Origin of the sequence: Alteromonas antoniana, assembly GCF_019249295.1 — a bacterium.
Taxonomy (GTDB): Bacteria; Pseudomonadota; Gammaproteobacteria; order Enterobacterales; family Alteromonadaceae; genus Alteromonas; species Alteromonas antoniana.
The window spans coordinates 115,344-297,427 of sequence record NZ_JAESDH010000002.1 but is presented as its reverse complement, the minus strand read 5'-3'; the positions used below and the strand labels follow the sequence as shown (position 1 = coordinate 297,427).

At 49.5% G+C, this 182,084-nt stretch carries 151 protein-coding genes and 1 tRNA gene (1 of these 152 only partly in view); 75 read left to right on the top strand and 77 right to left on the bottom strand.

The genetic code is table 11. The features are described 5' to 3' along the window. Positions 1 to 223 precede the first annotated feature (223 nt). From JKP77_RS02550 to JKP77_RS02535, 4 genes are all read right to left on the bottom strand, one after another. Positions 224 to 589 carry a hypothetical protein gene (locus JKP77_RS02550; protein ID WP_218309637.1) on the bottom strand — a complete coding sequence of 122 codons (366 nt, stop codon included), beginning with the start codon at positions 587 to 589 and terminating at the stop codon, positions 224 to 226. 210 nt (positions 590 to 799) lie between these two features. Then, positions 800 to 2,920: a prolyl oligopeptidase family serine peptidase gene (locus JKP77_RS02545; RefSeq protein ID WP_420840030.1), complete on the bottom strand. Its 2,121-nt coding sequence runs from the start codon at positions 2,918 to 2,920 to the stop codon at positions 800 to 802. A 10-nt stretch (positions 2,921 to 2,930) separates the two neighbouring features. After that, entirely contained in the window at positions 2,931 to 6,086 is a 3,156-nt protein-coding gene (locus JKP77_RS02540; protein WP_218309635.1) for an efflux RND transporter permease subunit, read from the bottom strand. Beyond that, positions 6,083 to 7,309, bottom strand: a complete 1,227-nt coding sequence (locus JKP77_RS02535) for an efflux RND transporter periplasmic adaptor subunit (protein WP_218309634.1) — start codon at positions 7,307 to 7,309, stop codon at positions 6,083 to 6,085. Before JKP77_RS02535 ends, JKP77_RS02540 begins: the two co-directional genes overlap by 4 nt. Positions 7,310 to 7,663: 354 nt before the next feature. Here JKP77_RS02535 and JKP77_RS02530 point away from each other — a divergent pair, with 354 nt between their 5' ends. Further along, the gene (locus tag JKP77_RS02530) at positions 7,664 to 7,972 is read left to right on the top strand and encodes an isoamylase early set domain-containing protein (RefSeq protein ID WP_218309633.1); all 309 of its coding nucleotides are present in this window, start codon (positions 7,664 to 7,666) and stop codon (positions 7,970 to 7,972) included. A gap of 127 nt (positions 7,973 to 8,099) precedes the next feature. Here the strand turns inward: JKP77_RS02530 and JKP77_RS02525 are convergent, their stop codons facing one another. After that, entirely contained in the window at positions 8,100 to 9,026 is a 927-nt protein-coding gene (locus JKP77_RS02525; protein WP_218309632.1) for an electron transfer flavoprotein subunit alpha/FixB family protein, read from the bottom strand. Further along, positions 9,023 to 9,775: an electron transfer flavoprotein subunit beta/FixA family protein gene (locus tag JKP77_RS02520; RefSeq protein ID WP_218309631.1), complete on the bottom strand. Its 753-nt coding sequence runs from the start codon at positions 9,773 to 9,775 to the stop codon at positions 9,023 to 9,025. Before JKP77_RS02520 ends, JKP77_RS02525 begins: the two co-directional genes overlap by 4 nt. A gap of 335 nt (positions 9,776 to 10,110) precedes the next feature. On the opposite strand from JKP77_RS02520, the gene JKP77_RS02515 reads away from it, so the two are divergent. From JKP77_RS02515 to fldA, 5 genes are all read left to right on the top strand, one after another. Next, positions 10,111 to 11,760 (top strand): electron transfer flavoprotein-ubiquinone oxidoreductase, encoded by a 1,650-nt coding sequence (locus JKP77_RS02515; RefSeq protein ID WP_218309630.1) that lies wholly within the window; start codon positions 10,111 to 10,113, stop codon positions 11,758 to 11,760. Positions 11,761 to 11,873: 113 nt separating this feature from the next. Continuing rightward, on the top strand, positions 11,874 to 12,272 hold the full coding sequence (locus tag JKP77_RS02510) for an H-NS histone family protein (protein ID WP_218309629.1): 399 nt from the start codon (positions 11,874 to 11,876) through the stop codon (positions 12,270 to 12,272). 67 nt (positions 12,273 to 12,339) lie between these two features. Next, a complete protein-coding gene (locus JKP77_RS02505; RefSeq protein ID WP_218309628.1) occupies positions 12,340 to 13,116 on the top strand; it encodes an alpha/beta fold hydrolase in 777 nt (258 codons plus the stop codon). 119 nt (positions 13,117 to 13,235) lie between these two features. Continuing rightward, positions 13,236 to 13,454 (top strand): DUF2788 domain-containing protein, encoded by a 219-nt coding sequence (locus tag JKP77_RS02500; RefSeq protein WP_218309627.1) that lies wholly within the window; start codon positions 13,236 to 13,238, stop codon positions 13,452 to 13,454. Positions 13,455 to 13,484: 30 nt separating this feature from the next. Then, positions 13,485 to 14,009, top strand: a complete 525-nt coding sequence (fldA, locus tag JKP77_RS02495) for a flavodoxin FldA (RefSeq protein ID WP_218309626.1) — start codon at positions 13,485 to 13,487, stop codon at positions 14,007 to 14,009. A 345-nt stretch (positions 14,010 to 14,354) separates the two neighbouring features. Here the strand turns inward: fldA and JKP77_RS02490 are convergent, their stop codons facing one another. Next, positions 14,355 to 16,361, bottom strand: coding sequence for a methyl-accepting chemotaxis protein (locus tag JKP77_RS02490; protein ID WP_218309625.1), 2,007 nt, complete (start codon positions 16,359 to 16,361; stop codon positions 14,355 to 14,357). A gap of 446 nt (positions 16,362 to 16,807) precedes the next feature. Between JKP77_RS02490 and fur the strand changes: the two genes are divergently transcribed. Next, entirely contained in the window at positions 16,808 to 17,233 is a 426-nt protein-coding gene (gene fur, locus JKP77_RS02485; protein WP_218309624.1) for a ferric iron uptake transcriptional regulator, read from the top strand. 223 nt (positions 17,234 to 17,456) lie between these two features. On the opposite strand, the gene JKP77_RS02480 is transcribed toward fur, so the two are convergent. Genes JKP77_RS02480 through JKP77_RS02465 form a run of 4 tightly spaced genes read right to left on the bottom strand, consistent with a single transcriptional unit; the run spans position 17,457 to position 20,722 of the window. Next, complete coding sequence (locus JKP77_RS02480) at positions 17,457 to 18,323, bottom strand: aminotransferase class IV (protein WP_218309623.1); 867 nt, start codon at positions 18,321 to 18,323, stop codon at positions 17,457 to 17,459. Positions 18,324 to 18,328: 5 nt separating this feature from the next. After that, a complete protein-coding gene (locus tag JKP77_RS02475) occupies positions 18,329 to 19,270 on the bottom strand; it encodes a 5-oxoprolinase subunit C family protein (protein ID WP_218309622.1) in 942 nt (313 codons plus the stop codon). Next, positions 19,260 to 19,952 carry a 5-oxoprolinase subunit B family protein gene (locus tag JKP77_RS02470; protein WP_218309621.1) on the bottom strand — a complete coding sequence of 231 codons (693 nt, stop codon included), beginning with the start codon at positions 19,950 to 19,952 and terminating at the stop codon, positions 19,260 to 19,262. The genes JKP77_RS02475 and JKP77_RS02470 overlap by 11 nt, the downstream gene beginning before the upstream one ends. Then, positions 19,949 to 20,722, bottom strand: a complete 774-nt coding sequence (locus JKP77_RS02465) for a 5-oxoprolinase subunit PxpA (RefSeq protein ID WP_218309620.1) — start codon at positions 20,720 to 20,722, stop codon at positions 19,949 to 19,951. Before JKP77_RS02465 ends, JKP77_RS02470 begins: the two co-directional genes overlap by 4 nt. 65 nt (positions 20,723 to 20,787) lie before the next feature. On the opposite strand from JKP77_RS02465, the gene JKP77_RS02460 reads away from it, so the two are divergent. The 5 genes from JKP77_RS02460 to JKP77_RS02440 all read left to right on the top strand — a co-directional run bounded on the left by JKP77_RS02460 (position 20,788) and on the right by JKP77_RS02440 (position 29,835). Beyond that, positions 20,788 to 21,654 carry a CvfB family protein gene (locus JKP77_RS02460; protein ID WP_218309619.1) on the top strand — a complete coding sequence of 289 codons (867 nt, stop codon included), beginning with the start codon at positions 20,788 to 20,790 and terminating at the stop codon, positions 21,652 to 21,654. 9 nt (positions 21,655 to 21,663) lie between these two features. Further along, positions 21,664 to 22,062: an OsmC family protein gene (locus JKP77_RS02455; RefSeq protein ID WP_218309618.1), complete on the top strand. Its 399-nt coding sequence runs from the start codon at positions 21,664 to 21,666 to the stop codon at positions 22,060 to 22,062. Between the two features lie 304 nt (positions 22,063 to 22,366). Beyond that, positions 22,367 to 23,452 (top strand): efflux RND transporter periplasmic adaptor subunit, encoded by a 1,086-nt coding sequence (locus tag JKP77_RS02450; RefSeq protein ID WP_218309617.1) that lies wholly within the window; start codon positions 22,367 to 22,369, stop codon positions 23,450 to 23,452. A 34-nt stretch (positions 23,453 to 23,486) separates the two neighbouring features. After that, positions 23,487 to 26,777, top strand: a complete 3,291-nt coding sequence (locus JKP77_RS02445) for an efflux RND transporter permease subunit (protein ID WP_218309616.1) — start codon at positions 23,487 to 23,489, stop codon at positions 26,775 to 26,777. Next, positions 26,770 to 29,835, top strand: a complete 3,066-nt coding sequence (locus tag JKP77_RS02440; protein ID WP_218309615.1) for an efflux RND transporter permease subunit — start codon at positions 26,770 to 26,772, stop codon at positions 29,833 to 29,835. Before JKP77_RS02445 ends, JKP77_RS02440 begins: the two co-directional genes overlap by 8 nt. Positions 29,836 to 29,927: 92 nt before the next feature. Here the strand turns inward: JKP77_RS02440 and JKP77_RS02435 are convergent, their stop codons facing one another. The 3 genes from JKP77_RS02435 to JKP77_RS02425 all read right to left on the bottom strand — a co-directional run bounded on the left by JKP77_RS02435 (position 29,928) and on the right by JKP77_RS02425 (position 32,223). Then, the gene (locus tag JKP77_RS02435) at positions 29,928 to 30,254 is read right to left on the bottom strand and encodes a DUF3718 domain-containing protein (protein ID WP_218309614.1); all 327 of its coding nucleotides are present in this window, start codon (positions 30,252 to 30,254) and stop codon (positions 29,928 to 29,930) included. A gap of 357 nt (positions 30,255 to 30,611) precedes the next feature. Continuing rightward, positions 30,612 to 31,406: a DUF2189 domain-containing protein gene (locus JKP77_RS02430; protein WP_218309613.1), complete on the bottom strand. Its 795-nt coding sequence runs from the start codon at positions 31,404 to 31,406 to the stop codon at positions 30,612 to 30,614. Positions 31,407 to 31,692: 286 nt separating this feature from the next. Then, a complete protein-coding gene (locus tag JKP77_RS02425) occupies positions 31,693 to 32,223 on the bottom strand; it encodes a hypothetical protein (protein WP_218309612.1) in 531 nt (176 codons plus the stop codon). Positions 32,224 to 32,475: 252 nt separating this feature from the next. On the opposite strand from JKP77_RS02425, the gene JKP77_RS02420 reads away from it, so the two are divergent. From JKP77_RS02420 to JKP77_RS02400, 5 genes are all read left to right on the top strand, one after another. Next, a complete protein-coding gene (locus JKP77_RS02420; RefSeq protein WP_218309611.1) occupies positions 32,476 to 33,696 on the top strand; it encodes a pyridoxal phosphate-dependent aminotransferase in 1,221 nt (406 codons plus the stop codon). A 2-nt stretch (positions 33,697 to 33,698) separates the two neighbouring features. Continuing rightward, positions 33,699 to 34,301, top strand: coding sequence for a 5'-deoxynucleotidase (yfbR, locus tag JKP77_RS02415; protein WP_218309610.1), 603 nt, complete (start codon positions 33,699 to 33,701; stop codon positions 34,299 to 34,301). 19 nt (positions 34,302 to 34,320) lie between these two features. Beyond that, on the top strand, positions 34,321 to 35,694 hold the full coding sequence (locus JKP77_RS02410) for an anti-phage deoxyguanosine triphosphatase (protein WP_420840026.1): 1,374 nt from the start codon (positions 34,321 to 34,323) through the stop codon (positions 35,692 to 35,694). Positions 35,695 to 35,848: 154 nt separating this feature from the next. After that, the gene (msrP, locus tag JKP77_RS02405) at positions 35,849 to 36,850 is read left to right on the top strand and encodes a protein-methionine-sulfoxide reductase catalytic subunit MsrP (RefSeq protein ID WP_218309609.1); all 1,002 of its coding nucleotides are present in this window, start codon (positions 35,849 to 35,851) and stop codon (positions 36,848 to 36,850) included. Beyond that, entirely contained in the window at positions 36,841 to 37,488 is a 648-nt protein-coding gene (locus tag JKP77_RS02400; RefSeq protein ID WP_338024829.1) for a protein-methionine-sulfoxide reductase heme-binding subunit MsrQ, read from the top strand. Before msrP ends, JKP77_RS02400 begins: the two co-directional genes overlap by 10 nt. 493 nt (positions 37,489 to 37,981) lie before the next feature. Here JKP77_RS02400 and JKP77_RS02395 read toward each other — a convergent pair whose 3' ends face one another. Beyond that, entirely contained in the window at positions 37,982 to 39,166 is a 1,185-nt protein-coding gene (locus tag JKP77_RS02395; RefSeq protein WP_218309608.1) for a porin, read from the bottom strand. Between the two features lie 280 nt (positions 39,167 to 39,446). Here JKP77_RS02395 and JKP77_RS02390 point away from each other — a divergent pair, with 280 nt between their 5' ends. The 4 genes from JKP77_RS02390 to JKP77_RS02375 all read left to right on the top strand — a co-directional run bounded on the left by JKP77_RS02390 (position 39,447) and on the right by JKP77_RS02375 (position 43,378). Continuing rightward, the gene (locus tag JKP77_RS02390) at positions 39,447 to 39,818 is read left to right on the top strand and encodes a deoxyguanosinetriphosphate triphosphohydrolase (RefSeq protein ID WP_218309607.1); all 372 of its coding nucleotides are present in this window, start codon (positions 39,447 to 39,449) and stop codon (positions 39,816 to 39,818) included. Positions 39,819 to 39,874: 56 nt separating this feature from the next. Then, positions 39,875 to 40,339, top strand: coding sequence for a YchJ family protein (locus tag JKP77_RS02385; RefSeq protein ID WP_218309606.1), 465 nt, complete (start codon positions 39,875 to 39,877; stop codon positions 40,337 to 40,339). Between the two features lie 435 nt (positions 40,340 to 40,774). After that, complete coding sequence (locus JKP77_RS02380) at positions 40,775 to 42,616, top strand: M2 family metallopeptidase (RefSeq protein WP_218309605.1); 1,842 nt, start codon at positions 40,775 to 40,777, stop codon at positions 42,614 to 42,616. Between the two features lie 126 nt (positions 42,617 to 42,742). Next, on the top strand, positions 42,743 to 43,378 hold the full coding sequence (locus tag JKP77_RS02375) for an SDR family oxidoreductase (protein WP_218309604.1): 636 nt from the start codon (positions 42,743 to 42,745) through the stop codon (positions 43,376 to 43,378). 180 nt (positions 43,379 to 43,558) lie between these two features. On the opposite strand, the gene JKP77_RS02370 is transcribed toward JKP77_RS02375, so the two are convergent. The 14 genes from JKP77_RS02370 to yceD all read right to left on the bottom strand — a co-directional run bounded on the left by JKP77_RS02370 (position 43,559) and on the right by yceD (position 54,630). Further along, positions 43,559 to 44,116, bottom strand: a complete 558-nt coding sequence (locus JKP77_RS02370; RefSeq protein ID WP_218309603.1) for a pyridoxamine 5'-phosphate oxidase family protein — start codon at positions 44,114 to 44,116, stop codon at positions 43,559 to 43,561. 14 nt (positions 44,117 to 44,130) lie between these two features. Continuing rightward, positions 44,131 to 44,901 (bottom strand): TatD family hydrolase, encoded by a 771-nt coding sequence (locus JKP77_RS02365; protein ID WP_218309602.1) that lies wholly within the window; start codon positions 44,899 to 44,901, stop codon positions 44,131 to 44,133. 21 nt (positions 44,902 to 44,922) lie between these two features. After that, positions 44,923 to 45,816 carry a DNA polymerase III subunit delta' gene (holB, locus tag JKP77_RS02360; RefSeq protein WP_218309601.1) on the bottom strand — a complete coding sequence of 298 codons (894 nt, stop codon included), beginning with the start codon at positions 45,814 to 45,816 and terminating at the stop codon, positions 44,923 to 44,925. Further along, positions 45,813 to 46,430, bottom strand: coding sequence for a dTMP kinase (tmk, locus tag JKP77_RS02355; protein WP_218309600.1), 618 nt, complete (start codon positions 46,428 to 46,430; stop codon positions 45,813 to 45,815). Before tmk ends, holB begins: the two co-directional genes overlap by 4 nt. A 9-nt stretch (positions 46,431 to 46,439) precedes the next feature. Continuing rightward, positions 46,440 to 47,459, bottom strand: a complete 1,020-nt coding sequence (mltG, locus tag JKP77_RS02350; protein WP_218309599.1) for an endolytic transglycosylase MltG — start codon at positions 47,457 to 47,459, stop codon at positions 46,440 to 46,442. Further along, positions 47,443 to 48,261, bottom strand: coding sequence for an aminodeoxychorismate lyase (gene pabC / locus JKP77_RS02345; protein WP_338024831.1), 819 nt, complete (start codon positions 48,259 to 48,261; stop codon positions 47,443 to 47,445). The genes mltG and pabC overlap by 17 nt, the downstream gene beginning before the upstream one ends. A gap of 173 nt (positions 48,262 to 48,434) precedes the next feature. Beyond that, complete coding sequence (fabF, locus tag JKP77_RS02340) at positions 48,435 to 49,673, bottom strand: beta-ketoacyl-ACP synthase II (protein ID WP_218309597.1); 1,239 nt, start codon at positions 49,671 to 49,673, stop codon at positions 48,435 to 48,437. A 78-nt stretch (positions 49,674 to 49,751) separates the two neighbouring features. After that, positions 49,752 to 49,991: an acyl carrier protein gene (gene acpP / locus JKP77_RS02335; RefSeq protein ID WP_044056889.1), complete on the bottom strand. Its 240-nt coding sequence runs from the start codon at positions 49,989 to 49,991 to the stop codon at positions 49,752 to 49,754. 199 nt (positions 49,992 to 50,190) lie between these two features. After that, positions 50,191 to 50,931, bottom strand: coding sequence for a 3-oxoacyl-ACP reductase FabG (gene fabG / locus JKP77_RS02330; RefSeq protein ID WP_218309596.1), 741 nt, complete (start codon positions 50,929 to 50,931; stop codon positions 50,191 to 50,193). Between the two features lie 9 nt (positions 50,932 to 50,940). After that, positions 50,941 to 51,870, bottom strand: coding sequence for an ACP S-malonyltransferase (gene fabD / locus JKP77_RS02325; protein ID WP_218309595.1), 930 nt, complete (start codon positions 51,868 to 51,870; stop codon positions 50,941 to 50,943). Positions 51,871 to 51,916: 46 nt separating this feature from the next. After that, the gene (locus JKP77_RS02320) at positions 51,917 to 52,882 is read right to left on the bottom strand and encodes a beta-ketoacyl-ACP synthase III (RefSeq protein ID WP_218309594.1); all 966 of its coding nucleotides are present in this window, start codon (positions 52,880 to 52,882) and stop codon (positions 51,917 to 51,919) included. Further along, positions 52,879 to 53,898 (bottom strand): phosphate acyltransferase PlsX, encoded by a 1,020-nt coding sequence (gene plsX, locus JKP77_RS02315; protein ID WP_420840029.1) that lies wholly within the window; start codon positions 53,896 to 53,898, stop codon positions 52,879 to 52,881. The genes JKP77_RS02320 and plsX overlap by 4 nt, the downstream gene beginning before the upstream one ends. Before the next feature lie 24 nt (positions 53,899 to 53,922). Beyond that, positions 53,923 to 54,093: a 50S ribosomal protein L32 gene (gene rpmF, locus JKP77_RS02310; protein WP_218309592.1), complete on the bottom strand. Its 171-nt coding sequence runs from the start codon at positions 54,091 to 54,093 to the stop codon at positions 53,923 to 53,925. A 3-nt stretch (positions 54,094 to 54,096) separates the two neighbouring features. Beyond that, complete coding sequence (gene yceD / locus JKP77_RS02305) at positions 54,097 to 54,630, bottom strand: 23S rRNA accumulation protein YceD (RefSeq protein WP_218309650.1); 534 nt, start codon at positions 54,628 to 54,630, stop codon at positions 54,097 to 54,099. Between the two features lie 178 nt (positions 54,631 to 54,808). On the opposite strand from yceD, the gene JKP77_RS02300 reads away from it, so the two are divergent. Then, positions 54,809 to 55,432 (top strand): Maf family protein, encoded by a 624-nt coding sequence (locus JKP77_RS02300; protein WP_220100053.1) that lies wholly within the window; start codon positions 54,809 to 54,811, stop codon positions 55,430 to 55,432. Positions 55,433 to 55,498: 66 nt separating this feature from the next. Here JKP77_RS02300 and JKP77_RS02295 read toward each other — a convergent pair whose 3' ends face one another. Both JKP77_RS02295 and rluC read right to left on the bottom strand, forming a co-directional pair. Next, entirely contained in the window at positions 55,499 to 56,152 is a 654-nt protein-coding gene (locus JKP77_RS02295) for an HAD family hydrolase (RefSeq protein ID WP_218309591.1), read from the bottom strand. After that, on the bottom strand, positions 56,149 to 57,093 hold the full coding sequence (rluC, locus tag JKP77_RS02290) for a 23S rRNA pseudouridine(955/2504/2580) synthase RluC (protein ID WP_218309590.1): 945 nt from the start codon (positions 57,091 to 57,093) through the stop codon (positions 56,149 to 56,151). The genes JKP77_RS02295 and rluC overlap by 4 nt, the downstream gene beginning before the upstream one ends. A gap of 613 nt (positions 57,094 to 57,706) precedes the next feature. Between rluC and rne the strand changes: the two genes are divergently transcribed. The 4 genes from rne to JKP77_RS02270 all read left to right on the top strand — a co-directional run bounded on the left by rne (position 57,707) and on the right by JKP77_RS02270 (position 64,492). Next, complete coding sequence (gene rne / locus JKP77_RS02285) at positions 57,707 to 60,907, top strand: ribonuclease E (RefSeq protein ID WP_218309589.1); 3,201 nt, start codon at positions 57,707 to 57,709, stop codon at positions 60,905 to 60,907. Positions 60,908 to 60,972: 65 nt separating this feature from the next. Beyond that, entirely contained in the window at positions 60,973 to 61,953 is a 981-nt protein-coding gene (locus JKP77_RS02280; protein WP_218309588.1) for a phosphotransferase, read from the top strand. A 311-nt stretch (positions 61,954 to 62,264) separates the two neighbouring features. Beyond that, positions 62,265 to 63,818, top strand: coding sequence for a sensor histidine kinase (locus JKP77_RS02275; RefSeq protein WP_218309587.1), 1,554 nt, complete (start codon positions 62,265 to 62,267; stop codon positions 63,816 to 63,818). Then, positions 63,815 to 64,492, top strand: a complete 678-nt coding sequence (locus tag JKP77_RS02270; protein ID WP_218309586.1) for a response regulator transcription factor — start codon at positions 63,815 to 63,817, stop codon at positions 64,490 to 64,492. The genes JKP77_RS02275 and JKP77_RS02270 overlap by 4 nt, the downstream gene beginning before the upstream one ends. Before the next feature lie 113 nt (positions 64,493 to 64,605). Here the strand turns inward: JKP77_RS02270 and JKP77_RS02265 are convergent, their stop codons facing one another. From JKP77_RS02265 to topA, 4 genes are all read right to left on the bottom strand, one after another. After that, positions 64,606 to 65,463, bottom strand: coding sequence for a delta-class carbonic anhydrase (locus JKP77_RS02265; RefSeq protein ID WP_218309585.1), 858 nt, complete (start codon positions 65,461 to 65,463; stop codon positions 64,606 to 64,608). Between the two features lie 272 nt (positions 65,464 to 65,735). After that, positions 65,736 to 66,107 (bottom strand): YidH family protein, encoded by a 372-nt coding sequence (locus tag JKP77_RS02260; protein ID WP_218309584.1) that lies wholly within the window; start codon positions 66,105 to 66,107, stop codon positions 65,736 to 65,738. Positions 66,108 to 66,188: 81 nt separating this feature from the next. Beyond that, positions 66,189 to 66,737 carry a DUF2058 domain-containing protein gene (locus JKP77_RS02255; protein ID WP_218309583.1) on the bottom strand — a complete coding sequence of 183 codons (549 nt, stop codon included), beginning with the start codon at positions 66,735 to 66,737 and terminating at the stop codon, positions 66,189 to 66,191. Between the two features lie 5 nt (positions 66,738 to 66,742). Continuing rightward, positions 66,743 to 69,403 (bottom strand): type I DNA topoisomerase, encoded by a 2,661-nt coding sequence (topA, locus tag JKP77_RS02250; protein ID WP_218309582.1) that lies wholly within the window; start codon positions 69,401 to 69,403, stop codon positions 66,743 to 66,745. Between the two features lie 359 nt (positions 69,404 to 69,762). Here topA and astB point away from each other — a divergent pair, with 359 nt between their 5' ends. Then, on the top strand, positions 69,763 to 71,103 hold the full coding sequence (gene astB / locus JKP77_RS02245) for an N-succinylarginine dihydrolase (protein WP_218309581.1): 1,341 nt from the start codon (positions 69,763 to 69,765) through the stop codon (positions 71,101 to 71,103). A 700-nt stretch (positions 71,104 to 71,803) separates the two neighbouring features. Here astB and JKP77_RS02240 read toward each other — a convergent pair. Continuing rightward, on the bottom strand, positions 71,804 to 73,999 hold the full coding sequence (locus JKP77_RS02240; RefSeq protein ID WP_218309580.1) for an Ig-like domain-containing protein: 2,196 nt from the start codon (positions 73,997 to 73,999) through the stop codon (positions 71,804 to 71,806). Between the two features lie 118 nt (positions 74,000 to 74,117). Here JKP77_RS02240 and JKP77_RS02235 point away from each other — a divergent pair, with 118 nt between their 5' ends. Then, the gene (locus JKP77_RS02235; protein ID WP_218309579.1) at positions 74,118 to 75,464 is read left to right on the top strand and encodes a dicarboxylate/amino acid:cation symporter; all 1,347 of its coding nucleotides are present in this window, start codon (positions 74,118 to 74,120) and stop codon (positions 75,462 to 75,464) included. 103 nt (positions 75,465 to 75,567) lie between these two features. On the opposite strand, the gene lolE is transcribed toward JKP77_RS02235, so the two are convergent. The 5 genes from lolE to dnaQ all read right to left on the bottom strand — a co-directional run bounded on the left by lolE (position 75,568) and on the right by dnaQ (position 80,371). After that, on the bottom strand, positions 75,568 to 76,803 hold the full coding sequence (lolE, locus tag JKP77_RS02230) for a lipoprotein-releasing ABC transporter permease subunit LolE (protein ID WP_218309578.1): 1,236 nt from the start codon (positions 76,801 to 76,803) through the stop codon (positions 75,568 to 75,570). Beyond that, the gene (gene lolD / locus JKP77_RS02225) at positions 76,800 to 77,498 is read right to left on the bottom strand and encodes a lipoprotein-releasing ABC transporter ATP-binding protein LolD (RefSeq protein WP_218309577.1); all 699 of its coding nucleotides are present in this window, start codon (positions 77,496 to 77,498) and stop codon (positions 76,800 to 76,802) included. The genes lolE and lolD overlap by 4 nt, the downstream gene beginning before the upstream one ends. 148 nt (positions 77,499 to 77,646) lie before the next feature. Continuing rightward, a tRNA-Asp gene (locus tag JKP77_RS02220) sits at positions 77,647 to 77,723 on the bottom strand. Positions 77,724 to 78,184: 461 nt separating this feature from the next. Further along, positions 78,185 to 79,561, bottom strand: coding sequence for a TIGR03503 family protein (locus JKP77_RS02215; protein ID WP_338024830.1), 1,377 nt, complete (start codon positions 79,559 to 79,561; stop codon positions 78,185 to 78,187). Between the two features lie 90 nt (positions 79,562 to 79,651). Next, positions 79,652 to 80,371: a DNA polymerase III subunit epsilon gene (gene dnaQ, locus JKP77_RS02210; protein WP_218309575.1), complete on the bottom strand. Its 720-nt coding sequence runs from the start codon at positions 80,369 to 80,371 to the stop codon at positions 79,652 to 79,654. 85 nt (positions 80,372 to 80,456) lie between these two features. On the opposite strand from dnaQ, the gene rnhA reads away from it, so the two are divergent. Continuing rightward, positions 80,457 to 80,924 carry a ribonuclease HI gene (gene rnhA, locus JKP77_RS02205; RefSeq protein WP_218309574.1) on the top strand — a complete coding sequence of 156 codons (468 nt, stop codon included), beginning with the start codon at positions 80,457 to 80,459 and terminating at the stop codon, positions 80,922 to 80,924. Between the two features lie 338 nt (positions 80,925 to 81,262). On the opposite strand, the gene JKP77_RS02200 is transcribed toward rnhA, so the two are convergent. Together JKP77_RS02200 and JKP77_RS02195 are read right to left on the bottom strand one after the other, a co-directional pair. After that, complete coding sequence (locus JKP77_RS02200) at positions 81,263 to 82,105, bottom strand: AraC family transcriptional regulator (protein ID WP_218309573.1); 843 nt, start codon at positions 82,103 to 82,105, stop codon at positions 81,263 to 81,265. 116 nt (positions 82,106 to 82,221) lie between these two features. Continuing rightward, on the bottom strand, positions 82,222 to 83,199 hold the full coding sequence (locus JKP77_RS02195; RefSeq protein WP_218309572.1) for an NAD(P)H-quinone oxidoreductase: 978 nt from the start codon (positions 83,197 to 83,199) through the stop codon (positions 82,222 to 82,224). A 294-nt stretch (positions 83,200 to 83,493) separates the two neighbouring features. Between JKP77_RS02195 and JKP77_RS02190 the strand changes: the two genes are divergently transcribed. Then, the gene (locus tag JKP77_RS02190; RefSeq protein WP_218309571.1) at positions 83,494 to 84,684 is read left to right on the top strand and encodes a class I SAM-dependent rRNA methyltransferase; all 1,191 of its coding nucleotides are present in this window, start codon (positions 83,494 to 83,496) and stop codon (positions 84,682 to 84,684) included. A gap of 252 nt (positions 84,685 to 84,936) precedes the next feature. Here JKP77_RS02190 and JKP77_RS02185 read toward each other — a convergent pair whose 3' ends face one another. The 5 genes from JKP77_RS02185 to JKP77_RS02165 form a co-directional block, all read right to left on the bottom strand. Continuing rightward, positions 84,937 to 85,239 (bottom strand): PilZ domain-containing protein, encoded by a 303-nt coding sequence (locus tag JKP77_RS02185; protein WP_218309570.1) that lies wholly within the window; start codon positions 85,237 to 85,239, stop codon positions 84,937 to 84,939. A gap of 301 nt (positions 85,240 to 85,540) precedes the next feature. Beyond that, positions 85,541 to 89,449, bottom strand: coding sequence for an ATP-dependent RNA helicase HrpA (gene hrpA, locus JKP77_RS02180; RefSeq protein ID WP_218309569.1), 3,909 nt, complete (start codon positions 89,447 to 89,449; stop codon positions 85,541 to 85,543). A gap of 195 nt (positions 89,450 to 89,644) precedes the next feature. Further along, positions 89,645 to 90,958, bottom strand: coding sequence for a Na+/H+ antiporter NhaC family protein (locus JKP77_RS02175; RefSeq protein ID WP_218309568.1), 1,314 nt, complete (start codon positions 90,956 to 90,958; stop codon positions 89,645 to 89,647). 157 nt (positions 90,959 to 91,115) lie between these two features. Then, positions 91,116 to 92,120: an AraC family transcriptional regulator gene (locus JKP77_RS02170; protein WP_218309567.1), complete on the bottom strand. Its 1,005-nt coding sequence runs from the start codon at positions 92,118 to 92,120 to the stop codon at positions 91,116 to 91,118. After that, positions 92,120 to 93,031, bottom strand: a complete 912-nt coding sequence (locus tag JKP77_RS02165) for a GGDEF domain-containing protein (protein WP_218309566.1) — start codon at positions 93,029 to 93,031, stop codon at positions 92,120 to 92,122. The genes JKP77_RS02170 and JKP77_RS02165 overlap by 1 nt, the downstream gene beginning before the upstream one ends. A 331-nt stretch (positions 93,032 to 93,362) precedes the next feature. Here JKP77_RS02165 and JKP77_RS02160 point away from each other — a divergent pair, with 331 nt between their 5' ends. Genes JKP77_RS02160 through JKP77_RS02150 form a run of 3 tightly spaced genes read left to right on the top strand, consistent with a single transcriptional unit; the run spans position 93,363 to position 98,974 of the window. Further along, entirely contained in the window at positions 93,363 to 96,074 is a 2,712-nt protein-coding gene (locus JKP77_RS02160) for a TonB-dependent receptor (RefSeq protein ID WP_218309565.1), read from the top strand. Between the two features lie 45 nt (positions 96,075 to 96,119). Further along, on the top strand, positions 96,120 to 97,094 hold the full coding sequence (locus JKP77_RS02155) for a metallophosphoesterase (protein ID WP_218309564.1): 975 nt from the start codon (positions 96,120 to 96,122) through the stop codon (positions 97,092 to 97,094). Further along, positions 97,091 to 98,974, top strand: a complete 1,884-nt coding sequence (locus JKP77_RS02150) for a phytase (RefSeq protein ID WP_218309563.1) — start codon at positions 97,091 to 97,093, stop codon at positions 98,972 to 98,974. Before JKP77_RS02155 ends, JKP77_RS02150 begins: the two co-directional genes overlap by 4 nt. A 23-nt stretch (positions 98,975 to 98,997) precedes the next feature. Here JKP77_RS02150 and JKP77_RS02145 read toward each other — a convergent pair whose 3' ends face one another. Together JKP77_RS02145 and JKP77_RS02140 are read right to left on the bottom strand one after the other, a co-directional pair. Further along, positions 98,998 to 99,417 (bottom strand): CBS domain-containing protein, encoded by a 420-nt coding sequence (locus JKP77_RS02145; protein ID WP_218309562.1) that lies wholly within the window; start codon positions 99,415 to 99,417, stop codon positions 98,998 to 99,000. 144 nt (positions 99,418 to 99,561) lie between these two features. Continuing rightward, on the bottom strand, positions 99,562 to 100,548 hold the full coding sequence (locus JKP77_RS02140; protein ID WP_246601051.1) for an isoaspartyl peptidase/L-asparaginase family protein: 987 nt from the start codon (positions 100,546 to 100,548) through the stop codon (positions 99,562 to 99,564). Positions 100,549 to 100,765: 217 nt separating this feature from the next. On the opposite strand from JKP77_RS02140, the gene sbcB reads away from it, so the two are divergent. After that, positions 100,766 to 102,196, top strand: coding sequence for an exodeoxyribonuclease I (gene sbcB / locus JKP77_RS02135; protein WP_218309560.1), 1,431 nt, complete (start codon positions 100,766 to 100,768; stop codon positions 102,194 to 102,196). Positions 102,197 to 102,285: 89 nt separating this feature from the next. Next, entirely contained in the window at positions 102,286 to 103,944 is a 1,659-nt protein-coding gene (locus tag JKP77_RS02130) for a DUF342 domain-containing protein (RefSeq protein WP_218309559.1), read from the top strand. A gap of 174 nt (positions 103,945 to 104,118) precedes the next feature. On the opposite strand, the gene JKP77_RS02125 is transcribed toward JKP77_RS02130, so the two are convergent. The 4 genes from JKP77_RS02125 to JKP77_RS02110 all read right to left on the bottom strand — a co-directional run bounded on the left by JKP77_RS02125 (position 104,119) and on the right by JKP77_RS02110 (position 108,999). Then, positions 104,119 to 105,543, bottom strand: a complete 1,425-nt coding sequence (locus tag JKP77_RS02125; RefSeq protein ID WP_218309558.1) for a GGDEF domain-containing protein — start codon at positions 105,541 to 105,543, stop codon at positions 104,119 to 104,121. Positions 105,544 to 105,673: 130 nt separating this feature from the next. Next, complete coding sequence (kynU, locus tag JKP77_RS02120) at positions 105,674 to 106,906, bottom strand: kynureninase (RefSeq protein ID WP_218309557.1); 1,233 nt, start codon at positions 106,904 to 106,906, stop codon at positions 105,674 to 105,676. A 2-nt stretch (positions 106,907 to 106,908) separates the two neighbouring features. Then, positions 106,909 to 107,739 (bottom strand): alpha/beta hydrolase family protein, encoded by an 831-nt coding sequence (locus JKP77_RS02115; RefSeq protein ID WP_218309556.1) that lies wholly within the window; start codon positions 107,737 to 107,739, stop codon positions 106,909 to 106,911. A gap of 84 nt (positions 107,740 to 107,823) precedes the next feature. Further along, entirely contained in the window at positions 107,824 to 108,999 is a 1,176-nt protein-coding gene (locus JKP77_RS02110) for a thiolase family protein (RefSeq protein ID WP_218309555.1), read from the bottom strand. Positions 109,000 to 109,269: 270 nt separating this feature from the next. On the opposite strand from JKP77_RS02110, the gene JKP77_RS02105 reads away from it, so the two are divergent. The 6 genes from JKP77_RS02105 to JKP77_RS02080 all read left to right on the top strand — a co-directional run bounded on the left by JKP77_RS02105 (position 109,270) and on the right by JKP77_RS02080 (position 116,249). Beyond that, positions 109,270 to 109,677 (top strand): MerR family transcriptional regulator, encoded by a 408-nt coding sequence (locus JKP77_RS02105; protein WP_218309554.1) that lies wholly within the window; start codon positions 109,270 to 109,272, stop codon positions 109,675 to 109,677. After that, complete coding sequence (locus JKP77_RS02100; RefSeq protein ID WP_218309553.1) at positions 109,674 to 110,843, top strand: isovaleryl-CoA dehydrogenase; 1,170 nt, start codon at positions 109,674 to 109,676, stop codon at positions 110,841 to 110,843. The genes JKP77_RS02105 and JKP77_RS02100 overlap by 4 nt, the downstream gene beginning before the upstream one ends. A 78-nt stretch (positions 110,844 to 110,921) precedes the next feature. Continuing rightward, positions 110,922 to 112,529 (top strand): carboxyl transferase domain-containing protein, encoded by a 1,608-nt coding sequence (locus tag JKP77_RS02095; RefSeq protein ID WP_218309552.1) that lies wholly within the window; start codon positions 110,922 to 110,924, stop codon positions 112,527 to 112,529. Positions 112,530 to 112,545: 16 nt separating this feature from the next. Beyond that, the gene (locus tag JKP77_RS02090) at positions 112,546 to 113,340 is read left to right on the top strand and encodes an enoyl-CoA hydratase/isomerase family protein (RefSeq protein ID WP_218309551.1); all 795 of its coding nucleotides are present in this window, start codon (positions 112,546 to 112,548) and stop codon (positions 113,338 to 113,340) included. A gap of 4 nt (positions 113,341 to 113,344) precedes the next feature. Further along, positions 113,345 to 115,351, top strand: coding sequence for an acetyl/propionyl/methylcrotonyl-CoA carboxylase subunit alpha (locus JKP77_RS02085; protein ID WP_218309550.1), 2,007 nt, complete (start codon positions 113,345 to 113,347; stop codon positions 115,349 to 115,351). Continuing rightward, on the top strand, positions 115,344 to 116,249 hold the full coding sequence (locus tag JKP77_RS02080; RefSeq protein WP_218309549.1) for a hydroxymethylglutaryl-CoA lyase: 906 nt from the start codon (positions 115,344 to 115,346) through the stop codon (positions 116,247 to 116,249). Before JKP77_RS02085 ends, JKP77_RS02080 begins: the two co-directional genes overlap by 8 nt. A gap of 257 nt (positions 116,250 to 116,506) precedes the next feature. Here JKP77_RS02080 and JKP77_RS02075 read toward each other — a convergent pair whose 3' ends face one another. The 3 genes from JKP77_RS02075 to JKP77_RS02065 form a co-directional block, all read right to left on the bottom strand. Further along, complete coding sequence (locus JKP77_RS02075; RefSeq protein ID WP_338024828.1) at positions 116,507 to 117,688, bottom strand: MFS transporter; 1,182 nt, start codon at positions 117,686 to 117,688, stop codon at positions 116,507 to 116,509. Positions 117,689 to 118,006: 318 nt separating this feature from the next. Then, on the bottom strand, positions 118,007 to 118,540 hold the full coding sequence (locus tag JKP77_RS02070; protein WP_218309548.1) for an SRPBCC family protein: 534 nt from the start codon (positions 118,538 to 118,540) through the stop codon (positions 118,007 to 118,009). Between the two features lie 70 nt (positions 118,541 to 118,610). Then, positions 118,611 to 119,561 carry a nucleoside hydrolase gene (locus JKP77_RS02065; RefSeq protein ID WP_218309547.1) on the bottom strand — a complete coding sequence of 317 codons (951 nt, stop codon included), beginning with the start codon at positions 119,559 to 119,561 and terminating at the stop codon, positions 118,611 to 118,613. Positions 119,562 to 120,107: 546 nt separating this feature from the next. Here JKP77_RS02065 and glgC point away from each other — a divergent pair. After that, positions 120,108 to 121,382 carry a glucose-1-phosphate adenylyltransferase gene (gene glgC, locus JKP77_RS02060; RefSeq protein WP_218309546.1) on the top strand — a complete coding sequence of 425 codons (1,275 nt, stop codon included), beginning with the start codon at positions 120,108 to 120,110 and terminating at the stop codon, positions 121,380 to 121,382. On the opposite strand, the gene JKP77_RS02055 is transcribed toward glgC, so the two are convergent. Together JKP77_RS02055 and JKP77_RS02050 are read right to left on the bottom strand one after the other, a co-directional pair. Then, a complete protein-coding gene (locus JKP77_RS02055; RefSeq protein WP_218309647.1) occupies positions 121,370 to 122,200 on the bottom strand; it encodes an alpha/beta fold hydrolase in 831 nt (276 codons plus the stop codon). The two genes, glgC and JKP77_RS02055, sit on opposite strands and share 13 nt — an antisense overlap. Before the next feature lie 64 nt (positions 122,201 to 122,264). After that, positions 122,265 to 123,584: a spinster family MFS transporter gene (locus tag JKP77_RS02050; protein WP_218309545.1), complete on the bottom strand. Its 1,320-nt coding sequence runs from the start codon at positions 123,582 to 123,584 to the stop codon at positions 122,265 to 122,267. A gap of 166 nt (positions 123,585 to 123,750) precedes the next feature. On the opposite strand from JKP77_RS02050, the gene JKP77_RS02045 reads away from it, so the two are divergent. Continuing rightward, on the top strand, positions 123,751 to 124,566 hold the full coding sequence (locus JKP77_RS02045; RefSeq protein ID WP_218309544.1) for an acyl-CoA thioesterase: 816 nt from the start codon (positions 123,751 to 123,753) through the stop codon (positions 124,564 to 124,566). Between the two features lie 124 nt (positions 124,567 to 124,690). On the opposite strand, the gene JKP77_RS02040 is transcribed toward JKP77_RS02045, so the two are convergent. Both JKP77_RS02040 and JKP77_RS02035 read right to left on the bottom strand, forming a co-directional pair. Further along, positions 124,691 to 125,536, bottom strand: coding sequence for an HDOD domain-containing protein (locus tag JKP77_RS02040; RefSeq protein ID WP_218309543.1), 846 nt, complete (start codon positions 125,534 to 125,536; stop codon positions 124,691 to 124,693). A 351-nt stretch (positions 125,537 to 125,887) separates the two neighbouring features. Next, positions 125,888 to 126,913 carry a 2-dehydropantoate 2-reductase gene (locus JKP77_RS02035; RefSeq protein ID WP_218309542.1) on the bottom strand — a complete coding sequence of 342 codons (1,026 nt, stop codon included), beginning with the start codon at positions 126,911 to 126,913 and terminating at the stop codon, positions 125,888 to 125,890. A gap of 118 nt (positions 126,914 to 127,031) precedes the next feature. Here JKP77_RS02035 and JKP77_RS02030 point away from each other — a divergent pair, with 118 nt between their 5' ends. Continuing rightward, positions 127,032 to 128,276: a glycosyltransferase family 4 protein gene (locus tag JKP77_RS02030; protein ID WP_338024826.1), complete on the top strand. Its 1,245-nt coding sequence runs from the start codon at positions 127,032 to 127,034 to the stop codon at positions 128,274 to 128,276. Between the two features lie 65 nt (positions 128,277 to 128,341). Continuing rightward, a complete protein-coding gene (locus tag JKP77_RS02025) occupies positions 128,342 to 128,767 on the top strand; it encodes a hypothetical protein (RefSeq protein WP_218309541.1) in 426 nt (141 codons plus the stop codon). A gap of 19 nt (positions 128,768 to 128,786) precedes the next feature. Here JKP77_RS02025 and JKP77_RS02020 read toward each other — a convergent pair whose 3' ends face one another. Next, positions 128,787 to 129,194: a SufE family protein gene (locus JKP77_RS02020; RefSeq protein ID WP_218309540.1), complete on the bottom strand. Its 408-nt coding sequence runs from the start codon at positions 129,192 to 129,194 to the stop codon at positions 128,787 to 128,789. A gap of 3 nt (positions 129,195 to 129,197) precedes the next feature. Next, positions 129,198 to 129,596 (bottom strand): DUF2750 domain-containing protein, encoded by a 399-nt coding sequence (locus JKP77_RS02015; RefSeq protein ID WP_218309539.1) that lies wholly within the window; start codon positions 129,594 to 129,596, stop codon positions 129,198 to 129,200. Positions 129,597 to 129,788: 192 nt separating this feature from the next. Here JKP77_RS02015 and JKP77_RS02010 point away from each other — a divergent pair, with 192 nt between their 5' ends. Beyond that, positions 129,789 to 130,640 (top strand): hypothetical protein, encoded by an 852-nt coding sequence (locus tag JKP77_RS02010; RefSeq protein ID WP_218309538.1) that lies wholly within the window; start codon positions 129,789 to 129,791, stop codon positions 130,638 to 130,640. Between the two features lie 24 nt (positions 130,641 to 130,664). Beyond that, positions 130,665 to 131,105: a hypothetical protein gene (locus JKP77_RS02005; protein ID WP_218309537.1), complete on the top strand. Its 441-nt coding sequence runs from the start codon at positions 130,665 to 130,667 to the stop codon at positions 131,103 to 131,105. A gap of 246 nt (positions 131,106 to 131,351) precedes the next feature. Here the strand turns inward: JKP77_RS02005 and JKP77_RS02000 are convergent, their stop codons facing one another. Continuing rightward, positions 131,352 to 133,754: a GGDEF domain-containing response regulator gene (locus tag JKP77_RS02000; RefSeq protein ID WP_218309536.1), complete on the bottom strand. Its 2,403-nt coding sequence runs from the start codon at positions 133,752 to 133,754 to the stop codon at positions 131,352 to 131,354. Beyond that, positions 133,751 to 136,327, bottom strand: coding sequence for an HWE histidine kinase domain-containing protein (locus tag JKP77_RS01995; protein ID WP_218309535.1), 2,577 nt, complete (start codon positions 136,325 to 136,327; stop codon positions 133,751 to 133,753). Before JKP77_RS01995 ends, JKP77_RS02000 begins: the two co-directional genes overlap by 4 nt. A gap of 88 nt (positions 136,328 to 136,415) precedes the next feature. Between JKP77_RS01995 and JKP77_RS01990 the strand changes: the two genes are divergently transcribed. The 3 genes from JKP77_RS01990 to JKP77_RS01980 all read left to right on the top strand — a co-directional run bounded on the left by JKP77_RS01990 (position 136,416) and on the right by JKP77_RS01980 (position 138,593). Then, positions 136,416 to 137,000: a biliverdin-producing heme oxygenase gene (locus JKP77_RS01990; RefSeq protein ID WP_218309534.1), complete on the top strand. Its 585-nt coding sequence runs from the start codon at positions 136,416 to 136,418 to the stop codon at positions 136,998 to 137,000. Between the two features lie 118 nt (positions 137,001 to 137,118). Further along, a complete protein-coding gene (gene xthA, locus JKP77_RS01985; protein WP_218309533.1) occupies positions 137,119 to 137,928 on the top strand; it encodes an exodeoxyribonuclease III in 810 nt (269 codons plus the stop codon). 2 nt (positions 137,929 to 137,930) lie between these two features. Next, positions 137,931 to 138,593 (top strand): energy-coupling factor ABC transporter permease, encoded by a 663-nt coding sequence (locus JKP77_RS01980; protein ID WP_218309532.1) that lies wholly within the window; start codon positions 137,931 to 137,933, stop codon positions 138,591 to 138,593. Between the two features lie 318 nt (positions 138,594 to 138,911). On the opposite strand, the gene JKP77_RS01975 is transcribed toward JKP77_RS01980, so the two are convergent. Both JKP77_RS01975 and JKP77_RS01970 read right to left on the bottom strand, forming a co-directional pair. Next, positions 138,912 to 139,475 carry a phosphoribosyltransferase gene (locus JKP77_RS01975; protein ID WP_218309531.1) on the bottom strand — a complete coding sequence of 188 codons (564 nt, stop codon included), beginning with the start codon at positions 139,473 to 139,475 and terminating at the stop codon, positions 138,912 to 138,914. Between the two features lie 94 nt (positions 139,476 to 139,569). After that, complete coding sequence (locus tag JKP77_RS01970; protein ID WP_218309530.1) at positions 139,570 to 140,769, bottom strand: lipoprotein-releasing ABC transporter permease subunit; 1,200 nt, start codon at positions 140,767 to 140,769, stop codon at positions 139,570 to 139,572. 164 nt (positions 140,770 to 140,933) lie between these two features. On the opposite strand from JKP77_RS01970, the gene JKP77_RS01965 reads away from it, so the two are divergent. From JKP77_RS01965 to JKP77_RS01950, 4 genes are read left to right on the top strand one after another with little or no spacing between them, the layout of a single operon-like run. Beyond that, positions 140,934 to 141,536, top strand: a complete 603-nt coding sequence (locus JKP77_RS01965; RefSeq protein WP_218309529.1) for a PilZ domain-containing protein — start codon at positions 140,934 to 140,936, stop codon at positions 141,534 to 141,536. 43 nt (positions 141,537 to 141,579) lie between these two features. Beyond that, positions 141,580 to 145,071: a transcription-repair coupling factor gene (gene mfd, locus JKP77_RS01960; protein ID WP_218309528.1), complete on the top strand. Its 3,492-nt coding sequence runs from the start codon at positions 141,580 to 141,582 to the stop codon at positions 145,069 to 145,071. After that, positions 145,071 to 146,447, top strand: coding sequence for a CsiV family protein (locus JKP77_RS01955; RefSeq protein ID WP_218309527.1), 1,377 nt, complete (start codon positions 145,071 to 145,073; stop codon positions 146,445 to 146,447). Before mfd ends, JKP77_RS01955 begins: the two co-directional genes overlap by 1 nt. Then, the gene (locus JKP77_RS01950) at positions 146,444 to 146,959 is read left to right on the top strand and encodes a cob(I)yrinic acid a,c-diamide adenosyltransferase (RefSeq protein WP_218309526.1); all 516 of its coding nucleotides are present in this window, start codon (positions 146,444 to 146,446) and stop codon (positions 146,957 to 146,959) included. Before JKP77_RS01955 ends, JKP77_RS01950 begins: the two co-directional genes overlap by 4 nt. Positions 146,960 to 147,063: 104 nt before the next feature. Here JKP77_RS01950 and JKP77_RS01945 read toward each other — a convergent pair whose 3' ends face one another. Continuing rightward, the gene (locus JKP77_RS01945) at positions 147,064 to 147,438 is read right to left on the bottom strand and encodes a DUF3718 domain-containing protein (protein ID WP_218309525.1); all 375 of its coding nucleotides are present in this window, start codon (positions 147,436 to 147,438) and stop codon (positions 147,064 to 147,066) included. Positions 147,439 to 148,024: 586 nt separating this feature from the next. Between JKP77_RS01945 and JKP77_RS01940 the strand changes: the two genes are divergently transcribed. Further along, the gene (locus JKP77_RS01940) at positions 148,025 to 148,423 is read left to right on the top strand and encodes a winged helix-turn-helix domain-containing protein (protein ID WP_218309524.1); all 399 of its coding nucleotides are present in this window, start codon (positions 148,025 to 148,027) and stop codon (positions 148,421 to 148,423) included. Between the two features lie 124 nt (positions 148,424 to 148,547). Here JKP77_RS01940 and JKP77_RS01935 read toward each other — a convergent pair whose 3' ends face one another. From JKP77_RS01935 to nagZ, 3 genes are all read right to left on the bottom strand, one after another. After that, positions 148,548 to 149,003 (bottom strand): DUF3859 domain-containing protein, encoded by a 456-nt coding sequence (locus tag JKP77_RS01935; RefSeq protein WP_218309523.1) that lies wholly within the window; start codon positions 149,001 to 149,003, stop codon positions 148,548 to 148,550. A gap of 161 nt (positions 149,004 to 149,164) precedes the next feature. Beyond that, complete coding sequence (locus JKP77_RS01930; protein ID WP_218309522.1) at positions 149,165 to 150,535, bottom strand: SLC13 family permease; 1,371 nt, start codon at positions 150,533 to 150,535, stop codon at positions 149,165 to 149,167. Beyond that, the gene (nagZ, locus tag JKP77_RS01925) at positions 150,528 to 151,520 is read right to left on the bottom strand and encodes a beta-N-acetylhexosaminidase (RefSeq protein WP_246601037.1); all 993 of its coding nucleotides are present in this window, start codon (positions 151,518 to 151,520) and stop codon (positions 150,528 to 150,530) included. Before nagZ ends, JKP77_RS01930 begins: the two co-directional genes overlap by 8 nt. 72 nt (positions 151,521 to 151,592) lie before the next feature. Here nagZ and JKP77_RS01920 point away from each other — a divergent pair, with 72 nt between their 5' ends. Both JKP77_RS01920 and ybaK read left to right on the top strand, forming a co-directional pair. After that, on the top strand, positions 151,593 to 153,893 hold the full coding sequence (locus tag JKP77_RS01920; protein ID WP_218309521.1) for a penicillin acylase family protein: 2,301 nt from the start codon (positions 151,593 to 151,595) through the stop codon (positions 153,891 to 153,893). Continuing rightward, a complete protein-coding gene (gene ybaK / locus JKP77_RS01915) occupies positions 153,890 to 154,360 on the top strand; it encodes a Cys-tRNA(Pro) deacylase (protein WP_218309520.1) in 471 nt (156 codons plus the stop codon). Before JKP77_RS01920 ends, ybaK begins: the two co-directional genes overlap by 4 nt. 4 nt (positions 154,361 to 154,364) lie before the next feature. Here the strand turns inward: ybaK and JKP77_RS01910 are convergent, their stop codons facing one another. Further along, positions 154,365 to 154,943: a hypothetical protein gene (locus JKP77_RS01910; RefSeq protein WP_218309519.1), complete on the bottom strand. Its 579-nt coding sequence runs from the start codon at positions 154,941 to 154,943 to the stop codon at positions 154,365 to 154,367. Positions 154,944 to 155,309: 366 nt separating this feature from the next. On the opposite strand from JKP77_RS01910, the gene JKP77_RS01905 reads away from it, so the two are divergent. Beyond that, the gene (locus JKP77_RS01905; RefSeq protein WP_218309518.1) at positions 155,310 to 156,206 is read left to right on the top strand and encodes a DUF2785 domain-containing protein; all 897 of its coding nucleotides are present in this window, start codon (positions 155,310 to 155,312) and stop codon (positions 156,204 to 156,206) included. Positions 156,207 to 156,626: 420 nt separating this feature from the next. On the opposite strand, the gene ihfA is transcribed toward JKP77_RS01905, so the two are convergent. From ihfA to JKP77_RS01885, 4 genes are all read right to left on the bottom strand, one after another. Further along, a complete protein-coding gene (gene ihfA, locus JKP77_RS01900; protein WP_218309517.1) occupies positions 156,627 to 156,923 on the bottom strand; it encodes an integration host factor subunit alpha in 297 nt (98 codons plus the stop codon). A gap of 3 nt (positions 156,924 to 156,926) precedes the next feature. Continuing rightward, entirely contained in the window at positions 156,927 to 159,311 is a 2,385-nt protein-coding gene (gene pheT / locus JKP77_RS01895; protein ID WP_218309516.1) for a phenylalanine--tRNA ligase subunit beta, read from the bottom strand. A 13-nt stretch (positions 159,312 to 159,324) separates the two neighbouring features. After that, positions 159,325 to 160,305 carry a phenylalanine--tRNA ligase subunit alpha gene (gene pheS / locus JKP77_RS01890; RefSeq protein WP_218309515.1) on the bottom strand — a complete coding sequence of 327 codons (981 nt, stop codon included), beginning with the start codon at positions 160,303 to 160,305 and terminating at the stop codon, positions 159,325 to 159,327. Positions 160,306 to 160,744: 439 nt separating this feature from the next. Next, a complete protein-coding gene (locus tag JKP77_RS01885; protein WP_218309514.1) occupies positions 160,745 to 161,317 on the bottom strand; it encodes an isochorismatase family protein in 573 nt (190 codons plus the stop codon). Positions 161,318 to 161,762: 445 nt separating this feature from the next. Here JKP77_RS01885 and JKP77_RS01880 point away from each other — a divergent pair, with 445 nt between their 5' ends. The 17 genes from JKP77_RS01880 to JKP77_RS01800 all read left to right on the top strand — a co-directional run bounded on the left by JKP77_RS01880 (position 161,763) and on the right by JKP77_RS01800 (position 181,617). After that, entirely contained in the window at positions 161,763 to 162,743 is a 981-nt protein-coding gene (locus JKP77_RS01880) for a beta-galactosidase (protein WP_218309513.1), read from the top strand. A gap of 546 nt (positions 162,744 to 163,289) precedes the next feature. Then, positions 163,290 to 164,366 carry a hypothetical protein gene (locus JKP77_RS01875; RefSeq protein WP_218309512.1) on the top strand — a complete coding sequence of 359 codons (1,077 nt, stop codon included), beginning with the start codon at positions 163,290 to 163,292 and terminating at the stop codon, positions 164,364 to 164,366. A 313-nt stretch (positions 164,367 to 164,679) separates the two neighbouring features. After that, the gene (locus JKP77_RS01870) at positions 164,680 to 165,528 is read left to right on the top strand and encodes a sulfotransferase family protein (RefSeq protein WP_218309511.1); all 849 of its coding nucleotides are present in this window, start codon (positions 164,680 to 164,682) and stop codon (positions 165,526 to 165,528) included. A gap of 136 nt (positions 165,529 to 165,664) precedes the next feature. Beyond that, entirely contained in the window at positions 165,665 to 166,690 is a 1,026-nt protein-coding gene (locus JKP77_RS01865) for a sulfotransferase family protein (protein ID WP_218309510.1), read from the top strand. Positions 166,691 to 166,779: 89 nt separating this feature from the next. Next, positions 166,780 to 167,655, top strand: coding sequence for a glycosyltransferase family 2 protein (locus JKP77_RS01860; RefSeq protein WP_218309509.1), 876 nt, complete (start codon positions 166,780 to 166,782; stop codon positions 167,653 to 167,655). A gap of 60 nt (positions 167,656 to 167,715) precedes the next feature. After that, complete coding sequence (locus tag JKP77_RS01855) at positions 167,716 to 169,161, top strand: class I adenylate-forming enzyme family protein (RefSeq protein WP_218309508.1); 1,446 nt, start codon at positions 167,716 to 167,718, stop codon at positions 169,159 to 169,161. 40 nt (positions 169,162 to 169,201) lie between these two features. After that, positions 169,202 to 169,816: a chorismate--pyruvate lyase family protein gene (locus JKP77_RS01850; protein WP_218309507.1), complete on the top strand. Its 615-nt coding sequence runs from the start codon at positions 169,202 to 169,204 to the stop codon at positions 169,814 to 169,816. Between the two features lie 26 nt (positions 169,817 to 169,842). Continuing rightward, positions 169,843 to 170,082, top strand: a complete 240-nt coding sequence (locus JKP77_RS01845; RefSeq protein WP_218309506.1) for a phosphopantetheine-binding protein — start codon at positions 169,843 to 169,845, stop codon at positions 170,080 to 170,082. Beyond that, positions 170,079 to 170,678 carry a serine O-acetyltransferase gene (locus JKP77_RS01840; RefSeq protein ID WP_218309505.1) on the top strand — a complete coding sequence of 200 codons (600 nt, stop codon included), beginning with the start codon at positions 170,079 to 170,081 and terminating at the stop codon, positions 170,676 to 170,678. The genes JKP77_RS01845 and JKP77_RS01840 overlap by 4 nt, the downstream gene beginning before the upstream one ends. 132 nt (positions 170,679 to 170,810) lie before the next feature. Then, on the top strand, positions 170,811 to 172,145 hold the full coding sequence (locus JKP77_RS01835; RefSeq protein ID WP_218309504.1) for a glycosyltransferase family 4 protein: 1,335 nt from the start codon (positions 170,811 to 170,813) through the stop codon (positions 172,143 to 172,145). Positions 172,146 to 172,248: 103 nt separating this feature from the next. Then, positions 172,249 to 172,809 (top strand): metal-dependent hydrolase, encoded by a 561-nt coding sequence (locus tag JKP77_RS01830; protein WP_218309503.1) that lies wholly within the window; start codon positions 172,249 to 172,251, stop codon positions 172,807 to 172,809. Further along, the gene (locus JKP77_RS01825; protein ID WP_218309502.1) at positions 172,806 to 173,966 is read left to right on the top strand and encodes an efflux RND transporter periplasmic adaptor subunit; all 1,161 of its coding nucleotides are present in this window, start codon (positions 172,806 to 172,808) and stop codon (positions 173,964 to 173,966) included. The genes JKP77_RS01830 and JKP77_RS01825 overlap by 4 nt, the downstream gene beginning before the upstream one ends. Beyond that, complete coding sequence (locus JKP77_RS01820; protein WP_218309501.1) at positions 173,956 to 175,416, top strand: flippase; 1,461 nt, start codon at positions 173,956 to 173,958, stop codon at positions 175,414 to 175,416. The genes JKP77_RS01825 and JKP77_RS01820 overlap by 11 nt, the downstream gene beginning before the upstream one ends. Then, positions 175,416 to 176,708 carry a hypothetical protein gene (locus JKP77_RS01815; protein ID WP_218309500.1) on the top strand — a complete coding sequence of 431 codons (1,293 nt, stop codon included), beginning with the start codon at positions 175,416 to 175,418 and terminating at the stop codon, positions 176,706 to 176,708. The genes JKP77_RS01820 and JKP77_RS01815 overlap by 1 nt, the downstream gene beginning before the upstream one ends. Further along, positions 176,708 to 178,024, top strand: a complete 1,317-nt coding sequence (locus tag JKP77_RS01810) for a hypothetical protein (RefSeq protein ID WP_218309499.1) — start codon at positions 176,708 to 176,710, stop codon at positions 178,022 to 178,024. Before JKP77_RS01815 ends, JKP77_RS01810 begins: the two co-directional genes overlap by 1 nt. Next, positions 178,011 to 179,600 carry a glycosyltransferase family 39 protein gene (locus JKP77_RS01805; protein ID WP_218309498.1) on the top strand — a complete coding sequence of 530 codons (1,590 nt, stop codon included), beginning with the start codon at positions 178,011 to 178,013 and terminating at the stop codon, positions 179,598 to 179,600. The genes JKP77_RS01810 and JKP77_RS01805 overlap by 14 nt, the downstream gene beginning before the upstream one ends. Continuing rightward, positions 179,590 to 181,617: an alpha/beta hydrolase gene (locus JKP77_RS01800; RefSeq protein ID WP_218309497.1), complete on the top strand. Its 2,028-nt coding sequence runs from the start codon at positions 179,590 to 179,592 to the stop codon at positions 181,615 to 181,617. The genes JKP77_RS01805 and JKP77_RS01800 overlap by 11 nt, the downstream gene beginning before the upstream one ends. A 178-nt stretch (positions 181,618 to 181,795) precedes the next feature. Here the strand turns inward: JKP77_RS01800 and rplT are convergent, their stop codons facing one another. Further along, positions 181,796 to 182,084: the 3' portion of a 50S ribosomal protein L20 gene (gene rplT / locus JKP77_RS01795; RefSeq protein ID WP_012518092.1), read on the bottom strand. It continues 68 nt past the right edge of the window; 289 of the gene's 357 nt are visible here — the last part of the coding sequence; its start codon lies off the right edge, out of view; the stop codon is at positions 181,796 to 181,798.

Genomic DNA, 182,084 nt, shown 5'->3' with positions numbered 1-182,084 from the left:
CCTAACGCAGTGCACAATAGAAAAGGCCAGCTTCGAGAGCTGGCCTAATAACTGTCAACCTATATTAGGACGACACAGATGCTCCAATATGCGATAAACCGGCACATCTCACACCATTATACTGTGAACATAAGTTGTCCAGTGGCTTAACACGTCACACAGCATCGCGGTGAACGTTATTGTCGCCTCAGGCAATTGGCAGCTTCTATACACCTGTTTCCTGTTAAGCCGCTTCTCGTTCCTGCATTCTGTAACGTTTCTGAATCAGGGTCGCCAGTTTTTTACACGCTGAGACTGAGCGTGTGTCGCGCTGATAAAAGACCTGCTCGACTATGTTTCCGTTATTATCAACCAAATAACTGGCCAGTCTGCACTGACGATGCTGCAGATAAAAATGGTGATACTTCAACCGACTGCCCAGCGGCAACATCATGACCTTCTGATACATGCAATAGGGAAGTTTTAAATCTACCACTTTCGGATCAGCAGGGCGTAACTCGGTGACTGACTGAAATCCATTACTTCCTGGTGAAAGCTTAATACCCTGTGCTGTCAATAATTTATCAAGTGCTTTAATGCCTGTTTCCATCACTATCGCCTCTTAACTGTTTACATATACAGTATATGTTTATTTATACAGTTATCAAGTGAATCGTTCACTTTTTATTCGCCACAGGCAAATCAAAGAAAATACGCCAGCGTGATTGCACGCAAATGCACGGCTCTCCCGAACGGCTTAACATAAAAAAACCGCAGTGTTGGCTGCGGTTTTTTCCGTTGCGATTGAAAATATCAGCAGTTAGCGAAGCGCTTCTTCCAGAAATGCCCACTGGTCGGCATAGCTTTCAATTCTCATCCAGGTAGGTGTGCCTGCGCCATGTCCTGCGCGGGTTTCCACGCGCAACAATATTGGATTGTCGCAGCCCTGGTCGCGCTGAAGCGCAGCAGCAAACTTATAACTGTGCCAGGGCACTACCCTGTCGTCATGATCTCCGGTGGTAATTAAGGTTGCCGGATAGCACACCCCTTTTTGCGTATTGTGCACCGGCGAATACTTGTACATCGCCGCAAATTCATCTTCGTTTTCACTTAGTCCAAAATCAGATGACCAGGCGCGGGCATTGGCACTTGGTGTATGGTAACGCAACATATCCAGTACACCGACGGCAGGTAATGCTGCACCAAAAAGCTCGGGTCGCTGGGTTAATGAGGCGCCTACCAGCAGTCCACCATTGCTTCCGCCCTGAATCGCAAGTTTGCCCGGAGAGGTATATTGCTTCTCAATCAGATACTCACCCGCAGCAATAAAATCATCAAACACATTCTGTTTCTGTAATTTCGTTCCTGCTTTGTGCCACTCACGTCCGTATTCGCCACCACCTCTGAGGTTGGCAATCGCCAGAACATTGCCCTGCTCTAACCACGTCATGCGTGACACCGAGTAGCCAGGCAGTAAACTGATGTTGAAGCCACCGTAACCGTAAAGAAGCGTTTTATTGTTTCCGTCTAACGTCATTCCACGCTTGTGCACGATAAACATCGGAATGTCGGTGCCATCTTTGCTGGTATAGAAAACCTGCTTGGTTTCGTATGCGTCCAGATCGACAGGAACCGAAATGGTTTTGTATAACCGGCTTTCAGCGCTTTCTAAATCGTACTCGTATATTGCCCCCGGATTGGTAAAGCCAGTGAGCTTGTAATACGTCTTGGCACTGTCTTTATCACCGGAAAACCCATCTACTTTGCCAATCCCGTCGAAATCGATGTCACTGAGTTTATCCCCTTCAAGGCTATAGACAGATACCGCTGACTTTACGTCCTTGATGTATTGAGCAAACAACTTACCGTCCAGAACCGAAACTTCATCAAGAGCTTCGGCCTGAGCAGGAATAACTTCCCGGAGGGCGCCTGACTTGGTATTCAGCGCAATCACGCGTCCCGTTGGGGCATCCTTGGTGGTGTAAAAGAAAAGCTCATCGCTATTTTTATCAATAAAGTTATACAGTGCGTCCCATTTTGCCAGTAGTGGCTCAGGCGTCGCTGACGCCTGAGTCAGGTCAAGCGTGTAAACGGCATTCGTCTCGTAGCCATCCCATACGCTTATCAACAGGGTCTTTCCCTCATTGATCACTATCGGATAAGGGTTCCAGGCAGGCTCATTGCCAAATGCCACTACCTGCCTGTCATCGCTTTGAGGCGTACCAAGCTGATGAAACCAGATACTAACGCTTTTACTGTCGTTCCACTTACCGTCCGTTTTGGGGTAGCGGGAGTAGTAAAAGCCACTCTCGTCAGGCAGCCATGAGACATTAGTAAACTTTATGCCTTCGATGACAGAGGGCTCATCCTCAAGCGAGTTGACGTCGCGCACATGGATAGTTTTCCAGTCGGTGCCGCCGTCTGACGTGAAATATGCAATTTTGTTGGCTTTCGGGCTGATTTCATAACCGGCCATAGACACCGTGCCGTCATCGCTGAATGTGTTAGGATCGATCAGCACATCAGGTTCGCTGTCGGCACTACTGGCCATCCACAAAACATATTGATTCTGCAGCCCGTTATTGTGCGAATAGAAAAATTTTCCGCCCTTCGTAAACGGCACATTATATTTCTCATAATCCCACAATGCCGTCATGCGCTTTTTATACATTTCACGGGTTGGCAGCGCTTCAAGATAGGGCCGCGCCAACTGGTTTTGTTGCGCTACCCACTCTGCCACTTCACTGCTTTGCGTATTTTCCAGCCAGCGGTAAGGATCGCTGACCATGGTGCCATGATAGCTATCCGTCTGAGTGACCGTCCGGGATACCGGATACTCTACAGTTTTTGTATCGGCTCGGGTATTTTCCGATACGCTACAGCCACTTGCCAACAACCCAATGCCGGCAACCGCGACGATTTGCACTATGTATTTTTTTATAACTGCCATGCTAATTTCCCTGTGAAACTCCGATCCCGACATCATCTCCGGGCTGCTTCTTTTTGCCTTTGAATGCGGTTTTTATGTCATTCAGAATAAGGTACAAAGAAGGTACCAGTAACAATGTGATCACTGTGGCAAACAGAATACCGAAGGCCAGTGAAATTGCCATAGGTATCACTATCTGGGCCTGTAAACTGCGCTCGAAAACGATGGGCAATAACCCCATAAAGGTAGTCAGAGAAGTCAGAATAATCGCTCTGAAACGCTGCGTGCCTGCGCTGATGGCCGCCTCTTTTAACGAATGCCCTTCTTTGCGGGCCCGGTTAACAAAGTCCACCATAATCAGACTGTCGTTCACTACCACGCCCGATAGTGCGATAATTCCGCAAATCGAAAGCACACTGACCGCCATATCCAGCACCAGATGGCCCACGATGGCACCAACAATACCAAACGGTATGACAGACATGATAATCAGCGGCTGAGAATAGGAGCGCAAGGGGATCGCCAGCAGCGCGTAAATGGCGAACAATGCGAACGCAAGCCCCTTAAGTAACCCCATCGTTGCTTCCTGCTGTTCGCGTGAATTTCCCTGCAGCTCAAAGCTAACGCGCGGGTAACGCTCCAGCAAATCAGGCATAATTTCAGAAACCACCTCACGGGTCACTTCGCCGGGATCTAACTGGGCTTTATCTACCTTTGCGGTTACCGTAACAGAGCGCTCGCCGTCTACACGAATGATGGTATCGAAGCCCTGACCGAGGTCGATGTTACCCACTTCTTCAAACGGCACTTCGTCCCCACTGGGCGTTCGGATGCGCATTGTCTCAAGATGCTCAATGCTGGTGCGCTGCTCCTTGGGATAACGCACCATCACTTTAATTTCCTCTTCATCACGTTGTATACGCTGCACTTCCGCACCATAAAAGCCGTAACGTACCTGCTGCCCCAGTTGCTGCAGTGAGATGCCTGATGCTTCTGCCTGGGGTGTTAGCGACAACTGAATTTCATCGCTACCGCCTGAAAACGTATCGTTTATGTCTGAAACGCCGTTAAAAGCTTCTAATCGTTCCTTCAGCTCCTGGCTGATACTGCGCAGTGCATCAATATTCGCAGAGTTAAACTCAAAGCTGAGATCAGAGCCGCCCCCTGGCCCACCAGGCGATCCGATGCTTAGCGTCTTAACACCAGCGATTTCCGGCATTTGCTCTCGCCATAACTGTTGGATCTCGGTATCACTGCGTTCGCGGGTTTCGCCTTTTGTCAGCTCAACAAACACCTGGCCGCTAAGCGTACCGTTGTCAAAAGCGATGGCGTGACTCACAACACCGCTGCCGGTTTCACTTTTAATGTTGTCATCCATCCGATGCATAGCGTCAAGTAACGTCGAGATGGCATTATCACGTTGTTGCAATGACGAGCCCGGCTCTAGCTCAACCGTGGCCATCATAAAGTCACTTGGAATATTCGGGAAGAAAACAAAGCGCACAATACCACCACCAAAGAGCCCGATAGTCAGGATAAGCATCGCCAGGAACGTCGATAACGTCACGTAACGATTGCGTATCGCCTTCTCCAGAAATGGGGCGTACTTGTTTTGTACAAAGCGCTTAATGCCTTCACTGAAAAAGTCACGGAAACGCTGAAGCCGGTTAGCTTTCTCCGGGTTGTAGGGTTTGAGCTTCATATGCACTAAGTGCGCAGGCAATATCAGCTTGGACTCAATCAGAGAGAAAACCAGACAAACAATGACCACGAGGCCAATGGTCTTCCAGATAACGCCAAACGGCCCGGACACCATTAACATGGGCGTAAACGCGGCAATCGTGGTCAGTACGCCGAAGGTGGCGGGCATGGCGACTTTTTTCACGCCGGCGATCACATTGTCTGTGCTGTGCCCCTTTTTATCGATTTCCGAATACGCTGATTCCCCCATGATTATCGCATCGTCCACGACAATCCCGAGAACCAGGATAAAAGCAAACAAACTCAACAGGTTTATGGACACGCCAAGGGCATCAATAGGAAGTACCAGTAAGGTCCCTAAGAAACACACAGGAAGCCCGACAATAACCCAAAACGCCAGTTTCAGTTTCAGGAACAGGGAAAGCACGATGAACACTAACAAGGCGCCAAAAAACATATTTTCCAGCATCATGTTTAACCGATCTGCGAGATAGAACGAACTGTCCCCCCAGGTGTCAGCGTTGATATTACCGGGAAACGTTTCTTTGGCTTTTTTGATATAGCCGTTGACCTGCTCTGAAATCTCAAGCGCATTCTGATCGCCCACCGCACGCACGCGAAGGCTGACCGCCGGCTTGCCATCGAACAGTGCATACTGGTTGTTTTCAATAAACCCGTCATTAATGAAAGCCACATCGCCAAGCGTCACCCGGGTGCCACTGGCATCAGTCAACAGCACGATTTGCGCAAAGTCCCAGCCGGTATAGGCCTGGCCCTTGGTTCTTAGCAAAATATCGCCGTTGTCCGTGCGGATAGAGCCGCCGGGTAAGTCCACACTGGTTTGCCGCAGCCGGTTAACCACATCTGAGAATGTCAGGTTATAGCGCTGTAAATCAGCTTCAGAAAGCTCGATAGAAATTTCATAATCCCGCGCACCGACTACCTGAACACTGGATATGCCCGGTAAATTGGCAATGTCATCCCGCATGCTTTTCGCGAACTCTTTAAGCTCGCGCTCTGAAGCATCGCCATATACGGAAATCCAAATTACGTCCTGCTGGACTTTCTGGCGATATACCACGGGCTTTTCGGTATTGCCGGGGAAACTTGGAATGGCATCCACCTGTACCTTCACTTCATCAAGCAGCGCCTGAACATCATAGTCCTCTTCAGCCTCAATACTGACAGTGCCCATTCCTTCAACTGCCGTAGACGTTATCTGCTTGATCCCTTCCAGATCTTTTATCGCTTCTTCAACTTTGAGTATTACCCCCTCTTCGACTTCCTGAGGGGCGGCACCAAGGTACGGCACGCGAACGTTAATGACATTAATGTCGAAGGTAGGAAAGATTTGTTTCTGAATACCAATTGCCCCGAAAATACCGCCGATCAGCAGCATCCACATCAACAGGTTTGCCGCTACGCTGTTGCGTGCAAACCAGGCAATTACACCGTGTTTTGTATCTATCCGGCTCATTCTGAATCCTCCTGAGTGATACTGCTGGTATCGTCAGGCTTATCCTTTTTGGCTTCTTCCGGCATTTCAGGCTCATCACCCGGTAATCGTACTTCCATTCCATCGAAAGGATTCGGCACAGCACTGACGACTACCAGCTCACCGTCTTCAATCCCTGATGAAAGATACACGCTATCAGCACTGGTGCGCACCACTTCAACAGGTTTAATACGAAGTTTTCTGTCTTCATCCACTACCATAACCGTGTTATCAAGTCGCAGCGTTGTCCGTGGTAAAACAATTAAATCTTCAGCTTGCGTGCCGCTAATTTCAGCTTCAACAAACTGCCCAAACTGCAGTGCAGTTGCTGCATCGTTGCCGGCATTGCGCTGGTACGGATCGGTAATTTCGGCAATAACATAAATCACACGACTGGCGCTGTCTCTGACGCCTTCCGTTCGTGTGAGCGAAGCCTGCCAGCGGCGCGTTTTACCTGCCACAGAGGCGGTCAGTTCTACATTATTCTGGCTACCCTGAGCCTTTTTCACATCTAAAAAGGCCAGATCACTGTCTGTCACCGGCAGCCTGATTTCTGCAACATCAGTAGAATATACCGTCCCAATCATGGTGCCGGTGGCGACATACTGGCCCAAATCAATATTTCGCTCGACAATCAGTCCGTTATAGGGTGCTTTAATTTCGGTGCGGTCAAGATTACGTTGTGCACGCTCCAGTTTTGCTTCCGCCGCTTTCACATTGGCCTGTTCACGGGCTAACTGCGGTTTTCTTAGACCCAGCTCAGGGGGAACCACACTGTTAACTGAGCGCCATTCTGCCTGGGCCACTTTGCCGCGTGCGATTTCTTCTTCCAGTGCCGCTTTTGCCTGTGCCAGTTCTGCCTCGGCCAGTTTTACATCGGTCACATAATCGTCTTGTTCCAGCGTTGCCAGTACATCACCTTTTTTTACCATACCACCGGAGACAAATTGTTCAGACAGCGATACCACACGTCCACTGACCTGCGCGCTAAGACTGGTTTTATTTTTTGGAACGACGTTTCCCTGAGAGGTAATTTTGAATGTGACAGGCTGAGTATTCACTGGCTTGGCATCTACCAGGAACGCTTTTTCTTCAACCGGCTTTTTCTCGGGCGGCTTGCGGCTTTTTACCATTATCGTAGCCACAGCAATTGCCACAATTAATATGAGCAGAGGGATCCCTGCTTTCATAAGCGAATTCTTCATTACCATCCCTTTAGCGTAGATTGACCGTGCGTTAAACCGAGACTTTAATTAAGCCCTGTTAGTACACTGATTTTTATTTTTATGCGTGGCTAGTGTAGCCCCTTTGTTGTCTGGCTGCTTTGAGAACTTTGTAAAAATTATTAACGACGTTACGTTCAACGTGACAAATACCACGATGATGTGAGGCTTTCTCCGAAATCATCTTACGGGTTTATCGAAATGCCACCATTGCAGTATACTATTTACACACATAACGTAATCAAATAACGAAAAAACTTGCTTGACCCACCAAAAATGGTGATTATTTAGCCTTACCATGTAATTTTATTACACCATTGTGATGAGAGACAATCCATGAGCCTGAAGAAACAATACCTGAAGTCAAAACCTGTATGCAAAGTCACTTTTCGGTTAAGCGCTAATGAGGCGCACGCCGCGAAATCGGCAAAGTTGGTTGGAGACTTTAACGCGTGGGACGAAAGCACTCAGCCAATGAAAAAGCTAAAGAATGGCGATTTTACGCAGACAGTCACGCTTGAAAAAGATAATGAATACCAGTTTCGTTACTTGCTAGACGATGGTAAGTGGGAAAATGACTGGGCCGCTGATGCCTATTCACCGTCAGCCGTATCTTTCGAGGACAACTCGGTAGTCCGGGTGTAAAACGTGATGTAGAAGTGGCGGTAAAAAAGCAGTGTAAGACAGGATCTAGCGTTGGTATCCTCTACCCTGCTTTGTATGCACAAAAAAGGCCGCATTAAGCGGCCTTTTAGCAATACGTTGTATATAGTTACAGCGCTTTTTCCAGTTCTGGCAGCACATCAAACAGATCGCCAACAAGACCATAATCAGCGACCTGAAATATCGGTGCCTCTTCGTCTTTATTAATGGCAACGATAACTTTTGAATCTTTCATTCCCGCCAGGTGTTGAATCGCTCCGGAAATGCCCACCGCGATGTAAAGCTGCGGTGCAACGATTTTACCGGTCTGACCGACCTGCATATCGTTAGGTACAAAACCGGCATCCACAGCGGCACGTGATGCGCCAATAGCGGCACCAAGTTTGTCAGCAATGCCTTCCAGTAAAGAGAAGTTTTCACCGTTTTGCATGCCACGACCACCAGAGATAACCACTTCTGCTGCTGTCAGTTCCGGACGTTCAGATTCGGTCAGTGATTCGCTGACGAAGGCGGACTTGTCAGCCGTTTTCACGATATCAATAGCAGAGACTTCGGCGCTGCCATCGTTGCCCGCTGCATCAAAGGAGGCAGCCCGGACAGTAATGACTTTTACACTATCAGATGACTGAACCGTAGCAATCGCATTACCTGCGTAGATTGGACGAACAAAGGTATCGGCACCTTCTACCCCAATAATGTCGGAAATTTGCGCTACATCCAATAGTGCCGCGACACGTGGCATAAAGTTCTTGCCTGTCGTGGTTGCTGCCGCGAGAATGTGTGTATAACCTTCGGCCATTTCAACCAGAAGATCCGCTGTATTTTCCGCAAGCTGATGACCATACGCCGCGTTGTCAGCAACCAAGACTTTGCTCACACCCGTCAGCGATGCAGCACTTTGTGCCACAGCATCGCAACCTTCGCCGGCAACCAGCACGTGGATGTCATCCCCCATCTTACTGGCGGCATTAATCACTTTCGCCGTGTCTGGCTTCAGTTCTGCATTATCATGCTCTGCGTAAACTAAAATGCTCATGAAATCACCTTCGCTTCGTTTTTCAGCTTATCTACCAGTTCGGCGACATCAGCCACCTTGATACCACCTTCGCGCTGCGGTGGCGGCGTCACTTTAATCACTTTCACGTTAGATTCCAGTGACACGCCAAAATCGGCAGCCGGCTTAACATCCAGCGGCTTACGCTTGGCTTTCATGATATTTGGTAAAGATGCATAACGCGGTTCATTCAGGCGAAGATCCGTCGTTACCACTGCAGGCAACGTCAAGCCAACGGTTTGCAAGCCGCCGTCAATCTCGCGAGTCACGTTTACTTTACCCTCTTCGACAACCACTTCAGAGGCGAATGTACCCTGAGGCATGCCGGTAAGGGCAGCAAGCATTTGCCCGGTCTGGTTGTTGTCTGAATCAATGCTTTGTTTACCCAGAATAACCAGTTCAGGCGACTCTTCTTCAACCAGCTTGGCAAGAAGCTTTGCGACCTGAAGCGAATCCAGAGACTGATCTGTCTCAATTTGGATACCGCGGTCAGCGCCTAGCGCCAGCGCCGTACGAATCTGTTCCTGGCATGCCTTATCGCCAATAGAGACGACAACAACTTCTTCCGCTATGCCCTTTTCTTTTAAACGAACAGCCTCTTCCACAGCGATTTCACAAAACGGATTGATCGCCATTTTTGCGTTCGTTAGATCAACGCCAGAGTTGTCTGATGTCACTCTCACCTTGACGTTATAGTCAATTGCGCGTTTGACCGGTACGAGTATTTTCATAGTTACCTCAATTGTTGAGTTTGCCGGTGTCGTGGCACCGTCACGCATCTTGAATTACCTGAGAAAGAACAACTGCAGGCAAGCAGTTTTCATCCAGATCCTGTTACTGCCAGTAAAAGCCTATACGGCAACAGGGGTAAACTCAAAGTTCCGTAATTCGAATGTGTCGCATGAATTAACGTTAACGTAAACCTGTTGGCAATGTACTTACTGTTGACGTAAACGTCAACCTGGATTACCTTTCAGGACGACAATTAATTTACATGTTTTTGACACTCAGCATTATTTGTTTCATCAATAGTGCATTATAAAAAATAAAGAAAAAGGAGCCTCCTGTGGAACGAGAATCGATGGAATTTGACGTTGTCATCGTCGGTGCCGGACCTGCAGGTCTGTCCACTGCGTGCAGACTGATGCAACTAGCCAACGAAAAAGGCCAGGAATTAATGGTCTGTGTGGTGGAAAAAGGCTCTGAAGTGGGTGCCCATATCCTTTCCGGTGCCGTATTCGAGCCCCGCGCACTGAATGAGTTATTTCCGGACTGGAAAGAAAAAGGCGCTCCGTTAAATACGGAAGTCACCGAAGATCATATTTATCTGCTGAATGATGACACATCATCACGCAAGCTGCCCAACGCCATGACGCCTAAAACCATGCACAATAAAGGTAACTACATTGTGTCGATGGGCAACGTGTGTCGTTGGCTGGCTGAGCAGGCAGAACAACTGGGCGTTGAAATCTTCCCCGGCTTTGCAGCGGCTGACATTTTTTACAACGACGATGGCAGCGTAGGTGGCGTCATCACCGGCGACATGGGCGTAGGTGAAAACGGTGAGCCTAAAGATGGCTACATGCCAGGCATGGAATTGCGCGCCAAATACACCGTGTTCGCAGAAGGATGTCGCGGTCATCTGGGCAAAACATTAATTGAAAAATTCGAACTTGATAAAGACAGTTCACCTCAACATTACGCCATTGGCTTTAAAGAAATCTGGGACGTTGATCCAGAAGTCCATCAGGAAGGACTGGTTGTTCACTCTGCCGGCTGGCCGTTGTCGGATGCGACGGGGGGAAGTTATCTTTATCACGCAGAAGACAATCAAATTCTTGTAGGATTAATCGTAGATTTAAACTACGAAAATCCGCATTTGAGTCCGTTTGATGAGTTTCAGCGGTTAAAGCATCACCCTGTCATCAGCCAGTATCTGAAAAATGGCAAACGCGTTTCTTACGGCGCAAGAGCGATCGCGAAAGGCGGGTTTAATTCGCTTCCCAAAATGACTTTTCCCGGCGGCCTGTTAGTGGGTTGCAATGCCGGCACGTTAAATTTTGCGAAGATAAAAGGCAATCACACAGCAATGAAGTCGGGCATGATTGCTGCTGAAACGATTTTTGACGCCATCTCTGAAAACCCGGAATCTCCGGCTACGAAATTAAGCGCATTTACAGACAACTTTAAAAACTCCTGGGTTTACGACGAATTGTATCGTTCTCGCAATTTCGGACCCGCAATCCATAAATTTGGTAACTTCTGGGGCGGTGCTTTTAATACCCTGGAGCAAAACTTTTTTGGTGGCAATATGTTCGTTAACCTGAAAGACGAGCATAAAGATTACGCGCAAATGAAAACCGCAGACGAACGTCAAAAGCCGGATTATCCAAAACCGGACGGCGTGTTAAGTTTTGACAAATTATCCTCTGTATTTTTATCCAATACGAATCATGAAGAAGATCAACCCTGCCATCTGCAATTAAAAGATGACAGTATCCCAATTCAGATTAATCTTCCAAAATATAACGAACCTGCGCAGCGCTATTGCCCTGCAGGGGTTTACGAAGTAATCGAAGAGGAAGGTGAGAAGAAATTTCAGATCAATGCGCAGAATTGTGTTCACTGCAAAACTTGCGACATTAAAGATCCTTCACAAAATATCCGTTGGGTGGTTCCGGAAGGGGCCGGCGGTCCGAATTATCCAAATATGTAAATACCAATAAAGGACTAAAATAAAGAAAGCAGTTTTATACTGCTTTTTTTTTGTCTGATTTTTAATTACTATCAATAACGAACTACTTATTTCACTAAACGCAAGGTTAATAAATGAGCGAATTCTTAGATATTTTAACCCACGGAAGACGTTTACAAGGTGCGACAAAGGAACTTAGCATTAAAGAACTGGAATCAGTTCAGGATAAATTAGCGAATATCATCGAAAAACGTAAAGAAAAAGCGCAGGAAGAAGAAAAAGCAGAGCAAGAAAAGCTGGCAAAAATCGCTGAAATCCAGAAGCAGATGGAAGAAGCTGGTGTTAATGTTGATGATTTAAAATCGCTTACTGCTGAAGTCCCTAAGAAAAGCACAGGGAAAAAACGTCCGGTAAAATATCAGCTCACCGATAAAGAAGGGAAATCACACCCCTGGACAGGCATTGGTCGCATGCCAAAAGTATTTAAAGAAGCTATCGAAAACGGTAAAAAGTTAGAAGACTTTTCTATCTGAACCTTATCCAGAGCCGCTTATCCCTAAGCGGCTTTTTTCTTATTACTACTTATTGCTTCTTAATTCTATGTCCACACTTCTACATTTTTCACGCACAGGTTCACAAGATAAGCGTCCGGTGGTTGTTCTGCTTCACGGCTTATTTGGCGATTTGAATAATCTTGCCTCTGTCCGTAGGCATCTGGAGTCTGAATACGATGTTATCTCTGTTGACCTTCCGGATCATGGGCAATCCCCGCACTTTGACGCGTTTACCCTTAGTAACGCGGTTGCCTGTCTGAAAGCGACTCTCGCCCACGCTAATGTGACAGAAGCAACGTTACTCGGTCACTCTTTGGGTGGAAAAGTCGCGATGCGATTTGCGCTTGATTATCCCGAGAAGGTAACCCGGTTGTTGGTCGCTGATATTGCACCGGTTCATTACCCTCCTCGCCACCAGCAGGTTATCGGAGGCCTTGAAAACGTCGATCTGGATACATTGTCCAGCCGTAAACAAGCGGAAGCGCAATTGGCCGAACATATCAGCGAACCCGGTGTAAGGCAGTTTTTACTTAAAAGCCTTTATCAGACTGAAAACGATAGTTGGAATTGGCGATTTAATTTGTCCGGCTTAAAGCAAAGCTACGATCAAATCAGCAGCTGGGAAGACACTGACGCCACATTCAACGGAAAAGTACTGTTCATTAAAGGTGCCAATTCAGACTATTTACAGCCTTCTCATCGAGACGCCATCGGGAAATATTTCCCCCATGCAAAAGCCCATATCATAGAAGGTGCTGGTCACTGGCTTCATGCTGAAAAACCACAGGCATTTAATGCAATTGTTGAAAAAAATTTAAAATAATGTAACTGAATTCTGCGTAGCTTTTTTAGCAATTCGCTTCAGGTATTTTTAAACGTTTTTCACTCTGACAGACGTATAGACTGTGATATAGTTTCGCCGATTTTATTTTAAGACAGATTATGCTTGCAGAAAATTACGAACTGATAGAGACCATCATGCTTTACGGCGGCCTTGTATGCCTTTTTGCGTTGATGGGCTTTGCGGTACACGACGTATTGAAAAAGAATAATGTTCCTCTTATAGGCCGTGTCGTTGCTTATGGCGTTCTGGGCCTGGGTGCGCTTGGCTTCGTCGCGAAAGGGATCATTGAGTTATTCTGGTTAAGTACGGGCGTGTGAGTAAGCAAACAGAGAAAACAGAGGTAGGTTATGGCTAGTGTTGGCCTGTTTTTTGGCAGCGATACCGGGAATACCGAGCATGTCGCCAAAATGATTCAGAAAGAATTAGGTAAAAACCTGATTGATGTTAAGGACATTGCGAAAAGCAGTAAAGAAGAAATCGCCGAGTTTGATCTGCTGATTTTCGGTATCCCCACGTGGTATTACGGTGAAGCGCAATGTGATTGGGACGATTTTTTTCCGGAACTGGAAGAAATTGATTTCAACGACAAACTTGTTGCTATCTTCGGCTGTGGTGATCAGGAAGACTATGCGGAATACTTTCTCGATGCGATGGGTATGATCCGCGACATCGTTGAGCCTAAAGGCGCTATTTTGGTTGGTAAGTGGCCAACCGCAGGCTATGACTTTGAAGCGTCAAAAGGCATGGCAGATGATGACCATTTTGTAGGCCTGGGTATTGACGAAGACAGACAACCTGAGCTTACTGATGAGCGCGTAAAAGCCTGGTGTAAACAGATCCATGATGAACTTTGTCTTGCTGAGCTCGCCTGAGAAAGTGTGAATTAGCTGGCATTAGATTCAAAAATGCAAAAACGGTAGCTGCGTCTCTTCGCAGTCATACGATAAGGGGTTACAGAGCAGTTCATATGTAACTGTTGGTAACCCTTTTTTATTGCAGCTGTATAAAACACCTTACAAAATCTGCATAAACGGCTGCAAGGCGCACGCGCTGTGTTTATAGCCCGACAATCTGATATCCGCAACACCAACGCTTTCTGTGGTAACAGGGTAGCAGCAACCTCCACTCCATATTACCTGTTTATCAGGTAACCGATTGCTCAGAAACTTGACTAGCCACCGGTTGGCCAGGTCTTACCAATGAGCATAGTCTTACCATCACAACTGAAACCTTTCAACCGCCCTTTTCAGTTGCTCCATCTGCTCGTCCAACTGCATAGTCGATTCATTTGCCTGTCGCGTGCTCTGGGCACTGGAATCGGCTAACTCAACAATGGTAGTGAGGCTGCTGGCGACATCCGCCAACAAATCATCCTGTTGCTGCGTATCTGTCACTATGTGTTGGTTTATCTGACTGAGCTTCACAATGATGGTGCGAATATTTTCTACCTGATGACTTACCTGCTCAGTAATCTCCACGCCTTTGTTAGCCTGCTCACGGCCCAGATTAATGGCTTTTACCGCCTGTGCTGCGTCTTTTTGTAATGAGCCTATCATCGACTCAATTTCTTCTGTGGAGTTATGCGTTCTGTTTGCCAGCGTTCTGACTTCATCAGCAACAACCGCAAAGCCTCTGCCCTGCTCTCCGGCTCTGGCAGCTTCGATAGCGGCGTTCAGTGCCAACAGATTCGTTTGCTCAGCGATGGTTTTAATCACGTCCAGAATACTGCCTATATTGCGGCTGTTTTCATCCAGGCGATGTATGACCTGCGCAGATGCCTCCGCCTGTTTAGCCTGATTATTAACCTGCTGGCGGTTTTCTTCTACCAGCTCGGCAATTGCCTGACTTTGTGCCGTGACTGTATTAAGCTCACTCATGGCAACGTTTATCTGGTCCAGATTACTGCGACTGGTATCCCTGACAACCTGGGTGTTACCTGACGTCACTTTTACCTGCTCGCGCTGCGCATCGACGTCCAGCAGGCTTTTTTCGCCCATAGATACGCTTTCCTTGGTGACGGAAACCAGCTTTTTTTCTTGCTCAAGAATATTCCCCACCAGTTCGCGCAGGCTATCGGTAAGACTGTTTACTTTTACCGCCAGCGCCGAAAATTCATCGTTGCCGGATTCTTCAAGTTTGCGGGTTAAATCACCTTTACTAAGTTGCGATAAGCCCCGATTAATACGGGCCAGCGGCCTGGCAATGCTTCGGGTAGAAATGGTGGCCAAAAATATTGCTGCAACCAGACCCACCACCGACACCACAATATTCTTAACCAGGTTGTCCTGAACCGTATTTAAAATTTCGTTCTGGCCGTTAAGGGTTGAGCCACTGACATTTTCAAATAACCGGTTAATTTCTGCCAGCGCTTCATCTAACGCCTTGTTCGCTGAGAGACGAAATGACTGGCTGGCCTCAATTTGCGCCAGCTTCTCCTGCTGCAGCGAAATTAACCCGCCCTGCCCGGTTAATTGGGTGATGAGATTCTCATACTGCTCGTTAAACATCGCCACCGTTCCGCCGTCATCCACGCCCTCAGCAAGACGGTTAATGTAATTCTTATCAACCTCCAGGTTGCTTAACTGATAATTGAGGTCTTCGACAATATTGTTAGTAACAACCGGGTCGGCGGTAGCGGCAAGCTCCCCTATTGCGGTATTCATAGTAAGCAGCTTGTTGTCAATATTGGTGCCGGCGCCTATCAGGGTTTGGATGCCTGGTTCATCAGGGTCAAGATAAGAAAGGTCCAGCATTAACGCACTTGCTTCATCAGCAGATAACAGTACTTTTTCGAGTTGTTCAGCAATGTCCCCAATCAACACCAGCTTACGCTGCAGAGCGGCATACATTTTCTCACTTTCGCTGACGTAACGTGTACTGGCTTCAATAGCAACATCAGCACTGTCACTCCCGCCCGTAGCCTGCTTTAGTTGCTCGAGGTTGCCAAGAAACGGAGTAGCCAGAGCGTCAAATCGTTCTCTGTTTTTGTTTAAATCAGCTACGGAGGATTCATGAAACCCATTTGCGGTGATCGTTGATAAGGACAATATGTCTGTTTTCACTTCGACCATTTTTGCCTGCACCGGCATCTTATTTTCTACCACATCCACTGCGGAATGACGGATATCATTAAGGCCAAAATAGGAAAGAATACTGGTAAGAAGAAGAAGACACCCAAAAAGGGCAAAACCCAGGGTAATTTTATTAACGACGGTTAACTGCATTCGTGGTCTCGCTTTGAGATTTATACACCTGTCGACATCCAGGTGTATTCCCTTTTTTGTTTACAAGATGTTAATCCAATATTTCAATGAATTAAAAGGGTTTATGAATTAATTTTATGAAAATGCGAAAATCCAATCACTATGAGCGCATTTTCCAACACGTTACTAACCAAATTGGCGTAGTTCCAGAATATGTGTTGCTCGCTTTTATATGACAATTAACGCGCCACAATAAACTTCCAGTCTCTTTTATAATTATATCGGCATCTGACAAAAGTACCTTTACACCAAAGTCGAAAATTTATGGCTATGGGTTTCACACATCTATCCGTTATCCGTTCATTTTTCAACCAACCAGTGACTGTCATGCCGCTTTTACTTCCAAATAAATCAGAGTTACCTATAATACGTCTAACCCCGAAACGCCTTAACAGAAATGGTAGGCCATGGACCAGAATAAAGAGTTAAAAAAAGCAGGCTTAAAAGTCACGTTACCGCGTCTGAAAATTCTTCAAATTCTTCAGGAGCCAGAGAATCAGCACATCAGCGCTGAGGACGTGTATAAAATCCTGATCGAACACGGTGAAGAAATTGGTCTGGCTACGGTATACCGGGTTTTAAACCAGTTTGACGATGCCGGGATCCTTAATCGCCATCACTTCGAAGGCGGAAAGTCGGTTTTCGAAATCAGCCACAAAGATCATCACGACCACCTCGTCTGTCTGAAGTGCGGTAAAGTTATCGAGTTTGAAGATAATGTGATTGAGCAAAGACAGGAAGAAGTGGCTAAGCAGAATAAGATGAAACTGACCCATCACAGTCTTTATCTTTACGGTGAGTGCACCGATGGCAATTGCGATCAGGCAGACTAAATTATCTCGTTTTTGATTGTATCTGAAGCCTGCATTTGCAGGCTTTTTTGTGAGTAGTGATTTCAGGCTCAGTACTACGCCGAGCCTGCTGCATAAGTAAATTTGCGTGTAGAGACGGTAATGCGTTAAAGAAAAGGCATTATCATGTCGTGGGGGTTTGAAGGCGCATTCCCACGTAACACAAAGGACCACGCTCTACTCAACACTATTGAACAACACCGCTTCAGGCTGAAAACTTCACCTGATTGAACGCTTGCAGCGCCTGTAGCCATCGTTTACCCGGCCGACCATCCGCTACCATCTGCCCCTCTATCTCGACCACTGGCGATATTTCCTTACTGGCACTGGTTAACCACACTTCGTCAGCACCTTTCAACTCTTCCAGCGTAAGCACGCGTTCATGACATTCGATCCCCGCCTCGGGTAGTGCCTTCAGTGCAATTTGCCGGGTTATTCCGGGCAACAACTGATGATCAAGAGGCGGGGTAACCACTTTGCCATCGATCACGGCAAACACATTGCAGGAGCTGGCCTCGGTAATCTCGTTACTGGCGTTATAGAGAATGGTCTCATCCAGCCCGGTTTGGTGACTATGCTGATAATGCATCACATTTCCCAACAACGACGTCGATTTGATATTACAACGCTGCCAGCGTTTATCCTGTGCCAGCGAGACTTTCAGAGGCCGCACTTTGTTGATATCTGGCGTAGGAGGCGGTGCAAGCTCAAACGCGAATGCAAATAAGGTGGGGCTGATGTCTTTCGGATAAGCATGGAAACGTCTGGTATCAGCGCCACGGCTTACATGAAGATACACGCCTATATACCCACTCGGGATAAAAGATGTATTTTTCTCCAGCAATGCCGTTACTACTTCAAGCCAGTCTGAAGGTGTCATACCTGAGTGGATATCTAAGGCGGCAAGTCCTTCTCGCATCCGCGACATATGCGCATCAAACCCTATCGGCTTACCTTGATGACAGGGAATGACTTCATAAATCCCGTCACCAAACAGAAATCCCCTGTCCATTGGTGAGATCCGGGCTTCCGTGAGTGGAAGGTACTCACCATTTAAATACGCCGTGGTCATATTGCTTAATTACCTGTAATCGCTCGTCGCCGAGATAGTCGCAAAAGAAAAGATGCACGCGCGTCGTCTGCATCTTCAGGCTGAAATGACACCTGCTCTCCCGGAACCGATTGGGCAAGCCGATTAAGATCCACCGGTGAGACACAACCCAGCTTGGGGTATCCCCCCAGGGTCTGACGATCGCGCATCATGACTATTGGCTGTCCATCCGGTGGGCATTGCACCGCGCCAAGGGTGATCCCCTCGGAATGCATTTCAGAACGCGCGCATTTTACCGGGGTTCCTGATAAACGGTAGCCCATTCTGTCGATTTTATTGGTTATCTTATAGTTTGAGGTAAAAAACAGCTGTTTTGCCACATCGCTGAACCAGCGGCTCTGATAACCTAAAATCACGTTTATTGGAATATCAGAAGAATAATCTGGCCGTCCCCAGGCCGGCACCTCTCGTAGTGTAGTCAGTGGCGTATCCGCTGTTACTGAAATGATGTCTTCAGCAGCGCAGTAACTGCCATCCTTATGCAGACCACCAAGCTTTTCTCTGGCTACGGTGCAGGCGCTTTGTGCTACACGTGGCACATTCCATACTCCTCTTATCCCAAGGTAGTGCCGGGTACCCGTTTTGTGAGGCTCTACCCTAAGACAATCCCCTTCCTTTAAAGGTAATGTTTCCCACAGGGATTGCGTACCAGCGTTAACGCTGACCTTTGCGCTAGGTCCGGTGACAGCGACGTGTAAATCGGCGGTTGCCACAAATTCTGCCGGTCCCACCCATTCAATCGCCGGTGTCCCTTCTGGGTTGGCGCACAACCAGTTTACCCAAAAGAAAGCATCGTCATCCATTGGCCCGGATTCAGAGAAACCACGTTGCTGGTGTATGCCGCGACCGGCATCGATAATCGCGCTCATCAGACCAGGTTGTTGTATAAGCAATCCACTAGCGGTCATAGTGTGCCTCCTCGAACTCTTCCTGACTGATAGGCACATACGTTACAAGATCTCCCACATTAAGCAGCGACCGGGCATGTTTAGCATCAAACATCGACGCTGGCGTCAATCCAAGCAGGTGCCAGCCACCTGGTGACTCTGCCGGATAGATAGCCGTTTGTCTGTCTGCAATGGCTACTGCCCCCTGGGGCACGCGTTGACGAGGCGATGATAAGCGCGGACAGGCCAGCTTTTCATCAAGTTCACCGAGATATGCGAAACCTGGAGCAAAGCCCACTGCGAACACCCGGTATGTCTGGCCACAATGAAGCGCTATGATGTCATCGGTTGAGAGGCCGGTATGCTCGCTTACCAAATGCAAATCATCCGCCGCCTTTGCGCCATACCACACCGGTATGGTGTGTTCCCTGCCCCGGGGATTGGCTCCATGGTCGGACGCTTTTAAATCATGGATAAAACGATACACACCATGGTAGTCAATCATCTGTGGGTGAAAACTTATCACCAGTGAATCATAGGATGGCAGGAGGGCAGCCAGCCATTCTGGTGCCACGGTATCTAAAGCCGATGTCCAACGCTGACAGGATTTATTGGCCTCAACCAACGGAAGATCATGAAAATACAGGATGATGGCGTTCATCCCGGCAGGTTCAATAGATGATATTGTGTTAAACGGTATCATTCGTTGTCGCTACCATAATGATGCTTTTCACCCAATTTTCTGCGCGTCAGCGCCAAACGAATATTTTCTGCAATGGCGATAGCGCCAGGAGAGTCTCCGTGAACACACAAGGTATCGACCTCAAGCGCAAGGCGCTTACCTGACTCAGAGATAATCACCCCATCGTCCATGAGGGTTTCTGCCTGCTTAAGTGCATCGGAATCACTTAATACCGCATTAGGCTTATTTCGCGATACCAAATAGCCGTCATCAGTATAGCGCCGGTCTGAGAAGGCTTCGAAGAGTAGCGGAATGCCAATATCCTCCGCCTGCGCCCGCAAAGCAGCATGCTCCGGATGTGCCTGGATCATCAATGCAAGCTCGCCTTTACCGGCTTCATAAACGGCTGTCATGACGGTACGTCGCAGTGCCACATCTTTCATCAAATCGTTGTACAGTGCCCCGTGGGGTTTAACATAACTGACCTTTGCGTTCTGCATCTTCGCGAGACCGTCGATAGCAGCAATCTGGTATTGCAGACAAGCAGCAAGCTCTGGTGGTTTCATTGCCATGCTGCGACGCCCAAAACCTTGTAAATCAGGATAGGATGGATGTGCTCCAATGGTGACATCATGGCTTATCGCCAGCGCGATGGCGTTTTTCATTGTCACCGGATCGCCGGCATGAAAACCGCAGGCTATATTCGCCTGGTCGATATACACCATGATCTCTTCATCGACCGGCATGGTCCATGCCCCGAAACTTTCACCTAAATCACAATTTAACATCATAATGGTTTAGCTCTGTTCTCCATTTCGTTATCATGTTACCCGTTCTTTCCTAAAAATCATTCCTCATGTTACACGTTGGTAAAATAAACCGTCTTACAGTTATCGCCGAATTCCCTTTCGGATTTCAGCTTGCCACTCACAGTGATGCTGACGAAAGCGAACGGGCTACGCTTTCCCGGGACAATGCACCTGAAGGGTTAACCGAGGGTCAGGCACTCTCTGTATTTGTCTTTACGGACAATAGCGGTCAGATGATCGCTACGCCCGACACGCCGAAGATTCAACGTGACGAAACCCGCGTATTGCGGGCCGTTGGCGCAACACATTTCGGCGCCTTTTTTGACTGGGGTCTGGAAAATGACCTGCTGGTGCCCGCAAATCAGCAAAATACCCCCGTAAACGAAGGTATGAATTACGTAGTGCATGCCTTTGTCGATAAGGCGACAGGCAGACTCATCGGCTCTACCCGTTTACACCTGTTTTATCCCGAGCAGTCCGCGTATGCCAACCCCGGAGACAATGTGACCGCGCTGGTTTACGCCAAGACAGAACTTGGCTACAAAGTACTGGTAAACGAGCAATATCTGGGATTAATTTTCCATAGTGATGCACTCATCGCATTACAAATCGGGGAGTCTGTTCCGGCAGTGGTAAAACAGGTCCGCGAAGATGGCAAAATTGATATCACTATGCAGCGCCAGGATCAGGCAGGCCGGGATGCGCTTCAACAGGCAATCATCGATGATCTCATCGCTCACGGCGGACTTTCAACATTAACCGATAAAAGCCCACCCGATGCCATTTACAAGCACTTTACTGTTAGCAAAAATGCTTACAAAAAAGCGTTAGGCGCGCTATTTAAACAGCGTCAGATCATCATTGAAAAAGACGCAATCCGACTCAGCCCGTCTCACTCTGAACTGAAACAATAAGGACACATAATGAAAGCAACGGTTAACTGGGATGGCGGTTTAAGTTTTACCGGCACCACAGACAGTGGTTATCGCACCGTCATGGACGGCGATGGTAATGCCATATCGCCGATGGAGTCAGTATTGGTAGCTGCCGGGGCCTGCTCCAGTGTGGATGTGGTAGAGATCCTGAAAAAGGGCCGTTTTGCCCTTGCCGAATGCCGCTGCGAGCTGGATGCTACCCGCGCTGATGAGCCGCCTCGCGTGTTCACAAAACTGCATGCTCATTACGTGGTAAGTGGCGAAGGCTTGACAGAAAAAGCCGTAAGCCGCGCCGTGGACTTATCGGCAGAAAAATACTGTTCAGTCATGCTGATGCTGCAAGGTAAAGTCGACATTACCACCAGCTTTGAAATCATTGAACAGTAAATCGTCAGATTGACCACCATGGGGCGTGGTATGTCGCGCCCTCTTGTCTTCGTTTAACCTCATCAAGACCGTGTGTTTGCCTGCCACTTCCTTTTCCTCCTGTATGGCCAACCCCCTTCCTTATCAATAGTCATTATCGCTACCTTATAGTTAAAATCACTAATTAATACGTTAAGCGGTATTCACTGCCCGCTGGTGAAAATTGCTATCCAATTGAATTTAATGGCTTTTTTATTATTTCATAAAATGGCACAGTCGATGCTCTCTTGCACACAAGAACACATTTTTCGTGCAGGTACTTACCATGGATATAACAACAAAAATTTTTCGCCACTCTCTTCTTGCAGCAGGAATGCTCGGACTATCCGTTACTTTGACCGGCTGCGGCAATGCCGAGGCCACCGACGCCTCTGAACAACCCAAAGAAGAAGTGATAATCACCATTCCGGTTGAAACACAAGTTGTCTCAAGCGGTACTATCGCCTCTACTTACAATGCCACTGCTATTCTGGAAGCAAAAGAGGAAGCCTTCGTGGTTGCCCGCGCATCCGGAATTATTGAAGAAATCCTGGTAGAAGAAGGTGACTATGTCGAAAAAGGTCAGGTGCTGGCGCAACTTGATAAAAAGCGTTACGAGCTTAATCTTGCCAAAGCAAGAGCCGATCTGAGAGGCATTGAACAAGAGCTTGCAAAAATCAATGAGGTTTACAGTAAAAAACTGGTTAGTGAAGATGCATTTCAGAAGCTCACCGCGCAATATGAATCCGCAACCGCGTCTGTAAAACTGGCCGAGCTGGATTTAAAAGAAACCACCATCCTGGCGCCTATCAGTGGTTACATTGCAGAACGCAATGCCAAGGTAGGAAACCTTACTGAATCCTTCCAGCGTGAACGGATGTTCCATATTGTTCAGCAACGTGAACTACAGGGAATTGTTTATCTGCCGGAAAGCGAGCTGCCACAAATTCGAAAAGATCAAAAAGCGGCACTGACGGTTTCCGCACTGAATGATCGTGTAGTGACGGGGTTTGTCGAACGTATCAGTCCGGTCATTGATTCTGAAACCGGAACCTTCAAGGTGACATTACGTGTCCCGAATCATGACGAAATTCTGAAAGCGGGTATGTTCAGCGAAGTGTCACTGCATTACGCCACTCATGAAAACGCCACCCTTCTGCCACGTAAAGCGCTGGTCAGCATTGATAACAATGTAAGTGTATTTGTGGTCGATAATGGCGTCGCGAAAAAAGTCGATATCAGCACGGGATTTGAACAGGGAGACATGGTTGAAGTTCTCCATGGCCTCAACGGCAATGAAAATGTCGTGGTCACCGGGCACCAGAACCTGAAAGATGCCTCTCCCGTGGAAGTGGTGAACAGCCAGGCGTAAGTCTGGCCTTTACCCGCGCATAAGGATATTCACTATGAAACTTGTCGATATCGCCGTAAAGCGGCCGGTAGCCGTTGCCATGTTCACCTTTGCTGTATTGCTGTTTGGTATGGTGTCACTGGGCCGACTTTCCGTAAACCTGTTACCTGAACTGTCTTATCCCACACTGACTATCCGCACAGACTATACCGGCGCGGCCCCTGCTGAAGTCGAGCAACTGGTATCAAAGCCAATTGAAGAGGCCATTGGCGTGGTCAAGGGGGTCCGAACTGTGACTTCTACTTCCCGAGCAGGCCAGTCTGATGTGGTTTTGGAGTTCGCCTGGGGCACAGATATGGATTTCGCAAGCCTGGAGGTAAGAGAAAAGCTGGACGTGCTGCAGTTGCCACTGGACATTGAAAAGCCACGATTGCTGCGATTTAACCCCAGTCTGGATCCGATCATTAAAATGGGCGTTGGGTTCGCCGACTCGGCAACGCAGCAGGCCTCAATCGAACAGATGAAGCGCCTGCGCCTGTATGCAGAGGAACAAATTAAGCGCAACCTGGAATCAATCGAAGGTGTAGCCTCGGTAAAAATTGGCGGGGGACTGGAAAATGAGATCCAGGTGCTTATTGACCAGCAGCGCGCCAGCCAACTGAATATTACCCTGTCGTCCATTATCGACCGGCTCGAACGGGAGAACGTAAACACTGCCGGCGGTCGTGTGGAGGATGGCTCTCAGGCTTTTCTGGTAAGAACCCTGAATCAGTTTGATAACCTTGATCAAATACGAAATGTGTATATCGGCCGATTTGAAGGTCGCAATATCCAGCTTAAAGACGTTGCCACTGTGGCTAACACCTATAAAGAACGAGATGCAGTCACCCGTTTTGATGGTGTTGAAGGCGCAGAAATCGCGATATATAAAGAAGGTGATGCCAATGCCGTTGATGTCGCCGCCCGCGTTAAACAGGCATTGGATAATATTCGTAAAGAGATGCCTGACAACTATCAGCTTGCGCTGGTCTATGACCAGAGTACGTTTATCGAACAGGCCATTAACGACGTGAAGTCTGCGGCGCTTATCGGCGGCCTGTTGGCAATGCTGGTGTTGTATCTGTTTCTGCGTGACTTCTGGCCTACCCTTATTATCTCTGTCTCTATTCCGGTGTCTGTGATTGCCACCTTTAATCTGATGTACGGGAACGATATCAGCCTGAATATTATGAGCCTGGGCGGTATTGCGCTGGCGGTAGGCCTGTTGGTTGATAACAGTATTGTGGTGCTTGAGAACATCGACCGCCATCGTAAACGTCAGCTTGACAAAAGCGATCGCAAAACAGCAGCAGCCATAGGAACCAAGGAAGTATCCGGCGCGATTTTAGCATCGACACTCACCACAATGGCCGTGTTCATTCCCCTGGTGTTTGTTGACGGTATTGCCGGCCAGCTTTTCCGCGACCAGGCGCTAACCGTTTCTTTTGCCCTTGCTGCGTCGTTGATTGTCGCACTGACACTGATACCGACTTTAGCCAGCCGCCAGAAAAAAACGCAACAGGCGCACGCTGATGTGTTTGCTTCGCCAGAGAAAACGCAGCCCAAAACCTTGATTGGAAAAATATTTTATTGGGTGTCTTTCCCCTTTCGTCTGATATTGCGCATAGTCTTTGTGTACCTTCCTGCTGCACTTATGACGTTAGTCATTGGCGCCTGGCACATTATTTCCAAGGCTCTGCACTGGCTGTTTAAACCACTGGCATGGTGCTTCGCCGTTATGTTCAGCGGTATTGAAAAAGCCTACGACAAGTTACTTAGCCTGGCTCTGGCTGCACGTGTCGCGGTGCTTACCATCGCCGTAGTCGTCACAGGTCTTTCTGTTTTACTACTGCCACGCCTTGGCATGGAGCTGATCCCAAGCATGTCACAAGGGGAATTTTCTGTTGAGGTATCACTGCCCGCCGGCGCCAGAATTGATCAAACAGATCGTTTACTTTCGCAGCTCGCCGGCGTCGCTCAACAGCAGGATGGCGTAGCTCGCACCTACTCTCTGGCTGGCACGGGGTCTCTTGTCAGCGCAGCGCCCAGCCAGGGTGGCGATCACTGGGGAAGACTGAATGTGGTAATGCAGCCTGCGTCCGATGAGGCAGCATTACATCAGGCCCGCGAAGCACTTCGCGATTACTTATCGCGACAGGCCGGTGTTCAAAGCCAGTTTGGCGAGCCAGAGCTTTTCAGCTTCGATGCGCCTATTCAGATAGAAATTCAGGGCTACGATTTAAGCCAGCTTATGGCAACAAGTCAGCGTCTGACGGATTCACTACAAGCCGAAGACAGATTCGCGGATGTCACCAGCACACTGCGTAGCGGCAATCCGGAACTGAAAATCGCATTTAACCATGCAAAACTTGCGCGCCTTGGCCTGGAGGCCCCAACGGTATCAGAACTCATCGCCGCGAAAATTGGCGGTAAAGTGGCAACGCAATACAGCATGGAAGATCGCAAAGTGGATGTGCTGGTTCGGACACGTGATGCCCAACGCGACAACATCAATGATATCAGAGAAATCATCGTGAACCCGGGTAGTGAACGCCCCATCCCACTGGCCGCGGTTGCTGATGTGTATATGAGTGTTGGTCCGAGTGAAATCACGCGGGTTGGCCAGCAACGGGTGGCGCTGATTGAAGCCAATCTGACTTATGGCGACCTCGCCCAGGGTGTTGCCGCGGCTCAACGCATCATAGACGATACCAGCATGCCACTGAGTCTGCGTGCTGAAATTGCAGGCCAAAGTGAAGATATGCAGCAAAGCTTCCAGTCGTTGCAGCTGGCGCTGGCGCTGGCCGTATTTTTGGTTTACCTGGTAATGGCGTCTCAGTTTGAATCGCTGCTTCATCCCCTGTTGATTTTATTTGCGGTGCCGCTGGCAGGCGCAGGCTCGATTTACGGTTTGTGGCTTACCGGTACCCATTTAAGTGTTGTCGTCTTTATCGGGCTGATAATGCTGGCAGGGATCGTGGTTAATAATGCGATCGTGCTGGTGGACCGTATCAATCAACTGCGTGCTCAGGGCATGGAAAAAGAGGAAGCCATCATCGCTGCCGGGAAAACACGTCTGCGCCCTATTATTATGACCACGCTGACCACCATTCTGGGCTTATTGCCAATGGCGATAGGATTTGGCGAAGGAGCTGAAGTCAGAACGCCAATGGCCGTTACCGTCATATTCGGGCTGCTGTTTTCGACCCTTCTGACGCTCATCCTGCTGCCGGTACTCTATAGTCTGTTCGACACGAAGAAGTTCGACGCTGTCGATGCGAGCGACAAGGAGAAGGTTTATGGATAAGATCGCCAACGCCGGCGCCGGGCTTGCCCGGTTTGCCATGAACCGTCCAGTCACCGTCTGTATGGTATTTCTCTCTATGCTGCTGTTTGGCATCGTTGCCGGACGGCTGCTGCCGCTGGAAAAATTTCCGGGGATCGATATTCCGCAAATGGTGATTGAAATTCCCTACCGCGATGCCACGCCTTCAGAAGTAGAGAGAATGATTACCCGTCCCGTCGAAGAAGCGGTAGCCACGATGTCAGGCATCAAGCGCTTGCGCGCAAGCTCCTTCGAGGACAAAGCAGAAATTTTTGTAGAATTCGCCTGGGATGAAAACGTAAAGGCCAAAAGTATCGAAGCACGAGAAAAAATTGACGCTATCCGACACTTGCTGCCTGATGATGTTGAACGCGTGATGGTGTACAAATTCAACACGAACGACATGCCCATTTTCCAGCTTAGGGTCTCCAGTGACAGAGACTTGTCCAGTGCCTATGACCTGCTGGACAGAAACCTGAAGCGTCCTCTTGAGCGTGTTCCGGGGGTATCCAAAGTTGAGCTTTACGGCGTGCTGAAGAAGCAAATCAGTATTCGTCTGAAACCGGAAAAAATAGCAGCACTACGAATTGATACTGACCGCCTTGGCACAACGCTTCAACAAGCCAATTTCTCAATGACTGCCGGGCACATATACGCCATGGACCAGAAAGTTCTGGTGAATCCTATGGGTGAATTTACCGACATGGATGATATCCGCAATCTGTGGATAAGAGACGGCGTGCGGCTGTCTGACATAGCGGATATAGCCTATGAGATCCCGAAGCGTAATGAAGGCCGACATCTTGATCGTACTTTCGCGGTTGGATTTAATATCTTTCGTGAATCAGGGAGTAATTTGGTTGAGGTCTCAGAGCGCGTAATGGCCGTTATAGAGAAAGCCAAGACTGACCCGGCCTTCAACGGCATCAATCTATTCGTGATGGACGATACCGCCAAAAGTGTGACCTCATCTTTAGGGGACCTGATTTCAGCCGGCTTACTTGGTGCTGTCTTATCTGTAGTCGTATTGTTTCTTTTTTTACGTCAGCTATCCACCACCTTAATCGTGGTGTTGTCAGTCCCCTTCTCTATCTGCATTACGTTAGGGTTGATGTATCTGATGGGGTATTCACTGAATATTTTGTCGCTGATGGGGCTGATGCTGGCGATCGGGATGCTGGTAGACAATGCTGTCGTCATTACAGAAAGCATCTTCCAGGAGCGCAGTGAAGATGACAACGCCGTTCGGGCTACTCAGCGCGGTGTAGGCAAAGTCAGTCTGGCAGTTATTGCCGGTACCGCCACCACGGCCATTGTCTTTCTTCCCAACATTGTTGGCGTAAAGATTGATTTAACCGTTTTTCTGGAACACGTTGCCATCGCCATCTGTATCTCCCTGTTTGCGTCGCTGTTGATTGCACAAACGCTCATTCCCTTACTGGCGGCGCGTATTAAAGTACCTCAGCAAAAAGTGGCAAAGCAGCCTGGATACATTGCGCGGTATGGCCGGATCCTGCACTGGACCATGCGTAATCAGGGTAAAACAGCCATAATTGCTGTACTGATATTGCTAAGTACAGCTATCCCTATGGGGGTTGTCACGGGCGATGACGAGGGTAATGATAATCAGGAGCGGATTTGGCTCAACTATCATATTGTGCAAAATTACTCGCTCGAAGAAGTCGAAGGCACAGTGAATAAAATGGAAGCGTTTCTGTATGACAACCAGGAAGCATTTCATATAAAACAGGTCTACACGTATTTTCAGGCTGGCCATGCGGTATCCGGTATTACCCTTAATGACGACTTACCAGTAAGCGTCAGCGAGATTAAAGAAAAAATTCGTGAAGCCATGCCAACGTTTGTCAGAGCGCGGCCCTCTTTTCAGTGGGATTCTGGCAATGGCGGTGGCGTCAGGTTGACGTTACTGGGCGAGTCCTCCGACCGTCTGTTACAGCTCTCCAAGCAAATTGTGCCGGTGTTGTCCGGTATCGAAGGCCTGGAAGATGTAAAAGCAGATACCGGGTCTAAACGTGACGAGTTGCAAATACGCATCGATCGTGAAAAAGCCCATCGTTTGGGTCTGAATGTCAGCGACGTCGCGGCGCTGGTCGCCACTGCGCTGCGTGGTAACAACCTTCGTACCTTTCGTTATGGTGATGCCGGAGAAGTGGGCGTCAGACTGATGTACGGGCAGGATGTGCAGTCTTCTTTGTATGCCCTTAAAAATATCAACATCACTCACCTTCAGGGCCAAAGCATCACGCTGGATATGGTGTCAGATATCACTGTTGCCCAGCAGCTTTCACAAATCGACCGTCATTATCGTCAGACCGCCTTATCTATTGGCGCTAATCTGGCGGATGATCTAACCGTCGAGCAGGCACGCGAGCGCATCGAATCAGCAATGAGCTACATCGCCTTGCCCAGTGGCTATAGCTGGACGCTGGATGGCAGCTTCCGTCGCCAGGATGAGGCTAACGCGGTGATGCAAATGAATATGTTGCTGGCTATCTGCATGATTTACGTTGTGATGGCGGCATTATTCGAATCATTGCTGCTACCCACGGCAGTGATTACCTCATTACTCTTCTCTTTCACAGGGGTGTTCTGGGCGTTCATGCTGACGGGCACGTCAATGTCAGTCATGGGCATGATTGGTATGCTAATTCTGATGGGGATAGTGGTGAACAATGGTATTGTTCTGGTAGACAGAATCAATCAATTGATTGAGCAGGGAGAAAGTCTGTTTGATGCCGTCGCTGATGGTTGTCAGTCACGGATCCGACCTATTTTAATGACAGTGGCGACTACCGTACTTGGTCTCTTACCTCTGGCATTTGGTAGTACAAGAATAGGTGGCGATGGCCCTCCCTATTCCCCCATGGCCATCGCCATTATCGGAGGACTGATATTCTCAACGCTCACCAGTCTCTTCCTGGTGCCGCTGGCTTACGTGCTGCTGCTGAAGCTTCGTTTCCATACCCAACGTCTTATGGCTGAAAGTCGTGCTCGGGTATCCCGTTGGGTAAGGATATGATCCGAGCATAACTCGCCAACAATAGCCATCATGACGGGTGCTCCGATAATTATGCCAAAGTCGGCGCACCCGTTTGCTTAGCCAGTACACAATTAGCTGCGCGACGTCAGATATTCATATACCGCATTCGCGTCACGCTTCATGGAAAAGTCGATAAGCGTTTCGCCATTGCAAGTCAAACCATCTTCTGCGGTAACCATACGCAATACTTCACGTTGACTGGCACCAATACGACCTACGTTGCGAGACAAATTAGCGCGCAATACTTTGATGTCGTCCATAACGATAGCTTTGCAGAATCCAGAGAACTGCGTATCACCGACAAAACGCACGTCTTTTTGCGGAGCCGCTGCTACTGCGCTTCCTGAAGCCGCAACCATACCCAATACCATTGCAAGTGCTTTTACAGTTTTCATCATTTAATCCTCATGTTTTGGCAAACTCTGTATCGCCAGGCTTTGCTGCCCTGGCGCTATTAAGTTATGCCTCATCTGAAAATAAATTACTGTTGGAATATTGTTGTAAGCGGGTAAATGGGCGGTAAAACAGAATGTTACGGAAGCTTTAACAAGTTAAACCATTGATAAAAATAGATATTTCACCAACGCATATAACATAAGGGAATATAAACCCTCAAATAGAAACAAAATAAGTCTAATACTAAAGTCTAAATATCGCTAAAAATGTAACTTTGTTACTGAAAGTTTTACAGAAATAAGGCGCTTTTTGGCAAAACTGCAGCAAAAAGCACCTCTTTTATGTAATAAAATTACAGCTTATTCGTAATTCCTTGGCTTTTTCGTCTCGATTGCGTCGATGTAAGCATGCCAGGACGCATACGCAATGAGAGGCATCAGGAAGATAAAGCCGATGAAGCCGGTAACAAAGCCAATGGCGACTGCACTGAAGATAATAGCGCCCCAAATCAGCATGGGAACCTTATTCAGCCAGACTGCATTTACGCTGGTAAGTACCGCGGTTGCCAGATCGACTTTTCTTTCCATTAGTATGGGCTGGGTGAAAGCGGTAATAAACAGCATCACTAATGTAAAGACTGCACCTACAGCGGTGCCAAGGATCAGGAACGGCATCAGACTTTCCAGCGTCTCATCAAGATAAGGCGGATACAGCGCATGGATCAACGACGCCACACGAAGCCAGAAAATCATCATCACCATCAGCAGGATGCCAAAGCCCCACTCATTGACTGCGTTGCGGCGCATAGCGCGAAGCGAGTGTCTTAATGAAGGTTTATGCCCTTTTTCCAACTCCCAGCTTACATCGTAGAGACCAGCTGCCAGAAACGGTCCAATCAACATAAATACGACGATGGCAGGCATTATCACCAGATGCCAGCCCGTCATTGCGACAAGGTAAGTTATCAGCCATGGAATTAAGGCGAACATAATGCCATAAAAAGCAGTAAGCCCGGGTGTCTTTAACATGTCGCGTAAGCCAAGCGATAACCATTTAATGGGATCACCCACATCAAGCTCTTTACAGGGAATGACCCTGGCAATTCCACTTTCTGTAATCGCGTTTTGTGGTGTTTCTTTGAAATGCTGTGACATAGCTTCCCCTCAGAAGTCTGATTGTTCAAGCGTATCCGCCCAGCGCTATAGATGCGCTTTTAACGGAGTACTACTAATTACGATAGGACTATCGGGCCAGGTTCACAAATTTTTAACATAAATTAATTTAATAAATCTCTTCTGTCACTGCAAAACACAGAAGAAAGAAATACCTCAGGCAAGTACGCATGGTCACTTGGGGAGATTATTGGACAGTAATGAGTAACGGGAGCTTATCCCACGATGTCAGAGAGTTTTTGCTTCTAACTGGCGCCTTCGCGCCAGCCTATCTGCGCGATGGGTGTACAGGTTGCCAGTGAACCGGGGTTTGAAACTGCGCTTTAAGTGCAGCATTAAGCTCTGCAAAACGCGTAATGCGGCGGGAATGTCCGCTAACGCACTCGTACACAAAGCGGTGGCAGTTGTTAGACACCAAATCGTACTCTGAATAGGTGTACAGTCTTTCTAAGGCATTGCTGACAGCATCTGGTGCGACTAACGGGGTCAGTGCATCATCACAGGCGACAAAAATACGGTTACCGGAACGGTCAGCGAGAAATCGTGAGGGAGAAATCCCGCGGATAAGGCCATTTCCCCTTAATTCAACAATATTACCGTCCAGCCAGATCCCCGTGTGCTGAAACAATTCATAAATACCGCAACACACGACAGATCCATCTACCGGAGTAACTTCGCTCTGGTGCTCACCGGGAAAATGTCGAATGTGACCATCCGATTTTTGTTTTTCCCTGGCAATTTGTGAACCCGCGTAAGCGGCAGCAATACCGGCACCAAGCCATAATAGAGGTAAAGGCATAGATTATTCCCGGCACAACATCAGATTGTGCGTAAAAACAGGTCTCAATGGTATTTAAACTGATTTTCGGATTACAGGCCAATGACAAACTGTATATAAATGTGTCAGGAAACAACGCTGCATACCCATTTTTTCCCGTGAGAAGTGGCAGCCGATATTAGACAAAAAAACATGGTAATAAGCAAAATTAGGGTTAGCCAGCACCGATGCTTTGCGATACTCTGATGAGTATGTAAATCAACCAGATAGACCATGAAAACCGTAGCACGCTCACACAAACTGGACAATGTCTGCTATGACATCAGAGGCCCCATTGCCGCCCAGGCAAAGAAAATGGAAGATGAAGGTCATCGCATCCTGAAACTGAATATTGGTAACCCTGCTCCGTTTGGCTTCGAAGCACCGGACGACATACTGAAAGATGTGATCCACAACCTGCCCACTTCTCAGGGTTATTCAGACTCTACTGGTATTTATGCCGCGCGCGTAGCGGTTATGCAGTATTATCAGCAAATGAATATCAAACACATCCGTGTTGACGATGTTTACATTGGTAATGGCGTGAGTGAAATGATTATGATGGCGATGCAGGCCCTGCTTAATCATGGTGATGAAGTGTTGCTACCAAGCCCCGACTACCCGCTGTGGACAGCGGCGGTTAGCCTATCCTCTGGCTCGCCGGTGCATTATCGGTGTGACGAACAGGCCGGATGGTTTCCTGATATCGACGACATCAAAAGCAAAATTACCAGCAAAACCCGCGCGATCGTACTGATAAACCCAAATAATCCTACCGGCGCGGTGTATGACAAAGCGCTTTTAGAAGAGGTAGTTAAGGTTGCCCGCGAGCATGGCCTGGTAATTTTCAGCGACGAAATTTACGACAAGATTCTCTATGATGGCGCCAAACATACCTGCATCGCCTCGCTGACTGATGAGGTGTTTTGCGTTACCTTGGGCGGCTTATCTAAAAACTACCGTGTTGCCGGTTTTCGTGCAGGATGGCTGGTAGTCAGCGGCAATAAACGCGTGGCCAGAGACTATATTGAAGGGCTGAATATTCTCTCTTCTATGCGCATGTGCGCAAATGTGCCTTGTCAAAGTGCGATACAGACTGCTCTGGGCGGGTATCAAAGCATCAACGATCTGATAAGCGACAACGGTCGGTTGAAACTCCAGCGTGATCTTGCCAGCGACATGCTGAACAGCATCGATGGTATAAGCTGCGTGAAACCTAACGGGGCTATGTACTGCTTTGCAAAGGTAGACGAGAAAAAATTCAATATTCACAATGACGAGCAAATGATCCTCGACCTGCTGAGTGCTGAGAAGATCCTGCTTGTACATGGTCGGGCATTTAATTTACATGACGGCGTGTATTTCCGGCTGGTATTTTTACCGCACTGCGATGTGCTCTCCCCTGCGTTGACCCGGATCGGACGATTTTTCAACCACTATACGCAAGGAGCATAGCGTTGTCGGATAAAAGCCACTTCTTCGCCCATTTATCGCGAATGAAGCTAATCAACCGTTGGCCACTTATGCACAACATCCGTACGGAGAACGTACAGGAGCACAGCCTGCAGGTGGCTATGGTTGCGCATGCTCTTGCTCTGATTAAAAACCGGTTTTTCGGCGGTACGCTGAATCCTGAACGTATTGCTACCATTGCCATGTTTCACGATGTATCAGAGGTACTGACCGGCGATTTGCCTACCCCAGTGAAATATTTCAATCCGGCGATTAAAGACGAATACAAAAAAATTGAACGCATTGCTGAGCAACAGCTTGTTGACATGGCGCCAGAGGCATTTCGGGACGATTATGCTGCGTTGATTGATAGTCAGCTGCATTCCGAAGAAGAGGCTTTTATTGTAAAAGCCGCAGATGTTTTGTGTGCGTATCTGAAAACGCTGGAGGAACTGGCGGCGGGTAATCAGGAGTTTAAGCTTGCAAAAAAGCGGCTGGACACCATTTTAAAAGCATATCATTCCGATGAGGTGGACTATTTTATCACCCGCTACGTGCCAAGTTTTTCACTGAGTCTGGATGAAATAACGCAAGACGAGCCAAACTAAACGGTCAAAGGAGCGAAGTTTGAGTCAGCACGAATCGAATGTTTCACATGCCCTGACGTCATCCTGGGAATCACAATGGTTCGAGCGGCGTTTACCACGGGTACAAAGTCGTGATGGCGACCATCGCTCGCCCTATCAACGCGATAAGGCCAGAGTGCTGCACTCTGCCGCTTTTCGCCGTTTACAGGCAAAAACCCAGGTGCTGGGTGTCGGTTTAAGTGACTTTTACCGTACCCGTCTAACGCATTCACTGGAAGCTGCGCAAATCGGGACGGGAATTAATGCCCAGCTCTCCGGTAAGTACCCCGAACTGGCCAGGTTGCTTTGCATGGATGACAGCCTTATTGAAACGCTTTGCCTCGCACACGATATTGGTCATCCTCCTTTCGGACACGGTGGAGAAGTCGCGCTGCACTATATGATGCATCAGCACGGCGGGTTTGAAGGGAACGGACAGACATTTCGCATCATTACAAAACTTGAGCCTTATACTGCCGATCACGGCATGAACCTTAGCCGCCGAAGCGTGCTGGGGCTAATAAAGTATCCCAACTTTATCGATACGCTAAGCCAGAATATTGCCTACCCATCACGCTCCACGACGCTCAGACAGGTAAAAGCCAGTGAGTGGCATCCGCCGAAAGGCCTGTTTCGTTGCGACGAGAACCTTTTTGAATGGCTGCTGACACCGCTTTCGCAAGATGATCGTGAACGTTTTATGTCGTTCACCGCACAACCAGGGCTGGCGGGGAAAACACAATTTAAGTCTTTTGATTGCTCAATCATGGAACTGGCAGATGATATCGCTTATGGCATTCATGATCTGGAAGACAGTATTGTCATGGGCATGGTCAATTCCGCCGATTTTATTTCAGATGTTGCTGAGCCTCTTATTGCACTCGATATTCCGGGAATATCCGAAAAAGCACTCCCGCTGGCAGAGAAACTGTTCAGTGAACATCATCACGAACGCAAAAACGCCATCGGTGCACTGGTAAATGCATTTATTACCGCAATCGAAATTCAGCAGGTGGAAGGGTTCACCCATCCCCTGCTTGCCTATAATGCCAGATTGTCAGAGGCGCACTCGCAGGCGCTGAGTTTATTCAAAGGGTTTGTATTTAAAAAGGTCATCCGGCGACCTGATGTACAGATGCTTGAATATAAGGGACAGTTGGTGGTTATGGAATTATTCGAAGCCTTCAGCTCAGATCCAGAGCGCCTGTTACCAGAAAACACGCAGACACGATGGCTGGCGGCGCAGGAGAATAATAATGGCATGCGGGTCATTGCGGATTATATCTCGGGAATGACGGACGAATTTGCCGCACGACTTTATGGCACGCTGTTCGTACCTAAGCGCGGCACCACACAGGACACCATGTCCTTTTAAACACAAGATTACTGCTTCGGTGATGTACTCTCAGCGCCACTACCGTCTCCCTATGATGCAGCTTTCCCTGTTTATTAAATCTGTGAAAGGTTACTGCACTTCCCCGGGTCTTATCACGTAGAAGCGAATAAGCCCGATTAATCAGGAGTGCGATATGGCCAAACCTTTCAAGCCTTCGGTCGCGTTGACCGACAATGATGTTACTGACGAAACAGTCTATCGACAGCGCCGCCAACTGCTAAAATCAATGGGTTTTATTGGCGCATCGGCATTGTTGTCATCATCGGCCAAAGCAGACTGGTTCTGGGAAGACGACGATAAAAAGGCGCAGGTACTGAAACCGCTTTCGTTTTCACAAAGTCCCGGGCTAAGCACCACGGAAAAGCAAACACCTTTCAAAAAAGCGTCGACTTACAATAACTTCTACGAATTTGGCATGGACAAAGGCGATCCGGCGGACCATGCCGGAGAACTCGTTACCGATCCATGGACACTAAAAATTGATGGCTTGGTGGAAAAGCCCCTGACGCTGGATGCAGACGCGCTCACATCAATGTTTCCTCTCGAAGAAAGAATATACCGTTTACGCTGCGTAGAGGCCTGGTCAATGGTGATCCCGTGGATTGGTTTTGAACTTGCCAGCTTGCTAAAAAAAGCCAAACCGCTATCTTCCGCGCGTTATGTGGCATTTCAGACACTTTATGATCCCAGCCAGATGCCAGGCCAGAAAAATCGCTTTGTTGGCGGCGGTATCGATTATCCCTATGTTGAGGGGTTAAGAATAGATGAGGCAATGCACCCGCTGACACTGATGACCGTAGGAATGTATGGAAAAACGCTGCCCACACAAAACGGGGCTCCAATAAGGTTGGTCACACCATGGAAGTATGGGTTTAAAAGCATCAAGTCGATTGTACGCATATCATTAACGGACAAACAGCCTCCCACTACCTGGAACCGGCTTGCGCCCAATGAGTACGGCTTTTACGCCAACGTGAACCCAGCTGTCGCTCATCCGCGATGGAGCCAGGCATCTGAGCGTCGAATCACTACCGGTGGATTATTATCCCAAGACAGGATCCCTACTCAGCCGTTCAATGGTTATGAAGAAGTAGCGTCACTTTATACAGGAATGGATCTTCGTAAGTGGTATTAACACGTCGTCTGTTAAAAAAGCCGGTACCGCTTTCGGGAAAACAAATCATCGCTGCAAAGACGTTGATTCACCTGGCTATATGGCTTCACATCGCTACGTTATTTTATCTGGGTGTCACCGACAACCTCGGGGCTGATCCGGTAAAAGCGCTGTTACATACAACCGGCACATGGGCGGTAAACCTGTTACTGGTGACTTTACTGGTCTCTCCTTTGGCAAAATGGATCCCCTTCCCCGCTCTGGTGCGCTTCAGACGTCTGTTGGGCATATACAGCTTTGTTTATGCCTGCGTTCACTTTCTGACCTATTGTGCCTTTGAAATTCAGTTCGACTGGTCGTTAATCATTAGTGAAATTGCCAAAAGGCCTTACATCACCGTCGGCTTTTCTGCGCTGATTCTGTTGTTACTGCTCACCGCGACTTCACCGAACCGGATCCGCCGTCGCCTCGGACCTCGTTGGCAATCTTTGCATAACAGTATTTACCTTATCGGGATACTTGCCTTGCTTCATTTCACCTGGTCACAGAAAACACTGTTTGGCGACTCCCTTTTCTACTGGGGCATACTCTTTATTCTGTTGCTAATAAGAAGAGACAAGTTGATTAAACTGGCAAGGCCAGCCAGGAAGCTCCCCTGACGGTTAACACCCATTTGTTACAGCTTTATGACACTTTTTTGAAATAATACTGGACATCTCTTCAGGATTTTTCTATTCTGAATAGGCGAAAATAGATAAGGAGGCTTCAATGTTAAAATCGCTAATGAAATTTTTCAAACGCAAGCATCCGTACACCGTGGCTTTTTACATTGGTAGAAAAAACACGCAACGTATTTTCGATTGTAAGATTAAGAAGAAATCTGAGTTACTGTCTAACTGATTGATAACGTAAGACCGGTAACGTCACGTACGCAGACACCTGCAAAGTGGTGGTACAGCGATGAGGTTGGCTTTAAGCCTTTTCCTGAAATTCGTCTTTTCCCATCTCGCTGACGTGAATCTGGTGTATAACTCTCCACTGGCGACAGTGTGATTTGAGTAGCATCAGAGCCTATTCTGTCTTTACACTACGTGTGTACACAGATGCAAAAAATAGTAAGAGGCCCGGTTCCCCGGGCCTCTTTTATATCTGCTAAAAGCTCACATCCCATTGTACCCGATAACGCCATTCATCCAGGTTTTCTGATTGATCACCTGAATATTCAAACCGGGTAGCATCGACTGTAACTTTATTCTTATGTCCGCTAATAAACCAGTTGAATGCCAGTGCTTTTTCTTTTTGCGTAATGGCGTTTGTCTCAGCAGGATCATAACTGGCATATCGTGCTGCAACTTCTAACGGCTTAGGCCATGACGGTATTAACTGGTGCAAAAAGTATCCACCCTGGACGTAATAACCCGTTAATGTCCGCTCCAGCCCTCCGTTCAACAAGTCTTTGACCGTTTTTTCGTGATACTCGGCCTGAGCGCTGACTCCTTTGTAAAGGAATGCGGCATCCACATTGTATTGCTCAATATCAAATTGCCCTTCTTCCCCCTCATCAAAACCAACTAATGAGCCACCGCCCGAAGATGAGAAGCGGGTATACTTGCTTCGATTTACAGCAGATGCAAAGCCGATGCTGGCAATGGGTGTTTCGGTAATATTTATATCGCTGGCAACGAACGGCATTTCCTGTCCGAGAAAATTCCATTGCACACGACCAAAGTAGAGCGGATGACTATCGTCGTCGGCGCTGTTTCCACGGCCTGTTCCGGTTCCTACGCCTGCCCAGTAGTTAAAATTAATCCATCCGCCCTGATCAATATGTCCATAAACAGATGCTGCCTGATGACGGTCAATCGTAAAATGACGATTAATAATGGAACGGTCCAGCATTTGCTGACCGCCGCTACTAATACTTCTCTCTCTGGAATACTCAAGCTTCCACTGACCTATTTTAAATTTCAGCCAGTCATATTTCTCTACCCTGAAGCGGTAATCGAGCAAATAGTTATTTTTCAGATCGTATTCCATGGAAAACCGCAGCCACGGCTGGCTTACATTTCCCTTAATTTTGAGTCGGGCCCGATTGGTACCAAACTCGGTTCCCTCTTCAATGAGATAATCGTCGGGAACTAATGGCTGTGAATCATCGGGGGTCGCATAACGAAACTGAAAACGCGCATGGACATTCACCTTGTAACGTTCATCAGATGTGCTGAAAGTGATACCCGGCTTGGCGTATGTCACATTCACATTATCTGAAGAAAAGGCGGAACCGGTAAAACCACTACAGAGTAGCGTTATAAACGTAGTGTAAAATCTGGAACCCATAATGTACCAATAGTGATGCTCGCAAACTGTGCGAAGTCTATCTTCTTGTCATATTTTTGCAATAAAAGCGTAATAAAAATGTCATTTGCCAAAGTAAGACCTTAAGCCTTTATCAGGAAACGACGATTTTTCTCGTGTTCTCTGCCTTGCAGTCTGGGCTTCATGGCACCCCCTTTGTGAACAATCAGACAAAACACATTGTATAAAAAAAACACTTGCATGTTTATTTATACAGTACTACTGTATATACGAACACTGTATAAACACACAAGGCTTTCACATGACACATTCACACCAAATGATTCAGGTTGATAACGTAGTGCAACTACCACTGCCTTTCGAGGGATATCCGGGTACAGGCGAAAACAATAAAGGTTGGTCTTATTTGCTTGCAGAGTCTGTGGCATTTAAAAAGGACGTGATGCACGGCATAAGAATACAAAAGCCAAATCAAGAGAAGGTGCCAGGCTGGATCCAGCGAATCATTGAATCTGGTCAGTGCAACACAATCTATGTAGAAAATTTGTCTCTTAACGAGGCAGAGAAGTCCCGTATTCAGTCTTTGTGTCAGAAATACAGTGTGTCGGTAGTGAACCTTACGATAGCGGCATCACAGCACGAGCAGCAAAATGTTGTGATTGGGCCGTGGTAAACAGCCCGATGAGCCGGTAAAATTCAGTCAACATTCATTAAACCAAGCTCGTTGAGATGCGCTGTTATTGTTGTTCTGAAGATACGTTTTCTGTTTGCTGTGAGCCTGTTATTAAAGGAAAGCAACCTGCACAGACTCCTGAGAAGCTAATGCGTTCGCGCTACAGTGCATATTGTATTGGAGATTACGGGTATATTCTGGATACCTACGACAGTGAAACCAAAACAACATTGACTGTGGACGCACTTGCCGAGCACGCAAGTGAAAACAAGTGGTTTGCGTTGCAGATAGTGCCACAACAGAAGCATGATTGCGTCGAGTTCAAAGCCTATTATTTCTATCAAAGGCGTCCCCATATGCTGCATGAAACGTCTCGTTTCTTAAAGGAATCCGGGCGCTGGGTGTACACCTCTGGAGACCTTCACAGTGATTTCGGTAAAATTGCTATTGGTCGTAACGATGCCTGCCCTTGCCAGAGTGGCAAAAAGTTTAAACAGTGCTGCCTGAACAAAGCCGCTTAAGCGGCCTTTCTGCTCTGTTTTTCAGCTATTCCTCTTCATTTTGCTCTGCTTTTTATCCGGGGATCACTCCGCTTAATAAGGATATCAGGTGCGAAATTGTCTCTGCTGTGTATTATAGATGCGCTACGCTATTTAACGAACAAAGCCAGCAGGTCTTCGTGACCAGTTGCAAATAACCAAAATAATACAGAGGCATTTTCAAAGCGTTATGCGTCGTCAGGTTCACAAAAACATGGTGTGCCCGGCAGCAATATCCTAAACGGATATGAAAACAGTCTGATCTGGCATGCCAATTTTCATTTTGGTGTTAGCTCAGACACAGCGCTTTGTATGCAAGGTCAGGTCTGCACAACACTAAACGTTGATGTTAGCCGTCAGCTGAAGAAAAAGAATGTCTCTTTTATTTCATAAGAATAGCTTTCCAAGGAACTGTCTATGTTTAAAATAAAAACCACACTCGTTGCTGCTATGGTCGGTCTTTCTTTGTCCGGCTGTAGTCAGCCTGAACAAAATACTTCACAGTCGTCGTCAACGTCTGCAGAAGCGTCATCGCTAACAGCTGCCGACGCGAAAGCCTTTTTAGAGCAGGCGCAAAATGACATCGCAAAAATTCAATTGCCGGCAGCACATGCTCAATGGAGCTACGCCACCAACATAAATGTTGATACCGCTGCGGTGAGTGCCTATCTGGGTGAACAGTTATCCACAAAGGTGGCGCAACTGGCAAAAGAAGCCGCAAAGTTTAATAACGTTGAGGTAGATGCAGACACGCGTCGAAAGCTTGACCTCCTTCGAAATGGCCTGACATTGCCTCCCCCTTCCGATCCTGAAAAATCGGAGCGTTTAGCCAAAATCGGTTCAGATTTAGATGGCATGTATGGTGCCGGCGAGTATTGTCGTGACGACAATACGTGTTTCAGTCTGGTAGAGATGAGTTCTCAAATGGCATCATCCCGTGACTATGATCTTCTGCTTGAGTTCTGGAAAGGCTGGCGTGAGGTAGCTGTACCCATGAAGCCGCTGTATGAAGAGCAGGTAGCACTGGCGAATGAGGGAGCGGAAGAACTTGGCTTTGCGAATGTCAGTGAACTGTGGCGCGGTAAGTACGATATGCCAGCGGATGACTTTCCACAAGAGCTCGATCGCCTTTGGGGTCAGGTTGAACCCTTCTACGAAGCTTTACATTGCCATGTGCGCGCCAAGCTGGGTGAACATTACGGTACAGATAACGTGCCGCAAAACAAACCAATTCCTGCACATCTGCTCGGAAATATGTGGGCGCAAACATGGGGCAATGTGTACGATCTGGTTAAGCCAGAACAGGAAATGGTGGTACCAGACGTAACCGGTGCACTAAAAGCCCAAGGGTATGATGAGATTAAGATGGTGAAGCAAGCTGAGTCATTTTTCTCTTCACTCGGATTTGAGAAACTGCCTGAGACATTCTGGGAGCGGTCACAGTTTCAGAAACCTGAGGGCCGTGACGTACAGTGCCATGCGTCTGCATGGGATCTTGATGATAAAGACGATCTGCGGATCAAAATGTGTATTCAAATTACCGGTGAAGAATTTAACGTTATTCACCATGAGCTGGGACACAACTATTATCAGCGCGCTTATAAAGATCAGCCCCTGCTTTATCGCGGTTCAGCCAACGATGGATTCCACGAAGCCATTGGCGATACCATCGCATTATCCATTACGCCTAAATACCTCAAGCAAATTGGTCTGATCGATACTATCCCGGATGCGTCTAACGATATTGGTATGCTGATGCAGGTGGCACTGGATAAAATTGCATTTATCCCATTCGGCCTGATGGTTGACCAATGGCGCTGGAAAGTACTGTCCGGTGAGGTTACACCTGAAAATTACAATCAGGTCTGGTGGGAGCTTCGTGAAAAATATCAGGGAGTTATGGCTCCGGTTCCCCGCCCCGCCGATGCGTTTGACCCGGGTGCAAAATATCACGTTCCTGCTAACGTGCCTTACACCCGCTATTTCCTGGCGCACATTCTTCAGTTCCAGTTTCACCAGGCGCTGTGTGATATCGCTGGTGATGAAGGCCCATTGAATCGCTGTTCAATCTACGGCAGCGAGGAAGCAGGCAAAGCGCTTAACGACATGCTTGAAATGGGCATGAGTGAGCCATGGCAAAACGCACTGGAGAAGATCACAGGCAGTCCTGAAATGGACGCCAGCACAATCCAGGCTTATTTTGCCCCCTTAAAAGAGTGGCTCGACGAGCAAAACCAGGGCAGACAGTGCGGCTGGTAGTCGTCAGATAACACGAAGCCGGGCATTGCCCGGCTTTTTTATGCTTATTTATTCTGTTTGTTCCTGATCTTTTGTCTACCACAATGTGAATCAATAACTATTACAAGTTACATTCAGGGAGTAAAAATGAAATCTGTATTGGTTATTGGCGCTAGTGGACAAATCGGCAAAATGATAACTCAGAAGCTTCTCGATAAGGATTATCGTGTCAGGGCTATGGTGCGGGACGCCAATAAGCTAGGCGGCATGAATCACCCTAATCTGGATATCTTTGAAAAAGATCTGGAGTCTGATTTTTTTCAGGCCTTTCAGGGTATGGATAGTGTCATATTTACCGCAGGATCAGGCGGCAGCACAGGGCCTGATAAAACGTTGTTAATTGATTTGTGGGCAGCAAGAAATTCAGTGGAATACGCGGTACGTGCAAAGCTTAAACACTTCATTATGGTGAGTGCTGTTGGAGCTGGCGATCCTGATGAAATTGACAGTGATATCAAACCCTACCTGGTGGCCAAGCATATGGCTGATGAACATCTGATAAATGCGGGTATCCGGCATACGGTCCTGCGTCCCGGGTCGTTGACAGATGAAGCTGCTACCGGGAAAGTGACAGCTAAGCGCCCCGACTCAAGAGACGCTATGAAAATTACGCGCGAGGATGTTGCGGATATGGTTGTACTGGCCACGGCGAAAGAGGACGATACCAACAGAGTGTTTGAACTCTTTGAAGGCAATCAGTCGCCTGAAGAGCTGCTGAAATAACATTACTCAGCAACAGGTGGCGCGCTACATTCAATACAGCGCCACCTTCCTTTACCGATAAGGTATCTTACTTACTGTTATGAAAGCGGCTCTTTATACAGATTAGACAATTTTCCCCTCTTCACTGTACACCCGGTAATGGGTACTATCAGCCTGTCAGGACGCTGCAGCCGGGCGTTTTTAAGGTATTACTGACGTTGTTAGCCACTCACCATTGGCACCAATGGCGTGCTTTTCCCGTAACTGAGGGTTACCCCGTAAGTTGAGGTAATCCACTGCCTTTACTGTCAGGCTTAACAAACAAAAATGTGCGGGCACGTTGCTGAAGTCGCCATCAACTACCAAAGGTAAGGTAGGATCGCGAACAGTGTCAGGTTCGCCCCACAAAAACTGCTTTTTGCCAGCATCAGACAGCTTCTGCCAATGTGAAGCGACCCGCTTGGCATCGTCGCTGGAAGTAATAATATCTGCGGTGGCAGTGAAGCGATACTGTTCCCGCGTTTTGGCGAAATACCAGCATACCTGCACATCTGGCTGTTGTGACATTTCCAGATACTTACTCGTGCGGGTATCCGAGATAACTTCAAGCGCATGGTCGTCGGTCATGCCGCGAAATACCACTGTCCGACACTGTGGTAGCCCGTTGGCATCACATGTTGCCAGCTGAAAATAACGACTTTCCGGTGTATTGCGAGTCTGGTGAAGACTTTTGGTTAGCTGCTGACGCCACAATGTCATGATTTCTCCCTGAATTAGCGTTGCGCAAGCGGAAAAAGGCGATAAAAGTTATCCGTTGTCTGCCTGGCAAGTTCAGTCACCGAAACGCCCTTCAGATCTGCAATGTACTCGGCAACTTCCACAACGTAACCAGGCTGGTTTTGCTTACCCCGGTGAGGAACTGGTGCCAGCCACGGAGAGTCTGTTTCAATTAACAGCCGCTCCAACGGCACCGCTTTCACAACCTCACGCAACTCGTCAGCTGAGTTGAATGTAACAATGCCTGAAATCGAGATGTAAAACCCCATGTCGATAGCTTCCTGCGCCATTTCCAGTGACTCAGTGAAACAATGTAATACGCCGTTAGTCTCCGGCGCTTTGTGCTCGCGAAGAAGCGACAATGTATCTTCTCTCGCATCGCGGGTGTGAATTATCAGGGGCTTGTTTAACGCATTCGCCACCCGAATATGATCGACAAATGATTGCAGCTGCACCGCTTTGGTCTCGGCACTGTAGAAATAATCCAGTCCGGTCTCACCGATAGCGACCACCTCCGGACGACTCGCTTTTTGTAGTAACGTGTCGTAATCACAAGCGTCTTCCTGATGCAAAGGATGCACGCCGCAAGATACCGAAACGTCACTAAACTCTGACACGGTTTCGGCCATTGCGTCATAATCATCCACTGACACAGCCACACATAGGAAATGTTTCACTCCGCGTGAGCGGGCAAAGTTGAGTGTTTCCGCCAGTTCTTCTTTGGATTGTTTTAATCGATCGAGATGGCAATGAGAATCTACAAACAAAATAACCTCTTTTCGTTACTGTCAGGAAGCTGCCGGACGAATCAGCCTTTCCAGTACCTGTGTCAATACGACCACTTTATTAATACCGGGATGCTGCAACTGCCTCGCTGACTGCGTTGCCTGCGCATACGCCGCATAATCTTCCACTCGCTGACTGGCAGTATATGCGTGATGAGCACGCTGTTGACACCAACCTACAACCTGACGGGCTGAATCCTGCCACTTCGTGGCCAGCGTTAAAGCCGTCGCACTACCGGCCATTAGCGCGTCTACTCCTTCATTAAATGCCCGGAAAGACAACCCTTCACTTTCAGCATTAATCGCTGTAAGCAGCTTTAACGGCGCGCCGCCATATGCCTGTAAAAGCGCTGGGCTGGCCTCTTCAAGGCCTTGTTGCTGCAACCACGCCAGACTTTGATCTTCAGGTGGCAGCGGTAACACGGCTTTCTCACACCGACTTAAAATGGTCGGCAGCAGGTGCTGTACTTTGTCAGTTAACAGCATCAGGAACGTATTATCTGTGGGTTCTTCCAGGGTTTTCAACAACGCATTTGCCGCAGAATCGGTCATCGAGTCTGCAGCGGGTATCACCAGGACTTTATTTCTGCCAAGCTGTGACGTCGCACTGAGTTTACCTATTCCCTCACGTATCTTGTCCACACCCAGTTGTTTTTCACTTTCGAGGATATGAAAATCAGGATGGGTACCCGCGTCGAATAACGAACAGCTTTGACAGTTTTCGCATGCGCCTTGTGACGATGGTCTCTGGCATAGAAGCGTTTTTGCAAAGGCTTCAGCCAGCGTCTGTTTCCCTATGCCGGCCGGGCCACAAAGTAACAAGGCATGATGCAGCCGCTGGGCCAGAAAACGGCCGGTTAACTGCGTAAAGACAGGCGTCAGCCATGGCAGGTTCATGCAATATAATGCTCTATAGTTTGGCGGACACTGTCGTGAACGGCTGACATCTGCTGCATGGCATCAATGGTAATGATTCGATCGTCGTTCGCTGCTAAATCCAGATACCGCGCGCGGGTCCGCTCAAAAAAGGCAAGACCAGCCTGTTCAATCCGATCCAGTTCACCGCGTCCTCTTGCTCTTGCCAATCCGGTAGCAGGTTCAACGTCCAGGTACAAGGTCAGATCGGGTTTAAACCCTTTTAATGCGACATCGCTCAGAGCACGCATGGTGTTAGCGTCGATGCCACGTCCGCCTCCCTGATAAGCCTGTGAAGACAAGTCATGGCGATCACCCACAACCCAGTGACCTTGTGCTAACGCTGGCTTAATGCGATTTGTCAGCAACTGCACCCGCGCTGCATACATCAGCATGAGTTCAGTTTCCTCGGCAACCTGCTCTTCCCAGTCATGTTTGACACATTCTCTGATGGCTTCCGCCATCGGTGTGCCACCAGGCTCACGGGTTTGCTCTACCGTTAGTCCCCTCTCCCGCAGCGTTTCTACAATCAAAGAGATGACCGAACTTTTCCCGGCACCTTCGAGCCCTTCTACAACGATAAATTTTCCGGACATACTCGCGAATCAATCCTGCTTTTTAATCTGATATTGGTAAACCGCACTGTTATGATCCTCCAGATTGGTGGAAAACTGATGTGTGCCGTCTCCTCGTGAGACGAAATACAACGCATCGGTTGGCAATGGTTGCAGTGCAGCATCAATGGCGGGTTTACCTGCCATTGCAATTGGCGTCGGCGGCAAGCCATTAATAACATACGTATTGTACGGTGTTTTTTGTTTTAAGTGTGCCCGGGTAATATTGCCATCAAAGCCTTCTCCTATGCCGTAGATAACGGTAGGGTCGGTTTGCAATCGCATATTTTTGTTTAACCGGTTAACGAATACACCCGCAATCTTCGGACGCTCATAAGCGACACCGGTTTCCTTCTCAATAATAGAGGCAAGGATCAGCGCTTCATAAGCTGATGACAGTGGTAAATCGACGGCACGGGATGGCCAGTTGCTGCGCAAATAGTCAGCCATCGCCTGCATTGCTCGGTTCAGGATCACGCTGGCGCTGGTGTTGGCAGTAAAATGATAAGTGTCAGCGAGGAAAAGGCCTTCGGGCGAGGTCGCCTCACCAAATTCAGACGCAGGCCACGCAGACACGATTTTCGAGATTTGCGTGTTGTCCACATCAAAATCGATATACTCATTTGAGCGCAAAATCTCCAGCCACTGGCGGAATGTCAGTCCCTCTATCAGGCTGACGTCAAATTGAAATTCATCACCCTGTACAAAATGCTGATAAGCTTGCTGTAAACTCATCCCCGGTGTCAGTTGATAGGTACCGGCTTTTGGCCCGCGCTCAGGAGCGAAAAACTTTAACCATACCTTAGTGACCAGAGGATGCACGTCAGTCATACCTTCCTCGGCGAGCATGTTTACAACCTGCATCCCTGCCTGACCAGATGTGATAGTGACCAAGGAAGGTGACGTAATTGACAATGGTTGCTTTATTTCACTGTGCACATAGTAAACAGCGCTTAACAACGCGCCTACAGCAAGTAATACAATGAAAAAGACACTAACTAGCAGGCGCATACTCATCCTTGTAAGCCGACTGAACAGCATAAAAAAGTGATTCTACCCGTGATTTCGAGTAGCTGATGTGTTGACCATCTCTGGTAAACGCACGCAGCGGGATAATTGGCATTAGAGCATTGCACACCAGAGCTGATTCAGCCTGAATCAGATCACTGAGTCTGAAGTCGCCAACACGAAGCTCCTGATCATTGCGTAATAACCAGTCTATTAAAAACTCTCGCATCACCCCATGCACCCCACAGCGCTCAAGTGCTGGCGTAAACCACGTTCCGTCACTATACCAAAATACGTTTGATGCCGTTGCTTCTGCAACGTGCTCGTTGGCATCAAGCACAATCAAATCCTCGACATCCTGCTGCGCCAATTCGCGCTTTATCAATACCTGTTCAAGTCGATTAAGATGCTTAATGCCAGCCAACGCTGGCTGAACGGCCAGCCGTAATGTCGCGCAGCCAAGGATGATACCCTCTCGTTGTTGTACAGCATAATGCACCGGCATAGCAGCGTGGGTGAAATGCAACGTGGGCGCTACTAATTCGGGACGTGCATAACCTCTGCCACCCTCGCCTGCTGATACCAGTAGCTTTAACACCCCGTCGCCAAGAAGACGGGCTTCCTCACCAATACGCCGCGCTATAGTCTTTTCATCCAGCGGTAAGCCGAGCCGTTTGGCATCCCGCACCAACCGCTGGCAATGGCGCTGATATAACGCCACTTTTCCGTCTGTCACTGACATTGTTGTAAACACACCGTCGCCATAATTGGCAGCCCGGTCTGACGCTGAAAAAAAGTGAGAAATGCTGATGTCCTTCTTAATGCATCATTTGCACAATAACGTCGAAGTATAACAGCCTGCCAACGTCCCGCCTAGGCTGAAACAACGCGCAAAACCGCTGCGATATCGCCATTTTAGATACCAATAAAAAAGGCCGCGGGAAAGCTCCGGCGGCCTTTTTGTTACTTGCTTTTACGCTAACTACGCTTGAAAATCAGCGAGCCATTTGTGCCGCCGAATCCAAAGGAGTTACATAAGGCTATCGGAGCAGCCAGTACTTTGGCTTTATTCGGCACAAAGTCCAGATCGCAGCCTTCACCTGGCGAATCAAGATTAATTGTAGGCGGCGCCATCTTGTCTCGCAGCGCCAACAACGTAAATATTGCTTCTACCGAGCCTGCAGCCCCCAGCAGATGCCCCGTCATTGACTTTGTAGAACTAACCATCAACTGATAAGCGTGCTCATTAAAAACACGTTTAATTGCAGCCACTTCCGCCACGTCACCAGCCGGTGTTGATGTGCCATGTGCATTGACATAACCAATTTCACTGGCATCAATACCAGCGTCATTAATTGCATTAAGCATAGATGCAGCAGCACCTTCACCGTCTTCCGGCGGTGATGTCATATGGTAAGCGTCACCACTCATACCAAAGCCAATCAATTCACCGTAAATGGTTGCACCACGTGCCACTGCTGACTCGTACTCTTCCAGCATGACAACGCCTGCGCCTTCACCCATGACAAACCCATCACGATCTTTATCCCAGGGACGGCTGGCCGCTTGTGGGTCATCATTTCGCGAGGACAATGCTCGCGCTGACGCAAAGCCGGCAATACCCAGAGGCGTGATGGACGCTTCCGCCCCGCCTGCAAGCATCGCATCTGCATCGCCATACGCGATAGTTCGCGCAGCAACACCGATATTATGCACACCGGTAGTACAAGCTGTAACGATATTCAGGTTAGGGCCTTTTAAGCCCTCCATAATCGAAAGAAAGCCGGATATCATGTTGGTAATGGTAGAAGGAACAAAGAAAGGGGAAACCCGCTTTGGCCCGCTGTTCAATAACTTCTGGTGGTTTATCTCGATTTGCTCAAGTCCGCCGATGCCAGAACCTATTGCCACACCCACACGGTGTGCATTTTCGGCACTAATTTCCAGTTTAGAATCTGCTAACGCTTGTTTACCCGCTGCAATACCCAGCTGGATAAACCGGTCCATCTTCTTCGCTTCTTTCTTTTCGATGTAATCTTGCGGGTCAAAATCATTAACCTGACCGGCAAAACGAGTGGAATAGTTACTGCAATCGAAATGGGTAATATCACCAATACCGCTCTCGCCCGCAAGCAGACGACGCCAGGTCTCGTCAACAGACTGACCCAGAGGTGACAACATGCCAAGACCAGTAACCACTACGCGACGTTTTGTCACAAAAAGCCCTCGCATTGGAACTAAGGAAGGTTATATACAGAAAACGGCTCCTAAGGAGCCGTTTTTGCTAAGCCTGACTTATGCGTCTTTGTTAGCGTTGATGTAGTCGATAGCTGACTGAACAGTAGTAATTTTTTCTGCTTCTTCGTCAGGAATCTCAGTATCGAACTCTTCTTCTAACGCCATAACCAACTCTACTGTGTCCAGAGAGTCAGCGCCTAAATCGTCAACGAATGAAGCTTCTGGTTTTACTTCTTCTTCTTTCACGCCAAGCTGTTCAACGATGATCTTTTTAACGCGCTCTTCAATGTTACTCATAATTCTAGGTTTCCCTTAACGTCACTAGATATAAAAAGTGCCGCTAGTTTATTTGGCAAGGTAGTACCTTGCAAGCACCAGATTAAACAAATTTTCTGGTCAAACCAGCAACGACCAAAATTCAGTAATTTACTATTTTTACATTCAACTTCGGAGAAATACCACCCCAAAGTACGTTAAATTCGCACAATTTGCGAATTTAGTTCATATACATCCCGCCATTTACATGGATTGTTTCACCAGTAATGTACGCTGCACCATCACTCACCAGAAAAGCTACCGTGGACGCAATTTCTTCTGGCTGCCCCAAACGGTTAGCAGGAATATCCTTGAAGATAGCTTCCCGCTGGTCATCTGTCAGTGCTTTTGTCATATCTGTATCGATAAATCCAGGTGCTACCACATTGATGGTAATACCTCTTGATGCAACTTCTCTTGCCATAGACTTAGAAAAACCAATTACACCTGCTTTGGCTGCAGCATAATTAGCCTGACCGGCGTTACCCGCACTTCCGACAACTGAACCAACGTTGACGATACGACCGAAACGTTTCTTCATCATACCGCGAAGTACAGCTTTTGACAGGGTAAATATTGATGTCAGGTTGGTATCAATGATGTCCTGCCATTCGTCGTCTTTCATCCGCATCAGCAGGTTGTCACGGGTAATACCGGCATTATTAACCAGAATGTCGATACTGCCAAACTCATCCGCAATGGCTTTGAGAACACCATCAACACTGGATTTATCCGTCACATTCAACGCAAAACCCTTGCCGCCTTTTTCACTGAGATAGTCGGTAATGGCTTGCGCACCCTTGTCGCTGGTTGCCGTTCCAATAACGGTAGCACCCAGACTTGCCAGTTGCGTCGCTATCGCTTTACCAATACCCCGGCTGGCGCCAGTGACAAGCGCGACTTTACCTTGCAGTTGTTCCATTCTCAATCCTTACTTATTTAACGCAGACACAGAATCCGGCGTGTTTACCGCCACTGACTCAAGTGACTTGTCAATTCGCTTACCCAGACCTGTCAGCACTTTACCCGGCCCCACCTCGATGACGCGCTCAACACCCGCAGACGCCAGGTATTCCACCGTTCGCGTCCACTGTACCGGACAGTATAGCTGGCGTACCAGCGCACTTTTTATGGCCTGAGGATCGGTTTCAATGTTGACATCAACATTGTTCACGATATTAATTTTCGGCGTGTTGATCGTAATAGATGACAACGCATCATCTAACTGATCAGCAGCAGGACGCATCAGCTCACAATGCGACGGCACACTGACCGCTAACGGCAATGCGCGCTTCGCGCCAGCCTCTTTGCAGGCATCGGCAGCCTGCTGCGCAGCATTTTTCTCGCCGGCGATAACCACCTGTCCAGGCGAGTTAAAATTCACAGGCGCTACAACATCACCGGTCGCTATCGCGGTCTGCTGACAAATCTCTGCAATGGCTGCATCATCAAGACCAATTATCGCAAACATCGCACCGGCGCCTGCAGGCACCGCTTGTTGCATGTATTTACCTCGAGACTCAACCAGTTTCACGGCGTCGGTAAACGCCATAGCACCACCACAAACCAGTGCGGAGTATTCACCCAGGCTGTGACCGGCAAGATAATCTACCTGTAGCCCTTGTTCCTGCAATACGCGCCAGATCGCAACACTCGCTGTAAGCAGCGCTGGCTGGGTGATATGTGTTTCATTCAGTCGCCCCTCTTCATCATGCTGAACCAGATCCCATAAGTCGTAGCCGAGGGTATCAGAGGCTTCTTTAAACGTGTCTGTGACTACCGGAAAGTCGTCGGCTAGCTCTTTGAGCATGCCAACGGTCTGTGAGCCTTGTCCAGGGAACACACAGGCTGTACGAGTCATAGTATTTTCCTTTTTCTTATTTGTATCACGAAGGTTGCCTGAAAGATTAATAACGCACCAATGCTGATGCCCAGGCGAAACCACCTCCGAATGCTTCTAATAATAGATTCTGTCCACGCTGAATGCGACCGTCCCGGATTGCGGTATCCAATGCGGTGGGTACGGTAGCTGCAGAGGTATTACCGTAATTTTCCAGCGTCATAACTACCTGATCCAGCGACATATTTAGCTTTTTCGCTGTGGCTTTTATGATTCGGAAGTTGGCTTGGTGGGGCACCAGCCAGTCTAAATCAGACTTCTGCATATTATTTGCCGCCAGTGTTTGCTCTACCACTTCAGACAATTTGGTTACAGCAACTTTAAAGACTTCGTTTCCCTTCATCACCCCCCAGTTTTCATGCACCGATGCTTCATCACCGCGAGTGGGGTTACCCACATATAATAAATCACCGTACGAACCGGCGGCATGAATATGGGTAGAGAGTATACCGGGCTCGTCACTGGCTTCTATGATAGTCGCGCCGGCAGCATCGCCAAACAGAATAACCATGGTTCGGTCAGCCGGATCAATCAAACGACTTAAGCAGTCGGTTCCAATCACCAGAATGCGTTTGGCCATGCCGGATTTGATGTACTGGTCTGCAACACTTAGCGCATAACAGTAACCCGCACAGGCTGCAGCGACATCAAACGCGGGAATGCCGTCTAAATCGAGGATCCGCTGAATTTCACATGCTGTACTGGGAAGTGCATAACGTCCACTGGTGGTGGCACAGACAATCATGTCTATAGACTTGGGATCGATGCCTGCCATCTCGATGGCTTTTTTACTGGCTTCTGCTCCCATGGTAGCGGCAGTTTCGTCGTCACCAATAATGCGACGTTCTTTAATACCTGTGCGATCAGTTATCCATTCGTCACTGGTTTCGACCATCACTTCTAAGTCTGCGTTAGTGCGAATGTCGCTGGGGTAATAACTGCCGGTTCCGATAAATCGTGAATATTTGCTCAAAGCTGCTCCAACAATACCGTTTCTATCTTATTTTTTATTTTATCCGGAACCCGCATTTGAGCCTCCTGCATCGCCTGATGAATGGCGTAATAGAAGGCATCTGCAGATGCGTTCCCGTGACTCTTTACTACAATGCCGCGCAATCCTAACAGACTGGCGCCATTATACTGGTCGGGGTTCACGCTATTGTAGATAGTTTTTAGTAACGGCAAGGCGACCCGGGCCATTAATCGGGTCATTAAATTACGCTGCGACTGACGTTTCACTTCGTTGATGACCAGCTTAGCCAGACCTTCGCTGGACTTAAGTGCCACATTACCGGTAAACCCATCTGTTACCACGACATCAGCATAATCGGTGAAGATGTCGTCGCCTTCGACGTAACCAATATAGTTAATACTTTTTGCGTTTTTAAATAACTGGTCGGCATATTTCACCTGCGCATTGCCTTTGATGTCTTCTTCACCGACATTCAGCAACGCCACCCTCGGGTTCTCAATACCGGCAACCTGTCTCGCCAGTACAGAGCCCATTACCCCATACTGAAATAAGATCTCTGACGTGCAGTTCACGTTCGCGCCCAAATCCAGCAAAAAGACTTTGTGGTGGCTTGTTGTTGGCATTGCAGACACCAGCGCGGGACGGTCGACACCGGGTAATGTTTTGAGAATATAAAATGCAAGGGTAAGCAGTGCACCGGTGTTACCGGCACTGACACACGCATCCGCTTCACCAGAGTCAACTAACTCCAGAATACGACGCATTGAGGACTGTTTTTTGTTACGTAACGCGGAGGTAGGCGCCTCGCCCATTTCAACCACTTCTTCACAGTGTGAAACGGTAACGCGGGCACGCTCCTGAGCTGTCAGATCATTAAGTGCCGGTTCGATAACATCATTCTGGCCACATAAAATAAAATGACAATCGGCGTGTTTACGAATTGCTTTGAGGGTAGCAGAGAGGATAACAGGGGGACCATGATCGCCCCCCATGATATCTAACGCGATGGTTAGCATGGACAAAGAATGTCACCGCAGCCTTTAGCCACCGATAACTTTTTTGCCCTTGTAGTAACCGTCAGCGGTCACGTGGTGACGACGGTGTGTTTCACCCGACGTTGAATCGACAGACAAAGTCGCGCCTGTCAATGCATCGTGTGAGCGACGCATACCGCGCTTAGAACGCGTTTTACGATTTTGTTGTACTGCCATAACTTACTCCTGGTCTCGCTTAAGTTCTTTCAAAACCGCGAAAGGGTTTGGTCGCTCTTGTTCCGGTTCAATCTCGCCAAACTGCATATCATCTTCACTCACTGTGCAATCCTCCTCTGCATGAAGGGCGACAATAGGTAAGGACAATATCAACTCGTCTTCAAAAATTTGAAGAAGATTGACTTCTCCGTGGTCGTTGACCTCTACCGGTTCATAAGCTTCGGGTAATGTTTCGCTGTCAACATCGCCTTGTCCCTGCACCGGACTGTAGCAAAAATCAACATGCAGTGGGTAGTCAAACTCCCCATTACACCGTTGACAGATAAGTGTTACCTGTGTGTCCAGATGACCGTGAAAGACAGTAAGACCCTGCGCGTCTTTTTCGAACTGTACTTCGGCGTTCACCCATTCATCACAACTGACAACTGCTTCGCTCAATCGTTCCATATCTTTCGATGCAATCACGCCCGAATAATCGGAGCGCTTCATCGCACTTTTGGACGGGTCGACCGAATGAGGTAGTTTCACTTTCTGCATAGGGCGCGCATCATATAGGCTCATCCCTTGCCTGTCAAAGGTTTAATCTGCTTTTGACACAAATTTCAGCCAACCACGGTGCTATCCAAAAATCAGGCAAGATACGAAGAAAGAAAGCAGACTCGAAAAGCATACCTTCGTCACCTATGATAGCCTGATTATTTCTGAAATCAGTGAATTGGATGTAAACACAGTGCGACTCATACTGGCATCGTCATCAAAATACCGTCAGCAACAACTTGCGAACCTGGGAATCAATACCGACGCTATCGCCCCCGGTATTGACGAAACAGCAAGTGCGGGGGAGAAGCCTGACGCGCTGGCCGCTCGTCTTGCCAGCGAAAAAGCCGCCACAGTTGCTGACGCCCACCCATCAGCAATTGTGATTGGTGCAGACCAGGTTGCCGTTGTTAACGACGGTGATACCACACATGTTTTAGGGAAACCCGGCACGCACGAGAACGCAGTTAGACAGCTTAAGCTCTGCGTAGGAAAAGCCGTAGAATTTTATTCTGCTGTATCGGTATGCCATAAAGATAGTGACAAGCAGGTTACCCGTGTCGAGATAACTACGGTAACGTTCCTTGAGCTCACTGATAAAGAAATCCAACAATATTTGCTGGCCGAGACGCCGTATGACTGCGCCGGGAGTTTTAAATCGGAAGGCCGTGGCGTGCTGCTTTTCGATCGCATCGCCAGTCGCGACCCTAACGCGCTCATTGGTCTGCCATTAATGTTGTTGCGGGACTTACTCAGTGAACTTGATGTCAGCCTGCTCGACATCGCTTGCAGTGCGGGCTAAGTTCCAGCCCGCCATTTCCACCCTACTCTATCCCGGAGAGCCGGTACACTGTGAGTGTTGGTATCTTCAGTTACCCTTTAACCAACTATGCAATTGAGGAATAGAATGCACTATCGTTTCGGGGTGGTGCTTTTCTAAGTTCACTTGCGCATGTACACCGTAAGACACCCCAACTCTGTCCATGCCGATTGCCTGTGCCATCTGCATGTCATACGTTGTGTCGCCGACCATCAACGCGTCACCGGCACTTACCTTCAGCTCGTCAAGTATCTGCAGCAACATGTCCGGAGACGGCTTAGAGTGAGCCTCGTCAGCACAGCGTGATGTGGTAAAGAAATGGCCAGTACCGGTATTGCTCCATGCCCGATCCAAGCCTCTTCGTGCTTTGCCTGTTGCTACTGCCAGTGTCTTGCCTTCTGCTTTCAATGCAGACAACAAGTCCTCTGCGCCCTCAAACAGCGGACAAGGGATCGTATCTTCATGCAAATAAGCTTCTTTATAAGCCTGCACCAGCCGATCGGCTAACTGCTCGTCCTCGGTAGCAAAAAGCTGCATGATAGCAGGCTTGAGGCTGATACCAATGATGTGGGCAACCGCGTCAGCACTCGGCACATTTACATCACAATGACGGGCTGCGGTTTGCATGCAGCGGATGATTTTCGCTGCTGAGTCCATTAACGTGCCATCCCAGTCAAAAATAACTAACTCGTACGCTTTCAAGATAACGACTCCAGTACCATCGTCAGATTTTCATCCAGAGGAGCGCTGAATGTAACGGGCTCTTCGGTTTTTGGATGCAGCAGCCTGATACTTGCCGCATGCAGGAATAACCGGTTCAGTCCTACTTTCTGCATGTTGACGTCGAAGTCATGGTCGCCATATTTTGAGTCGCAGGCTATAGGATGTCCGGCTTGCAGACAATGCACGCGGATCTGGTGAGTACGCCCGGTTATGGGGGAAGCTTCAACGAGAGTAGCATCAGCAAACTGGCGCAAAATACGGTAACGGGTTTCAGACGGCTTACCTGCGTCTGACACGTTAACCAGTCGCTCACCGGATTGCAGTACATTCTTTTGTAGCGGTGCTTTCACTTTGAAACGGTTTTCCGGCCACTGCCCTGCAACCAGCGCCTGATAGCGCTTGTCCATTTGTCCGTTTCGCAATTGCTCGTGCATGTGGCGCAGCGCTGAACGTTTCTTGGCAATCAAAATACAACCAGAGGTGTCGCGATCCAGTCGATGCACCAGTTCCATAAACTTTGCATCGGGGCGCAACGCACGCAAGCCTTCAATCAGACCGAAATTGAGCCCGCTGCCGCCGTGAACAGCAAGCCCGGAAGGCTTGTTAATCACTATGATGCGATCGTCTTCAAATAAGATCTGACTTTCAAGCGCTGCGATTTTATCCAGTTTAGGCGACGGCGCAGGTGCACCTTCAGACACTCGTACCGGCGGAATACGCACGGTGTCGTTGGCCTTAAGTTTATAATCTGGCTTTACTCTGCCTTTATTAACCCGCACTTCACCTTTTCGCAAAATACGGTAAATCATGCTTTTCGGTACCCCCTTTAATTGGGTACGCAAAAAATTGTCCACTCGCTGCCCTTCAAGATCGGGGTCAATGGTGACAAAGCGGACTTGTTGTTGTGCTTCTTCTTTCATGGCGCGCAGTATACATGAAGCCTGAGCCTGACTCCTACCGAAAAGCCATTAATTTTATAAAAATAACCGTTTCACAACGCTTGCTTTATGAAATTCAGGATAATTCTACTCATTGCTACCAAATAAGCGGCGATAACTGACGCAATAACTTGCGTATCCCGCAATATTAATGCAATAATCGAAGCGTTTTAGTCGTTTCAAATGAACGATAAAACCGGTTTGAACAATAATGTCAGACATCATATGTGATGCAGGTCGCTCAGTAATGACACAGGCCCTTTGAAATGAACACAGGCAGAACACTAAACGCCTGATATCGATATAAAGCATCACAGGAAGCAAACAAAAACGTTCGCCGTTTAGCAAAACAGAATTGAATTGACAGTAATCCTTGGGTTAATACATCTCGAGGGTGCGAAAAAGTAAAGAAATACAGGGCTAGCCGTTCCCGACACCCATCATGACAGAAATACCTAACGAATAAACAGGTAGTAAAAGGGTATTACGGCGTTACAACAAAGTCCCCGTCCAGCCGTGAGGTTGCGCGGTGAGGGTTTGCACATGTCACTTTAATTTTGTGTCTGAACGGCTGTAGGAAACAGAGTTAGATACAATGAAAAGAATGCTAATTAATGCAACTCAGCAAGAAGAGTTGCGTGTTGCCCTGGTAGATGGGCAACGTTTGTACGATCTGGATATAGAAAGTCCTGGACACGAGCAAAAGAAAGCCAACATCTACAAAGGAAAAATTACCCGCGTAGAGCCCAGTCTTGAAGCTGCTTTTGTTGATTACGGCGCTGAGCGCCATGGATTCCTTCCCCTAAAAGAAATTGCCCGCACTTACTTCCCCAAAGGTTACAAATTTGAAGGCCGTCCTAACATCAAAGATGTTATCAAGGAAGGTCAGGAAGTTATCGTTCAAATCGATAAAGAAGAGCGAGGCCAAAAAGGAGCGGCACTAACTACCTTCCTGTCTCTGGCAGGTAGCTACCTGGTTCTGATGCCTAACAACCCTCGTGCAGGTGGTATTTCTCGCCGCATCGAAGGCGATGAGCGCACAGAACTGAAAGAGTCGCTTAGCAAGCTGGATTTACCTGATGGTATGGGGCTAATTGTTCGTACCGCAGGTGTTGGCAAATCGTATGAAGAGCTGGAATGGGATTTACGAGTACTGCTGACCCATTGGGAAGCGGTATCGAAAGTGGCTGAAGAACGCTCTGCCCCCTTCCTTATTCACCAGGAAAGTAACGTCATCGTGCGTGCCATTCGCGACTATCTGCGCCGCGATATTGGTGAAATACTGATTGATAAAACCAGCATCTATGAGCAGGCGCTACAACATATCCAATTAGTCCGTCCGGACTTTGCCAGTCGCGTGAAGCTGTATCAGGGCGATGTGCCTCTGTTCAGCCACTATCAAATTGAAAGTCAGATCGAATCTGCGTTCCAACGCGAAGTCCGTCTGCCATCAGGCGGTTCTATCGTTATCGATCCAACGGAAGCACTGACCTCCATTGATATCAACTCAGCGCGCGCCACGAAAGGTGGCGATATTGAAGAGACTGCACTTAACACCAACCTCGAAGCGGCTGATGAAATTGCCCGTCAGTTACGCCTGCGCGACCTTGGTGGTCTGGTGGTTATCGACTTTATCGATATGACGCCCGTTCGTCATCAGCGCGAAGTAGAAAACCGCATGAAAGACGCGGTTCGTACTGACAGAGCCCGCGTGCAACTAGGCCGCATTTCACGTTTTGGTCTTCTGGAAATGTCACGCCAGCGCTTACGTCCCTCGCTGGGCGAATCAGCGCATCATGTCTGCCCTCGCTGTTCGGGTCATGGCACGATCCGTGGTACAGAGTCACTGGCACTTTCCATACTGCGTATTCTTGAAGAAGAAAGTATTAAAGACAACACCGGGCAAATTGAAGCACAGCTTCCGGTTCCTGTGGCAACTTACTTACTGAACGAGAAACGTAAATCCGTTCAAACACTGGAAAAGCGCCATGGTGTTCAGCTTCTGCTGATCCCCAACGCTAATCTGGAAACACCTCACTATCAGGTCAATCGTCGTCGTCCGGATGAAGTCTTATCAGCAGCCAGTTACGATGTTGAATTGGTCCAGCCTGAAGAAACGGACGCAGACAAGCCAGCCGCTGTTGTGACTAAGCGCGAAGAGCCAGCACTGAAAGGACTGGTTGCTCCGACTCAGGCACCGATCGTACAGGCTGCTCCAAAAGCAGAAGAGAAAATTGCTGAAACGCCGTCGTTGTTTGCCAAAGTCGGCAAATGGTTTAGCAATCTGCTGGGTGAAGAAGAGAAAGAAAAAGAAGAAGAAGAAGAAAAGCAATCACAGAATAAGGGTGGACAGAACAGAAACCGTCCTCCGCGCAATCGTAACAATAATGACGATCGCCGTCGTAAGAGCCGTAAGCCTCGCAGACAGGATGGTCAGCAAAGCACGAAAGACGACAGCAACGACAAAGACAAGCCGAAGCCGCGTCAGGATCAGGATGACAAGCGTCCTAATCGCAACCGTAAGGGCCGTAGCAAGCCAAATCGTGACGATCAGAAGCCTAACAACCGTCAGCAGGAGCAGAAAGTTGCGGATAAAGCTGACAACGCGGACAAACCGGAGAATGCAGAGAATGCGCCGGCGAAAAAACGTGAAGTCGCGGAACGTCGTAAGCGTCGTGATAAACGTCGCAGCGTAAGGGTTCGCAAGGACGATAACGGCGCGCCAAGTTCACAGAACAGCGCTCAAGTCGAGGCTGATTCAGCAGAAACTAAAGCGCCGACTCAACAACCTGCAAAACAGGTAGAGAAAGCAAAACAGGTAGAGAAAGCGAAGCCGGCTACAGAGAAAGCCGCTGCTGACAAAGAGCCGTCTTTGCAAGAAGAGACCTCTCAGGAGCCGATAACACCGGTGTCAGAGAAAAAGCCTGCGGCGTCCGAGGATGCTACAAGCAACGACAAGCCGGTTCAGAATGACGCGTCAACTAGCTCACCTTCCGAAGATGCAGATAAAGACGACGCATCCAATGAAGAGCAAAAGCGCGAAAATCGAGGCCGCTCACGTCGTTCTCCGCGTCATGTTCGCGCTGCTGGCCAGCGTCGCAAGAAGGAACAGGACAAAGGCGACGATGAGATCAGTGAACAGAAAGCGCAACAAATCAGACAGGATGAGCTGCAGTTTGATATGCCAGAGGACGCCTCAGCTGCTGACGGAAACGACAGCGCAAAACAAGACATCCCTGCCAGTGCCGAAACTGAATCACCTAAGCAGGTAGAAATTAACCTGGCGGCCGACGAACCGGTAGCTACAACTGAGAAAGAAGTAGCTGCAACTGAGAAAGAAGTTTCTCCATCAGTTGAACCAGAGAACGCTAACAACGCGTCTGATTCTGATACTGCGGGTAAACCTGCCGCCAAGACTGAAGCAGTAGCTAATGCAGCGGAAGAGGTATCATCAGTTTCAGAAAGCGAAGAAGCATCTGACAGCGTACAGGCAACGGCAGAAGCACCGGCGTCCACACCTGAGCCGGTTCAGAACAACGTTGAGCCCGCTGCAAAGCCCAACACCAAGCCAGCGAAAGCGACAACCAAAGAGGCCGTTACGCCGGCAAGTAGTGCAGGCAGAAAGCGTGCATCACACCCGATGGCATTACCAAAGACCATCAACGATACCTTTGGTAACGTCGAACTGGTAAGCTGTGCTGACGAGAAACGCCCGGCACTGTTGGTTTCCGGACGACTCGCGACACTGGCTAACAGTAAGTCTACAGCGTCAGCACCGGCTACCAAAGCTGGCTAAACGTTCACTTGCAAAAATGAAAAGCCGTATCCTTTGATACGGCTTTTTTGTCTGGGAAAGTAACGATGCAAGCACACTGGCAAAACTGGTTATCAGCGACACTTGGTGATCCCGGCCTGTCGGGTTTTGAACAAATTCAGTCACTGTGGAACGGCTATGGTACGTGCTGCAGGTTTTACTCCCCGCTCAGACATCAATACCTTGTGGCGAAAGTGATTCTGCCGCGCCCGGATGCAAAACATCCAAGAGGATGGCAGACTTCACAGAGTCATCAGCGAAAACTTCATTCCTATGATGTAGAAGCGCATTTTTACCGCTGTTATCAGCCGCGCCTTGATGAGCAGTGCTATGCCCCCTTACTGGCTGCACATGAATCGGCCGGAGAAAACCAGCTGCTTGTGCTTGAAGATTTATCAGCAGCAGGCTTTACAAAAACAGCGACAGAATTATCGCCCGGACAATGTCACACTGTACTGCGATGGCTGGCTTACTTTCATGCCCGCTTCATGCAAACCGATGACAACGCGCTCTGGCACGCAGGCGGTTACTGGCACCTTTCTACCCGACAGCAGGAGTGGGAGGCGATGCGTGATGGCGTGCTGAAGCGCAACGCAAAAGCTATCGACAGTTACCTCGCCAACTGTCAGTACAAAACCCTACTGCACGGTGATGCCAAAGTTGCTAACTTTTGCTTTCAGAGCAATATGCAGCAATGCGCCGCTGTCGATTTTCAGTATACCGGTTCTGGTATTGGCATAATTGATGTCGCGTATTTTCTAGGCAGTGCGTTGAATGAATCAGCGCTTATAACGCATACCGAATCTTGCCTCGATTATTATTTCAGCTGCCTGCGACAGGCACTATCGACAACACGGTTTGATGCTGAATCCGATGCCATCATTGCTGAGTGGCGAAACGCCTATCCTGTTGCCTGTGCCGATTTCTGCCGTTTTTTAAGCGGCTGGAGTCCGCAACATGCCAAACTCAACCGTGATTTGCTTGAGCGTACCCGACAGGGCTTAACACTGCTACTTGCCAACGGCTAAGCGGGATACCACAGGCATTACGCATTAAACCCAGGGCGTTAAGCTTATCGAGCATCTTCGGGTACTATGTATTCTCTTAGCACCTAACCGGGCTGTATCCATCTCATGCACTGGCATGCCGTGGTTTTACTGACAGCCTGCAGCAACATAATCAGCAATTGATACAGGACGTTCTCCCTCCACAACAGGATGATCGCCGGCTATGGCAGTCAATTTTTTGCTTAACTGCTGTATAAAGTAACATGAGCCACCAGTGATACCTTTTCGCTGTCCGGATGTATAATTATTGCGCCAATAACAATAAAACCATTATGTATAAGAAAAAACTTTACCTGTTCGGGCTTGTAGCCACCATTATGTTACTTATTGCCCTCGCCTCGTCAGCAATCACTGCTCACCTGACCCGGGTAAATCTGACCCAAAGTCAGATTGCGCAATCTCTTCTCACTGAGCACCTGCAGCTTTCCAGCATTTCTTACCGGCTATTTAAACAGCTGACCGATGAGTTAATTTTTGGCAAAAATGCCAATCAGGCGATGGTCAGAAACAAGCAGGAACTGATTCAACAGTCTGTTGAGCGGATCCGTGCGCTTGAAATAGAGCAAAGGCTGGCTCTGGGTGAAAAAGTCACTCAGGGAAGCGTGGAAGACACCGACGAACTTGAAACACTGATTTACGATATTATTTCAGAGTTTCGGACGATTGTTGAAGCCAATAACGATACACCTCTGAACCAACAGGCGCGCTTACAGGAGTTGCTGGAAATCACCATTGATAATCGTTTCAGGGAAGCCATCAACTCTGCGGTGATACGCCAGAGCCGCGTTGTCTCAGCTACGAATGCGAGTATTGAGACACTCAACACGGCCATTGTGTGGTTTACTATTGGGCTTGGCGTTATCGCTGGCCCCTTCATTATTCTGGGATGTTACTGGTTGTTCAGCGCGCTCTATCAGCCGCTTACCGTTATTCAATCTGGTACTCGCTCTATCGCGTCAGGAAACTATGCGTACCGGTTTCCGGAGAACCTCGATAAGGAATTCAGTGAACTGGTCAAAGCGCTGAATGATATGGTTATCCAGCTCTCTGAACACGAGGCACAGGCAGCCGCATACAGAAAAGAACTTGAGTTCGAAGTTGAAAGCCGCACTCGCGAGCTGACCGAAGCGAACAAGCAACTAACGAACATTGATAATAAGCGACGCCAGTTTATCGCCGATGTGTCTCACGAGCTGCGAACGCCTCTGACCATTATCCGTGGTGAAGCGCAGGTGACACTCAGACAATCTTCAGTGGATGAAGATCTGTACCGTGAGACACTGTCTGCGATCCTTGAACAATCGGTTAACCTCAGCAGATTGGTAGACGACTTACTATTGCTGGTACGCGCAGAAATGAGCCAGCTGAAACTGGAACGGGAGAGTTGCGATATCGCACAGGTAATTCTGCAACTGGTTCAGGCGTGGCAGCGTACACACGCTGACAGAAACATTACCTTTGTCAGCAATGAAAGCAACAGTTCTGCGTTGCTCGACGTGCAACGGTTCGAACAGGCTATCACCATTATTCTGGATAATGCACTTAAGTATTCCGAAAGTGGTACACCAGTTGAGCTGGTATTATCCCGCACCGACTCACGCTATAGTATTTCAGTAAAAGACAACGGCTGCGGCATATCTCTGGCGGAACAGGAACATATTTTCGAGCGTTTTGTCAGACTGAACCGCAACGGCAGTGGTGTTGGATTAGGCCTGCCCATTGCAAAAGCCATAATTGAAGCCCACGGCGGCGACATAACGGTATTGTCTTCACCTGGTAAAGGCGCAACATTTACGATACGTATTCCGCAGGTATTAGTGAAATGAAACTTCTGATAGCCGATGATGAAAAGCCGTTAACTGATTTTCTCGCCCGAGGCTTATCTGCCGAGGGCTACCAGTGTTCTACAGAGCATCAGTTATTTAACCTGACAGCCAGAGTCAAGCAGGACAAACCCGACATTGTCATACTCGACAGAATGTTTGGTCAGCAGGACAGTATCACTGTGCTGGACAATCTCAAGGCATTGCCTGACTCGCCGATGGTGCTGTTGCTAACTGCTGTTGATGATGTGAGAGAACGGGTTCAGGGACTAAAAGCAGGCGCTGACGACTACCTCTGCAAACCGTTTGATTTTGACGAGTTGCTGGCCAGGATCATGGCGCTGGGAAGGCGTGTTTCCGTTTCCACTTCGCCTGCAAACGCGCTGACTCTGGGAGGCCTGAGTTTTGATTTGGAATCGCGGATCGTTTACGCCTGCGGCGAGGAACTCTCTCTGACCCGTATCGAATATCAGTTGCTTCAGTATCTGGTGGAAAGTGCGAATAAGGTGCTATCTCGTGAGCGGATAATCAGCCGGGTGTGGCAAAGTCAGTCCGATCCGATGACAAATGTGGTAGATGTTTACATCAGTCGTCTACGGCAAAAGGTACCGAAAGATACTCTGATTGATATTGAAACCCTGCGTGGGAATGGTTATCGGCTTAATTATCGTGCCTGACCATTACCAATACTGTAATGGGCGGGAGCAGCACTACATGCGTGCAGGATATGGCAAACAATCACTGCCAGCGGATTGGGGACGCCAACAGCGATTGTTGCCAAGGTTGGTAACTAGTAAATAGTAGACAGTAATTCCGGATTTACCACCAGGTTACGTACTCCATGGGCATGATCTTCCTCAAACTCGTTATCTTCACACCACTCACCTACCGATGCCGCATTGACGAGCGTGACACCGGGCCTTACGCTCCAGGACACTTGTAACGGCGATCCTTTTTCATTGTAGGACGGCCCGGTTGTAGAGCCTGAATATTCAACAGGCACCCCGGTGTCAGAAGGAATATTCGGCGCCTGATAGTATCCATTCACCTCACTCACCTGTGCTAACCGCTCAAAATCCGGGGCATTTTCATCGTTCGCCAGCACCATCACCTGTGCTTCTACCCGCAGTTGTGGATTCATGGTCTCGTCAGCCAGACAGGCACCCAACGTAGCGCCAGGCTCAACCGCGGCAGTAGAGAATACATAGTGAACTTCAATGGTATCGCCGGACTGCAGTCCCTCCCCCTTTGCTGCACAGACTTTTGCTGGCAGTGGCGCTTGTTGTTGTGCAGACAATTCACCATTATAGAGATAGCCAGTTCCCAGTCCGGCACCATTACCGTTACCGGCGTAAGTGGTAAATTGCCCACCTTTGTGCTCGGCCCCTTTATGGAAATGGATGTTGCAGAGATTCATCTGACTTCTCACCGGAGCCTTCGCGAACACGCGTTGATTGAGTCCGTAATACTGTTCGATATCCCTGGGGGACTGAGGCCCATAGCCTTCACCGCGGGTTTCTCTTGCCAGGTTCTTTCGCTGTTCAGAAATGACATTGTCACTGACCGTCTGCGCTAATGCGCCAGAGGCTGATAAACAAAGCCCTAATGCTGACGAAACTCCTGCAATCTGTTTTATGACGTTGTTCATTTTTTTCCTCATTGTTTGATAGCAACAAGAATAAAAAAAATGACTAAAAGAGCCCTGTCGGCAGGATTAAAATTAGATTAACGACAGATTAAAACACACTGAAAACATCAACCGCCCGCACTGCTGTATCATATCTTGAGAAAAGCTCGAATAAATCGATAATCATCGGAAAGCCCGGACGTATGAAGTTCCAACGCTGGACTCGAAGACGTAGCAGTTGTTCATACCAGCTAGCAACTTACTGAAAGGTATGTTTCCAGGCACCATCTGCCTTATTGATGCAGGTAAAAAAGCACACCAATGAGAAGCAGACTTAACAACGACACCAGCAGGTTAATAGTCATTCCCCACCGCGGTCTGTACTTCTCGGGCACTTCTTTGTCATTCAGCGTCTTGAGCACTTTTGAGAACTGATAGGCTGAGACGCCAGCACAAAACGCTCCCAGAAGGATAAATAATAAGCCCAGAATAAAGGTAGGTCCGTAGGCGGCAAACTGTTCGGTGTTTTGTCCAAGTGCCTTAATTAAAAAACCTGAGCGTTCTATGACAAAGCCGAACGCAACCAGGCCTAGGCTGGTTCGGTTCCAGGCCAGTAACGTTCGCTCAGCAGCAAATAACACTCTGGGATCCTGCAAATCCGACATAAGAAGCTGTTCCTGTAACAAAAAAGCCCTGTCAGTTTACACTCACAGGGCAGGTTTTTTTAAAGTGCTATTAACGACCAGCTACCAGGTAAGATCATCCGGGATCTGATAATCCGCATACCAGTCATCTTCCTCCGATGCCGCCTGGTCTTCCGGTGCCGTATCCGCACGGTAAACTATGACGCTATCATCACGCTGAGCAATTTTGTCTGCTACCGGTGTCGGAACAAGCTCATAGCCATCCTCAAAACTGACCACCGTCAAGCGGCCCTGGGTAACCAGTTTATGCACGTCGTCCGTCACGTACATGCGCTTTACCACATTGTTGTGAGTAAAGTTCAGTACTGTATCGCCCTTGCCTTTAGACTGGCGGTTTACACTGATAAGTTGTTTAACCTGCGCAGCAATAGATTTCTTTTCAACCTCTTTTTGCCGCGCCTCATTCAGTGCCCTGTCTTTTGCCTTTTTCGCTTCTGCTGCTTCCTGCGCAGCCAGCGTCGCTTCGTCCACAACCGCCGCTTTATTTTTGTTTTTCAGCTTTTGTTTCTTTCGTTTTTCTGCGCGCGCCTGTTTGGCTGACGTTTTGTCAGCCAGTCCGGCTTTCAGTAATTGGTCCTGTAATGACGCCATACCAGCTACCCTTTCTTCGTCGCTTTCTTCGCGGCGGGCTTTTTGGCACTTTGTGCCACCCACTTCCCGTTCTGATACCAGGCGGACCACCCCGTAGATTTACCGTTTTCATTTTCAGACATTACATACTGCTGTTTCGTCTTTCTGCTGAAACGAACGATCGTCGGATTGCCATCAGGATCTTGCTGAGGCGCATCTGCAAGATAATAGAATTTCGGCGAAATTCGCTCCCTGAAGCGTGCCAGTTCCTCGACTTTCGGAGCACGGGTTTCCCTTGATTTAGGGAAATTATGCGCCGCGAGGAAAATACCTGAAGCACCATCACGCAGCATAAAGTGTGCGTCGGATTTCTCGCATGGCAGTTCAGGCAAATCTACCGGATCTTCTTTCGGTGGCGCAGGCTCGCCATTGCGAAGTAACTTACGGGTATTTTTACACTCGTCATTGGAACAGCCGAAATACTTACCGAAACGGCCATTTTTAAGTTCCATATCGCTGCCACATTTATCACATTCGATAACCGGGCCGTCATAACCTTTAATTTTGAAGGTCCCTGTCTCTACCAATGTCCCCGGGCATGTCGGGGTATTACCACAGACATGAAGTTTCCGGGTCTCGTCAACCAGGTAGCTGTCCATGGCGGTACCGCAAATCTGACAGCGCTTTTTAGCTCGTAGCGCCTCCGTTTCCATCTCTTCCTCATCATCAACCTTCACAACTTCATCGCCAGGTGTGAGGTTCATGGTGTTGGTACAGCGCTCTTTGGGCGGCAGATTGTAGCCTGAGCATCCCAAAAACACGCCGGTAGATGCAGTACGTACGTTCATTTCACGGCCACACTTGTCACAGGATATTCCTGCGGGCACGGCCTGATTCGCACGCATTCCGCCTTCGTCAGGATCTTTCTCAGCGGTCAGCAGCTTATTGTAAAAGTCACTGTAAAAATCGTTTAGGACCTGCTTCCAGTTTTTATTGCCTTCGGCGATATCATCCAGATGCTGCTCCATATTGGCCGTGAAATCGTAACTCATCAGGTCATCGAAGTTTTCCATCAGCCTGTCGTTAACGATTTCGCCCATTTTCTCAGCGTAAAAACGTTTATTCTCCAGGCGCACATAGCCACGATCCTGAATCGTCGAAATGATACTGGCATACGTGGAAGGACGACCTATTCCCCGTTTTTCAAGCTCTTTTACCAGTGAGGCTTCGTTGTAGCGAGCGACGGGCTTAGTAAAGTGCTGTTTTGGATCCAACGCTTTGAGGTTAAGTACATCGCCTTTCTGTACATCCGGCAGCATCAGTTCTTCGTCACCTTTCTTGCGGATCTGAGGCTGCACCCGGGTCCAGCCGTCAAACTTCAGTACCCGGCCTTTCGCGGTGAGTTCGTAATCCCCTGCCGCCACTTTAATGGTGGTGGCATCATATTTCGCGGGTGTCATCTGACATGCCACAAACTGACGCCAGATAAGCTCATACAGGCGCTGTGCGTCGCGCTCCATTTCTTTAAGCGATTCCGCCTTAATTGCCACATTAGAAGGACGAATGGCTTCGTGGGCTTCCTGTGCGCCTTCTTTACTCCCGTAACGAATAGGCGATGCGGGCAAGTATTTGTCACCAAAATTGTCGTTTATGTAGTCGCGACAATTATCCAGCGCTTCCTGACTCAAATTGGTCGAATCGGTACGCATGTAGGTGATATGGCCAGCTTCATACAACCGCTGCGCCATCATCATAGTTTTCTTTACACCAAATCCTAAGCGGGTACTTGCCGCCTGCTGTAACGTCGACGTGATAAAAGGTGCTGACGGACGGCTTTGAGTAGGTTTGGATTCACGACTCTCAACAACGTAAGGCGACGCTTCCAGACGTTTTACCGCCTCGTCTGTTTCGGATTTGTTTTTTGGTTTAAATGCATTGCCCTGGTATTTATTAACCAGCATTCGCAATGCATTTTTTTGCTCTGTGGTGAGGTCAGCATGCACGTCCCAGAACTCTTCAGGGACAAACGCCTTGATTTCCCGCTCACGCTCAACCACCAGGCGCACCGCCACTGACTGTACACGGCCAGCCGACAGCCCGCGGGCAATTTTCTTCCACAGAAGTGGAGACACCATAAAGCCGACAACGCGATCAAGGAACCGACGCGCTTGTTGTGCATTGACGCGATCGGTGTTCACTTCTCCGGGATGGGAGAAGGCTTCCTGTATAGCGTTCTTGGTGATTTCATTAAACACCACACGCTGATAGGTTTTATTTTTGTCGCCCAGAAGCTCTTTAAGATGCCACGCAATGGCTTCTCCCTCGCGGTCCAAATCGGTCGCGAGATAGATGGTGTCTGCATCTTTAGCCAGCTTTTTAAGCTCGTTAACGACTTTCTCTTTTCCCTGCAGCACCTGATAATGTGCCTGCCAGTCCTGCTCGGGGTCTACCCCCATCCGGTCGACCAGTTTTTTATATTCGTGGCGACGGAGATATTCAGACTTCTCTTCTTCACTGAAGGTTTTTAATTCTTTTGCACTTTTTTTAGGCTCTACTTTCCCGAGTGCTTTGGTCGGGAGATCGCGAACGTGGCCTACTGAACTTTTTACGATAAAATTTTTACCGAGATATTTATTTATCGTTTTCGCTTTGGCTGGCGACTCGACTATGACCAGTGATTTTGCCATATAATTGAACTAAACCCATTGATTTATAGCAACTTTTACAGTTGCTAACTGTATGAAACGGGAGCTGGAATGTGCCCTGACAACGCCCGTGCTTTTTTAACATATATCTACAAAGTGAATGGAAAACAAGATCTTCTTAATAGTTATTCTTTCACTTGCCGGTATCAGCGGCAATTTTAGCTCACTTTTTAACCACCTCGATTGGCAACCCGATGAAAACCCGTATAATGCCGCTCATTCGACGCTATTCTCAATCAGGTCGGCAAAGGAAACAAGGGCCAGTCGTCGCCTCTCAGGAGTTTCTCACCGACCTGTAATAAGGTGGCATTCTTGTCACTCACAACCTACAGAGGGAAAGTATGAAGCAATTCGAAGTGAACTTTGATGGCCTGGTAGGACCAACCCATAATTACGCGGGTTTGTCATTTGGTAATGTTGCCTCCCTGAATAACGCCAATGCGGTAAGCAGTCCCAAGCAAGCTGCAAAACAGGGCCTGGGCAAAATGAAAGCGCTGTCGGACATGGGCATGAAGCAGGGGATCCTTGCCCCTCAGGAGCGCCCTGACATTGCCACGCTTCGCCGTCTTGGCTTCACCGGTTCTGATGCTTCTGTACTGGAAAGTGCCGCTAAACAGGCCCGCGAAGTGTTGCTCGCATGCTGTTCAGCATCAAGCATGTGGACCGCCAATGCGGCAACAGTCTCGCCAGGTGCCGACACAGCAGATGGCCGTGTTCACTTCACGCCAGCCAACCTGACCAACAAGTTTCACCGCTCTCTTGAACCCGAAGTGACCGGGCGCATCCTGAAAGCCACCTTTGCTAACGACAAGTACTTTGCCCACCACACGCACCTGCCGGACAATGAACATTTTGGCGACGAAGGTGCGGCAAACCATACCCGTTTGTGTACCGATTACGGGCATGCAGGCCTGGAGCTGTTTGTGTACGGCAGACATGCCTTTGACCCTAGCAAGCCAGCGCCGAAGAAATTCCCTGCCCGCCAGACGCTGGAAGCCAGCCAGGCGATCGCACGTCTGCATGGATTAAGTGATGAGCAAGTGGTTTACATACAGCAAAATCCGGATGTGATTGACCAGGGTGTATTTCACAACGACGTAATTGCGGTAGGTAACCAGAATGTACTGTTTTTCCATGAACAGGCATTTTACGATACCCAGACTAAGCTTGATGAAATTCGTCGTAAGTTCGGCGATCATCCTCTGCATTTCATTGAAGTGAAGACCGATGATGTTTCCGTGCTGGATGCCGTTAAAACCTATCTGTTTAATACACAGATCATCACCCTCCCCTCAGGTGACATGACGATCATAGCGCCAACAGAGTGTCAGGAAAACGACGCCGTAAGCCGTTATCTGGATAACCTGGTGACCACGGGTACGCCTATCAAATCCGTCAATTACTTTGACGTAAAACAAAGTATGCGCAATGGCGGTGGCCCGGCGTGCCTGCGTTTACGCGTTGCGCTGACAGAGCAGGAACTCGACGCTGTGAATCCAAACACGCTGATTAACGATCAACAATTCGCGCGCCTGAATACCTGGGTAGATAAGCATTACCGTGATGAGCTGGCAGAAAACGACCTGCGCGACCCGCAGCTTGTGACCGAGTCGCGCACAGCGCTTGATGAGCTGACGCAAATTCTGAAACTGGGTTCGGTATATCCGTTCCAGCAAGATTAAGCAGAGCTAAGCAGACAAAAATCGATACAGCCCGGCTTGCCCGGGCTTTTTTCCATTACCCGAACCACAGATCACATCGCTTGAGCAGGTGCACACTTGCCATCGCATTGCATGTTGCACCTGCCAAATCCCGAATCAGGTCGCCATCGCACTACTACATTATTCAGGTAAAAAGCCTTACATCTATATCATCGCTGCTTTGCATACAAACCTGGTGTTGCAGGACAGGCTTCTCGCAAATCGTAGTTTTTATAGCCACCACGTCTTTCTAATTCACTGAAACCAAAATTACTTCAGAGCTCTCTTTTCGAGACGTTTAGCAAACCAAGGGGTTATCGTTGAACTGTTTGATGATCTCCGTCACCCTTTAACAGACCTGCTTAAATACTCTTCTGCCTTAATCAATGACCGACCCAAGCGCATTTCCCTCTTTTGAGGCCGCCTGTACGCGGCTGTGATGGCATTTTCCGTGCTGACTAGTAGCAAGCCTTCACCGATGCGCAGGTACGCGTACCTGACCGATATGAGATAGGTTCCGGAAAATACCTACGCAAGAAGATAATCAAAGAAAAAGCAGGTTGTGAAATACTTGTGTGAAACAAACAGGACAGGCATGCCTTGTAAGCGTTGGTAATAGTCTGACCTGCCCAGAAGGTGCTGTAAAAATAACGAAGCCCGGATTAACCGGGCTTCTTCAACACTATAGCGTGTCCGTACATACCGCGTTGGTACCGAAGGGACTTGCCGGCGGCACTTCCGCCTCGTCATCCAGATCATCTGCCGCGGCAGAGAGCCTGTAGTAAAGCGTTGCACTGGCTTCACTACCAGTAGACTGTGCGAATACCCGTATATTTGCTTCATACCATGCGGCAAATCCTCTCGGGTAGCGATATTCAACAATCGCCTGACCGTTCTCATCAGTTACGTTTTGACCAGCGAAACTGATGGAGCCGACAATCCCTGGAGTGAGGAAGCCATCACCATTGGTGTCTTCACCCACATCCAGAATACCATTTGCGTTAATGTCTTCATTATCACAGGTGGTGGATGTTACCGGTTGCCAGACCGTGCCATTCCAAGCCCACGCGCCTTTTCTGTAAACCCCGTTATTAGCAAACTTGACCGGGGTTGCCGACACCGTCAGAGCAACACCCTGGACTGGCTGGCCGACAGAGTCCGTTACGAATACAGAGAACTCCTTTAAATAGGTCGCATTGTCCGGACTGATAATGATATTACCTGTACCAATCGACACATCAAAAGCACGGTTACCTACCGTCAGCGTGACTGTGTCACTTACCGCCGGCATACCATTAATTGCAGCAGTAATAACCACAGCATCTTCGCTGGTGACGGAACCTGAGGTGAAGATAGTAGACGCCACGCCGTTACTGTCAGTGGTTGCCTGCGACGGCGAGATTGAGCCAGTACTGGTGTCATCCACATTGAATGAGACAACAGCACCTTTCACCAGATTACCTTCCGCGTCCCGGACGATAGCGGTGATAGTACTCGTCTGGCCGTCGGGGCCAATCAGATCGGGGCTGGCGTCAGCCTGAATCGTATCAGGTACGGTTGCAACAAATTCGATCTCTACGCGTGCACTTACCTCGTTGCCATCTGCGTCTTCACCTGTCGCGGTGATGGACGAGAGACCGGCATTGGTAGACGCAATAGTAAAGCTTGCCTCTCCGTTAGCATCGGTAGTGCCAGTTCCGCCAGACATTATGGTGCCGCGCGACGCCGTAAACGAGACATTTCCGCCGGCGAAGGGGCCGCCGTCTTTATTCCAGCGAACGGTAAGGGTTTGGTTGGTATTTAAAGGAATGTCATCGTCAGGTGTATTGACGAAAGTAAACTCGTCTTCCTGTACAGAAATAGTGAATTCAGTTTCTGCATTGAGTGCCGAAGCCGTTATCACATCCTGCCCGGACACCGTGCCGGTATAAGTCACGCTAGCCTGACCGTCTGAGCCGGTGACCACTGAGCCAGCACTGAGTGTGCCAGTCTGCGCTTCTACAGCCACTGTCTGATTAGGGATAGCCACGCCGTCCGAATCCTGTACGCGCAGCGTTAACTCTACAGAGTCATTAAGAATAATAGAGCTGGTTCCATTGATGGTCACTTCGGTGCCGAAAATATCAACATTCACCGTTTGCACCAGCGTGCCCGTTTGCGCAGTAACCGTTACTGTGCGGTTAGTGGCATTATTTTGTGTAGACAACAAAGCGCGAGCGGTGCCGTCTGCAGCAGTCGTTGGCTGCGTAAGCTGAAGTTCCACATCGGCTTCATTACTTACCGAAAAGCTAACATCGACGCCTTCCATCAACACGCTCTGCTCATTTTTCACCAGCGCTATCAGCTCAACCTCATCGGAGCCACTGGAGGGCAGTTGCACTGTACTGGCAAACAACTGCAATGTGGCGGGCTGTACACTGCCACCACCGCTGCCAGAAGAGGAGAACGTAGTGGTTCCTTCCTCACCGGATGCTATTGTCGCCGTGATCTGACCGTCACCCGCCAGCGCTCCCACTGTCATGTTTATCGTTGCTACGCCATTGTCATCGGTACGAGCTGTACCAGTGTCGTTAGAAAACACCGCCAGCTCGCTGTTGCTAAGGTTAAACGTCACTAACGTATCAGTTACGGCATCCCCGTTTGAGTCAGACACGGTCGCAATCACGGTCAGGGGGTTATCGATAGTCAGGTTTCTGTCTGTATTCCCTTCGCTGTCCTGCACATCCATGCTAATACTGATTGTAGGGTCAGGTGTTGTACCGCCACCGCCCGTATTACCGCCGGTGTCCCCGTCTCTGGATACAGAGCCGCCTCCACCGCAGGCAACAAGTAAAATCATTGTGCTGAGTAACGTCAGCGACTTGAATAATGCATGCATAGTTGTCTTCCTGGACCTCTTTTAATGACAATTGGGCCGTTTTCACGTTTAAAAATAACCAGAATCTGGCACACTATCGGGGCAATTCAGAATAATAAAATATGCTCAGGGAACATACATGTCTCAAACTGCACATAAATATAGCTTAACCACCAGAATTTTTATCGGCATGGTTGCCGGAATCATTATCGGCGCCCTGCTACAATTCTTGTTTGATGATAGCGGAGATTTACGTTTTTCGATATTTGGTTTCGAGTTATCCACGTATGGCATTCTGGTAGAAGGTATATTTTCTACACTCGGACAAATATTTATCGCCAGCCTGAAAATGTTGGTCGTACCTTTGGTATTTGTCTCGCTTATCTGTGGCACCAGCAGCCTCACTGAGCCCAGTAAACTCGGGCGCTTAGGCGCAAAATCTGTCGGCCTGTATATTGTCACAACCGGTATTGCGGTAACACTGGCTATCAGCTTAGGTTTACTGTTTTCTCCGGGCGAAAACCTTAACTTAAGTACTGAAAATGAATACGTAGCGAAAACACCACCCAGCTTGTCAGAAGTATTTGTGAATATGTTTCCTACCAACCCCATCAACTCGATGGCGGAAGGAAATATGCTGCAAATTATCGTATTCGCGGTGCTCTTCGGTATCGCCATGGCAATGACCGGTGAAGCCGGCAAACGGATCGGGGCCTTTTTCGAGGACGTAAACACCGTCATTATGCGTTTGGTGACCATCATCATGAACCTGGCACCTTACGGGGTGTTTGTGTTGATGGCGAAACTGTTTGCCACCATCGGCGTGGATACCATTTTCAGTCTGGCTAAATATTTCGTACTGGTACTGGCAGTACTGGCGATACATGGCCTGGTAACGTACTCGATACTACTGAAAGTACTGACTGGCCTGAATCCGATTGTGCTGTTCAAAAAAATGCGTGATGCGGCGCTTTTCGCATTCAGCACATCATCCAGCAGTGCCACACTGCCGGTGACCATGGAAACCGCCCGTAATAAGCTGGGTGTGGGTAACTCTGTTTCTTCATTTACGCTGCCGTTGGGCGCCACCATCAACATGGACGGTACCGCGATTATGCAAGGGGTTGCTACTGTCTTTATTGCGCAGGTGTATGCCGTTGATCTCACATTGGGCGACTATTTGATGGTTGTGCTTACCGCGACCCTCGCTTCGGTCGGTACTGCCGGCGTTCCCGGGGTGGGTCTCATTATGCTGGCAATGGTATTGCAGCAGGTAAATCTGCCGGTAGAAGGCATTGCCCTGATAATCGGTGTGGATCGCCTGTTAGACATGACCCGTACTGCGGTGAATATTACCGGCGACTGTATGGTTTCGTGCGTCGTGGCAAAAAGTGAGAATGAGCTTGATGAGGACGTCTACTACGATGCAAATGCTGGCGAGAAGGAAGAAAACATCGACCTTCAGCACTTTGATAAAAACAGTTAGCGGATAATCTGCTAAACAAAAAATAGCCCGCTAAGTCGGGCTATTTTTTTATCACCTGAATTTGTATCTTATCCAATCCGTATTAAGCGACTTGCGACAAACACTAGCCATTTAATGCCGTAGCAGGCTCAACTTTTACCGCTTTATGAGCAGGATATAACGTTGCCAGCACACACAGGATAAACGCCACCACGACGGTGACTATCACGTCCTGGGTATGCAGCTGTGAGGGTAGAAAATCGATAAAATAGATATCTCCGGAAAGTACGCTGATCCCTAAACCATTTTCTATTGCGCGAACGATAGCAGACAGGTTCGGCGCAATAAGAAGGGCTGCCAATGTACCCGATACAATGCCAATGACACCGTTAATCATGCCCTGCAATACAAATGCCTGACGAATAAGGGCATCGGTCGCCCCCATTGTCTTTAAGATAGCAATAGTGGCGCGCTTTTCCCGCACCGCCATAACCAGCGTTGAAACAATGTTAAAACAGGCAACCGCAATGACCAGTGTCAGTGCAATATACACGACCGTTCTGACCAGCTGAATGTCGTTGTACAGGTGACCCTGCGTTCTGGTCCAGTCAGACATATAAGCAGATTGCGGAAAACTATAGCCAATTTCACGCATGGTACCAAAGGCCGAAAATGGATCATGCAAGGTAAACCGAAGCCCCAGTGCGCCAGAGTCAATATCCAGTGCCTGAGAGGCTTTTTTCAGGTGCATCATGCCAAGATAATTATCAAGCTCACCGCCAATATTGAGGATCCCCGACACTGTCAGGGTTTCACTGTGTGGCGCCTTAAAGGACAAGTCAGCCGTCATCGTCGGAATGAGTACCTGCACCGCGTCGCCTTTCTCTATTCCCAGTTTCTCGGCAACCCCCTTGCCTAACAGCACACCATCCGGTTCGGACTGAAAGCGCGTCCAGTCTGACTCTGGCACTCTGGAGCGCCAGGCGATAGTGTTGTCAGATGTCGTATCAAGCCCCGTCAGTTCAACCGCTTTTAGTTCACCCTTGTACTGCAACATGCCGGTTATCTTGGTATAAGGTTCGACCTGACTAACCCTTGGATCCTGCTCCAATCTGTGAACCTGTGCCTCCCAGTGACGTATTCCCGTGGACTCTGTCGCATAAAGCTCACCATGTGGGATCACTGACAAAATACGGTGGGTGAGTTCCCGTTCGAAGCCATTCATGACGCTCAGCAAGGTAATTAACACAAAGCAGCCAAGACCAATTCCCAGTGTGGAAGAGAAGGAAATAAATGAAATAAAACGGTTCTTTTGCTTGGCACGACGGAATCGCTTTGCCAATTCCCACGCCAGCTTCATACAGTATCAGCCTGCGCTTCTGGCAACTGTAACTTGCCGTCCATAATGGTAAGTGTGCGGTCCATTTGTGCGGCCAGAGACCGATCGTGTGTTACCACGATAAAGCTGGTTCCCTGCTCTTCACTTAACTGACGCAACAGCGCATACACCTGATCCCCGGTGCGGTGATCCAGGTTGCCCGTCGGCTCATCGGCTAAGACAATCGCCGGATTGTTTACCAGTGCCCGGGCAATGGCAACGCGTTGGCGCTCACCACCAGACAGTGCAGCGGGTTTATGATCAAGACGATGTGCAAGCCCCACCTGTTCCAGCCGGTGTGTTGCTTCTGCCTGTGCCTGTTTATGTGATGTCCCGTTGATTAGCAGCGGCATAGCCACATTTTCAACCGCAGTAAACTCGGGTAACAAGTGATGAAACTGATAAATAAAACCGATATCACGGTTTCTCAACGCCGCCAGCTGTTTTGAAGACAACGCATGAAGCGCCTGCCCCTTAATCAGTACCTTGCCTTCATCAGGCGTATCTAATCCACCCAGGATATGCAGTAACGTACTTTTCCCCGAACCTGAACTGCCAAGAATGGCAACCTGTTCGCCCGCGTTTACGGTAAAAGAAATATTGGTTAACACGTTAGTGGTAGTGGTTTCTTCCCGGTAGGACTTTACAATCCCCTGACATGCAATCACTGCTTCCATGTCTGCTTTGACCCTCTTGGTAATGTTAAGAGAATGGTATCCTGATAGACACGCGAATACCAACACGAAAGCGCAGTAAAGCGAATACTGTGAAGTAATATTTGGTGATTTTTTGAGGTAGATAACTCACACAGGACATGCAAGTTAGTGGCGGAGCGGACGGGACTCGAACCCGCGACCCCCGGCGTGACAGGCCGGTATTCTAACCAACTGAACTACCGCTCCACTTTTTCAATATATTCAGTGAGTTAATTGCGTTTAGCGAATCGCCCTGCCCTCACTGCGGCGCAGATAATACGGTTTCACCCAAATAGAGTCAATGGTTTTTTTTAATAAAATCGTCATCTGCGGCCCGTTTGCACGTAAATTCAACAGAATGTTTTATTTACCAACAATTGCTGTCTGAAAGGTACTCAGCGGCCTGATTAAACCCGGAAATACGGATTGAGGCAAAATCGCAACGTCTCTTTAGCAGTGCCTGTGCCTGGCTCGTTGTATATCAACACAGACTATAACCAATGCCGAGAGCGGCCGTTATGCCGTTCAGGAGAAACAAACACAGGAAATCGCCTGCATCTGCGGTATTTGACAAGGATTACGGTCATAAACCAGCTGCAACGTGCGAAGCCCGGTTTATAGCGTGCAGAAAAGAAGAAACGAAGAGGAAAATAAGTGAATAAGCGAGCTTAACCAGACTTTTTGAACATGCCAATGAGTTTTGACAGCATAGAACCTCTTTTCTTCTCGTCACCTGCCCCCTCGGCTGACGCTGGCGGCGTTGACGGACTCAGGCTTTTTTTCCTGGCCATTTTTCGCTTTACCATCACGCCGGTAACAACCAGTAAGCCAATCACAACAATAGTGCCATTTACGCCAATAATCAGCATCATTATCGTGCTGTCATCCATCTCATCACTGACTTCTGGCTCAGCAGTACTGTCAGCAATACCAATATCCGAATCCAGATCCATTGACGTATCCGGCACTGCTGTCTGGCCATCATCTGCAGTCGGCGTCTCCTCCAGCATCGGATCAACCACTTCTGGCTCAGGAGCTTCCGCTAAAAACGTATACTCCGGAACATCCAGAATAAAATCACGGCCCTCGGAGGTCGTGCCATACGCTGTCAGCTTTACCCTGAACACCCCTTCTTCGTAAGCCACAATGAGGTGTTCACGGACATCGTTACTGGGTTCGGTCAGAGAAAAATTCTGCATATCACCATTTGGAAAGCGAATTTTTCCATCAATGAGTAATGACTCAATGTCAACCAGTTCCCTGTCTGTATCAATCAGTAATTTGTGGTAGCGATCACCACCGCCATCAAGTTCAACGTCCAGCTTAATAGGATTAGGGTAAAGCAGGATGGGTGGATTTTCCTGCTCGCGGGTGAACATGGGGGTAGTCACCCTGAATATCGGCTTCCATTCACCTGGCGGCACAGACAAATTAAATTGACCAGTAAACGTACCGTCCAGTGGGGCTTCGTCCATGCCACGCCCATTATCCTCAAATGTGGCAATAAGCTGATCATTGGCACCAAAGTTATCATAATTGGGGTTATTGGTACTGATAAGCTCGATGGTCAGTTCGACCACGTCACGAAATTCATTGTAGTCGATGGGCTTACCGTCATTAGTGAGATACGCCGTGCTTTTAAGGATTTCACCGGAAAAAATGATTGATGGCAGTTTATCAGCATGTAACTGAATATCAGACAGCACCATCACGCGACTACCTGGCAAAATCCTTCCCACCGCCTGCCATGGTCCGGGAACGGGGTTTTTAATACTGATCATGTCGTAGGTGTCAGCGTCATACCAGAAGATATCGTCTCCCTCGACCTGACTCTGGAAGATTTTAGAGCCATCCGGTCGCACCAACACCACCGGCGCAGAGCCATACTCGCGGAAAAACACCATGGTGATCTCATCGACTTTATAGTCGATGCGAAAGCGGTTTCGCAGCAGTTCAATGGAGTTCTGGTATTCCGTTCCCAGCTCAGTCAGCGGTGAAGCCTCGTTATCAGTGCTTTCAGATTCGCTCGACGCTTGCGGATTCACAGATACAGGTTCCTGAGCAGCACATAGACCACTTATCACCAGTAACACAACCACCCATATCCTACCCGTCACTTGCGCTGGCTCCCGCTGTTATTCTTCGCTGCCCGTTGCCCGCCAGAGACACTTACCGCCGCTTTGCTCGACAATGTCCAGTCTGGCTTCATGCTGTGCTAATTCATCGGCGGATGCGTTGATAACCTTTAATTTTTTTCCGTTTCTTTGAACACGACGTATGGCATGAGCACTATTGTCCGAGTCACTGTTTTCACCGGCGAGCCTGAGCTTGGTTTGCCCGCCTGTCATCAACAGATAGACATCGGCAAGAATTTCCGCATCCAGCAATGCGCCGTGAAGTTCCCGGTGGGAATTGTCAATGCCGTAGCGTTTACACAGCGCGTCGAGGTTATTTTTCTGACCCGGATGCATTTGCCGGGCAACGACCAGAGTATCGAGTACCGTGCAGATATCCGCCGTTTTAACCGTGCGGGTAGATGGCTCCATGGAGAACTCATGATCCATAAAACCCACGTCGAAAGGCGCGTTATGGATCACCAGCTGCGCACCGCGAATAAAATTAACAAAGTCCTGGGCAATATCTTTAAAAACCGGCTTGTCAGCCAGAAATTCATTAGTGATCCCGTGGACTTCAATCGCTTCCTGCTCTATCTGGCGGCCAGGATTGATATACACGTGAAAATGATTACCGGTAAGTTTCCGGTTTACCACTTCCACACAACCAATTTCGATTATCCTGTGACCTTCTTTCGGATCAATACCTGTGGTTTCTGTATCCAGTACAATCTGACGCATGTTATCTCTGCTTTGCTTCTCTTTTTTGCTAGTATATCAATCCCATCGCTACACGCTATGACAAACAGCAAAAAGAGGTAATCGGGTGACCCGAAAAACAATTCATATTTTCACCGACGGTTCTTGTCTGGGTAATCCCGGGCCTGGAGGCTACGGCGCGGTTCTGGTGTACAAATCTCACCGAAAAGAATTAAGCGATGGTTTTGCTCATACGACCAACAACCGCATGGAGTTGCTGGCCCCCATCGTTGCACTTAACAGTCTGACAGAGCCCTGCAAGGTGGACCTGACAACTGACAGCCAGTATGTCAAAAACGGAATTAATCAGTGGATCCATAACTGGCGTAAAAACGGCTGGCGAACGTCAGACAAAAAACCGGTTAAAAATGCCGATCTCTGGAAACAGCTTGATGAAGCTGTGAAACGCCATGATATCGACTGGCATTGGGTGAAAGGACATTCTGGTCATCCTGAAAACGAACGTTGTGATGATCTTGCCCGCGAGGCGGCGTCGGCCAACCCGACGCAACCTGATGAAGGTTTCAGCGGATAGGCTAACAATCTCTGCGTTATAAAACTGCATTGCCACACGCCCCGTTTACAAAGCATGCCGGGGCGCACGTCTCGAGGGAAGATGCGAACAAGTCTAAAGTCACTCAGCGAGTCCTGAAGCATGCAGTTGCAAGGCAGGATTAGCAGGGAATGGCAGTCGCCCTTGCCAAGAAGCCTAACGCCGCAAATGCATGCTTCAGGGCTCGCCCTTGGGGCTTACAGCCAAGCGCCTACTCGTCGTTGGTCTTTTTTGACTTGACCCGTTAGGCCTGCAAAAGACCGCCTTGATTAGTCACTTGGCTGTGAGCCTGAGCGACCATAGACTTATTCGCACCTTCCCTAGCTTAACTTCACTGGCGCATATAGTCGGTACTCAGCCTCCTCCTCGGGAACATCCGGAAACCAGCGAACCCGTTCAATAAACGGTGGATGACAAAGGCAACCGCCCGCCTCTTCTACCAATCTGGCCATTGCCCTGCCCATCGCCGTTTCGTTACCAGTAAAGGGCAATGTTAGACACGCCATTGCGGGTAACACATAGTGACGCATACCGGCCTCCAGCGGTTTGCCTGCACCGTTAGTCGCGCCAACAAAAATATCAAGGTGCCCTGGCGTAGGTGGAGCCAGAAAGATATTAAAGGTTCTGGACCGTGGTGGTGATACGCCGTGAGCCTGGCGCCAGTTGATAAGTTGTCGCAGTGTCTTAGCCAGAGTCACGACATCAGCCTGATGATGAATACCGCTGAGCGTAAGTGAGGGAAATGCAACTAGCTTTGCTGATTCCGGCGTAAATTCAATATCATCATTATGCTTTGTGCGCAGTCCCGCCAGTGGCGTTTCCAGCGATTTCCAGTAATCCCAGTCCGGGTTTGCTCTGAAATCCGAGGGCGTCAGGCCACCGTGACGGCGAAAGGATTTGCTGAACGCCGCTACACTCTCAAAACCAGCGTCACAGGCGATATCAGTAATGCTCTGACGAGGGCGGAACGCCAACTGCCATGCTGCCCTGCGCAACCTGAGCAAACGCTGCAACGCATCGGCCGATATACCGTACTGCGCCAGAAAACGCCGTTGGAAATAGCTTTCAGAAAGGCCGGTAAATTGTGCCAGTTGCGCCAGCGTCGGCGGGTTATCCAGATTATCGTAAATGTAGTCGATTACCTGGTCCAATTCCTTTTTCATGACTATCGCTTTGTTGATTTTTCCTTGCACACGAGTATACCTGTTCAACTCAGGCGTGTTTGTCCGATCTTGCTCTTATCCTCTGGCAAACCCACATATCGCAGGTTTACATTGTCCTACCATCTCCCGACAAATTTGCCGACTGAATCATTGTTTTCGAGACGGCGATGAGCCTCAGAGATATCCTGTACAGCGAACACAGTATCCATGTTCACTACCAGTTCGCCGGTCTCAAACGCAGACAAGCAACGCTCACTAAACCGCTGGATCAACGCAGACTTATAGTCATCGCTTCGGTTTCTGAGTGTCGTAGCCTGAATACGGGCTCGTTTGGCCAACATTTTTGCCATATCCAGCTTGTCAGCATAACGGCCCGCAAGCATTGCCAGATACACCACAATGCCATCACGCTTTAGTACAGACAGATTTTTGTTCAGATAATCGCCACCTACCATATCAAGTACAAACTCGACGCCATCAGGCCAGACTGCCTTCAATACGTCCTGAAAATCTTTCTCTTTATAATTGATACACACCGACGCCCCCATTTCCTCGCAGTACGTCAGCTTTTCTTGTGTTGACGCTGTGGTGGCGGCCTCAACACCGAAATAACGACAAAGCTGCAATGCGGCAAGGCCTACACCACTCGCGCCAGCGTGAATAAGGGCACGCTGCCCCTGCTCCACGCCGCCTATGACATCAAGGCACTGAAACGCGGTAAGATAGACTTCTGCAAGTCCTGCACACTGTTCGAACGACAGCGATGCCGGGCACCGCATAATATGCGCTGCAAGTACTACCACCTCTTCTGCATAACCGCCGCCGGCGACCAGCCCGAAAACCCGGTCACCCGGTTGCCAGTCAGAGACCGTCTCGGCGACTTCGATCACTTCTCCGGCAACTTCCAGCCCCAGAATGTCACTTTCTCCGGGCGGTGGCGGGTAATGTCCCTGACGCTGTAACGTATCGGCACGATTTACCCCGAACGCGGCAACCCTGACTCTGACATATCCCGGCTTAAGAGTCGGTCTCGCTGTCTGCCCAACGATCAGCCCTTCCGGACCTTTCCCCTGCTCAAAATCCACAAATTGCATAAAAAACTCCCAGTGTCTGTACGCATCCCCTGAGGAATAAACGCATACTTGTCGTGGCGCGCGGGCGCGCGTTCTGCAGCGTCACGTCATAAACCGTGTTAACTCACTGCATGAGTGTATACAACGAACGCTGCTTTGAACGCGATAGTCATTTTTCCGCACATCGTAATATCGATTATTACTATGATGATTCAATGTAGAGGATAGCTACGCAAAAGTCGCGGCAGTGGATGAATCCCGCTATACTTCGCGCCCTGTTTTCCTGCAACCAGCTTATCAGTAAGCGAGGACCCTATGTCAGCAACCGTCGTATTGAACCCGGACCGTGAAAAATCATTGAAACGTCGCCATCCGTGGGTGTTTGCAAGTGCCGTTGCGTCACTGAGCGGAAAATGCCGTAGCGGAGACACCGTTGATGTTGTCAGCGCAGCCGGCGAATGGCTGGGACGAGGCGCCTACTCACCGGAGTCTCAAATCCGGGTACGGATGTGGACATTCAATTCATCAGAAAGTATTGATAACGGTTTCTTTTTGCGCCGCATTGAGCAGGCACTGCGCTTACGCCAGCGGCTGTTCGCCGGCCGCGATACCAACAGTTTCCGACTGATTGCGTCGGAGTCTGACGGGCTTCCCGGAATAACCATCGATATTTACAATACGGTTGCCGTTGTGCAGCTTCTCAGCGCAGGCGCAGAAAAACAACGGAGTAAAATTGTCTGGGCGCTGAATAAACTTCTTCCGGAACTGTCTGTCTTCGAGCGTAGTGATGTGGACGTGCGCAAAAAAGAAGGGTTGGAACCGGTGGTGCAGGTACTGTCGGGAGAGCCGGAAAAGCAGGTCACGATTACTGAGAACGGGCTGAATATACTGGTTGATATTGAACAGGGGCACAAAACCGGCTTTTACCTGGATCAACGTGATAGCCGGGCTGCCGCAGGACGATATGCAAAAGACGCAACGGTTCTCAACTGTTTCAGCTATACCGGCACCTTTTCCTGCTATGCCTTACAAGGCGGCGCCAGCCATGTTACCAATGTAGATGTGTCTGAGCCTGCGCTGAACTTAGCCAGAAAACACCTGGAAATGAACGGCCTGGACACAGCACGGTGTGACATGGTCAATCAGGACGTTTTTCAGGTATTACGGCAATATTACGAACAGAAAACCCAGTTTGATATGGTCATACTGGATCCGCCAAAATTTGTTGATTCGAAAGCATCTCTGCCGCGAGCGTCACGCGGGTATAAAGATATCAATATGTATGGTATCCACGCAGTGAAACCCGGTGGTTTGCTATTTACGTTCAGCTGTTCAGGCCTGATGCCTGGCGACTTATTCCAGAAGATCGTGGCGGATGCTGCGCTGGATGCCGGCAGAACCATTAAAATTATTGAGCGCCTTTCACAAGCCAGCGATCACCCGGTTATCGGAACGTATCCCGAAGGGCATTACCTGAAAGGGTTGATTTGTGAGGTCACCGATTAGTGATACCAACCCGCAATTATGTGTGCTCGCTCAGCGCGTGAATTTTTCGGCTATTAACAAGCCAATTTGTCGAAGGTTTAGTGGCGCTATATCAAACGAAATTGGCGCAGCGGAAAAACCCGTGCCGTTGAACCGGCAGAGGCGTTGCGCCATTAACAATCGTCATAACTACACTGCCAATAAATAGCAGCCGCTGGCATTGCAAAGGACACTCAAAGTCAAAAAAAGCGTGTCAGTGCACGCTTTTTTTGGTTATTTCATTTCAGAAATTTCAACACCAATCAGGCAGCTGCTTTCCGATTCGGGTACGCAGCGCACCACGGTAGCGATGGCAGAAAGTGACGGGATCTGAGAGCTTGTTGAATCTATCGACACATTGACTTTTGTGCCAAGCTCAACGGATGGTTCTGCAACTTCCAGAGACATACCTGTCGCACTGATGTCCTTACACACCGCTTGCAATGTGCGACTTGACTCCTCGTCATTAATTTCCAACTGACAGGGGGAATTCACCATCATCCTGAAAAAGTTGCGTTTATCGTCGTATCCCAACATTTTACTTCTCCTACCTCAGATCAACCTGAACCGCTATACCTTCACCTGTAACTCTCGTTATAGGGCGCATGGTTAAGCTTGTCAATGCGTAAACGTAAATGAGCGCAACACCATTGCTACAAATCTTTCACCAGACCGGGTAATTTGTTTATCTATCCGGCAGTTATCTGCTTACGGTCTGACATTAAATTGTTAAGTTCGCTACCATCGACATTTGTCCAGGCAGGCCTGAACCCTATCCGTTTTAGGTGGAAGGACTCTGACGTCGCCGCCCCAGGGACATTGCGTGGTGGTGCCTGCGTCAAACTAACTCATCTAACCTGGCGGTGATCCGCTTCGCGGATATCGGATACGCGGTGCCGAGCTGTTGCGCAAATAAGCTTACGCGTAATTCTTCAATCATCCAGCGTATCTCATGCAACGCATCGGGTACTTTGTCAGCAGGATACTTGCTCTTCGCTTTCTCCCAGGCTGCAGTCACTTTGTCTATTGTCACCTGCTGCATACGATCTTTATTCGGGTCAATAGGCAGCTTTTCCAGGCGTCGCACCAGGCCTTTGATATAGCGATTCCAGTCAGGTAAACGCGCCGCACCAATGTCACTGACAAACCCAGGATACACCAGTTGAGATAAGTGCGATTTGCAGTCTCCCAACGCACTGACCATAGTCAGCGGCACGTTGCCCTTCATTTGCTTCTGACACTGATTGGCCAGCGTGAGCCCCTCCTCCACCTGCTGGGCAATTTTCAGCACCTCGTCGTTAATATCAGCACGCACTGCATCAACACAACGCTCAAAGCTGTCCTGGTCGCGGATCTCTGTGTTGTGCTGCTTGCAGAACTTTGCGACGAGCTCATCGATGCCAGCCATAATACAGTCATCTATCAGGGCTTTGATTTGCCCGAACGGGTTGAAGTACAAGCCCAGTTTGGCTTTATTAGGTAATTTATTTTGCAGGTAATTAAGCGGTGACGGCATAGCATTTTTAATCAGCACGTTGACGCCCTGACGGTGCAGCGCTGACGCCTTATCGGCTTCATCAACAAGCTCAATGTCCACCTTATTTCCTTTGGCCACAAGCGCCGGGAACGCCTGGACCTCAAACCCGGCCATTTTCTGTACGAAGGTTTCTGGCAGGTTGTCAAAATCCCACGTTTCAATGCCAGTGCGTTCCAGTTCTGGTGTCGCGGCCTGCTCGAAGGTTTCTTTAACCTGCCCCTGACATTGCTGTTTCAGCATATAGAGATCGTCATGGCGGGCAATCGTGTCGCCTTGCTCGTTGACAGCCGCAAAGTGCATTACAAGATGACGCTCCAGCTGCACTTCTTCCCACTCATCTTCGCTGACCGTAATGCCTGTCATACGACGCAGCTTGTCGGTGACCGCATCCACGAGAGTAACCGGCTGACCTTTTTTGTTTGTCTGGCTGATGTCGGACATACAAGCCTGCGCAAAATTAGGCGCTGGTACAAAATTTTTGCGAAGTCGTTTGGGCAGCCCGCGGATCATCGCGGTGATGCGCTCTTCCCGCAGTCCGGGCACCTGCCAGTCAAAGCCAATATCTTCCACCTGATTTAATAAGGGAAGCGGTATCTGTACCGTAACTCCATCGTCAGCGGCATTGGGTTCAAAATGATAACGCAGCGGCAGCGTCAGGTTTCCCTGTCGCCACACATCCGGAAATGCGTTTTCCACAGCCAGCCCCGGCTGCTGTCGATACACATCCTCTTCAGTGAAACGCAGGGCGTCGCTGCTCTGCTGTTTCCACCATTTTTTGAACGCGGCTTCGTTATTGACTTCAACAGGTATACGTGAGGCATAAAAGTCGACCAGCTGTTGCTCGTCCACCATCAGATCGCGACGACGGGTTTTCTGCTCTAATTCATCAGCCTGCGCCAACAAGGCATGATTATCATCGAGAAAGTCATAGCGAAGGCGGGTATTCCCTTCCACCAGCGCTTCACGGATAAACAGCTCGTGACAAACCGCCGGATCGATCTGGCTGTACACCACGGCCCGGCGCATCACTATCGGCAAACCGAATAAGGTTACCTTCTCCCACGCCATGACAGCGCCCCGTTTTTTGGACCAGTGAGGTTCGGAATAGCTCGACTGGGTGACATGTTTTGCCAGCGGCTCTACCCAACGCGGATCGATTCGCGCAACATCGCGCGCAAATAAGCGGGAAGTTTCCACCAGCTCTGCGGCCATCACCCACTTTGGCTGAGACTTTGACAAACCGGAACCAGGAAAAATCATAAAGCGGGTATTGCGCGATCCCAGATATTCCCGGTCTTTATCTTTAAATCCCAGATGGGATAACAACCCGGTACACAGCGCCTGGTGAATGGCTTCATAGTCGGCAGTTTGCTTAACAGTCCCCATGCCAAGTTCAGCCACTGACTTTTTCAGCTGACTGACAATATCCTGCCACTCGCGCATACGAAGATAATTAATAAAGTGGGTCTTACACCACTTGCGCAGCTGATTGTGACTAAGTGCCGATTGTTGCTCCCGAAACGCCACCCACAGGTTATACAGGCTGATAAAATCAGAATCCTTGTCTGCAAATTCGCTGTGTTTCTCATCTGCTGCCTGACGCTTTTCCTGCGGCCGCTCTCTGGGATCCTGAATAGACAAGCCGGCCGCGATCACCATTACCTCATTCAAAGCCTGCGTTCTGGCCGCTTCAATCACCATCCGGGCATAACGCGGATCAATCGGCAAACGTGCCACCTGACGGCCGGTCTGAGTAAGGTGTGGCATGCCTTTTTTGCGGGTAATCGCCTGAATTTCTTCCAGCAAGCGGAAGCCGTCATTGATATTACGGTTATCGGGCGGCTGCAAAAAAGGAAAGCCGCCAATGTCACCGAGTCCCAGCGCCAGCATTTGCAGGATCACCGAGGCCAGATTCGTTCTAAGGATTTCCGGATCGGTAAACGCGGGTCTCCCCTGATAATCATCCTCACTGTAGAGGCGAATGCAAATTCCATCTGACACCCGGCCACACCGTCCTGCCCGCTGATTGGCGGAGGCCTGCGAAATCGGCTCAATAGGAAGGCGCTGCACTTTGCTGCGCGCGCTGTAACGTGAAATACGGGCAAAGCCCGGATCAATTACGTATTTAATGCCAGGGACCGTCAGTGAGGTTTCAGCCACGTTGGTAGCAAGCACAATACGGCGTCCGGAATGGGACTGGAAAATCCGGTTTTGTTCAGATGCCGACAGCCTGGCATACAGCGGCACCACTTCGGTATGCCGGTATTGCTGACGATTCAGCGCATCCTGGGTATCGCGAATTTCACGCTCACCGCTGAGAAATACCAGAATATCACCGGGCGCTTCTCTGAACAGCTCATCAACTGCACTGACAATAGCATCAGTCTGGTCAACATCATCTCCCATTTCGGCAGGGTCACGATAACGTACTTCCACCGGATACGTGCGCCCGCTCACTTCAATAATGGGCGCATCATTGAAGTGCTTCGAAAAGCGCCCCGGATCGATAGTCGCTGAGGTGATAATCAGCTTCAGTTCCGGACGCTTGTTAAGAAGCTGTTTGAGATACCCCAGCAAAAAGTCGATATTCAGGCTGCGCTCGTGCGCTTCGTCAATGATGATCGTATCGTACTGGTTTAAAAAGCGGTCCTGCTGCATTTCTGCCAGCAGCATGCCGTCAGTCATCAGTTTGATATACGATTGTTCAGAGACCTGGTCAGAAAAGCGGATCTTAAACCCCACTTTTTCGCCCAGCGGCGTATTGAGTTCTTCTGCAATCCGGTTGGCAACACTGCGGGCCGCAAGCCGGCGTGGCTGGGTGTGGGCAATCATACCGTTGACTCCCCGCCCCATTTCCAGACAGATTTTAGGTAACTGTGTGGTTTTACCCGAGCCCGTCTCACCAGCCACAATAACCACCTGATGGCTCGCGATAGCAGCTTTAATATCTTCCTTCTTATCGCTTACCGGCAGCGGCGGATAATCTACTTCCGGCAGATTTTCGGCCCGGTGCTGTTTCTTTGCAACCGAGGCGGTAATGGCTTGGGCAACCTTTGCCAGTTTATCGTTGTTATCCCCCTCGCCTTTCTTGTCCGCAGCCACAGCCTGTTGTAATCGGCGTTTCAAACGAAAACGGTCCGCCAGCAGCGTCTCATCAAGCAGGCTGTACAACTGTTTTACTGAAGGGGTATTGGCGGCGGAGTCAGGCAAAATCGTGTTCCTTATTCAAATCAGGCGCAGATCCTAATTAACTGATTCAGGTTGTGCAACTAAAAGGCGGCAGGACACAGGCCGGCACGCCCGTCGGTCACTTGCGAACCACATACCGGTTGCATTTCTCTTGTTCGTTGCCGTCAGCCAGAATTAATACCAATCCGAAGCGCGCCAACGCGTTAGTCTGGCCGACTACAGTTCATCACCGTTACGGGTGATGTAACGTGGCAGATTAAAAGTAATGGCAATAATGCCAAACACGAGCAGCAACATCGGATACCAGCTGTAAACTGTCACCGACAATGGAGAAATGCCCACCACCGCAGCAGCGCTGAGCAACTGAGCGCCATAAGGCACCAATCCCTGAAACCCGCATGAAAATACATCCAGCAGACTGGCGGTACGTCGCGGATCAACACCGTACTTTGTATTTAAGTCTTTCGCGATGGGGCCGGCAGCAACAATCGCAATGGTGTTATTTGCCGTCGACACATCCAGCAAACTTACCAAGCTGGCAATACTGAACTCAGCGCCGCGACGACTTTTTACCCTGCGTGTAAGCACCTGTATCAGAAACGCAATGCCGCCATAAGCGTGCATCAGCGCCACAATACCGCCGATGGTTATGGCTATCATCGCCAGATCCTGCATCCATCCAAGTCCTTTTTGCATGCTCTGCAGCATTTCAATAACAGTAAAACTGCCGTTGAGCAGGCCAACAATACCGGCGCTCCCAATACCGATGGCAAGAACTGCTATCACATTAAGCCCGGCGAGCGCGGCAATAATGATAAGAATATAGGGCAACACCAGCATCCATTGTGTCGGCCCGCCCTGAGGCAATACCGCGGTGTCTACCGGTATCAGGCACAGCAGAATAACGGTGACCAGCGCGGCTGGCACGGCAATGACCAGGTTCGCTTTGAATTTATCAGTAAGCTTCACCCCCTGACTCCGGGTGGCCGCGATGGTGGTATCAGATACGAATGACAGGTTATCGCCAAACATCGCACCACCCACAACAATGCCAAGCGCCATGGGTACCGGGATCCCCAGGCTTTCGGCCAGACCTGCGCCAATCGGTGACAGCGCCGTTATTGTCCCCATTGACGTTCCCATGGCAAACGAAATAAAACAGCAGATAAGAAACAGACCAGGAAGGATCACACCGCGTGGAATAAACTGTAGCGCCAGATTTACCGTGGCATCACGCGCGCCAATATCGATAGTCAGCGCATAAAAGGCCCCGGCCAGCAGAAAGATAAATACCAGCAAAATGATATTTTTATCCCCGCCCCCACGACAAAATATATGAATTTTATCAGCCACGTTAAGCGACTTTTTGCAATCATTCAGCGCCAAAGCCAGACCGGCGGACAGAAAAAATGCGACCAGTATGGGCATTGCTGTGACTGAACCGGTGATTACCCCTGTCACTATGACCAATACGACAAAAAATAAAATGGGCAACAACCCGAAAGGGTTGGCGGATATATCAGACTGCAAGGGCTCTCCGGACGGGGTCTACTGCAAAAGTGCGTCAGAATAAGTCGTTTTGACGGTAATGCAAGCGCAGGTTGTTATAAATCATGGCAAATTGACAGGCTCGTTGTGAAGCGCAAAGACAACGGGTGTTCCACAACAAGATGACGAGAGAAGGCGTTTATACCTCGCGTAGTTCACTTGGCGTATGACCTGTCCAGCGTTTCACTGCGCGCCTGAAGTTTGGCAGGTCAGTAAACGCCATCTGCAGCGCACTTTGCTCATTATTGAGTTTCTGCACCGACAGTAAGTAGATAGCCTGCTGGCGGCGAACCTGATCGTTCAGTTCGCTGAAAGTGGTCTGATGGTCCTTGAGTTTGCGTTTAAGCGTTGCCGGGCTGTAATTGAGCTGTGATGCCAGCGACGACAACGTACAGCCTGGTCGTGACGCAATTTGTTCCCGCACAATATCCAGCAGGCTGCCGCGAGCGGCCGTATGCTCCTGCAAGTGGGTGAGCAGAGCGTGACGATAAAAGACATCCCGTTTGGGAAAAGCCCGTCTCAGCTCCTTCATTTCCAGCTGAACACTTAGCATGGGCTGATTGAACGCCAGTCGAAAGCCAAGATGCGCCTCATACTCATGAACATGGCGGGGACGGCTGAAGTTAAATCTGAAATTGCACGCCAGTCGCTGCCCCAGCCAATACCGAAACAGGGAGACAAAAAACGCCCCGTAAAGCTGCGTAACGAAGGGCCAGAGTTTGCCGCAACCAAACGGATCCTGAAACGCCAGAATGCACCGTCCTTTGCCCGCATAAATCGACATCGATATCAGTGGACAGAAGTGCCAGCGAAAACGGGTAATAATTTGCAGTGCGTCCAGAACGTTATGACAGCTGCCTATGCCATGCCAGGTGCCGGTAAGGTGCGCAGTCGCCATGGACTTTCCAATTTGAAAGGCAACGTCTGGCCCGTTGGCATAACTCTGAGCATTGGCGAATAACGTTAACAGTTGTGCCGGACTCACCAGCATTTCCTGTTTTAGATCTGAGAGAAAAATGCCGGTGCCACGAAGTATTTTATGTTCCGCCGCTCCCCGGGGGCCGGTAACCGCCAACACGGCTTTGATGATGGCGGATGCCGGGATCACCTTATCGTGTTTTACTACCGGTGTGACAACCTGCATCAGGCCACCTGTGACGCACTGGTATCAAGCTGCTCGTTCAGGTGACGCAGTAGCGCCGATACTTCCATTCCCGGCACTAACTGCGCCTGCACCGCCCGTGCGCTGTTAAACACCGCCGTTGTCTGACTGTTGCAACGAAACGCCAAATGGCGGATAGAGGTACAAAGCTGGCTGATAAGGTGACTGACCTCGTCGCGGTTCATGTCTGGTAACAACAAAGCAAACCGGTCGCCGGCGTAACGGCATGCCAGGTCACAGTCGCGAAGGTGCATGACCAGAAGCTGCGCCACTTCCTTTAAAAACCGATCGCCTTCCTGCTGACCATAGCGAAGATTAAACTGACTGAAATCATTAATATCCAGCACCACCACGCAGCCCGTTCTTTCCTGCGCCAACATATTGCGTGCACACGCCTGCCAGTAATCGCCCCGGTAAAGTTGCGTGATCGGATCAACCTGCTCATGACTCCGGCTGTCCCACTCTTTACGCCGCAACTGGGTATTGAGCACCAGTTGTTCCTGATGCCACCAAAACAGCGCCACTGACATAATTACCATGCCAATAGCAGCCGGGATAGACTCAACCATACTCAGCCAGTCAGCCGACGCGGGATAGCTCAGAAACTCATCCAGCACATCCAGCAGCGCTGAAAACATAAAGAAGGTTAAGCCCAGGGTAAGTAGTGCCGTGACTTTTCCCGGAGGCCGGCTGGCAAGTACGGCAACGATCCAGCCAAAAGTAAGCAGGACAACGCTGCCTTCACCGGTAATATCCAGCCAGGATATGATTATCGCAGGCTTTGCTGTCCCCTGCGTTATTGCCAGCGTAAAAGCCGAGCAGACAGTCACCAGCACCGCGCCAATCAAATGACTGTGCCGGCCCAGCTGGGAGAATAGTGTCACGTTATACATACTGACTCACTGATGGTGGATTGATCATGTTTCGTCCTCTAATTAACAAGGAACGACGGTGTATGAACAGGGTCATTCTGGCTCACGAATGTGACAGACACGTGACGCACGTGCCTGAAGTCACCTTCCAAACATGTAAAATAAACTTTATTTTCAGCATCTTAGCAGAGGGTCAAATCGGCTCACCCAGTTACAAAAAACGGTAAATCCTGTCCCGAAACCTGCCCTGTCGCGATTACGTCATAACCCGGTCACATAATTGTCATCTGCCCTGCCTAGGGTAAGCGACGCACAACACACGACACTTGCTTAGCAGAAAAAAGGGAACACCATGTCACGAAAACTTTCTCTACTCTCCCGGGCGTGTATCGCGGCTCTGGGACTGGCTTCACTGAGTGCGGTATCACCCGCTTTCGCCGCCGACAATGCAACGATTGTAGGTCAGCTTACCAATACCGCGGAAAACCGGGTGTATGCCGGCGCGCAGATAACCGTTGTCGAGCTGGGACGTACAACACAGTCTGAACGTGACGGCTCGTTTCGATTCACGGCCCTACCAGCGGGTACCTACACGCTGGAAATCAGTTATCTGGGTGCTGACACGATTACGCAGCAGGTGACGGTCTCTGAAGACAGTACCATTACGCCAGTTATTACGCTTGACGATGACAGTGCCATGACGGAAATGATTGTTCGCGGGCAGCGCAGCGGTCAGGCCAGCGCAATAAACCAGCAGCGTGTTGCCGATACCATCTCATCAATCGTATCGGCCGATGCCATTGGCCAGTTCCCGGATCAGAACGCCGCAGAATCATTACAACGTCTGCCCGGTTTGTCCATTGAACGTGACCAGGGTGAAGGTCGGTTTGTCGGGATCCGCGGTATCGATCCAAACTTAAACAACGTCACCATTAACGGACTAAATATTCCTTCTCCTGAATCAGGCGTGCGTTCAGTTGCGCTGGATGTTATCCCTTCAGAGTTGATCCAGACCCTGAAAGTATCCAAGTCAGTCACATCCGACATGGATGCTGACGCCATCGGTGGCGCGGTAGAAGTCAAAAGTTTAAGTGCGTTTGATCGCAAAACGAATACCGCCACCATTACCGTTCAGGGTAGCCAGAATGCATTACGGGATCAGACCAGCCCGAAAGTTTCCGGCAGCATGACGCGCAAAGTAACGGAAGATTTTGGTGTTGCGGCGGCCCTCTCCTGGTTTGACCGGGATTTTGGCTCAGACAACATTGAATCCAATGGCGATGATGAGGTTGAGCAGCGTTACTACGCGATCAACCGCGAGCGCCTGGGCGCGGCGCTGAATTTTGACTATCGCCCCGATTTCAACAATCAGTATTTTTTGCGCACGCTGTACAGCGAATTCACAGATGAGGAGTTTCGTCTGGCGAACACTTTTGTGTTTGATGGCGAAGACAGTGAGATTGAACGAGGCAGTAAGGACAGACTGGAAACTCAGTCGATTCTTACGTTAACAGCAGGTGGTGAGCATCAGCTGGATACCTGGAAACTTGACTGGCAGCTCGGCTACGCCAAATCGGATGAAGACGAACCGGACGCGCTGTACTACGATTTTATCGCCGAAAACGACAGCATTAATGCCGATCTGGAAACCCGGATCCCGTCGGTCAGCCAAAACGCCGATGCCATGTCTCTATCCACTTATGAACTGGACGAGATTGCGTTTGAGGATAACTATACCAAAGATACCGAAACCAGCATTAAAGTAGATATCGCCCGTCCAGTGACGTTTGGCCGCCATAAAGGTGAAATTAAGCTGGGTACCAAGTACCGGTCTCGCGAGAAAGACCGCGACAGTAGCATCTTCATTTATGACGGCGACTTTGATGGCGTCGATCCGGCCATGTTCGCATTGAACACGCCTGACTGGGGGCTGGGAGATTTCGGCCCCGGGCTGGACAGAGCAGCGATGCGCAGTAGCTTCAACGCCAACCGCAGCGCACTGGAACTGGCAGAGCTGGATTCTGAGCTGGAATCCAACGGCGCGTCTTACGTCAACAAAGAAGACATTTTCGCTGCGTACCTGATGTCCTCTGTCGATATCGATGACTGGCGTATTGTAGCCGGGGTTCGCTACGAGAAAACCGACTTCAGCACAAACGGCATGCGCGTAGAGCTTATCGAGGACGAACAAAGCGATGTGGAAACCGTAGAGAATACACCATGGCGCAATGAGCGCGACTACGACTATCTGCTTCCCAGTATTAACGTTCGTTGGGCTGTTACGGAAAAGCTTTTGGTGCGCGGTGCTTACACCCAGACAATTTCCCGTCCCAGGTTCGAAGATGTGGCCGCGTTTCAGATCATTGAAACCAAAACCGAGGAAGAGGACGGCGTCTTTGTTACGGAACGCGAAGCCGAAGTGGGCAATCCGCAACTCAAGCCTTACGAAGCTGACAATCTTGACTTGTCCATTGAATACTACCCAGGCGATATCGGCGTGCTCTCTGCCGGCTTATTTTACAAAGACATCGATAACTTTGTGGTTTACGCCGACGTGGCGGGGACAGAAGGCTGGGACGGCTATGATGAAGTGGTTCAGGCTATTAATGGCGAGTCAGCATCGATTCACGGCGTAGAATTGTCTTGGGTAAAAGCTTTCAATAATGGCTTTTTGATTTCGACCAACGCCACCTTCTCCAGCTCTGATGCCACAACGCTCCTTGATGGTGAACGCTTTGAGACCCGCTTGCCGAATCAGTCTGACCGCATCGGGAATATCACGCTGGGCTACGAAGGCAATGATGTCAGCCTGCGGCTGACTGCGGCCTACAAAAGCGACAACTTTGAAGAAATCGATGGCGACATGCTTCGTATCGAAGATGATCATACGCAGTTAGATTTCATGGCCAAGTACTACTTAAACGACACCATGAACGTCTACTTCAATGCCATCAACATCAATGACGAGCCTTATTATCACTACTTTGACTCGCGCAACCGCAATGCGCAGTACGAAGAATACGGGCGCACTTTTGAGCTGGGTTTCACCTGGCAAATTCAGTAACACGTTTGTGGCGGGTAATCCCGCCGCTCATTTCCGAGAGTAACTATGTTAAAAACGAGCTTCTTTTTCTTCAGTTTTCTGGTATCGGTGCCGACACTGGCAACCACAGTCACGAACGACACCTGGTATCAACAACATCAGATAGACACGCTTACCGTTGATGAAGATGCCTATCACTTTCTGGTACTGGGGGACTGGGGCAGAAACGGGCATTTCTATCAGCGTGATGTGGCTAAATGGATGGATATGGCGTCCTGGCAACTGGATGCAGAATTTATCGCTACGACCGGCGATAATTTTTACGACAACGGTGTGGCGTCGGTTTCGGACCCTTACTGGCAAAGCGCATTTGAGGAAGTTTACCACTACCCTCACCTGTTCATCGACTGGCACCCTACGCTGGGAAATCACGATTACCGGGGTAACTGGCAGGCACAAATCGATTACAGTCAGCGAAGCCGCCGCTGGGAAATGCCAGCACCCTATTACAAAAAATCCGTGACGCTGGATGACGACACCCGTCTGCTGCTTTTGTTTCTTGACACCTCTCCGCTAAACCCTGCCTACGATAACGAGGAAAAATACGCGGCGACACGGGCCCAGGGACAGCAGCAACAATTGCGCTGGCTGGAAACCTCCCTGGCAAATTCTGACGCTGACTGGAACGTGGTCATTGGTCATCACCCGCTGTATTCCAGCGGTAAGCGCTATGGCAAGACCAGTGAAATCCGGGATGTGCTGGAACCAGTATTCGAAAAGTACCGCGTAGATGCCTATTTCGCGGGTCATGAACATGACATGCAACACAACAAAGTGGCGGGTAAACACGTAGAGCATTTCATCTCGGGTGGCGGGTCTGAAGTGCGTCCGGTTTCATCCTACGACTTCACACAGTTTGCGCGCTCTACCGGAGGGTTCGCCACCGTCTCAGTCAGGAAGACAACGTTGGACGTGCAGTTTGTCGATCACAGCGGCAATAAGATTTATCACTATACTATTAAGAAAGGAAACCAGCCATGAAGCTACTGTCAGCGCTGCTGTTTACCCTTGGCTCAGCCTCTTTGTACACCCACGGCCAGCCCCCCCTATCGGGGCCAAAGCCAGAGAAGTCAGCCACTTTTCGCGCGGTAAACACACACGCGATCAACATTGGCGATAATCATTATTATCTCACCACAAGCGAAACCTCGGGGCTGACGCTGCGTTCTGAAGACAACCAGGTGGTGCAACACCATTCCGGCAGATATTCACTCTCAGACATTATCACTTTCCGGGATCAGGTACTGGTAAGCACCATCAACACCAATACCTCCGACGTCCACATTATCCTGTTCTCTGAAGACCAGGCCCCGGAAACACTGGCGGTGCTCCCACCCGGTGATGCCGATACGGAAGCAGTTTGCTTATCTGATGAACAAGACTATCCGGAACTGTTTGTAGTCAATGCCCGCGGGAGTATCAGCCAGTATGCCTTGCCAGTGGTATCGTCTGTTATGTCAGAGCCGGTGCTTCTGAGAACCCTTTCCGCCGCCCCCGGCATCAAAAGCTGTAGCGTGGCAGAGAATGTCAATACCTTGTACCTGGCTGATGAGTATGCCGGTATCTGGGCCTACCCTACCGATATCGAATCTGATGAACGTCGCAGCCTGGTATACCATCACCCCCAGAATGCGGTTGAGGGTGTCAGCGCACTGCCTGACGGGACGGTTTTCTGGGTTTCCCCCGATCAGCCAGCCGTGTTTTCCTTAACAGGTGATGCGATAACGCGCTATCCACTGGATGACGGTTCAGAGCCGGAAGCCGTTCATGTGATTGCCACAACGTCAAAAACCCTTCTCAGCATTTACGACGATGCCGCCGAAGAAGTGTCTGTCTATACCATACCAGCCGCGGATCCTGTCATGCAAAACCCTGATATCTCAAGTGTAGATTTTACCGTCAGCGCGGATGCTGAAACTACGCCGGTAGCGCGCTTTGGCGATGCCGCCGATGATCCTGCTATCTGGTACAACGCCAAAGCCCCGAGGCAAAGCCTGATTCTGGGTACCGATAAAAAAGCCGGGCTCAATATGTATTCGCTGGACGGGTCGCTTGTCCAGTCGCTTGCTGTTGGCAGAGTCAACAATGTGGATGTGCGCTACGATAACGGCCATTATTTTGATAACGCCGATATTGCTGTTGCCAGCAACCGCTCTGATAACAGCCTGAGTATTTTTTCAGTTACCCATGACGACGGTAAAGTACGTGAAGTCACGCGCATCGCAACCGGTCTGAGTGATGTTTATGGCTTGTGCCTGTACCAGGCGAAAAACACCATCGATGTCTTTGTTAACGATACCGATGGTCGTTACCAGCGACACCGCCTGATACCAGAAAACGGCAGCATCAGTTCCTCACTGATAGAAGAATTCGCATTGCCAAGCCAACCTGAAGGTTGTGTCGCCGACGACGCCAGACAAAGGCTTTACATGGGCGAGGAAAGCGCCGGGATCTGGCACAAAGATCTTTCTCGGCCAAACGCAGAACCGGTGCGCGTAACAGACATCAGCGGCCCGGTGAAAGCAGACATAGAAGGTATGGCACTGTTTGACATTGACGGCATTCGCTACCTCCTGGTTTCCAGCCAGGGGAACCACCGTTACGCACTATACACAACGGATACTACGCCGGTGCTGGTGGCCACATTCACGATTGGCATCAACTGGGATAAGGGAATAGATGGCGTGTCAGAAACTGACGGGCTTGATGCCAGCAATCTGAACTTTGGTGAGCCGTTCCCTGAAGGCATGATAGTGGTTCAGGACGGGCATAATGTAATGCCCTCCGACAACCAGAACTTTAAGATTATTGACGCAAGTAAGCTTACAAGACACATCAGGGCGATACTTCACCAGCCCTGACACACTCAAGATCAGGCGGCGAGTCAACTGGCCGCCTGATAGCCTGAGCGCAGCTGCACATCAATGGCTCTGAGTACGGCGGTACGGTTGATGGTGCCTAACAGCACACCGTCATCATCCACAATGGGATAAACTCTGGGCTTTTCTTTTATCAGCGTCTGGGCCAGTTCGACTACGGATAAATACGGCTTGATGGTCAGCGCTGGCGTTCTCATAATATCTGACACCCGACACACCTGTTCACGGTAGTAACTCGACTCCACCATATTTTTGATGCAGTCCTGCTCGGACAAAAAGCCCACGACTTTCCCTTTCTCGTTAACTACCGGGCCACCGGTTTGACCGCTAGCAAGCAGCGTTTCCACTGCTTCAGCAACCGGCATGTCTATTTTCAGCTTTACCGGATGGGTGTTCATGTAGTCACACACCTGCAACGATTTCATCTTGCCTCCCCGCGTAGCGCACGCTGATAGCCATTAAACGCATTATTGTTAATTACGGCTCACACTTACTGGTGTTTGTTACCGCTACATTTAAGACTAGACGGAGTTACCTCATCCGGCTATTTTTTGCGTGAATATTTTATATCACGGAGTAAGGCGTTCATCCCACTCGCCATAGATACCGACAGACACATTCCCGTTAGCATCTATTTTTGCGCGGTACATGCCTGCAGAATTGAACGGTGCGGCGATGTTGCCTTTGCCATCCACCGCAATAATACCGCCGTCACCGCCGACGTCAGCCAGCACACCATTGATAACAGTATCAGCGGCTTCATCCAGGGATACCCCCTGATATTTCATTCTGGAACAGATATCTGCGGCTACGTGATAACGAATAAAATACTCACCGTGTCCGGTGGCAGAAACGGCGCAACTGGTGTTGTCCGCCCAGGTGCCTGCTCCGATCACCGGCGAATCGCCAATTCTGCCAAAGCGCTTTGCAGTCATCCCACCGGTGGACGTGCCAGCTATCAGGTTGCCGTCTGCATCCAGCACTACCGCGCCTACTGTGCCAAACCGCTCATTGCCTTGCTGACCACCATGGGTAATACCAGCCGTTTTCATTCGGGCTTTTGCACGATCCAGTGCGTCTTTTCTGCGCTTTGTATCAAACAATGAATTATCTACCGGCGTCATTCCCTGTGACTCAGCGAAGATCTCAGCTCCCCTACCCGACAGCATGACGTGAGGAGAGTGGTTCATCACGGCGCTGGCTGCAGCAATGGGGCTGCGTATGGTTTTCACTCCGGCCACGGCGCCTGCGTTCAGGGTTCCACCATGCATGATTGACGCATCCAGTTCGTGCTCTCCATCAAACGTGTAAACCGCACCAATACCGGCATTGAACAAGGGAGACGTTTCCAGGATCTGAATAGTTTCAATCACCGCTTTTTCCCCGGGCTCACCTGCTTTAAGCAGCGAGTGGCCGTGTCGCACGGCTTCTTCCAGTTTAGCCAGATACGCTGCTTCCAGTTCCGGCGTCATGTTTTCTTTTAATATTGTCCCTGCACCGCCATGAATCACAATGGCCACAGGCGCATCTGTTTCTGCCTGCGTGAATGTGCTCATAGCTGCTGCACAAGCAAATACACCCACTTTAATCCAGTTTTTCATATTATTTTTCTCATTAGTGAAACACGTCACCCTACTGTACACACCTTGCGCGAAAAAATCCGCGCCCCCTCACCGTTACATTTGGCAGCCTCGTCCCATTGGTATTGGTTAACAGGCAGTGTACACTTCGCCGACTAACGTAAAACCTAATAAGATACGTAAAGCACTTATCATGACCGAACCCAGCATCCTCTGGCACGACTACGAGACATTCGGGACCAGCCCGCAAAAAGATCTGCCCTGCCAGTTTGCCGCCATCCGCACCGACAGCGACCTTAATATTATTGGCAAACCAATAAACATCATGAGCCAGATCGCAAATGACTATCTGCCGCAGCCTGGAGCATGTCTGGTTACCGGCATTACACCGCAACAGACGCTTCGCGACGGCATGATTGAGGCTGAGTTTTCACGTCAGGTGTTTGCAGCGATGAGCGAGCCAAACACCTGTGTTGCAGGCTATAACAGTATCCGTTTTGATGATGAGGTTTCACGGTATCTGTTCTACCGGAACTTTTACGACCCATATGCCCGCGAGTGGCGCAATGGCAACAGCCGCTGGGATATTATCGACCTGGCACGGGCATGTTACGCGCTGCGCCCCGACGGCATACACTGGCCTTTGCGGGAAGATGGCGCGCCAAGTTTCAAACTGGAGCACCTGACGCAGGCTAATGACATTGTCCACGGCGATGCACATGATGCGCTATCCGATGTTCATGCCACAATCGGTCTGGCAAAACTGATTAAAACGCACCAACCCAAGCTATATGACTATGCGTTTTCACTGCGAAGCAAACAAAACGTGTTAAAGCAGTTTGATTTTTCCCGGCCCTCGGTGTTGTTGCACATCTCATCGCGGCTGCCCGCACACCAGGGATGTTGTACCTGGGTCATGCCCGTTGGTATGCACCCGAACAATCCTAATGCGGTTATTGTGATAGACCTGTCTCGCACGACATCGTTGCTGGAGTCGGCAAGTCCGGACGAGATTCGTCAGGCACTTTACGCCCGGCAGGACGAACTCGACGATCCTTCCCTGAGACCAGGCTTAAAACTCATCCACATAAACCGCTCGCCGTTCATAACGACCGCCAAGGCGATGACGGAAGAGAATGCCGCAAGACTGGGCCTTGACCGCGAACAGTGTCTGGAGAATTTCAGGCTGCTAAGCCAGCGACAGGATATACTGGACAAGGTAATAGCAGTGTTCGACGAACCACACGGTGACAGCCAGGATGATGCCGACCACGCGTTATATAGTGGTGGCTTTCTCAATGACGAGGATCGGCGATGGTGTGAGGCTGTGCGTGAGTCCGAACCGTATCAACTTGCCGTGATGGCAGACAAAACCCACAATCCCAGACTGCGGACGTTGCTGTTTCGCTATCGCGCCCGCAACTTTCCCCAAACGTTATCTGCCGATGAAATGCAGCGCTGGCAGCATCACAGACAGTCTCGTTTAACCGACCCGGACTCCCCCGCGTCACTGACGATGGAGTCATTTTTGTTCTCATTAGAAACACTGGCGCAGGAACACGCAGACGACCCGAACAAGCAAGCGATTCTGCGTGCACTTTATCAATACGCTGAAAACCTTTGACCTCGCTGTGCCACTGCCTTATAAAATAAAAGTTAAGGCAGTGGTAAGTAAGCCGATACCCCAAATATAGACCGGTAATGGATGATGTAATGAACGGCGTAACAGTATCTTTCGATGACTCAAAAAATTATGTAGATCTCACCCTCAAACCGGCAGAGTTCGAAAACGAGTTAAATTCAAAAGCACTTTTTGACCGCATTGCCGAGGGCGAGTTTCAGTCTCTCTATATTTCCGAGTCCACCGTTAAGTCAGCCTGCGATAAAGCAAACCACTATTATAAAACCCAGGACCCCACCGAAGTGACCGAACGGGTGGGTGAACGCCGTAATGCCGAAGTGGAATTTCGTATACCCGAAGATGGGATGTCAGCCAGTCTGGTACTCACCACGCCCTACGGTGGTAAGATGCCTTCAGCTACGGCGATAAAAAACCTTGCCCTGAAAAATAAAATTCGCCGGGGCGTAGGTATCAAGCGCATACAGAACCTGCTCATCGAAGCTAAAAATTCGCCTCCGGGCGCAGTAGTCGAAGGCGTCATCGCCCTTGGCCTTCCGCCACGGGATGGAAAATCATCGCGTTTCGTACCGCTCGTTCCCAATGCACTTGAACGTGTGTTACGACCACAAAGCAGCGACGGTAGCCGGGTAGACATGCGAAACCTCGGTGAAGTGATCTGTGTAAAGGCAAACACAGAAGTATTACGCAGATCCTCGCCCAGTAAGGGGCGTAGCGGTTTTGATGTTCGTGGTAATGTGATGCCTGCCAAAGCCGGAGAGTGGTTACATTTTAAAATGGGCTCAGGTACGCGAGTCAGCGACCATGACGAAAACCTGCTGATATCCACTATTGCCGGAATGCCAAAGTATCAGGATCTGACTATGAATATCGATGACACCTACATCTGTAGCGGCGTCAACGTAGGTTCAGGCCATGTAAACTATGACGGCGCGGTATTGGTGAACGGCGATGTCACAGAAAAAATGATTATTAAGGCGGCTGGCGATGTCACGGTTAACGGCTTCGTAGAGTCCGCCAGAATCGAATCCGGTGGCGACATTATTATCACTGAAGGCGCCATGGGCAAAGTCAATGACAACCAGAGCGATTACAGCTGTCAGTTAATTGCCGCCGGCAACGTGCATGTTCAGCACGGTCAGGGCCTGGATATACAGTGCTCTGGTAATATTACTGTGGGCAGGCAACTGGCTTACAGCCGTTTGCGCTGCGGCGGCGCGGTTATTGTCGGACAAATTGATAATCCGCAGGGTAACCTGTTTGCCTGTGATATTGTCAGCCAGTCAGCGATTGTTGCAGGTACCTTGGGAGCGGTATCCGGCAGCACGCTGAAAGTAGACTTTTCACCTGGCTTCAATCTGATAATTGAGCGTAAAGATAACCTCGATGAACTGTTAAAACAGCTAAGAGAAAACAACCTGCGCCACAAAGAAAAAATTGATTACATCAAATCCAAAATTATTCCTAAAGAAATGCGCGGGAAAGTCAACGAAGCGCTTGAATTGCTGAAAAACGAAGCCGCGCTACTAAGCTGGATAGAAGAAAAAGCGCTGGAAATGAAATCGGCAAAAGACAACTATCAGAATGACATTAAGCTTATCGCCAACAAACGGCTCTATGCCGGTGTGGCAGTGAAGCTGAACAACCGAAACTGGCGCTCAGAGCGAGAGTATGACCGTTCGCTGGTCAGGTACGAGTCACATCAGTGGCATCATGAACCAATGACATCCTGACATTGTAAGCAAGAGGCACTGTCGGCAATCAGTCTACCGTTATATTCCGTCACACCGGCCTCTATTTGACTGTACCGGCTTCAACTTCACTGCGCCTGCAATGCATTGGTAGCGCCTGGCAAGAATGTCAGGCCTTAACTCCTCGCTGCACACTGCTGCATTTATCGTCCGGACTTATTCCGCAGTGCACGCTACGCCATACCCCAACCGCTTTGACTGGTACAGGGCTTTCGCCGTTCTGTCGAACCAGTCAGTGAATGACTCATTGTCACGCAGCACCCCGATTCCCACCGCCGTATTAGGTTGTCTGGCACAAAGCTCGTCATTTTCTGCCATCGCTTTTAATAACCGCTGTGCAAGTATTTCCGCTGACGCAATGTCCGTTTGCGGGCATAAAATCAGAAATTGCTCACCGCTCCAGCGCGCCACTACATCAACCTCCCGCACTGTACTTAAACACACACCTGCTACGGTCTTTAATATATCATCTGTATTTTTAGCACCATAAGCAGCATGTAATTCCGACAGATTATCAATTTCGGCGATGATCAGACTGGGCGGAGTATGAAAGCGCTGAAAGCGGGATACCTCTTCTTCTGCACGGTGCATGACATGGTTGCGATTATAGAGTCCGGTCAGGGCATCGTGATTAGATAAGAACTCGAGTGTGCGGTTCTTCTCTAGCAACGCTCCCTGTAGCGACTCTATTTCCTTACTCTTCTGTTTCAGTTGTTGTGTATAGCTGCCAACAACCCGCTTTCTTAGTATGATTCCAAAACCTATAAGCGCGACAACCAACACAATCAGAAACGGCTTCAGCACATCGGTATCATCAACGCTTTTTACATTACTCCAGCGTTTATAAATCTCCACTTTCTGATGCTCAGGAAACTTGCGAATTTGATCGTTCATCAGAGGCAGTAGCTTGTCGCTCATATTTTTAGTCACTGCAAAGCTCAGTGAATCATAGGGCTCGGCATAGCCCACAATAACCAGGTCATCGAGTTTCATACTGTTAATACCTGAATAGACACTCAGCAAAGATCCAATCATCAGATCAAATTCACCTCGGGACAGGCGAACGAGTCCGCGAGCCTCGCTCTCTACAGTTTTCACTCTGACCTCGGGATAATTCCGCGCCAGGTATTCTGCATGACGATACCCTTCAATAACGCCGACTAATTCATCCTGAACAGCCTGTAAACCCTGCACCATTGCGCTGCCTTTTTTCGCCACCAGTACGTTTGGCGCCTCAAAATAAGGTATTGAAAAATCCAGATATGTGGCGCGTGAGGGGCTGGTGTTAAGCATTGTGAGCATCTGGCACTGCCCTTCGCGAACAAACGTGAGCGATTGCTCAAGAGAATCAGTGGGCACCAGTTGGAAATCAAAATCCGTCCGCTTTTCTATTCTGTCGAGATAATCGCGAGAAATACCAATATGCTCGCCGTTTCTCAACGCTTCGTACGGCGCCCAGTTCGGATCAATACAGTAATTGATGGTTTCTTGCTGTGCCCAAGCGAATACACTGATAACCAGCAGGACAGGCAGAGAAAGGAAACGGAAAAAGCTTAACAAAATCAGATAACGCCTTGTCATAAATAGAAAAAATCGTTCACAGTATCTCGCCAATGAGAATGATTTGCAACAAAACGCTTCACTGAATGTGCAACGTAATTAAGAGAATGCGAGCCGATAAAACAGCTGGCTTATATGAAAGGTTTTGCGCTCAGGTGACGGTCTGTTTTTGCTGAAACGTTGGCTGCAAATAGGTTTTGTTTTGCATAACGTCATGCAGACGACTGACCGCCTCGGCAATATCGCCGAAGGACAAATACAGCGGCGCAAAGCCAATACGCAGGATATCCGGTGCACGAAAATCGGCAATAACGCCCTCAGCTATCCAGGCCTGACAAATAGCATAAGCCTCAGGATGACGAAATGCCAGTTGACTGCCACGCACATCAACAGGCGGTGAGCAGCACTCCAGCTCGGTGTCGAGCTCGTACGTTTTAAGACACTGACTGAACCAGTCCATCAATGCCACGGACTTGTTTCTTATTTCAGCCAGGTCGGTGCCTTCAAATACATCCAGCGAGGCGTCCAGAATACTCATTCCGACCACCCCCGGTGTGCCCGATAAATTCTGGCTTACACCGTCAGCAGGCTGGTAGTGAGGGTCAAACGCAAACGGGCTGGCGTGCCCCATCCAGCCACTGAGCGGCTGGACATAATCCTGCTGGTGGCGGCTTGCAACATAGATAAATGCCGGCGCACCCGGGCCACCATTCAGGTATTTATAGGTACAACCTACTGCAAAATCAGCCTGACAGGCATCAAGCGCGACTTCAAAAGCGCCTGCACTGTGAGCCAGGTCCCAGACAACGAGGATCCCTTTATCATGCGCAGCCCGGGTTATCGCCTCCATATTCTGACGATAACCGGTACGAAAATTCACCTGCGTAAGCATCAGTACTGCAATGTCTTCATGCAAGGCATCAGCAATATTCTGCTCGTCAATAAATGTCAGCTCATGGCTGTCACCAAGTAAGGAAATCAGGCCTTCCGCCATGTAGATATCGGTAGGAAAATTATCCTTTGTCGTAGCAATAACTTGTCGTTCCGGGCGCATTTTTAACGCCGCACTCAACACTTTAAAGAGGTTGACGGAAATGGAATCACAGCAAACCACCTGTCCCTGTGCTGCGCCCACCAACGCCCCGATCCTGTCGCCTACCCGCTGCGGAAGTCCAATCCAGTTATGTTGATTCCATGAAGTTATCAGCCCGTTTCCCCATTGCTCCCGCACCACCGATTCTGCCCGCTGCTGCGCGGCCAGGGGCATCGCACCCAGTGAATTACCATCAAGATAAATGACATTCTCCGGCAGTACGAATAACGCTTTTTTGTCACCTAACGGATCCTGCTTATCAAGCGTAAGAGCATGTTGCTTTATTTGCATAACTACGGCTTAACCTGTTTTAAAAATTCATTAAACGCTATCGAACCGGGATATAACCAGTCAAAATGACCTGCGCCCTCGATCACTACCTGCTCGCTTTGCTCCAGAGAGGCGTGGGAGACAGGCACGATGGCATCTGCGGTTCCCTGCATTAACACCACCTTCCCTGCCATCCGGTTTATAACAGGCTGTGCCTCCCGGTACGCTTCAGGTATTTCTGAAGGGTGTCCCCCCATAAACGCAGGCGTTGCCTGCTGACAACTGTTTGTCCCCTGAGCATAGCCAGCGATGTCAGTGATGGCGGCAAGGCCGATAATGTTATCTGCTTCGAGTTTTGCTGATTCACTGGCTAACAATGCCAGATGCCCCCCTGCAGAGTGTCCGGCCACCACCAGGTATTTCGGAAAAGTAGTTGCAGTGAAGTGCGCATGGAGTTTATTCAGCGCCGCGATAATATCATCACGTGAGCCAGGCCAGCCACCGCCTTCGTCTCCGGTTCGCCGGTACTCCACGCCAAACACGGTCATTCCTGCTTTCGCAAGGTGAGTCATCCACCCTTCGCTGTGACTGATATCATAGGCATTTAACCAGCAGCCACCGTGTACAAACACTACCGCAGTGTGCATTTCACTTATCTCACCATACTGATAAATCACCTGTAACGGGTCGTCACCGTAGTGTATGGACGCATCCGCGCCGCTGACGGGAAGCTCGAGCAAGGCGCGGTACGGCACATTGAGCTGTATAGCGTCTTCACTGCGTACCGGTAAGGATACAACCGTGAGTAAAATACTCAGTATTACCAGGAATAGGCTCCCGTTACTTACCCGCATTGATACTTCACTCCAAAAAAATATGGCACCCGTTTAGGGTGCCATTGTGCGTAAAAAAGGACGCTATGCCCAGTAGAATTCTGCTTACAACATTTCCACTGCCAGTGCGACCCCTTCACCGCCACCGATGCACAGGGTAGCAATTCCTTTTTTCTTACCTTCGTTTTTAAGGGCATGAAGCAATGTAACCAGAATACGTGCACCAGAGGCTCCAATTGGATGACCAAGTGCACAGGCGCCGCCATGGATGTTTACTTTACTTTCATCAAGACCCAGCTTACGAATAGCCAACATGGTGACCATCGCAAAGGCTTCGTTGATCTCGAAAAGATCGACTTCATCCTTCGACCAGCCTGCTTTCTCCAGGACTTTTTCGACTGCGCCGACCGGAGCGACTGTGAAATCTTCCGGCTTGATAGAATTGGTAGCATGCGCCACAACCTTCGCCAGCGGCGTCATACCTAGAGATGCCGCTTTGGACTCACTCATTACCAGTAACGCTGCTGCGCCATCAGAAATCGAACTGGAGTTTGCCGCTGTGACGGTACCGTCTTTCTTAAACGCCGGACGCAGGCTGGGGATTTTATCCGGGCGGGCAGACCCCGGCCCCTCGTCTGTATCGACAACCACGTCACCTTTACGGCCTGAAATGGTAACAGACACAATTTCATTGCCAAAGGCACCACTATTGATAGCCTCGTTAGCTTTAGACAATGAGCTTAATGCAAACTCATCCATCTGACCTCGCGTGATACCTTCATCATCTGCAGTATCCTGTGCGAAACATCCCATGGCTTTGCCGTCATAAGCGTTTTCAAGACCATCCAGCATCATATGATCGAGCACCTGACCATGACCCATACGATAACCCGTTCGCGCTTTCGGTAACATATATGGCGCGTTGCTCATGCTTTCCATACCACCGGCAACGACAACCTCTGCACTGCCTGCCTTGATAAGATCATGTGCCAGCATGACCGCCTTTAAACCTGAGCCACATACCTTATTGATGGTGGTGACGCCGGCACTCAATGGCAATTCGGCTTTGAGTGATGCCTGACGAGCAGGAGACTGGCCCAGTCCGGCTGGCAATACGCAGCCCATAATCACTTCATCAACGTTTGACACGTCAAATTCTTCACACGCTGCCTTGATGGCAACCGCCCCTAACTCTGTCGCGGGAACCGCCGACAAACTGCCGTTGAATCCGCCCATGGGGGTGCGCTTTGCCGCTACTATTACTACCGATTCGTTACTCATAATGTGTAAGCCTCTGTTCACTGTATTCTCGGGATACCGCTGTTCTTAGCGTACTGCGCGTATACAAAATTAAACACAATACTTTGGTGGTAAGTGCATCATTCCGCTGTCATGGATTGACGTTAGCAAAATGTTACTTTACCTTTACGTAAATTGTAATTAACGTTAACGTAAACCTGAAGACATTGCGTGTCAACGCTTCTCTGGTTTTTAGCCAGCAAGCGCACGTAAACCGGGTAACGACTGGGTGTACATCACAAGGTATGTGAAATGACCGACCATAACAATGAATCAACCTATACCATCGGCGAACTGGCCCGTGAGTTTGATATCACGCCGCGCTCCATTCGTTTTTACGAGGAGCAGGGACTGATGAGTCCCAAACGAACTGGCCAGAACCGAATTTACTGTAACAAAGACCGGGTAAGGTTAAAGCTTATTTTACGTGGTAAGAGGTTGGGCTTCTCGCTGGCAGAAGTGAAAACCCTGTTTGAACTGTATGACACCCACAACAATTCCGCCGCCCAGCTTGAAACGATGCTGGAACTTACCGAACAAAAACGGGCCGTACTGCATCAACAACTCGAAGACATCCAGATGCTAATGAACGAGTTAGATGAAGTGGAAGCCCGTTGCCGCGAAGAACTGGCAGAGATCAAAAAAGGAAAACTTGCATGAATACTCCCTACCCTACACTGAACTTCGGCCTTGGCGAAGATATCGATATGCTGCGCGATCACGTGTATCAATTCGCGCAAAATGAAATTGCACCGCTGGCTGAAAAGGCTGACGAAGCTAACAATTTCCCCAATGAGCTATGGCCAAAACTTGGCGAAATGGGGCTGCTTGGTGTCACCGTATCAGAACAGTATGGCGGCTCAGATATGGGCTATCTGGCACATACTGTGGCTATGGAAGAAGTCAGTCGCGCCTCTGCCGGTATCGGTCTTAGCTATGGTGCGCACTCGAACTTGTGCGTAAATCAAATTTACCGCAACGGTACTGAAGCCCAGCGGGAAAAATACCTGCCAAAACTGGTATCCGGTGAGCATATCGGTGCACTGGCGATGAGTGAGCCAAATGCAGGCTCTGACGTTGTCAGTATGAAATTGAAAGCCGAAAAGCGTGGTGACAAGTACATTCTTAATGGCAACAAGATGTGGATCACTAACGGTCCTGATGCGCATACGTTCGTTATTTATGCAAAAACCGACGTTGCAGCCGGCCCTAAAGGGATTACGGCATTTATCGTAGAACGTGATTATCCGGGTTTCAGCCGCGCACAGAAGCTCGACAAGTTAGGCATGCGTTCATCCAATACCTGTGAACTGGTTTTCGAAGACTGTGAAGTGCCTGAAGAAAACATACTTGGCGGTGTCGGAGCCGGTGTCAGAGTACTGATGAGTGGCCTCGATTATGAGCGCCTGGTGTTGTCAGGTGGTCCACTGGGAATTATGCAAGCCTGCATGGATGTGGTAGTGCCTTACATTCATGATCGCGAGCAGTTTGGTCAGTCTATTGGTCAGTTCCAGCTGGTTCAGGGTAAAGTGGCCGACATGTACACGCAGATGAACGCCGCTCGCGCCTACGTCTATGCCGTAGCGAAGTCCTGCGACCGCGGGGAAACCACGCGTAAAGATGCCGCTGGCGCTATTCTATATTCTGCCGAACTGGCCACTAAGATGGCGCTGGATGCCATTCAGCTATTAGGCGGTAATGGCTATATCAACGAATACCCGACCGGTCGCCTCTTACGAGATGCCAAACTGTATGAAATTGGCGCAGGTACGTCTGAAATTCGCCGCATGCTGATCGGACGCGAGCTTTTCAAAGAATCTGAATAACGGTGACATGTTAATACTCAGGGTGCCGCGCGGGTTGTTAACCGGCGTGGCATTTTTTCAGGATACACAGGAGGGTGTATGCCCGTCTTACGTACGCAAATAAACAGTAAATCCGAGGCGTTTGCTGAAAACGCCGCGCATATGCAGGCACAGGTCGATGACCTGTTCGATAAAATTGCGAAGATAAAATTAGGGGGTGGCGAAAAGGCCGCAGCCCGTCACGAATCCCGCGGTAAACTGCTCCCCAGAGACAGGGTAAACGCATTATTGGATGATGGCTCTCCCTTTTTGGAAATTGGTCAGCTTGCGGGCTGGGAAGTCTATGATGACTACGTACCTGCCGCCGGCGTGATTGCCGGTATTGGTCGCGTATGCGGTGTCGAATGCATGATTGTGGCGAATGACGCCACGGTCAAAGGTGGCACCTATTATCCGCTGACAGTAAAAAAACATCTGCGTGCGCAAACCATTGCAGATGAAAACAATCTACCCTGTATTTATCTGGTCGACTCAGGCGGCGCGAACCTGCCCCGGCAGGATGAAGTGTTTCCGGACAAAGACCATTTTGGCCGCATTTTCTTTAATCAGGCCAATATGTCTGCCAAAAACATCCCACAAATTGCTGTCGTTATGGGCTCCTGTACCGCCGGTGGCGCATACGTGCCAGCCATGGCTGACGAAAGCATCATTGTTAAAGAGCAAGGTACCATTTTCTTAGGCGGCCCACCGCTGGTGAAAGCCGCTACGGGTGAGGTGGTTTCGGCAGAAGAGCTTGGCGGCGGGGATGTGCATACGCGCACATCTGGCGTGGCCGACCAGTTAGCGAATAACGATCATCATGCGCTGAAACTGGCCCGTGACGCGGTGTCACGTCTGAACCGAACCAAGCAGGTCGAATTAGATGTACGACCGGTGACAGAGCCGCTATACGATGCCAGAGAGATATACGGCATCGTGCCTAAAGACACCCGCAAAACGTTTGACGTTCGCGAAATTATCGCACGTGTAGTAGACGGTTCAGAGTTTGACGAATTTAAACCGCTTTACGGGACCACGCTGGTATGCGGCTTTGCCCGCATCTTCGGCTATCCGGTAGGCATTGTCGCCAATAACGGCATTTTGTTTGGCGAAAGTGCCCTGAAAGGTGCGCATTTCGTCGAGCTTTGTGCAATGCGCAAAATTCCCTTGGTGTTTCTGCAAAATATTACCGGATTTATGGTGGGTAAACAGTATGAAGCTGGCGGTATCGCCAAACACGGCGCCAAGATGGTTACGGCAGTTGCCTGCGCTCAGGTTCCCAAGCTGACCGTGCTTATTGGCGGTAGCTTTGGTGCCGGTAACTATGGCATGTGTGGACGCGCGTACGATCCCCGATTCCTGTTTATGTGGCCAAACGCGCGTATTTCTGTCATGGGCGGGGAGCAGGCTGCTGGCGTTCTGGCCCAGGTGAAACGCGACCAGAAAGATCGTGCAGGCGAAAGCTGGAGTGAAGAGGAAGAAGCGAACTTTAAGCAACCTATCGTAGATACTTACGAGAGCCAGGGACACCCTTATTACGCATCTGCCCGCCTGTGGGACGACGGTGTGATTGATCCCGCTGACACACGAATGGTGCTTGGCCTTTCACTTTCAGCCGCACTGAACAAACCGATTGAAGATACCCGTTTCGGTATCTTCCGCATGTAAGGACAGGACAGAGATTATGACTACCGACAATCAAGCGATTCATTATCAGGTTGACGAGCGAGGCGTTGCCTACGTCACGCTGACCCGTCCCGAAAAACATAACGCCTTCGATGATGAAATGATCGCAGGCCTTACCCGCTACTTCAGGAAAGCCGGTGACGACAATAATGTGCGTGTACTGGTACTGCAAGCTGAAGGAAAGAGCTTCAGTGCAGGGGGCGATCTACGCTGGATGCAGCGCATGGCAGAGTATTCTTATGAAGAAAATCACGCTGATGCCATGGGACTCGCGACGATGTTACATACCCTGAACACACTACCCAAACCCACGATCGCAAGGGTACAGGGCGCCGCATTTGGCGGTGCAGTAGGGTTAATTGCCTGCTGTGATATGGCCGTCGGCAGCAAACTCAGTAAATTCTGTTTAAGTGAGGTCAAAATCGGGCTTATTCCTGCCACAATCAGCCCGTACGTTATTGAGGCTATGGGGCCGCGTGTCTGCCGCCGCTATTTCCAGACTGCAGAGGTGTTTTCGGCGCGCCGTGCACGCCGCCTGGGTCTGCTTAGCGAGACTGTGACCGAAGAAGAGCTGGACTCGACGGTAAATGATCTGATTAGTCAGCTTCTGACCAACGGCCCGGTTGCCGTTGGTCAGGCAAAAGCCTTAATTCGTGATGTTGCCTACCGGCCGGTTGATGACTCGCTGATGCAGGAAACCAGCAAGATGATTGCCAACATCCGGGTCTCTGAGGAAGGCCAGGAAGGCTTACACGCGTTTTTAGAAAAACGTCCGGCAAAGTGGCAGGAGTAATACGATGATACGTAAAATTTTAATCGCGAATCGGGGTGAGATTGCCTGCCGTGTTATCAAAACAGCACGTCGCCTCGGCATTGCCACCGTAGCCGTATACTCTGATGCAGATGCGAATGCGCTGCACGTGAAGATGGCTGATGAATCTATTCATGTCGGCGCTGCCCCATCAAAAGACAGCTACCTGGTAGCCTCGCGCATTATTGATGCGGCCAAAAAGCTTGGCGTCGATGCTATCCATCCCGGATACGGCTTTCTTTCTGAAAATGCGGCATTTGCCAATGCCTGCTCAGATAACGACATCATTTTTATCGGCCCACCGGCCTCTGCTATTGAAGCGATGGGCTCGAAGTCTGCCGCAAAAAATATCATGGAAGATGCAGGCGTTCCGCTGGTGCCCGGCTACCATGGTAAAGATCAGGCTCGCGAAACATTAAAGCAGGCCGCTGATGATATGGGCTACCCGGTATTGCTGAAGGCCGCTGCCGGTGGTGGCGGTAAGGGCATGCGCCAGGTATGGAGCGACAGTGAATTTAACGATGCGCTGGATGCTGCGAAACGTGAAGCCATGGCCAGCTTTGGCGATGACATCATGCTGGTTGAGAAGTACCTGACCCAGCCTCGTCACGTCGAAATTCAGGTGTTCTGTGATACTGAAGGCAACGGCGTCTATCTGTTTGAACGTGACTGTTCAGTGCAGCGCCGCCATCAGAAAGTCATTGAAGAGGCCCCTGCTCCGGGCATGACCGACTCACTTCGTGCCACCATGGGTGAAGCTGCGATAAAAGCAGCCCAGGCGATTGATTATGTCGGCGCGGGTACGGTTGAGTTCCTGCTTGATGCTGATGGTTCGTTTTACTTTATGGAAATGAATACCCGTCTGCAGGTTGAGCACCCGGTGACAGAAATGATCACTGGCGAAGATTTGGTGGAGTGGCAAATTCGTATTGCTGAAGGTAATGCCCTTCCCAAAGCGCAGCAGGATTTAACCATCAATGGCCATGCCTTTGAAGCACGCATTTATGCAGAAGATCCTGATAATGACTTTCTCCCCGCTACGGGCACACTGACGCTGTTGCAACCGCCACAGGAAGACAGCCATGTCCGTGTCGATACCGGAGTGGTTGAAGGTGATGAAGTGTCTGTCTACTACGACCCGATGATCGCAAAGCTGGTTGTGTGGAGTGAGAACCGTGATATTGCGCTGGAAAGAATGCTAAAGGCTCTGCGTGAATACCATATAAATGGTGTGACCACGAACATTGAGTTCCTGTATAACGTCGCTGCCAACAAGGCATTCCGCGACGCAGATCTCACCACAACCTTTATCGAAAAACATCAGGATGCGCTTTTCTGCGCCAAAGGCGATTTGAACATAGACCGCTTACCGGTAATGTCGTTGCTGGTGTTATTGTCTAAACAACAAGACGTGACCGTATCTTCCGGCGATACCACTTCTCCCTGGGCACAGCCAACGGCCTGGCGTGCCAACGAGGCACACACTCAATCTCTTAATTTGACGTACGGCGATAAAGATTTCAGTGTTGTTATCGAGACGCAGGCTGCAGGTCAAAGCGGCGCGCCACAGTGGAAAGTCAGCAGTGGCGATCACACCTGGACTGTGGCCGGCGAGTTGCAGGGTAACACGCTACATGCCTATATCGACGGACACCGGCAACGTTTCGCATGGTCCCGGGAAGGCACTCAGTTTGTGCTGTTTGCTGCCGACGCCGCTTATCACTTTATTCATCAGTTACCCGATTACGGCGACGAAGCAGCCGATGCGGGTGTTGGCGAATTTACTGCACCTATGAATGGGACCATTGTCGACTTGCTCGTAGAACCGGGTGTGAGTGTGGAAAAAGGCACTACCTTGCTAGTAATGGAGGCTATGAAGATGGAACACGGCATCAAAGCCCATAAAGCCGGTAAAGTGACTGAATTTTACTTCAAACCGGGCGAACTGGTAGATGGAGGCGCTACCCTGCTGGCGTTTGATGAAGATGAGTAATTCGTATCCAGACAAAGTCAGCCTTGTTGAGGTAGGCCCTCGCGATGGCTTACAAAACGAAAAAACGCAAGTGAGCACGGCGCATAAAATTGCGTTAGTAAACCTGTTGGCAGAAGCCGGACTGACCCGCATCGAAACCGGCAGTTTTGTATCACCGAAATGGGTGCCGCAGATGGCTGACTCAGCTGATGTTTTTGCCGGTATCACCCGCAAGTCAGGGGCGGTGTACTCAGCGTTGACGCCAAACATGAAAGGGTTTGAAAACGCTGTAGCAGCCGGTGCTGACGAAGTGGCAGTGTTTGGGGCGGCATCAGAATCGTTCTCACAAAAGAACATAAACTGCTCGATTGATGAAAGCCTCGCTCGCTTTACACCAATAATGGAGGCAGCCAAAGCGCAGAACCTGAAAGTCCGTGGCTATGTATCCTGTGTGCTTGGCTGTCCATACGAGGGTGAAATTGCCCCGCAGGCTGTCGCAGAAGTCACGCGTACTTTGCTGGATATGGGCTGCTATGAGGTATCGTTGGGCGATACTATCGGCACCGGAACGCCGGTAAAAACGGCGGCGATGCTTGACGCTGTGCTCAATGTTGCCCCGGCGTCAGCCCTGGCTGCACATTTCCACGATACCTACGGCCAGGCACTGGCGAACCTGTTGGTAGCGCTTGAGTATGGTATCAGCACCATAGACAGTGCGGTTGCCGGACTCGGCGGTTGTCCATATGCCCAGGGAGCGAGCGGAAACGTTGCTACTGAGGATGTGCTGTATATGCTGAACGGTATGGGCATCAACACCGGCGTTTCTATGGATATCCTGCTTGAAGCCACCCGCCATATCAGTGGTGTGATCCAGCGTCCCCCGGTATCTAAGGTGGCGACTGCTATGGGTGTTAAATAACCTATAACCGCGTGTGGCCGGCAACGGTCGCACTCTGTGCGTTTCAGTGTAGAGCCTTAGTGACTGCGTGCCCGATATCAGGCACAGGTCAGCTACCCGCCTGACAATAAACAAGCTCAGCAACAATTGCTGAGCTTTTTTGTTTTCGTTGTCTCATCCTGAACAACGCCGACACTTCCCGGAGAAAAATTCTGACACCGAGAAAGCGCGACACTGAGCTTACCGCATGATAACCGCTGTATTCGCACCTCAAGGCGCTAGTTATTATCCTGTTTTTCGCCGGGCAAAATAAAGCTGAGAGCGATACCCAGCGCCAGAAACGCGGTCATGATGTAGACAACTGAAAATGAGATAAATGGCTCGAGCGCTGCGTACATAGCGCCAAAGCCCAACAGAATGATACCTATCGCGGTATTACTAAAGGCGACCAGTTCAGTACGGTCCTGCCCTGACTTTACGTCAAGACTGTAAGTTTTGCGCCCCGTTCGAACGCCAGCGTGGGCAATAGAGAGCACAAAAAATAACGCCGCTGATAACCATAACGATCTTGCGTCCATCAACAATAATCCAACACAGGCGAGAATGGCCAGCGTCCCCGCCAGTTGCAAGGTCAGTCTTGCACTCTTGTCTGACACCGCTCCCCAGAAAAAAGACGACAGCATTGTCGCTGCAGCCTGCGCCGCAAGGTAGAGCGGCAACAACGCTTGCGCACCGTAATCACTTTCAAGCATAAAATACGGTGCCACTAGCGCAGAATGCACAAACAATCCCCGTACCAGCACGAAACGATACACCACGCTGTCGAATTGCCAGAATCGCGTCTTATCCTTGTCTGCTGATGATTGTTCAATATCAACGTAGGTTTTCACCGGCAGAATAATCAGAAATGTCGTGATAAATGACAGCGCAGCGAGTCCGAGTAGTCCTATTGCTATGCTGTCTCCAAGGCGGTCCTGGAAATAAACCAACGGCACGGCCACCAGCAGGGTCACGATCCCTGAGGCGGTAGAGGCAATGCCAATGAGTTTGCCCCGTTCTCCTTTAGGCGCAATATCCGCTTCAATATCTTTAAAAGTTAACGAACAGGCAGAGCGGCCCAGACTCAGTGCAGCCAATGCGCCCAGTACAACCCAGCCTGCAGTCGCACTGGTTAGCAGCAAGAATGCCGCCACCATGGTGCAAACCGACGAGATTTGTACGGCCATGCCGATACGCCAGACGTGATGACGCGCTGAATAGTGTCGTAAAATGACGCCAATGCCAGCTTGCGGTAACAGTGCACCAGACTCTCTGATGGGGACCAGCCAGCCTACCATCCAACTAGGCGCACCAAGGGTGATTAGTAATGCCGGTAATGTCGTTTTGGGCGAAACCAATAAGTCAGCCAGCTTATTAAACGCCAGCCCTACTACCAGTTTAACCTTATTGCTGATCGCCACGTAGTACTCCTCTTACAGCTGCTGCCATACCGCGTTTATTCGAAATGAGGTGAACCCCGTGCAGGATATATTATTCATGTTACATCCATGACAGGGTTATCAATTGATTGGTCAGGTTTTCGCAACCAGATACGTTACGCTGTATTTTATCTGAGAGATCAGATGGTTCGACGGTTTCTCCTCTCCTTGCCAGGCTTTTGCGGCAACAGCGTTGAGATATTTCTTCTCGTTGATAAAAAAGCGTATTTCATGAATACGCTTTTTCTCCTGATAGCGTCAGACAACTCACAACGCCCAAAAAGACAGTGATGGAAAGGTCTAGCCCTGGTTCTCAACTACCGTTTTCAGGTTTTCCAGTCCCGTTTCGAAATCAGAGCCAATCATGTCGTCAAGCATCAGCACAAAGTAACGATCTACAGGATTATTCCCCACCTCGCCTTCATCGCTCCAGGTAACGCGGGTGCCATCATCTGTTGGCTCAAACGTCACGCGTCCCACCGATCCCATATCAAACTCAGGAAAATACAGGCTATATTCAACTTTGCGGTTGTGCTCCAACTGAATTATTTCCATTTCTCCGTCGCCCTGGGTTTCGCTCGTCCATTTCGAACGCATGCCAATTGCGCGGTCAGGACCGCCATAGGAAATCTGCATTTGTGGATCACGCTGGAACCACACGCCCCATTGCGGCCAGGCTTTCAGATCGACCACATAATCATAAATAGTATTGGGCGATGCCTCAATAACAATACTACGTTCAACTTTATAGTGACTGGGTAGCATAAAACCGACTACCGCGGCAGCAGCAACAATAATCAAAATTCCATAGATTAATTTTTTCAGCATCGACATGCCTTTCTCCGTAGTAAGGTAACTGCACCGACCAGATTATAACAAAAGATTAACAATTAGCAGTGCGAGATTAAAAATCTCCGGTAAGATGCTGTAACACAAACCTTCGCGCTTCCTGTGCTTCCACGGATGACACCCAGCTCACACTGCAGCCAGCAGGATCACGATAGATGCGTCCTGCCTGCGGTGCAGAGGTAGAAACCGACAATGTCCCCTGCTCTCGCACATAGGTGTCTATGGGCAGCCCTAATACACTGGTAGAAAGGATATCCCACATATAATAAGTAAACTCATAGGTGGGGATGGCTGTCACCGTGGCAGCCCAAAACTGCCCCGCGAGATCAGATACCGGCGTGTTGCATGTCGCCAGCTCTCGCAAAAAATCACGATCCACAGGCAAGGCGTTGGTGGCGTCCAGCGGTACCAGGCACAATGACAGTCCACTCGCTACCAACCACGCTGTGGCCGCAGGATCCCAGTAGGCGTTCCACTCAGCGCTGCCATCATGATCATGCATGGCCACATTTCCTTTCACATCAATGGCACCGCCCATCCACACGACTTCTTCTACCTTTTCGCAAAGTACCGGGTGGTCTTGTAACGCCCACATCAGATTGGTTGCCGGACCGGTCATAAGCACGGTCAGGGGGGTATCACTGTGTTGCAGGGTTTCGCGAATAAACTGATGCGCCGGAACATCAGCGTGATGAGACGACGCTTCCTGTACGCGCAACATAGCAGGCAAAGAATGACAAATTCGTGGCTGCGCTCGCCAGTCTGGGGGAAACGGATTGGGTCCTGTCTTATTTCCGACATGAACCGGGATATCACTTTTTCCGCACAACGAGAGAATTTTCAGCGTCGATATCAGTGCATCACCCGGGTAGCAGTCTGCAGGCGTTATACTTACTCCGACCAGATCTATGTTCGGCATTCGCAATAACAATAAAAGCGATAACAAATCATCAATGCCGCCGTCATGATCAAAAATTACCCGGCGTCTGGTTTCTGAATCAGCCATACTTACTCCTGTACACACCAATCGTGAACATCAGCGGCTGACGCACTGACACACTGACACACTGACACACTTTCATGGCATATTATTTTTTCTTGTGTAATATGGATTTAAGGTTAACACGGACAAATGATGTCGTCGCCTCTACAACCGGACACCGTAGTTTGCGATGCCAGGGAAGGTGCGAATAAGTCTATGGACTCTCAGGCTTACAGCCAAGTGGCTAGTCGAGACGGCCTTTTGCAGGCCTAACGGGTTAAGCCAAAAAAGGCTAACAAAGAATAGGCGCTTGGCTGTAAGCCCCGTAGGGCGAGCCCTGAAGTACGCATTTGCTGCGTTAGGTTTCTCGCCAAGGGCTAAGGCCATTGCCTTCGAACCCTGCCTTGCAACTACGCACTTCAGGACTCGCTGAGTGACTATAGACTTAATCGCACCTTCCCCAGGTCCGGGGCTTCTGTTTTCATAACAGACCCTCTCGATAACGGCGAAATGCGCCAAATAAACACTATGACACAGTGGTATCGTGTCCAGATCGATGGAGATTAAGAGATGGCAGATCACAGTTCACGCTATATCAGTAACCTGACCCGGGATACCTACGCGCTTATTCTTGCGGGTGGTAAAGGATCCAGGTTGCATGAACTGACCAACTGGCGGGCGAAACCGGCACTGTATTTTGGCGGTAAGTTCCGGATTATCGATTTCCCTCTGTCGAACTGTGTTAACTCAGGTATTCGCCGCATCGGGGTCGTCACTCAATATAAATCACACTCGCTGATCCGCCACCTGGTGCGCGGCTGGGGACACTTTAAAAAAGAGCTGGGAGAGTCAGTAGAAATTTTACCGGCATCACAACGATTCTCTGATAGCTGGTATGAAGGCACGGCTGACGCTGTCTTCCAGAATATCGACATTATCCGCGATGAATTGCCAAAGTACGTCATGATCCTCTCGGGCGACCATATCTACCGTATGGATTATGGACACATGCTGGCGCGTCATAAAGAAAGCGGCGCCAAAATGACCGTCTCCTGTATGTCAGTGCCGATAGAGGAAGCAGCGGGTGCATTTGGTGTCATGTCGGTAGACGAGGATTACCGCATTCTGGGCTTTGAGGAAAAACCTGCCTCACCCACTCCGCTACCCAATGATCCTACCCGTTGTCTGGCCTCTATGGGGAATTACGTTTTTGACACTGAATTTTTGTTCGAGCAACTGCGCCGGGATGCAGAAACATCGGGTTCTCAAAGAGACTTCGGAAAAGACATCATCCCTTCTATCATTAAAGATCATATCGTTTGCGCCTATCCCTTTGAAGGCGGCCACGACGGCAACGCGTACTGGCGTGATGTAGGAACGATTGATTCGTTCTGGGAAGCTAACATGGAAATGGTAGCGCCAGTCCCACAACTCAATCTGTACGATCAGAAGTGGCCCATCTGGACTTATCAGGAGCAATTACCACCCGCTAAATTTGTCTGGGAAGATAATGATCGCCGTGGTGAAGCCATAAACTCAGTGGTATCAGGCGGCTGTATCATTTCCGGATCTACACTACGCAGAAGTTTGTGCTTCTCGAATGTTCGTGTGCACTCATACGGTCTTATTGAAGAAGCGGTGATGTTGCCTGACGTCGAAGTGATGCGGCACTGCAAACTGAAAAAAGTCATTATCGACCGTGGTTGCGTCATCCCTGAGGGCACGGTAATCGGCTACAATCATGACGAGGATCGCGCTCGTGGGTTCCGGGTATCTGATAAAGGCGTCGTACTGGTTACCCGGGAAATGCTCGGCCAGCCCGTTGGCGGGCTTCAGGCTCCCTGAGCCGCTTCCCATTGGGAAATTGTGGCGGTAATATAATCCGCCACAGTCTCAGGCCGCTCCAGCACAAACATATGCCCTCCCGGTAAGACATCGTGGCGCAGATTATTCCCTTTGATAAACGGATTTCGTCTTTGTTCTGTGCACACCGTGGTGTCTTTGGCTGTCACCAGTACGGCCGGGCACGTTAACTTGCCATAGTATCGGTGCAAATTATGCGGGACGTTTCGAAACAGCTCCGCTTCGACATCGGCTTTGAATGTCAGGTGCCAGTGATCACCTTGCAGACGCGTAACCGCATGGACATAATCTTCAACGCAACGTTTGTCCATGTTTTTAAACAGTCCTTTCCCTTTAAAATACGCCACGAGATCCGTACTTCTCGGCCAGCTCGTTCGCCTTGAGGCTGCCAGTCGCGCGGGCGTGAGCTTATCTATGTAAGGGGTGTGTTTGGCTAACCGGAAAAAGAGACTGGCTACCCCGGTCACCAAAGGCGGATCGAACATGATCAGGCCCTTGAAAAGTGAAGGTGCTTCGCACGCCGCCATGTAAGAAATGACAGCACCAAAAGAATGTCCGACAGCATACACAGGCTGCGAGTCCGGACGATTGGCTTTAACGTGCGCAATTAACTCATCCACCTGATTCCGCCAATTGGCGCTAACCGGATACTGAGTCGCATGACCGAACTTAGACACGCTCAAGCGCTGCCAGTGTGAAGGCAACGCATTGAAAAGCGTGGTGTAACTTTCAGCCGGGAAACCATTGGCATGGCCGAAGTGGTAGGTTACCGGAGTCGGTGTGGAAGCGGTTTGCTCAATGCCGTCACCGGCATCCTTTTTTACATCATACTGCTTATCCACACTGACTCCTGATAGTTATGAATTACTGGCCGCGGGCCTCTGCGGCATCCCAGTCTTCCACGATTCTGGTACTGGTCCAGAAGAATACCAGAATGGCAATGGTATACGGAACAATAAGGTATAACAGTGCCTGTCTGAGCGCTTCTGTTTCACCCAACGTGGGTACCAGCGCCTGACTGATGATTCCAGTAATGGTTGGTCCGCCACCCAGCGCGATGATGTTAAGCACAAAGAAGAATAGCGCCGTAGACATCGCCCTTACATTTACCGGAGCCAGTGTTTGTGCCATGGCAAAACAGGGGCCGAAATAAAATCCGGTGGTAAACAGTAAAATAGTCAACAACGCGACTGAGGTCCATAAGTCCTGTGACTGGAGCGCAAAATAGAACGCTGGCACGCCGATAATCAAAGTAATAGCGGGTAACAATGCATAGGCTTTCTTATTGGTTTTACCCCACCTGTCGGCAATAACGCCACCCAGCCATACACCACCCGCGTAAGCTGTACCGTTCGTAATACCAAACACTACCAACAGCAGGGTAATATCCAGCCCCGCGAACGCTCGAACATAGTAGTCAATGATCCAGGTTGAAATCGCGTAGTTACCAAAAGAAGCAAAGGAGATACCTAACGCCATTCCCCACCAGGTTGGCACACTTAACAAGGCTTTTACCGACGTCCAGACGGTAGGCCCTTTGGTTCCCTCTGCCGGTGGTTTCGCTGCACTTCTGGCTGGCTCTTTTACTGTGAATTTCAGCAACAGCGCAAGCGCAATGCCTGGTAAGCCTACGCTAATCATCACAGTTCGCCAGTCTGCCTTTCCACCCTGTAGAAAAAACGCAGAGGCGAAAAATGCCAGCATGATCCCAAAGGGAATTCCCAGCGAGTAAATAGCCAGCGCCCCCGCCCGTTTTTCTTTTGGAAACAGATCGGAAATAATACTGTGTGCTGGCGGACTGCCGCCCGCCTCACCAATACCTACCCCGATTCGCGCCACGGCCAGCTGAAAGTAATTTGCAGCAAACCCTGACGCCGCAGTAAAGCCGCTCCACATGGTCAGGGAAATTGCGATAATGTTTACCCGGTTGTAACGGTCTGCCAGCCAGGCAATCGGGATCCCGACAATGGTATACAGCAAGGCGAAGTAAATACCTTTCAACCAGCCTAACTGGGCGTCATCAAGCCCGAGGTCCGCTTTAATAAACGGGGAGAGAATGCCGACAATCTGCCGGTCTATAAAATTAAACGCATAAACCAGTGTCAGAATGAAAAGCACGTAATTACGATATGCTTTAGACCCCGACTCCGTTTTTGAGGCTGTAGCCACGCCTGATTGAGACATAATTCACCTGACTTCCTGATAGTTTGTCCCAGTCTACGTCAGACGCTCGCGCTTACCACTAAATGTTAGTTATTTGTTAACATAAGCAGATGTATTAGCATTCGATTTGGCGACGATGTAAGTATAGGTTAGGATGACGTCATTGAACTGATCAGACCAGAATATTATGCATGTAGACGAGTTATTATCCCTGCCCACACCTGTTCAGGAGAGTGAGTCAAAGTGGGTATTTAAAGAGCGAGTGATCCCCGACACCTGGGCGCAGGGCCGCACTGCATTTGGCGGTGTTTCAGCCGGTATGGTGTACAAAGCTATTGTCCGTCAGGTACACGATGCCCGGTTACTGCGGTCGTTTACCACCAACTTTGTGGGCCCTCTGGCACTCGATACACCGTTTACCATTGAGGTAACCCGCTTACGAGAAGGGAGTAACGTATCTCAGTTTTCCGGACAAATTGTTCAGAATGGAAAAATCTGCGTGTTTTGTCAGGCCTGTTTTGGTAAAGCAAGAAAGTCCGGAATTAAGGTTGAGTGCAGCGAGCGTCACGGTATGGAGATCCCTAAGAAAGGCAAATTTATTCCGCAAATCCCTAAGGTGACACCACGCTTCGTACGAAACTTTGACCTGTCTATTGATAAAGGCGGACTGCCCTTTAGCTGGAAAAAAGACAGCGTCTATCATGGATTCATGCGTTTCAAGCAACCCCCTGAACGCATTACCGATGCCCATGTCATTACACTTATTGATGCCTGGCCCCCTACTCTGCTACAGATGATGAAGTTTCCGGCGCCGGCCAGCACGGTAAGCTGGAATATTGAGTTTATCCATCCTCATCATGAAGTCAGCGGAACAGACTGGTTTGCCTACCAGTGTCATACCCGTCAAGCTGCGGACGGCTATGGCCATACCGAAGCAACAATCTGGAACGCGCACGGCGACGTGATTGCGCTAAGCAGACAGACCGTCGCCGTGTTTGATTAACGAGAATATGAATTTTCCACGCGGTAAGGCGCAGTAAAGGGAATATTCGTTTTAGTACGTATTTCCCTTTACTCTGCGTTTTTTGATAAGACGACACAAACTGTAGAGAGCCCCAACAAACGTCTCAGTAGAGCATAAATGCACTTGGGTTAAACAGTGAAATTACACTGATACACTGAAGATTAGTGATATCAAGCGCGTCTTCCAGGTCTTCGCGCTCCAGTTCAAGTATTTCATGCTGATGTGGTTTGAGGTTGTTATAACTGGGGTATATTTCGGGATTAACATTGTCCAGCGCCAGCACGTAGCAGAGCTGAAGAATTTGCAGATCTTTATTGTGTGCAGGGGTGTCCGTTTCATGTATATGCTGAATTGGCTCGAAAATACAGGCCGGGATACCCCACAGTCGAATCAGTTCCGCCGAGAGCTCGGCGTAATTGAACCCCAGGATGGCTTCCTGTAACTCCTGAGGACTGACTCTGGAATTAAACGCCAGACACCGTTTGGCCTCTTCCGGCATTTGTGCCACCACGACCAATTCACCGATGTTATGAAGCAAACCGGAAACAAATAGCCGTTCGGGCTGTTTCATCCGCTCTTTTTCAGCAAAATATTTAGCCAGTAAGCCACAGGAGACACTTTGCTCCCAAAACTTATCCAGATCTATGGCCTTACCCTCTACGTCTTTGAACGCATGCGTAACACCATAAGCCAGCGCAAGATCGTAAGCAGAACGTGTTCCGATAACCTGCAGGGCTTTCGTGATGGTTTCAATTCTGTTGGGAAAACGATACAGCGCACTGTTAGCAACACGCAACAACTGTGTGGTCAGAGAGGGATCGAAAGCAATAATTTCAGCGATGTCGTCCATGCTTGCGGCATCATCATCCATACACGCTTTCAGGCGGGTAACTGAGTCAGGAAGAACAAATAATTCACTCGCTTTTTCAGCGATATCTTGCACGTTCATATTTTCAGATGCTCCGAAACCTCTAAAAGGATTACGATGCTGTTCCCTGCGCGAATACTAAATCCGTTATTCAGATATAGAACATTATACGCAACCCCGCCATAAAAATCGCACAGGATATCTGTTTTTTTCTGCGGTATACCAGGCGAATCTCCAGAAAACATGTGGCCGGTGCGTGGATTTATGGTGTGCGCGTAGATTTACGGCAGGCTTGTGGGGTTACGGTAAACACAGCAATTTCTGCTATCGTAATTGCCAAGGGGTCGTCACGTTGAACAGCTCCATGCAGGCCAGCCGCAACACGCCCGCCTTCCAGACATGTTCAGGGCAAAGACCTGCTTTCGAATTTGACTAGATGCGGCCCTTCACTTCTCTGACTTTTTCGTACATCACTTGAGCCGGTAACGGCGTATACGATGCCGTGTCATTGTCACGTTCCACCTGCGCTATCAATGCGTTCAGTAATGCGTTAACCGGACACGGCACCGACACTTCTTCGCCAGCCCGGACCAGCGCGCCGTAGAGGTATTCACGTTCAGTTGCTTTGTGGTTGTGAAGATCCCACCACATTGAGGTTTTCACTGTCGGATCAATAGCCAGCATTTGTTTGGCGACGATGTTAAAAACACGGTCTGGCAGCCGCAGTACCCAGGGGATCAGAGAGCCCGGCAGACGCGCTACTTTGGGTAACTGCATGCCTCTCGCCCTCGCGACGGTCAGCAGTTCCGACATCAGCGCGGCAATAACCTTTCGGTAATAGCGGTTTTCCAGCATGGCTTTTACCGGAATATCTGCAAGCGCATTCACGCCGTTACCCAGGTTCAGTTGCAGCTTCGCCCACTGCACCGCTTCGATATTGTCAGACGACGTGGCATGCAGAAGTGGATGCGACAGGATGTTGACGAGAGAGTCAGTCAGCACGTTGTCGGCAGACTGTTCGATAACTAGCGTGCCTTCCGAACCTTTGTGAAGGTGTTGCTCACCTGCTATGACCACATTAAACGGCACCATCGTCCGCAGCACCTGATGACGCGGGAAGTACCGTTTCACCTCAGCATGTGCACTGATGCCATTCTGGCAACAGACAATAACCGTGTCAGAGCCTACCCAGTCAGTCAGCGCTTCACATGCTGATGCTAAAGCCGTACATTTTACCGTCAGCCAGACGACATCTGGCAGTGTATCCATAGAGCCATCAACAACGTGTTGAGCGTCTACGGTACCTTTATTTCCAAGGTAGTCGGTCAATTGCAGCGGTTGAGAGAGACGCTGTTTCCAGACGCCCCTTGCCACATACGCAACACTAGCGCTATTGAGTGTCATGACACTACCAAGGTAGCTACCAATCAGGCCGCTTCCAAATATCAGATGATGCATTCGTCTGGTTTCCTTTTTTCACCAGTATGCCATTAGCGCTAATCTTCTGTCAGCGTTGTCGATAACTCATTCGTTGCGAACATCTGATATCATTTGTTTTTTTGGTTCGGGAGTAAACGTGTTGTCTGGGTTACGTATTGTCATCATCGGTTATGTCTGGCCAGAGCCTGACTCCTCTGCCGCCGGGAAAAATATGCTTACTCTGCTCACCGCAATGCGTGAGCAGAACCACGACATCGTGTTTATGACCGCTGCGGCTGACAGTTCCCACAAAGCCGATCTGGGCGCACTGGGTGTTGCAGTCGAATGTGTGCGGCTAAACTGCGACAGTTTCAATCACAGAATCGCAGAAATACGTCCCGATGTAGTTATTTTTGACCGCTACATGACCGAAGAGCAATTTTCCTGGCGTGTCAGAGAGGTATGTCCGTCAGCCATTCGCATTCTCAACACGGAAGATCTTCATAGTCTCAGACAAGCTCGCTGGGAGGCGGTCCGTAATGGTCTTCCGGTTGACCAGGCGTGTAAAAATACGCTGCTCGCCCAGCGTGAAGTTGCCAGTATCTTGCGAAGCGATGTCACACTGGTGATTTCCTCTGCTGAATATTCCCTGCTGACATCTCACTATCAGGTACCGGCCTCCCAGCTTTTGTACTTCCCGTTGCTTCACGATGTTCAGGAAGCCCATACTCATAGCTCGCTGCCAGATTATGAACAACGGCAAGATTTTGTGTCCATTGGTAATTTTCGGCATGCCCCCAATTGGGATGCCGTACTGCAACTAAAGCAGCATATATGGCCGTTGCTCAGAAAGCGTGTGCCCGGTGCCCGATTGCGTATTTATGGCGCTTATCCGCCGAAGAAAGCCACGCAACTACACAATCCTGCGCAGGGATTCTGTGTTGAGGGTTGGGCTGACGATGCCTGGCAAGTGGTCAGTCACGCCAGGGTATTGCTCGCGCCGCTGCGTTTTGGCGCAGGACTCAAAGGAAAGCTACTCCTGGCGATGGAGGCTGGCTCACCGAGTGTCACCACCGCCATTGGCGCTGAAGGTATTGCAGAGACAGATAAATGGCCCGGGGCCTGCCACGATGACACGGACGCATTTGTTGAGAGTGCGGCAAGCTTGTATGCTGATAAGCCATCGTGGGTAGCCGCACAACAGGCCGGCTTCTCTTGTCTTAGAGCTTTTCATCCGGACAGGCATATCCCGACCTTGCTAGATAGAATTTTGAGTCTGACAGGCGATCCTCAGTCCCACCGGCAGCCGCTTTTCCTGCAACACCTTCTGTGGCATCACACATTAAGCAGTACCCGATATATGTCGCAGTGGATTGCCGCCAAAAATCAGCTGAAAGAGTGAACCAGGCCCGGCCGTTCTGGTTATAAAGGTTACCATTTACTACCGCGCTCCAAGAGGTATTACTGATGAAATGGCAACTGTGTATCGTATTATTGAGCGTGCTATCGTTCTCAGGATATGCGCAACAACGCATTGACCGTATCGCCATCTGCCAGGGCATGGGGGAAGCGGTCAGCCTCATACAGGCAGAACGGGAAGCCGGCGTGGACGATAGCGATAACAAAGGTTTGGCGGTTATCTCACGAATATCAGAACACGCGCGACGGGACCTGCGGCCCGCAATCGATGCGTTCATCAGCCACACTCATACGTTAACAGCAGAATGGACCGGCACGCTCTACACGCACGCCTGCATCATGAATTATGACAGCAATGACGCGACGGTAAGCCTGATGGTGACGTTTATCCCGTTACGATGTGATATTGCATCTGCGGACATTCACTGCGCGCAGGAGGTGTATCAGAATCTGCCAGACGGCGGGATAATCTGATTCCTCAGGGACACGGCTTTCATGACTGCAATGTTGGCAGCCGGTTTATGACCGTTTTCATCCCATTGCCACGGGACTGGCTCAGGTACCTGTTCAGACCACACAGAGTAAGATAGCGGTCAAAATCAAACTTTGCCCGTGCTGAGGGATCCAGTGTATTCGCTTTCTCCAGTATGATACTCAAAACGCCGCGGATAATTTTGCTGGGAGACCAGCCGGCAATGACTTTACGTCCATCCAGCTCAATAACAGCAACCCAGACATCAGACTCGCAGCCGCTGATGTAGGTCTGCGGGTCACGCATCTCTGGCGGCAGTTCAGGCAAAGCTTTGCCCGCCAGCATAATGGCTCTGGTCGCGTTGTCCCAGCCTGATGCAGCGGCTACCCGGGCCGCCAGCGGCAACAAAAGTTGCGCCTCGTCGGTCACCCGCTACTCCTCATCCTGAAGTGACGCCAGCAGCTCTTCGGCGCTGAGAACGGGATCTTCTTTTTCTATCCGGCTTGGGCACAGCACCAGCTCAATCTGATTTTTACCAAGACCGGGTAACCAGTCCTGCACAAACTGTGAAAGTGAAATACTCACAGCCTCGGTGTTTGCCTCAGTTTCTCCATTCCATGCTGAAGCCAAATCGAAATGCGGCCATACCGGCAGCCGTTCACCCTCTTCTCCGGCCATCATGACAAACCCGTCATTGCCTTTAAGCAGCCACACGGCTTGTGCTTTTTCAACGTAGTCCAGAAACAGCGTCTGGCGGTCATCTGCGGATAGTGAGAATACCTGTTTAACAATGGCGGCGGGCAGTTTTTCGGTTACAGTTGCAGGAAACACGTTCAATCCAAAATGCTAATTTTCATTCTGTGAGTATATCAGCTGCGCACTGGGCAGCAAAAAGCCATTTACCATTACGCAGTAGTCAGCATAGGTGGTTTAAAATACTAATCAACAAGACATTTTTAATTTAAATAGCAAGCGCAACCGTGGTAGCCTTTTGCATAATTCACCACTAAAGCGCCAGGCTGGATGCAATCAGAATATTTTATAACGTCGCGTCTTGATGACAACGTGCTGTCACTGGATGAAGATCAGTTCAAAGAGCTGAAACGCGTGCGGAAACGGCTCTCCTCTGCCTACGCCATCACACATAAGTTTCGCTTGGTAAATGCAAATTTACAGATGGTGCTTGACGCCATGTCCCGTCTCGGCCGGCTTTATGTAGACCAGGCCGGATCGGAAGCGCTGGAAACCGCTAAACCTCATCTTAATGCCTGTGTGAATAATTATGTGTTAAGTGCCCGCATTTTTACCAGCCAGTTAAAGCGACATGTTCAGGCCTGCGTGCCACAGGAACGAGATCTCACTGAGGCATTGACGCGGCAAATGGAAAAGGAATACCGGCTTTCTTTTGCGTACCGGTTTGTTGACAGCCTGTACGATTATGTATCGCAATACGGCATCAGCATTCATACGCTAATGCTTGAAAGTCTGGCGGAAGAAGACGAAAACGGTGACATATTTCGCCGGTATTCGCTCAAAGCGCTGGTAGAGAAAGATTATATCGGTGGCCCCGCTGAATTCAGAGTGTCGGTATTTGAAGAAGTTGAAGAGCAAATCAACCTGATTGATGTTCTCTCTGAATTCAATGAATCTGTGAACCGACTTCATGATTACGCGATGGACCTGGTGAAAATTGCGACTGACGAATCAAACCAGTTGATCTCAGAATTTATTAACGTGTTTGTCGCTGAACATGGAAAAGAGCACAACAATCTGTTCGTTGTGCATATGACCAGTGCGCTTAAAAATAAGATTTATGACAAGTTTCCTATTTCGATGTACGCAAACAATCACAACATGGAAAGGGAATATGTATAGGAAGGCCATAAAGAGGTCAGTAAAATGAAACTGTCGCTACCGATAATTTCTGAGTCTGATCCGTTACCGTTTCATTACCGGGACCTCATCAGCATAAACTTTCGTCAGTTTACCATGTGGCTGATGGAAAACCGCATGCCGGATGACAGCTATCACGTGGTGAACGTGACCTTTCCGTGGACGGACTCTGCACGGATATTTAATCAGAAGGATCGTCATAACATGTTGCCTCACGCAGCCAAAAGTATGGTCGCGGATATCAACGATCTGCTGCAAGACTCTGCCTGCGTCGTAATTTGTGCACAGATTTCAAAGTTGTTTTGCGAAATCGCTATTGCGACCCCAGAGTCACATCTGGTGCACACGTTGCTGGAAGAGATGGACTGTCCCAAAGATTTTGCCGTACCGGTATTGAACGACGCTGCACTTACGCCGTCGCAGTTTGTCGCGCAGCATCGCGACTGAGGATGACATCAGAGTTCTGATACGCCTGTCACGCTGACATATTCATGCCTGCACAGGCTCAGAAAAACAGCATGCCACATGCTTACTGTTACTACTTATCAGTGATGCAACCCACGTCTATTCGCGACGCGATGGAATTACGGTAAGCATACCGCAAAGACTCGTTCTCCGGTAAACCCGTAATGTCCTGTTACCCGAAATGCCCGCCCCTGCGCCGTTATGGTATGCAAGGACGGGCTTTACTGACTATTTACCGGCGGGTACTGCCTCAGGCTTGGCGTCGCGAAGCATATTGATAACTTCCATTATTGACATCGGCCTGGCAAACAGAAAGCCTTGCATGTAGTGGCATCCGGCCTGAGTAGCAAAGTCAGACTGCGCTTTGCTTTCAATGCCTTCAAACAGGACCTTCTTACCGAGTTTGCGGCACAGCTGCACAAGCGATTCCGCGATAATATTTTGCTGGCTATTGTGATCCTGACTGGGGGCAAGGCTTTTATCCAGCTTCACCACAGTGGTAAAGGATTGTACCAGCTCGGACACCGACGCATAGCCGGCACCGAAGTCATCAATAGCAATGCCAAAGCCCGCTTCTGATAAGGTCTTCAGTACACTTCGCGTGGTGAAGTCATGCATAGCAGACTCTGTCACTTCCAGTACGATATCATCCGTAGAAACAGAAAAGTCAGCCAGATAATCCAGAAATTCTTTCACCAGTTCAGAAGAGTTAAGCTGCAAAATGGATACATTTACGTGCAGTTTGATATGGCCAAAACCGCTTTCCCGTAGCAGAGAGTGGGCGATACAGACTTCACGCAGCATCTTCAGGCCCAACGCATTGATTAACCCGGTTTCTTCGGCTACCGGAATAAAAGACGCGGGGTTAATATCGCCAATATCCTGACTATGCCAGCGGCAGAGCGCCTCCAGTGCCACAACCTTTTGCTCGGTATCGACAATCGGCTGAAACGTCGCATGGAGCTCTTTATTCAGCAACGCGTTGTATAAGCCCTGCTCTACATACAAGCGATACTCAATTGCCTCATTTTGCTCTTTTGAATAAGCGACAGCCTGGTTTTTACCGCGCTTCTTGGCTTCGTACATGGCAATATCTGCCTGCTTGAGCAACTCGTTCACGTCCTGCTTTTGCTCGTATTCTACGGTGCCGATACTGGCACTCATTTTCAGTACGGCACTGTCAGAAATCATGGGGGTATCCAGCGTTTTTAGCAACCGTTTATTAAGGCTGGTCACGTCAGTGTCGCTTTGTACCAGAATGACAAATTCATCGCCTCCATGACGGATAAATACATCGTTCGCATCTAACTCAGACTGAAAACCCTCTGCACATTTTGCCAGCAGCTGATCACCTACATCATGGCCATACGTGTCGTTTACCAGCTTAAAGCCGTCGATATCAATGAAGATAAGTGCCTTCAACGTGTCCGCTTCCATGCTCTCATTCAGCGCCAGCTTAAGATAGTTCCGGTTGCCAGCGCCAGTGAGTTGATCCGTATAGGCAAGCGACTCCAGACGTTTCTCAGCATGGGTGAGCTCAGAGATATCGGATACCGTCATGACGAACCGCAGATCGCCATGAAGCTCTTCCAGTTCGGATAGTGTGACCAGTGCCGGAAACGCTTCACCATGGGCAGTTAACAACGTGCGCTTCTGTCGGCTCGCCACGCCGCAAGGGCCATTGGCCGCAGATTCCATAAGCTCATCACGTCGGATACCGAACTCAGATAAACAGGCACCCACCAATGCTTGCGCGCCGACCCCGAACAACCGGCAAAGCGCTTTATTGACGTCGCGTATAATGCCATGTTTATCCAGTACCGCGACGCCTTCTGCAAGCTGATCAAGAATGGTGGTAGACAGTTTAAGTTTGCGTAACTTGCGCTGACGTTCAGTAACATCAATTACCGCACCAATTTTAATCTGTTCGTTATCTATGCTCACGTCACTGAACACGACGTCCAGCCAGAGCGCTTCTTCCCCGAGCGACTCCCCGTCTACTTTTATCGTTTTACGAACCGTGTCGCCGCGCTGTATGCAGTCAGCAATGTTGTCACGCTCGGCTTCCGGAAACAGCGCCATAAATTCATTTACCGGCATGCTGGTGCCGGCGCCAAGCCGGTTTTTCAAACTACTCGCGCCCTGAAAATCAAAGGCTTTACCGCTTTCTGTTAACGCCACCACACCAAACTGTGCCGCCTCAGATGCAACCCGGAAACGCTTTTCCGATTCCGTCACCTGAAGCTCCAGTGCAAACCGGTGAAGGGCTGTTTCACAGGCAGTTTTGATCATTTTTGTATCAAATGGCTTAACAATATATCCGTAAGGACTGGTTTCTAATGCACGGGTCAGCGTGGCATCATCGGAGTACGACGTGGTATAGACAATCGGAATATTACGCGTACTTAAAATTGTTTTGGCGGCCTCAATACCGCTGCCACCGTCAGACAAATTAATATCCATCAATATGAGTGCCGGGTTACCCTTCTCAACCAGAGACAATGCCTGTTCCTCAGAACGCGCCAGGCCAACCACCTCGGCTCCCATATTGGTTATTTCCCGGGCGAGGTATGTCGCCGCGATCGTAGTGTCTTCTACAATTACGACGCGCTTTCCTGCTAGTAAGCTCATTCAGTTTTCCTACTTTCTGCATGCGATGGAAACAAGGTAGATACGACCTGTGTTAGATTCTGTTCAGAAACCGGCTTTGAAACTACCGGAACCGCATCAAACCGGGCAGGCAGATTCAGTTGCTCACCGTATCCACTGACAATTAAACAGGGCGTGTGACTGTTTATCACTTCCTGTAGCAAACCCAGCGTGGTTTCCTTACCTAAATGTATGTCAAATACCACCAGGCCAGGTCGCAGTGTCTGTACTTGCGCCCGCGCCGTTTCAATGGTGCCTGCAACAGCCACCTGTGCAATCCCCATTCGTTTTAGCTTTGCCTGAACATCAAGGGCGATAACAAGACTGTCTTCTACTACCAACGCGCGTTCGGGAAGTGTCGGCGCTTCCGTTGCTTTTGTTTCCGGAAGCGCTTTTGACGTTTCAGATGTCGGCGCGCTATAGGCGCTCACATAACGTTCAGGAATAAAAATCGAGGCATTAACCCCAACAGGTGCAAAATCGATATCCAGTCGGCCACCCAACTCATGGGGAATAACGGACCGGATAAGTGTCATACCAAACCCTTCTCGTTTTGGCGGCGACACCGGTGGGCCGCCGGTTTCTTCCCACTTGAGCGTTAGCCCGTGGCCTTCCTCAAACGTCCACTGTACTGACACCTTTCCCTTCTCCAGCGACGCTGCCAGCGCCCCGTACTTAGCCGCATTAGTAAACATTTCGTGGATCACAAGCACAATTGGGGTAGCCGCATCCGGTTTCAGTTCCACATCAGGCCCGGACAGCGTGACATGGTTTTCCAGATCAATGTAGGCCATGATTTCCGTTTCCAGAATGTGCCGGAAATTCACTTTACTCCATTCTGACGCGGTAAGCTGATCATGCGCCGATGCCAGCGCTACCATCCTGCCAGTCAGTACATTAACAAACTCAGCAACAGAGCGTTCGTTTTGATCAGTCTGCAAAATAATGGCATTTACCAGATTAAGAATATTTCGCACACGGTGGTTGAGTTCCGAGATCAATACCTCGTGTTTGCGGCTGGCTTCCTGCAATATATGATCGCGTTCCTGCACATGGCGGATAACAATTTCAAGCAGTGTCACGCGCAGTGATTCTGCGTCACTCACATTCTGCTCACTCCACTCATGACAACGATTGTTGTGGGTCTGCATCCATACATCGAAACTGGCTCTGGGCGACAATCTTGCGCCGTTTGGCCCGTGTGTCACTGCTTTTTCAGGATTGCCCGCCCACTTAATCGTCTGGGTTTGCGCATGTCGGAAAAACAGCAGATAGTCACGGGGGCTTTTTGATATCGGTACTGCCAGCACGCCCGCAATACGCTGTGCATCGGTGTCGTAGCCAGAAATGGCTTCGTCTAATGCGTTAATCGCAATTACTTTGCCCGGAGCCTGCGCGTTCAGGTAGCGCGTTAGCCTCAGTAACGTTTCTTCATTTAACCGGCTGTCAGCACCAACCGCATGGCCATCGATAAACGCTGTAACACCATCGCACGGTATTAACATTTTCAACTGAGGAAACTGATTCTCCAACATGTCTATCAGCACACCCTGAGAAGACATTGTCGCTATCAGTTGCGTCATGATGTCACGGGTTCGGCTGGTCTCTTTATCTCGCTCAGCAGAGACCCGGGCTCCCATTTCGAGTGCGAAAATCTCTGCAAACAGCTCCAGTTCTGTACGCTGATAATAGGATGGAACTTTCGGCGTGTAATGATGACAGGCAATCAGTCCCCACAATTTGCCGCGGACAATGACTGACACCGATAAGGACGCTTCTACACCCATGTTTTTGAGATATTCAATATGAATCGGCGATACTGCACGCAACGTCGAGAACGACATATCGACCGGCGAACCCGGTCGCTCATTAATAAGTGCAACGGTGGGATCGTTGACATCGCCGATCAAACGCAGCAGGCTCTTAAGATACAGTGCCCTTGCCTGCTTTGGAATATCCGTGGCGGGATAGCGCAGACCCAGGAACGGCGACAAATCCGGATTTTTAGATTCTGCCACTACTTCACCCGCGCCATCCGGTAAGAACCGGTACAGCATGACCCGGTCATAGCCTGTGATAAGCTGAAGCTGCTGGGTAACCAACTCTCCGAGTTCCTGACCAGATTTGGCCATGTAGAACTGGCTCAACAGCGAGCGTACAAAGGTATCGTGAGGCTCGCGCGGCCCATGACACACTTCCATCTCAACAATGATGTAATCGCCGTTATGGTGAACGGAGAAATCAACACGCCGTTGCGTTGCTTCAATGGTGTGTTCAAAGAGTCGCTCATTGCGTCCGGTAATCATTGCCGACTGTAACGCCGTACGCAGATTATGCAGCGTCTGATGATCGATACAATGATGTAATGCCTGCCCTATCAGTTCCTCAGGTGCGATCCCCAGAAAATCTTCAGCATTGTCTGAGCATACGGCAACTATCCAGTCGGTCTGAAGCGCCAGGAAGCAGCCGAAGCTTTGAATTTTGCCAAGATGTTGAATGGGTTCGCGATCACAATTTGTCAGGTCGGCGGGGGGGGAAAAGTCTAATTCGTCCATGCAGAATTCATATGATATTGTAATTATAATTTGCTAGCCCATACATTACATTATTTTCCTGTTCACAGATCATCTTTATCAGGCTTTTATGACGTCAGTACTGCAACAACTCAGAACCGAAACCGCGCACCAACACGAGGCACTTGAAAGCACTATGCCTTTTGCTGCGCTGATGACAGACCGTTTCTCTGTGTCGGTTTATCAGGATGTATTGCTGACGCTACGTTCGTTTCATGGCGCGATTCACCATGCAACACAACAGGTTCCGACGCACCCAGTCAGCACTATGCTTGACGCATGCGCAGTCTGTGAGGCCCTTGATACAGATTTGTTAATGTTAGACGCGATATCAGCGCCGGCATTTGTTAACGACCAGACAATAACCAGTCAGAGCACTGACATCATCGCGTGTGGGTACGTCTGGCTGGGCTCATCAATGGGCGCGAAAATGATTCATCGCTGGCTGCAAAATAACGCTCCAGCCTCACTGCCAACGCATTACTATCAGACATTGTCCGGTTGCAGCCAACACTGGGCCGCCTATCGTCGCTACGTAGATACATTGACACTCTCAGTGCAGGAAGGTGAAAAAATTTGCCGCAGCGCGAATGCCTTATTCAGCGGACTAAGAAATACCGCCAGTAAAGTAACCGCTGTCATGCAGCCTGCCTGAAGCGTCGATAGCTGTAACTGCGCCGCTTTGAGGCAAAGCATCAATCTCATTTTGCGGCTCCTAAGTAAAACAATAATTTGTTAGCATAGCGGACTATGTAGTACAGGACAGCGACAACATGAAAGTCATCTCTTTTAATATCAACGGTATCCGGGCCCGGTTACATCAACTTCAGGCCATCATCGACAAACATCAGCCAGACGTCATTGGGCTGCAGGAAATTAAGGTACACGACGAGCAGTTCCCTACAGATGCCGTAGAGGCAATGGGTTACCACGTCTACTTCCATGGCCAGAAAAGCCACTATGGCGTCGCCATGTTAACGAAAAAAGAACCCGAGCATGTGCAGCGCGGGTTTCCCACTGATGATGAAGATGCACAACGCCGCATGATCATGGTGACGCTAAAAGATAACAATGACCAGCCTGTAACCATTTTAAACGGATACTTTCCTCAGGGCGAAAATGAAAGCCACGAAACGAAGTTCCCGGCTAAGCGAAAATTTTACGCTGATCTCATGGGCTATCTGAACACCAGCCACAGCAACGAAGAAAACGTGATTATTATGGGCGATATGAATATCTCTCATCATGATCAGGATATCGGCATTGGTGAAGACAATCGCAAACGCTGGCTTCGCACCGGTAAATGCAGCTTTTTACCTGTTGAGCGTGAGTGGCTGAACACACTTTGCGAATGGGGAGTCTACGACAGCTTTCGCAAACTGAATCCCGATACCACCGATCAGTTCAGCTGGTTCGATTACCGCTCAAAAGGTTTCAATGATAACCGCGGGTTGCGAATTGATTTAATTCTGGCCACGCAGCCGCTTCATGACAAATTGGAAGATGCGGGGATTGATTACGAACTACGCGGTATTGAAAAACCTTCTGACCACGCGCCAATCTGGGCGACATACGCAGACTGAATATGACCGATACGCTGACGACTCTTCAGATTCTGGCGCTGCTGGTGTTAGCGGCAATTCTGTTTTTTGTGGGGCGGCATCTTCCTTTTGCAGCGTTAAAAGAGGATAAATCACGCCAGCATCTGGTATTTGGTGCCACCGCCCTGACCTTTTTCATGTGGATTTTCCGTGCCGGTATTTTTCAGGGGCTGGACGTCCATTTTCTGTGGTTAACGTCACTTACGCTGATACTGGGCTTCAGATATGCATTATTTGCCGGTCTGGCAGCACTGCTTGGGATAACCGCAGTAGGCAACGAAAGCTGGCAGATGTTGGGCGTTAACGGGCTTATCGGGGTGGTGATGCCGGTCAGCGTTTCGTATCTCATTTACCTGGTGTCGTTTCATAAGATCCCACGCCATCTGTTCGTCTATATTTTTGTGTGTGCGTTTTTCCCCGGCGCGATTGTTATCGCACTGAAGCTGGCGTTACTGGGAAGTTACTATGCAATAGATGGCATATACAGCTGGGATACGGTAATCGATAATTACATGCTACTGATACCGCTGATTCTTTTCCCGGAAGGGTTTATCAATGGCGTGACCATGACCTTACTGGTGATATATAAACCGGAATGGGTTTATACGTTTCACGATAAGTTTTATCTCGACCCGGACAAGAAATAACCGCTTTTCCTCACTTCCCCTTTCTGGCGTGCAGCCCAGTTAGTTAACAGCGTAAAGTGACATTCAAAGCGCAAAAAAATCAGCTTTCTGGTGACAAGTGTTGCAGCATAGTGGCGCAGACAACCATTGGTTCCGGGTGCACTGAACATTCCCGGCGCTACTACTTATCGTTTGTAGCGTATATAGTCGCTTGCCAAGGCGACAATGCTGCATACTGAATAGCCAATTGTCTCAACAGCAACAAAAACGCCAGCGAAAACGCTGGCGTGTGTAATTTCCAGGCGTATGAGCACCCGTACTTCAATACGTCTATAAGACTTACTTGTCGAACAAAATGTCCATCACATCGGCAAGTTCCGATTTTCCGGCCCTGATTTCTTCTTCACTCAAACCTGCAATTTCATGTGGGAAAACCAGCCACTCATCGCTCTTATTGACAAAATAATCCGGAACGATGTCGGTTTTATTGTTGGCAGGCTTGTACCACGGACAGGCAATGCGGATATCCGTTGGCATATTCAGGCGCATCAGCTTCTTTATTTGTTTTATCAGTGCGTCTACGCTGCGCCCTGAATCAAACACATCATCAACGATTAGCAGCTTATCACCGGCATTCGCATTTTCCACCAGGTAATGCAGGCCATGAACGCGTATTTCCTTAGACTGCTTATTAATGCCGTAATAAGAAGACGTACGCACCGCAATGTGATCAGTAGATGTGTCTTTAAATTCAAAAAATTCCTGCACCGCGATGCCTATGGGTGCACCACCACGCCAGATGCCGATGATAAAGTCAGGACGAAAACCGTCATTATATACCTGAGAAGCCAGGCGGAATGAGTCCTGTAGCAGCGCCTGCGAAGTGATAAAATTCTTTTTCATATCGTCTACCGGTCCGGATTTTAAAAGACCGCGAGTATAGTGAAAATTGCCGTATATTGCACGGCCAAATCCACCAACTGGTCAGATTTCTCTTTTATTCATTCTGTAAAGCTGTTGCAGGATTTACCCGCATGGCACGGGTCGCAGGGTATACACTAGCCAGTACACAAAGCATAAGAGAAAACACGGTTACCAAAATAACCTGTGACCACTGAATTACAACAGGAACGCCAGCCCCATCGGCCGACAGCACAATAGGTATTCCCAGCAGTTCCAATAAAGTATTGAGGTTAATCACAATGGCCACACCAGCAACCAGCCCGATTAGTGCGCCTTTCACGCCATTAAAAAGGCCATTTAGCATAAATACTGACATCATCCGCCTGCCCGTCATTCCCTGCGTTTGCAGAATGGCGATATCGCCCTGCTTTTCACTGACAACCATGACCAGCGCGGACACAATATTAAACGCCGCTACCGCAATAATAAGCAGCAGCATGAGAAACATCATGTTTTTTTCCATCTTCACCGCGTCGAATAGCGGTCCCTGGCGGCTGCGCCAGTTATCGACAGTGATCTCAAGTGGCGCTAATGCATCCACTACCTGCTGATAGGCAAACGCATCGTCCAGAAACAACCGGGTGTTTGCAGGGGTATCTGCCCGCAGGCGCATAAGGCGTGTCAGATCAGCCAGTGACATATACACCACTTTGCTATCCATCTGCGAGCCAAGATCGTAAATCCCGGACACCGTGACCAGACGCTGGCTGGGCATTCTGCCAAAGGGCGTATAAATACTTGCTCCCGCTAACATCACACGCAGCCTGTCGCCTGGCCGCACGTCCAGCTGAGTAGCAAGGGCCCGCCCAATAATCACATGAAAAGAACGCGCGGCGAGGTCTGAAAATCGCCCTGTCAGGAGATTATCGCTGACAATGCTCTGCGCAGACATCACGTTAGCATCGACGCCATGAATTTGTACGCCACGCAACCCCTGTCGTGACTGAATGACGCCCTCAGTTTCACGATATGGCATCGCAGCACGGACGCCTGGTAACGTAGTTATAGTTTCATCAGATAAAGGGGCATATGCCACGACCTGAGGCACGATCCCCAGTACACGCTGTTTTAACTGACTTTCAAACCCGTTCATAACAGATAACACAATGATGAGTGCAGCCAACCCAAGCGCAATGCCGGCCACAGAAAATTTATTAATAAAGGAAACGAAGCTGTTTTGCTTGCCGGCGGTCGCGTAACGAAGGGCAATAAAGGCCGGTAAAGGAAGGCTCATACTTTCTCAAATTTACTCAGTTTGCGAACCGTTCAGCTAATTCTGAAGCGGCCGTTTTCAGATATGTGATACCGGAAATGACCACATATCGGCGGTTTGCTCGTAATGTATGTATACTACGTGTAAGCTACTGTACGCACAAGATTTTGGTGGTAGGAGACAATATGGACACACTAACGCTGGAGCAGAAACAAGCCCAATTCGAAGAGTATTTTATGATTGCTCATGCGCTGAATGTCAATATTGTGCCGCTTGAGGATAATGAAGCACTTCCTGCTGTCAGTGAACTGGAAGAGCGTATGCCCTATGCGTTTCGTATCGCCAGTGAGATCGCAGATATTGAAACCAAAGCCTTGCGACCGCTTCGTCAGTTAGGTGACCACGCCCAGGCGCTGGCCGATTTTCTTAACCACCAGTCGCGAAAAATTGATCTTATGATGTCTTTTATCCTGCACCAGCAGGACGACGTAAAGTATCGTTTGCAAACGGTAAAGTTCGGCGGCGGGGGCATGTTGGTGAGCAGTGATGAGCCTATGGACATTGGCACGCAGGCAGAAATCAAAGTATTTATCGACGAAGAAGCCGCCGCGATTTTTTGCTTTGGCGAAGTTATTACTTGCCAGCAGGTTGGCAATGACTACCATATAGCCTTCTTTTTTAACCGTATCCGGGAACAGGATCAGGAACTGCTGGTCAGAGCGAGTTTGCATCTGCAGTCGCAGCAGCTGCGTAAGCGGGCACAACAAGCGAAAGACAGTACCGAGTAATCACGCAGCAGACGTAACCAAATACCGACATTTTCAGGGTGACATGACAGCCACGATTCTCTCTTTGCCACTACCGAAGCAAAAATCTAAAACGGGTGCGCAGGACCATCAGCACTGGGGACAATTACACGGCAGCAGTAGCGCTCTGGCTATCAGCTATGCTGTAAAACAGCATCAGGGCCCGGTTGTGCTGGTCACAGCCGACACGCCGTCAGCGCTCAAGCTGGAGCGCGAGCTGGCGTATTTTCTTGAAGGGGAAAACACTTCGGTAACTCTGTTTCCCGACTGGGAAACCCTACCCTACGATTCGTTCTCGCCCCATCAGGATATTGTCTCTCAGCGTCTTGAAACGCTCTTTCGCTTTACCCAGCAACGAGAAGGCATTTTCATTGTTCCGGTAAATACGCTGATGCAGCGTCTCGCGCCGACAGATTATCTGGCGAAGTACCTGCTGATGCTGAACAAAGGCGATTCGCTGGACCGGGATCAGTTTCGCAGAAATCTGGAGCAAGCCGGCTATCTGCACGTCAGTCAGGTGATGAGCCACAGCGAATTTTCTATTCGAGGCAGTATCATCGACCTGTACCCGATGGGAAGTGATAAGCCGTTTCGTATTGATTTGTTCGACGATGAAATCGACACCATCCGCTACTTTGACACTGACAGTCAGCGATCTGGCGAGACCGTCGACGAGATTCGTTTGCTACCGGCAAGAGAATTCCCCACTGACAAAGACGCCATCTCGTTATTCCGCCAACAGTTTCTTGACCAGTTTGATGCCAGTAATGCAAAAGAGTCGGTGTTTTATCAGGTCAGTAAGGGCACCATGCCTAGTGGTGTTGAATACTACCTGCCGTTGTTTTTCGAACACACTGCATCACTTTTCGACTACCTGCACAGCGACTCTCTGGTCATGCTGCACGGCGACATCAAAGACGCCAGTGAATTTTTCTGGGCGGATGTCGCAGAGCGGTACGAGCAGCATCGCTACAACCCGGCAAGGCCCTTGTTGCCGCCGGCGCAGGTATTCCTTCCCATAGAAGAGCTGTTCAGTCAGATTAAACACTGGCCTAGGGTGACACTCTGTAAAGACCTTCTGGAAGATAAGCCGGGCAACCACAATCTGGGGTGCGACAAGCTTGATGATATTGGCATCAATTCCCAGAAAAAACAGCCTGCAGAACGGCTGCTAAATACCATGAAAGCCGCCAGTGAGCGCGGTGCACGGGTGTTGTTTTGTGCTGAATCTCAGGGCCGGCGTGAAAGCCTGCTGGATATTCTCGGTAAGGCCGGCATCAAACCCAGCCTGGCAACGGATTTTAATCAGTTTCTGCAGACACACGATAGTGTGGGTATCGACATTGGTATGGTCGAGCACAGCTTTCGCTGGCAGAGCCAGGAAGGCGAACTGCTATTTATTACCGAAACCGAGCTTCTTGGCCATAAGGTAAGCCAGCGACGCTTACGAGAAAAACGTTCACATACGGATGAAAGCGCCATTATCCGTAACCTTGCCGAGTTGTCGATTGGCCAGCCAGTCGTGCACCTGGATCATGGTGTCGGTCGTTATCTGGGGTTACAAACGCTGGACGCCGGTGGCGTTACTACCGAATACCTTTGCATCGAATATGCGAAACAGGCGAAATTATACGTACCGGTGGCATCGTTACATCTGATATCCCGCTACACCGGCGGAGACGCTGACCACGCGCCCGTTAACTCTCTGGGCAACGACGCCTGGAGTAAAGCCAAGCAAAAAGCGGCCGAGAAAGTACGCGACGTCGCAGCTGAGCTACTGGATGTGTATGCGCGCCGTGCCGCCAAGCCCGGCTTTGCCTATCCGGTAAACTGGGAAGAATACCAGAGCTTTGCTGACAGCTTCCCGTTTGAGGAAACGCCCGATCAGATGCAGGCTATTAATGCCGTCATTCAGGATATGGGCAACCCGCAGGCAATGGATCGACTGGTCTGTGGTGACGTAGGCTTCGGTAAAACCGAAGTGGCTATGCGTGCGGCTTTTCTGGCCGCCAATCAGGGCAAGCAGGTTGCCATACTGGTACCCACTACCCTGCTCGCGCAGCAGCATTATGAAAATTTTAAAGATCGTTTCGCCGACTGGCCGTTCCGTATTGAAGTGATGAGCCGCTTTGTCAGTGGCAAGGCACAGAAATCGGTAATCGAGGGAATTACACAAGGTCAGGTAGACATTGTGGTTGGCACGCACAAGCTGCTTTCCAACGACATCAAATTTAACGATTTGGGACTGGTGATTATTGATGAGGAACACCGGTTTGGCGTACGCCAGAAAGAGAAGCTTAAGTCGTTGCGTGCAGATGTGGATATTCTCACGCTGACAGCCACCCCCATACCGCGAACGCTGAATATGGCGTTATCCGGTATGCGTGATCTCTCTATTATCGCTACCGCCCCTGCCCGCCGTTTGTCGATCAAAACCTTTGTGCAGCAGCGAAACAAAGCCATCATACGTGAAGCTGTCATGCGGGAGATTCTGCGCGGTGGTCAGGTGTATTTCCTGCACAACGAAGTAGAAAGTATCGAGCGCACCGCCGAGGAAATTGCTGAAATTTTGCCGGAAGCCCGCATTGCGGTAGGACATGGTCAAATGCGCGAGCGTGACCTTGAGGCGGTGATGAGTGACTTTTATCATCAACGATACAATGTGCTGGTGTGCACCACAATTATCGAAACCGGCATTGATGTGCCCAGCGCCAATACCATCATTATGGACCGCGCAGACCATCTGGGGCTGGCACAGTTGCACCAGCTGCGGGGACGCGTGGGACGGTCCCACCACCAGGCGTATGCGTACCTGCTAACGCCGCACCCTAAGCGTATGACGCGTGATGCAGTCAAGCGACTGGATGCCATTTCGCAACTGGAAGATCTTGGTGCTGGTTTTGCGCTCGCCACTCATGATCTTGAGATCCGGGGGGCGGGTGAATTGCTCGGTGACGACCAGTCTGGTCAAATCGCCAGTATTGGTTTCAGTTTGTATATGGATATGCTGGATCAGGCGGTAACCGCACTGAAAGAAGGCAAAGAGCCGTCGCTGGATGATGCGCTGTCAGCACAGACCGAAGTTGACCTGAAAATACCCGCTCTGTTGCCGGAAGACTATATCGCTGACGTCAATACCCGCTTATCCTTATACAAACGACTGGCGTCGTGTGAAAAGCAGGACGATATTGATGAGTTCCAGGTGGAATGTATAGACCGTTTCGGATTACTGCCTGATGCAGCGAAAAACCTGATTAAGGTGGCAGAGCTCAAGCTAAAAGCGAAGTCACTGGGGATCCTGAAGATTGATTTGTCTGCTCAGGGTGGCACCATAGAGTTCAAAGAGTCTACCTCTGTCGATCCGGGCTATATTATTCAGCTCGTCCAGACCAAGCCGAATACCTTCCGGTTTGAAGGTAGTCAGAAATTACGTATTGTATTGCAAACCGAGAGTGCCAGAGACAGACTGGCACTGGCCGAAGATATCATCGCCGATTTTGCCAAGGAGTCACGTTAATGTGTAGGTTATCCCGTGTTGGTGGGGGCTTGCTGTCTGCAATGCTCGCCTTATCAACCTTCCAGGTGCAGGCCGAAGATGACTGGTGGTTTGATGTGGAAGTCATCGTATTTGACAGAAACGCGGCGCTCACGCATTTACAGGAAACCTTTGAGATCGCGAAAGATGTCAGCCCATATTCTGCTGACATTGATGTCATTGGCAATATCATCCGCCCGGACATCAACTGGATAAAACAGAACCTGGCCAGATGTGATGGCAGCGATGCGCCGCTGTGGCAACCGGTCTTGTCCTTGCAGGACATTACGCAGACCCATGAGCAATGGCTGCAGGAACAACACCGCACCTCGGGCATGGCTTCTTCATTGGTAGACGATGAGAGCGAGAGGCAGGAGCTCCAGTCTGGTGTCATACCGACGTCCACAGATAATGCATTTAATGGGTCAGACGCTTTCACTGTTGAGGCTGCTGACATCGCCGGGTACTGGGTAGAATTTAGTGGCATCAGTGAAGCCAGCCCCGTAGCCGTTCCACCGTTTCGGTACTGCGAAGACACGTTACCCTGGCTGACATATTCTGACTCGGGCTGGAAACGTCACACTGCGGACAATCGCCTGCCTGCACCACAAGCTATTCCCATTGAGTTAAGTGGTCACGACTGGCCTCGGGCCAGCCAGGCCCATCTGCTTTCTGCGAATGCGCAGGAGCTGGAAAAACTCTCAGAGCAGATCCGAAGAAACCGTGATCTGACAAGACTACTGCATGTCACCTGGCGTCAGGAAGTCAGATTTGGCCAGGAAGAGGCCTCTACTGTCCGACTCTATGCCGGTCAGAATTATGCCGATCGCTTTACCCTTGATGGCTATGCTGTTCCTCCGACACTTGAGATGCCAGCACCTGTAGAAGAATCTCAGCAAGAGGACGCAATAAAAACGCTGACAGAAGATACGTTCTTTGCCGATCTCAATGCCCGCCTGGCAACACCTCAGACGGTACCACTTTCACGCCTGTTACAGCTTCAGGCCAGAAAAGACAGCGCAAGCGGTGTGAAGGACAAACAACCAACAGCCAATACCGATACGCCAATATGGCAGATTGATGGCTACATGAGAGTCTTCCTGAAATACATTAACCGGGTTCCCTATCTTCACATAGACAGCGAAATGTTTTATCGCCAGCCAGTACCGGTAACGGCAAAATTGTCTCAAGTAGCATCGGAGCAGCCAGAATACAGACTGGTGTCAGTGCCATTCAAACAGCTACGACGAGTAATCAGTAACCAGTTACATTACTTTGATCATCCGCTATTTGGTATGGTCGTAGAAATTCGTCGTTACGAGCGCCCGGATCAGCAAGAGGACGCCGGTCAGGAATGAAAGTTTACACACGTAAAGGCGATAAAGGTGCCACGCAAGTCTACGCTAAAGAATCACTGCGCGTGACCAAAGATGATATTTTGCTTGAAACCTATGGTGATATTGACGAGCTGAACAGCCACATTGGTCTGCTGGTGACACTCTGTGAAGGTGAAGTCCCGGCGTTTCTTGAAACGGTTCAGCGCAAATTATTTCAGGCAGGCTTTGCTATTTCTGCCTCATCTACGCTCACTGATGCGGATGTCACCGAGCTTGAGCAGGCCATCGATGTCATGACGGCATCCCTGCCGCAGCAAACCCGTTTCGTGCTGCCCGGCGGCACGCCAGCGGCAGCGCAAAGCCACGTATGCAGAACGGTCTGCCGGCGCGCTGAACGCACCACAACACGGCTGGCTAATCATCATACCGTCCCGCCTGCGGTCATGGCTTACTTAAACCGACTATCCGATTATTTGTATACGCTGGCCGTGTTCCTGAATCATCAGTCTGGCATCAGTCCCTCTGAAGTCTGAGCGCACGCCACATTGTTGCTGAATAAAAAAGAGCGGCGCTATTCGCGCCGCTCTCAGTTGTCCGGTTAAGAACACATATTCATCAGGCTGTTTGTGTCAGGGCATTAATGACCCACATCCACCGTAACATGCCATTTTTGTCCGTTGGCTGACGCCACCGTAATATCCTTAATTTCTGTCACCGGGCGCCAGTTTGATGGCATGCGGCTTTGAAATGCAGCTAACGTACGATTGGCATTATACTGCCTGGCAAAAGACATAATAGTTTGTCCATTGCACATCACTTTCGTGGCAACGGTCTTATGGTCAAAACGGTGTTTTCTGATATCGCGATCTAACTGCAGGCGATCGTTATTCATTGTTGATTCACAGAAACTCACCAGTGTCTGTTCCAGATAACTATCCATTGCCAGAGCCTGACTTGAGCCAAGTACGGATCCTGCTACTACAGTTGCTACTATTATTAATTTTGTTTTCATCGTTCGCTCCTTATTAGAGAAAGTCTCGCGATACCCACCAACAGAGCAAGCACAACAATCACTTTCATGAACGAGGAAAATTGTAAGAAACGAGGGAAAATGTGCGATGACAAAACACTGAATTACTCATGACATCTACATGTCAGATGATTGTCATACCGCTAAACGCGACGTGTCGTCATTTTGTCTGCATCAGCGCAGTGCAGGCTCCTCTTATGCATTTATGACGCGCCTAAAGTCCATAACGCGATAACACTTTTAGCTCAGAACAGAGCAGTACACACTATACTTAGCAAAGATGCGAATAATCTTATAATTTGTCAGCGACTGCTGAAGTGTGTCGTTTCAGGGGTGGGACCAGAGGGCGTGGCACGCGTGCTTGCCAAGAAGTATTACGCTGCTGGTGCATGATTCCGGGTTCGAGCTGCGAGGTTTTTAGCCAAAGGAGCACTCCGAACAGATAGTTTTGGCCTTTATTCGTTAAATCCCCAAATTGGTAAACTCAGCAGGCCGATTGTGTACCTGAGCGAACACGAGACTTATTCGTAGCTTTTGTTAATGACATTGCCAACAGAGGAAGCCGTTCATGGATGCACGATCAGAAACGCTGCAGAATGGCTCTCAGCGGATACATTATGATGCACAGACCAGAGAAATCACAGATGAAGATCATACGCACGCGTGGCTTTTAAGTAAGCATTCCGCGGCATTGCTTTCTCTCTTTTTAAAGGCAGAGCACCATATTCTTACGCGTGACGAGATCCGGTTTCAAGTGTGGGGACACGACGTAGTGTCTGATGATGTCATTAATCACGCTATTTGCCGATTACGGAAACAGTTGAAACAGGTAGAAACGCCTCATCCTTTCGTTATCGAAACGTTGCCTGGGGTTGGGTATCGCCTCACCGGCACGGATATTTCAGATGACATGGCAGTAACAGCCAGACGCTGGATTGTGCTGGCCTCTCTGTTTTCTCTGTTTTAATACTATTAGTGCTTTTCACATAGGCACTGTCGTATGCGCGGCCCTTTGCGAGTAGATCACTACGCTGTGGTTTCTTCTCATTGCGCCAAAAAATTAAGCTATCCGGCAGTGTCAAAAGAACATCCTATCCACGGCCAATGGCTTTGCGCTTGCCACGGTGTTTATTCCAGAACTGGGCACCATCAAACGGCAAGGATTCTTCGATAGAAAACGTTTTCTCGACAATAACCTCGCCGTTAAGCTCTATGGTCATTCTCCAGTCGCCAACTTTATTTTCGATGGGATCCCATAACGTGTCGCCGAGATAGAAATCCCAGTCATTACTGCGCACATATTCTTCACCGTCAAACGGTGGCATGGGCTCACCGTTGTCATCAGGAATATCAGGGTGATAGATGCAATAGCGTATCTTACTGTTCTTGGCTTTCTTAATGTTAACAATAAAGCCGAACTCAATATCCAGTTGGGCAGGCACGACTAAGGTGAACTGCTGAATTTTTGGCAATGTCTTCGACCTGGCGTCCCAGTGTCGGTAAACGCCATAACTCACAACTTCAATTTGCGGCTTTTGCTTTGCCATGCGCCTCTCTTATTGCTGCATTTCTAAAAGGCGAAATGGTAACAGAGATCCGCGCCACACACTATTATCATACAAATTAATCTACCGTTAGCGTTCGCTAAAAACGCATGTTGCAGTTCCGACCTTTTAGTACAAAATGTGCCGGCACTGTTACCCCGACCCTACCGGGTTAACATAATCGCACCGGTGATGACAAAGGCCATCAGTATATTCAGGATAGCGCCTTCCCGTGCCATATGGCTTATCGCTAATTTCCCGCTACCATAAACGATGGCATTTGTGGGCGTCGCCACTGGCATCATGAAAGCGCAACTGGCGCTGATAGCCGCCGGCATCATTAGAATAATGGGATCAACCTCAATAGCGACGGCCGCGCTGGCAAGTATTGGCATTAACAACGTCGCTGTCGCAGTATTAGACGTAATTTCTGTGACAAAACTCACCACCAGACACAAACTTAAGATCAGCAACAGCAGCGGCAAGACTGCCAGGCCACGCAGCCCTTCCCCCATTAAGTCGCTCAAGCCAGAAGCGGTAAACGCTTTCGCCAGACATATTCCCCCGGCAAACACCAGCAACATTCCCCAGGGGATCGTTTCCGCTGTTTTCCAGTCAAGCAAACGGCCCGGTTGTGACGTGTTTCCATCAGGGATCACACACATTAACACCACGCCCGCCAGGGCAATCGTGCTGTCGCCAATAAAGGGCATTCCAAGCCATGCCGTCCAGTATGGGCGGAACACCCAGGCCAGTGCTATCGTACCGAATACGGATAGCACCCGGATTTCTGCAGGCGCCCATTTCCCGGCTTCAGGCAGACTGAGTGCTGGCAGCGTCGACAGTTTACGCGTTAACCACAGCGCCATGAGCGGTATGCCGATGATGACGATGGGAATGCCGGTTTTCATCCAGTTAAGAAAGCTGATTTCTGTTCCTGTGGTCTGCTGGTATACACTCATAAAGATGATGTTTGGCGGAGTACCTATGGGTGTTCCGACACCGCCCACGCTCGCCGCATAAGCAATACCCAGCAAAATAGCTGAGGCCAGTGCAGGAGAATTCATTGCCCCGATAATCGCGAGCGCAATTGGTAGCAACATAAGGGCGGTGGCGGTATTGGAAATCCACATGCTCAGAACGGCAGCGGTGATCATGAACCCCAGTACCAGGCGACGGGCACTGGACGCGCCGGTTGCGCTTATCATATACACAGCCAGGCGTCGGTGAACGCCAGACTTCTCCAGTGCCTTTGAGAGCATAAACGCCCCCATCAGCAAAATGATGACATGATTTCCCAGCGCCGCGGCGGCGTCAGGATAGTCCAGCACACCTGCTGCAGGAAACGCGAAAAAAGGGATCAGCGAGGTAACCGCGATCGGCAATGCCTCGGTAACCCATAGCGTAGCCACTAACGCGGTAATCGCTGCACTTAACGTCATAGGTAGTGGCAATCCAGACATCGCAGACACCACGGCCGTAGCTATTGCAATAACACATCCAAGTAACAGAAACTGCGGCTTCACCTTATCCATAATCAGAAAGTCTCCTGCATGCCTGCTGGTAGCGCGAGGCGGCTTTTTCAGGCAGTACTCTGCCAGCAAACGCGCTCAGCGCAGAAGAAGACTTATCGGTAATTGCCAGGTTATCCAGAATAGATTCTGCCCCCGCCACATTGTTGCAGGCCAACACCATATCGCAACCTGCTGTCAGGGCAAGCTGAGCGCGGGACACGTAATCGCCCGCGACACTCGCGCCATGCATAGACAAATCATCTGAGAAAATCGCGCCACTAAAGCCTGCTTGTTGCTTTAATATCTGCTGCAGCCAGACAGGTGAAAACCCGGCAGGCGCCGAGTCCACCTGAGAGTAGATCACATGTGCAGGCATGACCCCATCCAGCTTTCTCTGACTGATAAGTTGCACAAATACCGCCATATCGGTACGTTCGATATCCTGCAGTGACCGCTCGTCCACGGGCAATTCTATATGAGAATCAGGCGCTACACTCCCGTGCCCCGGAAAGTGTTTGCCCACCGCGGGTGTATTGCAGTCATGCAGTCCGGTAATAAAGGCTGATGCAAGTGCAATAACGTCGCTGGCGTTGTCAGCAAAGGCTCTGTCGCCGATAACGCGGGAAATCCCGTTAATGTCCAGCACAGGGGCAAAACTGAAATCAATACCCACAGTTTTTAATTCATAAGCGGTAATCACACCGCAATCGTGGGCCAGCGCTGTGGCCTCTTCCAGCGAGGACGTCATCGACTGAAGTTCCCCCATGGCAGGCAAACGCGTGAAGCCCTCGCGAAAACGCTGTACCCTGCCACCTTCATGGTCAACGGCGATAAGCACCGGTTTACCCGCCGCCTCGCGAATGGATCTTACAAGTTCGCGGAGCTGCTGGTTGTCATGATAGTTACGGGAAAACAAAATCACGCCACCGGTATTCGGGTGCGCCAACTTCTCGCGCTCTTCCGGCAGCAGCAGCGCTTCCCGGCAATCCAGCATCAAGGGTCCCATCGTAGCCTCGCTTCCTGTCTTCTATTCGTCATTGAGAATAGGTAGGATAGAAAAAAAAGCGGAGTAATACACGTGCTAAATTGGATTAAGTGGTTGGTTTTAAGCGCAATTGCGCTGGTTTGCATCGCTGGCATTGTGGCCTACAGCATGTTACGCATGAGTTTGCCTGAGTTGTCAGGCGATAAAAGGACTTCAGCGGTCAGTGCCAGCGTTTCGCTAAGCCGTGACGCGTTAGGCCAGGCCATTATTAGCGCCAGCAACCGGACGGATGCAGCCTATGCACTGGGGTTTGCACACGCGCAGGACCGCTTATTTCAGATGGACCTGCAACGGCGCGCGGCATCTGGCGAATTAGCAGAATGGGTCGGCAGTATGGCTGTTGAGGTCGACAAGCGAGCACGCTTTCATCAGTTTGCAACCCGGGCCAGTCGCACATTTTCACAACTCCCTCCCTCTCAGCAAGAGTTGCTAGAGCAGTACTCCAGAGGCGTGAATGACGCCATTGGCGAGATGTCGGCACTGCCGTTTGAATACCTCGTTACCGGTTTTAAGCCGCGCCCCTGGCAACCCAGTGACAGTATTCTGGTGGTCTACAGTATGTACATGGATTTACAGCGCGGTCAGGTGGACCTTGATCTTGCCCGCACGGCGCTTAAAGATACCTTCGGTATGGATATGCTTCGCTTTCTGACGCAACCTTCGCAGTACCAGGCAGCGCTGGATGGCAGTCGCTTACCCACTGGCAGAGCAGAAATCCCTACCCTTTCTGATACCGCAAAGCAAGCGTCTACCGCGATGGTATCGCAGCCTCCCTGGGATATTGGCAGCAACAACTGGGCCGTGAGCGGTGAACTTACCACCGGCAGCGGTGCGATGCTGGCGAACGATATGCACCTTGGACTGCGGGTTCCGATTATCTGGTATCGCACCCAGCTTAAGTATGTCAGAGACGGTGAAAACGTCAGCGTTACCGGTGTCTCATTACCCGGTCTACCCGGTGTCGTGGTAGGAACCAACGGACATATCGCGTGGGGCTTTACCAATGCAAACCTGGATAATGTTGACTGGGTACGCTTGCCAGATGACGCGCTTACTCAGACTATTGACAGCCCCATCGCGCTTCCCGATACCGAAGAACCCTATTCAATCACAATGAGTGAGTTTGGTCCGGTAAGAACGCTGAATAACGCACAATATGCATTGACGTGGGTGGCACATCAGCCTTATGCCGTCAATCTCAGGGTTATGGATCTGGATCTTGCAAAGGATGTTGACGCGGCGCTGGCTATTGCCCCGACCATGGGAATGCCGGTACAAAACATGGCTACTGTTGACACAGCAGGCAATCTGGCGTGGACACCTGCTGGCGCGGTAACCGGCAGAACCCTTCCCAGCGACACTGCGATCACGCCAGATATGGTTGACGATAAATGGGCAACTCAGGAGTCCGGCGTACCAGTGGTAAAGAATCCGCCGCTGGGTCGTCTATGGACTGCCAATGCCAGAGTCGTAGGTACCAGCGACTTACCCCGATTTGGTGATGGCGGATACGCGCTTGGTGCCAGAGCGGTGCAGATACGAGACAGACTGATGGACATAGAAACATTTGCTGAGCAGGATTTTTACCGCATTCAACTGGACAACGAAGCGCGCTTTTTAATGCCCTGGCATCGCTTACTCCTCAACACAATACAGGCTAACCGTGGTGAATTTGCTACCGATATCTCGTTGTTAGAGGACTGGGGAGCCTGCGCTTGTCCGGACTCTGTCGGCTACACGCTGGTTCGCCGGTTTCGTTCACAGGTGATGCAGGATCTGCTTTCGCCGGTTCTCACAGCACTGGAGAAGCAAAACGCGCCTGTCAGTCCGCTATTACGCGGCGTTGAAACTGCGTTATGGCAGCTGCTTCGCCAACAGCCAGACAGCTGGTTACCCAATGGCGCTTCTAACTGGCAACACTTTCTGGTTCAGGCATATCAACAAGCAAAGTCACGGATAATAGAGGAAGAAAGCCCGGACAATACACTGGCAAGCGCGACCTGGGGTAATGTCAATGCACTTCGCATCAGGCACCCTTTCTCTGGCCAGATCCCGGTACTTGGTGACATGCTGAATATGGACACGGCCGCAGGTTTTGGTGACAGCTATATGCCTGCTGTGCAAGCACCGACGTTTGGCGCATCCGAGCGATTTTTTGTTCGCCCCGGCGCGCTGGACAAGGCAATCCTTACGCTACCGGGTGGTCAGTCAGGGCATCCATTATCACCCTATTACCGGGCAGGGTTCGAAGACTATATTTCCGGAGACTCAACCCCACTACTTCCCGGCAACATTCAGCACACACGCACCTTCAGTCCGGGGGCAACGCAATGACGCCAGCGGTTTTACTACTCAAGAAACAGAAGATCGCGTTTGATATTCTTGAGTATGACCATGACAGTGATTGCCAGGCCTACGGTATGGAAGCCGTTGAAAAGCTTTCACTGCCACCTTCACAGGTATTCAAAACGCTGGTAACTGAGCTGGATAACGGAAAGCTCGCTGTGGCACTGATCCCGGTTACCGCGCGACTTAGTCTGAAAAAAATAGCGAAATTATGTGGTGTAAAAAAGGCAGCGATGGCGGAACCGTCGAAAGTGACTGCCGCTACCGGGTATATACTGGGAGGCGTCAGCCCTCTGGCTCAAAAGAGAAAGCTTATGACGGTGATTGATGATACTGCAGGCCAGTATCCGGTCTGTTACGTCAGTGGCGGTCGCCGCGGGCTGGAAATTGCCATCAGCCCCAGCGAGCTTATTTTACTTACCAATGCGAAAGTCGCGCCGGTAACTGAGGCATAACGTCCTAGCCCGCATCAGCGGCCGGTGATAACGCTGGCTGCTGTTGCTCGCGGTAACGCGCCTTCCACATCGCCTGCGCTTCACGGATATGTTCCTCGTCGGGTACGTCTCCACCCGCCAGCGTCTGTGCAATTCGCTCAATAATATCATTCCGTTTCTGCAGCAATGTTTCTGCTCTGGGAAACAAATCCTTTGCCTCCGGATACGCTTGCTTGAGATCATCAATACCCCGCAGATTCAGATAGCGGGTTTCGAACTTCTCGTTGAATAACGCCCGTTTCGCATTAAAAATGACATACTCTCTTGCCTGCCCGGATGACAGATAGGCCATATCACTTTTGGAAAGTGCGGCCTGCTCTCCCACATTCCGGGCTTTGTCCAGCCAGTCATCAATTGCCTGATTATCGTTTTCGCTTACTGCCCTTTTGATGCCTGCCTGCAGATCGGTGGCATGCAGGATCTCCATGACTGTGATCACCGGCACCTGTGTATTTTCTTCACTGGACGAGCTCTGCGACAAATAGATAAATCTGCCTGCAACAGCCAGCGCAACAACAACAAGAACGGCAATGACCCCTTTCATAACTCTCCCAACATGGTTTTTTGAATAAAAACGCCGTCAATCAGCAATCACATTTGCAATGCGGCTTGTGCGCGCCAAGGATACCATATCAGACGTAATGAGAAACCGAACGATATTGGCTGACCGCGACACTATATTTACTGTGACCAGTTATCACCTAATCAAGGTGGCACGGTTTATCACAGACACTAACGAGCTGTATCACAATGATTCCCACCTTATCCTTGCGTGACACATCCATTACGCGTTGGAGACCAGAAACGAATTGCCGGTGATTAATCGTAATTACTGTGCAATCATGCTGTGGTTCTGTAATGTTAATTATTATTCCGCTACTACGAGAGCATTATGCGCCGGTTTCACTACATGACGATGCTTCTGTTGCTGTTAAGTGTTAACGCGACAGCCGTACCTGATCCTCAATACTGTAATGACGCGAACTTAGATAAACAACGTTGGCAACAGTACATCACGTCGCAGTTCACTGACACTGAGGCCGACACAACCGAACTGGTAAACCGGCTTTATGCCTGTCTGGCATCACCGGAGCCTGCAATACGGGATGACATCGGGTATCAGGGGCTTTCAGTGCTGCTTCGTCAGGCCACGCCGTCACAACCGGTTGTGTTAGCACTTTTTGAGCGTCTTTCCACGGATATCGCAGCGCATGTAAACGATCCCCACAGTGTCTTTCTGCCGTTTGCCGTGCTCGCTTACAGCGAAGTCATTCGCACCGATCGCATCTCGCCGGTACTGACGACCGAACAACGCCAGCAAGCCATAAATATCATCTCGACGTATCTGGAAAAACAAACGGATTATCGCGGCTTTAGTGAGCAGGTAGGCTGGCGTCATGGTCTGGCCCATGCTGCAGATGTCGTTTTGCAACTGGCACTGAATCCGGCGTTAACCCACGATCAGATACAACAGTCCGCAGCTATGTTGCTGCAACACATCTCCCCGTTAGGTGCTCCGGCTCTGACCGATGGCGAGCCTTACCGCATGGCCCGGGCCATCGCGTACCTGATGTTACGTGAAGAAGTGAGCGTCACTGTCTGGCAGGAGATGCTGCGTGAATATGGAAAACCCTCACCCCGTTTTGCAAGCTGGGGGGAGACTTATCAAAGTCGTGCGGGCTTAAATTACCTGCATAATAAGCGGGCGTTCTTTTCGAGTCTGACGACACTGACGGTGTATCAAAACGACACCCGTCTGGACGCACTGGCACCGGAAATCGCGAAGGTGGCACGAAGTATTCGCTAGAGAGTGTTGTCATTTGTTCATATTTCATGCAGTCGGTCAGTTTTGCATCAGACAATCGCGAATGAGCGTAGTTTAGTGGTCTAAATAAGCGAATTTGTGAGCAGTATGATGCAAAACTGGCCACTGCCCGAAGGGTTGGGACTAAAATGACTGCTAACTGCGTTGTCGCTGACTTATTTGGATTGCCAAACGGCGTCAACGACGCCTTGTTTTCAACCATTTTAGTCACCAACATAAATAATGAACAAAGGTCAACACTCTCTAGACCCTTTTGACATTTGGTGTTCATTTTTGCAGTGAATGGTTTGCGATTCAGGCAAGACAACGAGGCTAACGTCACATGTTAAAACGTTATGCACGCGCGTGAGAAACCGCGGGTGCTGTGCGCACCCGCGTTATTGAAGAGATAACCGTATCGGACTAATCCGTCGGTTTAGAGTTCTCTACCCGGCTTTTCAGCTTTTGACCCGGGCGGAACGTCACGACCCGACGCGCTTTAATAGGAATATCTTCCCCGGTTTTGGGGTTTCTTCCTGGTCGTTCGTTTTTATCCCGCAGGTCAAAATTACCAAAACCCGACAGTTTCACTTGTTCTCCGGACTCCAGGGCGCCTTTGATTTCCTCAAAGAACATTTCAACCAGATCCTTTGCGTCTCTTTTGTTAATACCCAGTTTTTCGAATAAGTGTTCAGCCATCTCGGCTTTGGTTAGTGCCATAGTTTACTCTCTTAACGCTGCCCCAAATTTGGTTTCCAGACTTTTAACCACAGTATCTACAGCATGCTGAATCTCAGCTTCTTCCAGGGTTTTTTCCGGATCCTGAAGGGTGAGTGATATCGCCAGGCTCTTATAACCGGGCTCAATTCCCTTCCCTTTATACACGTCGAACAAGTTTAGGCCAACTAGTTGATTTACGCCAACTTTTTCTACATAAGAAAGAAGGCTTCCTACACTGACCTCATCTTTCACCGTAATCGCAATATCTCTGCGGTTTGCCGGGTACTTGGACACAGGCACAGCTTCAGGAAGATTACGCCCTGTAATCGCCGTAAGATCAAGCTCAAAAACAAACGGACGGCCAGAAACTCCAAGTAATTTAGTATATTGCGGATGCACGGCGCCTAACAAGCCCACTTCTTTTTCACCCAGTAAGACTTTCGCCGTCATTCCCGGATGCAGCGCACTGTGCGCAGCGCTTTCAAATCTGATATCCGTTCTGCCCGTCAACGCCAACAGCGCTTCGACCTCGCCTTTGACATCATAAAAGTCGACTTGTTCATCGCTACCGTCCCAATGTTCGTCCATACGACGACCGGCCAAAACTCCGCCAATCACTGGTTGCTGTGAGACACCACTGGGTGCTTGTGCATCGGCAATAAAGCGAAGCCCGGTTTCGAACATCCGAATGCGCGATTGCTGGCGCTTCTGGTTATAGGCAGCGGCGCCGAGCAGGCCTGGCCACAGCGATACCCGCATAACGGACATATCAGAAGAAATCGGGTGAGGAAGCACCAACGATTTATGCTCTGGGAATAACGCGTCCTGTACTTTGGGATCAACAAAGGAATAGGTAATAGCTTCATTGAAACCACGATCCACCATTAACGCCTTGAGCGTCCCGACTGCAAGTTCAGCTTCTTTTGCTGGCAGCATGCTGAGGGTCGCTTTCGGCGCCACATTAGGAATATTGTTATAACCATAAACTCGCGCCACTTCCTCAATCAAATCTTCTTCAATCGCGATATCAAAACGATAGCTTGGCGCATCGGCTTTCCAGCCAGCATCGGTTTTTTCAACATCCATACCCAGACGTCGTAAAATCTCACTTACGTTATCATCGTTAATCGCCACACCCAGCACATTGTGTAGTCTTTCTCTACGTAAGGTAACCGTTGCAGACGTTGGAAGTTTGGCGTCATCCACCGCTTCTACCACCGGGCCAGGTGTACCGCCACAAATTTCCAGCACCAGCGCGGTAGCGCGCTCCATGGCTTTTCGCTGAAGTTGCGGATCGACACCGCGCTCATAGCGGTGTGATGCGTCAGTGTGCAGACCATACTGACGCGCACGTCCCATTATTGCATCGGGTGCAAAGAAGGCACTCTCCAGAAGAATGTCCGTGGTTTCCAGCGTGACACCGGAGTGCAGACCACCAAAAATGCCTGCCATGGCCAGCGCTTTGTTGTCATCAGCGATAACCAGCGTGTTGTCGCTCAGCTCAACCGTGCTTTCATCCAGCAGAGTAATTTCTTCGCCCTGCTCTGCCATTCGCACGTTGATAGCACCTTCAATGGCGTTCAAATTAAACGCGTGCATCGGCTGGCCAAGTTCAAGCAGCACAAAGTTAGTCACATCAACGATGGGGTCTATGCTGCGAATACCACTACGGCGAAGTTTTTCTTTCAACCAGAGCGGCGAGTCTGCTTTAACATTTACGCCATTGATAACCCGACCAAGATAACGTGGGCAGGCTTCCGGAGCCGATAATGTCACGCTACGCTTTTCGTCTGACTGCGCAGCAACGTCTTCAATTACAGGTTCGCACACGTCAAGATTGTTCAGCACACCTACTTCACGGGCGATACCACGAACACCGAGGCAGTCTGCACGGTTTGGCGTTAAATCAATCTCAATGCTGGCATCGTCCAGGTTCAGGTAGTCACGCAGATCCTTCCCGATAGGGGCATCCTGCGGCAATTCCATGATGCCGTCGTGATCATCGCTAATACCCAGCTCGGAAAAGCTACACAGCATACCCATTGACGGTTCGCCGCGGAGTTTGGCTTTCTTTATTTTAAAGTTACCTGGCAGTACCGCACCAACCACAGCCACAGCGACTTTGATGCCCTGACGACAGTTAGGCGCGCCGCAAACGATATCCAGTAACTCATCACCGCCAACGCTGACTTTGGTCACACGCAGTTTATCGGCATTCGGATGCTGCCCGCACTCGACCACTTCACCCACCAGCACACCGGTAAACTCACCTGCTACAGGTTCAGCCCCGTCCACTTCCAGGCCTGCCATGCTCAGTTGCTCAGACAGTTCATTGGTGGACAGTGACGGGTTAACCCACTCTCTTAACCATTTTTCACTAATTTTCATATTAACTACTGCCTTACTTGAACTGTTTGAGGAAACGTAAATCGTTTTCGAAGAATGCCCGTAAATCGGTAACTCCGTAACGCAGCATCGTCAAACGCTCTACCCCCATACCAAAGGCAAAGCCAGTATATTCTTCAGGGTCAATGTTCACCGCTTTCAGCACATTCGGATGAACCATGCCGCAGCCCAACACTTCCAGCCACTGACCATTTTTTCCCATCACATCCACTTCGGCAGAAGGCTCAGTGAACGGGAAGTAAGAAGGACGGAAACGTACTTCCAGAGATTCTTCAAAAAAGTGATGAAGAAAATCGTGCAGGATCCCTTTCAAATCCGTAAAGCTGACATTCTTATCGACCATCAGACCTTCGACCTGATGGAACATCGGCGTGTGCGTCTGATCGTAGTCGTTACGATATACCCGGCCAGGAGAAATAATGCGAAGCGGCGGCGCTTCGGCTTCCATGGTGCGGATCTGCACACCAGAAGTTTGCGTGCGCAGCATCACATCAGGATTGAAGTAAAAGGTGTCATGGTCCGCACGTGCAGGATGATTTGCCGGTATATTCAATGCGTCAAAATTATGAAACCCGTCTTCCACCTCTGGTCCGGTTTTTACTGCGAAACCAAGCTCGGAGAAAAATTGCTCGATTCTGGCAATGGTGCGGCTTACCGGGTGCAAATTACCTGGCAGCACGCTTCGGCCTGGCAGCGTGACATCGATCGCCTCTTCTGCCAGCTTCTTGTTCATTTCGGCAGTTCGCAAGGCATCGCCTTTTGCGGCAATCGCCTGTTGGATCTGTTGCTTTGCCTGATTGATCTTCTGGCCTGCCGCCGGGCGTTCTTCGGCTGACAGTTTGCCAAGGCTTTTCAGCATGTCGGTAAGCTTACCTTTCTTACCCATGAACTCGACGCGCACCTGGTCGAGTGTGGCTGCATCTTCAGCAGCGTCAATCTGGCCTTTCGCCTGATTGATAATGGAATCGAGCTCCATATTATCCTCAATTGACATCTTGCGTGGGAGACTGCAGCCGCGCGACCGCAATCCACTGTGATATAAAGCCCGATAGTTTACACGACAGACATTTCAATCGGCTACCCTAACAGGCTGATAATGACAGTTTTTCGTGATTTTTTTACCGTCTCTGCTGTGAAACCCGCGCTTTTGCTATTCCGTGCTGCACCGTACCGTCAGAAACCGGACTATTTGTCTGCTCACCATAGATACTTTTTGTTCCAATCACGAGAGCAGTGCTCAAGCATTACTCAATAACAGTCATTACTTCCCGGGTTGCAGAAGTCGCGTCACGCTCACTATTCTCTTGTCGGTCTACGTGACCTTTGGATTGTCCCAGTGAGAGAGCGGCCTTATCACAGCCAATGAACCCAGTGCGTTTTTCGACGTTTTACGCAACCATATTCCAAAAGATATGCTATTGAGGGTTATCGCTGGACGCATTAGGCGGTAATGCTTTTATCAGGGGCAGCATCTGCTTATATAAGGAGGTATCGGCCCGCTCAAGCCATTCATAAAGTTGCATTTCGGTCGTTGTTAACCTCACCCCCGCAGCCTGCATACTTCTTATCGCTACTTCGCGGTCACCCGCGTGCCGACTTGATACGGCATCAGTGACCAACGATACACCTATGCCTTCAGCCATTAACCCCTTGACGGTCTGATACACGCAGATGTGCGCCTCGATCCCGACGACTGCCCAGCGCTCTGCGCCTAGTGCAGCGTTTTTGAAATCGGTGTTTTGCATAGCGTTAAAGCTACTTTTCTGAAAGCGACTGGCCGCGCCTGCGGCGTCAGAGATTTGCCTCACGGTTGCACCCAGCTTTTCTGGCATTTGCTCACAAAGAATAACCGGACGTTTTTGCGCCTGGCATAACGTGACCAATGTCATTACCCGGGATTGAAGATTTTTTCCATCCTTGACCAGGTCAGCGAGGTTACCCTGAATATCGACAATAATAAGTCCGCATGAGTTTTTTTCTGAAAGCATAATCTGACCTAGTACTTTTTTATGAAAAACTTTCCAATATTACTTATTTCCGCCCGCACCTCAATGGTGCACACCGTATTTTTCATTTTAAAAAAACATAATTTCAGTACAAAAAGTGTACATAATTATATTTTGTATGGGGGAAAACACCTTTAACGAATACATAAATCACTGATTTTAAACAACTGTTTAATTATACATACCTATTGATAAGTACTCATAACCAATACCTTTTGTAATCCGAGAGTCGTCGCTCTATTCTCACTACCGCGTTGAGGGGTCAGCCCCGCGCACTCTTTTTTCGTAGTATTGAGGTTTTCCCATGTTGTGTAGTAACTTTTTTTCCAAACACGCTTCTTCTTTAAAAAAAGCAGTCTTTACTGCTTCTGCAGCACTTGCATTAACTTTTTCTTCTGCTTCTGACGTTCTTGCTGCAAATGAAAAAATGAAGCCACTTACCGGACTTTATATTCTTGACGGTAACCGCGGTACATACCGTGACGTTAATATCCGCGATTATGACTTTGTTGACGGCTATACCTGGCGGTTTTCCTGGGCTGACATGGAGCCTAAGAAAGGGGAATACGATTTCCGTGGCCTCGAGCACATTGTTAAACGCCTGAGTGACATCGATAAAAAAATGTCCTGGATTATCATGTCAGATCTGCCTGACTATCTGGCTAAAGAACCCGGAATGGACACATATATTTATAATAACGAAGCCATTCCCTCTCCCTGGGATGAGAAACTGCTGGCGCGTTACGAAGCTTTTGTAAAAGCAGTATCTATGCATCGTATGCCGGATCCAAAACGCGATGGCCGCATGATCCCTTTTAAATGGCACTCAGTTAACGCTATTTTGCACCCTACCTTTCCAGGAACGCCTCGCGGTGGTATGCGCGACGAGGGTATCAAAATCAAAGATATTCCTGGCTACTCCCGGAGTAAGTTAATTGATGGTAACGTCGATTTCGTCGCCAGTTTGTTCCGCAAGACGTTTCCTAAACAAGCGATTTTCTTCTCTCTGTGGCCAATTAACGACAATGATCGCAGCCAGCCACTATGGGAAGCGCTACAGGACAAATTCTCTCAATACTGGAATACCGGTATCTGGATGGACAACCTCGCCGCTTCACGTGACTGCACATACTGTGCGCCGTATAAAGGCTTTCCGCAGGTAAGCTGGGCAAAGCATATGACTAACGTATCTGACCGTCTGATGACCGGTTTCCAAATGCTGGGTACCTGGGACCGTCCTTTCAACGTAAGCCACGTTCCTAAAGTAGAAAACGGCACACCTATGGACGGAATGGACTTTGCAATTGATAAGTTTGATTCTCAATACTTTGAAGTTTACATCTGGGATATCGAGCGCAAAGACTGGCAGGCAGGCCTGAAAGAAATGCAAGAACGTCTGCACCAGTAATCGTATTTAGCTTCCTAACCTTAAAACACCCGCCTCTGCGGGTGTTTTCCTTTCTCTGCAAAAGCCACTTCCTCTTCATTCACGCACAAATCACACTGAAACAGTTCGTCGATTCATCCTGTTACCGAATGGCAACATGTAGCTTGCTATCGCTGTTAAGTATCGTGCACTCAGCATGACACATCATCCAAAACAGACATGAACAGGTGCTTGTTTATTCGAAGAATTCTTTTCTGCTGCGCTGACGCAGCCTTAAATAACTGTCTGTTTCAGGAGATTGGCCCGGCTTTTGCCATCAGACTATAAAAGACATAAAACGGCCGTCATCTTACTGAGCGCAGTATATGGCCCCCTTCCTCCCCTTTATAGCTTAAACCAGGCGAGCCGCTACGGCGGTTGGTCATTGCGAGCACGGACTAAATATAACGACTGCACCGGACGTAATACGTGTTGTTACATCACAATACGTGGCACTGACACTGAATGACATCGCTATGCGAATGGAATACGACAAACGCGAACCTACTTTCAACTAAGGGTCATATCATGACATATCAATTTTTCCAAAAGCATGCAGCAGCGTCTCTGGCAGCTGTCATTTTTTTCTGCTTTACGTCTTTTCATACTGTTGCTCAACAAGCGACATCGGCACTTACGGGGATTTATGTGCTGGATGGCAACCGGGGTACGTTTCGGGATGCGAATATCCGCGATTATGACTTCGTCGACGGATTTGCCTGGCGATACAGCTGGCGCGAAATGGAGCCTTCCCAGGGTATTTACGATTTCAAACCGCTGACACATATCGTTACCCGGCTTGCCGCTATCGACAAAAAGTTTTCCTGGATCATCATGCCGGACTTACCGCGCTACCTTAGTCAGGACAGGCAAATCAGTACCTACATTGCCGGGGGCACGTTGCGCCCGTTACCCTGGGACCCAGAATTACTCGAGCGATACCGCGCTTTTTTAACGGCTGCAGCAAACCACAGAATTGCAGATCCTAAAGCCGGAGGGCGGCCTGTCCGTCTGCGGGATCACTCTGCATTTGCCCTGTTTCATCCTACCTTTCCAGGTACTCCGGGTGGCGCGATACGCGATGAAGGTGAGGTTAGCGTCTCCAGCGTACCCGGATTTACCCGGGAGCAATTAATCGAAGGCAATATTCTCCCTGTGATGAATATGACAAAAGCCCTCTTTCCAAATCAGGTGACGTTCGTATCACTGTGGCCCATTCACGATGGCAACCGCAGGCAAGCGCTCTGGGAAGATATAGAGGCAGCTATCTCGCGCTATAGCAAGACTGGCCTGTGGATGGATAATCTGGCTGCCAACCGCCCGTGCCCCAATTGCAGTAATTACCGTGGCTTTCCTGAAAAAAGCTGGGCGCAACATCTCGCCAATACCAATGGTCTGCTAACAGGATTCCAGATGCTAGGGAGTTGGGACCGTCCCTTTAACATAAACCACGTACCCAAACTTCGTTTCGGCCAACCTACAGATGGTATTGAATACGGGATGCAGGCCTTTAATGCCCAGTATTTCGAAGTCTATGTATGGGATATCGATAACCCGGCGTGGCACAGTGAACTCAGGCAGTATCACCAGCAATTGCATCAGTAATAGGTATGACATTGCACCGCACGATTGCACCGTATTGAGCGGTGCAACACCGTAATTTGCACCATTGTTGTACAATCTCGTGCTATCACTTCTCGAGCATCTACCCCGTCAACGGCTTGACACGAGCGTCAAAATACAGACTTTTAAGTTTTTCTTAATAAAATATTTTATAAAAAATCAACAACTTGTTCGTTTTTTACACACTTGTAATCCAACTGTCATTCCCGACTTTCATCATTACGGCAAACATATTGCTACTATTTTTGTAGGTCGTACTTAATAATCGTTTCATCGGAAGAAGGTTGACGCCGCCATGAATAATGCACCCTTTAAGGTGGACTTTATTGGCATAGGCTCAGGGAAATGCGGTTCTACCTGGATTTATGAGAATATTGTCAAACACCCGGAAATTAGCAGTAAAAATCTGAAGGAACTCAACTACTTCAGTGATCTGTATCCTGAGCATAAATTTGATTGGTATGAGTCTCAGTTTGGCACAGGCGATGATGGATTGCTTAAAGGAGAATTCTCTGTCACTTACCTGGCGCACCCTGAAGCACCAGCAAGGATAAAAAAACATTTTCCAGACGCCAGGCTGATTGCCATTGTCAGAAACCCGGTTAAACGTGCTTTCTCCAATTACCTGCACTCTATTAGGAAAGGAGATATTTCGCCGAGCCTGTCATTTTCAGAGTACATAAAAGACGAAGATAACCTTGCGCCTGGCAGATACCACGAATACCTGAAAAACTTCTACGCGGAATTTCCCAAAGAACAAATTCTGGTCATCGTACTTGAAGACTTTCTTAAAGACATACCAGCAGGCATGCGCCAGATATATCAGCATATCGGGGTTAAAAACGTCGATTACCTGCCGGCGGATTACCATGTCCCTAGTAACGAAGCCAAAAACTATCGCTTTTTGTTGCTTGAAAATGTACTGGTACAAAGCTATCGCTGGCTATCACGCCGTGGCCATACCCGTTTCGTTAAATGGGTAGTTGATTCTGGTATCGCGAAAGTATTGCGACGTGTCAACGACAGCAAGGAGCGGCCGCCATCCATCGATGCTGAAAGCCGTGAGCAATTAGTCGAATATTTTGAAACCCATAATAAAGAATTTGAGCGCCTCGTGGGCGTGAAACCTAAAGCCTGGTCATAGAATCCAGCAATATCTTGCCGTAGACGTACTTTTTTAGCCGTACCAAGACTGCTTTTTACTGCGAAACCTCGCGTTCGTGGTAGTGGAAAAGTGCTGCCAGTCGAAAATGTTTCAGCCGATAGATTGAGTAATTACTATGGACAGCCAAGTTGTATTTCTGGTGGGGGCCCCACGTTCCGGCACCACCATGTTAGAACGCATCATCGCCAGTCACAGTCAGGTAATGGGTGGACCAGAACCACACTTGCTTACGCCTCTGGCGCATCTTGGCGTATGGGCAAATGTGGATAAAGCGCCTTACGATCACATCGTTGCAGGCATTGGTCAGAAAGACTTTATCGCCAGCTTGCCGGGGCAGGAAAACGACTATTGGCAAGCCTGTCGGTGTTACGCGCAGTATCTTTATAACCGCGCTACCGGTGGCAACGAGAACATGCTGTATCTGGATAAAACTCCGGAATATGCAACGGTCTGGCCGTTCATTAAAAAAGTATTTCCTGACGCAAAATATATCGTACTCAGCCGCCATCCCGCTGCCGTCTTTTCGTCTTTTGCCAATAGTTTTTTTGAAGGTGACTATGCCCTCACTCAACAGCATGAGCCACTTTTTGAACGGTATATTCCGTCCATAGCTGCTTTGTTGCGGGACCCGGACTTGTCTGTTTTTCATGTCAAATATGAACAGCTTGTCAGTGAGCCGGAAACGCTGACCCGACAACTTTGCCAGTTTCTGAATATTGATTTTGAATCAGACATGCTGAATGTCAGCGCCAGCAAGAGCACGCAGGGGCTGGGCGATCCAATTGGTATAAAAAAGTACAACGGGTTAAGCACAAACAGTATTGAACGCTGGGCAACCGAAATTGCTGCAGATCCAGAAAAATACCAGTTTTTGCGCCAGCTTCTGAGTCGTATTTCAGACAATGATATCGCCACATACGGGTATTCGCCCGAGACAATGTGGCAACCGGTGGAGGATGCGCTTTCCAACCAGAATGCGGCCTCACGTCGCAAGGGGAATCATTCGGCGCGCTGGACCAGCTATAAACTGCAGCGAAAAGCGATCATTACACTACGCAACGCCGCGCAAAACAGTCTTTTTGTCAGACACTCGCTAAATAAGCTCCGTTTAGCGTGTGATGTTTTACTCAGGGAGTACTAGGGCGTTATACGCCAATTGATGTCGTGTTTACTAACAGTGGTTTCATCTAGTGGTAGGAATCAATCGAACTTTGTTATTAAGGAAATTTTATGGAATACCGTAAAAACCACTCAAAGCACGCGGATTTTAAGGTTAAAGGATCCGCCACTACCTCTGCTGAGCCACGCAGTTTTGAATACTCAGCAAGAATGAAAGAACGCATTGCGTTCTCGGATACCGGAAAACCTTATAAGGGGATCTCTGTTGTGTTTCCGGCGTTTAACGAGCAGGACAACGTCCAGCGTGCTGTCGATGCAGCACTGAAATCTTTCGAACGCTTTTTTGACCAGGTAGAAATTATCGTTGTCGACGATGGCAGTACCGACGAGACGTGTGAGCGACTGGATGCCATCGCTGAGAAAACGCCACAGGTGGTAGCCAAGCATCATGCTAAAAACCGGGGGTACGGCGCAGCGCTTCGCACCGGGATTGAGTCGGCTCAGCACGAACTCATCTTTTTCTCTGACTCAGACTTACAGTTTGATCTGGATGAAATTGAGCTGCTGCTGGACTGGATTGATCATCACGACATTGTTACCGGGTATCGTGCCAAACGCGCCGACCCCTTTATCAGGAAAATGAATGCCTGGGGCTGGGGCATGCTGGTGAAAACGGTGCTTGGCGTAAAAGTCAGAGATATTGATTGTGCGTTTAAGCTTTTCCACAAGCATGTTTTTGAAGGCTATAAGCTGGAATCAGTAGGCGCCATGATAAATACCGAAATTCTGGCGCGCGCCAAAATGAACCAGATGACCATAAAAGAGGTGCCTGTAAACCACTATTCAAGGGAAGTCGGTGAACAAACGGGCGCTAACATCAAAGTTATTTTTAAAGCCTTCCGCGAGCTGTTTGAAATGTACAGCAAGCTTCGTAAACCACAAGCCTCTGCGATGGATTTGGCTGTGAATAAAAAGTTGTCTCAGTAACCGTGACGCCTCTGCCCTGCAGGGGCTGCGACTCACTATCTGTAACAAAAGGACAGGAAAATGGATTCTCTGGGCAACCGCTTTGAAAAAATCGCGCAGGAGGCAGGTACTGCTACTGCACTGGTTATCGATGACGTCCCGTATACGTATGCCACACTGCACACGGATGTGAACAAAGCCCGTGAACTGCTTAACCAGGCTGGTGTGCAACCCGAGCAGTGTGTTGCGGTTATGTTTTCTAATGGTTATGACTTTATTGTTTTTGCGCTGGCGACGTTTAGTGCAGGCGCAGTACTGCTGCCACTGAACAACAGTTATCAACCGGAAGAAATTCAGTATTACCTGGATCATGCCGATGTAAAGCTGGTTTGCGGCCCCCGCTCGTTATCCGATGTCAGTGAGTATGTTTTCAACCATGCTATCCCATGGTTAGACGAAAACGCGTTATCGCACGCCCAAACAGTCAGCACTGCCTCTCCCTGCGATAAGGGAGGCATGTACTTGTATTCTTCCGGTTCAACCGGAAAGTCAAAGCGGGTTTTTCGAACTCAGCATGCCCTGCTTGACGAATACGATGATATGTCAGCATTACTAAGCGCCTCAGCAAACGACAATGTGTTGTGTACATTACCCCTTTATCACTCTCACGGCTTTTCCAATGGTTTACTGATGGCACTGCTTAGCGGTGCTACCTGTATTCTGTTAACTAACGAGTTTAATGGCCGCAAGACATTGCAGGCACTCGCGGATCATCGCATTACACTCTATCCCGCTGTTCCTTTTATGTATCAGATCATGGCGCTGGCGAACTTCAGAACGCCACCGGATCTCTCTTCACTCAGACACTGCTTTTCTGCAGGCGCGCCTCTGTCACCGAAAATCGTTAACGATTTTTATCAAAAGACCGGCAAATATATCGGACAAATATACGGCAGCAGTGAAACCGGCGTCATCTGCTGCAATACCGCGCCGGACGTTAACAATGCGACGACGGTCGGCTTTCCCATTCCCTGTGTCGAACTGGAAATAAGAGGCGAAGACGGCAACCTCCTCGCCGATGATCAGGAGGGAGAAATCTGGGTCCGCAGCCCGGCCATGACGCATCAATACGACGGTATGCCTGAAGCCACAAAAGAAAATTTTGTTGGCGGATGGTTCTGTACCGGCGACCTCGGAGTTCGCAATGAGCTTGGTATCAGCGTTACGGGTCGCAAAAAACTCCTTATCAACGTGGCAGGTAATAAAGTGGACCCGTTAGAAGTAGAAAGTCTGCTTAACAGCCACGCATTGATTGAAGAGTCTGTAGTAGTAGCAAAACCACATGAAGTTTATGGAGAACAGGTCGTCGCTTACGTCGTACTGCTTCCAGACAGGCAGATCACCACCGACGATTTATATCAATTTATCAAAGGGAAACTTGTTGAATACAAGGTACCTAAGCAAATCGTGTTCTTACAGGCTATACCCAAAAGCCCGTTAGGCAAAGTGCTTAGAAAATACCTCTGATTTCGCTGTTCAGGTTAGCCGCTCAACCGGAGTGTTAACAATGATTGAACCTTACTACTGCAAGCCAAAAAACGAACAAACCCTGTTTAAAAAAGAGGGGTTTGTAAAAGACTGGTCTATTCCGCAAAGAGGCCAGGAGAGCAAACTTCCCATGGAAGACGTTCCCCCTTTTCTGCGCACATTGCTGGTGACAGATGGCACGGTTACCAAAAGCCTGGAGGCCTATTTCTGGGAACCAGTGAATGTTGTGCCGACAGATCAGGGATTACGAAAAGCCGAGTACGATGTGCCCTGGCTGAAAGTCAGTCACGGTGAAGACGTCCTTACCCGTGAGGTTAAATTGCAGGGCGCAAACAGTCATCAGGTTTATGCCACGGCGTTCTCAATCATTCGCCCACGCATTATTCCTGCCTTTTTCAGGCAACGTCTGCTGCGCGGCGAAATTGGTATTGGCATGCTGATCCGAGATTCAGGGATGGAATCCTATCGGGAAGTGCTGGAAATCGGCTTAGAAAAATTTCCAACATTTCACTATCAGGAAGGCACCGACAAGATGCAAAAACTCAATGTGTTATTTCGCACCTATCGCATCGTCCTTGGCGGACAGCCAGCCATTCTGATTACCGAACGTTTTCCAAAAGCTTTATTTGAATAACCGCTACAACGAGAAGGGGAAATACCATGGCACTTAATGTTTTGGAAATGCTGAAGTCAACAGTGGGACAGATCAAAGGAGAAGATTTTTCCAACGTGGAAACCTCTTCTCCCCTTGAGCTGGACTCCATTAACCGGATCACGCTGATCGCGGAAATGGAAAATGTGTTTGATATCAGTATCAGCGACCAGGATTTGGAGCCGGACACGTTCCACTCCATTGACTCACTCAACACATTTGTATCGGGAGTGATGAAATGCGAATGACATTTAAAGAATTTCTGTCACTGGTGAAATCGGATATCGATCTGAAGAAACACTGGTTTTTAAAAAACGATACGTCGTTCAATAAGAACATCCGGGTGTGGCTGGAACCAGGCACTCTGGCTGTTGTTGTATATCGTTTCGGACATTGGACGCGCCATGTGCGCGTCCCCATTATTAAACAGTTGCTACGCCTTATATACATCATGGCGAAATCGGTCATTGTGCTGGGGTTTGGTATCTACATTCCCTCTGCGTTCAAGATGGGCAAAGGCTTTGCTATTCATAACTTTTCCGGGATTTTCATACCGCCAACGACTGCGGGAGACAACCTTTTCGTGTTTCAGAACGTCACCATAGGGCATTTGCGCGGTCAGGGTGGACGGCCCCCCAAAATCGGGAGCAATGTGTTTCTGGGTGCCGGCGCGAAAATACTGGGTGACGTCAAAATTGGCAACAATGTCGTCGTAGGCGCCAATTCACTGGTTATGAACGATGTGCCGGATGGCTGCACCGTTGTTGGCGTTCCTGCCCGGGTGGTGTCAAAGGAAACCACCTGGATCCAGGAGAAGCTGGATGGCGTGGGAGATCACTGGTAATGCCTGCTGAAGGTTAAGGGACTGACTATCAGCCACTGACACGTTGTGATGACGTTCCCTTACCTCGCCCTGTTGTGACAGGTATGTCCTTTTCACCACCTATTATTTAACACTGTTGCGCGAGACGACGCTATGCAAAAGAAACTGAAAATTGCGATGGTGGCATCCTGTCCGTTCCCTGCAAATCACGGAACGCCAGGCGCCATTCGGGAATTGTCCCTGTTCTTACGTAAACAAGGACATGACATACATGTAGTCACTTACCCGCAGTACGAAAAAGGGCTTTCCGTAGAAGGTCTTCATATACACCGGGTTGAATCAACGCGTTTCAAAGACGATAAAATCACGATTGGTCCGAGTAAATCGCGGGTAGTATACGATTACCTCCTTATTGGTAAGCTCATTGAGGTCATTCGCGAGCATGATATCGACATTATCCATGCTCACAATTACGAAGCCAACATTGCCGGATGGGTTGCCAAACTGGTAACCCGCAAGCCATTAGTCTACAACGGCATTAACAGCATGGCAGATGAACTTCCCACCTACAGCGTACTGAAACCCAAATGGTTTTTCCGCTTTTTCGGGAAATGCCTGGATTACACCGTACCGCGTATGGCAGATGCATCTATGGTGCTTTCAGACGAACTGAAATCGTACCTGGTGGACGATATGGGTATCAGAGCCAGAAAAGTCTTTGTTATCCCGCCCGGGGTAGATCCGGCATTGTTCGCCGACGGAAACAAACAAGTCATTTATGATCAGCTGAATCTGTCGCCAGATACGCCTATTATTCTTTATACGGGCGCTATTGAGGGCTTTCAGCGGGTCGATTTGCTAGTCAAGGCCATGGGCATAGTTGCCACATCAATACCTGCAGCCAGGCTCGTCATCGCCTGCAATGTGAACAATGACAAGGCCAAAACCGATTTGATGGCGTTAGCTGAAAAGCACGGCGCAAAAGCGTCGATGATCATTGTCGATAACGTCAGCTTTCCACAAATCCCCGACTTTCTGGATGCTGCGACCATTACCGTGAGTCCGCGCACGTCGTGTCCCGGCTACCCCATAAAGTTACTCAACTATATGGCTGCCGGTAAACCCATTGTGAGTTTCGCCGGAAGTGCAAAAGCCTTGTGCCATGGCTACAACGGCTATGTCGCGCAAGGCGAAGACATCAACGATTTTGCCGCGGGTATGCTGCTGTTACTCAGCAATCCGCCGCTGGCAACAGCGCTTGGCCGGCGAGCCTACGAGACCATTTCAGGCAATTTTGACTGGGATGCTATCGCGCTCGGCACCATTGAAATTTACCGGCAACTGGTCGAAGTCGGCGATATTGACCCGTCACGGCTAAAAGGCGTGGTAAAAAAATCTTACATTCCTGAATTTGTTGAAGGCGCGGAGCTGGCAACAACAGATCCCTTCCTAAAAAACGGTGTACTGACATTCCCCCAATATGAGTGAATTTTATGATTTCCATCAGCATTAGCTCATCATTGATCAGTGTCCATCCGTCAGATCAGACTGACGCCCTGGCATCGCGTTACGTTCAGCGGAGAGTCAGATAATGGCAACACCGCTTGTTCATGCCTGTGCAGGCGTCATACTACTGGCAATTCCGCTGGCCAGAGGCTGGATTGATGTTAAACCGTCAGTCTGGCTATGGGTGCTTCTCGCCATGTTTCTGGCCTGTTTGCCGGATTTCGACATCATCCCTTCCTATCTGATTTTTGGTGATGTCAGGTGGCATTACAAACATACGCATAGTCTGTTGTTTTGCGTACTTGCCGGGCTGCTTATCGCCGCGGTGTGGGGACATAAGGTAGCGTTGCTTTCCACAGCACTTATTGCCAGCCACTTGCTGATTGATGCACTCACCGGACTGGATCCTGGTCTTAATGACTCCTACGGCATCCCTGCGCTGCTACCGTTTTCCCGTGAAAAGTTCGGCTTCCCTGTGACCTTATTTCAGGGGGTATATCACGATAACTGGTTAAGCGAGCGAAATATAAGAAATGCCGTTATCGATATTGCTATATACCTGCCGCTGATTGGCATCACGCTGTTCTACATTTCAAGAAAATCAGACCTGGGCGTGTCATTGAGTAAAAAGGAGATTAACCAGTGAAGTCGTTTATGAAGTTTACTGTCAAGGTCATGGTCCCCGCCACTATCATTCTGATTTTGCTGGCAATGGCGTTCTTCCTGCTTCGTGAGATGCGGCGTCATGCCAACATTGTTGATGCCGACTCGGCCCGTAAAGCCGGACAGGCGCTGCCAGTCAGTATTTACGAAGCGAATGTCGCCCCTATTCAGCCATTGATAGTGGGAAGCTGTAATACGCAACCCAGTAAAAGTGTAGAACTGGCCAGTGCAATCAATGACATTCTCATCCGTGAAAGCTACTTTGAAGCAGGCGACATAGTGGAAAAAGGCCAGAAGCTGCTGGAGCTGGATAAACGACAGATTGAAGCAAACCTGTCCAAAGCAAAAGATCAGATCCGCTGGCTTAATGAAGAGATTAAAGAGCGCGCCAGCCTGGTGGACTATTACCGTGAAAACCGCGCCAGTGGACAGTCGCTGGAAATTGACTACCGCCGCGCGTTTATCGATCTGATACAGACCGAGCGGGAACGTGCCACCGCAGATGAAGACCTGCAACTGGCTCAGGTTGAGCTGGAAAAAACGGATATTTTTTCTCCGGTCACCGGGCGTGTCGATATCATTGCCGCACAGGGAGAAGTAGCCCGTCTTAATCAAACCGTCGCAACCATTACTGTAGTCAATCCAATGATTGCCAACTGCGTCTTCGATACTACCGACTACCAGTTCCTGATGGCGAATCGTGATGAAGGCGAAGTGGTGCTTAAGGGCCTTGATGGCTACGTATTTTCAGGGCACTTCTTACAGGAGGCGCCACTGAATCCTGATCAGGAGCAAATAGATAACCTTAACTGGTATTTCACGATGGATAACAAGGAACTGGTTGTTCAGGCCAATATGACTGGCTTTATCCGCTTTACTTCTACAGAGGAAGTGTTGCGCATACCGGCAGTCGCCTTGCTGAACCAGAATCAGGACCAGGCTCAGGTGTTTAAAGTAGAAGGAGATACCGCCACGCTGGTGAATGTCTCAGTGGGGCAGCGGGCCAGCGGTTTTGTTGGCATTAGCAGTGGCCTCGCAGATGGCGATCGCGTGGTAGTAGCAGGTCAGTTAGATTTGATTGATGGCGATTTAGTGAACGCTATCGATCCCAGAGATGTGACATTCCAATATGGCCAATAATCGAAAGCTGGTCAAAAATTCACTGGTTGTGACTGCCGGTATGGCAATCGGCGGTGCGCTTGTATTTCTCGCTATGGTAGTGATGGCAAGGTATCTTGGCGTCGCAGATTTCGGGATTTTTTCCACCTTGCTTGCCGTTGTCAGCATCATTCAACTGTTCGCCGATGGCGGCATGGTCAATATCACTATTCGCGATATAGCCAGACAACCCGATGCATTACAGGAGCAGATCGGCTTCACCTCTTTAGGCTTACTTGGGCTGTCGGTAGTCATTATCACGGTTATCAGCGTAAGCCTTTACGCCTGGGGCATGGACAGCAAATTGCTGTATTCGTTTTTGTTTATGTTGCTAGCCGGGTTCAGCGCCCTGCAAGGGTTGATTTTCGGTGCTGCCATTCGCGCGCGCGAGGATATGCACATTACGGCATTTATCGGTGTCGTGCACAAAGCCATCCTGGCGTTCGGCATATGGGCTGTGCTGGCCGCCGGAGGCGGCTTAATCGCCGTGTGCGCAGTGAATTTTGCCGCCAACCTTATCCAGACACTCTGGCTGTTGTCAGAAGTGAACAAACGCTACGGCCGTGTTCAGTTCCGCTTTCACTGGCCCAGATGGAAGGCCATATTTACGGAATCGTTGCCGCTTGGTGCGTCTCTGGTATTGCGAAAACTGACCGTCCACCTCGACATTTTATTGCTCTCGGTATTGGCGACAGCGATTGCGGTCGGACTTTACAGCTCCGCATATCGGGTACTGCAACTGATTGAAACCGCATCGATTGCATTTAGCGGCGTCATGCTGCCTCGACTTTCGCAGCTGGCGAAACAGGATATCAGCCGTTTTACAGTAGCCTTCAATCACATCACAGTATTTCTGTTTGCCGCGTCAGTTCCGCTTGCACTATGGTTCTGGCTGTCAGCCGACGTATTGATCCCGTTATTTTATACCAGCACTTACGCAGAAGCAGCGCCAGCGCTACAAGTACTGGGGCTGGCACTTATGGCATTGATTCCTGCTGCACTGCTGCACCCGACATTTGCGGCGCTGGGAGAACAAAAAGCGTTAATGAAGCTGGCTTTTATCAGCCTGGCGCTTAACACGCTTCTGGGGGTCGCACTGATTCTGCCTTTTACTTACGTAGGTGCGGCAATAGGCACCGCGGTCACTGAAGCCGTAGTGCTGATTACTGGCTTAACCATGCTTCGTCGACGTAGTGTCACCTTCTCACAGGGAAAGAAAGTGACAGGCATACTGCTGTCTGCCGGATTTGCAGCGCTGGCTTATCTGAGCATCCCGGATATGGGGCCGGTAACCCGGATGATAGCCGGGACTGTGTGTTTCGCCGCAGTTTACCTGACAGCCGTTGTGCTGCTAAGGGTATACACACTGCATGATGTCCGCACGCTTCTGAAAAAGCCGGACAGCACCGTTACCACAGAGGTGATTCCCTGATGGCTACGCTGGCAATTGCGAACCAGATTCAGTATAAGCAACTCGGCGCAGCGGTGCTGTTTTTGCTCATCCTCGCGATCATGGTGCTATTACTGCAACTGGACTGGCTCAACATGCCGTTGTCTGCCAGCCCCACCGGTGCCGAACTGTCTTTCTTCGGTTACTCTCTGCCATTGCTGGTGCTGACGTTTTATCTCACCGGCGCGCTTCTGGGCTTATTACACTTTCCTTCTGCCCTGCCATTTTTGCTGGTTCCTGTATTGCTTGCGCTGTGCTGGCCAATCATTATTGCGAACGAAACCTCCGGATTACTGCCTAACTTTTTTGACGAAGCCAGAGCGCGCGCGTTAGTTGAGCAGGTGTTTCGGCTGCAGGTTCAGAACAACTACAATATGCAGCCAGCCTACAATGCCAGTTTTGATGTTCGCAGTGTTCTTGAGCGCACATTAATGGTGACCTCAAATCTCAGCTTTGGCTGGTACGCCTTTGTTATAATGGGCATGTTTATTCCGCTTACCTACCGGCTGGTGACCGCGAGCCGCGCCCGCACCACGCTCTATTATCTTGCGATGTGGGGTGTGGTGATAATGATTTTTGCGTTTTATTACGTCCGAGACCCTTACCGCATCAATACAATCCCAATGGATGCGGGCCGCTCAGTCAATCTGATGGATCATTGTAGCAGCGCCCTGTCATTTAACCCTGAGCTGGCGTCTTCAGATTATTTTGTCACCTTGTGCGCCCGCGCTTACGTCAGCTATGCAGGCTGGTCAGGGCCGGTAGCGCATATCCCGGTAATATATGACTTTATGGGCGATCAAAACTTCATCTATATGAACAAGGCGAAATTCGCTGAAATTGAGCACCGCCTTACGCCGCTGCTCTACATGCCAGTGAAAAGTCCCATGGACCGTATGTTCAGAGACTTTGGACAGCGTCACTATCGTACGTTTATGAGTGTGAAAGCACTGGAAGCAATTCGGGAACAAAAATACAACCTGGCCGCCACCATGCTGGCCAATAATGACTGGTTTCGCGATGACATTGCGTCATGGGTGTTGTTTGGCTATGCCAGAGCCCGGCAGGGTCAGCTTCATGCTGCCATATCTTCCTTTGAAGAGGCCGTCCAGGAACTGGAAAACGATACTGTCATCGCAAACCTTTACTGCACGCTGGGCGATGCCATGGTGGCCAATATGTATTTTAAACGAGCCCGTCATTTCTATTTGCAGTGTGCAAACTTCGACAACGAACGTAATTACTGGGCTGTCAGCGGCCTGGGAGGCACCTGATGACGTGGCGGGTGCTGATCATCTACTTGCTGATTTGTATCGGATTTCTATCCAATGTCGGTGAAATACTGACACAAAACAGCGTCAAGCCGCAGTGGCAAATGCCGAAAGGCCCCTGGATGCAGGTGGCAGGTGGTACGGAAATGCTGCTGGCCAGAACCAGACTCACAGTGTCCCGTAATGAAAAAGCAGTTTTTCTGACGCTAGGTTCACGGGATGAAGCATTAATTATTGTCAATGGTGAGCAAATCGGCAGGATCCCGGCGAACCCGGAATTTATCCAGTCGCGCTTTGACTTAACGGCCAATATCACACCGGGCGCTAATACGCTGGTCATCGCGATACTGGGTCAGTCCCGCAACATACCGGCCATGTTTAACGCCTTCGTGGAAAGCAAACATCCGGGTAAGAATACAGTAACGCCTAAACAGTTGCAGTGGGAAGTGACGGGCACTGCGCAGGCGAATCATTTTTTACGGCCATGGGGAAAGCACCTGGCTGCCGTAGATACGTGGCAGTCACCGACATTAGTATCCCTTCCCTCGTCTACAACAATAAATATCAGTGGTTTACCTCTGACGACCAATACCGCCTCTGCTGCCGGCGAGTGGTTCTGGGCATCCGATCCCATTGATCCCGCCCTGGAGCTGAGCCGCTCAGTGTTTGTGTCGCAGGGAGACGAACTGTATTTGGGCGTCGCCATTGATGGCTCTTATGAAATACGGGTAAACCAGACCATTGCCGCGATTTTTGCCGGCCACCCCAACGTGGTGCAGTACCACGATCTCAGTGCATTTTTGCGCCGTGGTTACAACCGACTGGATGTTTATCTGCAAAGTAAGGTTTTCCAGCCCCGCGCAGCGCTGGTTGGCTATCTTTATACATTGGATGCAAAGACTACAGAAGACTTATCAATCTACGAAAACTGGGAAGCCGACAGTAAGTTACTCCCTCATGGCACACTTGCTGACTCGCCGCCGGGTATACGTTTTCGACCGGTAAAGCATGCTACGCTGAATTTACGCGCACAACTTACTACCCTGCTGCTCAATGCATTTCCGCTTATCCTGGCTGTGCTTTGCTGCCTGTTGATCAAAGTTTTTGTGCAGGGCAACAGTGTTAAAAACAGTATGTTGTCGGTAACAGGCCTGGCTTTACTCCTGTCCTTATTTGGGATGCTTGTTATTTTTCTTCACCGTATTGGCTGGCAATTACCGGCCCCGCTACATCCATACCTTGGTTTGCTCTGCGCCATGCTGATGTGTATATCCCTGTTCACCTTTAACGACAGAGAAGACTGCCATGAATCAGGCTGACATTGATATCCGGGTAAGGTGGCTTGCTATTGTCGTCATTCTGGCAACCGGTTTTTTCCTGCGCCTGTCTGTTATTGATGAGCGTTCTATTACGCAGGACGAGTCAACGATGATCCTCTTCGCACAGGGGGTGTTGAAAAATGGCTATCCGTCCATCATGCAAAATAACGGCGAGTTTGTGATATCTACCTATGAACTGGTGCCCTACCCGATTGCCGCTTCAATGTATTTTTTAGGGAAATCTGAATTTGCCGTAAGAGTTCCTGCACTGATTTTCTCAACGCTGACTACCCTGCTTATCGTATTTGCGGGCGAACGGTTTCACAGTTTTCGCGCAGGTTTGCTGGCAGCAGGAATGTTTGCGGTGCTCCCCTGGACAATATACTGGGGGACCAACGCGTTCTACCCCTCACAGTTGCAACTCATTACGCTGGTAACCATTTTGGTTTTGCACAGTATTTTACAGCACGGCAATGAGAAGCCCTGGCTATTCTATCTTATTGCCGCCTGCATCCTGCTGACTTATCTGAGCTGGGAAGGATCTGGTTTTCTATTGCCGGTTTTCTTCGTCACCGCTATCGTACTGACATGGGGAAAATGGACATTTCTGAAATCCATACATGCGTGGCTGGCCGCATTATTGATTATCGTTGCCGTGGTGGCACAACTGACGTGGCGCACTGTTTTACGCGCGCCATATGTTGCACTGGGCACCAGTCGCTCTGATGTGTCATTTCTTGAGCCTGCCTACGAAGCCTATTCGTTTGACCCGACCTTTTACGTAGAGTCACTGACAACACCAGAAAACCTGCTGTTTGTACTGGCATTTGCACTGGGGATCTATTTGCTCAGAAAACAGTGGAGTGCGATGTATCTGATCATGATTGTCGGCTTTGCACTTATTTTACTTACCACAATGCTTGGCTACTACGCACTTCGCTACGTTTATTTTGTACTTCCTGCCATTCTTATCGTCTCGTCGATTGCTTTGCTGGAAGCCACGTCACCTCTCAAATATTTTGCTGCCAGAGCACGGATTTCTGCACGTCAGTTTGCCGCACTCCACTTCGCCTTACTTTTTGCACTTACCACGTTTCTGAGCTCTGCGTGGGGATTTAAATTTTACTCCCCGACGCGCACCGGGTTTATCCCTTTTGAAATGGCGTTCGAATCAAAAGGCTTTGGCTTCAGAAGTATTTATCAGGCGTTTAACCATCACTATCAGCAAGGGGATATTGTGGTAATCCAGGCTCCTTTTCCATTTATGTTTTATACCCCATTGACCGGTGATTACTACATTCAGCAGGGAACCTCTACAACCGTATTCTACTATCGTGAATCCATGCCATTTTATCTTGATAAGTGGATAGGTAATCCGGTTATTCAGGACAAATTTACGTTAAAAGAAATGCTGCACCAAAACCGTCGGGTATGGTTCTTGTTTGCGCCGTCAGGTGCTTCTATGAGCAGTGCTGGTGAAATCATGATGACGTATCTTGATAAACACGCCAGTGTGATGTGGGAAGTCTCAGACGCCAAACTTATGTTATGGGAGAACCCATACTTTGTTCAGTAATTTTGCTCTTGCCATTCTCGCATCGCTGTTACTGTTCAGCTGTGTCCTTAAGACACAGGCTGAAGCTGCCGTCCCGGCCGGCCTGTATATTCTGATCCCGCCCAAAACCCCGGTTCCTGAGGCAGTGTTAAACAGCAAACGGGTGACGGGGGTTGTACTTCGAGCTAACTGGCAAAGTATTAGCGGCAAGGACAATGCGCTGGCTTTCGGACATCTTGTATCACAGGCGAAACGTGCCAGAGATGCCGGTAAAGCTGTCAGCCTGGTTATTAACAATGGTGGCGTAAATACTCCGGCTAGAGTGCTGGAAAACACCCAAAAGATCAGCTTTATGAATAAAAACCGGTTTCATAAAAGCGAAGGTGAGCACATCACGATCCCGTTATTTTGGGATACATCCCTGATTGATGCGAAAAAGACATTGCTATCGGAGATCGCCAGTGCGTTTGATGAAACAGGGCTTATCGATATTGTTTCATTGCAGTGCGCCAATTCCACCACGGACGACTGGAATATACCGGACAACATTAGCTGGGGGCGCGCAGCTTTTTCCGAAGATAAACTGTTTTTTGCCTGCAAAACACTGATTGATCACGCAGCCGGGGTTTTCCGGCACGCGGCATTGAAGATGGCGTTTGGTCCGCTCCCGCCATCGCTCATGCAAAACCGCTATGCACTTGCCGAAAGAGTATATCGCTACGCCAGTCAAACCTATCCAGAGCGCTTTTACATGCAGCGACACAATCTTTCAACCCGAACCCCGGATCCAATAACAACACAACAGCTGTACGGCTGGAGAATGGTATTCAACGCCCGCCCCTATGCCGCAGCGCAATTTCTGTGGCCAGCAAAAGATACCCGCTCTTGCAGAGCAAATGGAAACCAGCGTCCCTGCGACAGTGAAAACATTCTGCGCGAGATTGCAGTGCTTACAAAGCACTACGGTTTTCATTATCTTGAAGTGTATCTGAGTGATTTTCTGGCGTTTGGAGACACCAGTGCATTTACGGCGCTGGCAAGCGCAGTGGGTTCGGCAGATATTGCTACAAATGCCTCCATGACAACTGCCGATACTCCATCCCCTGCGACATCAACAGCATTTGCACAGAGTGATGAGGTATGGGGCTATTGGAATAATCCACCAGTGCAGTCCGGGAATGCAGCCATCAAACACTACCATTTCACCAGCAAGGTGATAAATCAGGACGTAGGCTATTCCCTTTTTTTACCCGAAGGCAGAAACGACACACCGCTTCCGGTTATTTACTGGCTCCATGGCAAGAACGGCAATGAGAGCCGGGGAACGCACGTTACACGGTTTCTCCAGTCTGCTATCGAGCAAAGCATTATTCGCCCCACGGCGATGGTTTTTGTCAACGGTGGACGCCACTCCTTTTACAGCGATGCCAAAAATGCAGATATGCCAGTGGAAACGATGATCATTGATGAGTTGATCCCTACCGTGGAGAAGCGCCACAACATTGGTCAGTCTGCTGACAAACGACTGCTTGAAGGGTTTTCCATGGGTGGGTTTGGCGCATTAAAGCTGGCCGCCAAATACACTGACAAATTTGCCGGCGTCAATATCTATGGCGCTGCACTGTTGAGTGAAACCCATCCCCCTGGACAGCAGGATCAGAGTAGTTTCCGTCACGTATTCGATGCCGATCTCAACTATTTTATTACCAATACTCCGGCATTCTGGCTACGTGAGAACGCTGAACGTATTCGCGCGTCCGGCATGCCTATTCGTATCCGGGTTGGAACGCAGGACGGCACAAGGCGATACAATCAAGCCAGTATTCAGTTGCTGGACGAGCTTAATATCCCTTACGACTATGCAGAATTTGAAGGCGTCAGACATGCGCCAGCCATGTATTACCAGTCAGATGAACTGGATAATTTTCGCTTTTTTGAGTCGGTACTTCGTCGCCAAGGATCAGAATTTAAAACGCCGCAGAGCGTTATCACACCGGAAACCTCCAGTGATGCTGTGACCGTCACCGCAGCTCACTGACGCTTCCGGATTGACGGGAAGCACGTTGCTTCCCGGTCATTTTTTTCAAACACCTAAGCAACAATACAGCGAGCAGACTCAGACAGAGTAAGAATCCATTTTTTACGCGTAGAAACGAAAAACGGCGAGCATCCTGCTCGCCGTTTCCCGAAAGAACTTAAACTTAATTAGTTAATAATTAAGCTAATGCGCCTTTAGCCGCTTCGACTAGTGCGCTGAATGCCGCTTTGTCATGTACCGCGATGTCGGCAAGGATCTTACGATCGATTTCGACAGACGCTTTTTTCAGACCGTTGATGAAACGGCTGTATGACATACCATTTTGACGTGCCGCAGCGTTAATACGTGCAATCCACAGTTGGCGGAATTGACGCTTGCGCTGACGACGGTCACGGTAAGCATATTGACCAGCTTTAGTTACAGCCTGTACTGCAACGCGATAGACGCGTGAGCGAGCACCGTAATAA

What these genes read in the sequence shown, in the direction of transcription:
- JKP77_RS01820 (WP_218309501.1), top strand. Translation starts at nt 173,956, where the DNA reads ATGGCCAATAATCGAAAGCTGGTCAAAAATTCACTGGTTGTGACTGCC.
- JKP77_RS02065 (WP_218309547.1), bottom strand. Translation starts at nt 119,561, where the DNA reads ATGGCTGATTCAGAAACCAGACGCCGGGTAATTTTTGATCATGACGGC.
- astB (WP_218309581.1), top strand. Translation starts at nt 69,763, where the DNA reads ATGAAGCAATTCGAAGTGAACTTTGATGGCCTGGTAGGACCAACCCAT.
- JKP77_RS02160 (WP_218309565.1), top strand. Translation starts at nt 93,363, where the DNA reads ATGTCACGAAAACTTTCTCTACTCTCCCGGGCGTGTATCGCGGCTCTG.
- JKP77_RS01810 (WP_218309499.1), top strand. Translation starts at nt 176,708, where the DNA reads ATGACGTGGCGGGTGCTGATCATCTACTTGCTGATTTGTATCGGATTT.
- JKP77_RS02190 (WP_218309571.1), top strand. Translation starts at nt 83,494, where the DNA reads ATGTCAGCAACCGTCGTATTGAACCCGGACCGTGAAAAATCATTGAAA.
- JKP77_RS02155 (WP_218309564.1), top strand. Translation starts at nt 96,120, where the DNA reads ATGTTAAAAACGAGCTTCTTTTTCTTCAGTTTTCTGGTATCGGTGCCG.
- dnaQ (WP_218309575.1), bottom strand. Translation starts at nt 80,371, where the DNA reads ATGCGTCAGATTGTACTGGATACAGAAACCACAGGTATTGATCCGAAA.
- ihfA (WP_218309517.1), bottom strand. Translation starts at nt 156,923, where the DNA reads ATGGCACTAACCAAAGCCGAGATGGCTGAACACTTATTCGAAAAACTG.
- fabG (WP_218309596.1), bottom strand. Translation starts at nt 50,931, where the DNA reads ATGGAACAACTGCAAGGTAAAGTCGCGCTTGTCACTGGCGCCAGCCGG.
- JKP77_RS01840 (WP_218309505.1), top strand. Translation starts at nt 170,079, where the DNA reads ATGACATTTAAAGAATTTCTGTCACTGGTGAAATCGGATATCGATCTG.
- JKP77_RS02450 (WP_218309617.1), top strand. Translation starts at nt 22,367, where the DNA reads ATGGATATAACAACAAAAATTTTTCGCCACTCTCTTCTTGCAGCAGGA.
- JKP77_RS02275 (WP_218309587.1), top strand. Translation starts at nt 62,265, where the DNA reads ATGTATAAGAAAAAACTTTACCTGTTCGGGCTTGTAGCCACCATTATG.
- JKP77_RS02110 (WP_218309555.1), bottom strand. Translation starts at nt 108,999, where the DNA reads ATGAGTAACGAATCGGTAGTAATAGTAGCGGCAAAGCGCACCCCCATG.
- lolD (WP_218309577.1), bottom strand. Translation starts at nt 77,498, where the DNA reads ATGGAAGCAGTGATTGCATGTCAGGGGATTGTAAAGTCCTACCGGGAA.
- JKP77_RS01830 (WP_218309503.1), top strand. Translation starts at nt 172,249, where the DNA reads ATGGCAACACCGCTTGTTCATGCCTGTGCAGGCGTCATACTACTGGCA.
- JKP77_RS02430 (WP_218309613.1), bottom strand. Translation starts at nt 31,406, where the DNA reads ATGTCACAGCATTTCAAAGAAACACCACAAAACGCGATTACAGAAAGT.
- mltG (WP_218309599.1), bottom strand. Translation starts at nt 47,459, where the DNA reads ATGCGCCTGCTAGTTAGTGTCTTTTTCATTGTATTACTTGCTGTAGGC.
- JKP77_RS02080 (WP_218309549.1), top strand. Translation starts at nt 115,344, where the DNA reads ATGAGTAATTCGTATCCAGACAAAGTCAGCCTTGTTGAGGTAGGCCCT.
- JKP77_RS02185 (WP_218309570.1), bottom strand. Translation starts at nt 85,239, where the DNA reads ATGTTGGGATACGACGATAAACGCAACTTTTTCAGGATGATGGTGAAT.
- JKP77_RS01910 (WP_218309519.1), bottom strand. Translation starts at nt 154,943, where the DNA reads ATGAAAGGGGTCATTGCCGTTCTTGTTGTTGTTGCGCTGGCTGTTGCA.
- JKP77_RS02445 (WP_218309616.1), top strand. Translation starts at nt 23,487, where the DNA reads ATGAAACTTGTCGATATCGCCGTAAAGCGGCCGGTAGCCGTTGCCATG.
- JKP77_RS01905 (WP_218309518.1), top strand. Translation starts at nt 155,310, where the DNA reads ATGACGATGCTTCTGTTGCTGTTAAGTGTTAACGCGACAGCCGTACCT.
- JKP77_RS02200 (WP_218309573.1), bottom strand. Translation starts at nt 82,105, where the DNA reads ATGAAAAAGGAATTGGACCAGGTAATCGACTACATTTACGATAATCTG.
- JKP77_RS01880 (WP_218309513.1), top strand. Translation starts at nt 161,763, where the DNA reads ATGAAGCCACTTACCGGACTTTATATTCTTGACGGTAACCGCGGTACA.
- JKP77_RS01980 (WP_218309532.1), top strand. Translation starts at nt 137,931, where the DNA reads ATGACCGATACGCTGACGACTCTTCAGATTCTGGCGCTGCTGGTGTTA.
- JKP77_RS02005 (WP_218309537.1), top strand. Translation starts at nt 130,665, where the DNA reads ATGAAACTGTCGCTACCGATAATTTCTGAGTCTGATCCGTTACCGTTT.
- JKP77_RS01950 (WP_218309526.1), top strand. Translation starts at nt 146,444, where the DNA reads ATGAAAGTTTACACACGTAAAGGCGATAAAGGTGCCACGCAAGTCTAC.
- JKP77_RS02090 (WP_218309551.1), top strand. Translation starts at nt 112,546, where the DNA reads ATGACTACCGACAATCAAGCGATTCATTATCAGGTTGACGAGCGAGGC.
- JKP77_RS01930 (WP_218309522.1), bottom strand. Translation starts at nt 150,535, where the DNA reads ATGGATAAGGTGAAGCCGCAGTTTCTGTTACTTGGATGTGTTATTGCA.
- JKP77_RS02195 (WP_218309572.1), bottom strand. Translation starts at nt 83,199, where the DNA reads ATGCAATTTGTGGATTTTGAGCAGGGGAAAGGTCCGGAAGGGCTGATC.
- JKP77_RS02235 (WP_218309579.1), top strand. Translation starts at nt 74,118, where the DNA reads ATGTCTCAAACTGCACATAAATATAGCTTAACCACCAGAATTTTTATC.
- JKP77_RS01855 (WP_218309508.1), top strand. Translation starts at nt 167,716, where the DNA reads ATGGATTCTCTGGGCAACCGCTTTGAAAAAATCGCGCAGGAGGCAGGT.
- JKP77_RS02050 (WP_218309545.1), bottom strand. Translation starts at nt 123,584, where the DNA reads ATGTCTCAATCAGGCGTGGCTACAGCCTCAAAAACGGAGTCGGGGTCT.
- lolE (WP_218309578.1), bottom strand. Translation starts at nt 76,803, where the DNA reads ATGAAGCTGGCGTGGGAATTGGCAAAGCGATTCCGTCGTGCCAAGCAA.
- xthA (WP_218309533.1), top strand. Translation starts at nt 137,119, where the DNA reads ATGAAAGTCATCTCTTTTAATATCAACGGTATCCGGGCCCGGTTACAT.
- JKP77_RS02070 (WP_218309548.1), bottom strand. Translation starts at nt 118,540, where the DNA reads ATGTCGATGCTGAAAAAATTAATCTATGGAATTTTGATTATTGTTGCT.
- JKP77_RS02435 (WP_218309614.1), bottom strand. Translation starts at nt 30,254, where the DNA reads ATGATGAAAACTGTAAAAGCACTTGCAATGGTATTGGGTATGGTTGCG.
- JKP77_RS01990 (WP_218309534.1), top strand. Translation starts at nt 136,416, where the DNA reads ATGACGTCAGTACTGCAACAACTCAGAACCGAAACCGCGCACCAACAC.
- JKP77_RS02530 (WP_218309633.1), top strand. Translation starts at nt 7,664, where the DNA reads ATGAGCCTGAAGAAACAATACCTGAAGTCAAAACCTGTATGCAAAGTC.
- JKP77_RS02045 (WP_218309544.1), top strand. Translation starts at nt 123,751, where the DNA reads ATGCATGTAGACGAGTTATTATCCCTGCCCACACCTGTTCAGGAGAGT.
- JKP77_RS02085 (WP_218309550.1), top strand. Translation starts at nt 113,345, where the DNA reads ATGATACGTAAAATTTTAATCGCGAATCGGGGTGAGATTGCCTGCCGT.
- JKP77_RS02525 (WP_218309632.1), bottom strand. Translation starts at nt 9,026, where the DNA reads ATGAGCATTTTAGTTTACGCAGAGCATGATAATGCAGAACTGAAGCCA.
- JKP77_RS02105 (WP_218309554.1), top strand. Translation starts at nt 109,270, where the DNA reads ATGACCGACCATAACAATGAATCAACCTATACCATCGGCGAACTGGCC.
- JKP77_RS02470 (WP_218309621.1), bottom strand. Translation starts at nt 19,952, where the DNA reads ATGATACCGTTTAACACAATATCATCTATTGAACCTGCCGGGATGAAC.
- JKP77_RS02475 (WP_218309622.1), bottom strand. Translation starts at nt 19,270, where the DNA reads ATGACCGCTAGTGGATTGCTTATACAACAACCTGGTCTGATGAGCGCG.
- JKP77_RS02505 (WP_218309628.1), top strand. Translation starts at nt 12,340, where the DNA reads ATGTCCACACTTCTACATTTTTCACGCACAGGTTCACAAGATAAGCGT.
- JKP77_RS02170 (WP_218309567.1), bottom strand. Translation starts at nt 92,120, where the DNA reads ATGCAGGTTGTCACACCGGTAGTAAAACACGATAAGGTGATCCCGGCA.
- JKP77_RS01860 (WP_218309509.1), top strand. Translation starts at nt 166,780, where the DNA reads ATGGAATACCGTAAAAACCACTCAAAGCACGCGGATTTTAAGGTTAAA.
- ybaK (WP_218309520.1), top strand. Translation starts at nt 153,890, where the DNA reads ATGACGCCAGCGGTTTTACTACTCAAGAAACAGAAGATCGCGTTTGAT.
- JKP77_RS02270 (WP_218309586.1), top strand. Translation starts at nt 63,815, where the DNA reads ATGAAACTTCTGATAGCCGATGATGAAAAGCCGTTAACTGATTTTCTC.
- msrP (WP_218309609.1), top strand. Translation starts at nt 35,849, where the DNA reads ATGGCCAAACCTTTCAAGCCTTCGGTCGCGTTGACCGACAATGATGTT.
- rluC (WP_218309590.1), bottom strand. Translation starts at nt 57,093, where the DNA reads ATGAAAGAAGAAGCACAACAACAAGTCCGCTTTGTCACCATTGACCCC.
- JKP77_RS02010 (WP_218309538.1), top strand. Translation starts at nt 129,789, where the DNA reads ATGCAATCAGAATATTTTATAACGTCGCGTCTTGATGACAACGTGCTG.
- JKP77_RS02040 (WP_218309543.1), bottom strand. Translation starts at nt 125,536, where the DNA reads ATGAACGTGCAAGATATCGCTGAAAAAGCGAGTGAATTATTTGTTCTT.
- JKP77_RS02140 (WP_246601051.1), bottom strand. Translation starts at nt 100,548, where the DNA reads ATGAGCACATTCACGCAGGCAGAAACAGATGCGCCTGTGGCCATTGTG.
- pheS (WP_218309515.1), bottom strand. Translation starts at nt 160,305, where the DNA reads ATGGAGCTCGATTCCATTATCAATCAGGCGAAAGGCCAGATTGACGCT.
- JKP77_RS02425 (WP_218309612.1), bottom strand. Translation starts at nt 32,223, where the DNA reads ATGCCTTTACCTCTATTATGGCTTGGTGCCGGTATTGCTGCCGCTTAC.
- JKP77_RS02455 (WP_218309618.1), top strand. Translation starts at nt 21,664, where the DNA reads ATGAAAGCAACGGTTAACTGGGATGGCGGTTTAAGTTTTACCGGCACC.
- JKP77_RS02385 (WP_218309606.1), top strand. Translation starts at nt 39,875, where the DNA reads ATGCGCTGTTATTGTTGTTCTGAAGATACGTTTTCTGTTTGCTGTGAG.
- fldA (WP_218309626.1), top strand. Translation starts at nt 13,485, where the DNA reads ATGGCTAGTGTTGGCCTGTTTTTTGGCAGCGATACCGGGAATACCGAG.
- JKP77_RS02000 (WP_218309536.1), bottom strand. Translation starts at nt 133,754, where the DNA reads ATGAGCTTACTAGCAGGAAAGCGCGTCGTAATTGTAGAAGACACTACG.
- JKP77_RS01965 (WP_218309529.1), top strand. Translation starts at nt 140,934, where the DNA reads ATGGACACACTAACGCTGGAGCAGAAACAAGCCCAATTCGAAGAGTAT.
- JKP77_RS02150 (WP_218309563.1), top strand. Translation starts at nt 97,091, where the DNA reads ATGAAGCTACTGTCAGCGCTGCTGTTTACCCTTGGCTCAGCCTCTTTG.
- sbcB (WP_218309560.1), top strand. Translation starts at nt 100,766, where the DNA reads ATGACCGAACCCAGCATCCTCTGGCACGACTACGAGACATTCGGGACC.
- glgC (WP_218309546.1), top strand. Translation starts at nt 120,108, where the DNA reads ATGGCAGATCACAGTTCACGCTATATCAGTAACCTGACCCGGGATACC.
- JKP77_RS02550 (WP_218309637.1), bottom strand. Translation starts at nt 589, where the DNA reads ATGGAAACAGGCATTAAAGCACTTGATAAATTATTGACAGCACAGGGT.
- JKP77_RS02125 (WP_218309558.1), bottom strand. Translation starts at nt 105,543, where the DNA reads ATGACAAGGCGTTATCTGATTTTGTTAAGCTTTTTCCGTTTCCTTTCT.
- JKP77_RS01835 (WP_218309504.1), top strand. Translation starts at nt 170,811, where the DNA reads ATGCAAAAGAAACTGAAAATTGCGATGGTGGCATCCTGTCCGTTCCCT.
- fur (WP_218309624.1), top strand. Translation starts at nt 16,808, where the DNA reads ATGGACCAGAATAAAGAGTTAAAAAAAGCAGGCTTAAAAGTCACGTTA.
- JKP77_RS01955 (WP_218309527.1), top strand. Translation starts at nt 145,071, where the DNA reads ATGTGTAGGTTATCCCGTGTTGGTGGGGGCTTGCTGTCTGCAATGCTC.
- JKP77_RS02440 (WP_218309615.1), top strand. Translation starts at nt 26,770, where the DNA reads ATGGATAAGATCGCCAACGCCGGCGCCGGGCTTGCCCGGTTTGCCATG.
- JKP77_RS02145 (WP_218309562.1), bottom strand. Translation starts at nt 99,417, where the DNA reads ATGAAATCGTTGCAGGTGTGTGACTACATGAACACCCATCCGGTAAAG.
- JKP77_RS02390 (WP_218309607.1), top strand. Translation starts at nt 39,447, where the DNA reads ATGACACATTCACACCAAATGATTCAGGTTGATAACGTAGTGCAACTA.
- kynU (WP_218309557.1), bottom strand. Translation starts at nt 106,906, where the DNA reads ATGCAAATAAAGCAACATGCTCTTACGCTTGATAAGCAGGATCCGTTA.
- JKP77_RS01935 (WP_218309523.1), bottom strand. Translation starts at nt 149,003, where the DNA reads ATGGCAAAGCAAAAGCCGCAAATTGAAGTTGTGAGTTATGGCGTTTAC.
- JKP77_RS01885 (WP_218309514.1), bottom strand. Translation starts at nt 161,317, where the DNA reads ATGCTTTCAGAAAAAAACTCATGCGGACTTATTATTGTCGATATTCAG.
- fabD (WP_218309595.1), bottom strand. Translation starts at nt 51,870, where the DNA reads ATGACTCGTACAGCCTGTGTGTTCCCTGGACAAGGCTCACAGACCGTT.
- JKP77_RS02260 (WP_218309584.1), bottom strand. Translation starts at nt 66,107, where the DNA reads ATGTCGGATTTGCAGGATCCCAGAGTGTTATTTGCTGCTGAGCGAACG.
- JKP77_RS02240 (WP_218309580.1), bottom strand. Translation starts at nt 73,999, where the DNA reads ATGCATGCATTATTCAAGTCGCTGACGTTACTCAGCACAATGATTTTA.
- JKP77_RS01970 (WP_218309530.1), bottom strand. Translation starts at nt 140,769, where the DNA reads ATGAGCCTTCCTTTACCGGCCTTTATTGCCCTTCGTTACGCGACCGCC.
- mfd (WP_218309528.1), top strand. Translation starts at nt 141,580, where the DNA reads ATGACAGCCACGATTCTCTCTTTGCCACTACCGAAGCAAAAATCTAAA.
- JKP77_RS02500 (WP_218309627.1), top strand. Translation starts at nt 13,236, where the DNA reads ATGCTTGCAGAAAATTACGAACTGATAGAGACCATCATGCTTTACGGC.
- JKP77_RS01845 (WP_218309506.1), top strand. Translation starts at nt 169,843, where the DNA reads ATGGCACTTAATGTTTTGGAAATGCTGAAGTCAACAGTGGGACAGATC.
- JKP77_RS02480 (WP_218309623.1), bottom strand. Translation starts at nt 18,323, where the DNA reads ATGACCACGGCGTATTTAAATGGTGAGTACCTTCCACTCACGGAAGCC.
- JKP77_RS02490 (WP_218309625.1), bottom strand. Translation starts at nt 16,361, where the DNA reads ATGCAGTTAACCGTCGTTAATAAAATTACCCTGGGTTTTGCCCTTTTT.
- JKP77_RS01865 (WP_218309510.1), top strand. Translation starts at nt 165,665, where the DNA reads ATGGACAGCCAAGTTGTATTTCTGGTGGGGGCCCCACGTTCCGGCACC.
- JKP77_RS01815 (WP_218309500.1), top strand. Translation starts at nt 175,416, where the DNA reads ATGGCTACGCTGGCAATTGCGAACCAGATTCAGTATAAGCAACTCGGC.
- JKP77_RS02380 (WP_218309605.1), top strand. Translation starts at nt 40,775, where the DNA reads ATGTTTAAAATAAAAACCACACTCGTTGCTGCTATGGTCGGTCTTTCT.
- JKP77_RS02100 (WP_218309553.1), top strand. Translation starts at nt 109,674, where the DNA reads ATGAATACTCCCTACCCTACACTGAACTTCGGCCTTGGCGAAGATATC.
- JKP77_RS02165 (WP_218309566.1), bottom strand. Translation starts at nt 93,031, where the DNA reads ATGTATAACGTGACACTATTCTCCCAGCTGGGCCGGCACAGTCATTTG.
- pheT (WP_218309516.1), bottom strand. Translation starts at nt 159,311, where the DNA reads ATGAAAATTAGTGAAAAATGGTTAAGAGAGTGGGTTAACCCGTCACTG.
- JKP77_RS02510 (WP_218309629.1), top strand. Translation starts at nt 11,874, where the DNA reads ATGAGCGAATTCTTAGATATTTTAACCCACGGAAGACGTTTACAAGGT.
- JKP77_RS02460 (WP_218309619.1), top strand. Translation starts at nt 20,788, where the DNA reads ATGTTACACGTTGGTAAAATAAACCGTCTTACAGTTATCGCCGAATTC.
- JKP77_RS01870 (WP_218309511.1), top strand. Translation starts at nt 164,680, where the DNA reads ATGAATAATGCACCCTTTAAGGTGGACTTTATTGGCATAGGCTCAGGG.
- JKP77_RS01945 (WP_218309525.1), bottom strand. Translation starts at nt 147,438, where the DNA reads ATGAAAACAAAATTAATAATAGTAGCAACTGTAGTAGCAGGATCCGTA.
- JKP77_RS02540 (WP_218309635.1), bottom strand. Translation starts at nt 6,086, where the DNA reads ATGAGCCGGATAGATACAAAACACGGTGTAATTGCCTGGTTTGCACGC.
- tmk (WP_218309600.1), bottom strand. Translation starts at nt 46,430, where the DNA reads ATGTCCGGAAAATTTATCGTTGTAGAAGGGCTCGAAGGTGCCGGGAAA.
- JKP77_RS01850 (WP_218309507.1), top strand. Translation starts at nt 169,202, where the DNA reads ATGATTGAACCTTACTACTGCAAGCCAAAAAACGAACAAACCCTGTTT.
- yceD (WP_218309650.1), bottom strand. Translation starts at nt 54,630, where the DNA reads ATGCAGAAAGTGAAACTACCTCATTCGGTCGACCCGTCCAAAAGTGCG.
- JKP77_RS02375 (WP_218309604.1), top strand. Translation starts at nt 42,743, where the DNA reads ATGAAATCTGTATTGGTTATTGGCGCTAGTGGACAAATCGGCAAAATG.
- JKP77_RS02465 (WP_218309620.1), bottom strand. Translation starts at nt 20,722, where the DNA reads ATGATGTTAAATTGTGATTTAGGTGAAAGTTTCGGGGCATGGACCATG.
- JKP77_RS02130 (WP_218309559.1), top strand. Translation starts at nt 102,286, where the DNA reads ATGAACGGCGTAACAGTATCTTTCGATGACTCAAAAAATTATGTAGAT.
- JKP77_RS01975 (WP_218309531.1), bottom strand. Translation starts at nt 139,475, where the DNA reads ATGAAAAAGAATTTTATCACTTCGCAGGCGCTGCTACAGGACTCATTC.
- JKP77_RS02255 (WP_218309583.1), bottom strand. Translation starts at nt 66,737, where the DNA reads ATGGCGTCATTACAGGACCAATTACTGAAAGCCGGACTGGCTGACAAA.
- JKP77_RS02520 (WP_218309631.1), bottom strand. Translation starts at nt 9,775, where the DNA reads ATGAAAATACTCGTACCGGTCAAACGCGCAATTGACTATAACGTCAAG.
- JKP77_RS02035 (WP_218309542.1), bottom strand. Translation starts at nt 126,913, where the DNA reads ATGCATCATCTGATATTTGGAAGCGGCCTGATTGGTAGCTACCTTGGT.
- JKP77_RS02280 (WP_218309588.1), top strand. Translation starts at nt 60,973, where the DNA reads ATGCAAGCACACTGGCAAAACTGGTTATCAGCGACACTTGGTGATCCC.
- topA (WP_218309582.1), bottom strand. Translation starts at nt 69,403, where the DNA reads ATGGCAAAATCACTGGTCATAGTCGAGTCGCCAGCCAAAGCGAAAACG.
- JKP77_RS01875 (WP_218309512.1), top strand. Translation starts at nt 163,290, where the DNA reads ATGACATATCAATTTTTCCAAAAGCATGCAGCAGCGTCTCTGGCAGCT.
- rpmF (WP_218309592.1), bottom strand. Translation starts at nt 54,093, where the DNA reads ATGGCAGTACAACAAAATCGTAAAACGCGTTCTAAGCGCGGTATGCGT.
- acpP (WP_044056889.1), bottom strand. Translation starts at nt 49,991, where the DNA reads ATGAGTAACATTGAAGAGCGCGTTAAAAAGATCATCGTTGAACAGCTT.
- JKP77_RS02395 (WP_218309608.1), bottom strand. Translation starts at nt 39,166, where the DNA reads ATGGGTTCCAGATTTTACACTACGTTTATAACGCTACTCTGTAGTGGT.
- JKP77_RS01995 (WP_218309535.1), bottom strand. Translation starts at nt 136,327, where the DNA reads ATGGACGAATTAGACTTTTCCCCCCCCGCCGACCTGACAAATTGTGAT.
- JKP77_RS02535 (WP_218309634.1), bottom strand. Translation starts at nt 7,309, where the DNA reads ATGAAGAATTCGCTTATGAAAGCAGGGATCCCTCTGCTCATATTAATT.
- JKP77_RS01805 (WP_218309498.1), top strand. Translation starts at nt 178,011, where the DNA reads ATGAATCAGGCTGACATTGATATCCGGGTAAGGTGGCTTGCTATTGTC.
- JKP77_RS02420 (WP_218309611.1), top strand. Translation starts at nt 32,476, where the DNA reads ATGAAAACCGTAGCACGCTCACACAAACTGGACAATGTCTGCTATGAC.
- JKP77_RS02095 (WP_218309552.1), top strand. Translation starts at nt 110,922, where the DNA reads ATGCCCGTCTTACGTACGCAAATAAACAGTAAATCCGAGGCGTTTGCT.
- holB (WP_218309601.1), bottom strand. Translation starts at nt 45,816, where the DNA reads ATGAACCTGCCATGGCTGACGCCTGTCTTTACGCAGTTAACCGGCCGT.
- plsX (WP_420840029.1), bottom strand. Translation starts at nt 53,898, where the DNA reads ATGCTAACCATCGCGTTAGATATCATGGGGGGCGATCATGGTCCCCCT.
- JKP77_RS01940 (WP_218309524.1), top strand. Translation starts at nt 148,025, where the DNA reads ATGGATGCACGATCAGAAACGCTGCAGAATGGCTCTCAGCGGATACAT.
- JKP77_RS02265 (WP_218309585.1), bottom strand. Translation starts at nt 65,463, where the DNA reads ATGAACAACGTCATAAAACAGATTGCAGGAGTTTCGTCAGCATTAGGG.
- rne (WP_218309589.1), top strand. Translation starts at nt 57,707, where the DNA reads ATGAAAAGAATGCTAATTAATGCAACTCAGCAAGAAGAGTTGCGTGTT.
- JKP77_RS02025 (WP_218309541.1), top strand. Translation starts at nt 128,342, where the DNA reads ATGAAATGGCAACTGTGTATCGTATTATTGAGCGTGCTATCGTTCTCA.
- JKP77_RS02370 (WP_218309603.1), bottom strand. Translation starts at nt 44,116, where the DNA reads ATGACATTGTGGCGTCAGCAGCTAACCAAAAGTCTTCACCAGACTCGC.
- nagZ (WP_246601037.1), bottom strand. Translation starts at nt 151,520, where the DNA reads ATGGGACCCTTGATGCTGGATTGCCGGGAAGCGCTGCTGCTGCCGGAA.
- JKP77_RS02115 (WP_218309556.1), bottom strand. Translation starts at nt 107,739, where the DNA reads ATGCGGGTAAGTAACGGGAGCCTATTCCTGGTAATACTGAGTATTTTA.